This window comes from Mesorhizobium sp. 113-1-2 (genome assembly GCF_016756475.1).
Lineage (GTDB): Bacteria > Pseudomonadota > Alphaproteobacteria > Rhizobiales > Rhizobiaceae > Mesorhizobium > Mesorhizobium loti_C.
This window is the reverse complement of the sequence record NZ_AP023242.1, coordinates 6080850-6311050: the sequence shown is the minus strand read 5'-3', so window position 1 is coordinate 6311050 and position 230201 is coordinate 6080850. Positions and strand designations below refer to the sequence as shown.

Here is a 230201-nt window from a genome sequence, read left to right as displayed (position 1 = left end):
TCAGCATCGACGGCGCGCCGATCCTGGAGCCGGGTCTCGACCGTGGCGTCGTCTTCCAGTCCTACACGCTGCTTCCGTGGCTGACGGCACGGCAGAACATCGAGTTTGCCCTCAAGGCCGCCGGCTACGATCGCACGGCCTGCCGCGAGATCGCACTCGAGCATCTCGATCTCGTCAAGCTGTCGCAAAGCGCCGACCGCTTTCCGTCCGAACTGTCGGGCGGCATGAAACAGCGCGTCGCCATAGCGCGTGCGCTGTCTTATCGGCCCAAGATGCTGCTGATGGACGAGCCGTTCGGCGCGCTCGATGCCTTGACCCGGCATCAGATGCAGGAGCTGCTGACCCAGATCTGGGAAGAGCACAGGCTGACCGTGCTGTTCGTCACGCATGATGTGGAGGAGGCGGTCTATCTGTCGGACCGCATCGTCGTCATGGGGATCGGTCCGGGACGCATCATGCAGACCTTCAATGTCGATATCGAGCGCCCGCGCCGGGAAGAGGTGATGGAAACCCCGGCCTTCATGGATTTGCAGCGCGGTGTGCACAAGGCGATCCGCGAAGCGTCAAGACGCCCCGAAATGGCGTAGCATCCGAGCGGGGCCTCCTCCTGCATTGCGCGGAATGACGAGGCAGCCGTCCCGGAACATCCGGGCCGGCTGTCCTGTGCGGGCCGGCGGCGTGGTCAGCAATCAGGGGCCGTGAGGACCGCACAGGTCGAGCGTCCAGGCGATGGTTCCGCAGAAGTCGCCGACGTCGCCACGGTAACTGCCGTAGCCATTGTAGTAGTTGTCCATCCGGCCATTGTCGGTGGCCGAATTCTCGGCAGTCCAACCGCCGCCAACCCAGCCGCCGTGGCCTCCATGTCCACCGTTCGCATGGCCGCCATGAGCAGCGGTGAGTTGGACAAAATGGTGCCTGATGACGGCGGCATCGGCGACGGTGGCAAACGGGATCGCGCTGGTGGCCAAGGTCAGCAGGATGGAGCTGATGAATACGAGTTGTCTTTTCATGGGAATGTCTCCTTTCCGTTCCAGAGATATGGGAAGGAAAGCGGTCCCTTGCCGGACACGTTCCTTCACGAAATCGGGACGGGCAACTCGCTGAGCTGTGCGGTTTCTTCAGGCCATCTCGTGACACTTGGCCTGAATGGCCGGCGTCCCAGTCCACTCACGGCGCCGGTCAAGATTTGTTGACTTACAACAGGGTGGAAAGGACTACCCCCGACCTATTTGGCGGATCATAAGACGGCCGTGCGATCAGGCTCCGGCTGGCACGTAGGGCAATCTTGCCCTTGAACTGGGATGCGCCACTTTGGCCAGAGACTATAAGCCGCCCGCATGACGGAATTGGCCGTAGCATTGGAACAGCCTCAATTTGCCACCGAGCGTGATCCGAGGCTGAGGCTGATCATCCCTGTTATCGTCGCCATCGCCTTTCTGATGGAGCAGCTCGATTCCACCATCATCACCACCGCCATCCCGGCGATCGCGCACAGCCTCGACACGACGCCGGTCCGGCTGAACCTTGCGATCACCACTTACATCCTGACGCTCGCCGTGTTCATTCCCGTCAGCGGCTGGTTCGCAGACAGGTTAGGCGCGCGAAAGGTGTTCGCGCTGGCGCTCTTCACCTTCACGCTCGGCTCGGCGCTATGCGGCGTGGCCAACAGTTTCACCATGCTGCTGGCCATGCGCACGCTGCAGGGGCTGGGCGGTGCCATGATGACGCCGGTTGGGCGGCTGATCCTGCTACGCAGCTTTCCGCGCAGCGGGTTGATCACGGCCATGACCTACATGACCTTGCCGGCGATCATGGGACCGGTCATCGGGCCGCTGCTCGGCGGCCTGCTCACCACCTACGCTTCATGGCGCTGGATATTCTACGTCAACGTGCCGTTCGGCTGCCTCGGCATTCTGGCGGCACTGCGCTTCGTCGACGATTTCCACGAGGAAGCCGTGCAGCGCTTCGACTTCGCGGGGTTCCTGATGGTGGGATGCGGCGTGGCGCTGCTGCAATTCGGGCTGGAAAATATCGGCCGGCCGATCATTCCCGTTTCAGCCACAGTGCTGGTGCTGGCTGCCGCCGTCCTGCTGCTGCTCGCCTTCGGGCGCTATGCGCGCCGTGTTGCGGCGCCGGCCGTCGACCTGACGCTGTTCCGGTTTCGCTCCTTCTGGGTAGGCACGCTTGCCGGCGGCCTGTGCCGCGTCGGCCTCAACGGCGTGCCGTTCCTGCTGCCGCTGATGCTGCAGGTTGGCTTCCGCATGAGCCCGGTCACTTCGGGGTCGCTGACATTCGTCGGCAGCTTCGGCGCCTTGCTCATGCGGCCGCTGCTGTCACCGCTGCTGCGGCGCTTCGGCTTCAGTGTCGTGCTGATCGGCAGCGCCGTCATCGGCTCCGCCACCGTGGCGGGTTTCGCCCTCATGGAGCCCGACACACCGCATTGGATGATCGGCGTCTATGTCTTCCTGTTCGGCATCGTCCGCTCGGCGCAGTTCATGACCTCCAACACCTTGTCCTATGCCGACCTGCCGGCGGACAAGCTCAGCCGCGCCACCAGCCTTGGCGGCGTGCTGCAGCAGCTCAGCGTGTCGCTCGGCGTCTCGATCGCCGCCATGCTGCTGGGCCTGATCGCAGGGGAGACCCATGTGCTCACGCCGAAACGCTTTCACCAGGTGTTCCTGCTGACCGCGATCATCCCGCTGATCTCCATTCCCGGCTTTCTGTACCTGCGCGCCGAGGACGGCGTGCAGGTCAGCGGCCACGTCAGGGGATCTGGCAAATAGGCTCTGCCGGCACCGAAACATGTCGCGGCGCCCGGCTTTCTCGTCGTTGACGACGATCTGCGCAGCGGTGCGCTCGTCGCTCTCAAGCTCGACCCTCCTACCAGCCCCATGCATGCTTACGCGCTGTTTGCCCGGGCGCGATGGCAGCCGGCGAAGGTCCGGGCGATGATCGATTTTCTGGTGGAGCGGCTATAGCCTACTGCGGCTTCGCGCCGGTACGGACTGGGTGACCCGCCTTCAGCTTGTCAGGCATTCGTACTGGATTGACAACCGGAAAGCTTCGAAGCGCCTGCAGAGGGAGTCTCAGCGATGGCCTATATGGTAATTTGGTACGGGAAAGAGGGCATCGTTGAAAAGACGCCCTTCGATGCCGAGAAAGCCGCAAGAGATCACGCGATGGCGACATTTCTTGCTCGAAAGCAGAAAGACGGGATCGTAGCGGTGGAAGTTCGCAAGGACGATGGCACGGTTGTATTCAGTCAAGCAGGAGCCGGCTAGGTCGTCGCCGCAGTGCCTCAGTGGCTACAGGTCGAAAGGATCGTCCTTCAACCGGTAGAGCAGATCAGGTCTGGTTCGAGGATAAAACGTAAAAGCCCGCGCCTTTGGCGGAGGACGCGGGCCCTTGGGGCAGGGATCCCGATCGAGCAGTAGCACTGCCAACCTACAACTCTTGAAAGCCTCGAAGGATTACTTACTGACTACCTCGGATCAGGCGACGACGAAGTCGGCCAAAAGGACCGCAAGAACAAGCGACAGAGGTACGCAAGAAGCCAGCGAGCCGTTGTGCTGGTTATCCACTTACGGAACCTTAGTACCAGCGTCCGCGACCGTAAAATCCGCCACCGCCCAGCACGAGAACAATAAGAACTATGACCAGGATTGTGGTGATATCCATATGCGCCTCCTGAGCGCGCCCGGCCGAGTTGGCCGTTCACCGCTCTTGCCCTGTGGGGCATGATTGTTCCTGTTACTTTGACATCCACCAACGTTCCGCACGGCATTCTTGTTCCAATGGACGCAAGGCATGAACCGCCGCCCAACGAACCGCTGGCCTCGCATCTCGGCTGGAAAGGTTTCGGAAACCATGTCCGGGTCCACCAAGGAACCAACTGGCCTGACGATTTCTTTAGCTGCATGAAAAGACCTGGCCCGCTCACAACGGAAGATCACGACCACACCGATGCGGTGCGCACGCCGCCCGAATTGCCATCCCAATACCAGGATGCTGAAGGAGATTTCGGCGGTCGATTTGGATATGGGCATCCCACTCACAAGCCGGATCCTTTTACTACATCCACGTTTTCGCCCGGGGCTGTTCGTCCTCTACCGGTCGAAAACAAGAAAAGATGGCGCTAACCGGCTGTGCAAAAACCCTATGAAACGGCCTATTTCGCCAGGAAGCACGGGATCACGCAGGCCCAGGCACGGCGGATCACCAAGGACTTCGGCCCTTCACGTGTCAGGTGCGACACAGCCGCCCAGAATCTAAACTTGGCGCTGACAGAGCTCATCGCCTTGCATGAGCGTCGGCAGCATCTGCGTCTTCGAGGGAATAGCTGATCCTGGACGCAGGGTGCCAAAGCCGATGCATCGGTCTTGGCACAATCATCGAAGCCACTTCCTGAACCTCGCGGCTTTGTTCCGCGCGAATGCAGCAGCTGCCGCATCACACGTCCTTCGCGATGGTCCATTCGCGGCAATGATGAACTTGGCGTCTCTGAGCGTTAGACCGTGCTTCTTTGCAAAGTGGGTTGCTCCATAAGGCTCGTCTTGGGGTATGCCCCCGTTGGTGTGGGCCATTTGTGCCTCGCATGACGGATGGCTAAGCTTCGGCCCTTCCGCCCGCCCAATCTGGTACATCAACCTTCGACGACAGGCGAAGGTTCCGATCGCTGGAACGGCACCATTCACGTCGCTTTGCCGACCGCCGCGTCAATTCCCATCTCTTCCTGCGAAATGTCGTCGAACGAAGCGTAGTTCATGTTGTAGAGGCGGGCGTAGAGGCCTTTCCTCTGCATCAGCTGTTCGTGGTTGCCGCTTTCGACGATCTCGCCATTCTGCAGCACGATGATGCGGTCGGCGCCGCGGATGGTGGCGAGCCGATGGGCGATGACCAGCCCGGTGCGGCCCTCCAACAGTTTGATCAGCGCCTTCTGGATCAGCATCTCGGTGTAGGAATCGATGCTGGCCGTGGCTTCGTCGAGCACCAGGATCTTGGCATCGGCCACCAGCGCGCGCGCAAAACTGATCAGCTGGCGCTGGCCGAGCGAGAGGTTGCCGCCGCGCTGCTCGAGTTCAGTGTCGTAGCCATCGGGCAACTGCTCGATGAAGTCATGTGCGCCGACGGCCTGTGCCGCGCGCACCACCTCCTCGCGGCTGGCGCCGGTCTTGTGGTAGCGGATGTTTTCCAGCACCGTGCCAGAGAACAGGAACGGCTCCTGCAGCACCATGGCCACCTGATCGCCGAGCGAATCCTGCGTCAGGTCGCGCACATCATGGCCGTCGACCAGGACCTCACCCGACCAGACATCGTAGAAGCGGTGCACCAGCGCCATCGAACTCGACTTGCCCGACCCCGTCGGGCCGACAAGGGCGACCGTCTCGCCCGGGTTGACGCGGAAGGAGATGTTCTTCAGCACCGGCTGGTTCGGCCGGTAGCCGAAGGTGACGTTCCTGAACTCGACCGAGCCGTCCGTGTCGCGCGACAGCGCCACCGCATTGTCCTTGTCGCTGACATCCACAGGCACGTCGAGCACTTCGGAGATGCGCTGGCCCGAGGCCATGGCGCGCTGCATGACGCTGTACTGCATGGTGAGCGAGCGGATCGGGTCGAAGAAGCGCTGGATGTAGAACAGGAACGCCACCATGACGCCGACGTCGAGGCTGTGCGACAGCACCATCGAACCACCGACGACGATGACCGTCGCCATGGCGATGCCGGTCAGCGTGTCGACGATCGGCACCATCACCTGCGCGTATCTCGCGGATCGCAGATGGGCGTTGAGGTTGGCCAGCACTTTCTCGTCGTAGAGGTCGAAATTGACATGCTGGCGCTCCAGGCTCTGCACGGTGCGCACGCCATGGATGCCTTCGGCAAGCGCGCCGTTGGCGATGGAATTTGTCTCATGCGCGGCCATGAAGGCAACCTTGGCGCGCGGCAGCCAGAGCAGGCGCACGATGAACAGCATCGGCATGGTCGACAGCGTCAGCAGTCCGAGCCGGCAATCGAGCCACAAAAGGACGGTCACGATGCCGAACAGCAGCACGATGTCGCCCACCGACATGACTGACGTTTCGAGGAACTCCTGCATCGAATTGACGTCGCCCTGCAGGCGCGACATCAGCCGGCCGACCTCAGTCTTGTCCATGAAACTCAGGGACACGCGCTGCAGATGGCTGAACATGGCGCGGCGCAGGTCGGACAGCACATTCTCGGCCACCTTGCCGACGACGCTTTCCTGCACATGGCTGGCGGCATAGTTGATCAGGATGATCACCGCGAAGGTGCCGGTTGCCCAGATCATCACCGAACGGTCGAGCCTGCCCGGAGCCATGCCGTGGTCGATGGCGTAACGGATGACCAGTGGGATCGCCAGCTGCGTCAGCGTGAACACCAGCACCGCCGCGACCGAGATGAAAATCCGGCCCTGATACGGTCTGACGAAGCCCCAGATGCGCCTGATGATACGCGGATCATAGGCCTTGCCGAAAACCTCTTCCTCGTCACGATGCGAGCCGACGACCGCCTTTGTCGGCCGCCCGCTTTTGTCGTCCTTCTCGTCATCGTCCTGCGTCGACGTCATGCGGCTCCCTCGAGCCGGTCGTCGTCCGGCCGCAGCTGCAGGTCGTAAAGCGCGCGGTAGCGCCCGCCCAGCGCCAGCAGCTCCTCGTGCGTGCCGCGCTCGACGATGCGGCCGCCTTCGACGAACAGGATCTGGTCGGCATGCATCAGCGAGCTCAGCCGGTGCGAGATGATCAGCGTCACGCGATCCCTGGCGAAGCGCTTCATCGCCGCGCGGATGCGCTGCTCGGTGCCGGCGTCGATGGCGGCGGTGGAATCGTCGAAGACCAGAACCGATGGCCGCAGCATCAGGCTGCGCGCAATGGTCAGGCGCTGCCGCTGGCCACCGGACAGCGACGCGCCGCGTTCGCCGACGACCGTGGTGTAGCCGGCCGGAAGGCCGATAATATAGTTATGCAACTGGGCATACTCGGCGGCCTGTCCGATGCGGGTCTCGCGCGCCCAGGGATTGCCATAGGCGATGTTGTTCTCGATCGAGGTGGTGAACAGGAACGCATCCTGCTGCACGACGCCGACCACCTTGCGCAGCGATTGCAGCGTCACCTCCCGGATGTCCTGGCCGTCGATGGTGATCGCGCCCGAGGTCACGTCGTAGAAGCGCGGGATCAGATGCGCGATCGTCGACTTGCCGCTGCCCGGCGGGCCGACAATGCCGATCGTCTCGCCGGGCTTGGCCTCGAAGGAGATGCCGGACAGGGTCGGACGATCGCCCGTGCCCGCATAGCGGAAGCCGACATCGTCGAAGCGCAGCACGCCCTCGGTGATGACGAGATCCCTGGCATCGGGGGCATCCTCGATATCGAGTTCGGTGTCGAGCAGTTCGAACAGCCGCGTGCCGCAGGTCGAGGCGCGCGCGAACGAATTGACCATCAGGCCGAGCTGGCGCACCGGCATCTGCAGGATGGTCATGAAGGTGAGGAACTGCGCCAGCGTGCCGACACTGATCTGGCCCGCGATCACCTTCTGGCCGCCGAACCACAGCACCAGCCCCATGGCCGCCAGGAAGGAGAAGTTCATGGCGCTGGTGTTGGAGACGCGGATGTCGACGCGCTCATTGGCCAGCTCCAGGGCAGCCTGCTTTGCGCGGTCGAATTTTTTGAGCTCATGCCGCTGCGCCGCGAAGGCGCGCACGACGCGGATGCCGCCGAGATTCTCGTCCATCACCCGGCTCAGCACCGACAGCCGCTCCTGCAGCGTCAGCCAGGTGCTGCGCAGCCTGAGCTGGGTCACCGACGAGCGCCAGGCAACGAACGGCACGAAGCTGAGGCTGAGCAGCCCGAGCACGAGGTCGGTGCTGATCAAGAGATAGGCGCCGACGCCGATCAGCACGCCGAGCAGGACCACGCGCAGGATGCCGGTGGCGAAGAACATGCGCACGCCGTCGAGATCGAGCAGCCCGAGCGTGATCAAATCGCCGGTATGGACCTTGTCGTGGTAGGAAAAACTCAGGCGCTGGATCTTCTCGTAAAAGGCCAGCCGCAATTCATAGCCCGTCTGATGACCGACGGCCTCGCCATAATAGTTCTGCGCCATGGTGAAGAGACCGCGCAGGATGCTAACGACCAGCAGCGTCAGCGCGGTGTGCCAAAGTGCTTGCTCCGCGACGGCGCCGCCACTCCCGGCCATGACGCCTTGCGCCTGGTCGATGGCGCGCCCCAGCAGACGCGGAATGAAAAGCTGCAGCGTCGCGGCGATGAAGGTCGAGACCAGGGTGATGGCGACCTGCCAGGGATGGCGCAGCGTCATGCGCACGATCCGCAGCAAGGTGCTGAGGCCCTTGCCCCAGGAGGCTTCCGCCACATGGGCAAACGATTTGCCGCGCTTCGCCGCGCCGCTGGTTGCATCCGTGGGCAAGGAAAATATCCAGTCCAATCCGGACATTAGCCCGGACGAATGAAGCAGACTCAGTTCTGATGGCGCGATGTTACGCGTGTCCGACTTGACCCTTCAAGGGGCCAATGGCGCCATCGCACTGTGCCTGACGGGCGGTGCCGCCGTCGGTCGCTGCCGGATGCTGGTGGCCTTGCAGCCATAGATCATGGCATGTGTCGAGGCGACATTCGCTGGCATAAACAATTCCATCGCATTGACGCGCAGATTCTCCAGCTCGAACCAGCCTTGACGGACTATCAGTTCTGTCACGCATCGCCGAGATTCCTCGTAAGCGGCCGGTCCGGCAGCGAGGGCCGGTACCGCCGTGAATACCAAGAGGGCCGTCTTCCTTGACAAGTTTTCCCTTCACCGAAGCCATGCCGATCCAGTTTCAAGCGCCGTTGCCGAAGGCTTGCGAGGTTGTGGTCATCGGCGGTGGCGTCATCGGCGTGACCACGGCTTTGTTCCTGGCGCGACGCCACATTTCGGTGACATTGCTGGAAAAGGGCCGCATCGCCGGCGAGCAGTCGTCGCGGAACTGGGGCTGGATCCGGCAGCAGGGTCGCGATGCCGCTGAACTGCCTGTTGTCATCGAAGCGCAACGCCTCTGGCGGCAACTGGCCGAGGAGTGTGGCGAGGACATCGGACTGAAGCAGACCGGCGTCACCTATCTTGCGCGAACCGACAAGGAGATGGCCTGCTTCGCCAAGTTCTTGGAAGTAGCCGAGATCCACGGCGTCGACACGCGTCTCCTCGACCAGGCAGAGACAGCCAGGTTTATCCCGGCCATGTCGCGCTCCTTCAAGGGCGCGATGACCACCCCATCAGACATGCGCGCCGAACCCTGGGTCGCGGTCCCCGCGCTTGCTCGCCTGGCCGCCCGGGAAGGCGTCACGATCATCGAGAATTGTGCGGCGCGCATGCTCGACATATCGGCTGGACGCATCAGCGGGGTCTGGACCGAGCAGGGCCGTATCGCCACCTCTAGCGTCGTCGTGGCGAGTGGTGCGTGGACGTCGCTGTTCCTGCGCGCCCACGGCGTTTCCATCCCGCAGCTCAGCGTCAGGGCGACCGTCGCCGCGACCGGACCTATGCCCGAAATCCATTCGGGTGCCGTCGCCGACGAACATATCGCTTTCCGGCGCAGGCAGGATGGCGGCTATACGCTGGCATCGGGAGGCTCCAATCAGCTGTATGTCGGGCCTGATGCTTTTCGTCACGCGCGCAAATATGTTCCCGCCCTGATGGCCAACCCATTTGGTACCCACTATTTGCCGGCGGCGCCGCGCGGCTATCCGGACAGCTGGTCAACCCCACGTAGGTGGAACGCGGACGAGAAAAGCCCGTTCGAACGGATGCGCATCCTCAATCCTGCTCCCAAGGCCTCGGCGCTGCGTGATATCGACCGCGAATTCACAGCACTCTTCCCGCAGTTCAAGACGGTGCCGCTCAAGGCGAGCTGGGCGGGCATGATCGATGCGATGCCGGATGTCGTGCCGGTCGTTGATCGTGCCGCCGCAATTCCGGGGCTCGTCATCGCCACTGGAATGAGCGGTCACGGCTTCGGAATCGGCCCCGGAATGGGCCGCGTCGTGTCCGACCTCGTCCAGGGAAACGAGATCGGACATGATCTTCACAGGTTCCGTCAATCCCGCTTCAGCGACGGCAGCCCGATCAAGCTGGGACCCAGCCTCTAGATCAGGCCGGGCGTCACGGGCCAGGAACGTCATCTACGCCTTTGGCCACGGCCACCAAGGCCTCATTGGCGGCGCCGTCACCGGCAAGATCGTGTCGCAACTTGCCGACGGTTTGCCGCCGGTGATCGATCTGACGCCCTTCCGGGCGGATAGGTTCTGATTATTCAGGACACCTGCTATCGCTGCAGGCCTGCTGTTCTTGCATGAGGGAAACGACGTGACCGCAAACACCAGCGCACAGGCTGTGGAGCCGATCGATCCGCAAAGCGTCTACACCGTGCTGATCTGTGATCTGGTCGGCCTGCGCTTCGGGCCTGACGGCAAGCCTGATCCGAGCGAAGTGCGCGCCCATGTCGAAGCCAAGGGCGGCCGCTTCCATGCAACAGCGCTTGGCGACAAAGCAGGCCTCGAACATGGCCGGGTGCATTTCTTCTACCAGCCGGACCTCAGCACAAGCGAGGAGCTGATCCAAGCTGCGGGCGACGGACACTATGATGCCGTCATCGCGGCAGCGACCTTCTTGCCCGCCGAGACCGTCTTTCCGCTGGCCGGCGTGCGGATCGGTGCCGGCACCGGCAACATGGGCTCGCGCTCCTGGGGCGGCGGCAGTGGCGAGGGCGGCAGCGCGGTGCTGATGAACACGCCCGGCATCAACAGCCGTGCCACCGCGCAGATGGTGATGAAGGCGATCCTGAAAGTGCTGCCGGATCTTCCGGTCGACAGGCTTCACGAGCGGGTGGCGCGAGGTGATTTCGACACCGGCAGGGAGCTGCGTGATTTCCCGACCGAAAAACTCGAAGGCAAGACCATCGCGATCATCGGCTACGGCAATATCGGCAGGGAAGTGGCCAAGCTCGCCCGCGCCTTCGGCATGCGCGTGGTGATCCATGCAAGGCCACGGCACCGCGACTGGATAGAGGCCGAGGGCTTTGCCTTTGCGCCGGACCTCATCGATGCGGCAGAAGGCGCCGATGTGCTCAGCGTCCATGTCGGCCTCGGCAAGCAGGACGCGCAGACCGGCCGCTACGCCAATGCCGGGCTCATCGGCAAGGACGTCCTGTCGCGCATGAACAAGGGCGCGGTGTTGGTCAATTACGATCGCGGCGAGCTTGTCGACGTTGCGGCGCTTGGCGATGCACTGGATGAGGGGCAGGTGCGCCATGCCGCCATCGACGCCGACCTGTTCAAGCATGCGTCGACCGGGGCTCTTTCCGGTCCGATGCTGCCCTATCTCGACCTCGTCGGGAAGCATGGCGACAAACTCGAACTTCTGCCGCACGCCGCGGCTGATACCGACCATCCTTCTCGCGTTGCCGGCGCCAAACAGGCCGTCGACCAGCTGTTCGATGTCATCTGCCGCAAATCGGCGACCAATGCCAAAGGCACCTTGCCGCCGGGCTTTCTTTCCCTGGGCGCGACGACGCCCCCTGGCATAGGACCGGTGACGGCGGATCACCTTTTGAAATTGACCGCCAACGACTGCTCCGAGCTGGCGGATGTCTGCGATCGGCAAAGCCGGTTGTGGAAGGCTCTGGCCGACACGCCGCCCGCCGAGCGCGGCACGATCGTCGCCGAACAGGGCGAGGAGCTGGTCCGGCTGATCGACCGTTCTTGCCTTCTGGCCGAGACGCTGAATCTCAGGGGGCCTTACCAATAATATCGGTCTGCCGCTGTGGAGGTTAAACCCGCGGCAGGTGGAAGGAGCGCTCGCTCAGTATCTTGGTCCCGCCACCATCCGCGCCATCCGTGTCATGTCCGTACTCATCTCGCGGTCGTCGTCGAGCGGGCTGACCAACGCGCGCACGGCGGCGAAGGTGCGCTGCGGTCCTTCGCCCATGCTGTCGACGACACCGCGCAACTCCACGCCGGTCGCCGCGAAGATCAGTTCCATCGCCACGAGGTAGCGCATGCGCTCGATGATCTCGGTGGTCTTGGCCACCACCCTGGGCGCCATCGACGACTGGTCCTCGATGCCATCCGAAACCGCGAGCGGGCTGAGCGACATCGGATTGGCCAGATGTCGGATTTCGGCCTCCAGCGCGGAAAGCGGTTTCTGCAGTTCCGCATAACCCTGGCGGCTGCCGCCCCTGGCCGACAGGAACCGCGGCAGGTCGGCGATAACAGGCGACATCAGCTTCATGCAGCGATTGGCGGTGCCAACCGCGCAATGCGCGAGCGCCTGGCCGAGCTGTTCAAAGGCCAGCGTCATCGCCGTGAGGTCGAAATTGCCGTTGGAAATCACCCGTTCGCCCTCGGCCAGGATGACGGGGTTGTCGCCGGAATGGGTGAGTTCGATCTCGGTCGCTAGCCTTGCCTGTTCGAACGCATTGAGCAGGCCGCCCCAGACCTGCGGCACACAGCGATAGCTGAGCGGATCCTGCAGACGCCGCGCGGCCTTGTCCTGCCACAGACCGCTACCGGCCAGCTCCGTGCGGAGCCTGGCGCCGATCTCGCGCTGGCCGAAGGCCGGCCGCGCGGCCAGCGCCTGCTCGTCGATCGCCGTGAGGGAGGAGCGAAACGCCTCGTAGTTGAGCGCCACAGCAGCCAGCGCCCAGTCGATGAGATGGGCGACGTCCTCGAGGCACAGGCACGCCGTTCCGGTCGACAGGCTGTTGGCGACGATAATGGCGTGGCCGTCCTTCTCGCGCAGATCGAGCGGCTCGAGCCCGGCCAGAGCGAGCGCCTCGGCGGAGGGCATGATCCTGCCCTGGAACTCCGCCTCGCCATCGCCGCGCAACGACCTTGCCATATGGCCGAGATGGGCAAGGTCGGCCGCGCCGATCGATCCCCAGGTCGGGATCACCGGATGCACGCCGGCATTGAGCGCCGCCACAAGCCCCATGACCACGCGTTCGGAGGTGCCGGTACCGCCGGCGGCCATGCCCGAGATGCGCGCGGTCATCATCGCCCGCACCGCCTCGGTCGGCAGCGCCGGTCCGATGCCCATGCTGTGGCTGAGCGGTACGCTGTGCTGGAAGGCGATCAGATCGGCCTGCGCGAGCGGCGTGTCGACGCAGGCGCCGAGCCCCGTGGTGACGCCATACATCGGTCTGCCAAGCCCGGTGAGATGCTCGATCAGGGCGCGGCTTGCCCGGATGCGGCGCATCGCCTCCTCGCCCAGCATGAGCCGGGCGTTGCGGCGTGCGATCTCGGCGACGTCAGCCACGCCGAGCGGCTTGGCATCGAGCAGTATCATGCGGCCTGTCATGTCTCGCCTGTATCCTGTGACCAGAGGCCCGGACCAGCACTACAACGGGCGTCGCCGTTTGTGACGGCTCGCAGACGCGACTGCAAGCCATTCCGATTGGGGCAGAGGCGACAAGGCGGCCAGAGCGAGGGTCAGGAGACTATGCCGGCCGCTCCGCGATGGCGTCGGGCACCACGACCAGCTTGCCGACGAAATCCTTGGCGACGAAGTCCGCCTGCGCGCGATGAAAATCGGAGAGCCTGTAGACACCGCCGACCAGCGGCCGGATCTTTTTCGCCTCGATGTAGCCGACGATGCGGCGGAAATCGGCGCGCGTGCCCTGGCTCGAGCCATTCAGCTGCAGCTGCTTGAGGTACATGGTCCTGAGATCGAGCTGCACCACCGGCCCGGCGATCGCGCCGGCGGTGGTGTAGCGGCCTTCGGGCCTGAGAATCCGCAGCAGGTCGTTGAAGATCGCGCCGCCGACGAGGTCGGCCACCACGTCGATCGGCTGGCCGCCGGTCGCTTCGATCACAGCCTGCGGCAGGTCGGTGACGCCACGGGTGATGACGGCTTCGGCGCCGATGTCGAGCACCGCTTGTTCCTTGCCCTTGCCGACGACGGCATAGGGAATGGCGCCGCGCGCCCGTGCCAATTGCACGATGCCGGAGCCGACGCCGCCCGAAGCGCCGGTGACCAGCACGCGCTCGCCGGCCTTCAAGCCGGCGCGTTCCAGCATCTGCTCGCCGGTCAGATAGGCACAGCAGAAGGTGGCGAGTTCGACGTCGCTCATATCCGTGTCGACGACATGTGCATTCTGCGCCGGCACCGCCTGATACTCGGCATAACCGCCGTCGCGGCCATGGCCCATATAGTCGATGTCGGCGAGTGAATCGTCGTCGCGGTTGTAGATGGAGAAATCGACCATCACCCGCTCGCCGATGCGATCCGGCGAAACGCCGTCGCCGACGGCAACAACGTGGCCAACCGTGTCGGTGCCCTGGATGCGCGGGAAAACAAGCGTGTTGCCCTGGCGTCGCCAGGTCGACACGGCGGCGGCATCCTCTTCCGTGCCATAGGCGCCCTGGCGGACCCAGACATCGGTGTTGTTCATGCCGCAGGCGGTGACCTTGATCAGCACTTCACCTGGGGCGGGCAAGGGCACTTTCACATCGGTGCGGTAGACGAGCTTTTCCGGTCCGCCGTGCCCGGTGAGCAGCACGGCGGCCATGGTGGCGGGGAGGGTTCTGGTCATGGCATTCATCGTCGATCTCAGAGATTGGCAAACACGCTTTTCACCGCATCCGCCGTCTTCGAAACGACGATGTCGGCTTCCTCGCGCGTCAGGCAAAGCGGCGGCGCGAAGCCCAGAATGTCGCCCTGCGGCATGGCGCGGCCGATGACGCCGCTTGCGGCAAGCGCTGTCGCCACTTGCGGCCCGATCTTCTGCGAAGCGTCGAAGAACACCCGGTCGTCCTTGTCGGCGACGAACTCGACCGCCGCCAGCATGCCGTCGCCGCGAACGTCGCCGACATTCTTATGGCCGCCGACCGCCTTGGCCAGCTCGGCGCGGAAATGGGCGCCGGTCTCCCTGGCATTGGTCACCAAATCCATCTCGTCGATCAGTTCGAGATTGGCGACGCCTGCGGCAACGCAGATCGGATGCGCCGAATAGGTCCAGCCATGACCGAGCGACCCGAGCTTGTCGGAACCCTGCACCAGCACCTGCCACATCTTGTCGGCGACGATGACGCCCGACAGCGGCGCATAGGCCGAGGTCAGCCCCTTGGCGATGGTGATCAGGTCCGGCTTGATGCCGTAATGGTCGGAACCGAACATCGTGCCCAGCCGGCCGAAGCCCGTCACCACCTCGTCGGCGACCAGCAGCACGTCATACTTCTTCAGCACCGCCTGGATCTTTTCCCAATAACCGGCCGGCGGCGGCACGATGCCGCCCGTGCCGAGGATCGGCTCGCCGATGAAGGCGGCGACGGTTTCGGGCCCCTCGGCCAGGATCATCTCCTCGAGCTTGTCGGCGCAATGCTGCGAGAATTGCTCCTCGCTCATCGAGCGGTCGGCACGGCGGAAATAGTACGGCGCCTCGGTGTGCAGGATCGGCGCGCGCGGCAGGTCGAAAGCGTTGTGGAACAGGTCGAGCCCGGTCAGCGAGCCGGTCATGACGCCCGAACCGTGATAGCCGCGCCAGCGCGAGATGATCTTCTTCTTCTCCGGCCGGCCCAGCACATTGTTGTAGTACCAGATCAGCTTGATGTTGGTCTCGTTGGCGTCCGAGCCCGAGAGGCCGAAATAGACCCTCGACATGCCCTTGGGCGCGCGGTCGATGATCATCTTAGCCAACGTGATCGAGGCCTCGGTGCCGTGGCCGACATAGGCGTGGTAGTAGGCGAGGTTCTTCGCCTGGGTGGCGATGGCATCTGATATTTTCTGGCGGCCATAGCCGACATTGACGCAATAGAGGCCGGCAAAGGCATCGATGCTCTTCCTGCCATTGTTGTCCCAGACGGTGACGCCTTCGCCGCCAGCCATGATGCGGGTCGGGGATTCACCCCGCGCGTGCGTGCCCATATGTGTCGAGGGATGGAAGAAGTGGTCGCGATCCCAGGCGGCGAGTTCGTTGGACTGGTCGAGCATTTTTTGACTCCTTGAGATGTGCCGGACGGACTTACGCGACGTCCAGGCAGAGATATTTCAGATCGGTGAAAGCCTCCAGCCCATGACGTGAGCCCTCGCGGCCGATGCCGGACTGCTTGACGCCGCCGAAGGGGATCGGCGCGCCGGTGATCTTCACCCGGTTGATGGCGATCATTCCATAGTCGAGCGCGCGGCCCATGCGCTGCTGGCGTGCGCCATTCTCGGTCACGACATAGGCGACCAGGCCATATTCGGTGGCGTTGGCGCGGGCGATCACCTCGTCCTCGCTGTCGAACGGCGTCACCGCGGCGACCGGGCCAAAAGTCTCCTCGCGCATGATCAGCGCCGCGTCGGAAACGTCGGCCAGCAGCGTCGGCTGGTAGAACAGGGGCCCGGCCGGATGTCGCTTGCCGCCGGCAAGGCAGAGTGCGCCTTGGGCGATGGCGTCGGCGACCTGTTCCTCGACCTTCGCCACGGCGCGCTCATGCATCAGCGGCCCGATGTCGGTCTTGTCGTCCAGGCCGTTGCCGGTCCGCAATGCCTCGATGCGCCTGGCAAAGGCGGCGCAGAAGCGATCGTAGATCGGGCGCTGGACATAGATGCGGTTGGCGGCGAGGCAGTCCTGGCCCGATGTGGCGAATTTGGCGTCGATGGCGATGCTGACCGCGTTGTCGAGATCGGCATCGGCAAAGACGATCAGTGGCGCGTGGCCGCCAAGCTCCATCACCAGCCGCTTCATCGTCGGCGCGCTCTGGGCGGCGATCAGCCGGCCGATCTCGGTCGAGCCGGTAAAACTCATGGCGCGGACGCGTGCGTCCTCGCACATGCGGCCGACGATCGTCGCGGCCTTGCCGGTGACGATGTTGAAGACGCCGGCGGGCAGGCCGGCCCGTTCGCCAAGCTCGGCCAGTGCCAGCGCCGACAGCGGCGTTTCCGAGGACGGATGCGCGACGATGGTGCAGCCGGCGGCAAGGGCGGCGGCCGCCTTGCGGGTCAGCATGGCCGAGGGGAAATTCCATGGCGTGACGACACCGACGACGCCGAGCGGCTCGCGCCGCACCATCATTTCCGCGTTCGGCAGATGGCTGGTGACACTCTCGGCGTTGAGGCGCTTGGCTTCCTCGGCATACCATTCGACGAAGGAGGCGGCATAGTCGATCTCGCCGAGCGACTCCTGCAGCGGCTTGCCCTGTTCCAGCGTCATCAGCAAAGCGAGGTCGTCTTTCGCGGCGATGATCAGCTCGAACCATTTTCGCAGAATTCTTGACCGCTCCTGCGGCAGCAGCGATCGCCAGGCCGGAAAGGCGCGCGCAGCGGCATCGATCGCTTTTGTCGTTTGCCGTGCATCCAGCGCGGCAACGAAGGCGACCGTGCTTCCCGTCGCCGGGTCGGTGACCTCAAAACTTTCGGCCGCCTCGCTAGCAGTCCAGTGGCCGTCGACATAGGCGAGTTCGCGCAGCAGCCGGCGGTCGGCAAGGCGGTCGAGCGCTTCATGGCGATGCGAGCGGGCAAAATGCGCGGACATGGTCGAAGCCTCCCGGTTCGGTCTGATGCCGGGAGAGTATCCATCGTGGGCAGACAGAGAGGCTGTTTGGACAGCTCTATGGAGAGAGGTTGTCTCTATTAGCCTGCGGGCGCAGACGATCTCTCTGGCTAACCAGCGGACTGCTGCTCCCAAACCGTGATAATTGGCCGAAGCTTCCCCAACGTCGTCATCCACGGGCGGAGCAGGAGCGTAGCTCCGTCGCGGAGACCCGAGGATCCATGCCGGGACGCTGACGTAGAGTGCAGCGGAGCAGAATTCTGCACCGTTGTGGCGCTTTCGAGGTCGCGGCATGGATCCTGGGGTCTGCGCTGCGTCGCTTCGCTCCTTGCTCCGCCCCAGGATGACGAAGTGATGGACGTTTCAGCCATCTCCTGGATGCGCGGTGATAAGGGAGATCGAGCTCACTGCGACACCGGCAACAGGTCGGCTATGGGCAGCGCAATATCGTCCTTCACCGTCTTGATGACGATGTAGGTGAAGTAGCGGTCGATGCCGATCTCGCGCTCCAGCAGGCTGTCGACCAGCCGCTGATAGGCATCGATGTCGCGCGCCATCACCTTCAGCACATAGTCGACCCCGCCGCCAACCGACCAGCAGGCGACGATCTCGGGAATGTCGCGGATGACGCGCTCGAAACGGTCGAAATCGGCCTGGCGGTGGCTGGCCAGCGTCACCTCCATCAGCACGGTGGCGACCGGCGCCACCACGCGCATGGCGATCCTTGCGTGATAGCCCGAGACGATGCCGGCTTTCTCCAGCTTGCGCAGCCGCATCCAGCATGGGGTCGGCGACAGGCCGACCTGCTCGGCCAGCGCCAGCTTGGTGATGCGCCCGTCGCGCTGGATGGCTTCGAGGATTTTGAGGTCGATGGCGTCGAGTTTCGCGGCAGTCATCAGGGTCCACTTTTTCGTCAACAGTACCATGATGGCGCATTATTTCGATTGTCAATTGCACTGATTTCGATCTCTAATAAGTCATGACATTGTGGCAACCCGACCCCGCGCTCATAAGGCGGCCGGCCTATCAATCGCTGGCCGATCAGTTCGCCCGCGCCATCCATGACGGGCGGCTTGCCAATGGCGCACGGCTGCCGACGCATCGCCGGCTGGCCGACGATCTCAAACTGTCGGTGCAGACGGTCAGCCGCGCCTATGAGGAATTGATCCGGCGCGGCCTGATCTCGGGCGAGATCGGGCGCGGCAGCTTTGTCCAGACGCAACGGCGCGAGCCGGAGCCGCCCTATCTGCCAGAGCGTCTTGGCGAGGTCATCGACCTGTCCATCCTGAAGCCGGTCTGCGAGCCGATGCATCTGGAGCGGCTGAAGCAGGCGCTGGGCTGGCTCGCCGAAAACCTGCCGTCGAGTTCGGCGCTGTCCTTCCGGCCCAACATGGTGTTTCCGCGCCACCGCGCCGTGGCGGTCGAATGGCTGAAACTATGCGGGCTCGATGTCTCCGCACAGAACATCAGCCTCACCAATGGCGCCACCGCCGGCATGACGGTGGCGCTGATGAGCGTGGCGCCACCGGGATCGACCGTCGCCACCGAGGCGATCGGCCACCACACGCTGGTGCCGCTGGCGCGCTATCTCGGCTTCAACCTCCAAGGCCTGCCGATCGATGACAACGGCCTGATCCCGGAAGCGCTGGACGAGGCCTGCCGGCTGTCCGACATCCGCGCGGTGTTCGTGCAGCCGTCTGTGATCAATCCGACGGCAACGCTGATGGATGCTGCAAGGCGCGAAGAAATCGCTGCCGTTGCGCGCAAGCACGACATTGCCATCATCGAGAACGATGTGCTGGGTCCGCTGGTCGAGGACCGGCCGCCACCGGTCGCCGCCTTCGCGCCGGAGCGCACGCTCTACGTTACCTCCTTCACCAAGATCACCGTGCCCGGCCTGCGCATCGGCTACCTCGCCGCGCCCGACCGCTATGTCGCCGCCGTCGCCAACCGGCACCTGGTTTCCAACTGGATGGCAACGCCGCTGGTGGCCGAGATCGCCACCAAATGGGTGACCGACGGCACGGCGATGGAGCTGGTGCGCTGGCAGCGCACCGCACTGCGGCGGCGGCAGGACATCGCCGCGGAGGTGCTTGCCGGGATCGACTATCGCGCCCGGCGCGACGGGCTGCACGTCTGGCTGCAACTGCCCGACAACCGCGCAGAGGAGGGGTTTGTCGCCCAGGCGCGGCTGCAGGGCGTGGCGATTGCGCCGGGCACCTCCTTCCGCATTTCGGATGCGCCATGGCACCCGGCGGTTCGCATCTCGCTGGGCTCGACCACCGAGGGGGAACTGCGCGCCGGCCTCGGCGTTGTCACCAAGCTGCTGCTTGGCGATCCCGAGCATTTGTTGCTTGCCATTTAGGCCGATATTGCTCCCAAATTGTGCGGAATGGGAAATATTGTCATGATATTATTTTCCCAATTGACATGATTTGGCGCGTTCCGCATCGTTAAGGGGCACAGGCTTCTCCAGCAGGGGAAATTCATTTGTCCACACCCATCATCAAGATCGACGGCATCTCGAAGAGCTTTGGCAGCTTCAAGGTGCTCGACGGCCTGTCGATGCAGGTCATGCCGCGCGAGAAGCTGGCGCTGATCGGCCCGTCCGGCTCGGGCAAGACGACGATCCTGCGCATCCTGATGACGCTGGAGCGCATCGATGGCGGTCATATCCAGATCGAGGGCGAGCAGCTCTACCACATGGAGCGCAATGGCCAGCTGCTGCCGGCCGACGAGCGGCATCTGGCGCGGATGCGCCAGAAGATCGGCATGGTCTTCCAACTGTTCAACCTGTTTCCGCACAAGAGCGTCATCGACAATGTGACGCTGGCGCCGATGCTGACCAAGGGCACGCCGCGCGCCGCCGCCGAAAAGCGGGCGATGGAACTGCTCGACATGGTCGGCATGGCCGACAAGGCCAAGGCGATGCCGGCGCAACTGTCCGGCGGCCAGAAGCAGCGCGTGGCGATCGCCCGCGCGCTCGCTCTGCAGCCGAAGATCATGCTCTTCGATGAGGTGACGTCGGCGCTCGATCCGGAACTGGTCGAGGAAGTGCTCAATGTCCTGTGGCGGCTCTGCGCCGAGACCGACATGACCATGCTCCTGGTCACCCACGAGATGGGTTTTGCCCACGACTTCGCCGACCGGGTGCTGTTCTTCGATCGTGGCAAGATCGTCGAGGAAGGCAAGCCTGACGAGATTTTCCGCCATCCCAAACAGGAGCGCACGCAAGGCTTCCTGAAGAAGATCATCGCGGCCGGACATCGCGTCTGACCGCTTTGCGGGGGCGGAAGATCGCCCCAATCAAACCAAGAAACGAAAACAAGGAGTTGGGAACAATGAAGAAACTTGGCATTCTGGCCGGCGTCGCCGGCCTGGCACTTGCGGCGGTTCTGGCCGCCTCGATCCCGGGCTCGGCCGACGACAGCAAGCTGGAGCAGTTGAAGTCACAGGGCTTCGCCCGTGTCGCAATCGCCAATGAGCCGCCCTACACGGCGGTCGCCGCCGACGGCAAGGTTTCGGGCGCGGCACCCGACGTGGCGCGTGAGATCTTCAAACGCCTCGGCGTTGGCGACATCGTCGCCTCGATCTCCGAATATGGCGCGATGATCCCCGGCCTGAAGGCTGGCCGTTTCGATGTCGTCACCGCCGGCCTGTTCATGAAGCCGGAGCGTTGCGCCGCGGTCGCCTATTCCGAACCGGTGCTGTGCGACGCCGAGGCGATGCTGGTGAAGAAGGGTAATCCGAAGGGCTTCAAGAGCTACGAGGACGTCGCCAAGGACACGTCGGCCACGATCGGTGCGCCCGGCGGCGGCACCGAGGAGAAGCTGGCGCTCAACGCCGGCGTGCCGCGCGAACGCGTCATCGTCGTGCCGGACGGCCAGAGCGGCCTGAAGATGGTGCAGGACGGCCGCATCGACGCCTATTCGCTTCCGGTGCTGTCGATCAATGATCTGATGAAAAAGGCCAATGATCCGAATCTCGAAGTCATCGCGCCGGTGCAGGGCGCCCCGGTCTATTGCGACGGCGCCGCCTTCAAGAAGGGCGACGAGGCGCTGCGCGATGCCTTCGACGTCGAGCTCGCCAAGATGAAGAAATCCGGCGAGTTCGCCAAGATCATCGAGCCCTACGGCTTCTCGGCGGCTGCCGCGATGTCGACGACGCGCGACAAGCTCTGCTCGGCGAAGTAGCGCCCTTCTTCCTTCTCCCCGTAAAACGGGGAGAAGTGACCAAGATCAAACGTTGGAATCTCAATGACCCAGTGGTCCGGCTATCTCGGCCTGATATTGCAGGGAGCGCTTGTCACCATCGAGCTGACGCTGATGGGGTCGGTGCTTGCCCTGATCATGGCCTTTCTGGCCGGCATGGGACGGCTGTCGCGCTTTTTCGCGCTGCGGGCGCTCGCCACCGCCTATATCGAGTTCTTCCGCGGCACCTCGATCTTCGTGCAGCTGTTCTTCGCCTATTTCGTGCTGCCGCTGATTGGCCTCGAACTGACTCCGCTGCAGGCCGGCGTGCTGGCGCTGGGTTTGAATGTCGGCGCCTACGCCGCCGAAGTGGTGCGCGGCGCCGTGCAGTCGATCGGCCGCGAACAGCATGAGGCCTGCATCGCGCTCAATCTCGGCCGCTGGCAGGGCATGCGTCACGTCATCCTGCCGCAGGCCTTTCTGGTGATGCTGCCGACCTTCGGCAACAACGCCATCGAACTGCTGAAGGCCACATCGGTCGTCTCGCTGATCTCGCTCGCCGACCTCACCTTCCAGGCGCAGGTGGTGCGCGCCCAGACCGGCAACACCATGGTGCCCTTCGCCACCATCCTGGTCATCTACTTCATCCTGGCGCTGCTCATTTCATGGGGCGTGCGCTCGCTGGAACGCCGCATGGCGCGCGGCCTTGATGGGGTGCGCATCTGATGGCCAATGCCTTTCTGATAAATTGGGCCTGCTGATGGAATGGGACTGGGATTTCGTATGGCAGATCATGCCGACGCTGATCCAGGGGGTGAAGATCACCATACTGGCGACGCTGCTCGGCTCGGTGCTGGCGGCGATCGTCGGGCTCGGCATTGCGCTGGCGCGCCGCTCGCCTAACAAGGCGCTGTCGCGCACCGTCGGCTGGGCGGCCGAATTCATCCGCGGCACGCCGCTTCTGGTGCAGCTCTATTTCATCTTCTACGTGCTGCCCGACATCGGCATCCTGCTGCCGCCGCTTGTCGCCGGTGTCATCGGGCTCGGGCTGCACTACGGCACCTACACGGCGGAGGTCTACCGCGCCGGCATCGACAATGTGCCGCGCGGCCAATGGGAGGCCGCCAAGGCCTGCAACCTCAACGCCAGGCAGACCTGGACGCACATCATCATCCCGCAGGCGATTCCGCCGATGATCCCGGCACTGGCCAACTATTTCATCGCCATGTTCAAGGAAACGCCGCTGCTCTCGGCGATCACCGTGCTGGAACTGATGAACCAGGCGAAAAGCGTCGCCAACACCTACTATCGTTACATCGAGCCGATCACGCTGGTCGGCGCCTTCTTCCTCGCCATCAGCCTTTGTTCGGTCGTGCTGCTGCGCTGGCTGGAACGCCGCTATGGCAAGATCGAGAGGTAGCCGATGAACCCCTTGCCCGAAATCAAGGTCCATCCGAAACGGCCGGCGCTTGATGACCGTCCGCTCGACAAGCGCATCGGTCTGATCATCCTGGCCACCGACCACACCAGCGAGCCGGACTTTCGCCACATGGTGGCCAGCGAGCGCATCGGCGTCTATGTCGCGCGCATCCCCTACGCCAATCCGACGACGCCGGAAAATCTGCGCAAGATGCAGCCGGCGCTGACGGCGGGCGCGGCCCTGATCCTGCCCGACGAGAAGCTCGATGCGATCTGCTACTCCTGCACCTCGGCCTCGGTCGTGATCGGCGATGCCGAGATCGAGGCGGCGATCCAGGCGGCCAAGCCCGGCGTGCCCGTCGTCACCCCGCCAATGGCCGGCGTGCGCGGGTTGAACGCCTTCGGCGTGCGCCGGATCAGCATCCTCACCCCCTACACGGTCGAAACCTCCAGGCCGATGGCGGCCTATTTCGCGGCGCGTGGATTCGACATCGCCAGCTTCACCTGTCTCGGCTTCGAGGACGACCGCGAGATGGCGCGCATCCCGCCGGCAGCCCTTGTCGATCTCGCGCGCCAGACGACCGACGCGAGCGCCGAAGCGCTGTTCGTGTCCTGCACGGCGTTGCGTGGGGCTCTCGCGGTTGCCGGCATGGAGGAGGCAATCGGCCGCCCCGTGGTGACCAGCAACCAGGCCAGCGCCTGGAATTGTTTCCGGCTGTGTGGCGATGAGACGCCACGCCCCGAATTCGGCCGTCTGATGACGCTGCCTTTGCCTCGCGATTGACGATCATGGCGACCGTCACTCTTAGCGATATCCGAGCCGCGCGTGAGCGCATTGCCGGCAAGGTCGAGCGCACGCCAACTGTGTTTTCCCAGAATTTGTCAGAACAATTGGGCATCCCCGTCCATCTCAAACTCGAGCACCGCCAGACCACCGGCAGCTTCAAGCTGCGCGGCGCCACGAATGCCGTCGCTTCGCTGAGCGCGGAGGAGAAAGTGCGCGGCGTCGTCGCGGCCTCGACCGGCAATCATGGCCGGGCGCTGGCGCATGCGGCGAAGCTCGAAGGCATGCGCGCGGTGATCTGCATGTCGCGACTGGTGCCGCAGAACAAGCTCGACGAAATCCGCCGGCTTGGCGCGGAGGTCCACATCGCCGGCAACAGCCAGGACGACGCCCAGGAGGAGGTCGAGCGGCTGGTGGCGCAGCAAGGGCTGGTGATGCTGCCGCCCTTCGATCATCCCGCAATCATCGCCGGGCAAGGCACGCTTGGGCTGGAGATGATCGAGCAGGTTCCGGATGCCGGTCTCGTGCTGGTGCAGCTCTCCGGCGGCGGCCTGGCCTCCGGCATAGCTGCGGCCATCAAAGGCGTCAGCCCCGGCACAAAGATCATCGGTGTTTCGATGGAGCGCGGTGCTGCGATGAAAGCGAGCCTCGATGCCGGCCGGCCAGTTCTGGTGGAGGAGTTGCCGACGCTGGCGGATTCGCTCGGCGGCGGCATCGGCCTCGACAACAGGCTGACTTTCACCATGTGCCGCGACCTGCTCGACGACGTCATCCTGCTCAGCGAGGACGAGATCACCGCCGGCATCCGCCATGCCTATGCGCAGGAGCGCGAGATCGTCGAGGGCGCCGGCGCGGTCGGCATCGCCGCGCTGCTCGCCGGCAAGGTCAAGGCGAACGGGCCGGTGGTCGTACTTCTCTCCGGCCGCAACATCGACATGAATGCGCACCGCAGGATCGTCTGCGGCGAGGCAATCGGGGAGCGCGCCGCATGAGCCGTATGACCATCCTGACCGAAGCTGAACTGCGTGAGATCGTGAAGCTCGATCTCGATGCCGTCGCTTGCGTCGAGAACGCGTTCCGTGCGCTGGCAACGCTGCCGGTGGCGATGCCGCCGATCCTGCGCCTCGACATCCCCGAGCATCGCGGCGAGGTCGATGTGAAGTCCGCTTACGTACCCGGTATCGACGGCTTCGCCGTCAAGATCAGCTCCGGCTTCTTCGACAATCCAAAACTTGGCCTGCCGAGTGGTGGCGGCATGATGGTGCTGCTTTCGGCAAAGACCGGTGTGGTCGAGGCGCTGCTGCTCGACAATGGCTACCTGACCGATGTCCGCACCGCCGCGGCAGGCGCGGTCGCGGCCAAGCATCTGTCGCGTGAGGACTCGTCAGTCGCTGCGATCTTCGGCGCTGGCGTGCAGGCCGGGCTGCAGCTCGAAGCCCTTATGCTGGTGCGGCCAATTACTGAGGCGCGCATCTGGGCGCGCGATGTCGCCAAGGCAGAGCTGACGGCAGGCGCCTTGCGCGAGAAGCTTGGTATCGAAGTGCGCGCCGAAGCCGATGCGGCAGAGGCGGCTGCCGGCGCCGACGTCATCGTCACCACCACGCCGTCGACCGAGCCGCTGATCAAGGCGGGATTCGTCTCCGCTGGCCAGCACATCACCGCGATGGGCTCGGATGCCGAGCACAAGAACGAGATCGCGCCGGCGATCCTGCGCATGGCCGACGTCTATGTCGCCGACAGCGCGCGCCAGACGCGGCGGCTGGGTGAACTGCACCATGCCATCGCAGCAGGCGTGATGTCGGCCGATGCCGAGGTGACCGAGCTTGGCCAGATCGTCGCCGGTGCGAAACACGGCCGGCGCTCAGCCAGCGACATCACCATCGCCGACCTGACCGGCACCGGCGTGCAGGACACGGCGATTGCGACGCTCGCCCGCGATCGCGCGGGAGCCGCCAATGCCGGAACCATCTTTGAGAGCTGATGCTGGCCGCCAGGCCCAACAAACGAGGACCAAGAACAATGCAACCGAACCTGAAATTCTCGCGCGGCGAATTTGCGGATCGCCTCGCCAAAACACGGCAAGCGATGGAGGCGAAGGGCGTCGATCTTTTGATCGTCAGCGATCCCTCCAACATGGCCTGGCTGACCGGCTATGATGGCTGGTCCTTCTACGTGCACCAGGCGGTCATCGTGCCGCCGTCGGGCGAGCCTGTCTGGTACGGCCGCGGCCAGGATGCCAACGGCGCCAGGCGCACCGCCTATCTCGCGCATGACAACATCGTCGGCTACGCCGACCACTATGTGCAGTCGACCGAACGCCACCCGATGGACTTCTTGTCCAGCGTGCTTGCCGATCGCGGCTGGGGCAAGCTCACCATCGGCGTCGAGATGGACAATTACTGGTTCTCGGCCGCCGCCTTCGCCTCGCTGCAAAAACATCTGCCCAATGCTCGCTTTGTCGACGCCACCGCGCTGGTCAACTGGCAGCGCGCGGTGAAGAGTGCGACCGAGATCGATTATATGCGCAAGGCCGCCCGCATCGTCGAGGCCATGCACCAGCGCATCGTCGACAGAATAGAGATCGGCATGCGCAAATGCGATCTCGTCGCCGAGATCTATGATGCCGGCACGCGCGGCGTCGATGGTATTGGCGGCGACTATCCGGCGATCGTGCCGCTGCTGCCGTCGGGCGTCGATGCTTCGGCGCCGCATCTGACCTGGGACGACCAGCCGATGAAGTCGGGCGAGGGCACCTTCTTCGAGATCGCCGGCTGCTACAACCGCTACCACTGCCCGCTGTCGCGCACGGTGTTCCTCGGCAAGCCGACGCAGGAATTCCTCGATGCCGAGAAGGCGACGCTGGAAGGCATGGAGGCGGGGCTGGCAGCGGCGAAACCCGGCAACGCCTGCGAAGACATCGCCAATGCCTTCTTCGCCGTCCTGAAGAAACACGGCATCGTCAAGGACAACCGCACCGGCTACTCGATCGGTCTTTCCTATCCGCCGGACTGGGGCGAGCGCACGATGAGCCTGCGCCCCGGCGACCGCACCGAACTCAAACCCGGAATGACCTTCCATTTCATGACAGGCTTGTGGCTGGAAACGATGGGGCTGGAAATTACCGAGTCGATCCTGATCACCGAAACCGGTGTAGAGTGTCTGGCCAATGTGCCGCGCAAACTGGTGGTGAAGAATTGAGCCCGATGTCCAGCCTCCGCCCGTCGCCGATCGCGCCGACCGTCGATTTCGATCGTGACGGCGTCCAGCACGGTTTCCTGCGCCTGCCCTACAGCCGCGACGATTCGGCGTGGGGTTCAGTGATGATCCCAATCTGCGTCATCCGCAACGGCGAGGGGCCGACGGCGCTGCTGTCCGGCGGCAACCATGGCGATGAGTATGAGGGGCCGCTGGCGCTCTACGATCTCGCCCGCACGCTCGATCCGAAGGACGTCGGCGGCAGCGTGATCATCGTCCCGGCGATGAACTATCCGGCCTTCCGCTCCGGCACGCGGACCTCGCCGATCGACAAGGGCAACATGAACCGCAGCTTTCCCGGACGGCCGGACGGCACGGTGACGGAAAAGATCGCCGACTATTTCCAGCGCGAATTGCTGCCGCGCGCCGACCTCGTCTTCGACTTCCACTCCGGCGGCAAGACGCTGGACTTCGTGCCGTTCTGCGCCGCCCACACGTTGCCCGACAAGGCGCTGGAGCAGAAAGCCTTCGATGCGGTCGCGGCATTCTCGGCGCCCTTCTCGATGCGCATGATCGAGATCGATTCCGTCGGCATGTACGACACGGCGGCGGAGAATATGGGCAAGGTTTTTGTCAGCACCGAGCTTGGCGGCGGTGGTACCTCGCGTGCGCAAACCGTTGGGATCGCGCGGCGCGGCATTCTCAATGTGCTGCGCCACGCCGGCATCGTTGCTGGCGCGGTCGAGAAGGGCAGAACCCGGTGGCTCGACATGCCGTCAGGCGATTGCTTCTCCTTCGCCGAGGATGACGGGATGATCGAAACCATGGTCGATCTCGGTGAGCTTGTCAAAGAAGGCGCGGTGCTGGCCCGCATCCATTCCACCGGCCGCACCGGCATCGCCCCGCAGGAAATCCGCGCAAAAATGTCGGGCATGCTGGCGGCGCGCCATTTCCCCGGTCTGGTCAAGGCCGGAGATTGCGCTGCGGTGGTTGCCGTCGAAGTCGATTGAAGGAAGCGGTTTCGGGCCGAGGCTAGTCTCGTACACCAGGATACTCATATCCAGTCCGGTGGTTTTCCATTACGCTGGCTACCGTATGACAGGGGAGCATCGATTGCGCGGATTTGCGGAAAGCTTGATCGAGAGGCCGCAGACGGTGGCGGAGCAGGTCGCCAACGTCCTGCGCGAGGCCATTGCCAGCGGCACGCTGAAGGCCGGCACCGCGCTACGCCAGGACGAACTGGCCGAGCAGTTCGGCTTCAGCCGCATGCCGATCCGTGACGCGCTTCGCCAGCTGGAGGCGGAGGGCATTGTCTCCATTCATCCGACCAAGGGCGCGCATGTCGCCCGGATGGACGGCGCCGAGATCAGCGAAATCTACGCGGTGCGGGAACTGCTCGAATGCGAAGCGCTGCGCCTCTCCATTCCGGCCTTGTTGGACGGCAAGCTCGATGAGGCCGAACAGGCGCTCGACCAGATCGACGCGGAGCGCAATGTCGGCCGCTGGGGCGCGCTGAACCGAACCTTTCATCTGTCCCTCTACCATGCCTGCGGCAACCAGCGTCTGCTCGGCCTGATCGAGGCGCATCACAACGCCGCCGATCGCTACGTCCGCATTCTCTTGTCGAATCTCGACTACCGCACCCGCTCGCAGAACGAGCATCGCGACCTGCTGGCCGCCTGCCGCCAGGGCGATGGCAAGAAAGCCGTGAGCATTCTGAGGCAGCATCTTCGCGAGGGAAGCGAGACGCTTGTCAACGCTACAAAGGGAGATGGCTTGTCGAGAACATCTTAGGCCGTTGTTGGAGTTTCAGCCCTGCGTCGGTTTGCGTTCAACGATGTAGATGTGGTCGGCCGCCAGCACGACCTCGCCGCGCTGGTTGATCACCTCGCAGCGTTCGATCACCCGTCCCGAACCCGGCCGCTTCGGATCGTCCTCCTTAGCCGTGATGGTGGTGCGCGTGCGGATCGTGTCGCCGATGAACACCGGCTTGATGAAGCGCAGTCGGTCATAACCATAGGAAAAGGCGACCGGGTTGACGATGCTTGCCGTCAGCCCGATGCCGACCGAGAACACCAGTGTGCCATGCGCGATGCGCTGGCCGAATGGCGTCGTCTTCATGTATTCCGCGTCCATGTGGTGCGGGAAGAAATCACCGGTGTGACCGGCATGGACGATGAAGTCGGTCTCGGTGATGGTGCGGCCGCTGGTCAGCCGCGACGAGCCGATCTCGTAATCTTCGAAATAGGTGATCTGTTCCATCAGGGTCTTTCCGCGATCGGCGTCGCCGGCGCCGCACTCGATTTATAGGCGGCTTCCACCAGCGCCATGGTGTTCCAAGCGTCCTCGACCGAGCTGACCAGTTCGTCGTCCTCGCCCGTGGCAAAGCGCTGGACATTGGCCATGCGGCCGACGAAGGCGTCAGGGAACCATTCACCGGCCAAGGGCACGGCAACCCAGTCCGTTCCGCCTTTCGGATAGATCTCCAGAATATCCGGTTCGCCCCGGGGATAGTCGAGGTTGAGGCCGAGCTTGAGGTAGGCGGCACCCTCGGTGCCGCAGATGCGGAACTCACAGGCCTGGTGCCGGCGGCCGAATTTGTGGTCGTGATTGATCGACAGGGCGCAACGCACCGTCTCGCCATAGTCGAGAATGGCGCTGGTGCGCGTCTGCGCCACCTTGTGGTTGGGATGGCCGAGCGTCTTGGCGTGGACGCCACTCGGATCGCCCAGCAACTGCCGGATCAGGTCGAGATAGTGGATCGAGTGCATGGCGATCTCGACGCGCGGCGCTTTGAGCAGGAACTCCCACAATTGCCACGGCGTCGCCAGTGCCAGCCAGGCGTCGAAATCGACGACCTCGCCGAGCCAGCCCTTGGCGATCGCATCCTTGAGCGCCAGCATCATCGGCGCGAAGCGCAGCTGAAAGTTCACGGCCGCCTTGAGATCCTTGGCGCGGCAGATTTCAAGGATTTCGGTTGCCTCGCCGAGATAGTTGCCCATCGGCTTCTGGATCAATGCGACCGCACCGTCAGGCAGGGCCTTCAGGATCTCGGCGTGCCGTCCCGGCGGCGTCGCCAGATCGAAGATCGCATCCTCGACGGCGGCCGCTTCGTCCACCGAGCGGAATGCGGTGACACCCCATTTCTCGGCCAGGGTCCGCGCCTTTGTCTGGTCCGGATCATAAAGTCCGGCGACCGGAAAACCTGCCTTTCTGTAGGCCGGGAAATGCGCATCTCCGACGATCGAACCTGCACCGAAAGTGACGATCGGCCGGGGCTTCGAGGGTTTGGGCCAAGACTGGATGAGCGAGGCAGGGTCGAAACCGACCTCAGTCATGATGGAAGACCTCGTCCATCGAAGCCCACCATTCGCCCTCCTTGCGGGTCGCCAGCGGCTCCTGGCACGGCATGCAGACCGCCCACCATTCCTGCGTCTTCGGGTCGGCTGCCATCTTGGCCATGTCGGCCGCGTAGTCGGTGCCGTGATACTCGAAATAGGAAAACAAGAGATTCTCCGGCCGCTTCAGGTAGATCGAATAATTCTTGATGTTGCAGGCCGAGATCATGGTCAGCACGTCGGGCCAGACGGCGGCATGCAGGCGGACATACTCCTCGACCTTTTCCGGCTTCAGCCCCAGCACCATTCCCATCCGCTGCATGTCCGTTCCCCTATTTGGTGATCGCCGTGGTGAACTCGGCGATGCTCATGGCCTTGACCGCGTCCCAGTCCCAATCGATGCCGATGCCGGGCTCGTCGGGCGCCAGCGCATGCCCATCCTCGATGCGCATATGCTTGCCGGTCAACTGGTCGAGCTGCGGAATGTACTCGACATAGCGGCCGTTCTGAACGGCGCAGGTCAGGCTGACATGCAATTCCATCAGGAAATGCGGGCAGACCGGAATATCGAAGGCTTCCGCCGCATGGGCGATCTTGAGCCAGGGCGTGATGCCGCCGATGCGGCCGACATCGACCTGCACGATCGAACAGGCGCCCTTCTGCATGTATTCGCGGAAATGGCGCATCGAATAGAGCGACTCGCCGATGGCGATCGGTGTCGGCGTCGAATTCGACAGCCTGATATGCCCGTCGATGTCGTCGGCCGGCAGCGGCTCCTCGATCCAGGCGAGATCGAGTTCGCGCAGCCTGGCAGCACGCCGGATCGCCTCGTCGACGGAAAACCCCTGGTTGGCGTCGGTCATGATCTCGTAGCCATCGCCGACCGCCTTGCGCACCGCCGACAAGCGCGCCAGATCCTCCGATCCGTGCGGCTTGCCGATCTTCACCTTCGAGCCGCGAAATCCCTTGGCCTTGGCCGCCAGCGCATCATCGACAAGTGCTGCCGTCTCGATGTGCAGCCAGCCGCCTTCGGTCGTGTAGAGCGGGCAGCGGTCCTTGGCGCCGCCGGCCAGTTTCCACAGCGGCAAATTCTGCTTCTTCGCCCTCAGATCCCAAAGTGCCGTGTCGATCGCGGCGATGGCGATGGATGTGATGGCGCCGATGGTCGTGGCGTGCGTGGCGAATTCGAGATCGTGCCAGATTGCCTCGATCATGTCGGGGTCGCGGCCGATCAGGCGCGGCGCCAGATGATCGGACAGGAGCCGCATCACCGAGGACCCGCCGGTGCCGATCGTGTAGCTGTAGCCGGTGCCCACCGCGCCGTCGGAATCGGTGATGGTGACGATGGGCGTTTCCTGGCTGACGAAGCTCTGGATGGCGTCGGTGCGCTTGACCTTGGGCACAAGGTCCACCATCCGCAGTTCGATCTTCTCGATTTTAGCCATCGGTCAGCTCCGCAATGTCTTTCCGGTCTCGGTGGCGAACAGATGCGCCTGCGACAGGTCGAGGCTCATCGCCACCCGCTCGCCGGATTTGAGCGGCCGCGGGTTCAGCATGCGCGAGACCCAGTCGCTGCCGTTGAACTCGACGAACACCAGCGTCTCGTTGCCGAGCGGCTCGGTGACCGTGACCGGCAGCTCGATCTGGTGGACGTCGGCGGCACCGCCAGAGCTGATGCCATGACCAGCCGGATAGATGTCGTCAGGCCTCAGCCCGAACACCACTCTGTCGCCGGTCGCGACATTGGCCTTGAACTGGGCGGGCAAAGGCAGCTTCTCGCCGCTCGAGAAAACCAGCTGGCCGTCATCGATCGTTGCCTCATGCAAATTCATCGGCGGTGAGCCGATGAAGCCGGCGACGAAGCGGGTCGCAGGCCGGCGGAACACCTCGTCGGGTGTGCCGACCTGTTCGATATGGCCGTCGCGCATGATGACGATGCGGTCGGCCAGCGTCATCGCCTCGACCTGATCATGGGTGACGTAGATCACCGTCGACTGCACCTTGGCATGCAGCTTCTTGATCTCGGTGCGCATCTGCGTGCGCAGCTTCGCGTCGAGATTGGACAGCGGCTCGTCGAACAGGAAGACGTCGGGGTCGCGCACGATGGCGCGGCCCATGGCGACGCGCTGGCGCTGGCCGCCGGAGAGTTGCGACGGGCGGCGGTCGAGCAGCGTGTCGAGGCCGAGAATGGCCGAGGCCTCGGCGACACGGCGGTCCATCTCTTCTTTGGCCGCTCCTGCGATCTTCAGGGAAAAGCCGAGATTCTCGCGCACCGTCATATGCGGGTAGAGCGCGTAGGACTGGAACACCATCGAGATGTTGCGCGAGCGCGGCGGCAGATCGTTGACGACGCGCCCGCCGATCTCGATCGAGCCGGCGCTGATTTCTTCGAGCCCGGCGATCATGCGCAAAGTCGTCGACTTACCACAGCCCGACGGGCCGACCAGCGCGATGAATTCACGGTCGGTGATATCGAGATCGATGCCGTGCACGATCCCGATATTGCCGTAGCGCTTGGTCAGCTTTTTGAGGGAAACCGTTGCCATGGGATCAGCCTTTCACCGCGCCGGAGGTCAGGCCGCCGACAAGGTGTTTCTGGACGATGTAGGTGAGGGTGAGCGCCGGGATGATCATCACTACGGCGAGCGCGCACATGCCGCGCCAGTCGATGGTGAATTCGGCCGTGTAATCGAGCAGGCCGACCGGCAGCGTCTTGGCGCTGACCGAACGGGTCAGTTGCGAGGCCAGCGCGAATTCGTTCCAGCAGGTCAGGAAGGCAAAGATGGCGGCGGACGCGATGCCCGGACCGGCAAGCGGAAACTCGACCTGCCAGAAGGCCTGCCAGCGGGTGCAGCCGTCGATCTGCGCGGCCTCCGCGAGATCCCTCGGCACCTGGCGGAAGAAGCCGTCGATCAGCCAGATGGTGAACGGTACGTTGAGCGCGACATAGGCGAGGATCAGCCCGAAATGCGTGTCGATGATGCCGAGCCGCACATAGAGGAAGAACAGCGGCAGCGACAGCGCGATGCCGGGCACGGTGCGCGTCAGCATCAGGCCAAGGAAGACGCTCGATTTGCCGCGGAAGCGATAGCGCGCGAAGGCGTAGCCGCCGGCCATGCCGATGGCCACCGCGATCACCGTGGAAGTCACCGAGATGATCAGCGAGTTGCGGAAATATTCGATGACCGGGATGCCGCCCTTGCCGATGCCTGAGAACATCGCGACATAGGCATCGAACGAAACCTCCTGCGGAATCCACACCGGCGGCTTGGCCATGATCTCGACGGTCGGCCGCAGCGACGACAGCACGATCCAGAGGCCCGGCAAACAGATCGTCAGCATCGCCAGGAACAGGCCGATGCGGTAGACGATGCCGGTGAGCCGGCGCTTCAGGCGGGCGGAAGAATTCTCGTCCATCACCACTCCGCACCGATCTGCGTGCGCGCCGCGGCGAGCTTGTTGAAGAAATAGACGGTGAAGGCGATCGACAGCAGGATCGAGAAATAGGCCATGGCGTTGGCCATGCCCATGCGCCCATCGCTGTAGGCGGTGCGCGCCACCAGCGTCCACAACAGCTCGGTGCGGCCGGCCGGTCCGCCATCGGTCATGATCTTGACGATGTCATAGGCGCGCGCGACGTCGAGCGAGCGGATGGTCATGGCGATGTAGGCAAAGGGCATGACGAACGGCCACGTCACATAGCGGAATGTCTGCCACGGCGTGCAGCCGTCGACGCGAGCCGCCTCGATCGGCTCTTTTGGCATGGCGAGCAGGCCGGCGAGGATCAGGATGGCGAAGATCGCGGTCGACGACCAGATTTCGGCGATCGAGATGGCGATGAAGGCGAGACGGCCCTCGATCAGCCATGGAATGGCGTCTTGCGTAAGCCCGAGTGACTGCAGGGCATTGTTCACCAGGCCGATATTGTCGTTGAACATGAACTTGAACTGGAAGCCGACGAGGATCGGCGAGAACATCATCGGAAACATCATCAGCGTGCGCAGGATGCGCTGGCCGCGCGTCGCCTTCTCGACCAGCATGGCAAGGCCAAGGCCAAGCAGCATTTCGAGATTGAGCGCGATGGTCAGCAGCAGCACCGTGCGGCCGAAGGCCCACCAGAAATCGGCGTTGGCCAGGATCGAGAGATAATTCCGGAAGCCGATGAAGACATAGAATGTCTCGGGCTTGGTCAGGCGGAACGGCGTGAAGCTCGAATAGAGCGACAAAAGCAGCGGCACGACGACGACCGCCGCCAGCACGACGAAGGCCGGAAGCAGCAGCAGGAATGGCGCCGATGGCTTGAAGCCCTTCATCAGAATCCTGTGAGGTGTTGCATTGCGTGGGCGGGGCGCCGAAAGGCGATGTGCATCGCGGAGCCTCCGGCAAGACGCGATCGCCTCCCCCATTCCTAGTGGGGGAGGCAGCCTTGGGAGACGGTTCTAGAGCTTGCCGGCGTCCTGCAGGATCTGCGTTGCCTTGGCGGCGGCCTCATCCAGCGCCTGCTTGGAGGTCTTGTCGCCGAGGATCGCCGCTTGCAGTTCCGGATAGACGGCGTTCGAGATCTCGATCCACTCCGGCGTCTGCGGCACGGCGAAGGCGTGCTTGGCTTCTTCCTGGAAGGCGGAAAGAACTTCCTTCTTGTAGGGATCGTTCTCGGCCTGCTTCAGGTCCCAGTCCCAGACAGCGGTGCGGGTCGGCAGCGGGCCTGCGGCGGCCTCGAGCTTCTGGCTGTCCTCATTGGTCAGCCACCACACCAGCGAGGCGGCGGCCTCCTTGTGCGGGCAGTTCTCGGTCACCGAGAAGCCGTGGAAACCGGACCAGCCGGTGCGCTTGCCGGAAGAGCCCTTCGGCGCGACCTTCACGCCGACATTGCCGGCGACCTTCGACGACTTCGGATCGTTGAAGAAGCCGGCCCAGCCCGGCCAGTCCAGATTGATGGCGACCGTGCCCGAGGCGAAGCCCTGGCCGAGATCGTCCCAGAGGTAGTTGGTGGTTCCGGCCGGCACGGCCTTGGCCTTGTAGAGATGGACGAACCAGTCGAGTGCCCGGATGCCGGCGTCGGAATTGAAGGCAGGCTTGCCGTCCTTGTCGAGATATTCGCCGCCCTCGGCGACCACCATCTCGTAGAAGCGGCCGTTGATCGCCTCTTCCTTGCCGGCGAATTGCGTGCCGTAGAAATTGGGCGGGTTGGCGAAGAACTCGGCCTGGTCGGTGACTTCCTTCCAGCTGTCCGGCGGCACCAGGTCGTAGCCATATTTGGCCTTGAACTTGGTCTTGTTGTCGGCGTTCTCGTAGAGGCTCTTCTGGTAGTAGAGCGCAGAGACGTCGAACTGCGCGCGCGGCAGCATTTCGAGCTTGCCGTCAATGGTTGCCGATTTGATCGTCGACGGCACGAAGGCGTCGATCTCTTCCTTGGGCAGCAATTTGCTGAGGTCGGTATAGAGGCCCGTATACTGGGGTGCGAAGGACGAATGGTTCCAGCCGACGCACCAGTTGGTGCTGCCCGAGGCGATGTCGGACTTCAGCTCCTTGTCGATGTCGAAGCCGTTCTTCTTGGTCAGGATGTTGACCTTGGCACCGGTCGCCTTCTCCCATTCGGGGATGCGCTCATAGAGCTTTTCATATTGCTGGCCGCCGATCAGCTTCACGTCGACGGTAACGCCTTCGAACTTGCCAGGCAGGTCGCCGGCAAGGGCCGTGCCTGCACCAAATGCAAGCATCAATGCACCGGCGGACACGCCGGAAAGCAGTCTGTTCATTGGTATCCTCCCTTGGTGCGCCTTGGCAGGCGACCGCAACTCGTCTGATGACAAGAAGTGCTACATTCATATACAAACAAAACATTCATGGATACGTCAAGGCGAAATTTGTTTCCGCCGGCTCCTTTTATGCGTATATGAAGAATCGATTTCACTGGAGAGAACCCCCATGGACGACAGCGAAGACGAGCGCTATCGCGCGCCGGCGCTCGACAAGGGGCTCGACATCCTTGAGCTGCTGGCCGGCGTCGATGGCGGCCTGACCCAGGCCGAAATCGCCAAGAAACTCGACCGTAGCCCGAATGAATTCTACCGGATGCTCGACCGGCTGGTGCGGCGCGGCTATGTCACAAGGCTGGATGGCGACCGCTATTCGCTGACACTTAAGCTATTCGGCCTTGCGCAATTGCACGCTCCGGTGCGGCGGCTGGTCTCCTACGCGACGCCGCTGATGCGCGAGCTGGCCGAGACCTCGCAGCAGGCCAATCAACTCGTTGTTTTTGATCGCGGTTCTGCCGTCGTCATCGCCCAGCAGGAGGCGCCGAACTACTGGGGCATCTCGATCCGGGTCGGCTCCCACATCAGCCTGTTCGACACCGGTTCGGGCCATGTGCTGCTGGCCTTCCGCTCGCAGGAAGAGCGGCAGATGATGATTTCCGAACATGTCCGCAGCACCGACAAGACGGCGCAGTCGGCCGAGTTCTTCACCCGGCTCGACCAGATCCGCGACCGTGGCTACGAGATGATGGCCTCTATGCAGACCGCCGGAGTCTTCAATCTGTCGGCACCGGTGCGCAGTTCCGACGGCAAGGCCATTGCCGCGCTGTCGATCCCCTACATCACCGTGGTCAATGCGCCGTCCGCGCCCGACATCACCCGGACCATCGAACTGTTGCTCGCAACCTGCGAGAAGCTGTCGCATCTGGCCGGGTCGGCTGTGGGCTCGGCAGCATAAATTCTTATTTGAATGAAGAATTCCTCCGTGAGATGATTTGAAAACCCTAGAGGGAGGAGCCTCGCCATGATCATCGACACCCATTTGCATCTCATCGATCGTTCGGCCTTGCGCTACCCCTGGCTCGCCGGTGTGCCGGCGCTCAATCTCGATTTCTCCTATGAGGAATACGCCACCGAGGCGCAGCGTGTTGGCGTCGAACGCGTGCTGCATATGGAGGTCGATGTCGATCCGGCCGACATCGAAGCCGAGACCGCACGGGTCGAAGGCCTGTCACGGCAGGCGGGCAGCATGCTGGTCGGGGCGATCGCGTCCTGCCGGCCTGAAGACGCCGACTTTTCAGCCTATCTCGAAAGGCAGCGGGCAAATCCATTCGTCAAGGGCTTCCGCCGCGTGCTCCATGTTGTGCCGGACGATCTGTCGGAAGGCGCGGTGTTTCGCGACAACATCAAGCGGCTTGGCGGCACTGGGCTGACTTTCGATTTGGTCGTGCTGCCGCACCAGATCCCCAAGGCGATCGCGCTGGCCGACCTCGCGCCCGATGTCCAGTTCGTCCTCGACCATTGCGGCGTGCCCGATATCAAGGGTGGAGCCGAGCATCCTTGGCGCGAGCATATGAGCGAGATCGCGCGGCGTCCGAATGTCATCGCCAAGATTTCTGGCGTCGTCGCCTATGCCGATCCCGGCAACTGGACCGCCGCGACGTTGCGGCCCTATGTCGAGCACACCATCGCGGCGTTCGGTTGGGACCGTGTCGTCTGGGGCAGCGATTGGCCGGTCTGCACGCTCGGCGGCGGCCTTTCGACCTGGGTGGGCGCGACCCATGCGCTGCTTTCCGGCTGCAGCGTCACGGAGCGTGACGGATTGTTGTCGGGCAATGCCCGCAAGCTGTGGCGGTTGCCGTAGCCGCCGTCAGATCGTCGTCGAGACGTGCCGCTCGCGGCCGTAGAGCGAGACCAGCAGCACGATGATGAAGCCTAGGGCCGCCTGCACCGCCGAGGGCTGGAAGCCGAGCCCGATCAGCAGCGTGTTGATCTCGGTCAGCACCAGTACGCCGGCGATCGTGCCGAGATAGCTGCCGCGTCCGCCAACCAGCGCCGCGCCGCCAACGACCACAGCTGCAATCGTCTGGAACAGGTAGGGCTGACCGACATCGCCATAGGCCGAGCCGGTGAAGCCGAGCAGCAGCACGCCGGCGACGGCGGCGAAAAAGGCGCTCGCGGCATAGGTCATCACCCACATGCGAACCGGGTCGATCAGCGCCAGCGGTGCGGCTCCCGGATTGCTGCCCAGCGCATAGAGCCGGCGGCCATAGGGCGTCCGCTCCAGCACCAGCACGACAAGCGCCGCCAGCACGACCAGGCTCGGCACAAGCCATGGCACCGGCAGCGGCCCGGCCGAGCCGCCGATCGACACGAAGCTGGACACCGCTTGCGGCGCCGAGCCTGATGGGAAGCCGGCGGTCCACAAAAGCACCAGCCCTTGCACCACCATGCCGATGCCGAGCGTGACGATGAGCGGCTGGATGTCGAGGCTGCGCGCGATCAGCCCGTTCAGGCCGCCGATCAGAATGGCCAGCACCCCGACGAGGCCGCAGACCAGGACAAAATTCCAGCCATCGCCGTAAAGCTGCGCGGCCACGACATTGGCGAAGCCGATGACGAAGGGAATGGACAGGTCGATGCCGCCCATGATGACGACCAGTGTCTGCCCGATCGAGGCGACCGCGAGCAGCGAGGCGAGCACCAGCATGGCGCGCACGGCGAAAGGGGAGGAGTAGCCGGGGATGAGGACCGTGCCGGCGAGATGCAGGAGGGCGGCGACACAGAAGGCGCCGACGACACGGGCATTGGTTGTCGCGAACAGGTTTCGCCCAGTCATGTCAGCGCCCCTTCATGGCAAGACGTTCCTGCAGCGCGGTCAGCATCACCGCCAGCACCAGTATGGCGCCATAGGCGATCTGCAGGACGAAGGTCGAGACGTTGAAGGTCGTCAGCACGCTCTGCAGCAGGAAGATGTCGATGGCGCCGATGGCGGCACCGGCGACGCCGCCACGCCCGCCGGCCAGGCTGACGCCGCCAAGCGCCACGGCGGCAATGGCGATCAGCGTGTAGGTCGGCCCGATATTGGGATCGGCCGAACCGATCAGCGCCGTCAGCATCAGCCCGGCGCATCCGCCAAAGATGCCGGTCATGACATAGGCGATGAAGCGCACGCGCGTGACATCGACGCCGGCGGTGTAGGCGGCGCGGTCGTCGCTGCCGACTGCCATCACCTGGTCATAGTAGGGAAGGCGCCGCACCAGCCACCAGGCAAGGAACATCAATAGCAGCGGCAACATCGACCAAGGACCTGCCAATGCCTTGAGCCATGTCGGAGCCGGGCCGATCGGTGCGGGCAGGATCGTCAGCGTCACGCCGGTCAGGATCAGATAGGTGCCGAGCGTGGCAACGATCGGCTGGATGCGCACGATCGTCGCCAGAAAGCCGTTGGCAACGCCGACCAGCGCGCCGATGAGCAGGGCCGCCGGGACAAGCAGCACGGGTGAGGAGATGCCGGCCTTGAGGAAAAGCAGCTGGATCACGACGGCATTGACGAAACCCATCAGCGGGCCGACCGAGATGTCGATGCCGCCGCGCCCCGCGAGGATCACCGGTGTCGAGGCGATGGCCGCGCCGATCAAGGGCGCGGCCAGTCCGACCAGCGCGCCCCACGACCCCGGCTGGAACCGCGCCGGGCTGAGGATGAGATTGACCGCGAGCAGGATGGCCAGCAGCACCACAGCGAAACCGACGCTTCGCCCAACCGACAGGAAGCGCGCGACGGGGCTCATGCTGCGCGTCCGAACATGGCCGAGATAACGCTGTCGGTGGTCATCGCTTCACCGGAGATGTCCGCCGCGACCTCGTTTTCCCGGAACACCAGCACGCGGTGGCAGAGGAGAAGGATTTCCTCTATCTCGCTGGACAGGATGACCAGCCCCATGCCGTCGGCCGCCAACCCGCGAAAAACGTCGTAGAGCACATGCCGCGTCGCCACATCGACGCCGCGCGTCGGGTCGTTGAGAAGCAGGATGGCGGGCTCCAGCGCCAGAGCCCGCGCTAAAAGCACCTTCTGCTGGTTGCCGCCCGACAGGGTGGTGATCGGTGCATCCGGCCGGGGCGCTACGATCGACAATTTCTCGCGGTAGATGTCGTAGCGCGCCTTGCGCGCCGTTGGACTGATCAGGCCAAGCCGCGTATCGCGCGACAAGGTCGAAACGGCGAAATTGTCGAGCACCGACTGGGTCGGGAAAATGCCATTCGCACGCCGGTCGCGCGGCAAGTACGCGATGCCGCTGGCGACAGCCCTACGGAAGCCGGTGATTTTGCGGGACGCGCCCGGCGCCCCAAGCTCGATCGAACCGCCCAGCGGCGACGCCAGACCGGCGAGCATCTTGAGGAACAGTTCCTGGCCGTGGCCGTCGAGGCCGGCAAGTCCGACGATCTCGCCGGGAGCAATGGTTTGCGTTATTGCGCTGGCGCCCGGCGCGATGACGAGGTCGCGGACGGCGAGCCCAGGAGCCGTGTGCTCAGCCATGCGCCAGCTCCGCCGCCGTGCGTGGCGCCATGGCCTTGAGAAGTTCCGCCGGTGTCGAGGCGCCGCGCTCCTCGGTGCGCACGACGCTGCCGCCACGCAGGATCGAGATGCGATCCGACAGCGACATCACCTCGTCCATGCGGTGCGTGATGAACAGGATGAGGCAGCCTTCACCGGCCAGTGCACGCATCAGAGAAAAGACGGACTCGCGATCGGCGAAGTCGAGCGCTGCGGTCACCTCGTCGAGGATCAGTATCCTGGGATTGCGCACGATCGCGCGGGCGAGAACCACCAGTTGCTGTGCGGCCAGCGGCAGCAGGCCGGCAGGCATGTCCAGCGGCACGTCGGTCACGGCGAAGCGCTTCAGCGCCGCCGCTGCCCGGTCGCGGCGCTCGTTGCGGGGCACGGTGCGCTGGAGCAGCCCGTCGAGGCCGAGCAGGATGTTGTCGGTCACGCTGCGATCCGGCGCGACCAGCACCTCCTGGAACACCGTGGCGAACCCTTGCGCCTGGAATGCCGAAGGGATGGTCCCTGAGAATGGCTTGCCATGTAGCAGGATCGCGCCACTGTCCGGCTGGACGATGCCGGACAGCAGTTTCACCATCGTGCTCTTGCCCGAGCCATTTTCGCCAAGGATGGTGTGGATGGTCCCCGCCCGGAACGCAATCGAGACGTCAGCCAGCGCGACCGTCTCGCCATAGCGTTTGGATATGGTTCTGATTTCAAGCATGCCGTGTTTCTAAGCTGGCAAGCCGGCTCCCCGAAAAGAGCCGGCTTGATGGATCTGTCGTAGCAGTCACTTCGCGCAGGCGTCGGGTACCTTCGAATAATCCCAGCCCTTGGTTGGCGCCGGGTTGGAGAAATAGGCATCGAGCCATTCCTCCGGCATCGGATCCTTGGGCGGGATCGGGAAGATCGAGACGGCATCCATCGTCATGCAGTCCTTGTACCATTGGCCGAGATCGGCGCTGTGCACCGGCGGGATCGGGATCAGCAGCGTGTTGAGCTTCGGCTTCTGGCCGTCGAGCATGCGCTCGCCGACGCGGAACAGCGTCTCGGCGGTCCAGTGCGGCAACACGGCATGGCCTTCGAAGCGGTACTTGTCGGGGTTGGCCTTCCAGTAGCCGAGAGCGTCGCCGGTGATCGAACCGGTGATCAGCGGCGCTGGCCGGCCGGCTTCTGCGAAGGCCTCGGCGACGACGCGGCTTTCGCTGCCGGTCGTCCACACCGCGTCGATCGGCGCTGGATTGGTGGCGATCGCCTGCAGCACAACCGTCTTGGTGACGTTGGCCGTCCAGTTGCCGTTGACGTTGCGCGAGATCTTCAGCTTCGGATTTTCCGCCAGCGCCTTGTCCGCGCCCTGGCGCTCCTGCACCACGATCGGATGGCCGGCAATGCCTTCGACGAGCAGGATGCTGGCGCCGTCCGGCTGCGCTTTGCCGATCGCCGTCATCATGTCGTAGCCCCAGCGCGCATAGTTGGAATCGACATTGATGGCGTTCGGGCTGGTCACCGAGCCGGCCGCGGTGATGAACGGGATGCCGGCCTTGGCGGCGGCATCGATGGCATCGTCGAGCGCGGTGGCCGAGCCCGGGATCGAGGTGATGATCGAACACTTCTTGTCAATGAAGGCGCGGATCTGGTTGATCTGTTGGCTGGCATCATTGTTGGAATCGGACACTTCGAAGCTGGACACCGTGCCGTCGGCGATCAGCCCGTCGACCAGGCGCTTCAGCTCCTTGGTCACGGTGACCCGCCACGGATTGCCCTGGTAGGATTCCGAGTGGCACCATTTCCACGGTTTCGGCGGCGGGGTGAAATTGTCCCAGGCCGAAGGCAGCACCTTCTGCGGTGCGCCGTCATACTGCGCCTTGAGTTCGGTCGGCAGCCCCCCGATGACGCCTTGCACGTCCTGGGCATAGGCAACGCCCGTGATGGATACAAAAGCGGTTGCGGCCATCAGGCCGCGCATCATGTTTTTCATTTTTCTCCTCCGTTCGGTTTCGTTCAGGCTCCTCCACCGGCAGCGCCGGACACCTGCGCGGGCGAACTCTCCCGGAACAGGTTATTGAGATCGGCAACGACCGCGGCGGGCTTCTGCCTGCCGGCGATGCCGGAAAGGATGCGGTCGGATGCTGCCTGCTGGAACGCCATGTAGCCGTCATGGCGCGGCCGCACCCATGCGCCTTCAAGCGTCGCGCGCGTGTCGCGATAGAAATTGCCGGTCGCGGCGTTGACGGTCTGGTCCTCCCAGCCGGCGGCGTGACCCGGCTGTCCGCCGGCGGCGGCATAGGGACCGCGCTGGACCTCGCCGCTGGCGACCCAATAGGCAAAATCGATCGCGGCCTCTTTTGCCCGCGAAAAGGCCGACACCGCTATGCCGGTGCCGCCGAGCGCCGAGCCGACCGGGCCGTTGGAACCGATGACCGGAATGTCGGTGAAGGCCAGCCGGTGCGCACGAAACCCCGATATCGCATAGGAGACGTAGCCATAGATCAGCGGCGCGCAGGCGATGTCGGAACCGGCCGCCGCCATGCGCTCGAAGACAGCGATCGGATCCATCTCGAAACAGGCCGGCTCGACCAGCGCGGCGATCTCGCGCATCGCCTCGAAGACCTGGCCGCCCGTTTCGATGTCGATGAGATCGCGCGACGGATCGGTGGCGCAGGGATGACCGAGATTGCCGGCCAGCGTGTAGAACACCATCAACACATGCGGCGGCCGCAACGGCAGAAGCACACGGCCTTGCCGGGCGAGATCAAGCACCTCGCTCCAGCGCGCCGGCGGCGCATCGAGCGCATCCGGCCGCCAGGCCTGAACCTGGCTGGCCGCGTCGATCGGGAAAGCCCATTGCCGCCCTTGCCAGCTATAGCTCGGATAGGACTGGCCGACACTGCCCGAGGCGAGCGCGGTTCGCTCTGCCTCGCGGCCGGCGACATCCAGCGGCGCAAGGCAGCTTTCCGCCGTGATCTGGCCGACATGCGGATGGTCGATGACGATCAGATCATAGGCGCGCGCCAGCTCCTCGACCGGGAAGGATTCAAAATCCTGCAGCGAGCGCTTGTCCCATTCGATGGCGATGCCGGTCCTCTGCTGCCAAAGCGACGAGCAGGCGACCATCGGATCATAGCCGCGCGGATGGCTCCAGGTCATGCCCTTGAGCGTGGTCACAGGCCGAACTCCGCGCGGATCGCGGCACTGTGCTCGCCGATGCGCGGCGCGGCGCGATCGACCTTGGCCCTGACACCATCGACCCTCAGCGGCGAACTGGTGGTGAGGATCGAGACATCGTCCTCGCGCGTCACCGTCTGCAGCATGTCAAGCGACTGGAAACCTTCGCTCGCCAGCATCTCCGGCCAGGTCAGCACCTTGGCGCACCAGATGTCGGCCGGCTCGAGAATGGCGAGCCATTCGTCGATGGTCTTGCTGGCGATCCGTTGCGCGATGATCGCCTTGATGTCGTCGCGCGCGGTGAACCATGAGGCTGGTTTGTCGCGATAGGGCGCCAACTCGCTCAGCGAGAGCAGATCAGCAAGCTTGGGGATCGGCGTCATGGCGATGGCGAGATAGCCGTCCTTGGCTGGGTACACACCATAGGGCGCCGAGAGATAGGCATGCGCGCTGCGGAAATTGGAGCGCCTGGGCAAGCGGCGGCCGTCATTGAGATGCGTGGTCAGCACCTCGAACTGGAAGTCGACCAGCGCTTCCAACAGGCTGGTCTCGATATGGCTGCCCTGGCCGGTGATGCCGCGCCGCACCAGTGCCGCCAGGATGCCTTGGGCGCAGGCCGCACCCGCCAGCATGTCGCCGATGGCGAGCCCAAATGGCACAGGTCCCTGGTCCTCGTCGCCATTCAGCCACATGACGCCGGAGCGCGATTGCGCCAACAGATCCTGGCCCGGCCGCTTGACCCATGGCCCGTCCTCGCCATAGCCGCTGATCGAGGCATAGACCAAACGCGGGTTGATCTTGCGCACCGTCTCGTAGTCGAAGCCGAGCCGCTCGATGACGCCGGGCCGGAAATTCTGGATCAGCACATCCGCTTTGGCCAGAAGCCCGCGCAACGCTTTGAGATCGGCCTCGTTCTTGAGGTCGATGGCAAAGCTTTCCTTGGCGCGGTTGATGGCGTGGAAGATTGTGGAATCGCCGCCGATCTCGGTGTCGCTGAGATAGAGCCGGCGCGACAGGTCGCCGCCATCCGGGCGCTCGATCTTGATGACGCGGGCGCCGAGATCGAGCAGCCGCAGCGAGCAATAGGGGCCCGACAGAAACTGGCTCATGTCGACGACGGTCAGACCGGCAAGCGGCAATTCGGCTGCAGCCGGCATCGTCATGTCTCCGTCTTGCCGACGAAGTCGGCCGGGTTGCGGTACTTCACCGTCTGCAAATGCTCGCAATACAAAACGAGCTCGCCTTCGCCCTTGAACACCTCGTAGCTGGCGCGGATCAGCCCCATCTCCTTGTAGCGCGGCTTCTTGTCGAGGTTGGAGCGGATCGAATAGATCGTGTCACCAATGAAGACAGGCTTTATGAAGCGGAGCTTGTCATAGCCGTAGGAAAAGGCGTTGATGCAGTTGGTGGCAACCAGCCCCAGCCCCGCCGAAAAGACGAAGGCGCCGGCGATCAGCCGCTTGCCGAAAATGCCTTCGCTCTCGGCAAACATCTGGTCCTGTACATAAGGGTGGATGTCGAGGACCAGCGCGTTGAACAAATGGCTGTCGCCTTCCGCCATTGTGCGCCGCAACGAGCGAATTTTCTGGCCGACCGGCCAGTCCTCATAGAACCAGTTCTCGGCGTTCCACACCGGCAGCGCGGCATGATCTTCAGGCATGTTTTTTGGATGCGTCGAGGCAACGCCGACCGTGGGGGCGAAGTCGTTCATGGCTGGCTCCAGCGATCTCGCGGGAGGTACCCAGCAATCGTTTGAACACGCCTCGAAGCGCCTGAATGCAAGACGTCTCCTCCCGTCAATCTTCTTTTGTAAATAGTATTTTCACATATGGGGTTGCGTTGCAAGCGAGGACAGGCGAAATTTTGGCCGGCCCGCACGCTCAGGTGCAGGCGGGAGGGAGGAAATCATGGGCAAGGATTGTCTGGTCTTCGTCGGAAGCCTGAACCGCGAGGCGCCGTATTTTCAGGGCGCGCGCGGCATCGGCCTCAGCGTCTACAGCTTCGACGAGGCAACGCTGGAAACGCGAGAGCTGGCCGAGACCAATGACGTCGACAACCCGACCTTCCTTTCGGTGACATCGGATGGTTCGCGCATCTACGCCAATTCGGAAGTGTTTGCCTGGCGCGAGGGCACCGTCTCCGCCTACCGCTTCGATCGTGGTTCGAGCACGCTCTCCTATCTGAACAAGCAGCCGTCGCTCGGCAGCATCACCGCCCACAACACCATCACCCGCGATGGGACGAAGTTGCTGGTTGCCAACTATGGCATGGGCGAGGGCGGTCCGGATCGGGCGGTGGTGGTCTACGGCTTCGAGAAGGACGGCGCGCTGTCGGCGCCGCTGGCCAGCGTTTCGCACTCCGGCACGGGGCCGAACGCGGCGCGGCAGGAACGCTCGCACGCCCACAGCGTCACCGAAACCATTGCCGGCGGAACAGCCATCGTCGCCGACCTCGGCATCGACCGGCTGGTGTCCTACCGGATCGAACAGGATGGAAATCTGAGCAAGCTTGCCGAGTCCGCCCTGACGCCGGGCGCAGGTCCGCGTCATCTCGCGCTGCATCCGAACGGACGCTTCGTCTTCGTCATGAACGAGCTGGACTCGACCGTCGTGTCGATGGCGTTGGACGATGCATCAGGCAAGCTGTCGATCGTCGATGCCAAGCCGGCGGTGCCGGCCGAGGCGCGCGACAGCAACCATTGCGCCGATATCCAGATCTCGCCGGATGGCCGCTTCATCTACGGCTCCAATCGTGGCCATGACAGTGTCGTCATCATGGAGGTCGGCCAGCAGACCGGCGCGCTCGACCTCGTCGGTTATGTCCGCTGTGGAGGCGCCACGCCGCGCAACCTGGCACTGACGCCGTCAGGCGGCCATCTGTTCTCGGCCAATCAGAATGCCGACCGCATCTCGATCTTCGCGCGTGACGCAGCGAGCGGCATGCTGACCGACACCGGACGCGCCATCGAGATCGGCACACCGATGTGCGTCAGGATCGTGCGCTGAGGCGCTCGCAACGACCCTCGGACAACTGGACGGGGCTCAAGCCTGCTGTATGGCCGAGAGCTTCCAGCTCGAGCCATTCTGACGCGTGAATGTCCACAGCTCGGTCGTCTCCGTCGGATGATCCTCGTCTCCTTCGACGACATTGCCGTTGGCCCGTTCGCGCATCACGTCACGGGACTCGTAGCGCAGTGCGGCTGTGGCGTAGTCGCGGTCATCCTCGCGCCAGCTTTCGGCGATGTCGGCCTGCAGCAAGGTGATATCGGAGACCTCGTTCCGGAGACCTTTCTGGGCGTTGTCGGCCAGCTCTTCTGAGAGATAGGACACCATTTCGGGCGTCGTCGCCCGGCGGAGCGCAGCATGGTCTTCGCGCCCGAATGCTTCCTGGACATCGGTCAGCAGCTGCTGGAAGGCGTCGAGGTCGGTCTGGGCCAAGGTGATCTCTTCGGAGCCTGCAGCCGGCGAGCTTCCGCCCGAACCGCCGCCGAAGCCGGGAATTGTAAAAGAGCCTGCGGTCTGCTGCTGTTCCGTTGCGCGGTTCTCAAATCGGGACGCCTCGGCATTGCCGGCACCAGCAAGCGCGGGCGCCGGACCACGCGCGGATTGCGAGCGGAAGAACCTGATGGCCAGCATGATGGCGCCACCGATGAGCAGGGCCTGAAGCAGGAAGCCGAACATGCCGGCCAGGCCGCCAAAACCTTGGCCGACGAGCAGCCCGATCAGGCCGCCGATCAGCAGGCCACGCATCATCGTTCCACCGAAGCCGCTCATGAAGCCGGGCCTCTGCACCTGCGGCTGCCGGGCGGCAGAATTCACACCGGTGTTGGGCGTCATCGAACGCTCGACCGGAGCGGTCGGCGCCGGTGCCGTCCTCGTCGGCGGCGCCGACTGGAACGTGCGCGTGCCGCGGCTGCCGAAACTGCCGCCGCGCCGCGCCTCGGCATGATCGATCGCGACCATGGAGAATGCGAGGAACAGTCCTGCAAACAGGGCTGCAAATCGGCTGGTGCGAGACATCATCGGAGATGAACCTTTGTCGATGTGGTTTTCAGGAATTTCAGCAGGCGCCGGCCCGGGCACCGGGCGGTGTCATCGGGTCAATCGAACAATTCCTCGAAGAAGGATTTCTTCCGCTTGGGATAGCGGTGGCCCTGCGAGCGGGAATAATCGTCATCGCGGCCGTGCTGCGGCTGGGAGAACGCCGCCGGCTGTGGCTGCGGCGCGGGCGCCGCCTCCCTGCCGGAACGCTCGATGATCTTGTCGAGTTCGCCTCGATCAAGCCAGACGCCACGGCACTGCGGGCAATAATCGATCTCGATACCCTGGCGTTCGCTCATTGTGAGCGCAACGCGGCAGGAGGGGCAAACCAGACCAAGAAGGGAAGATGTCATACGGGGCTCCAAACCGAAAGGATTGAGCCCGCTTGACCGAAAAGGGTGGAAACGGGCCCGTTAAAGCGGTCCGACATCACAATCACCAGAAGCGATCGTCAGAGGGGCCCGGCCCACATTCGACAGTTAGGAATGCGGGGCCAAGCCTTCAAGGGCGGTATCGCCGGAAAGTTGCTCAGACCGTCACGACGATCTCAGATCGTCACCACGATCTTGCCGAACTGCTCGTTCGATTCGAGATAGTGATGCGCTTCGACGATCTGGTCGAAGGCAAAACTCCGGTCGATGATCGGCCTCAGCGTACCTGTCTCCAGGCCTTCGAGGATAAACGTCTTGGCGGCTTCCAGCTTCTCTGGATCGCCGGTGATCTCGTGCACGAGATAACCACGCAACGTCAGCGTCTTGCCCAACACGGCAGCCAACGGAAACGGCGTCGGCTCGCTGCTGAGGCCGCCATATTCGATGAGAATGCCGCCCTTTGACATCGCCACCGTCAGCGGCTCGAAGATCGGGCCGCCGACTGCATCCAGCACCACGCGCACGCCTCGCGGTCCCGCGATCTTGCTCAGCCGTGCGGCGAGGTCCTCCTCAGCCAGGGCGACAACATGCGCCGCTCCGGCATCGAGCAAGGCCTGTTTCTTTACAGATGTTCGCGTCACCGCGATCGCTGTCGCGCCAATTTTGTTGGCGATCTGGAGCGCAGCAAGCCCGACACTGCTTGAGGCCGCGGTGATGACGACGACATCTCCGCTGCACAGCCTGGCGATATCGATAAGCGCACCATAGGCGGTGAGATATTGCATCCAGATGGCCGCCGCTGTCTGCCAGTCGAGCGACGGCGGATGCTTGACGATGAGTCGGGCGGGATAGATGACCAACTCGCCGTAAGCCGGCCAGCGAACCATCGATTGCGGCGGGATGACGCTGACAGCGTCGCCAGGCACGAAATCCTTCACGCCTTCGCCTATCGACTCGACGACGCCCGCTGCTTCCAGGCCAAGCCCGGAGGGCAGGGGCGGCGTCTCAATGTAAGCACCCGAACGCAACAGAGCCTCGGCGCGATTGAGGCCGAGGGCCTTGACGCGGATCTGAACCTCGCCCGGGCTCGGTGGAGGAAGGTCGACATCCTCGATGCGCAGAACCTCGGGATCACCATGCCGGTGGAAGCGAACTACACGTGTCATTCGGGCTACTCCAAATTATCTGAACCGAATGAGCTATGCAGCCAGGAGGTTTTGTGGATAAATGGGCGTAAGCATAAAGCAGTAGAAACCAAAGGTTTCGAATATGGATCGGCTCGAGAGCATGGCCGTGTTCGTTAGGGCGGTCGACTTCGGCTCATTCGCGGCCGCGGCGATCACGCTCGATCTGTCCGGCCCAATGGTGGGCAAGCATGTCCGGTTTCTCGAAGACCGGCTGGGCGTGCGCCTCATCAACCGCACCACGCGCCGCCAGAGCCTGACCGATTTCGGCCGCGCCTATTACGAACGCTGCCGGGTCGTGCTGGCCGAGGCCGAAGCCGCGGATGCGCTCGCCGCCGACCAGCTCTCGGAGCCGCGCGGAAAACTGCGCGTCACCATGCCGGCGCATTTCGGCCGCCACTGCGTCACGCCAGTGCTGCTGCAGCTCGCGCGGCAATATCCGATGCTGGAACTCGATTTGTCGCTCAGCGACCGCTTCGCCGATCTCGCCGAGGATGGCTACGACCTTGCCATCCGCACCGGAGATCTGGACGACAAAGCCGGCGTGATCGCGCGGCGTGTCGCGCGCCAGGGCATGGTCGTCTGCGCCGCGCCTTCCTATCTCAAAAGCCACGGCGAACCGCGGCGGATCGAAGACCTCGCCGACCATCAGGCAATCGTCTACCGCCGGCTCGGCCAGGCCGTTCAGCCGTGGCTGTTTCCCCGCGAAAGGCAAGCCGCTCAGGAGATCATGCCGAGCGGCCGGCTGCGGCTCGACGATCTCGATGCCATCGCCGATGCTGCAGTCGAAGGCATCGGGCTGGCATGGCTGCCCTGGTGGTTGGTTCGCGAGCGCATTCGAGCCGGTGCGCTGGTGGCGCTGTTACAGGACCAGCCGCGCTATCCCTACGACTGCCACGCCCTTTGGCTGCAGACGCCGCATCTGCCGCTCAAGGTGCGGCTCGCCGTCGATGCGCTGGCGACCGCACTGCCGAAACTGATGGCCTGATTGCCAACAGAGCAGGCTTGCGCTCTTTGCGGCGTCGCCTTCCCTGCCATATGAAGGTGACTGACGGAATGCGAACATTGCAGGAGATTGTTCATGACCAAAGGTTCGGATCTGTTCGTCGCGGCCCTCGAGAATGAAGGGGTCGAGCGGATTTTCGGCATTCCGGGCGAGGAGAACCTGGATATCGTCGAATCGATCCGCCGCTCGTCGATCCAACTGATCCTGACCCGCCACGAGCAGGCCGCTGCCTTCATGGCCGCCACCTATGGCAGGCTCACCGGCAAGGCGGGCGTGTGCATCACCACGCTTGGCCCCGGCGCGCTCAACCTGACGACCGGCGCGGCTTATGCGCTGCTCGGCGCGATGCCGATGATCATGATCACCGGCCAGAAGGGCATATTGTCGTCGCGGCAGGCGCGCTTCCAGATTGTCGACATCGTCGCGGCGATGAAGCCGCTGACCAAGCTGTCGCGCCAGATCGTCTCGCCCAAGATGATCCCGTCGCTGGTGCGCGAAGCTTTTCGCGTTGCCCAGGAAGAGCGTCCCGGCCCCGTGCATCTGGAACTGCCGGAAGACATTGCGGCGGCGGAGTGCGAGCCGATCGCACTGGTGCCGACGCACCCGGTCGAACTGCCGCTCGCCAGCCCGGGCGCGCTCGATCGCGCCGCCCGCATGATCATTGAGGCGAAACGTCCGCTGCTGATGTTCGGCGCGGCGGCGTCGCGGCCGCGCGTGACCCCCGATGTCGCGCAGTTCGTGCTGCGCACGCAAATTCCCTATTTCACCACGCAGATGGGCAAGGGCACCGTGCCTGGCGGCACCGAACTCTACATGGGAACGGCCGCCCTTTCGGAGCGCGACTATGTGCACGAGGCCATCGAACAGGCCGACCTGATCATCACTATCGGCCACGACACGGTCGAGAAACCGCCCTTCATCATGGGCGCCAACGGACCGAAGGTCATCCATGTCGGCTATCAAACAGCCGATGTCGAGCAGGTCTATTTCCCGCAGGCCGAGATCGTCGGCGACCTCGGTCCTTCGCTGGCGCTTCTGGCGGACCGTATCGAGGGCAAGATCCCCAACGCACAGGCCTTGCTGCCGCTGCGCGAAGGCATTCTGAGCCGCATCGCCGCACGCGCCACCGAGGACCGCTTCACGCCGCAGCGCATCGTGCATGATGTCCGCGCCGTGATGCCGGCGGACGGAATCCTCGCCCTCGACAACGGCATGTACAAGATCTGGTTCGCGCGCAACTACCGCACGCGCATGGCAAACACGCTGCTGCTCGACAATGCGCTCGCCACCATGGGCGCCGGCCTGCCGTCGGCGATGATGGCGTCACTGCTCTATCCCAACCGCCGTGTAATGGCCATTTGCGGCGATGGCGGGTTCATGATGAACAGCCAGGAACTGGAAACCGCCGTCCGACTCAAGCTCAACCTCGTCGTCCTGCTGCTTGAGGACCATGCCTATGGCATGATCCGCTGGAAGCAGGCGGTCGACGAATTTCCGGATTTTGGCATGACCTTCGGCAATCCGGATTTCGTCAAATACGCCGAGGCCTATGGCGCCAAGGGAACCAGGATTGCGGAAATCGCCGCCTTGCGGCCGGCGCTGGAACAGGCTTTTGCCGGCGGCGGCGTGCATCTCGTCGTTGTGCCCATCGACTATTCCGAAAACACCAGGGTGCTTGTCGACGAACTGCGCGAGCGGCTGCCGGCGCCACAGAAGCCCTGACGGCAGCGGCAACGCCGCCGTCAGGGGTTGGTTGGGTGCGAGGGCCTACACCTTGCAGTAAGGCGTGACCGGCGCGATGGTGCCGAAATCTCTAGCGATCTCGTAGCCGATGCCGTCGGCCGCCGCCTTGCCGACATAGGAATGGCAGAGCGTGTGGTTGTTGGTGGCATCGACGCGGATCTTGCCTTGCGGCGCGTCGAACTCGATCGTCGGCAGCGCCTTGAGCACATCGTCGTCCTTCAGCGATCCGGCCTTCTCGGCGGCCAGCGCATAGAGATGCAGGCCGTTATAGCCGGCCTCGCCGATGCCGTTGACCATCTTCTCCTGGCCGAATTTTTCGCGGAAGCTGGCGATGAACTTCTTGTTGACCGGATTGTCGAGCGCCATCCAGTAGGGCTGCGGCGCGTAGGTGCCGGCCGCCACGCCGGGCGGCAGCGCGTCCTTGTTGAAGACCTCGTCGAGCGGCGCGATCAGCGGCTGCTTGATGTCGAAAGAGCGATACTGCTTGAGCTGGGTGACCGCGTCGTTGCCGACCACCATCGACCAGACGACATCGGGCTTCAGCGATTTGATCTTCTGGAAGGCCGGGCCGAAATCCGTGGTGCCGAACGGATAGTAGTCGGCGCCGATGATCTTGCCGCCGGCCTTGTCATAGGCGGCCGTGATCGCCTCGGTCATCTTCTGCGGCCAGGCATAGTCCGAGGCCATGATGTAGATGGTCTTGCCGAGGTTCTCGGCCACCCACGGCATCATCGGGTCAACCTGCTGCATCGGGATCGGGCCGGTGGCGACGAAGTAGCGGTTGCATTCGCCGCCTTCGAAATTGGTCGGGTAGAAAAACAGCTTCTTGGCTTTCGAGGTCACCGACAGCGTTGCGCTGCGCTCGGGCGAAATGATCGTGCCCATGATCACGTCGACCTTGTCCTCGTTGAGAAGCTTGCGTGCCTTGTCGATGGCGCCCTTGGTCGTGGTCTGGTTATCCTCGATGAACAGTTCGACCTGGCGGCCGCCAATGCCGTTGGCGGCGTTGAGTTCGGCGGCGGCGAGCTTGTAGCAGTTGAGCAGCGTCTCGCCGAGGATCGCCTGCAGCCCGGTGATCGGGATCGACAGGCCGACCTTGACGGTGTCGGCGGCGCGCAGGATCGACGGCGCGCCGACCATGGCGAAGGCGGCGGCAGCGCCGCCGGATTTGAGGATCGTTCTTCTGCTTATCATTGTTATGTTCCCTTCCAGTCCAGGCGCGCCCCATGCACGCCTTACAAAGCCAGCAAGTCTTTCAGCAGGGTCTCGTCGGCGAATGCCTCCGGCGTACCCTCGTGGACGATCCTGCCTTTCTCCATCACCAGGCAGCGGTCCGCCGCCTTGAGAACGAGATCGAGATTCTGCTCGACCAGAACGATCGCGATGCCGCGCTCGCGGGCGATGCGCGGCACCAGTTCGGCGATCGACTGCACGATGTTCGGCTGGATGCCTTCCGAGGGCTCGTCGAGCAGCAGCACCGAGGGCAGGCCGCACAGCGCGCGGCCGATCGCCAGCATCTGCTGCTGGCCACCCGAAAGCGTGCCGGCGATTTGCGCCTCGCGTTCGCGCAGGATCGGGAAATAGCCGAAGATGTCGTCAGGAATGCCGCCATCGCCCCTATCCCTGGCGGCTCGGGTGCCGACCTCCAGGTTCTGGCGTACGGTCAACTGATTGAAGATGCCGCGGCCCTGCGGCACATGCGCGATGCCAGCCCGCGCCCGGCGGAAGGCCGCCGCGTTGGTAAGGTCCTGGTCGCCGAGAACCACGGCGCCGCCGCTCGCCTTCAAGCCACCGGCAATGACGCGCAGCAGCGTCGTCTTGCCGGCGCCGTTGCGGCCGAGCAGGCCGACGACTTCGCCCGGCGCCACGCTGAGATCGATGCCGTTCAGAACCGGGAGCAGGCCGTAGCCGGCCGAGACCGCCATTGTCCGCAGCATGGTCAGCGCCTCCCCAGATAGACGTCGCGGACCATTTCGTCGGTCTCGATGTCGTGGAAAGGACCGCTGCGCAGCCGGCGTCCCTGATGCAGCACCAGCGTCTCGCAGTTCAGCGCCCGCACGAAGCGAATGTCGTGCTCGACGGCGACGATCGAGAACTCGCCCTTGAGCCGCAGCAGCATCTCGGCGGTCGCCAGCGTCTCCTGCGGCGTCATGCCGGCGGTCGGCTCGTCGAGCAAAAGCAGCCTTGGCTCGATCGCCAGCGCCATGCCGATCTCAAGCCATTGCTTCTGGCCGTGCGCCAGTTCACCGGCCAGCGTGGTGGCGCGGCCGCCAAGCGCGACCAGGTCCATGAGGTCACGGATCGGACGAGCCGGGGAGGGCGCGCCCCACCGCGCGACCTTCAGATTGTCTTCCACCGAGAGGCTCGGAAAGACCGACGGAATCTGGAATTTTCGCGCGATGCCGAGCCGGGCGATGCGGTGCAGCGGCAGGCCGGCAATGTCGTGGCCGAGGAAGCGCACGCTGCCGCTGGTCGGGCGAAGCGTGCCGGTCAAAAGGTTGAGGAAGGTGCTCTTGCCGGCGCCGTTCGGCCCGATGATGCAGCAGAGCTCCTTGTCGCGGACCGTCAGGTTCAGCCCTTCCAGCGCCTGCAGTCCGCCGAAGCGGATGCCGACATTTTCGGCGTGGAGCAGGACATCGCTCATTGCGCGCGTCTCCGGCCTTTGAACAGGCTCTTCAGCCGCGCATAGATCGAAAGGATGCCGTCCGGCAGGACGAAGACGATGATGACGAAGACGCAGCCGAGCAGCAGCGGCCACAGGCTCGGATTGAAGCTGCTGATCGTCTGCTGCGCGCGCTGGATGGCGATGGCGCCCAGCACCGGACCAAGCAGCGTGCCGCGTCCGCCGACCGCCACCCAGACGATCACTTCGGTCGACAGCAGCAGCCCGGAAAGGTCAGGCGCTACAAGCCCGGCCATGCAGACATAGAGCGCACCGGCAAGCCCGGCGATTGCGGCAGACAGGACGAAGGTGACGAGCAGCCGCAATGGCGCATTGTGGCCAAGCGCAGCCGCGCGGACTTCATTGTCCTGGATGGCGGTCAGCACCGTGCCCCAGCGGCCGCGGCTGATCGACCAAAGCGCCAGCACAACCACCGCTACGATGGACGCGACGAAGATGTAGGAAGGCAGATCCTGGCTGAGATCGACATGCATCCCGCCAAGGTCGAATTCGATCGGTGGGATGCCGATCAGGCCGCTGTCGCCACCGGTGACCGAACTCCAGGAGACCGCGGCCTGCTGGCAGATGACGCCCATGGCCAGCGTCACGATGGTGAAGTAACTGCCGCGGATGCCGCCGAAGAACAGGAAGTAGCCGATGATGGCGGCGACGAAGGCAGCCCCCGCCACCGCGCCCATAATGCCGAGCAGGCTGCCGAAGGGGATGGCGTCGTTGAGCGTGATGAGCGCCATGATGTAGCCGCCAATGCCGAAAAAGGCGGCGTGGCCGAAACACAGGATTCCGGTGCGGCCCCAGAAGAAATCGAGGCTCGCGGCGAACAGGCCGAAGATCAGCGCATCGCGGATCACCGTCAGCTGGTAGCCGTCGGCGAAGAGCGGATAGAGAACCGCGAGCACCACGCAGACGGCGAAGATCAGCAGCCAGTTGCGGTCGCGGGCGATCATCGCGACGCTCCGTTGAACAGGCCGTTGGGCCGCAGGCGGACGGCGACGATGGCCGCCAGCAGCACGATCGCCTGCGCCAGCGATGGCGAAATCTGGTAGTTGAGGATGCTGGTCAGCCCGCCGACGAAGACGCTGCCGGCGACAAGCCCGCCGATCGAGCCGACGCCGCCGACGATGACGACGAAGAAGGCGTTGGCGAGATAGTTCACCCCCATCTGCGGCAGCACGATCGCCAGCGGCGCGACCAGCCCGCCGGCGAGCCCGGCAATGGCCGCGCCGAAGGTGAAGGCGATGGCGTAGGTGCGGCGCGTGTTGATGCCGACGCCCTCGGCCATTTCGCGGTTCTGGATGACGGTGCGGATGTCGAGCCCGAAGGACGTCCGGCTGATCAGCAGGACGACGCCGAGCAAGGTCAGCATGGCGATCGCGATCAGGATCAGCCGGTAGGCCGGATAGACGGTGAAGAACAGGTCGAACGTGCCCTCGATCGGCGGCGTCACCGGCTTGGCGCCGAGGCCGAAGGTCAGTTCCAGCCCTTGCTGCAGGATGAGGCTGACGCCCCAGGTGGCAAGCACGGTCGAGACTGGCCGCGAATAGAGGTGGCGGATGATGGCGAATTCCAGGATGCAGCCGACCACCGCGCCGGCGATCGGTGCGGCGGCGAGCCCCAGCCAGAACGAGCCGCCGACGCTCTGGACGAAATAGACCGCGAAGGCGCCGACGGTGACGAACTCGCCATGCGCCAGATTGGTCACGTTCATCAGGCCGAAGCTGATTGCCAGCCCGAGCCCGACCAGCATCAGGATGCTGATCAGCGTGAGCGCGTTGAGGAGCGTGGTGACGACAAAATCCATCGCGTCAGGCAGCACTGGCAAGGCGTTGGCGCAGGCCGGCGAGCAGGCCCTCGGCGGCATCGATCACTTGAGCCTGATGCGGCTGCAAATCCTGCCCGGCCCATTCGTCGATATGGTCCGATAAGGGATCGACCACTTCGGTGCGATGATTGGCCAGCGTCTCGATGACGGCGTGACCGCAGAACGGCACATAGCCCTCGGAGTAGCCGCCTTCATGGCTCATCATCAGGCGCCCGTTCGATGTCTCGGCAGCCAGCGCCACCATGCGCGCGGCAAGGCGCCGGAAGCACTCGCTGTTCAGCATCATGCGGCCGAGCGGATCGAAGCCGGACGCATCGAAGCCGGAAGCGACAATGACGAGATCCGGCTTGAAGGCGCGCAGTGCGGGGGCGACGACGCGGTCGAAGCTGGCTTCATAGGCGCCGGTGCCGCTGCCGGCCGGCAGCGGGATATTGATGTTGTAGCCTTCGCCTTCGCCCTTGCCATTGTCGGCCAGCGCGCCGCGCCCGGTCGGATAGAGATTGTCCTGGTGCAGGGAAATGGTCAGTACCGACGGATCGGAATAAAACACCGTCTCGGTGCCGTTGCCGTGATGCACGTCCCAGTCGACGATCGCTGCGCGGCCGAGCAGGCCCTCATGCTGCAGCCGGCGCACGGAGACGCCGATATTGGAGAACAGGCAGTTGCCCATCGCCTGGTCGGGCTCGGCATGGTGCCCGGGCGGCCGCGCCAGTGCATAGGCGTTGTCGACACGGCCGGTCAGCACCGCGCGCATCGCGGCATAGGTGGTGCCGGCCGACAGGAGCGCGATGTCGAAACTGTTGAGGCCGATCGGCGCCTGCGGCCCGGCGAAGCCGGAGCCGCGCTCGCTGAGCATCCTGATATCGTCGACATGGCGCTGCGTGTGGACGCGCAGCAGATCCTCGACCGTCACCGGCTCGGCGACGATCGGCACCAGATGGCGCGCCAGGCCGCTGACCTGGATCAGGTTGTTCAGCCGGCGCTTTGACCCCGGTGATTCCAGGTGCCGTCCGGGTTCCACGAAGCGGCCGGGAGGCATCATGTCGGCGCTGGAGCCGGTGTCATGCCACATCAGCTGTTCGTGAAAAACGTAACCTGTCGCCATAAGCAGCGTCCTCTGAAATCCAGACGACGCTAGCAGGCTAACGATCCCATGGCCCGACCCGAAAGAAGGGGTTGTGCCAGATGCCTATGCCCCTCCTTTCGGAGGGGGACGAAGGTTTGCAGTGGCCTGCGCGGCACGCACGGCCTGCACACGGTTCGAGACCGAGAGCTTGCCGAAAATGTTCTTCAAATGCCATTTCACCGTCGTTTCGCTCACCGACAGCGCGACCGCGATATCGCGGTTGGATAGGCCTTCCGACAGGCAGCGCAGCAGTTCGGTCTCGCGCTGGGTGAGTTGCTCTTTCTCGGCTGCCGGTGCGGCGGCCTTGCGCGTTGCCACGGGCATTGTCTGCGCGGCATCGATGATGCGCGATGCATAGGCCGACAGGGCCGGATCTGTCTTTGCTTGCGCCGCGCGCAGCCGCATCAACGCTTCGACGACAGGCCTGCCCTCGTCGACGAAGGAGCGGATGAAGCCGGAAGGCTGAGCAAGGCGCAAGGCTTCGAGAAGATACCGGTCGGCCTCGCGCTGGTCGTGGCCGGCGCTCTTGGCGCGCAGGATCAGCGCCAGTATGTGGCGGCGCATGCGCCCGCTGCTTTTCGTCCGCTCCAGCAGCACGTCGAAAATCGCCGCGGCCGCCGCGTAGGATTTCTCCGCCGTCAACAACCGGCCTTCGGCGAAGAACTCGAATTCGTTGGCGACAGTCGGGGTGGTTTCAGCGCTTTCGCGGCGATGCTCGTCGAGCAAGGCGCGTGCCTCGGCGACGCGGCTCTGGTCGATGAGCAGTCGGACGCGGTCATGCACCAGCACCGAAGCAAGACGGCGGTAGACGGAGCCGCGGACGCGCTGGTAGACGCGCTCCAGCATGTCGAGTGCCGCGTCGCCGCGACCGGTCAGTTGCAGCACGCGGGCATAGGTCGGCACGCTGGCCAGGGGATAGACGATGACCGCGGCGCCTTCGATCAGCGGCCCGAGATTCTCGACCAGCGTCAGCGCCTCGCCGGATGCATTGGTCTCGTAGGCGAGTTCGGCGAGCAGCGTTCCGGCAAGCGCCTCGGCATAGGAATTCGCGCCGATCCGCGTCCTGGCCTCGATGATGGTGTTGCGCAGCAGCCGCTCGGCGGCGGGCAGACGGCCGGCCGAGCGTTCGATGACGGCCATGTAGCAATTGGCGATGGTGACCCCGAGCAGGCTGCCGCTTCGCTCATGCGCCTTGCGCGCCGCGTCCGCCGCCGCTCGCGCGCCTTCGAGGTCGCCCAGCGCATAGAGATTGTAGCCGATGACATTGGCGGTCGCGCCTTCCATGAACCAGGCATCGGGCGCGATGATGCGCAGGGCAGACAGTGCGGCATCGCGCGCGGCCTCGAACTGTTCCAGCGTGCTGTGCACGGCGGCATCGAGGACGGCGATTTCCGCCTCGATCGTGGTGCCGGTCAGCGTGCCCGGATCCTTGCCGTCGGCCGGCCCGGTCTCGACCAGCTTGCGCGCATTGGCGAGCGTCTGCTGGGCGATCTCGGGCTGGCTTGAGTGCACCGCCAGCCACAGCACGACGAGCTGCAGCCGGATGCGCTGGTCGACCAGCTTCCTCGGCAGCAGCGCCAGCAGCTGGCGCACATAAAGCAGCTGGCACTGGGCGATGAGTTCGAGCGCGTTGTTCTCGACGAACACCGCCGCGCGGGCCTGGTCGCCGGCGGCGAGCGCATGCCCGATCGCTTCGGTCAGCATCTTGCGTTCGCCGAACCATTCGGCTGCTGCCAGATGCAGCGGCGCGATCATCTCCGGTTCACGCCGTTCCATTTCGCGGCTGAGGAAGTCGTGGAACAGATGATGATAGCGGAACCAGCGCCGCTCCTCGTCGAGAGGCACAAGGAAAAGATTGCGGGTCTCGATTTCGGTGATATCGGCCTCGGCGTCCACAGCGCGCATCACCGCCCGGCACGCCTCGGCGCTGAAGCGCTCGAAGATCGAACTGTGCAGCAGGAACTTTGCCAGGGCCGGTGGCAGCCCCAGGAACACTTCGCCCATCAGGAAATCGGCGACGTTGCGGTTAGCGCCGGTGAAGTTGCCGATGACGGTTTCCGGTGCATGCGCGGCGCTGAGCGACAGCGAGGCGAGTTGCAGGCCTGCGGCCCAGCCTTCGGTCCGCGAGCACAAGGTCTCGACCGTGCCGCTGCTGACGCTCAAGCCCAATTTATCGTTGAAGAAGGCTTCGGCTTCGGAGGAAGCGAAGCGCAGATCGTCCGGGCCGATTTCGAAGACGTCGCCAAGCACCCTGAGCTTGCCGAGTTGCAGGTCCGGCAGGTTGCGCGAACCGATGACGAAGGAGACGTTAGCGGGCGCCTGCCGCGTCAGCCGCTCCATGAACCGCTTGACCGCCGGCGCTTCGATGACGTGGTAGTCGTCGAAGAACAGGGTGATCTCGGCGTCGCGCGCCGCAAAACCCGCCACAAGTGCCGAGAGCACGACATCCAGCTGCGGGATCGGGCTCGACTGGAAGGCGAGGTCGAGTTCGGCCGGGTTCTGGACGAGGTGGCGCAACGCGCCCACAAGATGCGACAGGAAGGCGCCCTCGTCATTGTCCGTCGCCTCGCAGGACAGCCATGCGGTCAACCGGCCGTGACGCGCGACCTCAGCCGCCCATTGCGCCATCGTTGTCGACTTGCCGAAGCCGGCGGGTGCGGCGAAGAGCACGATGCGCGTATCGACATGCCGCTCCAGCCTCGACAGGATGCTTTCGCGCCGCACCCACCGGCGATGGTGGGGCGATGCCTGGCCGGCTGGTTGCGAAGACGGTCTCATCTGGCGCCGGGCACCCAGTCCGTTTCGATCAACGGGATTTGCGGGGCCGCATCGCGCGGCAGGGTTCCCTTGATCCGGGGATCGTCGGTGATTTCGAAACCGGCCGCATAGGGCTCGAACCCGCAAGCCCGGTAGAACCCGATGACGCTGTGATGGTCGATGCTGCTGGTGTGCAGCCAGATGCGGCCGGGGCCGAGGCGCCATGCCTGGTCGAGCGCGCCGGCCATCAGCCGCTTGCCGAGACCCCGGCCGGTCAAGGCCGGGAACAGGCCGAAATAGGTGATCTCGATCTCATTGTCGTCCGCCACGGAGAATTCGACCATGCCGACATGGTCGCCGCTATCATCATGGCCGTAGTAGACATGCTGGCGCGGGTCGGCGAAGTGCGCGGCGATCTCGGTATCCGACATTTCGGCGGCGCGGTCCCACAGCCAGGGCGCGCCGATCTCGAGGAAGATCGCGCGGTAGGCGGTGCTGTCGGGTTTGGTGATCCGGGTCATCGCCAGCGGCTGGGCGAGACCTGGCATCGGGGCGCGTGCTTCCATCCACGTCACCGCATTGACGATCTTGCCGGCCGGCACGCGCCGGTAGCCAGCCGAGAGATCGGTGACTTCATCCGGCAATGGGCCTTCGGTGACCAGCATCTGTCCTCGATCTCTGCCATGCAGCGTCGCCGGCATGCAGGAAGCTGATGCCAACTCTGCGCCCGCCTGCCAAGAGCTTCCCGGGTTGGGCCATCGTTTTGGCCCGACCTGTCTCTTCGCCTTTCCTTAGAATGGCATATGAGATATGATACACCATTCACGGGAAAGCGGAATATCATGCCTGAGCGAATTGCCGACGAAGCCATCTTGCGCGCGGTCGATGACGGCTTCGCGCGGCAAGTCGCGTTCCTGGCGGACCTCGTACGCTTTCCCTCCCAGCGCGGCGAGGAGCACGCCGCGCAATCGTTCATGGCGGCCGCTTACGAGGCAGACGGCTATACGGTCGACATGTGGCGTGTCGATGTCGACGCGATCCGCGATCTGCCGGGGTTTTCGCCGGTCGCGGTTTCTTATGACGATGCCTTCAACGTCGTTGCCACCCACATGCCGCGAAACGCCACCGGTCGCTCGCTGATCCTCAACGGCCATATCGATGTCGTGCCGACCGGGCCGCTCGACCGCTGGGTGCGCGATCCCTATGATCCGGCGATCGAGGATGGCTGGATGCATGGCCGCGGCGCCGGCGACATGAAGGCCGGTCTGTCGGCCTGTCTCTATGCGCTCGCTGCCTTGCGCAGCCTCGGCTATCAGCCGGCCGCGAATGTCTACCTCCAGTCAGTGGTCGAGGAGGAATGCACCGGCAATGGCGCGCTCGCCTGCCTGCAACGCGGCTACCGCGCCGACGCCGCCTTCATTCCCGAACCCTTGGAACCGCGCTTGATGCGGGCGCAGGTCGGGCCGATCTGGTTCAGGGTCGAGGTCGACGGCGATCCCCAACATGCCTCCGGCGCTTTCTCGGCTGGGGCCAATGCCATCGAAAAGGCCTTTCTCATCATCCAGGCGCTGAAGCAGCTCGAAATCGTCTGGAATGCGCGCAAGGTCGACGACAAGCATTTCTGCGACCATCCGCACCCGATCCGCTTCAATCTCGGCAAGATCGAAGGCGGCGAGTGGACTTCGAGCGTTCCGGCGCGCTGCGTCTTCGAGATGCGGGTCGCCACCTATCCCGGCCAAAAGCTGGAGGATGCGAGAGCCGAGCTCGAAGCCTGCATCGCCGATGCGGCCCGTGCCGATCCGTTCCTGGCCAATCGCCCGCCCAAGATGAGCTACAATGGCTTCATGGCCGAGGGCTATGTGCTTGAAGACGCCGACGAGATGGAAGCCGTGCTACGGCGCAGCCATGTCGCCGTGTGGGGCGAACCGCTGGCGGAGCATGTCACCTCGGCGACGACGGATGCGCGTTTCTTCGGCCTCTATGCCGACACGCCGGCGATCGTCTATGGCCCGATCTGCCGCATGCCGCATGGCTATGACGAGGCCGTCGATCTGGATTCGGTGCGCAAGGTCACCCAGACCATTGCGCTGTTCATCGCCGACTGGTGTGGTCTCGAGCCGATCGATCCGGGGATGAGATCATGAATGCGGCCGGGCCTGACGGTTTCGGCGAAACGCTCGCCGAGGATGCGCCGGACGTCTCGATCGCCGACGCGCTCGTCATCTTGCGCCGGCACTATGGGCTCACCGGCAGCGCGCGCCCGTTGCCGGGCGAACGCGACCACAATTTCCACATCCAGACCGAGGGCGAGGGCGAGTTCGTCCTGAAGGTTTCCCATCCGGCGGAGGAGGCCGGCTTCACCGATTTCCAGAACAAGGCGCTCGACCATATCCTGGCGGTCGACCCGACCTTGCCGGTCCCCTCGGTGCGCAAGAGCTTGGAAGGCGAAGCGCAGTTCACGGTCAGCGTCGGTGGATCGGCGCCGCGTATCATCCGGCTGGTCACCTATCTGCCTGGCCAGTTGCTGTCGCGCTCGCCCACATCGGCGGCACAGGATCGCAATCTCGGCATCTTCCTCGCCCGCCTTGGCCGGGCACTGCGCGGTTTCTTCCATCCAGCGGCCGGCAGCGACCTGCTCTGGGATATCCGCAAGGTCGCCAAGACACGGCCGATGCTGGCGTATATCGCCGATGCCGGCCACCGGGCCATGGTCGAGCGCGTGATGGACGCTTTTGAAGAGCATGCGGCGCCGGTCATCCCGAGCCTGCGCGCGCAGATCGTCCACAACGACATGAATTCCTACAATGTGGTGATGGACGCGTCGCGGCCGGAGGTTGTCAGCGGCATTCTCGATTTCGGCGACATGATCCATTCGCCGCTGATCTGCGACCTCGCCATCGGCGCCGTCTATCGCTGGCCGGCGCAAGGTCATCCGCTGGCGTCCGCCGCGCGCTTCGTCGCCGGCTACCAGTCAGTGCAGCCGCTGGAGACGGAAGAGATCGGCATCCTTTTCGATCTGATCCGTGCCCGCCTTGCCCTTATCGCCAACATCGCCAGCTGGCAGGCGGAACGCTTCCCGGCCAAGCGCGACTATGTGCTGCGCCTCATCACCGAAGTCTGGGCCTCGCTCGAACGGCTGGACGGCCTGTCGTCCGCTGACGCCGGCCGCTATTTTCTCGACCATTCCAATCCGGAGTAGATGCCCGTGTCCCAGTCCTCGCCATATCCCGCAAATGCCGACTCGAGGGCATCCGAGGGCGCGCTGCTCGAACGCCGCGCCAGGCTGCTCGGGCCGACCTACCGCGCCTTCTACCGCAACCCGATCCATCTGGTGCGCGGCAGCGGCGTCTGGCTCTACGATGCGGGAGGACGCAAATTCCTCGACGCCTACAACAATGTCGCCTCGGTCGGGCACTGCCATCCGCGCGTCGTCGAGGCGCTGTCGGGACAGGCCGCCACCCTCAACACGCACACACGCTATCTGAGCGAGATCATTCTCGACTATGCGGAAAAACTGCTCGGCACGGTTCCGGCCCATCTCGGCCATGCCATGTTCACTTGCACCGGCAGCGAGGCCAACGACCTTGCCATCCGCATCGCCCAACATTCGAGCGGCGGTACCGGCGTCATCATCACCGATTTCGCCTATCACGGCGCCACGATCGCCACCGCTCAGCTGTCACCAGCGGCGGTCGGGGCAAAGGGCGTGCCCGCCCACCACCGGACCGTGGCAGCGCCGGACACATTCCGCGACCAGGGCCGCGCCGCGCATGATTTCGCCAGGAATGTCGCCGCCGCCCTCGACGATATGCGTGCGCAAAACATCCGTCCGGCGGCGCTGCTGCTCGATTCGGCCTTTTCCAGCGACGGCATTTTCTTCCCCGATGCGGCGGTCATGCGCGAGGCGGCGGATCACGTCAGGAAGGCGGGCGGCATCGTTATCGCCGATGAGGTCCAGTCGGGCTTCGGCCGGCTTGGCCAGGGTATGTGGGGCTTTGCCAATTATGGCCTAGAGCCCGACATCGTCACCATGGGCAAGCCGATCGGCGACGGGCATCCGATGGGCGCGGTGCTGGTGCGGCCGCGGCTTGTTTCGTCCTTCGGCTCGAACACCGGCTATTTTAACACATTCGGCGGCAATCCGGTCGCGGCCGCCGTCGGCATCGCCGTGCTGGACGTGATCGAAGGCGAGGGGTTGATCGAGAACGCGCGCAATGTTGGCGCTTATACAGCTGAGTTGCTGCGCGCTTTGCAGACCCGGCACGGCATGGTGGGTGACGTCAGGCACAACGGCCTCTATTTCGGCGTCGAGCTGACGGCCGATGGCGACGAAGCGCTGGCCGCCAGCAAGACGTCGGCGGTCGTCGAAGCCATGCGCGAGGACGGCGTGCTGATCTCATCCTGCGGTCCGCGCGGCAACGTGCTGAAGATCAGGCCGCCTCTGCCCTTTGCCAGGGACAATGCCGAGCAACTGGCCGAGACGCTCGATCGCGCTTTGTCGAACTGGTGATCGGGACCGCGCATGCTGAAACTCGAACATCAAACCCTCAACGACCGCGCCTATGGCGCGCTCAAGCAAGAGTTGATTTCGGGTGGCTTCAGCCCGGGCCAGACGCTGGTCATCCGCAAGCTTGCGGAGACGTTCGGCATCTCGACGACGCCGATCCGCGAGGCGCTGCAGAGGCTGGTCGCCGAGCGGCTGCTCGAGATGCAGAACAACCGCTCGATCATCGTGCCCTTGCTGTCGGCCCCTGCTTTCGAGGAATTGACCCACATCCGCATCGCCGTCGAGGGTCTGGCGGGCGAGATGGCCGCGTTGCGGATGAGCGAAAGCGGATTGGTCGAGATCCAGACGACGCTCGCCGGCATGCAGCGCGCCATCGAAGCCGGCGATGCCAGGACCTATCTCTCGCTGAACGAGGCGTTTCACTTCGCCATCTACCAGCATGCCGGCGCGCCGATCCTGTTGAACATGATCCGCGACCTCTGGGGCCGCGTCGGGCCTTATCTCAAGCTTCTGATGCAGGCCGATCGCTACATTCCGCTGTCGAACGATGCGCATCGTCGGATTGTTGCCGCGTTGGAGCAGCGCAATGGCCCGGCTGTGCGGGTCTCTCTTGAACAGGACATCGCCGTGGCAGCCGCGGTTCTTTCCGAAAATCTGCGCATGACGGCCTGATCCGCGCGACCAGAAGCGATCGTTTTATCCGGTCTCGTCCAGCCGGTCGCGCAGCATGCTCCAGCCGAGCAGCATGTTGGGCGCGTGCCGCAGCACCGCATGGAAGGGGATCGGCGCCGGCGGTGCGAACGGCAGCGGCAAATCACGAGCCTCGATTCCCGCAGCCCAGTCGGCCAACACCTTGCCCATCGCCGTCGTCATGGCAATGCCGCGCCCGTTGCAGGCGCGACCGGCGATCAACCCCAGTCCGAGGTCCAGGAGATGTGGCAGGAAATCCGGTTCGACCGCAGCCATTCCCGACCAGCCATAGGCCAGCGGCGGCAGGTTCGGCAAATCGAGGTGCCTGGCCAGCCGCCGCCAGATCGTCTGCGGTACGCGCGTGTCGGCGCCAGCGCTCAGAATATGCATGCCGCCGCTGATCAGCCGGTTGTCGGCGTCGAAGCGGAAGGTGAAGAGATTGCGCCTGGTGTCGCCGGCGCCTTGCCCGCCGGGAAGCAGCCGCGTGCGGATTTCGCTCGACAGCGGCTCGGTCGCGATCTGAAAAACCTTCAGCGGAATATAGGTTCGTTGCAGCAACGGATTGAGCGACCCGCCATAGGCGTTGGTGGCGATCAGCACCTTGCCGGCACGCACCGAGCCCGATGGCGTTTTCAGCGACCAGCCATCGGCCGCGCGATCGACCGAGGTGACCGGCGTGCGCTCGAAGATCTTAGCGTCAGCCTTTTCCGCCGCATCGGCCAGTCCGTTCGCATAGGCGACCGGATTGAGCACCCCACCTGAACGGTCCATCCAGCCGCCGGCATAGCCGCGAACGCCCGTCAGCGCTTCGATTTCCTGCCTATCCAGCGTGACAGCTGGCCGGCCGCGCCGTGCCCATTGCCCGGCCCGCGATTTGACCTTCTCGAAGGCGGCGGGCGAATGCGCCGGTTGGATCCATCCGTTCTGCACGGCGTCGCAGTCGATGCCGTGCCGTTTGATAAGACCGAAGACAAGGTCGGCGCTGCCGGCGGCAAAATCGATCAGCCTCTCGCCGCGCTCTGGGCCGAGATGCGCAAGGATGTTGTCCGGGTCCATCTTGGCGAAGTTCGGCACGACGAAACCGGCATTCCTCCCGGTCGCGCCCCAGGCGATGATTTCGGCTTCGAGCACAGCGACCGAGATGCCATTTTCGGCGGCATGCAGCGCCGTTGAAAGGCCGGCAAAGCCGCCGCCGACGATTGCGAGGTCGACATTGATCTCGTCGTGCAGCGCGGGCCGGTCGCGGCGGTTGCGGCTGACGGCATGCCAAAGTGAAGCGCCATGCGCTTCCTGCCGGATCGCAGTGTTCATGAGCCGTAACTACTCTTGGCTGTAGCCACCTTCGCCCGCTTGCCCAGTCGTGGCCGTCGCAGTCTGTCGCCGAACAAACCATTGGGCCTGATCAAGAGGATGACGCAGAGCATAACGCCGATGGCGACGATCTGCAGCGAGGCCGCGCGCGCCTGCTGCTCCGGCGCAAACAGCACGCTGGTCAGCGTGCCTGACCCCGCCCATATTCCCCAGACCAGGATGCTGCCAATGACGGCGCCGAGATTGCTGCCCGAGCCGCCGACGATCAGCATCACCCACACCTGGAAGGTCAGGATCGGCAAATAATTATCCGGTGCGATGAAGCCGGTGAAATGCGCCTGCAATGCGCCGGCCAGCGCCATGATGGCGCCGCCGACGGCAAAGGCCTGGATGCGGTAGAAGCGCGCGCTCTTGCCAAGCGAAATCGCCGCCCGCTCATCCTCGCGCAAGGCCTTCAGCACGCGTCCCCACGGGCTGCGCGACAGATGCTCCAAAGCGAGATAGGCAATCAGCGTGACCGCCGAGACGACGGCAAGGTTGGACAGGTTGAACAGCAGCGGTGTCTCGGCAAGGCCGCCGAAGGGACGCGGGATGAAGCCGATGCCGAACGGCCCGCCGGTCAGCTTCTGTGCGTTGAGTGCGACGAGTTGCACGACCACGGCAACGCCGAAGGTGGTGATTGCCAGATAGTCGGACCTGAGCCGCAGCGTCGCCATGCCAGTCAGAGCTGCGGCAATGCCGCCGACGACCATGGCGCCGAGCCAGCCGACAAGGATCGGCAGGCCGAAGCCACCGAGCCGCGCGGCATCGTCGGGCGTGGTCAGCAGCGCGGAAGTATAGGCGCCGATGGCGACGAAGCCGGCGAGGCCGACATTGAACAGGCCGGTCAGGCCCCACTGCAGATTGAGCCCCAGCGTGACCAGCGAAAAGATCAGCGCGGTGGTCAGGAAGAAGGCGCCGTAGCCGAGCAGGTCCATCAGCGTTCCCTCACACCAAACAGGCCGATCGGCCGCACGAACAACACCGCCATCAGGATGATGAAAGAGACGGCGGCGCGCCATTCGGCGCCGATCAGCTGTACAGCGCCGGCTTCGGCCAGCCCGATGATCAAGCCGCCGAGCACCGCGCCCGGAATGCTGCCGATGCCGCCCAGGATGGCGGCGGCGAACATCGGCAACAGCATGTCGAAGCCCATGAACGGGCGGATCTGCACCAGAATGCCGATCATCACGCCGGCGACGCAGGCAAGCGCACCGCCGATGATCCAGGTTACGCGCACCACGCTGGCGACGTCGATGCCGACAATGCGGGCAAGTGCTGCATTCTGGCTCAGCGCCTGCATCGATCGGCCGGTCTGTGTGCGCGTCATCAACAAATGCACGCCGAGCACCAGCACGGCGGTCAGCAGCAACAGTGCGATCTGGTCGGGCGTGATGCGGATGCCGAAGCCGACCGGCATGGCAATCTGGATCGCCCGGCTGAAATAGGTCGGCCGCGAGGTGAAGGTGAATTCGAGCAGACTGCGCAGCGCCATCGAGGCGCCGAAGCTCGCCATCACCACGATGATGGCTTGCCCCTGCGAGCGCAGCCGCGAAAACAGCACTCTGTCGAGCAGCAGCGCCAGCAAAGCGGTGAAGGCCATGCCGACGACCAGCGCGACCAGGAGCGGCCAGCCGAAGGACAGCGGCGCGATCGGCGCTACCTTGCCGAAGGTCGCCCCAATGGCGCTGACGACGGCCAAGGTCGCATATGTGCCCCAGGCCATGAAGTCGCCATGGGCAAAATTGGAGAAGCGCAGGATCGAATAGGTCAGCGTCACGCCGATGGCGCCGAGGCCGATCATCGAACCGGTCAGCAAGCCGTCGACGACAAATTGCAGGCTCATGCCGCGCCTCCCTTGCTGGCGTGGGAAGGGCGTTGGCCGAGATAGAGCTCGGCGACGACCGGATCGTTCCACAGTTCGGAGGCAATGCCCTCGTGCCGGTCCCTGCCTTCGACCAGCACATAGGCGCGGTCACCGATGGCAAGGGCTGCCTTGGCATTCTGTTCGACCAAGAGGATGGTGACGCCGGATTTGCGGATGCCGGCCAGCATCTCGAACACCATCGAGACGAACTTCGGCGACAAGCCGGCCGACGGTTCGTCGAGCACCAGCACCTTGGGATGAACAATCAAGGCGCGGGCGACAGCGAGCATCTGCCGCTGTCCGCCCGACAAATTGCCGGCGGCGGTGCGGCGCTGGCGAACGAGGTCGGGGAAGGCGGCATACATTTCCTCGATGCGGGCAGGGATCTCGCGCCGCTCGAGGATACCGCAGGCAACCTTGAGATTGTCCTCAACCGACATCAGCGGAAAGATGTTTTCCGTCTGCGGCACGAAGGCGAGGCCAAGCCGCACCATGGTGTGGGCGGGTGCCGCGGTGATGTCCTTGCCATCCAGGAACACCGTGCCGCCGGTGATCGGGACGAGGCCGGCAATCGCCTTGATGAAGCTCGATTTGCCGGCGCCGTTGGGGCCGAGGACGACGACGATCTCGCCCTTGCTGACGGTGATCGAGGCGCCGCGCACGATCGGCACACCAGGCTCGTAACCGGCTTCGAGGTCGCGCACGTCGAGGACGGTCTCGCTCATGCCGTGCCTCCGAGATAGGCCTCGATGACGCGCGGGTCGCGCGCGACCTCTTCCGCCGTGCCTTCGCTGAGCAGTTGCCCGCTCGCCATGACCAGGACGCGATGGCAGAGCCGCGTCACCATGTCGATGTTGTGCTCGATCAAGAGGAAGGTGATGCCGCGCGCATTGATGTCGCGGATGCGGTCGATGATGACTTCGAGCAGTGTCGCGTTGACGCCGGCTGCCGGTTCGTCGAGCAGGATGATCGCTGGGTCGGCCATCATGACGCGGGCGAGTTCGAGCAATTTGCGCTGGCCGCCGGAAAGCACGCGCGCCGGCTCATGCGCGAGGTGGGTGAGGGTGACAAGCTCCAAAAGGTCGAGCGCCTTTGCCCTGGCCGCTTTTTCCTGTGCCGCCACCCGCCATGGTGTAACGAAGTTGGCCAGAAGCCTTTCGCCGGCCTGGCCCTGTGCCGCCAGCATGATATTTTCGATCAGCGTCAGATTGGGCAGCGGGCGAGGGATTTGGAAGGTGCGGCCGAGGCCACGGCCGATGCGCAGATGCGCGGCTTCGCCCGAGACGCGCACGCCGTTGAGAAGGATGTCGCCGCTGGTCGGCAATATGCTGCCGGCGAGCAGGTCGAACATCGTTGTCTTGCCGGCGCCATTGGGTCCGATCAGGCCGAGGATTTCGCCGGCCCTGACATCGAACGAGACATCGTTGACGGCGACAAGGCCGCCGAACCGCCTGACGACATTCCTTGCCGTCAGGACCGGCGCACGGGTCTCCTTCCCCTGCCGTTCGGTTGCCTCGCTCATCAAACCCTCTGGCCGAAGACGATCGTTGTCGCCTCCTGATTTTTGATTTGTGATCACACTTGCTTTGATCACGCTATTCGGCTTTAATTTCATCCGCAAGCCGAAAACGGGGCAAAAGCCGGGAATGCAGAAGGCTGCCATCGAAAAGAACAACGAAACGATCGCAGCCCAGCTGACGCCGGTCGGCCGCGAGACCGTGCAGGATCGCGTCTATTCCGAGTTACGCCGGGCTCTGATCGGCGGCCTGTTCGAGCCGAACCAGGTGCTGACCATCCGTGGCCTGGCTGATGCGCTGGTCACTTCGACAATGCCGGTGCGCGAAGCACTCGGGCGGCTGATCACGGAAAAGGCGCTGGAGGCACTTCCCAACCGCTCGGTGCGCGTGCCGCCGATCACGCTGGAGCGTATCGACGACCTTCTGCGCGCCCGCTCCCTCATCGAAGGCGAAGCGATTGCGCTGGCCGCCACGCGCATGAGCCCGCGTCAGATCGCTTCGATCGAAGCCATGCTCGGCGAGTGGGACGAGATGCGGGCCCTGAAGCACAAGAAGGATATCGACCGCGAAGCGACGCTCAACCAGAGCTTCCATTTCGAGATCTACCGCTGCTGCGGCTCGGCCGTGCTGATCCCGATGATCGAGAGCCTGTGGCTGCAATCGGGACCTTGCATCCGCGTTGCCATTTATGCCTTTTCCGACGCCGGCGAGGTCGACACCGCGCACTACCACCGCAGCATCGTCGCAGCTCTCGCCAAGCAGGATGCGCAGGCGGCGCGCGAGGCATTGGTGGCCGATATAAGCCGGCCCTTTGCTTTCCTGCGCGACAAGCTTCAATCCACGAAAGACCTGACATGACAACGCCCGCCATCAGGATCACCGAGCCGCGCTCTAAGCTTTCCGTGACGGCGCTGCTGCTGCCTGAAAAGGCTCCGGAAAACGCTGCCTTTCTCAAGGCGTATCTCACTGCCCCGCGCGTGGTCCCAGGCATCCATGCCATGTGGACCGGGCCAGAGATTTCCTGCCCGGTTCCATCGATGGATCTAGAAGGCCAGTCCTTCGCCAAGCCGTTGCCGGCGGAGAACGCGACGCTGACGCCGCAGCCCGGCGACATCGTGCTGTCCTACGTGCCGCCGCGCATGTGGGGCGGCAACTCCAATGCCATTTTCGACATCGGTCTCTATTACGGGCAGGGCGCGCGGCTTCTGTTCCCGATCGGCTGGCTGGCCGGCAGCGTGGTGGCGCAGGTCCTGCCGGAGGAGCGTGAGCAGTTCGCCGCCGCCTGTGGCGTCATCCGCCGCAACGGCGCCTGCGACATAACCTTCAGCCTGGTGGAGGCCTCGAATGGCTGACGACAGTTTCGAGCTTTTCGATCTTCGCGTCGAGGCGGTCATCCCCGAGGGCAAGCCGATCTATTGCGGCGCCAAGCCGGGCGACTATTTCGAGCTCAAGGGCGAGATGCTGTCGATGCCGGCAGGGCAGAGTTTTTCGATCTATTCGCTTGCCTCCGTATTGCCGTTTCTCGCGGCAAAGCAGCGGCCGACCGACCGCAATGACTGGATGACCTCGGACGCCGAGATCGCTTGTCCCGATCCCAATTGCGCCAGCCGGCTGCGGATCGTCAGACTGGCCAAGCGGCGATTCAGCCATGCCGAAACCACGGCCGTGCCGCTGCCGAAGGAGAATGACCGGACATGACCGCCAAGACCTTCGAGCTCGGCCCCGGTTACACCATCTCGCGCGTCATTCGCGGCGGCTGGCAGCTCGCCGGCGGCCATGGCGCCATCGATCGCAGCCAAGCGGTCACCGACCTGATCGCCACTTTCGATGCGGGCATCTGGACCTATGATTGTGCCGACATCTACACCGGCGTCGAAGAACTGATCGGCGCCGCGCGCCTGCGGCTGGCCAGCGAGCGTGGCCTCGATGTCGCCGCCAGGATGAAGGTGCATACCAAGCTGGTGCCCGACCTTGAACGGCTGGCCACGATCAGCCGCGACTACATCAGGGGCATCGTCGATCAGTCGCTGCGCAGGCTGAAGACCGAGCGTCTCGATCTCGTGCAGTTTCATTGGTGGGACTATGATCAGCCTCGTTATGTCGAGGCGATGGGGTGGCTCAACGAACTTCGGTTGGAAGGCAAGGTGCGCAATCTCGGTACCACCAATTTCGACACGCCGCGGCTCGCCGAGATCCTCGCCGCCGGCATCCCGCTGGTCAGCCAGCAACTGCAATATTCCGTGCTCGATCAGCGGCCGGGCAATAGCCTCGCCGCACTTGCAGAGAAAAACGGCGTCAGCTTCCTCTGCTATGGTTCCGTCGCCGGCGGCTTCCTCAGCGACAAATGGCTTGGCGTGGCCGAACCGGCGATGCCGCTCGAAAACCGCTCGCTGGTCAAATACAAGCTGATCATCGATGATTTCGGTGGCTGGGACCTTTTCCAGCAACTGCTCCAAGCACTTAAGGCCGTTGGCGATCGCCACGGCGTCGACATCGCCACGATCGCCAGCGCCTGGGTGCTTGAACAGCCGCGCGTGGCGGCCGTCATCGTCGGCGCCCGCAATCAGGCCCATGCACTGGCCAATGCTGGCATCATGGACGTCGCGCTCGACGCCGATGATCGGGCGAAGATCACGGCCGCGATCGCGCAAAGCCAGGGTCCCCTGGGCGACGTCTACACGCTGGAGCGCGACCGGCATGGCCGTCACGGCTCGATCATGCACTACAATCTGAACGCAGGCCGCACATGAGCGTCAGCAACCCCATGCTGTTTTCGCAGGCCAGCGCCGAGGTCGTCGGCCTGCATCGCTTCTTCGTCGACTGGTTTGTCGCCGCGCGTGCCGACACGGTGGATTTCTCGCGCTTCGAGCGTGCCATGGGCGAAAGCTTGACCATGATCGCACCGAGCGGCCAGATCCTGGACCGTGACGCTGTGATTGATCATGTCCGCTCAAGCCGCGCCACATGCGACGAAGGGTTTGCCATTTCGATCGAGGATATCAGGCCCGGTTGGCAAAGCGCCGATACGATCGTTGTCTTCTACGTCGAGACGCAACTCCGCGCGGGCAAGCACACGCGCCGGCAGTCGAGCGCCGTCTTCACCACCAGTTCATCGGCGCCCAACGGCGTCGAATGGCGACATCTGCATGAAACCTGGCTGCAGGTGCCGGAACGCTGAACAGGCTCCAGAGATCAAATTAGAGTCGAGTAACGAAAGGGGAACAACAATGACAAAGACGATACTCCAACTCACCACCGCGCTTGCTCTCGTGACGCTGGCAGGCGCCGCGCAGGCCGCCGACTGCAAGATCACCGTCGGCCTCGTCATGGAACTGACCGGCCCAGCCGGCGAATACGGCCAAGCCGGCGCCAAGTCCGTCGAGATGGCCTTCCGCGACATCAACGCCGCCGGCGGCGTGCGCGGCTGCGATCTGGCGACCGACACGCGCGACAGCCAGAGCCAGGGCAACATCGCCGTCGATGCCGCCACCCAGCTGGTGCAGGTCAAGAAGGTGCCGGTCATCATCGGCGGCATCATCTCGTCGGTGTCGATCCCGATCCTGACCTCGGTCACAGCGCCGGCCAAGATCGTCCAGGTCTCGCCGGCTTCTTCGTCGCCGACGCTGACCGCGCTCGGCCGCGACGGCAAGACCAACGGCATCTTCTTCCGCACCATCACCTCGGATGCGCTGCAGGGCGTCGCCGCCGCCAAATACGCCATCGACAAGGGCTTCAAGAAGCTGTCGATCATCCACGTCAACAACGATTTCGGCGTCAACATGGTGGCCGAGTTCTCGCGCGCCTACAAAGCGCTCGGCGGCACCATCGTCTCCGACACGCCCTACAACGAGAAGCAGTCGAGCTATGCCTCTGAAGTCACGGCGGCGATGGCCGGCGAGCCGGACGGGCTCTATCTGGTCAGCACGCCGGTAGACGGCGCAACCGTTGCCCGCACCTGGATTTCGCAAGGCGGCGTGCAGAAATTCCTGCTCAATGACGGCATGAACAGCCCGGATTTCATCGAGTCCGTTGGCGCCGATTATCTCAAGGATGCCTACGGCACATCGTCCGGCACCAGCCCGACGGCCTCCACCGATTACTTCATGAAGAACTACAAGGAATTTTCCGGTATCGAACCGTCGAACCCGGCCGCCGACCGTTCCTATGACGCCGGTGCCATCGTCGGCCTCGCCATCGCCATTGCCGGCTCCGAGGATCCGGCCAAGATCAAGGATGCGATGTACAAGGCGGTCGACCCGGCCGGCACGCCGATCTTTGCCGGCAAGGAGGAGTTCGCCAAGGCGCTCGGCCTGATCAAGGACGGCAAGCCGATCCGCTATGAAGGCGTCATCGGTCCGGTCGCTTTCGACAAATATGGCGACATCACCGGCCCGTTCCGGCTGTGGAAGATCGTCGACGGCAAGGTGACCACCGACGGCGAAATGACCACCGACGATGTCAACGCGCTGCAGGCCAAGCTTCAGTAAGCTGACACTATGCTTCCGGCATCAATCGCGCCTTATCGTGATCGATGCCGGCATCGTTCGGGGCAGGTCGATATCACTTGCGCGGCACGCGATCCCGAATAGGATCGGCCGGCTGGAATGGAGGGATGGCGAGCGTGTCGGACAGGAATACTCATCGGTCGTCCCGTCGATGGATGCGGATGACGTCCTTCGCCGCACCGGCGCCTGAGCCCGATGTCGCCTGAAACGCAACGGCTTCTGTCCGCTCTTGGCGATAGGCTGGGCGCCGGCGGTGTGCTTGCCGGCTCCGATGTCGACCAGCGCTATCGCGACGATCCTGATGGCAAGCTCGGTGCACTGCCCGAAGTGGTGCTGCGTCCGCGCGATACCGTCGGTGTCGCGGCGGCCCTCGCCGGATGCAACGCTGTCGGCCAGCCGGTCGTCGTCCAGGGCGGCCGCACCGGGCTGGCCGGCGGCACACGCGTCCAGCCGGGTGAGATCGTGCTGTCGCTGGAGCGCATGACCGGCCTTGCCGCGCCGGACACTCAAGCCGCTACCCTCGTCGTCGAAGCCGGTGCGACTCTGCAGGCGGTGCAGGAAGCGGCCGATGGCGCGGGGCTGATGTTCGGCGTCGATATCGGCGCGCGCGGTTCGGCCACGGTCGGCGGCAACATCGCCACCAATGCCGGCGGCGTCCGCGTGCTGCGCTACGGCATGTACCGGGCGCAGGTGCTAGGGTTGGAGGCGGTGCTGGCCGATGGCAGCGTGCTGTCCTCGCTGAAGGGCCTGCCCAAGGACAATTCCGGCTACGACCTCGGCCAGCTCTTCATCGGTGCGGAAGGGACGCTCGGCGTCGTCACCCGCGCCGCGCTCCGGCTGCATCCGAAACCGGCATCGGAGGTGAACGCCTTTTGCGCGCTGGCTTCGCTCGACGCGGCGATCGCCCTGCTCGGACTGCTGCGGCAAAAGCTCGGCCCGTTATTGTCAGCCTATGAGGTCAACTTCGCACCGCTCTATGACGTCATGGCTGCCAGCATGGCCATGCCGGCACCGTTGCCGGCAGGCTCACCCGTCTATGTGCTGGCAGAGATCCAGGGCAGCGAGCCGGAGCGCGACGGCGAGCGCTTCGCCGAGGTCCTGATGCAGGCTGTCGAGGACGGCGTGGTCGACGATGTCGTCGTCTCGCAATCGCCGCGTGAATTCCGTGCGCTGTGGGATGTGCGGGAAGACGCCAATCGCGTCTTGTTTTCGATCAAAGGCCTGATCGGCGTCGACATCAGTATCCCGCTGGCGCGCATGGGCGCGTTCCTGCAGGAAGCCGACGCCGCCATTCATGCCGTGGATCCCGGCGCCGACATCTATGTCTTCGGCCATCTCGGCGACGGCAATCTGCACTATCAGGTCCTGACGGCGGATCCGGCGGCTGCCTATGGCATCATCTATCGCGGCGTGGCGGCGGCGGGCGGTGGCGTTTCGGCCGAACATGGCGTTGGCCTCGACAAGAAACAGTGGCTGCATCTGGTGCGCAGCGACGCCGAGATCGCCACGATGCGGCGGCTGAAGACCGCGCTCGACCCGAAGAACATCCTCAATCCGGGGCGGGTGTTCGATCTCGATCCAACGGCCCTCGCACGATGACGGGTGGTCGATAGCTCAGCTCCGTTCCGTCGCCATCTGCCTGGGGATCAGGAACCGGGCGGCGAGCACGCAGAGCAGCACGGTGAACATCAGGATCAGCGCCACCAGCGCATTGATGTCGGGCGAGAAGCCAAGCCGCATCATCGCCCACAATCGGACCGGCAGCGTGCTTTGCGTGCCGGTGACCAGGATGGTGATCATGGTTTCGTCGAACGACAGCGCGAAGGCCAGGATGGCGCCGCCGACCATGGCGCTCGACAGGTTCGGCAGGATAATGCGCCAGAAGGTCTGCCAGCCCGTGGCGCCGAGATCGTAGGAGGCTTCGACCAGCGTGCGGCTCATCGACTGCAGCCGCATCAGCACGGTGCGGTAGACGATCGCCAGCACGAAGACCGTATGGCCGATGACGACCGTCAGCAGCGAGCGCTCGAGGCCGATCTCACGGAAGAAGATCAGCAGCGCCAGGCCGCTGATGATCGGCGGCATCAGGAACGGCAGGAAGATGATGAACTGCAGGAACGAGCGTCCGGAGCGGCGGCCGTGATAGTAAAGCGCCAGCAGCGTTCCGCTGACCACCGAGAGCACGACGGTGCACAGGCCGACGATCAGCGTGGTGCGCAAGGCGGCCAGGATGTCATGGTTCTCGGCGAGCGCGACATAGGTCGAAAGGGTGGGCGACGACCAGTCGACATTGCCATGCGAAATGGCGAAGAACGACGACACGATCGGCACGAACAGCGGGCTGTAAAGCAGCACGGCAACCAGCGTCGTGATCGCGGCCAGGAAGATGGTCGAGGGGCGGGGCAGGGCGTTCATACCGACGTCCCCCGGCTGCGCCCGAACCGTTCGCCGATGAGGATGGCACAGATCACCACGATCGCCAGCGCCACCGAGAGTGCGGCGCCGAACGGCCAGTTGTAGGCCGTGCCGAACTGGCTGTAGAGGATGCGGCCGAAGGTGAAGCCGCTGATCCCGCCGACCATCTGCGGCGTCAGGAAGTCGCCGATCGCCAGCACGAAGACGAAGCTCGCCGCCGAGGCGACGCCGGGCAGGCTGAGCGGCAAGGTGATGCGCAGGAACGTCTGCAGGCCGCTCGCGCCAAGATCGTCGGAGGCACGCAGCAAGGTCTGCGGTATCCGCTCCAGCGACAGGAAGATCGGCAGGATGGCGAAGGGGATCAAAAGCAGGCTCAGCGTCAACAGGATGGCGTTCATGTTGAACACGAAAAGCGTCGACGGCTCGTGCAGGATACCGATTGCCACCAGCGCCTTGTTGAGAAAGCCGTTGAGGCCAAGGATGCTGCGGATCGCGTAGATCTTGATGACGTAGCTCATCAACAGCGGCACCAGCAGCAGCATCAGCAAGGCGTAGCGCCAGCGCCCTTTCAGCGTCGTCAGGAAATAGGCGGCGGGATAGGCGAGCAGGATGCAGATCACGGCCACCGACACGCACAGCACGATGGTGTTCCAGAACACCGGGAGAAAGATCGGGTCGGTGAAGAACCTGACATAGTTGCCGAGCGTCGGCGCGTAGATGATCGTGCCCTGATCGACGCTGAAGAAACTGTAGACCAGGAAGATCGCCAGCGGCACCAGGACGAAGATCACCGGCAAGGCGAAGGCCAGCGCCGTCACCAGCAGCGACAAGCGCCTTTCCACGGGATGTGTCGAGCCGGCCGTACTCATGCCAGCACCAGATGGCCTTCATGCGGCGCAAAGCAAAGCGATACCGTTTCGCCGGACTTGAGCGCGCTGCCGTCGATCCGGCTCGGCATGCGCAGCCGCAGGCGTTGCGCGGCAGTGTCCGCCCCCGCCGTGATGGTGGCGACGGTCGACGAACCGGCAAAGGCGAGGTCGGCGATGCTGCCGGAAAAGCGGTTGCCGCTGTCCGTAGCATCCGCAAGATGCAAGGCCTCGGGACGGAACGCCGCGAAGGCGCCGGCGCCATCCGCTGCGGCCTTCAGATGCGGCTGGTTGCTGATCGAACAGACAAGCCGCCCAAGTGCCGTCTCGATCGTCCGTTGATCACCCTGGACAGGACCGAGCTTTCCGGCGACCAGATTGTTCTCGCCGAAGAAGCGCGCCACGAACTCGCAATTCGGCGTGTAGTAAAGCTCGTGCGGCGTGCCGAGTTGGCGGATATGGCCGGCCTGCATGACGCAAATCCGGTCGGCCATGCCGATGGCTTCTTCCTGGTCGTGGGTGACGAACAGAAAAGTGGTCTTGATCTCGCGCTGGATGGATTTCAGGAATTCCTGCATCTGCCGACGCAGCTCCAGGTCGAGTGCCGCGAGCGGCTCGTCGAGCAGGATCAGGCGTGGCTGGCAGATCAGCGCCCGGGCGAGCGCGACGCGCTGGCGCTGGCCGCCGGAAAGCTGCGCCGGAAAACGGTCGGCGAAACGCCCGAGCTGCACCAGTTCGAGGGCTTCCGCGACACGGCGTGCAATCTCCTTGCGCTGGATATGGCGCACCGAAAGTCCATAGCCGACATTGCCGGAAACGGTCATATGCGGGAACAGCGCATAATCCTGGAACACGGTGTTGAACGGCCGCTTGTTGATCGGCATGCGGCTGATGTCCTGGCCGTCGAGGCGGATCTCGCCCGCGGTCAGCGGCTCCAGCCCGCCGATCAGCCGCAAGACGGTGGTTTTGCCTGAACCCGACGGCCCAAGAACGGTCAGGAACTCGCCATCCCGGATAGACAGGTCGATGTCGTGCAGCACGGGAACCGTGCCGTAGGATTTCGAGACGGACCGCAGCGTCAGCAGGTCGGCATTCTGGTTCATAAGCTATTCTCGCATACGCTGCGGCAGTCCGGAATGTCCGGACCGCCGGGTCCTTCGAAGTCGGGTGCGGCAAGGATCAGGGCGTCGCCTTGATCTCGTTCCACAGATCAGAGCGCTTGAGCGGGTCCTCGACATTGTTGAGCCAGACCAGCTTGTCATTGCCGCCGGCGCTGCTCGACTCGACCACGGTGTTGCCGAAGCCGGTGCGCTCGGAAAGCGCGCCGCTGACCTTCTTCGTCAGCATGAAGTCGATCCATTTCTCGGCCGCCGCATTGTCGCGGACGCCCTTGGAAATGACCCAATTGTCGAGCCAGGCCAGCGCGCCTTCGCTCGGATTGACGTAGGCGACATGGGCACCGATCTTCTGCAGCGCCTTGACCTGCTGCTGGCCGTAATTGGCCCAGATCAGGGCGACGTCATTGTTCTGGTAGATCTGCTGCGCCTCGTCGGCGGTGGTGTAGAAGCTCAGCACATTGCGCTTGAGTTCGATCAGCTTGGCCTTGACCGCTGCCATCTGCCCGGCGTCGAGGTTGAACGGATCCTTGTAGCCTAGCGTCAGCGCGGTGAACGAGAAATTGTGCTCGCCATTGTCGTAGGCCAGGATCTTGCCCTTGTAGGCCGGATCCCAGAGCACCGACATCGAGGTCGGCGCCGGCTTCACCTTGTCGGTGTCGTAGATCAGCCCGATGGAATCGAAGCAGAACGGAATGCCGTAGACCTTGCCGTCCTTGGTGTCGCCGCTGACCTGCGACAGATCGCGGAAGCGCGGCAGCACCTCCTTCTGGTTGGGCAGCTTGGTGATGTCGATGGGCGACACCAGATCGGCCTTGATGTAGCGCTGCAGCTGGGCGGTGTTGACGGCGAAGACGTCGAAGTCCTGGCCTTCGCTGCCCTTGATCTTGGCCCAGATCTCATCATCGCTGCCGATGAAGACGACATCGACGCCGATACCGGTGGCGGCGGTGAAGTCCTTGACCCAGTCCGGGTCGGCATAGCCGTCCCAGGCCAGCACGCGCAGGTTCGCGGCCAGCGCCGCCGAGGTCATCAGGCCGATGCCGAGGCCGATTGTCGCCAGTCTTAGAAACGCTCTCTTCAGTCCCATTTTTAATCTCCCGTTGTCGTTCTGGTGGACCGTGAATTCCGGACCTTTGCCGTCACAGCGGGGTGACGGTGACCAGTCCCTCGTCCGGCACCGACACCATCCGGTTGCGCAGTGGCTTGCCGAATGCCTGTGCCTGGATTTCGTACTCGTCGCCGGAGGCCGTCTTGACGCCGGAGGCGTAGCTCATCACCGCCGCGCCGAAGAAATAGGCGTGCAGATCGCCCGCCCTGCGGTGCATCGGGTAGCGGAAATGGAAGTGCTCGAGATTGGCGATCGAGTGCGACATGTGTTCTTCGCCCGACAGGAACTCCTGTTCCCAGATGACGGCCCCGTCGCGCAGGATGCGGGAATGACCGCGCACTTCGTTCGGCAAATCGCCGATCAGCAGTTCCGGACCGATCGAGCAGGAGCGAAGCTTGGAATGGGCGAGATAGAGGTAGTTCTCGCCCTCCGTCACGTGGTCGGAATATTCGTTTCCGAGCGCATAGCCGATGCGATAGGGATGGCCGTCCGGCCCATTGAGATAAAGCCCGACGATCTCGGCTTCCTCTGCCCCGGCTTTCGCGAATGCCGGCATCGGCAGCTCAGCACCGGGCGGCACGACGCAGGTGCCGACGCCCTTGAAGAACCACTCCGGCTGGATGCCGATCTTGCCGGCGCCAGGCTTGCCGCCCTCCAGCCCCATGCGGAAGATTTTCAGGGAATCCGATTCGTCGGCACCTTCGCCATGGGTCAGAACATGCATCTGGTTGCGTGCGGCCGCACTTCCGGTGTGGGTCAGGCCGGTTCCGGTGACCAGGAAGCGCGCCGGCTCCGGATGATCGACAGGAGCGAGCACACGGCCATCGCGCAGCAGCTCGTCATAGTCGACCGTCGCTGTGCCCGTCCGCTTCTCGACCAGCGATGCAATGGATGCACCCGCGGCGATTGCCGCTTCGGCAAGCTCCAGCACGCTGCCGGTCTTTTCGAGCGGATGCAGGTGATTGCCGTCGTCGGAGACGCGGCCGACCCGCCTGCTGCCATCGGGCATTCTGAACTGAACAAGACGCATGTAATACCCTTTTTCCTTGGAGCCGTGCGGTCACACCCAGCCGGCATCGACGATGAACTGCTGGCTCGTGCACATCAGGCTGTCGTCGGCGGCGAGGAACAGCGCCATGCGCGCAATGTCGGAGGGCTGCAGCCGGTCGGGCAGGCACTGCCTCTCCGCGATCTGACGCTCCCCGGCCGGATTAAGCCACAGGCGCATCTGGCGCTCGGTCATCACCCAGCCCGGCACCATGCAGTTGACGCGGATGCGCTCGGGGCCGAGCTCGCGGGCCAGCGCCCGCGTCATGCCGTAGACAGCGGCTTTGGCGGTGACATAGGCTGGACAATCGGGATCGCCGACCATCCAGGTGATGGAGCCGAAATTGATGATCGAGCCGCCGCCCAGCGTGTTCATCTGCGGACGCACCGCCTGCGCGGCGAAGAACTGGTGGCGCAGATTGACCGCCATGCGGTCGTCCCAGTAGGCGACCGTGACGTCCTTGGTCTGGTGGCGGTCATCATTGCCGGCATTGTTGCACAGCACCTGGATCGGGCCATTGTGCTGCGCTGCTTGCGCGGTAGCCGCCTGTAGCTGCTCGACATCGCGCAGGTCGCAAGGAATGAAGAGCGGCGCGTTATGTCCTTCGGCAGTGATTGCATCGACGAGCAGCCGGGATGGTTCCTCGGCCAGATCGACGAAGGCGACGCGGCTGCCTTGCGCGCAGAAATGCCGCACCAGGCTTTCGCCGATGCCACTGCCGCCGCCGGTGATGAAGACGCTGCGGCCCTTGAGGCTCGGGTAGGTCGCGTAGCCGCCGATCGGATCCGTCATTGCGCGCCTCTCTAATGGGAATGCCGGGGAATGCCGGCATCGCGCCGGCCGACGAGGAAGTCGAAATCGCAGCCCTTGTCGGCCTGGAGCACGCGCTCGACATAGAGGCTCTGATAGCCGCCTTCGGGTGGCGCCGGCGGCTTCCAGTCGCGGCGGCGGATGGCCAGTTCTTCATCCGACACCAGCAACTCAAGCCGGCGGCCGGCGACATCGAGTTCGATGAGATCGCCGTCGCGCACCAGGGCCAGCGCGCCACCGGCCGCGGCCTCCGGCGCGACATGCAGCACCACCGTGCCGTAGGCCGTGCCGCTCATGCGTGCGTCCGAAATGCGCACCATGTCGGAGACGCCTTGCTTGAGCAGCTTGGCCGGCAGCGGCATGTTGCCGACCTCGGCCATGCCGGGATAGCCGCGCGGCCCGCAGTTCTTCAGCACCATCACCGAAGAGGCGTCGATATCCAGTTCCGGATCGTCGATGCGGGCGTAGTAATGCTCGATGTTCTCGAAGACGACGGCCTTGCCGCGATGCTGCATCAGTTCGGGCGTTGCCGCCGACGGCTTGATGACGGCTCCATTGGGCGCCAGATTGCCGCGCAGGATCGAGATGCCGCCTTGCTCGGTCAATGGTTCGCTCAGCGGCCGGATGACTTCGCGGTTATAGTTGGGCGCGCCGTCGATCAGTTCACCGATCGTCTTGTCGCTGACGGTCATGACGTCGCGATGAAGAAGCCCCACTTCATCAAGCGACGCCATGACCGCAGCCAGCCCCCCGGCATAGTAGAAATCTTCCATCAGGAACCGGCCCGACGGCATCAGGTCGACAATGGTTGGAACGTCGCGGCCAAGACGGTCCCAGTCCTCGAGGCTGAGATCGACACCGACCCGGTTGGCGATGGCGATCAGGTGCAGCACCGCATTGGTCGAACCGCCGATCGCGCCATTGACGCGAATGGCGTTTTCGAACGCTTGCTTTGTGAGAATGTCCGAAATTTTCACGTCCCGGCGGACCAGATCGACGATCTGGCGTCCGGCCATCTGGGCGAGCACGCCACGGCGCGAATCCACCGCCGGGATCGCGGCGTTGTCCGGCATGCCGATGCCGAGCGCTTCCACCATGCTGGCCATGGTCGAGGCCGTGCCCATGGTCATGCAACTGCCGGCCGACCGGCTCTGGCCCTGTTCTGCGGCGAGGAAATCGGCGACCGGCATGCGGCCGGCCTTCACTTCCTCGGCGAACTTCCAGACATGGGTGCCCGAGCCAATATCCTGCCCGCGGAACTTGCCGTTGAGCATCGGCCCGCCGGAGACGGTGATGGTCGGCAAATTGCACGAGGCGGCCCCCATCAGCAGCGCCGGCGTGGTCTTGTCGCAACCAACGAGCAGGATGACGCCGTCGATGGGATTGCCACGGATGGATTCCTCGACATCCATGCTGACCAGGTTGCGAAACAGCATGGCGGTGGGGCGCATGTTGCTTTCGCCCAGCGACATGACGGGGAATTCCAGCGGCAGGCCGCCGGCCTCGTAGACGCCGCGTTTGACGTGGTCGGCCAAGGCGCGGAGATGCGCATTGCACGGCGTCAGCTCCGACCAGGTGTTGCAGATGCCGATCACCGGGCGGCCGTCGAAAGCGTCGGCCGGGATGCCCTGGTTCTTCATCCAGCTGCGATGCATGAAGGCGTTCTTGCCTTCACCGCCGAACCAGGCTTCGGACCGCAGTTTGCGTTTGGTCTCGGTCACGATTGCTGGCCCCGATCGGTGCGGCGTCTGTTGCGGTTCTCGACGCTGCGGCGCACGTCGTCCTCGGCATTGTCGATGAGCACCAAGAGTGCCTTTTGCGCGCCGGCGGCGTCGCCGGCGGCAATCTTCTCCGCCACCTCGCGATGCAGCGGCAAGGAATGGCGCTGGCCTTCCGGATTGTCGTTGGAGAGGCGAAAGCTCATCACCAATGCGGTTTCGACCAGTGCCGCCAGCGAACCGATCAGTTCATTGCCGGTCATGCGCAGGATCGTCTGGTGGAACACCAGATCGGGTTTGGCGAAGCGGTCGCCATCATCGCTCACCGCCTCCATTTCGGCCAGCGCCGCATGGATCTCGGCAATCTGCGCCGGCGTGGCGCGCTGGGCGGCCAACGCGGCGGACATCGGCTCGATGGCGCGGCGCAGTTCGAACAGAGCCCGGACATCGTCAGCGCTGACGCCGCTGGCGTAACGCCAGGACAGCACGTCCGGATCGAGGAAGTTCCAGTCCGAGCGTGGGCGCACGCGCGTGCCGGTCTTCGGCCGCGATTCGACCAGCCCCTTGCCGGCCAGCACCTTGATCGCTTCGCGCAGCACCGTGCGGCTGACCCCCAGCATCTCGCTGGAATCGTCGGCATTGGGCAGCGCCTCGCCGGGCAGGAAATCGCCTTGCACGATGCGCAGGCCGATCTGCTCGACGACGGTTGCGTGCAGCGCGGTGGAGCCGCTGGAAACGGCCACGGCAACCCGTAACGTGCGGGCCGTGCTGAAAGATTTCTTATTCTTCATACTATTCATATGATATGTCTTATAGCCATGGTGATTGGAGTCAAGGGACGGGGGAGCGCCGATGACAAAGAATTTTGCTGCCATTGCCGCGCGGCACACCGAGCTGGTTTCGATCAGCGACGGCATCGCGACGGTCGAGCTTGCTCCAGCCGCCGGCGGCGCCATGGCTTCCTATCGCTGGTGGCACAATGGCTCTGCGGTGGATTGGCTACGCCCTGCGGATCCGGCGGCGATCGGCCACCGCGATTCCGGCGCCATGGGCTGCTTCCCGCTTGTTCCCTATTCCAATCGCATAAGGGGCGGCCGGTTCGAGTTCGCGGGACGCACCATCCAGCTTCCAACGACTCCCGACGATCCACATCATGAGCATGGCCATGGCTGGCGTCGGCCTTGGGCGGTCGTCAGGCACGAAAAGAGCACGATCGTCCTGCGCTATCGTCACGCCGCCGATTCCTGGCCATGGAGCTATGAGGCCGAGCAGGAGATCACCTTGGATGGCGGCAAGCTTTGCATGACCATTGCCGTGCGCAACCTGTCGGAGACGCCCATGCCGGTTGGCTTCGGCTTCCATCCCTATTTCCCGTCGACGCCGTGGACGCATGTCCAGGCGCCGGTGTCGGGCATGTGGGAGACAGACACGGAGGTTCTGCCCGTCCGGCATGTCCTGCCGCCTGTAGGAGCCGATCCATCCATCGGCTTTGACGTATCGGAAGTGGATTTCGACGCGGTTTTCACCGGATGGGCGCGCCGCGCCCGGATCACTTGGCCGGAGCAGGGGCGGCAACTGGACATCGAGGCCGAGGCGCCGCTCGATTTCCTCGTCCTTTACACGCCGCCCGGCGAGCCGTTCTTTTGCGCCGAGCCGGTCAGCAACATCACCGATGCCTTCAACCGCACGACCGGCCGCATCGACACCGGCTGCATCGTGCTGGCGCCCGGCCAAAGGCGATCCGCGAGCGTTCGCTTCACGCCGTCCCTGGCGGTTTGATCCTCGCTATTGATTGCCCGTAGCGAGGGCCGGATCAGAACGGATAGTGCTGGCCGGGGTCCTCGATCGTCACCCAGCGCAGATCGGTGAATTCGGCGATCGAGGCCTTGCCGCCGAAGCGGCCATAGCCCGAGCCTTTGACACCGCCGAACGGCATCTGCGCCTCGTCGCCGACGGTTGGACCGTTGATGTGGCAGATGCCGGCTTCGATGCGCGCGGCGACCGCCATGGCGCGTTTGATATCGCGGCTGAACACGGCTGACGACAGGCCGTACTCCGTGTCGTTGGCAACGCGTATGGCTTCGTCCTCGCCCTTCACCCGGATCACCGGCTTGACCGGCCCGAAGGATTCTTCCGCATAGACGCGCATGGCTGGCGTCACATGGTCGAGCAGTGTTGCCTCGACAACGGTGCCAGTGCGCTTGCCGCCGGCGACAAGCTTGGCGCCCTTGGCGACCGCGTCGGCGACGAGTTCCTCCATCTTGTCCGCCGCCTGGCTGCTGATCAGCGAGCCCAGCACGACATGGCCGCGCGGATCGCCGGCCGGCAGTTGCGAGGCGCGGGCAGCGAGCTTGGAAACGAACGCGTCGGCGACCGTCTCGTCGACGATCAGCCGCTCGGTCGACATGCAGATCTGGCCCTGATGCATGAAAGCGCCGAAGGTGGCCGCGTTGACCGCCGCATCGATATCGGCATCGTCCAGCACCAGCAGCGGCGCCTTGCCGCCGAGTTCGAGCAGCGCTGGCTTCAGATGCCGGCCGGCGAGTTCGGCGATGATCTTGCCGACCTTGGTCGAGCCGGTGAAGTTGACGCGCTTGACTAAGGGATGCGCGACCAGCGCCTCGACGATTGCAGCGGCATCCTTGGGATCATTGGTGACGACATTGATAACGCCCTTGGGCAGACCGGCTTCGACCAGCACCTGGCCGATCAGCCGGTGCGTGCCCGGGCACATTTCGGAAGCCTTCAGCACCACCGTGTTGCCGCAAGCAATCGGCATGGCGATGGCACGCGTGCCGAGAATGACCGGCGCATTCCACGGCGCGATGCCGAGGCACACACCGGCCGGCTGGCGGATCGCCATGGCCAGTGTCCCCGGCTTGTCCGAGGGAATGATCTCCCCCGAAATCTGCGTCGTCATCGCCGCCGCCTCGCGCAGCATGTTGGCCGCCAGCATGACGTTGAAGCCGGCCCAGGGACCCGTGGCGCCGGTCTCTTCCATCATCAGCCTGGTGAATTCGCCGACCTTGGAGGCCATCACATCAGCCGCCCTGGACAGCAAGGCGCGGCGCTCGCCAGGCCCGGTCTTCGACCAGGTCGTAAAGGCCGCGGCAGCAGCTTCCACGGCGGCATTGGCATCGGCGACGCTGGCCGCCGCGGCGCGCGTTGCCAGCTTGCCGGTGAACGGGTCCATGCGCTCATAGGAGGCCGAACCGGACGCATCCCTTTTGTCGCCGTCGATCAGAAGTCCGATATCCATGATTGTCTCCCTTGCTCCATCAGGAGCGCCTCGTTGGTTTTAGAAGCCGAGCACTTCGGCGTTGATCGATGCCTCGAGGCCGCCATCGACCGGCACATTCGCGCCGTTGACCCAGCGGGCGCCGTCCGAGCACAGGAACAGCACGACAGGCGCGATATCGCCCGACGTGCCGGCGCGACCGACCCTGGCAATGTCGCTGTCGACGCGGGCATCGCCGAGCACGCTGCGGAATTGTTTCAGGATGGGCGTCTCGACCGGTCCGGGGCTCACCGCATTGACGCGGATGCCCCGGCGTTTGAACAGATCCTGGTGCGCGGCGCGAAAGGTCCACAGCAGGAGCAGTTCCTTCGAGACGGGATAGCCCTCCTCGTTCTTGACCGCGTGATCGGCGACCACATCGGCGACATCGGGAAAGCCCTCTATGGCCACCATCGAGGCGGCACGGTTGAGATTGGCGCGCCAGCCATAGCCGGCGATCGAGGCGACGTTGACGATGGCGCCGCCTTCGCGAAGTCTTGGCGCGAGGCCTTCCGAGAGCGCCCTGAGACCAAAGAAATTGACGGCCAGCGTCGCTGCCGCGCCGGTGTTGCCCGAGAGGCCAGCGACATTGCAGAGCGCGTCGAGGCGCTGCGGCAGGCGCGCGATCAACTCGTCGACGCCGGCCTTTGACGAGATGTCGGCCTTGACGAAGCTGCCGACCGGTGCGGCCGGCTCGCGCACGTCGACACCGATCACGTCAGCGCCAAGCTGGCCGGCCAGTTCCGCCGTGCGGGCGCCGATGCCGGAGGCGACACCAGTGATGAGGATCGTCTTGCCGAAAAGCATGGTCATGCCTTCTCCCGAGAGGTCGTGGATTGTTGTGGCGAGGGCTCCGCGTTGCCGTCGCCGATATCAGCCGGAAGCCTGACACGGTAGCCGACCGGCAGCAGGCGCAGCCCAAAACGCTCCTCGATCGTTCCCCACAGGCCGCGCGGCAGGAAAAGCGAGAACAGCACGGCGGTAGCGCCAAGGCCGACCAGGTACCAGACGCCGGTGCCGCCGAACCAGGTTTCGATGAGGAAGAACACCAGCGCGCCGAGAATGGCGCCTTCGAACGTGCCGATGCCGCCGACCAGCACCATGAAGATCATGTAGGCGGTCCACTGCACGTTGAAATAGGTCTTCGGCTGGAAGGTGATGGAGGTCGCCAGCCATAGCGCGCCGGCAATGCCGATGCCGAAGGCGGCAAGCACGAACAAAAGCCGCTTTGTGCCGGTGACGCGCACGCCGACCGAGGCGGCGGCATCCTCATTGTCGCGGATGGCGCGGATCGCGGCGCCCGTGCTGCCGCGCAGCAGGCCGAACAGGATGGCGAGCAGGGCGGTCATCGAGGCCAGCGCCAGCCAGTAGATCGTCACCCGCCGTGTCGAGGCATCGTAGATATTGAGCGAGATCAGCGACGTGCCGGTTTCGCCTTGTACCAGCCGATCGAGATTGACCAGGAGATGCGTCAGCGCCGCGATCACCCACATGCCGATGGCGAACTCGCCGTTCCTCAGCCGCAGCATGAACAACGACAGCGGCCAGGAGACGGCGCCGACGACAACAGCCGAAACGAAAAGCGCGGCAAAAGGGTTGAGGCCGGCATCGGCCAGCCGGATGGCGAAATAGGCGCCGAGCCCGAAGAACACTTGCTGCCCGACCGAGACCAGGCCGCCGAAGCCGGCCAGGGCGTTCCACATCGCCGCCAGGATCACATAGATGAACAATGCCGTCATGCGGTCGACCACGCCGACCGAGAGAAACTGTGGCGCGACGGCCAGCAGCGCGATGATGATCGCAACCGCAATCGCCGCTATGCGCGACATCGTCGTGCCGCGCTCGATGACCGGTGAGGTTGAGACGGCGCTCATGGCGCGCTCCGGGAAGGCAGGCGCAACAGACCGCGCAGGCCGAGGCCGGAGGTCGAAAGCCGCACGAACAGCACGACCAGGAACACGGCATGGCCGCCGATCAGAAAGCCTTGCGGATGCACCTGCGCGCCGAGTGTCTGCGCCAGCGCCAGCACGATGCCGCCGATCAGCGTGCTCCACAGCGAACCGGCGCCGCCGATAACCGCCGCTTCGAAGGCGAACAGCAATTGCGGCGCGCCTGCATAGGGATCGAAGGTGGCGCGCATGCCCAGGAAAGCGCCGGCAAGGCCGACCGTCACCATGGCGATAGCGGCAGCGATGGCATTGGCGCGGCGCGCGTCGACGCCGACCAGGCCGGCCGTATCGGGATCTTCCGAGGTGGCACGGATCGAGCGGCCAAGCCTTGTGCGGGTGAGGAACAGTTGCAGCCCGCCGAGCAGGATCACGGCGGTGGCGAACATGATCACGGCTAGCTTGCCGACATAGATGCTGCCCGGCCACTCCCAGGAATCATAGGACAGGCTGCCGATATAGGGCGCCAGCGAACGCGTATCGGCGCCGAACTGCTCGAACAGCATGTTGTCGATGACGATGGCGAGGCCAAACGTGGTCAGGATCGGCAGCAGCGCGCCGCCGCGCGCGCTGCGCTCGAGCAGGAAGCGTTGCAGCGCCCAGCCGATCGCCGCCATCAGAGGCAACACGATCAGCAGGCCGACAAAGGGCGAGACATGGAACCGCGACGCCAGCCACCACAGGGCAAAGGCCGCGAAAACGGCAAGGCTGCCGTGGGCGAGGTTGATGATGCGCATCACCGAGAACATGAAGGACAGGCCGCAGGCGATCAGCGCGTAATAGCCGCCGAGCAGGACGCCCTGGATGATCTGGTTGCTCATGCCGGAACGCTCCCGGGGCTTTTCCGGTGCAGGCCGAAATAGGCCTTCGTTACATCGTCGCGCGATACAGACTTGCTCGGCCCTTCGAGCGCGACACGCCCCTCGAGCATGCAGATGACCCTGTCGGAAACCGACAGCGCGCGGTTGAGGTCCTGTTCGACCAGGATGATGGTCGTGCCGGAAGTGATCAATCCCTGAAGTGCGGAATAGACGCGGTCGACGATCAGAGGCGACAGGCCGAGCGAAACCTCGTCGAGCAAAAGCACGTCCGGATTGCTCATCAGCGCGCGGCCGATCGCCGTCGCCTGCTGCTCGCCGCCCGAGAGATGGCCCGTCTTGGCATGGCGGCGCGGCTTCAGATTGGGAAACATCTCCAGCACCTTGTCGACGCTCCAGTCACCCCGCCGGCCGGCGGTCTTGCCGAGCAGCAGGTTTTCTTCGACCGTCATCTGCACGAAGAGCTTTCGCCCCTCCGGCACCAGCGCGATGCCCATGCCGACGCGCCTGTGCGATGGCACGCTGGTGAGGTCGGCGCCGTCGAGCAGCACGCGGCCGGCGGCCGGCTGATGCGCGCCGGCGATTGCCCTGAGCAGCGTCGTCTTGCCGGCGCCATTGGCGCCGACCAGCGCCAGCGTCTCGCCGCGTTCGACAGAGAAACTCACGCCGCGCACCGCTTGCAGCAGGCCGTGGCGGACAACTAGGTTCTCGACCGCCAGCAGGCTCATTTCGGGCCTCCGCCGAGATAGGCGCGCACGACCTCGGGATCGGCCATCACCGCTTGCGGCTCGCCGTCGGCGATGATTTTTCCCGCATCCATGCAGATCAGCCGCTCGGCGACCTGCAGCAGGATGTGGACGATGTGTTCGATCCAGACGATGCCGATCTTGCGCCGGCGCAATTCCTTGATCGTGTCGACCAGCTCACCGGCTTCGCCGTCGGTCAGCCCGCCGCCGATCTCGTCCAGCAAAAGCAGCGTCGGCCTTGCCGCCAGCGCGCGTGCCAGTTCCAGCCGCTTGCGGTCGAGCAGGCCGAGCGTCTCGGCGCGGCGGTTGGCAACACCCAGCATGCCGCACAGTTTCAGCGAACCGAACGCCTCCTCATAGGCTTCGTCGCGGCCGAGGCCGGCGCCATGGGAGGCAGCAACGAAGACATTCTCGAAAGTGGTCATGCCGCTGAACGGTTTGGGCACCTGATGCGTGCGCACCAGGCCGAGCCGGCAACGCTGCGTCGCCGGCAGCGCCGTCACGTCGCCGCCCTTGAAGCGGACCGTGCCCGCACTTGGCGGAAAGGCACCTGAAAGCACGCTGAGCAGCGTGGTCTTGCCGGCGCCGTTCGGGCCAACAATGCCGACCGCCTCGTCGGCTGCCATGGTGAAGTCGACGTCATCCAGCACCACAAGCGCGCCGAAGCGCTTGTGGATGCCGGCGGCAGCGAGAACAGCCTGTTGTTGCGGATGGGTCACCAGGCGATCCTCGTCAGCGGTCCATCAGCCGTTGTAAGGCAGAAGCTTGGCTTCGACGGGCACTTTCGGATCGGTGGCGTTCTCGGTCACCACATAGTCGAGCGGGAATTTGCTGCCTTCCTTGGCGGCCACCCACTGCGTGCCGATGATCGGGCCGGGCGAGACATTGGCGACCGGTCCGCTGGTGAAGTCGACCTTGCCGATCATCGTCTCGGTCTTGAGCGTGCTCAGCGCCTTGGCCACCGCCGCCTTGTCCTTGGCGTTGGTGCTGGCCTTCAACGCTTCGAAGCCGGCGTCGAGCAGCGACATCGAGGCGCCGAGCTGCTGCGTCCACTGCTTGCCGCTCGCCGCCTCGTAGCCGTCGGCGAGTTCGGTGCCCGAAACGCCGGTCAGCGGCGACTTGTAGGGGAAGGCCTTGTGCCAGTAGGCGGCGCTGGAAATCTTCATGCCGAGATCGCCGAGCGCCTCAATGTCGGACGGAAACAGTCCGGTCTTGGCGACCTGGCAGATCTTGATCTGCTTGATCAGCCCTTGCTGCGCCGCCTGGCGCCAGAAGGCGGCGAAGTCAGGCGGGATCGGGAAGGAGTTGAAGATCTCGACGCCTTCCTGCTTGAACAGCGCGATCTGCGAGGAATAGTCGGTGGTCCCGGTTTCATAGGCGCCGGGATCGACAATGGTAAAACCTTGCTTGGCGAGCAGTGGCGCCAGATTGGCACGGATGGCGTTGCCGTCGGCATCGTTGGGATACATGACGCCGACCTTCTTATTGGTCTCCATCAGGTTCCATTGCGAGATGTAGGTCTTGAAGAACTCGCCGACGCCGAAGCCGAAATGATAGGTCCATTTGAACGGCGAGGGCGCGCCCGGTTTGGCCCCTCGGCCGAAATACCAGGCTTCCCAGGGCATGACGGTCGACAGGCACGGCACGCCGGCGGCCTCGCAGGCATCGGCCACCGGATTGATCACTTCGGGCGTCGACACCGCCAGCATCAGGTCGATGGCCTGGTTGTTGATCAGGTCCTTGGCGAGCTGGCCCGCGCGGGAGGGATCTGATTGCGTGTCCTGATCGAGGATTTCCACACTGTATTTCTTGCCGCCGATCTCAAGGCCGCCGGCCAGTGCCTTGCGGGCAAGATCGAGCACATAGCCGTCGGTCTGGCCAAAGCCGGCCAGAGGCCCGGTGCGCGGACTGACGAAGCCGACCTTGAGCGTGTCGGCCGCCTGGGCGAAGGCCTTGCCGCCGCCGAGCGCGAGCGCCGCGCCGCCGGCAATCGAGGTGGCAATGAACTGGCGCCGAGACACGCCACGAATATTGGATCTGCTACCGCTAGCGTAGGTCATGCATTCCTCCCTCTGTGGTCCTCCATCGGTACAGTGCACCAGTGTTTTGGTTCGGTAAAATGATATTTTGCGGTGTTTCGTTAACCCCTGGGTTAGGAGATTTCTGATGAAGACGGCGCCCGGTCCGACCAGTCCAATGCCTCACTTGCCCGGCCTTGCCGCCTCGCGAATGGTCTGCAGCAGGATGGTGAAGGCGGGCGAGGGCGCGGTATCGGTGCGCATCGTCAGGCCGACCGGTCCCTTGGTTTCCTCGGTGTCGACCGGCAGGGCGACGAAGGCGCCGCTGGCGATCTCGTTGGCGACCACGCCGGCCGAAATGATCCACACCGCATTGCTCTGCCGCATGAAGGAGCGGCCGAAGGAGTCCGAGACGGTTTCGATCTCGGTCGCCGGCGCGGTCATGCCATTGGTGATGAACAGGCGATCGACGAAGGGGCGGATGACGGATTCGCGGGTCGGCATCAGCACCGGGAATTCGTCGAGCCTTGCGAAGATATCCGCTCCCGGTTCGAGCAGGGGATGTCCGGCCCGCACCACGAACAGCACCTGTTCGGAATAGAGATGCTCGAAGAAGAAGCCGGTCATGTTTTCGGGCGCAGCCAGCCGACCGACGACGAGATCGAGCGCGCCGATGCGCAATTGTTCGAGCAGCACGGCATTCTCGCCGGTGACGATCTTGATCGCGGCGCCGGTGTTTTCCCTGAGGAACAGGCTCATGGCCTGTGGCATGACCTTCGCCGATACTGTCGGCAGCGCGCCGATGCGGATCGGATGGCGATTGATGGCGCCGTCCTGGCGAACGGAATCGACGCCGCGCTTCAACGCCGTAATCGCCGAGCCGGCATGGCCGAGGAAGATCTCGCCGAGCCTTGTGACGCGGATGCCGCGCCCGTCACGCTCGACGACGGCGACACCGAGCGCCTCCTCCAACTCACGCAACGTCTTGGTCACCGCCGGCGCGCTGACATGCAGGAAGTCGGCGGCGCGGGCCACGCTGCCTTGCCGCGCGACCTCCAGGAAGGCCTGCAGATGACGGAAGCGGATGCGGCCCTCGGCCATAATTTGATAACCCCTGAGTTAATGGAATGGCGCAAAATATCATTTTACCGAACCAAATGCCCTGTGCAATGTGGGGGTGGAGGATCGAAATCGTGCCATTCGTCACCATCGGCGGCATCACGCTGCATCACCGCCACGTCAGGGCGGCCGGCAATGCGCGCGCGATCATATTCATCAATTCGTTGGGCACCGACTTCCGGATCTGGGACGACGTTGTCGCTGCACTTGATGGCGAAATGTCTTGGCTGGTCTATGACAAGCGCGGCCACGGACTGTCCGACATCGGCGACATCAGGTCGATCGACGATCATGTCGACGATCTCTTGGGGCTCGTCGATCATTTCGGGTTGGAGAAGGTCGTGCTGTGCGGCCTGTCGGTCGGCGGCATGATCGCGCAAGGGCTCTATGCCAGGCGCCCGGAGATCGTCGAGGCCATGATCCTATGCGACACGGCCCACAAGATCGGTACCAACGAGAGCTGGAACACACGCATCGCGGTGGTTGAACGCAAGGGTATCCAGGCCATTGCCGACGGCGTGCTCAAAGTGTGGTTCACCCCCGCCTTCCATACCGCACGGGTGGCCGAGCTTGACGGCTATTGGAACATGATGACCCGGCAAGCACTCGCCGGCTACATCGGGACTTGCAGGGCCGTCCGCGACGCTGATTTTACTGACGCGGCGCGTCGCATCGCGGTGCCGACGCTCTGCGTCGTCGGCGACCAGGATGGCTCGACGCCGCCCGATCTCGTCCGCTCGCTGGCCGCTCTGATCCCCGGCGCGCGCTTCGAGATCATCCGCGACGCCGGGCACATTCCTTGCGTCGAACAGCCCAAAGCCCTGGTCGCGCTGATCCGCGATTTTGTCGCATCGCTTGCCCCTGGAGCACAAACCAATGGATGAAGTCCCCGGCAACGCAGCCAGATATCGCACCGGCCTCGCGGTGCGGCGCGCCGTGCTCGGCGACCGCCATGTCGACCGGGCCGAGGTCACCGCCACGGATTTCGACCAGCCTTTCCAGGAACTGATCACCGAGGCTGCCTGGGGGACGGTGTGGTCGCGGCCGGGTCTCAGCAAGCGCGAGCGCTCGATCGTCACGCTGGCGCTGCTGGCCGCACTCGGCCATGATGAAGAGGTCGCCCTGCATGTGCGAGCCACAGCCAACACCGGTGCCACGCGCGACGATATCTGCGAGGCGTTCCTGCATGTCGCCATCTATGCCGGCGTGCCGGCCGCCAACCGTGCCTTCAGGATAGCCAAGGACGTGTTTTCGGAAATGGACGGTGCCGACAATGCCAGCTGAGTCAGGCTCGAACCGGAGGCCCGAGACCGGCGCCTTCTTCCAGCGCGACCGGACATGGCATCCGCCGGCCTTGACGCCGGGCTACAAGAGTTCGGTGCTGCGCTCGCCGCAGAAGGCGCTTTTGTCCTTCGACAACACGCTGTCGGAAATAGCCGGACCGGTCTTCGGCCATGCCATGCTCGGCGAACTGGACGCCGACCTGATCCACAATTTCGCCAGACCGGGCGAGAGCGCCATCGGCGAGCGCATCATCGTCCATGGCCGCGTGCTCGATGAGCGCGGGGTTGGCGTTCCCGGCGTGTTGCTCGAATTCTGGCAGGCCAATGCCGGCGGCCGCTACCGCCACAAGAAGGACGGCTATCTTGCGCCGCTCGATCCGAATTTCGGCGGCTGCGGCCGTACCATCACAGGCGAGGATGGTGGCTATGCCTTCCGCACCGTCAAGCCCGGGCCATATCCCTGGCCGAACGGGCCTAATGACTGGCGTCCGGCGCACATCCATTTCTCGGTTTTCGGCCATGGCTTTGCCCAGCGGCTGATCACGCAGATGTATTTCGAGGGCGACCCGCTGATCTGGAAATGCCCGATCGTGCGCGGCATCGCCGACAAGGCGGCCATCGAGGCACTGACGGCCATCCTCGACACGCAGGCGACGATCCCGATGGACGCGCTCGCCTACAAGTTCGACATCGTGCTGCGCGGGCGCCGTTCGTCGCTGTTCGAAAACCGGCTGGAGGGCAATTGATGGCGCAATCGCTCGACAGGCTGAAGGAGAGCCCCTCGCAGACCGCAGGCCCTTACGTCCATATCGGGCTGACGCCCAATTTCTGCGGCGTCAGTGGCGTCTATGCGGCCGATCTCGGCGCGACCATGGTCAACGACAAGACCAAAGGCGAGCGCATCGGACTCAAGATCCGTGTGCTCGACGGCACCGGCACGCCGCTCAAGGACGCGCTGATCGAGATATGGCAGGCGGATGCGGACGGGCTCTACAATTCGCCGGCCGAATTGCGCGGTGCCGCCGATGCAAACTTTCAGGGCTGGGGCCGCTGCCCAACCGACATGGACACCGGCGTCTGCGCCTTCGAGACGATCAAGCCCGGTCGTGTTCCGTTCCGGGATGGTCGCCTGATGGCGCCGCATATCACGCTGTGGATCGTCGCCCGCGGCATTAATCTTGGCCTGCACACACGGCTCTATTTCTCCGACGAGGAAAAGGCCAATGGCGAGGATCCGATCCTGGCGCGCATCGAGCACCGCATCCGCGTGCCGACGCTGATCGCCGAGCGCCAGGGCGACACCTACGTCTTCGACGTCCATCTCCAGGGGGAGAAGGAAACGGTCTTCTTCGACAGCTAGGAGATCTCATGACCGTATCGCCCTTCGACCATCCGTTGCTGTCCGCTCTCCTCGGTGACGAGGAGGCATCGAGGCATTTTTCCGTTGAAGCAGAAATCGAGGCGGCGCTGGCGTTCGAGAGCGCGCTGGCGGAGGCCGAGGCTGAGAACGGGATCATCAGCAAGGATGCAGCGGCAGCGATCGTGACCGCGCTAGCCTCCTTCAGGCCGGACACCGCCTTGCTGCGGGCCGGCGTCGCCAAGGACGGCGTCATGATTCCGGAACTGGTACGCCAGATCAGAGTGACGGTCGGCGAACCGCATGGCGACAAGGTGCATTTCGGTGCCACCAGCCAGGATGTCATCGACACGAGCCTGATGCTGCGGCTGAAAGCGATCGTCGAGCACCTCGGCCTGCTGCTGACCGAGACCGTTTTGCGCCTCACCTCGCTTGAAGAGCGCTTCGGGAGCAGGGCACTGACCGGCATGACCCGTATGCAGCCGGCGATCCCGATCAGAGTGACGGATCGCGTGACAGCCTGGCGTGCGCCGTTGCAGCGGCATCAGGAAAGGTTGTCGGATCAGTCCAGGCGCCTGCTGGTGGTGCAGTTCGGCGGCGCCGCCGGCACGCTGGAAAAGTTTGGCGACAAGGGGCCGGCGGCGCGCGCCGCGCTTGCTGCAAAACTCGGCCTTGCCGATGCGCCGCAATGGCAGAGCCAGCGCGACGCGCTCGCCGACTTTGCCGGCTGGCTGTCGCTGCTGACCGGCAGCCTCGGCAAGTTCGGCCAGGACATCGCGCTGATGGCGCAGGGTGGCGCCGAGATCGCGCTTTCCGGCGGGGGCGGCTCGTCGGCCATGCCGCACAAGCAGAACCCGGTGAAGGCCGAGGCGCTGGTGGCGCTGGCCCGCTTCAACGCAACGCAGCTTTCCGGCATGCATCATGCGCTGGTGCATGAGCAGGAGCGCTCGGGCGCAGCCTGGACGCTGGAATGGCTGCTACTGCCGCAGATGGTGGTGGCCACTGCCGCGTCGCTGCGACTCGCCGCCGAACTGGCAGCACAGATCGAAAGCCTCGGCCACTGATGCGCACCCAGGTCGTCATTATCGGGTCAGGGCCTTCCGGCCTGCTGCTTGGCCAACTTCTGGCCGGCATCAGCGTCGAGACGGTCATTCTCGAACGCTCGAGCCGCGAGCATGTGCTTGGCCGCGTGCGGGCAGGGGTGCTCGAACAGGGCACGGTCGAATTGCTGGAAGAGGCCGGCGCTGCCGCAAGGCTGCATGCCGAAGGCTTGCCGCATTCCGGCATTTCGCTGGCTTTCGATGGGCGCCTGCACCGCATCGATCTCGCCGCGCTCACCGGCGGCAGGCATGTCACCGTCTACGGCCAGACCGAGGTGACGCATGATCTGATGGACAAGCGCGAAGCAGCCGGCCTCGTCACCGTCTACGAGGCTGCTGATGTCGCGCTACACGATTTCGATGGCGCCGCACCGTTCGTCACCTATGCGAAGGACGGCGTCAGCCATCGCATCGATTGCGATTTCATCGCCGGCTGTGATGGCTATCACGGCGTCAGCCGCAGATCGGTGCCGGGTGCTGCGCTGAAAACCTTCGAGCGGCAGTATCCGTTCGGCTGGCTCGGCGTGCTGGCCGAAGTGCCGCCGGCCGATCACGAACTGGTCTACGCCAACCACGAGCGGGGTTTTGCGCTGTGCTCGATGCGCTCGACGCACCGCAGCCGCTACTATGTGCAGTGCCCGCAGGACGATCGCGTCGAGGCCTGGTCGGATGACCGCTTCTGGGACGAGTTGCGCCGCCGCTTGCCGGAACGGACCGCGGCAAGCGTCACCATCGGGCCATCCTTCGAAAAGTCGATCGCGCCGCTGCGCTCCTTCGTTGCCGAGCCGATGCGCTTCGGCCGGCTGTTCCTGGTCGGCGATGCCGCCCACATCGTGCCGCCGACCGGCGCCAAGGGCCTCAACCTCGCTGCCGGCGACGTGCGCTATCTCTTCGCTGGGTTGCGTGACTTCTACGTTGATAAATCCCACGCCGGGATCGAGGCCTATTCGCAAAAGGCGTTGGCGCGCGTGTGGAAGGCGGTGCGCTTTTCCTGGTGGATGACGACCATGCTGCATCGCTTTCCCGACACCGGGGATTTCGGCCAGCGTATCCAGGAAGCCGAACTCGACTATCTCGTGCACTCACAGGCGGCGTCGACCGCGCTCGCGGAGAACTATGTCGGGCTGCCGTACTGACCGGCGGCGAACAATCCGGCTGCTACCGCCCCAGCAGATTGCGCTCGACGGTTCTCAGATGCGCCAGCATGGCCTGGCTGGCGCTTTCGGGATCGCGGCGCAGCAGCGCATCGAGAATCGTCTGGTGTTCGCTGCAATAGATGCTGCGGCGCTCCTCGGAAAAGGAGCGCTTCTTCATTTCGAACCACGGCGCCTGATTGCGCAGGATGCGCATCAGATTGTGGATCTCCTTGAGGAAGTCGTTGCGCGAGCAGGCGAAGATGCGGTGGTGGAACTCCGCGTCCCAATGCTCGAAGTCCGGCATGTCCTGCGACTCCGAAGCGATCTTGTGCGCCTCGCGCACCGCGTTGAGCTCCATGGCGCTGGCGTTGGTGGCGGCGAAGGCCGCTGCCGCCGGCTCCAGCAACTGCCGGATCTCCATCATGTCGGCCGGGCTGGTGCCTTCCATCCGGCCGACAACCGCCGCCATTGAAGCGGGGTTGGTGGCGGTCAGGAACGTGCCGCGCCCGACATGGCGCACCACGGTGCCGTCATCCTCGAGGAAGGAGACGGCGCGCCGCACCGTGTTGCGCGCCACGCCGAATTCGCTCGCCAGGTCGCGCTCCGGTGGCATGCGGCCATTCTCGATCCATTCGCCGGAAGAAATGCGTTTCTTCAGCGCGGTGGCGATATCGTTGGCGACGAGCTTTGGCATGTCTGGCAACTTTTATCTGATCCGATATTGAACCATTGATAGCAGCTTCGGCTGTCGTCGTCCACCACACGGCGCCCATCCATATCCCCAAGTCGGCCGGGATAGCGCTTGATTTCTTTTTGGTATGACCAACCTAGATTCCGCTTGCGGGCTAAACCAATCGGCGCTAGCGTGTAACAAAAGAGCGAATAATTGGCTCAATATTGGTTCAGGGAGGAAGGAATGCGGGTCGCGACTTTTTCGATCGCCGGCGAACGTCGCGTTGGGCTTGTCGACCTCGATGCCCAGACCATCGCGCCTTTCGATTTTTCCGTCGATCAGGCCAGGTCCGGTGTCCTGGCGCTGGTCGAGCGCAATGGCGCCGGCCTGCCGCGCACGCTTTCGCCGATCTCTTTGGCGCAGGTCGAGATCGAAGCGCCGATCCCGCAGCCGCGCCGCAACATCTTCTGCGTCGGCAAGAACTATTACGAGCACGCGCATGAGTTCGCCCGCTCAGGCTTCGATTCCAGCGCCGGCGCCGGCCCCATCCCCAAGCACCCGATCATCTTTTCCAAAGTGCCGGAATCGGTTGTCGCCAACCACGCCAGCGTGCTGATCGATCCCTCCGTCTCGACGGCCATCGACTACGAGGCGGAACTGGCCGTCATCATCGGCAAGGGCGGGCGCGGCATCTCCAGGGAAAACGCGCTCGATCATGTCTGGGGCTACACCATCGTCAACGACGTCACGGCGCGCGACCTGCAAGGCAAGTACAGCCAGTGGCTGATCGGCAAGTCGCAGGACACGTTCTGCCCGATGGGGCCGTGGGCAGTGACCAGGGACGAACTTGACCTGGCGACCGCCGGCATCCGGTGTTTCGTCAATGAGGATCTGCGTCAGGATTCCCGCATCTCGCTGCTGATCTTCGATATCCCGACCATCATCGCCACGCTGTCGCAAGGCATTACGCTGAAGCCCGGCGACATCATCGCCACCGGCACGCCCGTTGGCGTCGGCATTGGGTTCGACCCGCCGAAATATCTCAAGGCCGGCGACGTCGTGCGCATCGAGATCGACGGCATCGGCACGCTGGAAAACCGCGTTGCGGAGCATGCGCAATGACCTCTGTGACGGTTGGCCAGGTGGTAGCTGAAACCGTCGGCGAGGGGGCTGCCGTGGTGATGATCCACGGCCTCGGCGGTACGTCGAACATGTTTCAGCCGCAGATGGCGGCGCTGTCCGGCTACCGCGTCATCCGGCTCGACCTGCCGGGCTCCGGCCGCTCGCCACGCCCGATCGAGCCGCTGACCATCGAAGGCATGAGCGAGGCCGTCATCCGCGCCATGGCCGGCATGGGTGTTAGCACAGCGCATTTCGTCGGCCATTCGATGGGCACCATCGTCTGTCAGCAGATTGCGGCCACGCAGCCCTCGCTGGTTGCATCGCTCACGCTGTTCGGCGCGCTGGCGGAGCCGACTGAGGCGACACGGCAAGGGCTCGGCAACCGGGCGCGGCTGGCGCGCTCGGGCGGCATGGCCGACATCGCCGACCAGATCGTCGCCAATGCGATCTCGGCGCACACAAGGGAAACATCGCCGGCCGCCGTCGCCTTCGTGCGGGAATCGATCACCCGCCAGGATCCGGAATCCTATGCCCGCACCTGCGAGGCTTTGGCCAAGGCGACCGCCGTCGATGCGCGCAGGATCTCGGCGCCGACATTGCTGGTCACCGGCGACGCCGACACGGTCAATCCGCAAGGGGTGGCCCAGGCGCTTGCCGACAAGATCAAGGGCGCCGTATTCTCGTCGCTGGATCGGTGCGGGCACTGGGCCACGGTGGAAAGCCCGCGTGAAAGCAGCCAGAAGCTCGCCGATTTTTTGAGACGGGTTGATAGGTGAGGATTTCAGATCGGGCGTAGAACTACGCGCTCGGCAAGTTGGGAGGCTTGTGATGGCAGACGACAGCTGGAACGGTAATGGTTCGGGCAGCACGCTGTTCACCAATGTACGCGTGCTCGACGCCACGGGTGAATATCCCTACACCGGCGAGGTGCTGGTTCAGGGCAACCGCATCAAGCAGATCACCAAGGGCTCGTCGCGCATCGGCTCGTCCTCGTCCTCCTACAGCGGTGGCGCGGCGGGGGGTGCAACCGTCATCGACGGCATGGGCGCGACGCTGATGCCCGGCATGATCGACGCGCATCTGCATCTGTCCTGGAACAATGCGCCCGGCATCGATCCCATCCAGATGATGGAAATCGAGGAGCACATGCTGGTCACCATGGAGATGGCCAAGCTGGTGCTCGACGCCGGCTTCACCGCCGGACGCGGTGCGGCCGCCGCCAAGCCGCGTCTCGATGTCGTCGCCAAGAAATTCATCAACCAGGGCCGCTTTCCGGGACCGCGCTACCTCGCGGCGGGGCCGGAGATCACCACGGTCGGCGGCCTTGGCGATTCCTCGCCGTCGCACATTCCGCATGAAGGGCTCAATCTTGGCATCGTCGTCTCCGGTCCGGAGGAAATCCGCCGTACCGTGCGCCAGCTGATCAAATACGGCGTCGATTCGATAAAGCTCAATCTGTCCGGCGAGAGCATCACCGGCATGGGCGCCGAGGAGACGCCGATGTCCGAGGAGGAAGTCGCCATGGCGGCTTCAGAGGCGCGCTGCCGCAACAAGGTGCTGTCGGCGCATGCGCGCTCGTCCGGCTCGGTCAAGCAGTGCATCCGCCACGGCATCCAGAACATCTACCATGCCTCCTTCGCCGACGAGGAAGCGCTCGACATGCTCGAAGCCGTCAAGGACAAGCATTTCGTCGCGCCCGGCATCGCCTGGCTGATCAACACCGCGCGCCATGCCGAGCAATGGGGCATCAAGCCGGGCTCGCCGCTGTCGCTCGAATATGAGCGCGAGCTCGAAATGTGCATCGACACCATGAAGAAGATGCACCGGCGCGGCATCCGCGTCCTGATCGGCGGCGACTACGGCTTTGCCTGGACGCCGCAAGGCACCAACGCCAAGGACATCCAGACCTTCGTCGAGATGCTCGGTTTCTCGCCGATGGAAGCCATCCAGGCCGGTACCAAATATGGCGGCCAGATCATGGGCATGGGCGACGAGCTTGGCCTGATCAAGGAGGGCTATCTCGCCGATATTCTGTTGATCGACGGCGACCCGATCGCCGATGTGCGCATCCTGCAGGACAAGAACCGCATCCTCGCCATCATGAAGGACGGCAAGTTCCACAAGGCGCCGCGCATGAACGAGCAGCGCCGGCGGCTGACGGCATGAGCCTGCTCGACCAGCCAACTTCGTCGTCGCTCTCGGGTGGCGGCATGACACGCCGGCAGGCCTGGGGCCTCGTCGGCCTGCTTGCCGCCGCCGTCATCGCCTGGCTGGTCTTTGCAGTCTGGCCGGATTGGCTGAATGCGATCCTGATTTCGAAGAAGGCCTTCGTCAGCGCCATCCTCAACGGCATCACGCTGGCCGGCCTCTATTTCCTGGTCGCCAGCGGCTTCACGCTGATCTTCGGCCTGATGCGCAACGTCAACCTGGCGCACGGCTCGCTCTATCTGCTCGGCGCCTATATCGGCTACGAGGTGACCAACCGCACCGGCTACTGGCTGCTCGGCGTCGCCGCAGGTTTTGCCGTGCTCGCCATCGTCGGCGTGATCATGCAGGTCTTCGTCTTCCGGCGTCTCGAAGGCGACGATCTGCGCCAGACCCTGGTCTCGATCGGCATCTCGATCGTCGCCGCCGATTCGATGCTGGCGGTGTGGGCCGGCGGCACCTACCAGATCACCACGCCGGAATGGCTCGACGGCGCCTTGACCTTGCCAATCATCACGGCGGTACGCTCCAACGGCGCCTCGGTCTTCCTCACCTATCCGCTCTACCGCGTCGTCGTGCTGGCGGCGGCGATCGTCATCGGTGTCGGCCTCTGGCTGATGCTGCACAAGACCCGCGTCGGCATGATGATCCGCGCCGGCGTCGACGACCGCGCCATGCTGCAGGCCTCCGGTGTCAATGTGCATGCGGTTTTTGCCATCGTCTTTGCGGTGGGCGCCGGCCTTGCCGGCTTTGCCGGTGTCGTCGGCGGCTCAGCGCTGTCGGTCGCGCCCGGCGAGGATGTCCGCTACCTCCTGGCCTCGCTGGTCGTGGTCATCGTCGGCGGCATGGGCTCGATCACGGGTGCTGCCATCGGTGCGCTGCTGATCGGCCTCGCCGAGCAGATCGGCCTCGTCTACTTCCCGACCTACGGCATCGTTCTGACCTTCGTCATCATGGTGGCGACGCTGGCGATCCGGCCGCAAGGCATTATGGGGAAGGCAAGATGAGTCTCGCCGTCGCCTCCACCAGTGCAACTCAGCAGACCTGGCTGGAAAAGCTCGGCGCCGGCCACATCATCCTTGGCACGGCACTCGTGCTCTACCCCCTGGTGGCATCCGATTTCTTCCTGACCCAGATCGGCGGCTATTCGCTGATCTTCGGCATGCTCGGCCTGTCGCTGATGCTGCTCGCCGGCTATGGCGGCATGGTCAGCCTGGCGCAGATCACTGTCGCCGGCATCGCTGCCTATGCCATCGCCATTCTCGGCAACAACAATTCCAACATTCTCGGCTTCGGCTGGCCGTGGTGGCTCGCGGTGCCGTTCGCCGTTGCAGCGGCCGCTTTGGCGTCGGCGCTGATCGGCTGGATCTCGGTGCGCACCGAGGGCATCTACACCATCATGATCACGCTGGCGATCGCTACCGCGACCTATTATTTCGCGCAGCAGAACTACGCCATCTTCAACGGTCATTCCGGCTATGCAGGAATCCGCGCACCCGTCTTCTGGGGCGTCAATTGGCGCGACCCCAGGCCGTTCTACTATCTCTGCCTTGGCCTGGCGGTGTTGTCCTACGCCGCCGTGCTCTACGGCTCGCGCTCGACCTTCGGTATGACCTTGCAGGCGATCCGCGACAATCCGCGCCGCATGCGTGCGCTCGGCTATCATGTCACCGCGCACAAGGTCTTTGCCTGGCTGCTGGCTGGTGTGATCGCCGGGCTGGCGGGCGTGCCGCTGGTCTGGTTCAACGGCCGCGTTTCGCCCGGCACCATCGGCGTCGATGCCGCGATCGACGTGCTGATCATCGCCGTCATCGGCGGTTTGCGCCATCCGATCGGGCCGTTCCTCGGCGCGGTCGTCGTTATCCTGATGCAGACCTTCGCCATCGACATCGTCGGCGCCGAGCGCTTCAACACGCTGATCGGCATGGTGTTCCTGGTGATTGTCTTCGTCTCACCGGACGGAATTCTTGGGTTGTGGGGGAGGATCAAGCCACATCTTGCCCAGGAGTCCTTGCGTCCCGGCCCCTAGCCGCCGGGATGGAATGAACCACTGCAAAACGAAATCAACGGGAGGAAAATCATGAGGATGCATAGACGTACGGTGCTCGCGCTCGCCATGTTCACCGGGCTGACCGCGCCTTCTATGGCGCTGGCTGCCGACGACACCATCAAGATCGGCCTGCTCGCCACGTTCGAGGGACCGTTCACGGTGCTCGGCGAAGACGGCGAGCGCGGCGCCATGACCGCGGTTGCCGAGATGAACGGCACCGTCGGCGGCAAGAAGATCGAGATCGTCAAGGGTTCGTCCGACGCCTCGCCCGACAGTGCGGTGCGCGCGGCGCGCAAGCTGGTCGAGCAGGACGGCGTCAAGGTGCTGGTCGGCCCGCTTTCGGGCGACGAGGGGCTGGCCGTCAAGGACTACGCCAAAACCCAGCCGAATGTGACCTTCATCAACGGCACTTCGGCCGCGCAGGACACCACGCTGCGCAATCCGGCGGAGAATTTCTTCCGCTTCTCGACCGACGGCGCGCAGTGGATGGCCGGCCTCGGCACCTATGCCTTCAAGGACAAGGGCTACAAGAAGGTCGCCACTGTCGCCGAGGATTATTCCTTCCCCTACACGCAGGTGTTCGGCTTCATGGCCGAGTTCTGCAAGGCCGGCGGCCACGTGCCGTCGAAATCCTGGGTGCCGATCGGCAACAAGGACTTTTCCTCGGTCATCGCCGCCATTCCTGAAGGTGTCGATGCGATCTATGTCGCGCTCGGCGGCGCCGATGCCGTGAACTTCCTGACCCAGTACCAGCAGAGCGGCGGCACCGCGCCGCTGATCGGCGGCTCGATCACCGTCGACCAGACCGTGCTGACCTCGAAAGGCAAGCTGAAGGATGTGCTGAAGGGCACGCCCTCGGCCGGCCCGACCGCAGACACCAATGACGCGCCGGCCTGGAAGGCCTTCGTCGAGGCCTACAAGAAGCAGCCAGGTGCCTTCCCGTCACCCTCGCTCTTCGCCCATGGCTACTATGTCGACATGAAGGCGACGCTGCTCGGCCTCGACCAGGTCGGCGGTGATGTCTCGGACGGCGGCAAGAAGCTGCGCGAGGCGCTGTCGAAACTGTCCTTCGATACGCCGACCGGCAAGGTATCGCTCGACAAGAACCGCAACGCCATTGCCGACATCTTCCTGACCGAGGTCACCGAAGGTGCCGACGGCAATCTCCTCAACAAGCTGGTCAAGGTCGTGCCGCAGGTCAACCAGACGCTCGGCATTCCCGAAGACGAGTTCATGAAGCTCGGCGCGGTCAACCGCGACAATCCGAGCTGCCCGTAACACCTGATATCGAGTGCAGCCGCCAGTGACCGAAAGCCTCGCAGCAAACCGTCTCCAGAGCACCGGCGCCTATGCGCTGGAACTCGATGGCGTGGCGCGGCATTTCGGGGCGCTGGTGGCGCTCTCGGGCATCACTATGAGGATCGCGGCCGGCGAACGGCGCGCGGTCCTCGGTTCCAACGGCGCCGGCAAGACGACCCTGTTCAATGCCGTCACCGGCGATTTCATGCCGACGGCGGGGCGCATCCGCTTCTTCGGCGAGGACATCACCGACCTGCCGCCGCATGAACGCATCCGGCGCGGCCTGCGTCGCACCTATCAGATTTCGCAATTGTTCAAGGGCCTGTCGGTCCTCGATTCCATCTTCCTCGCCTGCCGCGGCGTCTCGCGCCGGCGGTTCTCGCTGCTGCGCCCGGCTGTGTCGGACGTCAACATGGTGCAGGCGGAATCGATCCTCAACGCCGTGCATCTGGAAGCCTATCGCGACACGCTGGTGGCGACGCTGAGTCATGGCCAGCAGCGCCAGCTGGAGATCGCGCTGGCACTGGCCGGCGCGCCGCGCTTCATCCTGTTCGACGAGCCGGCGGCCGGTCTTTCACCGACCGAACGCCGCGACCTCGTCGCCATTCTCAACGCGCTGCCGAAGCATATCGGCTACATCATCATCGAGCATGATCTCGATGTCGCGCTGCGCGTCTCGGAATATGTCTCGATGATGCACAATGGCCGCCTGTTCAAGGAAGGCACGCCGCAGGAGATCGAAGCCGATCCCGAGGTTCAGGAAATCTATCTCGGGGGCAAGCATGGCTGAGCGCCCCGGGAAGGTGGCCAAGGCCATGCTGCGGATCGACGACCTGCAGGTCTTCTATGGCGAAAGCCATGCGCTGCAGGGGGTGTCGCTGACGCTGGAAAGCGGCGTGCTCTCGGTGGTCGGCCGCAACGGCATGGGCAAGTCGACGCTCTGCAACACCATCGTCGGCCTCAAGCGGGCAAAGTCCGGCTCCATCCGCGTCGACGGCCGCGAGATCACCTCGCTCGAACCACACGAAATCCACCGCCTCGGCGTCGGCTACGTGCCACAAGGCCGCCGCGTCTGGCCGAGCCTGACGGTCGACGAACATCTGCGTCTCGCCGCCGGCAACAGGCGCGATGCCAGCTGGACGGTCGAGCGCGTCTACCAGACCTTTCCGCGCCTCGCCGAGCGCCGCACCAATGGCGGCTCGCAGCTGTCGGGTGGCGAACAGCAGATGCTGGCGATTTCGCGTGCGCTGCTCAGCGATCCCAAGCTTTTGGTCATGGACGAGCCGACCGAAGGCCTGGCGCCGGTCATCGTCGACCAGGTCGAGAAGATGCTGGTCGACCTCGCCGCCGAAGGCGAGATGGCGGTGCTGGTCATCGAGCAGAATATCGGCGTGGCGACAGCGGTGTCGAACCAGGTCGCCATCATGGTCAATGGCCGCATCAACCGGCTGATGGACGCCAAGGCGCTCGCCGCCGACCGCGAGTTGCAGCAGAGGCTGCTTGGCGTCGGCCGCCATGCCGAGGAGGCCCCGGTCACGCCGGCGGAAGTCGCGCAGGCAAGGGAACAATTGGCGGAAGTCTATCGCGTCGACCGCGCCGGCGCCGGTTCGGCCAAGCCGATGCCGCAGAACGGCGTCTATCGTCCGGTCACCGAACTGCCCAACCGCTGGAATGTGCCGGTCACCGAACTGCGCCAGGCGGCGGTCGACAAGACAGCACCGCAAGACGATCTCAAGAAAATCTTCGCCATTCCCTTCGCCGAGCGCATCGGCAGGACCGTGTTGGTCGTCGGCACCTTCGACACCAAGGGCAAGGAATTGCGCTTCGTCGCCGACCGGCTGAAGGCGCTCGGTCTGCCCGTGCGCACGGTGGATCTGTCGACATCAGGAAAACCGACCAGCGCCGACGTGCCCGCCATGCAGGTGGCCGGCATGCACCAGCGAGGTTCGTCCGCCGTCTTCACCAATGATCGCGGCGGCTCGGTCAGCGCTATGGCCGACGCCTTCGCGCGCTGGATCGAGCGCGAGCCGCGCATCGGCGGCGTCATCTCGGCCGGCGGTTCCGGCGGCACCACGCTGGCGACCGCGGGCATGCGCGTGCTGCCGGTCGGCATTCCGAAGCTGATGGTCTCGACGGTGGCGGCCGGCGATGTCGCCAAATATGTCGGCGGCGCCGACATCATGATGTTCCATTCGGTCGCCGACGTGCAGGGGTTGAACTCGATCACCGAGCAGGTCCTGTCCAACGCCACCCACGCCATGGCCGGCATGGTCGCGCAACTGCCCAACGCCGAGGCATGGGAGGCAAAACGCAAGCTGGCGCGGCCGGCCGTCGGCATCACCATGTTCGGCGTCACCACGCCCCTGGTGCAAGCGGTGACCAAACGTCTCGAAGCCGATTATGACTGCCTCGTTTTCCATGCCACCGGTATTGGCGGGCGGGCCATGGAAAGTCTTGGAGACTCCCGGCTGCTGTCGGCCTTCCTCGATGTTACCACCACGGAGGTGGCCGACATGATCGTCGGCGGGGTGTTCCCGGCAACGGAGGATCGCTTTGGTGCGGCGATCCGCACCGGTCTGCCCTATGTCGGCTCGACCGGTGCGCTCGACATGGTCAATTTCGGCCCGCGTGACAGCGTTCCCGAGAAATTCCGCAGCCGCAAATTCGTCATCCACAATCCCAACGTCACGCTGATGCGCACCACGCGCGACGAGAACCGCGCCTTCGGCGAATGGATTGGTGCGCGGCTCAACGCCATGAACGGCCCGGTGCGCTTCCTGCTGCCCGAAGGCGGCGTCTCGATGCTCGACGCACCCGGCCAGCCTTTTCATGATCCGGAAGCCGACAACGCTCTGTTCGAGGCGATCGAGAAAACGGTTCGGCCCACGCCCTTGCGCCATGTCGAGCGGGTGCGGGCCAACATCAACGACACGCCTTTCGTCGACGCGGCGATCGCCGCCTTCCACGCGATCACGCCGAAGCTGCAGAGGCGGGCATGAAGAATTGGACTTCGCCACCCTACGGGTGGATGTTTGAAAATATCGCCGGTCGCCCCGTGCCGACCGTATTGTCTTGGGGAGGATAGATCATGGACGCGCAGACCTTTGGCGCTTTCCTGTTGTGGTTGATCATTGCCGCGGTCGTCGTGGTGATCGCCGTCTACATTTTGCGCTGGCTTTATCGCCGCTCGACCAAGGAGACGGCGTTCGTGCGCACCGGCTTCCTGGGCGAGAAGGTGGTGGTCAATGGCGGTGCCTTCGTCATCCCGGTGCTGCACGAGATCACCCCGGTCAACATGAACGTGCTGCGCATCGAGGTGCGGCGCGAGGACGGACTGGCGCTGATCACCCGCAACCGCATGCGCGTCGATCTGATCGCGGAATTCTTCGTGCGCGTCGGCGCTAGCCGCGAACTGGTCGCCGCTGCCGCACAGACGCTTGGCCGCCGCACGCTGCAGCCCGACAGTCTGCGCGAATTGCTGGAGGGCAAGTTCGCCGGCGCGCTGCGCACCGTGGCCGCCCAGATGACGCTGGAAGAAATGCACGAGCTGCGCGGCGACTATGCCGCGAAGGTGCGCAGGCTCGCGGAGGAGTCTCTCGCCGCCAACGGGCTTGAGCTGGAGAGCGTCGCCATCGTCGATCTCGACCAGACCAGCCTCGAATATTTCGATCCGTCCAACGCCTTCGACGCTGAAGGCCTGACGCAGCTGACGGAATCGATCGAGACCCGCCGCCGGATGCGCAACGAGATCGAGCAGCGTACGCTGGTCGATATCCGCAACCAGAATCTCGACACCCAGCGCAAGGTGCTGGAGATCGACCGCGACACCGAATATGCCCGCCTCGAACAGGAGCGCGAGGTCGAGATCCGCCGCGCCGCGCAGCGTTCTGAGCTGGCCATTGAGCGAGCATTGCGTGATCAGGAATCCGAGCAGGCACAGCTTTCGTCGCGCGAAGCTGTCGAAAAATCGCGCCTCAACCAGGAGCGCAACATCACCGAAGAGCGCATCAAGAGCGAGGAAGACACGCAGCGCCGCGAGATCGCGCGCCGCCGTTCGCTCGACGAGACCGAGATGAAGATGCGCGAACTGACCGAGCGCGAGCAGATCGCGCTCGAACTGTCGCTGGAAAAGGCCCGCATCGAGCGCGAGGGCGCGCAAAGCAAGCTGGAGATAGAACGCAAGAAGCTGCTCGAGGTCACCGAGTTGGAACGCCAGATCGCGCTCGCCGAAAAGGCACTGGAAGTGACCAGGGCCGAGGCAGAAAAGCGTCGCGCCGAGATCGTCGAGAACCAGGCGACCGAGACGGCGCGCATCGCGCAGGAGCGGGTCGTCGACGAGGTCCGCATCGAACGCGAGCGCCATCTCGAAGCCCTACAGATCGCCAAGCGCCAGGCTTTCGAGGAGGCCGAGATTTCAGCCAGCGAGGAGGTCGAGCGCGCCCGCATCACCACCGAGCGCGGCATCGAGGAAGCGCGGCTGATCAAGGATCGCGATATCAGGCAGATGGGCGTGGAGCGCGACCAGAAGATCGAGATCGCCGAGATCCAGAAGGCGATCGACATCGCCAAGAAGACGCAGGAGCGTTCCTCGGCGATCGCCGCCTCCGAAGCCGTGCGCGCCAAGGCCGTCCAGGCCGAGGAACAGGCTTTCACCGCCCGCGAACGCGAGATCGCCGAGCGCCGCAAGCTGACCGACCTGATAGGCGCACAGCGCGAGGCCGAGCGCGAGGCGCTGCGCATCACATCCGCAGCGGACGCCGAGATGAAGGCGGCGAAGAGCCTGGCGGAAGCGCAGAAGATCGCCGCCGTCGCGTCGGCCGAGTCGGAGAAGATCCACGCCCTTGCCGCCGCGCAGCGCTACGAGGTCGACGCCGCCGGCCACCGCCAGCTCAACGAGGCCGAGAACATCCTTTCCGAAGGCGCGCGGGCCGGTCGCCTGCGCGGCAAATTGCTCGACCACATGGAAGGCATCATCCGCGAGAGCGTCAAGCCGATGGAGAAGATCGACGGCATCAAGATACTGCATGTCGATGGCCTCAACGGTGGCACCGGCGGCAACCGCAACGTCACCGACGAGGTGATCGACTCCGCGCTGCGCTACCGGGTGCAGGCGCCGATGATCGACAATCTGATGAAGGAGATCGGCATCGAGGGCGGCTCGCTCGGCCGTATGACCGACGTGCTGCGCGACGCCAAGGACATTTCCAGCCTGACCCGCGACAAGAAGGGCAAGGGCAAGGCTGCCAAGGACGACGATGACGACCGCGATCACTGAGGTGAGGGGGGTGCTTCCTTGCGCTTCGTTGGGCCGTGCGAGACGACGTCTTGCGCCTGATTGCCAAGTGGTTCCCCCACTCCGTCGCTGCTTCGCACCGCCACCTCTCCCCCCTCCGGAGGGAGAGGAAAGGAGCCTGCCGCGGATGGCTCGCGCCCTTCCTCTCCCCCGTCGAGCGGGGGAGAGGTGTCGAGCGAAGCTCGACGGAGTGGGGGTCGACCTGGCGTGGCGCGAGACAATGCATGCGCGGACTGCCATGCCCGCAACCGGCTCGCAAGCATGACCAAGGTCTATGTCTCCTCGGTCATTCCTGCGCCGGCGGCGGAAGTGTGGAAGCTCGTGCGCAACTTCAATGCATTGCCGAGCTGGGCGCCGTTCGTCGCCGACAGCCGCATTGAGCAGAATGCGCAACCCGACCAGATCGGCTGCATCAGGAGTTTCACGCTCAGGGACGGCGGCCGCATCCGCGAAAGGCTTCTGGCGCTGTCCGACTACGACCTGTCCTGCAGCTATGCGATCCTCGAAAGCCCGATGGCGGTGGAGAACTATGTCGCCACCCTCTCGTTGACGCCGATCACCGACGGCAATCTGACGCTCGCCGAATGGCAGGCGGAGTTCGACTGCGCGCCGGACCGCGAGGCCGCCCTGATGCACCAGATCGGCAATGGCGTGTTCCAGACCGCCTTGACCGCGCTGAAACACCGGTTCGGGCGCTGACGCCGGCAGATGGTCAAGGTTTGCCAGAGCACGATCATCGAGGCGCCGGTCGACGAGGTCTGGGCGATCCTGCGCGATTTCAACGGCCATGACCGCTGGCATCCGGCGATCGCTTTCAGCGAGATCGAGGGCGGCGAGCCGGTCGATGCGGTTGGCGTGGTGCGCCATTTCCGGCTGAACGACGGCGGCGAGTTGCGCGAGCAATTGCTGGCGCTGTCCGACAAGGACCGGCGGTTGAGCTATTGCCTGCTCGAAGCACCGCTACCGCTAATGGGCTATGTCGCCTCGCTTAGGCTGAAGCCGGTGACCGACGGCGATGCTACTTTCTGGGAGTGGCGCTCCGAGTTTCAGCCGCCGGCGCATCGCCGCGACGAACTGGTCAGGCTGGTGACCGAAGACATCTATCAGACCGGCTTCGCGGCGGTGCGCAATCTGCTGCGGCGCCGGAGCACGGGCTCACCAGTCGAGACGAGATCGCCTCGAGTGGTTGTCGAGCCGACTCCATCGGTGAATGTACGGCATTCCGCGTCAATGGTCGCGGCAGGCCAGGCCGCAACGACCCGTGCGATCGTCGTCGAGCGCTATGGCGGGCCGGAGGAGTTGCAGTTCAAAGAGATCGGACTGCCGCCGCCCACGCCGAACGAGGTGCGGATCCGCCATACGGTGATCGGCGTCAATTTCATTGACGTCTATTGCCGAACCGGGTTTTTCGACCTCCTGCAGCCGCCCGGCGTGCCGGGCATGGAAGCGGCCGGCGTCATCGAGGCGGTTGGGCCGGCGGTGTCGGGCTTTTCGGTTGGCGACCGCATCGCCTATGCCTGTCCGCCGGTCGGCGCCTACAGGGAGCGGCGCAACATGGCGCCTGAACTGCTGGTCCATCTCTCGGACGACATTGCCGATGAGATCGCCGCCGCCTCGCTGCTCAAGGGCGTCAGCGCCAGTTTCCTGCTGCATGATGTCCACGCGGTGAAGCCAGGCGATATCGTGCTCATCCATGCGGCGGCCGGCGGCATCGGCCAATTGCTGGTGCAATGGGCTCGTCATCTCGGCGCGACGGTGATCGCGACGGTGTCGAGCGACGACAAGGCGCGCATCGTCGAGCGTCTCGGCGCGCACCATGTCATCGTCTACACCCGCGAGAACTTCGCAGACGCCGTCATGCGGCTGACAGCGGGCAGGGGTGCCGATGTCGCCTATGACGCGGTCGGCAACGACACATTCGCCGGCTCGCTCGCGGCTTTGGCCGTGCGCGGCCATCTCGTCAGCTTTGGCCAGGCTTCCGGACCGATCGGCAATTGGGATATCGGCCGCTTCGCGTCGAAGTCGCTGACCGTCTCGCGGCCCAACTATGCCCATTACACCGACACGCCGGAAAAGCTTGCGCCGCACGTCGCCAGGTTCTTCCAGGCACTTCGCCAGGGCGTGGTCCGCGTAGAGGCGCCGACGCGTTACACCCTCGCCAACGCCGCCGATGCGCACCGCGATCTGGAAGCCCGCCGCACCACTGGAGCCCTGATCCTGCTGCCGTAGCTGAGGGCACCAAGCCCGAGTTTCATTTTTGAGCGTCAATAAATAATTTGACGCGCGAAACTCTTTTGCGTTGTAGTGGAAACGCGAAAATTTGACTGAACAAATTTGGTCAAGCAAAGCTGCCCCACGGCAACGGCCGCAGGACTGATTCTGGCCGGACCGAGAAGGTTGGCGGGCGCGGGCAAAGGAATATCGATGGCGGAGAAGACCCACCGCACGATGGATGATTTCGCCAGGGCGTCCGGCGTGTCGCGGCCGACCCTGTCGAAATATTTCGACGATCCGGCGAGCGTGAAGCCGGCGACGCGGGCGCGCATCGAGGCGGCACTTCGATCCTCGGACTATCAGCCCAACGTTTTCGCGCGCAATCTCAACCGCAAACGCACCCGCAATGTCGGCATCGTCGTGCCGGCGCTCACCGATCCGTTCTATGCCGAGATGGTCAGCCGCATCGAACTGCGCTGCCGCGACGAAGGTTTCTGGCCGATCGTCATCTCCTCGCACGGTTCGCCGAAACTGGAGGCGGAATCAGTCAAGACGCTGTTGTCGCTGAAGGTCGCCGGCGCCATCATCGCTCCGCTGGGATCAGTCTCCGAACCGGGCGTCTTCGAGCGAATGAGCGAGGACATTCCAATCGTCTATTTCGACACCTACATCGAAGGCGATACGCCTTTCGTCGGCAACGACAACCACCAGAGCACCTCGACCATCGTCGACTATCTCTGCCGGTCCGGCGAACCGCCGGTCTATGTCGACATTCCGCACGTCAACCACAATTCGGGCGAGCGCCTGCAGAGCTATATCGAGACGATGCGGGCCGCCGGCCTTGAACCGGTCGTGCTCGAGGCGGCAGGCGGCTACAACTGGGATTTCGAGCGCATCGGCCATGAATGGATGGAGCGCACGCTCGAGAAAGGCGGACTGCCGGCGCGCACGCTGCTGTGCGCCAATGACCGTCTCGCCTTCGGCGTCATGGCGGCCGCCTTTTCGCGCGGGCTGAAGATCGGCCGCCGGGCCGATTGCGACTTCCGCGTCGCCGCCCATGACGACCATCCGCTGAGCCGCTACACCTGTCCGGCGCTGACCACCATGGCGCAGGATTTCGCCGCCATGGCCGGCCGCAGCGTCGAGATGCTGCTGGCCTTGCTGGACGAGGCCGACCCGCCCGGCCAGGGCCTCACACGCAACGTCAAGCTCGGCGCGACGCTGGTGATGCGTCAGTCGGCCTGAGCGGGCGTCTGCAGTTTGAGCCAGGCCGCCGCCTCGCTCACCGCTTGTCGCGCGGCTAGAATGTGGCGGCCCATCGAGACGAAGCCGTGGATCTGGCCCGGCCATTCTCGCAGGACCATCGGCACGCCTTCGGCGCGCAGGCGTTCGGCATAGGCCGCGCCTTCGTCGGCAAGGATGTCGTGTCCGGCGACCGCGACAAATGCGGGTGCGGCGCCGGCAAGGCTTGACGCCAGCAGCGGCGAGACGCGCCAGTCCGAGATGTCGTCCGGTTTTCGCACATAATGGTCGCGAAACCAGGCCATGGTGGCGGCGGTGAGCCCGAAGCCGTCGCCGAAACGCCGGTAGCTGTCCGCGGTCTGGCGGGCATCGGTGTTGGGATAGATCAGGATCTGCGCGGCAAGCGGCGGCGCCAGTCCGTCGCGGGCAAGCAACGCCAGAACGGCGGCGAGGTTGCCGCCGGCGCTGTCGCCTGCGACGCTGATGGCGGCTGGGTCGATGCCCAGTTCGCCGGCATTCTCCGCCATGAAGCGGAGCGCCGCCGCGCAATCCTCGAGCCCGGCGGGAAATTTGTGCTCCGGCGCCAGCCGGTAATCGGGGCAGACCACGACGGCGTTGCCCAGATTGGCGAGCCATCGGCAGATCTCATCATGCGAGGAGAGATTGCCCACGACCCAGCCGCCGCCATGCAGATAGAGCACGGCGCGCGCCCCAGTCCGCGGCGCGCCGATGCCGCGATGGATGCGGATCGCGACTGGGCCGTTTAGCCCGTCGATCTCTTGCTGTGCGGTCGCCGCCACCGGCTCGTGCTCGCCCTGCTGTGTTGGGAAGGAAGCGTCATAGGCGGCCCGCGCTGCCGCAACACTGCCGTTCTCGAACGGCTCGCCACCGGCCGCACGGCCGATTTCGAGGACACGCAAAGCATCAGGATCGAGTGTCATCCCCACCTCCATCACGCCCGTGCCTAGGCGAGCAGGCTGCTTGCCTCGTCCTCGGTCAACAGCGCCGGCTGGATGACGTCACCGGTAACGGTGACCGAGCTCTTCGTTTCGCCCGAGCGCAGGATCGCTTCCATGATCTCCAGCACATGCAGCGCCAGATTGCCGGAGGCGCGGGGTGTGGCGCGTGTCTTCAGCGAGCGCACCAGATCGGCGACACCGAGCATGCGGTAATTGGCGCGGTCGGGCGCCGCGTAAGGCCAGTTGCGGGCGCCGTAAAGTTCGCCTTCGCTGGCGAAATCCTTCCACTCGGCGCCGCGTTCGGACAGCGAGACGGTGCCACCGAACGTGTCGGGATCGGGCAGGCGCAGCGAACCTTCCGTGCCATGCAGTTCGATTGGATGGTTGGAGTGCTTGAAGACGTCCCATGACGCGCCGAAGGTGACGGTGGCGCCGGAGCGGAATTCCAGCAGCGACAGCACGTTGGTCGGCGTGCCGACCTTGAAGCTGGTGTTCTTGAACGGCCCCTCGGCGGTGATCAAGCGTTCCTCCTGGCCGCGCGTCGCCATCGCCATGACGCGCGCGACGGGGCCAAGCAGATTGACCAGCATGGTCAGATAATAGGGCCCCATGTCGAACACCGGGCCGCCGCCCGGCTGGTAGTAGAATTGCGGGTTCGGGTGCCAGTGCTCCATGCCGCGCCCCATCATGAAGGCGGTGCCGGTGACCGGGCGGCCGATCGCGCCCTCATCCATCAGACGGCGCGCCCGGCGTCCGGCGGCACCGAGGAAGGTATCGGGGGCCGAGCCGAGCAGCACACCGCGCTTGGCCGCCTCCGCCACCAGGCGGCGACCGTCGCCGGCCGATGTCGCCAGAGGCTTTTCGGTGAAGACGTGTTTTCCTGCCGAAAGCGCTGAGAACGAAATGTCGAAATGTGCGGCAGGAATGGTCAGGTTGAGGACGAGATCGATCTCGGGGTCGGCGAGCAGCGCATCGACGCCCAGTGCCTTGATGCCATATTCCTTGGCTCGCAACGCTGCCATGTCGGCCGAGATATCGGCGCAGGCGCGCAGCTCGATGCCGCCGAAAAGCGCGGCATTGCGCAGGTAGGTCATTGAGATGTTGCCGCATCCGATGACGCCGATTGCGAGCTTCGTCTTTGATTTTGGCTGCATTTTTGGCCTTGCCTCCCAACTTCGTCATGCTCTGCCGGATCCGCTGCTCCGGCAATGGATCATCTTCGAAAAGCGCTATACAACATTTTAAATATTGACGCGCGTAAAATTTTTATAGAACATGCGAAAATACTGGCGCGATATCGGGAGGCTGCCAGCCCTAGAGCCGGATGATTTCAGGTCGTTTCGACCTGAAATCTGAATCCGCCTCTAAATCAAATAGTTAGAGCATGATGTCGTCCGAAAACCGCTTCGCACTTTTCGGCATCATGCTCTGGGAGGAGACGATGACAGACGTGAAAAAACGGCCGGCCGCCGATGCGAATCCCGTGGGGCATGCGCGCATGGATCTTTCCGTGGCGGCCAGGGGCCGCGACGGGGTCAGGCATAGATCACCTTGGCCCCGGTCCTATCAAGCTGGCTGCGTATCGGGCCGGACAGGCCATCGTCGGTGATCACAACATCGACGCTCGACAGCGAAAATGCCTTGGAGGTTCCGCCGACGCCCCATTTGCTCGAATCCGCAAGCAGGACAACGCGCCGGGCCATGCGCACGAGGTTTCGTTTCGTTCGCGCCATGTCTTCGTTCACGTCGACCACATCCAGTGACGAGTCAATCGCATGCGCTCCAACAAAGACCTGATGCGCCACCAAGCCGCCGAGAGCCGCGTCGGCATCGGTGATCAGCGTGCTCACCGTGTCTGGATAGACGCGGCCACCGATCATGTGAACGTCGAGCCCGGGCCGATGCATCAGATGCTGCACGATATTCATCGCCGTGGCCGCGACCACGACATTGCTGAGCGGCGGTAACAGCATGGCAACCTGCATCAATGTCGAGCCGCCGTCGAAGATGACCGATTGGTTGTCCTCGAACAGCTCTATCGCCGCCCGGGCGATGCGCTTCTTTGCATCGAGGTTCGTTTGCATCCGCCGGGCGAACGCGGCCGTGGTTGAATCCGTGGTCCGGGTCACCGCCCCTCCACGGGTCTTGGTCAGCAGTCCCTTGCGGTCCAGTATTTCGAGGTCGGAGCGCACCGTGACTTCCGACACGCCAAAATCGTCCGACAGGTCCTTGATGCGAACCTGTCCGCTGCGTTGCACTTCACCCAGGATCGATTGGCGTCTCTGCTCCGACAACATTGCCCTGTCCTTGCCTCCATGTGCCAAGCGATCGCCCTGGCCTCGGTTCACTCTACCGAAAATATGCGAATTCGAAAGATTTCGAAAGATTGCATTTATCCTTTCTTTCGAAAACACTGGGTCCAGTATTTTGAAGTCAATCGATTGGAGAGTTTTGGACTCATGAGCCTCGGAACCAAGGTGCGCCTGGCGCGCCTCTTCTCACATCCATCGGGGAATCTTTTTGGCGGCGCGGTCGACCACTTCGTCGGCTATGGCGACGTGCGCAAAGGCGGCCTTGCCGACCTGCCGGGCGCGCTTGCACGCGTCATGATGGGCAAACCCGACTACGTCAGCATCCAGCCCGGCACCGCGCGCCATCTGTGGCCGCAATATGCGGGCAAGGCTGCCCTGGTGATCCAGGCCGGCTGCTTCACCCCGGACGATCGCATCAGTGAACTGATTGCAACACCCGAGGATGCGGTGCGCGCTGGCGCCGATGCGTTGGCCGTGGCCATTCCGGTGCGCGGCGCGACCGAGGGCAAATACATACGCTGGCTGACCGATTCGGTGAATGCGGCGGCCCGCTACGGCATGCCGGTGGTGGCGCATATCTACCCGCGCGATTTCACCGACGGGGCAAAAATCGTCTTCACTCCCGACGAGATCGCCTATGCCGCACGCATCGGCTACGAGTCCGGCGTCGACGTCATCAAGATCGGCTACACGGGCGATTTCGAGTCGTTCCGGGAGACCGTGCGGACCTGCCCGGTGCCGGTTGTGATCGCCGGTGGTCCGAAGACCGACACGCTGCTCGGCGCGCTTCAGCAGACGGCGGACGCCATCCGTGCCGGCGCGCGCGGTGCCGTGGTGGGCCGCAATCTCTGGGGGCATGGCGATCCTCAGAAGGCGGCTCTTGCCTTTCGCGGCGTCATCCATGACGGCTTGTCGGCGCAAGACGCCCTGGCGAAAGCGGGGGCCTGAACGATGCCCACCGTCCCCTCGATCCTCGGCTTCGGCGCCATTGCGATCGACGACATCGTCTATGTCGATCAGCCGTTGTCTGCGGGCAAGGGGAAGGTGCTGCAAAGTGCCCGGGCTTTCGGGGGAAATGTCGCGACGGCCCTTGCCGCCGTCGCGCGGCTCGGCGGAAGCGCCGGGTTCGTCGGATGGCTGGGCAATGCCGCCGACGACGCCGTGCTGTGCGATCTCATTGAGAGCGGTGTTGAAACCGCATTCGCGCCGCGCCACCCGCACGCGCGCCCGGTGCGCTCGCGCATCACCGTCGGTTCGGATGGGGAGCGGTTCATCGCGTATGACGACGAAGCGATGCTGGGCACCGCGCCGGACTTTCCGGACGAGGTTCTCAGCCGCGCGACCGTCCTGATCGTCGACGGCTATGCGATCCGGTCGCTGGATGTCGTGGCTCGGGCTCGCGATCTCGGCCTTGCGATCCTTGGCGATATCGAATGGAGCGGCGGCCCGGCCACGGAGCGGCTGATTGCGCTCTGCGACCACCTCATTCTTCCCCTGGGCTTTGCGCGGACCGCTACGGGCTGCCGATCGCCCGCCGAGATGCTCGATGCATTGTGGTCGCCGTCGCGATCCGCCGTCGTTCTGACCGATGGCGGCAGGGGCGTGTACTATCGCGGACGCGGAGAGACAGGGCTCTGGCACTTGCCCCCGCACCGGGTTGCCGTCGTCGATACGACCGGCGCCGGTGACTGCTTTCACGGCGCCTATGCCCATGCATTGACGCGCGGCGCCGACACCGCGGGCCGGGTGGCATTCGCTGCCGCGGCGGCGGCCCTTTCGATAACGGGGCATGGCGGGCGCGAGGCACTTCCGACGAATGACCAGGTCACAGCACTGCTGGCATCGACGAACGCGCCGTCGGCGGTCGAACTCAGATATGCGCAACTCGATACCGGGACATAGCCTGAAACGATCCGAGGAAACATTTTCACAGGTGAAAATAGGCCAAGGAGAATAACAAAATCAGCGGCTTAGACTTGTGGAGGGAGGAATATGGCAGAAGTCGTTCTTGAGAATATCTGCAAGACATACGGGAACAATTTTCACGCAATCGACCAATTGAACCTGTCGGTCAAGGACGGCGAGTTCTTGATACTCGTCGGGCCGTCCGGCTGCGGCAAATCCACCGCGTTGCGGATGATCGCGGGACTGGAGGATGTCACCAGCGGCAGCCTCCGGATCGGTGGCGTCGACGTCGTCGACATGCCGCCCAAGGACCGTGACATCGCAATGGTCTTCCAGAGCTATGCCCTCTACCCGCATATGACGGTGTTCGAAAACATCGGCTTTTCGATGCGGCTGGCAGGCAAGTCGAAGGCCGAGCGCAAGAAGCGCGTCGACGAGATCGCCAAGACCCTTCAGCTGACGTCGCTGCTGGACAGCAAACCCGCCAACCTTTCCGGCGGACAGCGTCAGCGCGTCGCCATGGGCCGCGCCATGGTGCGCGAGCCGGCTGCCTTTCTCATGGACGAACCGCTTTCCAATCTGGACGCGAAACTGCGCGTGCAGATGCGTGCTGAAATCACCAGCCTGCAAAAGCAGCTCGGCGTCACCACCATATACGTGACCCACGACCAGATCGAAGCGATGACGATGGGCGACAGGGTCGCGGTGCTGAAAGGCGGTGTGCTGCAGCAGGTCGATACCCCCAAGAGGCTCTATGAATCGCCGGTGAACGCCTTCGTTGCCGGCTTCATCGGTTCTCCCTCGATGAATCTTTTCGAGGCGACCCTGACTGGCGACGAACTGATGGCCGGAGCCTTTGCCATCCGGCTGCAGGATGCGGCCTTCGTGCGCAGGCCGGGTTTGAGGTCGTATGCGGGGCGCAAGGTCGTGTTCGGGATCCGGCCGGAGCATCTCTATGACAGCAGCCTGGAATCCGGCCGCAAGTATCAGACGATATCGGCAAAGGTGACGTCGATCGAAGAGCTCGGGTCCGAACACATCGTCCATCTGAACATCGACGCGGTCCGGGTGGACTCCGGCGATCCGGACGCGGTGCAGGATTTCGGCCTGACGTCGAACGCGGTGGCGAAATTCGAACCGGACAGCGCAGTCCGCCCCGGTTCGGAAATCCGGTTGGCCCTGGATGATACCAAGCTCCATTTCTTCGATCCCGAGACGCATCTGGCGATCTGAAGATCTGTGGCGGAGCCTGCAGGCGGGAGCGAGGCGCCTGCGAAAGTACGAGGAAGAAGACTTCTGAATGAAGCAGACGATCGGCTGCATTGTGCGGTCGATCCTAGAGAAGGAGGAGAAAAAAATGACGTTTCGGATAAAACCCGCGATGCTGAGAATGGCCGCGGCAGCATGGTTGCTTGGCGCAACCGCCGCCATGGCGGACACCACGCTGGAATTCACCCAATGGTGGGAGCCTGAGCTGCCCGCAGGCTCCTTGCGGAAAATCATGGACGATTTCGAGGCCGCGAATCCCGGCATCAAGGTGACGCTGGTCAGCGGTCCCTATGCGACCACGCGAGACCAGATCTCGGTCGGCGCCGCCACTGGAACGCTCAGCGACGTCGTCGGTCTCGACGGCGCCTGGGTGAACAATCTGAACGCGCAGGGTGCGCTGGCCGACATGAACCCGATGATGGATGCGAGCAAGTTCGACAAAGCCCAAGTCGCCGACATCATCAAGGTGGACGGCAAGGCGGTGATGTTTCCCGTCGCTTCCTTCGTCTATCCTGTCTTCGTCAATCTGGACCTCGCCGCCCAGGCAGGCGTGACCAAGCTGCCCTCGACCCGTGCGGAGTTCCTTGAAGCCGCCAAGAAGATGACGCACCCCGACAAGAACCAGTATGGCTGGGTATTGCCGCTGTCGCTGCAAACGCCATCCGGCGTCCAGAACGACATGATGTCGTGGGTCTGGGCATCGGGTCAATCGATGATGGCGGACGGCAAGCCCGCCCTTGAGGGCAAGCCGGTCGTGGATATGCTCTCCTTCGTCAAATCGCTCAACGACGCGGGCACCATCTCGCCCGGCATTGCCACCAAGACCGAGCAGGAAAAGGTCGAGGAATTCGTCAACGACCGGGTCGGGATGATGGTCGACTCGCTCGCGCATGTGAACCTCATCCGCAAACGCAATCCCAAGCTGAACTTCGACATCATCCCGGTTCCGGTCGTGGAGGGCTATACGGGCAAGCGCGGCCTTCCCTATGCCTCATGGGGCATCGGCATCTCCGCGAGCTCAAAGCATCAGGAAGAGGCCTGGAAGCTCGTCCAGTACTTGATGAGCGAGAAGGTCAACGCCAAGCTGGTGTCGCTGGCCAATGCCTTCCCGGGCAACGTCAACGCCAAGCCCGATTTCGTGACCTCGGACAAGGCTTTCGCCAAGGCTTTCGAGATCTTCAAGACCGGCTATCTCGCCAACGAGTTCACCGGCCTGCCGGTGGCTGAAGACCTAATGACCCAGTTCGACGTGCAAGCCCAGAAGATGCTTGCTGGCGAGCAGTCTCCGGAACAAGCCGCCGCCGCCGCTCAAAAGGGCTGGATGGCGAAATTCTGATCCGGCTGTTCCCATCTGCTATCTTCAACCGGGTGGCCTGGCTTCGGGCAGGCCACCCGGCAACAACGGATCGGCAATTTGAGATGGACCTGTTTTTGAAGCTTACCTTCTCTTGAAGGCGTATCCCAAGGTTGGCACATGACCCGGCAAAAGCGCTCCCACCACAAGCTGAAACGAGCGGTCGCACCCTACCTCTATCTGTCGCCCTCGCTGCTCATAATCGGGCTGCTGATGCTGCTGCCGATGGTGACGGTGATTGGCTACTCGTTCCAGAACAGCGCGGTGCTGCGTCGTGACCCATCCTTTGCCGGACTGAAACACTACGAGGCGATCTTCGACGACCCCGTGTTCTGGGCTTCGCTGTGGCACACGCTCTACTTCACATGCATGAGTGTCATTTTCCACATGACCATCGGCATGGTCTTCGCGCTCATGCTGAACAGCGACCGCATCAATCCGACGCTGCGCAATATTCTGCGCGTGCTTTACATACTGCCCTGGCTGTTCACCGCGGTGATCATCGCCGTGATCTGGCGCCTGCTGCTCGAGCCGAACGGTGTCGTGAACAGCATTCTCATGCAATTGGGCATCATCGGTTCCAAGGTCGAATGGTTTTCCTCGCCCGAGACCGCGCTGCACGCCGTCACCTTCGCCAATATCTGGGCGGGCTATCCGCTCTTCATGGTCAGCCTGCTCGCAGGCCTGCAGGGCATTCCCAAGGATTTCTACGAGGCCGCCGATATCGACGGGGCGAAGGCCTACCAGAAGCTGATCTTCATCACTATCCCGCAGCTGATGCCGATCATCATCAGCATCTCGCTGCTCGACTTCATCTGGACCATGCAGGTCTTTCCGTTGATCTGGATCACGACAGGCGGCGGTCCGATCTACTCGACCGAGGTGCTGAGCACCTACACCTACAAGCTGGCATTTTCGAGCTACAACCTGTCGCAGGCGTCGGCGAGTGCCGTGGTCATCCTGCTGATCTCTCTCGGCCTGACGCTGTTGTACATCCGCTATCAAAAGGCTCGGTAGTCACCATGAGGAAAAGGCACACGCCGAAAGACAGGCTGATCACCGTTGCGCTCCATCTAGCGCTTGCAGCGGGGCTCTTTTTCGCGGCCTTCCCGATCTACTGGATGCTGAGCAGCTCGTTCAAATCGAATACCGAAATCTTTGCCCTGCCGCCAACCATCCTGCCAAAGGCCTTCACGCTTGAAGCCTATGCAGCCATCCTTGGCGACCCGGTAAAGCTGCGCTTCTTCTTCAACAGCTACTTCGTGGCCGGAGCAGTGACCGTGCTGACGGTGCTGATCGCCCTGCTTGCGGCCTACGGGTTCAGCCGCTTCAACTTCCGCGGCAAGGGCAGCCTGAACACACTCATCATCAGCACGCAGACGATCCCGCCGATCACGCTTTTGATCCCCTTCTTCGGGCTTGTCGTCTCATACGGTATCTTCGATACCTACATCGCACTGATCCTGACTTACCTGGTGTTTACACTGCCCTACGCGATCCTGTTGATGACGGGATATCTGAACACCTTGCCCCGCGATCTCGACGAAGCGGTGGCTGTCGACGGCGGCAGCAGCTGGACAGCGCTTTGGCGGGTGATCGTCCCGATTTCACTGCCTGGTATCGTGGCGACGTCGGTCTACACCTTCCTGTTGTGCTGGAACGAGTTCCTCTTCGCACTCACGCTGACAAAGTCGACCTCCATGCGCACCGTCCCGATCGGCATCCAGCTGTTGATGGGGCAGCACGCCTTCGAATGGAACCAGATGATGGCGATGAGCGTGCTTGGCTCTCTACCGCTCTTGCTCATCTACCTCGTTGCCCAGAGGTACTTCCTCGCCGGCATGACCGCGGGCTCGGTCAAATAGGATGTCCCTCCCACGGCGACGCAGACTGGTATCAAGGAATAAGCGGTATCAAGGATTGAAAGGATGAACGTGAAAGACCTCAAAGTCGGCTGCCAGACCTTTACCTGGGAAATGCTCGGCGACCGTTTTACCGGCGGCCCCGACGATCTGTTGAAGGCGATTTCCGATGGCGGCTACTCCGGTATCGAGATCACCGACACCATGATCGGCCGCTACGCCGGCCGGCCGTCGGAGTTCGCCGCCGCGCTGAAGTCGTCCGGCCTGACGCTGGTCTCCTTCGCCTTCGGTTCGAACAGCGGGTTTACGCTGAAGGATCAGATCGGCGCCGACCTCAAGGCGGCGCAGCGCTGGATCGATTTCGCCGCCGCCTTTCCCGGCGCGCTGGTGTCGATGGGTTCGGCAACCGTGGTGTCCGACGGGCCGCGCGACGACAAGTTCGCCATCGCCGCGGAGGTCTACAACAGAGCCGGCGAGCTCGGCCGCAAGGCCGGCGTCCAGGTGGCGGTGCATCCGAGCTCGCACCACAACACGCTGCTGTTCGACCGCGCCGACTATGACAGGATCTTTGCCTTGCTCGACCCCGACCTGGTCGGCTGGGTGCCGGATACCGGTCATATATTGCGCGGCCATAAGGACATGGCCGACACGCTGCGCACCTATCGCGACCGCATCCGCTATATCCATTTGAAGGACGTCGACGCCAAGGGCTCCTGGGCGATGCTGGGCAAGGGCGTCTGCGACACGCCGGCGGTCATCGAGATCGCGAACACCGCGCCGCGCTTCAACGGCTGGCTGGTGCTGGAAGAGGAATCCGAAACGGCCGCCGCCGATCCCGCCGGCGCGGTCAAGACCAACCGCCAGACAATGCGCAGCTACGGCGCCTGAAGAACGAGACGATGATCAAGAAACAAGACAGACGCCTGAGAGTTGGTGTGCTCGGCTGCGGCCCCATCGCGCAGTTCGCGCATCTGCAATCCTGCGCCAAGGCCGGCAATGCCGATCTCTACGCCATGTGCGACGCGGCCCCCGACTTGCTCGCCCGCATGGGCGCCACCTACGAGCCGCAAAAGATGTATGCCGATTATGACGCCATGCTCGCCGATCCCGAGCTGGAGGCGGTGATCGTTGCCACCTCGGACGCCTATCACGTGCCGATGTCGATCAAGGCGCTCGACGCCGGCAAACATGTTCTGTGTGAAAAGCCGATCGGCACCTCTGTCGAGGAAGGCGAGGCGCTCGCCGCGGCGGTGAAGCGTTCGGGCAAGGTGCTGCAGGTCGGCCACATGAAGCGCTTCGATCCGGCGCTGGAGGCCGCGCGCGACTTCGTCCGCGATGAGATGGGCGAGGTGCTGGCGCTGAAGGCCTGGTACTGCGATTCCACCCACCGCTACACCAACACCGACGCCATTCAGCCGCTGCCCGTCACCAGCAAGCTGGCGAGGAAACCTTCGGGCAATCCGAAGGCGGATCTCAGGCAATATTTCATGCTGGCGCACGGCTCACATCTCGTCGACACGGCCCGCTTCCTGTGCGGCGAAATCCTTGCTGTCCGCGCGCGCCTCAACGAACGCTTCGGCGCCTATTGCTGGTTCGTCGAAACCGAATTCGCCAGCGGCGCGCTCGGCCATCTCGACCTGACCGTCGCCGTGCGCATGGACTGGCATGAAGGTTTCCAGCTCTATGGCGAGAACGGTTCGGTCATCGCCAAGACATTCAACCCCTGGTATTTCCGCGCCAGCGAGGTCGATATTTTCCACGAAAAGGACGCCACCTCGCGCAAACCGCTCGGCGCCGATGGTCATTTCTTCCGCCGCCAGTTGGAAGGCCTTGCCGACACCGTGCTGAACGGCACGCCGATGCGTGGCGCCAATGTCGAGGACGGCATCGCCTCGATTCGCGCCATGGTCGCCATTGCCCGCTCAGTGGAAACGGGCGAGCGGGTCGGACTCGCCTCCGTTTCGGGTGCGGTCTGATGCGCCTCGGCATCTTCGCCAAGACGTTTGCGGGCACTGACCCCGCCGCCGTGCTGGCCGCGGTGAAGCAGGCCGGATATGAGACGACGCAGTTCAATCTTGCCTGCGCCGGCCTGCTGTCTATGCCGGATGCGGTACCAGCGGATGCCATCGCTTCCATCCGCGCTGCCGCACAATCATCAGGCGTTTCGCTTGCGGCACTCTCTGGCACCTACAATATGGCGCATCCCGACAGGGCCGTGCGCGACGATGGCCTCCGGCGCCTCGCCGTCGTCATCAAGACGGCAGCATCCCTTGGCATCCCGCTGGTCACGCTCTGCACCGGCTCGCGTAATATTGCCGATCAATGGGCCTATCATCCCGAAAATGCCACGCCTTCCGCCTGGTTCGACATGGCTGCCGAAATGGGCAAGGCCCTGGCGCTGGCCGAGGATGCCGGCGTCGATCTCGGCATCGAGCCTGAGCAGGCCAACATCGTCACCTCGGCCAGGGACGCGACGCGCCTGATCGCCGACATGCGCTCGAAGCGCTTGAAGATCGTGCTCGACCCGGCCAACCTGTTCGACTACGCGACGCCCGGCGAAGCGCGCGCCATCGTCGCTGCCGCGATCGACGAAGCCGCCAGCCACATTGCCATGGCACACGCCAAGGACCGCCATGGTGACGGCCGCTTCGCCACGTCAGGGCAAGGCATTGTCGATTTCCCGGATTTCGTCTCGCGGCTGAAGGCCGTGGGTTTCGACGGCGCGCTCGTCACCCATGGGCTGTCCGCCGATGAGGCGCCCGATGTCGCTGTCTTTCTGCGGGGGCTGCTCTGATGGGCGCCGCGCCGACGATCATGCGGCGCGACGATGCCGCGCTTCGTGTCTTCGACACGGGGCAGGGCAGGCTTCCAATTATCTTCCAGCATGGCCTCGGCGGCGATGCCGCGCAGGTGGCGCAGAATTTTCCCGACGGCCCGTCACGCCGCCGGCTGACGGTCGAAAGCCGCGCGCAAGGTGGCTCCGGCGCCGGCAGCAAACGACCGTTCACGATCGCGATGTTCGCCGACGATGTACTGGCTGCCGCAGACGCGGCCGGCCTCGACCGCTTCGTTGCCGGCGGCATTTCGATGGGCGCGGCGATCGCGCTGCACCTCGCGAGCCGGCACCCCGACCGTATCCTTGGCCTGGTGCTCGTGCGTCCCGCCTGGGCCTTCGACGCAGCGCCACAAAACATGCGGCCTTACGTCGAAGTGGCGGAACTCATCCGCCGGCTCCCGCTGGCTGGAGCGCGCGAAACCTTCGCGTCCTCCGCGACATCGGCCCGCTTTCGCAGCGAGGCGCCGGACAATCTCGCCTCGCTGCTCGGCTTTTTCCAGCGCGAGAATGCGATCGTCTTCGCTGAGGTGATGCAGGCGATCGCCAATGATGGGCCTGGCGTGACGCGGGCGCAAGCCGCCAGCCTCGCAATACCCACGCTGGTCATCGGCAGCGGCATCGATCTCGTCCACCCCCTGGCGACCGCCCGCGATCTCGCCGAAACCATCCCAAATGCGGTCTTCGCCGAGGTGACGCCGAAGGCCATCGACAAGGAACGCCACTTCGCCGAAATCCGCGCCGCCATCGGCGGCTTTCTCGACAGACATTTCAACAAACAGGACCCATCATGACGTCAAAGCCCCTGTCAGGCCCGGCGGCCATCGCCGCATTGCCGCGCGATCGCTTGATCGCCGAATTCTCGCTCTGGTCAGCCAATCTCGCCAATTTCGAGAGCGATCTCAGGCGAATCGAACCCCATGTCGACCTGCATCACATCGATGTGGCGGACGGCCATTTCGCGCCGTCCTTCCTGTTCTTCCCCGATCTCGTCGCCCGCATCGCCGGGCTGACGGCCAAGCCCATCCATGTCCATCTGATGGTCGATGCGGGGATCGTCGAAGCGCAGACGCGGCAGTTCATCGAGGCCGGCGCCGACATGATCAGCGTCCATGCCGAGAACGGCGAGGCGGGATTGCGCGCCGTGCGGCTGGCCCGCGAACTCGGTGCCGAAGCCGGCGTCGTGCTGAGGCTGGAGACGCCGGTCGAGGCAGTAAAACCTTTCGTTTCCGAGGTCGCCTTCGTCACGCTGCTCGGCACCGCGATCGGCGTCAAGGGCCAGAGCCTGTCGGAGAAGGCCTGCGACCGGCTGGGTGCCGCCCGTGCCATTCTGCGGGAGGCCGGCCGCGAGGCGGCCGTCGTGCTTGCCGCCGACGGCGGTATCCGCCACGAGACCGTGCCGTTGCTGCGTGCCGCCGGTGCCGAAACCGTCGTTCTGGGCTCGCTCGCCTTCGGCGACAAGGATCTGGCCGGCCGCATCGGCTGGCTGCATGGGCTGAAGGTCGCGGCATGACCACTGAAGCCGCCCTTGCGATCGATCTTGGCGGCACCGAGCTTCGTGCCGCGCTGGTCGATCGTGACGGCAAGATCCTGGCCTTCGCCGCCGTGCCGACACAGGCGCAGGCCGGACCCGACGTGGTGATCGGCCAGATCGAGGCGCTGGCCGCGACCGTGCATGCCGAGGCGCCGGGCCTCGCCATTGTCGGCGTCGGCGTCGGCGCGCCGGGACCGCTCGACCCGCTGGCCGGCATTGCCGTTGGGCCGCCGACGCTGGCCGGCTGGCAGGACGTGCCGCTGGCCGACATCCTCGAGCGCCGGCTCGGCCTGCCGGTGCGGCTGGAGAACGACGCCAATGCGGCAGCACTTGGCGAATGGCGCTTCGGTGCCGGCCATGGCGCTCGCTCGCTGGTCTTCGTCACGGTGTCGACCGGCATCGGTGGCGGCGTCGTTGCCGACGGGCGCATCCTGCACGGCCGCCGTGGGCTGGCCGCCGAGATCGGCCATATGACCATCACCAATGAGGGCGAGCGCTGCGTCTGCGGCGTCGTCGGCTGTTTCGAGGCCATCGCCTCGGGAACCGCACTTGGCCGCCGTGCCAATGCGGCGACGTCGGCCTTCGACGGCTCGACGCTGCGGCGTCTCTCGGCCAATGCCGAGGTCACCGGCCGCCACGTGGTCGAGGCGGCGCGGCTGCGGGACGACCTCGCTCTGGCCTTGCTCGAGGAGGAGGCGCGCTGGCTGGGCGTCGGCTTCACCAATCTGCTGCACCTCTATTCGCCCGACGTGCTGGTCGTCGGCGGCGGCATCGCCAATGGTCTCGACCTGATGCATCCGGTCATCGAGGCGACCATCCGGCAACGCGCCATGCGCGCCTATCGCGACGTGCCGGTGGTGCAGGCGCAGCTCGGCCGTCATGCCGGGCTGGTCGGCGCCGCCAGCCTCGTCCTGTTCGATGATGGCAGCCTGGCCGCCCGCATGCCGGTCGGTCCAAGCACGTTTCCAGAAGCGAGGCGGGACCTCAGTGGCTGACACGTCAATCTAGAAATGGCCGGAGGCGCGATGCCTCCGGCCATTTGGTGTGCGACCGCGGATTACTCGGCGGGAACGACATCCGCCGGCAGGCTGTCGTCGGCCGTGCCGGCCAGGGCTCTCGCCAGCTTTGCTTCGTCGAGCTCGCCTTCCCAGCGGGCGACCACCAGCGTGGCGACGGCATTGCCGACGAAGTTGGTCAGCGCCCGGCACTCCGACATGAAACGGTCGACGCCGAGGATCAGCGCCATGCCGGCGACCGGCACCGAAGGCACGACGGAAAGCGTCGCGGCAAGGGTGATGAAGCCGGCTCCGGTGATGCCGGCGGCACCCTTGGACGAAAGCATCGCCACCAGCAGCAGCAGGATCTGGTCGCCCATCGACAGGTGGATGTTCGTCGCCTGGGCGATGAACAGCGCCGCAAGCGTCATGTAGATGTTGGTGCCGTCGAGGTTGAAGGAATAGCCGGTCGGGATGACCAGGCCGACCACCGAGCGCTTGGCGCCGGCCTTTTCCATCTTCTCCATCAGCGAGGGCAGGGCCGCTTCCGACGAGGAGGTGCCCAGCACCAGAAGCAGCTCTTCCTTGATGTAGCGCAGCAGCGACAGGATGGAGAAGCCGTTGTAACGGCAGACCGCACCCAGCACGACGAACACGAACAGCAGCGACGTTGCGTAGAAGGTGCCGACCAGCATGGCGAGGTTGATGACCGAGCCGATGCCGTATTTGCCGATGGTGAAGGCCATGGCGCCAAAGGCGCCGATCGGGGCGGCCTTCATCAGCACGCTGACCAGCTTGAACATCGGCGCCATCAGCGCCTGCAGGAAGTTGAGCACCGGAGCGCCCCTGTCGCCGACCAGCGCCAGCGCGATGCCGAACAGCACCGAGAAGAACAGCACCTGCAAGATATCGCCATCGGCGAAGGCGCCGACGATCGTGCCGGGGATGATGTTCATCAGGAAGCCGGTGACCGACTGGTCATGCGCCTTGGCGGCATAGGTGTTGACGGTGGAGGCATCGAGTGTTGCCGGGTCGATGTTGAAGCCGGCGCCCGGCTGCACGACATTGGCCACGACAAGGCCGATGATCAGCGCCAGCGTTGAGAAAGTGAGGAAGTAGAGCATCGCCTTGCCGGCGACGCGGCCGACCTTCTGCAGGTCGCTCATACCGGCGATGCCGGTCGCGACCGTCAGGAAGATGACCGGGGCGATGATCATCTTGACCAGTTTGATGAAGGCGTCGCCGAGCGGCTTCATGCTCTCGCCGACAGACGGATAATAGTGGCCGAGCAGGATGCCGACGGTGATCGCCACCAGCACCTGCACGTAGAGTTGGGCATAAAGGGGCTTGCGCTGCGCGGCGGCCGCGCGTGATTGGTCTGCGATGTGCATCGAACTCTCCCTGGCCGGATGGACGGAAACCGCCCTGCGTGACTTCTCCCATCGCGGCGTTCCGGTCGCCCGCCGCTGGAAGGAGTTTTGCAAGCGCTGTGCCAGATCGGGGAAAGCCCGGAATCCCTGGATTCCGGGCATTCTTCAGCGGCCTTTGGTGGAGGTTTGTGCGGATTTCCGCACGCGGAAAGTTTGCTTGGGCGGAATTTCGCATTAGAGTGACCTCTAACCCGCTAGCAAAGGGAGAGGACAGACGTCGCAGGCAGGCACCGATAGTGGCCCCACCGGGTTTGCCGGTCGCGACTTGTTGCGTGAGGCGGTGGCCCGGCTGCGCGACGGCCGCTGGCTTGTCGTCTTCATCGCCCTGGCGATCCTGGCCGGCGCGATCGCCATCGCGGGACGCATCGCCACCGGCCAGGCGACCAACGATCTGCGCGACACAGCGCTTGCCGCTTTGCCGCTGGCGGCGGGAACGCTGACCGGCGAGATAGAAAAACAGCGCCTGGTTCCCTTGGTGCTGGCCCGCGACGATGCGGTGCGCGGGGCGCTGCGCCGGGCCGGAAAGATGCAGGAAGCGGCCCTCAACGACAAGCTCAAGGCGATCGCCAGTGACGCCTCGGCATCGGCCATCTATGTCATCGATACGGCGGGCATCGCGATATCGGCCAGCAATGCCGGCGAGCCGACGAGCTTTGTCGGCATCGACTATAATTTTCGCCATTACTTCAACGAGGCGATGGCGAAGGGCTCTGCCAGCCAGTACGGCCTCGGCACGATCAGCGGCCGCCCGGGACTCTATCTTTCGAGCCGCGTCGACGACAACGGCAAGCCCCTGGGTGTCGCGGTGTTGAAGGTCGAGCTCGACGGCGTCGAAGCCAATTGGCGCTCCAGCGGCTTTCTTGTTTTCGTCACCGACGAACGCGGCGTCGTGCTGGCCACCAGTGAGCCCAAATGGCGGTTTCATGCACTGGCGCCGCTCTCCGCCCAAGACGCCGCCGCTGCCCATGAGCAGCTGCAATTGCCGGACGCCGCCTTCGAACCGCTGCCGATACGGCGCGGTGCCGGCGACGGCCTGGCGACGATAGAGAGCCCGGGCAAGCCGCGCCAGTTCGTCGAGGTGGTGCAGGACCTGCCCGGTGCGGTCCCCGGCTGGCGCCTCTGGCTGCTGACACCGGCGGACGCCACTCTCTCATCGGCCGCCAACACGGCGCGGCTGACGACGCTGCTCGGGCTGCTGCTGACCGGTCTGCTTGCTTACGTCTTCACCAGGCGCCGCCGCACCCGCCGTCTGCGGCAGGAGGCGCTGGCGCGCATGAATGCCGAGCTGGAAAGCCGGGTCAGCACCCGGACGGCCGAGCTGACGCGCTCCAACACCGCCCTTGCTGGCGAGATCGCTGAGCGCGAAAATGCCGAGGCCAAGGTGCGCCGATTGCGCGACGATCTCGCTCAGGCCAACCGGCTCTCCATCCTCGGCCAGATCGCCGCTGGCGTGGCGCATGAGATCAACCAGCCGGTTGCCGCGATCCGCACCTATGCCGAGAATGCCGGCCGTTTCCTCGAAGGTGGCAAGACCGAGCCGGCAAGCGGCAATCTGACCTCGATCGTCTCGATGACCGAACGCATCGGCGCCATCACCAATACGCTGCGCACCTTCGCCCGCCGGCCCGGTGTCGCCGCCTCGCCTTTGCCGGTGCGCGAGGCGATCGACGGCGCGCTGTCGCTGCTCTCCGGCCGCATCCGCGATTCCGGCGTGACCATCGTCAAGCCGCGCGGCACTGCCTCGCCATTGGTGATGGCCAGTCGTATCCGGCTGGAGCAGATCCTGGTCAACTTGCTGCAGAACGCGCTCGACGCCATGAAGGACCAATCCGACCCCCGCATCGAGATCGAACTCGCCGAGCGCGACGATCGGGTGCTGATTTCGGTGCGCGACAATGGCCCCGGCCTTGGGCCGGAGGCGGCCGGCAATCTTTTCATGCCGTTCCAGACCACCAAGGAGAAGGGGCTCGGCCTCGGGCTGGTGATCTCGCAGGAGATCGCCCAGGAATTGGGCGGCTCCTTGCAGCTCGACCCCGGCAGCGCCAAAGGCGCGTCCTTCACCATCGATTTGAGGCGAATTGAATGAACGAGGGATCCGGGTTGGTCGCACTCGTCGATGACGATGCTGACCTGCTGCACGCCACCACGCAATTGCTCGAGCTTGCCGGCTTCACGGTGGTCGCCCGCGATGCCGCCGAAGCAGCACTTGCCGTCGTCGACAGGGACTTTGATGGCGTCGTCGTCAGCGACATCCGTATGCCGGGCATGAACGGCCTGCAACTGTTCGACCGCATCAAGGCGATCGACCCGGACATTCCGGTGATCCTGGTCACCGGACATGGCGATGTCGATCTTGCGGTGGCCGCGCTCAAGGACGGTGTCTACGATTTCATTCCAAAACCCTATGCCGGCGATCGCCTTGTCGAGGCGCTGAAACGGGCATCGGAGAAGCGGCGGCTGGTGATAGAAAACCGGCGGCTGCGCGAAGCAGCCGCTCTGGCCGCCGACGGCCTGCCGCTGATCGGCGAGGCGCCGGCCATAAGGCGGCTGCGCGAGACCTTGCGCCAGATCGCCGACATGGATGTCGACGTGCTGGTGGAGGGCGAGACCGGAACCGGCAAGGAAGTGGTGGCCGACCTCTTGCACCGCTGGGGCAGGCGCCGCGCCAAACCCTTCGTGGCGCTGAACTGCGGCGCCCTGCCGGAGACCGTCATCGAAAGCGAGCTGTTCGGCCACGAGGTGGGCGCGTTCACCGGCGCGCAGCGGCGGCGGATCGGCCGCGTCGAGCATTCCAGCGGCGGCACGCTGTTCCTCGACGAGATCGAATCCATGCCGCCGGCCCTGCAGGTCAAGCTGCTGCGGGTGCTGGAGACACGCAGCCTCACGCCGCTTGGCTCGAACGAGATCCGGCGCCTCGATTTGCGGGTCGTGGCGGCAACCAAGGTCGATCTCGGCCGGCCCGACCAGCGCGGCGATTTCCGCGAGGACCTCTATTTCCGCCTCAACGTGGTGACGCTGCGCATCCCGCCGCTGCGCGAGCGGCGCGGCGACATCCCGATGCTGTTCGGCCATTTCCTCGGCAAGGCAGCGGAACGCTTCGGTCGGCCCGTCGCCAAGGTGAATGCCGCGGTCAGCGATCATCTCCAGTCGCATGCCTGGCCGGGCAATGTACGCGAGCTCGCGCATTTTGCTGATCGCGTCGCGCTCGGTCTCGGCCCTGACGACGAGACGAAGGCGGTTTCCCCTCAGTCACCGGAGCCGGCGGCCTCGCTGCCCGAACGCGTCGGCCATTACGAGGCGCAGCTCATCCGCGATGCGCTGCGCGATCATGGCGGCGATGTGCGCGGCGCCATCGACGCGCTCGGCGTGCCGCGCAAGACTTTTTACGACAAGCTCAAGCGCTACGGCATCGCGGCATCCGAGTTCCGCAATGGCGGCGATCCGCACTCTGCTCGAGAGCAGACATAGATTGCGCGGACCTCACGCTTCACAACCCTTCATCCCATCCAGCCATGCATTCCGGAAACCGCCATGAACACGACACTTGAAACAACGGCAAATCCCTTGCCGCAAGACCTCACATTTCTCGGCGAACAGCTGACGGCATTCAACGACGGCGATGTCGGCGCATCGGAAAGAAAGGCGCTCGCTGTGTTCGTGCGCGACGAGAATGGCGCGGTCGTTGCCGGCATTTCGGGCTACACCGCCTGGGGCTGGCTCTACGTGCAGTGGCTGTGGGTCGATGAAAGGCTGCGCGGCCAGCATATGGCGGGCCGGATGCTGGACGCCGCCGAGCGGGAAGCCGTGGCGCGCGGCTGCAACAACGCCTGGATCGACACCTTCAGTCCCAGCGCCGCCAAGGTCTACCAGCGCCAGGGTTATGTGCCCTTCGGCACGCTGGCCGATTTCCCCGTCGGTCGCAGCCGCATCTTCCTGCAGAAGAAACTGACTTAACCGGCGAGCTTTCCGCCGCGCATCGGCTGCGGCGCGCCGGTGGTGCTTGGAAAACTGATCGGCAGGCCGCGCAACACGCGCACCGCTAGGAAGGCAAAACACTCGGCTTCCACCGCATCGCCGCTCCAGCCGAGGCTTTCGGCCTGCACCACCTCGACGCCGGCGCGGCTGGCCAGCATTGCCATCATTGTCGGGTTGTGGCGGCCGCCGCCGCTGACCACCAGCTTTTTCGGCCGGGTCGGCAAAAGGTCGAGCGCCTTGCCGACGGCGCCGGCGGTGAAGGCGGTTAGCAGGGCCGCGCCATCCTCGGCGTCGAGGCCATCGGCCATCGCGGCGCCGAAGTCGAAACGGTCCAGTGATTTGGGGTAGGGCTTGCTGAGATAGGGATGCTGTAGCAGCTTGGCGAGCCTTGCCTCGTCGACCGTTCCCGCGCGGCCAAGCGCGCCGTCGCGGTCCATGTCGCCGAGGCCCTTCGACTTGATGAAATCGTTGAGCGGCGCGTTGGCGGGGCCGGTGTCGAAGGCAACGACATTGTCGGCGCCATCCCACCAGGTGACATTGGCGACACCGCCGAGATTGAGCACTGCCACTTCGCCGCTGGCGCCGGCGCTGCGCATCAGCGCGGTGTGATAGGCGGCGGCCAGGGGCGCGCCTTGCCCGCCGGCGCGCATGTCGGCCGAGCGGAAATCATAGGCGACCTTGGTGCCCAACAGGGAATGCATCAGCTCGCCGTCGCCGAGCTGCCGCGTCTGGCCGAGCCGTCCGACCTGCGGCGCGCGATGCAGCACGGTCTGGCCGTGAAAGCCGACGACGCCGATATCGGCCATCGTCATGCTGTAGCCTTCGACCAATTCCTTCACCGCCGCCGACTGGGCACGCGTCAGCGCTTCCTCGGCCTTGCGGAAGATCGCCGGTTCCGGCCCGACAAAATTCCAGGCCCTTGCAGCCGTCAGCGTCTCTTCCAGCAGCGAGCGGATCGATTGGGGATATGGCATCAGCCGGTAGGTGCCGAAATCCTCGATCCGCTCGCCATCGGTCTTGATCAGCGCGACGTCGATATTGCCGTCAAGCACCGTGCCGGTCATCAGGCCGACGGCCCAGATTGGTTCCATTGTCCTAGTCCCCGTTGATGAGATCGCCGACCGTCTGCCGCAGAGAGATGATCCCGCTGTCGAAATGACGTGTCGGATGGATCCGGTTGGTGAGCAAGGTCCAGGCCTTGCCCTTGTCGAAATCGATCCACAGGCCGGTGCCGGTAAAGCCGGTGTGGCCGATGGTTCCCGGGCCGCACAATGAACCACCCGACCAGCCAGCATAGGGACGTTCCCAGCCATGGGTGCGGGTCGCGGACAAGGGCGTGCGCATCAGCGCGATCGAACGTTCGGATGCGCCGCTGCCGGTCAGCAGCCCTTGCGCGAAATCCAGCACCGAATCCGCCGTGCCGAACAGGCCGGCATGACCGGCGCCCTGCAACGCCGAGCAATTGTCGTCATGCACTTCGCCGGACAGAACGCGGTGACGCCAGGTGCAGTCCTCGGTCGCCGCGGCAACATCCGGCTCTGTCCCCCAGGCAAATCCGGGACCGGGGTCCATGTCGCGGATGGTCTTGCTCGACAGCCGCTCGAGCGCAAAGCCGAGCAGGATGAAATTGATGTCGGAGTAGACGGGGTCGCGGGCCTGCCATTCGCGCTGCAGGATGAAGGCGCGCAGCAGCTCGGGGTCGCGTCCGTAAGTGTAGATCGGCTCGACGGCGGGGAAGGGCGTCTGATGGCCGAGGCACTGGCGAAACGTCACCTTCCGCTCCCAGGCCTGTTGATCGTACTGGCGAAGGTCCGGCAGCACCGAAATCAGCGGCGCATCGAGATCGATGACGCCATCCTCCGCCAAGGCCAGGATGCGCGGCGTGGTGAAGATGATTTTGGTCAGCGACGCCAGGTCGAACCAGGTTTCGGCGGTCATCGGCCGCTGCTTGGGCACAAGTTGCGCAGAGCCGATTGCCCTGGTGATGCGGTGGCCATTGCTGTCGACAATGCCGAGCACGCCGCCGGGAATGCGGCCCTCTACTACCGCTGCTTCCAGCGGTTGGAATGCTCGGTCGAAGAGCTGGGCGAGGTCGCTCAATGCCAGCCTCCATCTGACAGGCGTGGATCCGTCACACCCCCCTCTGTCCTGCCGGACATCTCCCCCGCAAGGGGGGAGATTGGCAGTATTGATGTTCCGCCAACCCTCCAACGTTGGAGATTGGCGAAAGTCGCGACGGCATCCGATCTCCCCCCTTGCGGGGGAGATGCCCGGCAGGGCAGAGGGGGGTGCTGTCCCGCCAACCTCGGATATCCCAGGGCCATCACGCTTCCACCCTCGCCATATGATCCCGGCCAAACTGCTCCCACCGCGCCGGCGCCGGCTCGAACCCCTGCGGGCGCACAAGCGAGGGCACCTGGCGTGTGTCGATCTCGAAATGCTCGCGCCGCCGGTCGATGGTCGGAACGGCGGCGATGAGTTTCTTCGTATAGGAATGCTTCGGCCTCGACAGCACCGATGCCGCGTCGCCGATTTCGACGATCTGGCCGGCATAGATGACGGCGATGCGGTGCGCGATCCGCTCGACCACCGCCATGTCATGCGAGATGAAGAGATAGGCGAGCCCAAAGTCGCGCTGCAGGTCGACCAGCAGCTCCAGCACCTTGGCCTGCACCGAGACATCGAGCGCCGACACCGCTTCATCGAGAACGACCACGGACGGGTTGAGCATCAGCGCACGGGCAATGCACAGCCTTTGCCGCTGGCCGCCGGAGAATTCATGGGGATAGCGCTGCAAGCTATTCGCAGGCAGGCCGACGCGTTCCAGCAGGCTCGCCATTCTGGCCCGCGTCTCGGCATCCACGCGGCCGCCGGTGGCGATCACCGGCTCGGCCAGGATGCTCTCGATGCTGAGCCTCGGATTGAGCGAGGCATTGGGGTTCTGGAACACCATCTGCACGGGCTTGGCGCTTTGCTCGGCTGAGGCCTTTCGGGCGCCGACCGAGAAACTGCCGCGCGTCGAGCGCACCAGGCCGAGCACCGCCTTTGCGGTTGTCGATTTGCCCGAACCGCTCTCGCCGACGATGGCCAGCGTCTCGCCCGGCATCAGGTCGAAGTCGATGCCGTCGACCGCGTGCACCGCGCCGGTGGCGCGGCTGAAGAAATTGCTTTTGAGAGGAAACCGCACCACGAGGCCGTCGACCCTCAAGGCCGGTTCCTTGCTTGCGCCCTTGTCGCGTCGTCCGTCCGCGCGTGTCGCGCTTCCCCTGGCGAAATGCGGCACGGCGTGCAGCAGATGCTGCGTGTAGAGGTGCTGCGGCCTGTCGAGGATCTGGTTCAGTTCGCCTTGCTCCACGGCCTGCCCGTCCTGCATCACCATCACCTTGTCGGCGATGCCGGCAACCAGGCCGATATCGTGGGTGATGAAGATCATTGACATGCCGGTCTCGCGCTTCAATTCGGCCAGCAGCGCCATGATCTGCGCCTGCACGGTGACGTCGAGCGCGGTGGTCGGCTCGTCGGCGATCAGCAGGCGCGGATTGCAGGCGAGTGCGATCGCGATCATCACCCTTTGCAGCATGCCGCCCGAGAGCTGGTTGGGCGTGTATTTCAGCCGCCGCGCGGCATCGGGAATGCGCACGCGATCGAGCGCATCCTTGGCCGCCGCCGTGGCCTGTCGGCCGGTCAGGCCGCGATGCAGCCGGAAGGATTCCTCGATCTGCGAACCGATGGTCAGCACCGGATTGAGCGAGGTCATCGGCTCCTGGAAGATCATGCCGATCTCGGCGCCGCGAATGCCGCGCAGCTGCGGTTCAGTGGCGCCCATCAGGTCGAAGATGGTCCCATCGGCCCGCTTCAGCTGCATCGAGCCGCCGGTGATGCGGCCGCCGCCGAAATCGATGAGCCGGTTGATCGACAGCGCGGTGACGGATTTGCCCGAGCCGCTTTCGCCGACAATGGCCAGTGTCTCGCCATCGGCGAGGTCGAAGCTGACGCCGCGCACCACTTCATTGGCTTGGCGGTCGCGGCCGAAGCCGACGCGAAGATCCCGAATGGACAGCAGCGGGCTCATGCCGTCGCCCTCCGCATCCTCGGGTCGAGGATATCGCGCAAAGCGTCACCCAGCAGGTTGAAGCCGAGGATGCTGATCATGATGGTCAGCCCCGGAAAGATCATCAGCCAGGGCGCTGTCTCCATCAGATTGCGGCTGTCGCTCAGCATCAGCCCCAGCGAGGCGGCGGGCGGCTGCGTGCCGAGGCCAAGGAAGCTCAAGCCGGCTTCGGTGAGCAGCGCCCAGGCCAGCGCCAGCGTCACCTGCACGGTCAGCGGCGCCACCAGATTGAGCAGCAGATGGCGCGTGACGATGTAGCTCGAACTGCTGCCGAAGGTGCGCGCCGCGTCGACGAATTCACGCGCCTTGAGCGAAAGGGCAGGGCCGCGCACCACGCGGGTGAAGATCGGCGTGTAGACGATGCCGATGGCGATAACGCTGGTCCATGTGCCCGGTCCCGCGACGGTGACGATGAGCAGCGCCAGCAGGATGGCCGGAAAGGCCAGCAGCACATCCATGATGCGCATCACCACGCCATCCCAGCGGCGTCCGAGCCAGGCGGCCGCCAGCCCGAGCACGGTGCCGGCAAGGGTGGCGAAGGCCACAGAGAAGAAGGCGACCGTGAAGGATTGCCCGATGCCGGCCATCAGCCGGCTGGCCACGTCGCGGCCGAACAGATCGGTGCCCATCCAGTAGGCGCCGTTGGGCGCGTGCAGCCGGTCGATGCGGAACTGCGTGATCGGATTGTGCGGCGTGAGCCCAACCAGGCCGAGGATGGCGATCAGCAAATAGACGCCGACGATGACACCGCCGATGCGGCCGCTGCCATGGCCGAAGATGGCGCGCAGGATGCGCATCACTGCTCTCCCAGCCGGATGCGCGGATCGAGCCCGACATAGGCGAGGTCGACCAGGAGATTGACGATCATGAAGTTGAAGGCGATGAACAGCACGGCGCCCTGCACCAGCGCGTAGTCGCGCTGCAGGATCGCGTCGAGCACCATGCGCCCGAGGCCGGGCAAGGCATAGATCTGCTCGACGATGACGGCGCCGCCCAGGAGATAGCCAAACTCGATGCCGCTCAACGTCACCACCGGGATCAGCGCATTGGGGAGCGCATGCCGCCAGACGACGCTGCGCGCCGACGCGCCCTTGCTGCGCGCGGTGCGCACATAATCGTCGCTCAAAACGTCGAGCATCGCCGAGCGCGATATGCGCGTGACCGACGCGGCGAAAGCAAAGCCGAGCGTGATGGCGGGCAGGATCAGCTGGCTGAGATTGCGCAAGGGATCCTGCCAGAGCGGCGCGAATTCGCCCATCGCCGGCAGCACGCCGAAGCCGGCCGACAGCGTGTAGATGATCAGGAGGCCGAGCACGAAGCTCGGCGTCGACTGGCCGATCATGGCGACGATGCGCACCCCGAGATCGGACGGTTTTTCGTTGTGAGTAGCGGCGTAGATGCCGGCCGGCATGCCGACGGCAAGCGCGATGATCATCGACAGCAGAGCCAACTCCAGCGTCAGCGGGAAGCGTTCAAGGATGACGTCGAGCACCGGCCTGCCATAGGTCACGGAGATGCCGAAATTGCCGTGCAGGATGCCGCCGATCCAGCGCCAGTACTGGACGAACCAGGGCTGGTCGATGCCGAAATAGGCGGCGAGCGAATCCCGTTGTGCCGGCGTCAGCAGGCCGGCTTCGGTGCCGAGCATTGCCGTGATCGAATCGCCAGGCACCATCCGGATCGCCACGAAGACCAGGATGGACACGCCAAGCAGGACGAGAGGAAACGTTGCCAGTCGTCGCATCAGATAGTTCACGCGAAGAAGTCCTCTCGTCCGATGCCTGTGCCGGCTACTGCTGGATGGTAACCTTGCTCAAGCTGAACAGCGTGCCGGTCGGCGTCGGCACGAAGCCGGCGATGTTCTTCTGCTGTGCCGTATAGCTGTAGGAGGTGTAGAGCCAGATCCACGGCGACATCTCGGCGAGGTGCTTTTCGAATTCGGCGAAGATCGCCTTGCGTTTGGCCGGGTCGGTCTCGGCGCGGCCCTGCTGCATCTGGCTGTCCAGCGTGTCGTCGATGTAGTTGGCCACCTTCTGCAGATTGCCTGCCTTGGTCCAGTAGCGGTTGTACATGGTGTAGGGGTCGGCGCGGCCGCCATTGAGCGCGATCGCCATGTCGAAATCGCCCTTCAGCCAGGCATCGACATAGACGTTGAGCTCCATCATCTTGATGTCGAGCTTGACGCCGATTTCAGCGAGCTGCGACTGGATGACCTGGGCTTCCGCGGCCGCCGTCGGCGGCTCGCCGGTGGCGCCGATCACCGTCGCCGAAAAGCCATCGGCAAAGCCGGCCTCAGCCATCAGCTTCTTGGCCTTTTCGACATCGCGCTTGTAGCAGAACAGCTGGCTCGGATCGGTCGCCAGTGCCGGTATGGTCAGCGGTCCCGTAACCTTGCCTTCGCCGAGCGAGGCAGTGTCCAGCACTTCCTGCCGGTCGATGGCGCAGGAGATCGCCTGGCGCACCTTGAGCTCGGTCATCGGCTTGCGCGACGGGTTGAGCTGCAGCACGTGATAGGAGAGCACAGGCACGCGGTTCAGCTGGAGGCTGGCCTCCTTCGGCACCAGCGTGGCGACCAGCGGATCATTGAGCAGCGCGAAATCGATCTGCTTGGTGCGCATGGCGGCAAGGATCGCCGCTTCGTCCGGCAGCACGCTGATCTCGATGCCGTCCACACCGGTCGCGCCGCCGGCCCAGTCCTTATTGGCGCTCAAGACTTCCTTGGCGTTGGGGTCCCATTTGTCGAGCTTGAACGGGCCCGAGCCGACCGCCTTGGTGCCGACCGAGCCGGCCTTGATTTCGGCCGCCGGGACGATCGCCGCATTGACGTCGCTCATCGCCGTCAGGATCGGCACGTCGGGCTGCGACAGATGGAACACGACAGTCGCCGCATCGGGCGTGTCGATGCCGGCGGTCGACAGGAAATTGGCGCGGGCGGCCGCCCCCGTCTTCTCGTCGAGAATGCGCTCGAACGAGGCCTTGACGTCGGCTGGGGTGACGGCCGTGCCGTCCTGGAACTTCGCCTTGGGGTCGAGCTTGAAGGTCAGTTCCTTGCCATCCTTGGAGAACTCCCAGGATGTGGCGATTGCCGGGATGATCTGCAGGCTGGCATCGACCCGCACCAACGGTTCATAGATCAGTTCCAGGAGCCGCAGCGACGAAAAGGCCGTCTGCTTGTGCGGGTCAAGCCCGGTTGCGTCCTGCGACCAGGCCATGTGCAACGTCGCCGCCTGCGTCGAAACCACACCCACGCCGAGCATCGCGACAACCGTGATGCCCGACAGCAGTGTTCTTGTGAGATGCCCTATCATTTTCGTCTCCCATTATGATTTGACTTGATGCCTTGCAGTTCTGCCGACCGCTTCCAAGGCACACATGCTTCGGAGTATCGGCCCAGTCTATGCGGCTTCGCGCCGTCTTGTCTAAAGCGGCCTCTTGCCGTTTTGTCCCGGGCGGCTTCATGCCGTCCTGTCGCTGATTGCCTTTCGCAGGAAGCCTCCAGCCTTGCCGAGGGCAGCCCGCGCCGTCTCGGTATCGAGGCCGGTGATCGTCACCAGGATCGCCAGCTTCACGTCATTGCTTGTCTGGTGGAGTGCCTGCCTGGCCTGCTGCGCCGAACAGCCGGTGGTCTGCATGACGATCCTTGTTGCCCTCGCCACCAGCTTCTTGTTGGACGGGTTGAGGTCGACCATCAGATTTTGAAAACTCTTACCGATGCGGATCATCGAGGCGGTGGTCAGCATGTTGAGCACCAGCTTCTGCGCCGTCCCAGACTTCAGCCGGGTCGAGCCGGTGAGCACCTCAGGCCCTACGACGGGCGAGATGGCGATGTCGGCGATGCCGGCAATGGTCGACGCCGGATTGCAGGACAGGGCAACCGTGGTGGCACCCACCTGCTTGGCATAGTTCAGTCCGCCGATGACATAAGGCGTGCGCCCGCTGACCGCGATGCCGACCACCACGTCGTTCGGTGTTAGTCCGATCTCCTGCAGCGCCCTGGCGCCCATTTTCCGATCATCCTCGGCGCCTTCCGTCGACCTTACCAGCGCGTCCGAACCGCCGGCGATCAGGCCGATCACCATGTCCTCGGGCACGCCGAAAGTGGGCGGGCATTCCGAAGCGTCGAGAACGCCGAGCCGCCCGCTGGTGCCGGCGCCGATATAGATCAACCGCGCGCCTTTCTGGAAGGCAAGCACGATGCGGTCGACCGCAGCCGCGATCTCCGGCAGCACCTTTTCGACGGCAGCCGGGACAAGCCTGTCCTCGTCATTGATCTTGCGCAGCACGTCGATGGTCGGCAGCAGGTCGATATCCATCGTCCGCGGGTTGCGGCCTTCGGAAACCAGCAGGTCCAGCTCAGACATCAACCCTTGCTCGGTCATTCCAGTGCTTTCAAAAATCATGCTGCCCGGACGGCTCAACGGGCACCAGGGCATACGGACCTTGGGTCCGTCATCGCAATTTTTCTTTGTTAACTTTTTAGAATTGGATATTCGTATCGTCAACAGGAAATTGGAATATTTTATTCCTGCCTCTGCTAAGCCTGCCGTGCACAGAGCGACCGCTTGGCGAGGATGATCGCGCCGGACACGGCGTCGCCGTCGGCGGGCTTCAGGCGGCGCCTGACATCGGGCGAAAGCCAGGGTTCGAGCGGGCTGGCGAGGCCGCCCAGCAAGGTTACGCGCGGCGCGCCTTTCTCGAACAGCACCCGCACCAGCGTGTCGATCTGCTCGGCGGCACTTTGCACGATGCGCCGTCCGGCCGGGTCGCCCTGGTCGGCATGGCGCATCACCATCGGCGCCAGCGCCGCGTAATCCGTGGCGCTGGCGCGGTCCATCCAGGCGACCGCCTCCATCGGATCACCCTCGAAGCGCTGCATCACCTCCGCCAGCAGCGCCGTCCGCTCGTGCCGGCCGTCATGGCCGCGCAGAGCCAGCTGTACCGCCTTCAGGCCAAGATCGGCGCCGCTGCCTTCGTCGGAAATCGGAAAACCGTAGCCGCCGACGCGCAAATCGCGGCCTTCAGCGAAGCCAAGGCCGATCGAACCGGTGCCGGCAATGACGATGGCACCATCCTGACCGGAATGGGCGCCCAGGCAGGCGCCGACGCCGTCGCTGACGAAATCGATGCTGGCAAAGGGATGCGCGATCGCCCGCAACGCTTCCAGCGCACCCTTGCGGCCGATGCCGGCAAGGCCGATGCCGGCGCGAATCCGGGCGGTCTCAGCTGGCCCGAACCCCGTCTCCTCGATCGCCGCGCCAAAGGCTTTGGCAATCGAGGCCCAAGCCGTGTCGATGCCGAGCCGCGTTGTCGCCGGGCCGGACAGGCCTTGTCCCAGCACGTTGCCTTCCGCGTCCTCGATGCGAGCCCGGCAGCCGGTGCCGCCGCCATCGACGCCGAGAAAATAGTCCGGGCCGCTCATGGGCTCAGCCGCTCGATATCGGCGCCGCAAAGACGCAGCTTGCGGTCCAGCTTCTCATAGCCGCGGTCGAGGTGATAGACGCGGTTGATGATCGTCTCGCCCTCGCTGACCAGTGCCGCCAGCACCAGCGACACCGAAGCGCGCAGATCGGTGGCCATCACCTGCGCGCCATGCAGTTTTTCGCCGCCGCGCACCAGCGCCATGGTGCCCTGCAGCTTGATGTTGGCGCCGAGCCGCATCAGTTCCGGCACATGCATGAAGCGGTTCTCGAAGATGGTTTCGCGCAGCAGCGACGCGCCGTCAGCGCAACACATCAGCGCCATGAACTGCGCCTGCAGGTCGGTCGGAAACCCCGGATAGGGTTCGGTCGTGAGATCGACCGCCTTGAGCGGCCGCTCGCGAGACACGATCAATCCGCGATCTCCAGGCCAGACGCTGACGCCGGTGGCCTCCAGCAATTGCACGACAGAAGCCATGTGTTCGAGCCGGGCATGCGTCAGTTCAAGCTGACCGCCGGTGATCGCCGCGGCAATCGCATAGGTGCCGGCCTCAATCCGGTCCGGGATGATGTCGTGCCGAGCCGCGTGCCATCTGGTGCCGCCGGCGATCAGGATGCGGTGCGTGCCGGCGCCCTCGATGCGCGCGCCCATCGCGTTGAGGCAAGCGGCGAGATCGGCCACTTCCGGCTCGCGCGCCGCGTTGAGGATTTCTGTTTCGCCTTTGGCCGTGGTCGCCGCCATCATGGCGGTCTCCGTTGCCCCGACCGATGGCGAACTGAGCACGATGCGGGTGCCGGTTAGCCCGTTTGGCGCCGAGGCGACGATCAGGCCATTCTCGATGGCGATGCGGGCGCCAAGTGCCGCGAGGGCGGAGACATGCATGTCGACCGGCCGCGCGCCGATGGCGCAGCCGCCGGGCAGCGAAACGCGGGCATGGCCGAACCGGGCGAGCAGCGGCGCCAGAACCAGCACCGTTGCGCGCATTTTGCGCACCGTGTCATAAGACGTTTCCTTCGACACGGCGGCACTGGTGTCGATCGTCGCGGCATGGGCCGACCGCGTCACCTCGGCGCCATGAAGCCGCACCACGCCGAGCATGTTTTCGACATCGGTCACATCTGGCAGATTGGTCAGTTCGAGCGGGTAGGGGCTGAGCAGGGCGGCCGCGATCTGCGGCAAGGCAGCGTTCTTGGCGCCGGATATGGTGACCGCGCCTTCCAGTCTACGCCCGCCGACGATCCGCAATCTGTCCATGGCTGAACCCTTGTCTGGCGAAAGCCGGGCGGCGGTCTCTCCGGGAGAGCCATTCGATTCCCAAGCCTGGCCAGTTCGAGAATTAATTCTGCGTTCTTGGCTGTCAATCGAAATTGGAATATTTTATTCCTATAAGCATCGAAGCGCGCCAGAGGGTTCATGTCCGTTCTCAAGCAGATCCATGCGAAGCTCGACGGCATGGCGCCCGGCGATCGCGAGATCGGCCAGTACATCGTCGACAATCCCGACCAGATGCTGCGCCTGTCGACGGCAGCCCTTGCCGCCGAGATCGGCCGCAGCCAGTCGAGTGTCGTCAAGTTCAGCCAGAAACTCGGCTATGCCAGCTACCAGGAACTCAAGCTCGCCGTCAGCGAGGCCAAGGCGCAGGCCTGGCAGGTGCCGGCCGGCGTCATCCACGGCTCGATCGAGGTCGGCGACACCTACCCGGTCATCCTGAAGAAGCTGATCGGCAGCAAGCTTCTGTCGATGCAGCAGACCGTCGCCGCCAACACTGAGCGCATCATCGGCCGCACGCTGGAGCTGCTGGATGGCGCGCGCCGCATCCATCTGGTCGGCGTCGGCGCCTCCTCGCTGGTGGCGCGCGATTTCTCCTACAAGCTGATGAAGCTCGGCCGTAATGTGCTGCACGACAGCGACAGCCACATCCAGATGGCCAATGCCGCGACGCTCGGGCCCGGCGACGTGCTGTTCGCGCTGTCCTATTCCGGCGCCAGCATCGAAACTTTGCGCATCGCCGAGCTTGCCCGCAAGCGCGGCACGATGGTGATCGCCGTCACCGGCCTGCACGACAATCCGCTGAGCCGCGTCGCCGACATCCGCCTCTTCACCATCGCCGACGAGGAGCGTGCGCGCTCCTCGTCCATCACCGCGCGCGACGCGCAGCTGACGCTGACCGACCTTTTGTTCATTCTGCTGGTGCAGAAGCAGCCGGACGCCAACGACTATGTCCACAACAGCGAGGCGGCGGTCTCCGTGCTGAAGGCCGAGCGGTCCTCGTAGGCGTTACCAAGTCGTGTGCATCTTCAGCTTGAACGAGCGGCCTTCGCCGTAGGAGCAGGTCAGCGTCGTCTGGCAACTGGCGACATAGGTCTTGTTGAACAGATTGGTGACGTTGAGATCGACGCCCCAATTCTCCTTCTCGTAGCCGAGTTTCAGATCGGCGAGCGTGACGGCCGGCACCTTCGCCGTGTTCTCGTTGTCGGCCCATGAGGAGCCAATGTAGCGCAGGCCACCGCCGACCGAGATGCCGTCATACCAGTCGCCGCGGAACGTGTAGTCGACCGAGGCCGAGGCCATAACCTCCGGCGCGATGAAGGGTGTCTTGCCGATCAGCGCCGGATTGGCATCCTTAGTGATTTCGAGATTGTAGGCCGTGAATGCGCCCGAAATCCGGAAATCATCCGTCACATTGACCTTGCCTTCGAGTTCAACGCCGCGCGAGCGTACTTCGCCGGTCTGCATCTGTGTGAAGAGCGTGACGTTCGAGGGCACGTTCTGGCGCGTCAGGTCAAACAGCGACACGGTGAACAGGCCATCGACAAAGGTCGGCACATACTTCACGCCGACTTCATATTGCGTACCCTCTTCGGGCTTGAACAGATTGCCGATCGCGTCGGTGCCGATGATCGGATTGAAGAAGGTTGCGATGCTGGCATAGGGGGTTACGCCGTTGGCGAACTCATAGGCGAGGCCGGCGCGGCCGGAGAAGTCGCCGACGGTTTGGCTCTGCGTGCTGGAACTCGCCGAGTAATAGGTCGGACGATTATCGGCGTCGAGCCAGCCACGGTCGTAGCGGCCGTTCAGCGTCACCAGCCAGCCATCGCCGATGCGCAGCTGGTCCTGCGCATAGAAGCCGAGCTGCTGCTGGGTCAGGTTCTGGCTGAGATAGCTGACGCGTGGCGTCAGCGGCGATCCGTATACCGGATGGAAGGCATCAATGGGATTGTCGTAGTTGGGATCGTAGAGACCAGAGGACTGCACCTGATCGATGTTGTAGTACTTGAAGTCCAGACCGGCGAGGATCGTGTGCTCGATTGGACCGGTCGTCACCTTGCCCTCGATCTGGTTGTCGAGAAGGAAGGTCTTTGCCGTGGTGTCGTGGTCGAAATTTATTCGCGCCAGGTCGGTAGGCCCGCCGGTGAGCGACCAGCCGTTCGGATAGACACTGACCTCATTGATATCGGCGGCGGTGAAGCGGGCGTTGGAACGAACCGTCCAATCATTGTCCAATTCGTGTTCGAACTCGTACCCGATCGAGCCCTGTTCGCGCTTGTAGAGATCGATGCTCGGTTCGGTGAAATTCGCATCGGGGTCGATGCGGCCGTAGTTTACGCCGCCGACTATGTGGTCCGTTACCGTGCCGTCATAGGGCAAAAAGCTGCCGCCATTGTGGTTCTCGTCGATGTGGCTGTAATTGGCCAGGATGGTCAGCGTGGTCGCTTCGTCCGGCTTCCAGCTGATGCTGGGCGAGATGAAGCCGCGCCAGCCGTTCTGGAAGTCGCTGTAGGTGTCGCCGCCGGCGATCTTGCCATTGATGCGGTAGCTGACCGTGCCGTTGCTGGCCACGTCGCCAATGTCGAAGCCGAGATAGACATTGCCGGCATCGTTGACGCCGGTCTCGACAGTGCGCTTACGTTCGAGCTCCGGCCGCTTGCTGACATAGTTGACCAGCCCGCCGGGATTGCTGCCGCCATAGAGTACGGAAGCCGGGCCCTTCAGCACCTCGATGCGCTCGAGCCCGAAACTGTCGACATAAAAGCCGCCGAAGCCATAGCTGAACAGCTGCAACCCATCCATGTAGGTGCCGGTGGCGGTCGCCTGGAAACCACGGATGAACAGCCAGTTGGTGTCGCTGTCCGGGCCGAAGGGCTGGGCGAAGACGCCGGCGGTATAGCGCAGGGCCTCATCCACCTTCTGCGCGCCCTGGTCGTCGATCTCCTGCCGGCCGACCACGGAGACGGATTGCGGGATGTCCTTGATGTCGGTTGCCGTCTTGGAGCCGGTCGTGGTCTTCTTGGCGACGACACCTTCGACCGGGTCGGTCGCGCTGCCGCCAGCCTCGCCCTCGACCACGACAGGCTCAAGCTGGGTGCCGGCAGGTGCCGTTTGAGCAAAGGCGTCGATCGGCGGGATCATCGCGACGGCGGCGACACTGGCCGCCAGAAGCGCCTTCATCCGGTAAAGTCTGCTCATCAGGAAAGTCCCCACCTGTCGTCGTTGAGATACTTGATCATTTATCTCAACTTATAGGCAGGTCATTGGACGGATTTGGGCGGCTTGTCCATTCTTGTCCAAACGAGGGACGTCGCGGCATCATGTTGCGGAAATGTCACGGGTGACCGCTGCTCCTCGCCCATGCGCGGGGCGTTAGTCCAACCGCCGACTTGAACCAGCGCGTCAGCCCTCAAGCGTGCAATGAAGCGCCGTCTTCGCGATTTCTATACATCAGGAAGTGCTTATATCACGCGATGTTGCGATAGCTTGAGCACTATATAGAAAGAGCACAATGTAAAATATACGCTTGCTTAACCTCCGCGTGCATACTGCGGACTGAGCAGACCTGTTTGCTTGCTCTCCCGCACGAATTGAGAATGCGCATGTCGGTTACGCGTCGTACGCTGCTTATGGCCGGAAGCGGTGGGTTGCTGATTTCGCAGGCTCAGGCGGCCAGCACTCAGGCGCAGAACGCCCCAAAACCCGTCGCGAGCGGCGATGCGTTGCGTATCGCAATGCCGGCCTTCGCTTCCAATCCGTTCTTCCCGGCTGACGGGCTGGGCGACAATGGCATAGACATGGAACTGGCGCACGGCATCGCCGCGCAGCTTGGCGTCGAGCCGGTGTTCGACCGGTCCGCCGCCACGTTCGACGGCATGGTGAACCTGGTGAGTTCCGGTCAGGCGGACCTGGCAATCGGCAAACTCAGCCGGACGCTTCAGCGCGGTCGGTCGATCGTCTATTCCCGGCCCTATGCCATGCTGCGCCAGGGGCTGATTGCCAACCGCCTCAACCTGGCGCGTATTGCGCAAGGCAAGCCGCCCGAGCAGATCATCCGCGATTTCGCGGGCGATCTCGGCGTGATCGAGGGCTCTTCCTTCGCCACCTATGCGCCGACAACCTTCCCGCATGCACAAATCCAACGCTTCGCCAGCTGGGATCTGATCATCGATGCGATCCGCAACGGGACGATCGACATGGCTTATCGCGATGATTTCGAGATCAAGAAGCTGATGGTCGACGATCCGTCGATGACGGTCGTCGCGCGCTCGATCACGCTGACCGACAAGGTCGACACCATCGCCGTCGGCGTGCGGCCCGACAATCCGCATCTCGCGGCCTTTGTCGACCTTTATCTCGATCTCGCCCGGGGTCAGCAGGTTCTCAACACCGACGAGATCATCGCCCGCTATCGCCAGGGGAGCAAAGCCTGACATGGCCATCTCCGAGGCAGCCGGACCCATGCCTTTCGATTGGCGGCTCGCCGCAAGGCGCATCTTGCGCTCGCCGGTGACGACGCTGGCGATGATCGGGGCAGGGATCCTGTGCGGTCTCTACTATCCGGCCTTTGCCCATGCGATCAGCCCTGTCGCGCAGCTCTATCTGAATTTCCTCAAGATGGTCGTCCTGCCTTATCTGGTCTCGTCGGTCATCTTCTCCATCACCGCGATGGTTCAGGACCCCAAATCGGTGCGTTACCTGGGCAAGGTGGGTATGGCCGTTCTGGTTGTGTCGTTCCTAGGCGTGCTGGTGAGCGGCACCTTGTCGCTAATCCTCCAGCCGGGCCAGGTCGAGAACCCGCAATCGCGCATCGAGCTTGGCGAGTTCATCAATTCGCAGGGCAGCGTCTCCACCGATCTCGCCTTCCCGTTCCAGCCGCCATCCAATGAGGGCGCCGAGAGCGGGCATTCGATCCTGCTCGATCTGGTGCCGAACAATGTCTTCAACGCACTGGCCTCGGGCCAGACCATCCAGGTCCTGCTGTTCTGCCTGCTTTTCGGGCTCGCCATGGGAAAGATCCCTCAGCCCTCGTCGATGAGCCTGACTCAGGCGCTCAACGCGGTCTACCGGGCCTGTACGGTCCTCACCAACTGGTTCATCTGGGGATTGCCCTTCGCGACCTTCATCCTGATCGCCGACCAGACCGCATCGACCGGAACCAAGCCGCTGATGCTGATGGGCGGCTACCTGCTGGTGATGGGGCTTTCCTGCCTCATCTTCGTCGCCGGCGCCTTTGCCATCATCGCCATCCGGTCGCGGCGAAGCTACTGGACGACGATCAAGACCTGCCAGCCCCTGCTCATGGTGGCCATCACCACGCGTTCCACCGTCGCTTCGCTGCCATGGGTCATCAACCTGTTGAGCGAGCGCCTGCGGTTCAGCCTGGTGGTCGTCGAACTGCTGGTGCCGCTGCAGGCGGCGCTGCTGCGCACCGGCCCGGCGCTGCTCTACACCTCGGGCACCCTGTTCATTGCTCAGCTCTATGGCCATCCGCTCGGCGTGCCGGACCTCGTGCTCGTCGGCATCGCCTCGGCGCTTCTCGCGCTGACCACCGGCGGCATGGGCAGCCTGCTCATCCTGTCCCAGATGTCCATCGTGTGTGGCTACCTCAAGCTTCCCTTCGAGGCGGCGTTCGCCCTGTTCGTCGCGGTGGATGCCGCCGTGGACACGTTCATGACGCTGGCCAGCGTTTCTACCGTCGCGGCGAGCACGGCAATGATCGCGCCCAGCCACAGGGAGACGACGCAGCCTGTCGAAACCGTCTCCGAGCAGCTCGAAGCCGAGCCCGTCGGATGATCGACGACAGCATCCGTCCGCAGCTTGGCATTATCGGCGGCCTCGGGCCGCTTGCGTCGGCCGACTTCTACTTCAAGCTGACCCGAATGACCCAGGCGTTCCGGGACAACGACCATGTGCCTTCAGTCATCCTCAGCGTCCCACAGCTGCCCGACAGGACCGAAGCGATCCTCGGCAACCATGACGGACCGCTGGCGCCTCTGAAGGCCGCGGTCTCGACGCTCAATGCGCTCGGCGTCGCCTGTATCGCGGTGCCGTGCAACACCGCCCATCATTGGTACGACCAGCTGGCGGCGAATTCGCAGGCGGAAATCATCCATATCGGCGACGCAGTGGTGGCGGAGACGCGTCGCAGTCTGGACCGGGGCCGGGTTGCGATTCTTGCCACCCGGGGCACGCTGGTCTCCGGCTTCTATCAGGACAGGATGTCGGCGGCGGGATTTGGGCTCTGCCTTCCCGCGAATGGCGAGTTTCAGCAGCGCGTCGACAACGCGATCGGCCTCGTCAAGGCTGGCTCGATCATGGATGCGGCGATCGAGACCGAGCGCGCGCTGGATATCGCGCGATCAGCTGGCGCCGATGCCGCCCTTCTCGGCTGCACCGAACTGTCGGTGGTGGCCGCAAGCCTCAACGATGTCAGTGGATTGGTCGTCATCGACAGCAATGCGGTCCTGGCGCGAGCCTGTCTGACACGCTTGGGTTTCGGTGCGCAGGACGCCACGGGCCTGCCGGGCGTATCGCGGCTGCCGGGACATGACCGATCGCTGCGCGCCAGTCCGGTCATCCTGGCCAGACGCTCGGTTCCGTGAAGGCGGAAATGTCACGGGCGGTCGGTGGTCTTCATCCAGGCGCCGGGCGTCACGCCGACCACCGACTTGAACACCCGCGTCAGATGCGCCTGGTCGAAGAAGCCGGTCGCCTCGGCGATGTCGGCAAGCGAGGCGCCATCATGCGCCATCATTGCCTTTGCTCTGCCAATCCGCGCCTGCATCTGCCAGCGGTGCGGCGGCACGCCGGTTGCCGCCTTGAAGGCATGGCTCATTGCGGTTTCCGACAGGCCGGTCAGCGCGGCGAGATCGGCAAGCCGGATACGGTCGAGGCAGTGCGCGTCGATGTAGTCGGTGACGAGACGCAGCTTACGGCGTGACAGCGGCGACCGACGCCTGGCGGTTCTTGGCGGATCGATCTGGAAAAGACTGGCGAACAGAGCGTTGAGCAGGCCCTCGCCATAGAGATCGTGCAGGGGCTGGTCGCTGCTGCATTCCGCCGCGATCAGGCCGGCCAGCATGGCGATCCGCTCGTCGCGGAACTGGAAGCGCGACATCTGCAAGGTTTCACGGTCAAGACTGCGGCCGAAGCGGCGCGTCAGCGTCGCCACGTCGAAATGCAGGTCAAGATGCCGGATCCGGCGCAGCCCCTCGACCCGGCCACGGATCGGCACGCCGGCCGGAATGTAGGCCATGGAGAGGGCTTGATCGTGGCGGCTCAATTCACCCTTGGCGCCTTCGACGAAGAAGGCGCCGTCGCCATCCACGTCGAGCGCGACAAACAGCCGGGGATCGGGAGAGACATAGTAACCCTCGGCCCGGTCACCGCACGAGACATCCCAGAGATCGGCAACCACGCCGTCCCAAAGATGCCATTTCAGGTCGCCGATGACCGAAAAGCCCTCGATCCGGCTTTCCATGCGCGCAACGAAGGTCAAGTGCTGTCTGTCTCCGGGCATAATACATGACAAAAATAATCATGTTTATGCCCGCGCCGCAAGTCCTTTGCCTTTTACAGCTGTTCGAAGGTCGTCCGCGCCGACGCTTATGGTCAGTTGAGCCTAAACGCTTTCGAGATAGGTCTCGATCTCGAAGTCGCTGACGTTGAGCGCGAAGGTGTTCAGCTCCTGGCGTTTGCAGGCGACGAAGGAGTCGCGCAGGATCGCCGGGAAGATTTCCGCCACATGCGTCCCGCTTTCGAAGGTGGCGATCGCCGATGCCCAGTCCGGCGGCAGCTTGGCCGGTGCCGTGCCTTGCCCGTCGCTTCCGGTCGGTTCGCCCGGCGACATCTGCCCTTCGATGCCGATCAGCGCCGCGCCCAGTATGGCGGCAAGCACCAGATAGGGATTGGCGTCGGCTCCCGACACGCGATGCTCGATGCGGCGTGCGGCGGTCGGCCCGCCGGGAATGCGGATCGCCACCATGCGGTTCTCGTAGCCCCAGGCGACCGCGGTCGGTGCATAGGAGCGCGGGCGAAGCCGGCGATAGGAATTGAAATGCGGGGCGAACACCAGCGTGCTCTCGGCCATCGCCGCCAGCAGCCCGCCGACCGCATGGCGCATGATTTCGGAGCCCTGGTCGGTACCGTCGTCGAACACATTGCGGCCTTCGGCGTCGATAAGGCTGAAATGGACGTGAAAGCCGTTGCCGGCCCGGTCGCCATAGGGCTTGGCCATGAAGCAGGCGGCAAAGCCGTGCTTGCGGGCAATGCCTTTCACCGTGCGCTTGAACAGCACCGCGTCGTCGGCTGCCCGCAAGGCGTCGGCGACGTGGTTCAGATTGATCTCGAACTGGCCGACGCCATTTTCGGCAATCGCCGTGTCGACGGGAATGCCTTGCGCCCGGCAGGCCTCGTAGACGTCATGGATGAAGGCCTCGAAATCGTCGATCTCGTCGATCGACAGCGCCGCGTCGGAATCGAGACGCCGCCCGGTGACCGGCGACACAGGCCCGACCGGCCGCTGCGATTGCGGATCGACCAGATAGAATTCGAGTTCCGTTGCCGCGACCGGGGTCAGGCCGAGCGCCTTGTAGCGGTCGAGGATGCGGGCCAGCGCCCGCCGGGGGTCGCCAAGATAGGGCGCACCGCTTTCGTCGGCGAGCCAGAGCGGGACAAGTGCCGTCGGATGCGCCGTCCAGTCCACCGGCAGGATGCCGCGCCCCGTCCATTGGCAGAGCCCATCGGCATCGCCGGTCGAGAAAACCAGCGTGTTGCCTTCGATATCCTCTCCCCAGATGTCGAGCCCGATCAGCGAATAGGGCATGCGCAGCTTGCCTTCCAGCGCCTTGCGGGCCTGCTCCACGGGTATGCGTTTTCCCCGCATGACGCCGTTGAGGTCGCACACCGCCGCCCTCAGGCTCTGTATGTCTCTTCTGCTTTCAAGCCAGCTCAGGACGTCCGCAATTGCATCGCTCAATTTAAAACCTCTGGTTTTCGAAGGTGCCCAAGCCCTGCCGGCTGCGCTATCCCTGGTAAAAAATGCTTGTCAGTTTTCGGAAAGCCTATCCGCTTGACGCCAGATATTTTTCCTTATTTTTTCAAGTCACTAGCCGGGATGTCGGGAGGCATTTGAAAACCAATTGCGCGATCTGCGATCGCAACATAGAGGCAAGATAGCGGAAAGCCAAGGGGCATTCGGCATGCGGCTTCGCCGCCGGGCAGGCACGATCGGCCTTTGGGACGAGCGACTGTCGCCCGGCGATCTTAGCGCCCGGCACCCGGAAATCTGGCCTGCCGCAAGATGTGCGCGGCGCCTTCTTCGATGTCGCGCACGATGGCCGCGCGGGCGCGCGCCGCGTCCTGCGCCTCGATCGCGGCGACGACTTCCTCGTGATAATCGATATCGAGGATGGGGGAGAGATCGTCCTCGAACCCCATGGCAAGGTTCCGGAGGAAGGGGCCGACCTGCATCCAGACGGTTTCGATCAGGAAGATCATCTGCTCGTTGCCGCAATGGCGATAGATCGAGAATTTGAAGGCGTAGTTCTTCCTGAGATAATCGTCGATGTCGCCCTCGCGCGCCGCCAGGGTCAATTCGCTGCTGTGGCGCCGGATCGTCCGCAGATTGTTGCCGTTGATGCGCTTTGTCGCGAGTTCGGTCGCCGAGCCTTCCAGGATCGTGCGCACTGCTGTCAATTGCGAAAACCGTTCGGCCGAAATGACAGGCACCTCGACACTGCCGTTCGGCATAGGGCTCAGCGCCCGCAGCGCCTGCAGCCGCATAAAGGCGCTGCGCACCGGCATGTCGCTGGTACCGAGTTCCTTGGCGAGCTTGCGCGAGGTCAGCTTCTGGCCTGGCGTGAACTGGCCCGACATCAGCGCCCGCACAAGCTCCAGATAGACCTTTTCATGCAGGGGCACGCTGTCGATGGCGCTCAGCCCGAATTGTGTTCTGTCGGCCATTGGCGGGGGCGCTACTTCATTCGTTCTGAAATCTGGCCTGACGACGGCAGCCGCAGATGATCCTGATCGGGTCGAGCACGGCCGACGCCGAAGTCGATATATCTGCACATGATAGACGCCTCAATCGTTATGCGGCAAGCTGTTAGCAATGTGGCCAAGGGCAGGTCGCGCGGCAAAGATGCCGGCGCACGCGGCAGGCACGCGGCATCCGCGTAGCGATTTGCAATATCGCCATCACAAATCTTGACCTTTCGCGCACTTGCACGTCCGGCCGCTCTCTGGCTTTTTGGGGCACCCATCCGAACGGACTGATTCGCGTCATGCCGCTCGATTGCAATGTCCTAGAGGCAGTCTGCGGATGGGTCGTGAAGCGCGCGCAATTGACGAAGGAGAAGCAGGCATGGCCGAGTTCAAGAAGCCGGAAATCTCCGAGATGAGACCCAAGATCACCGTCATCGGTGTCGGCGGCGGTGGCGGCAACGCCATCAACAACATGATCGCGGAGCAGCTTCAGGGAACCGAATTCATCGCCGCCAACACCGATGCCCAGGCGCTGACCATGTCGAAGGCGACGCGGCTGATCCAGCTCGGCGCGCATGTCACCGAGGGTCTTGGCGCCGGCTCGCTGCCCGAGATCGGCCGGGCCGCGGCCGAGGAATCGCTCGACGAGATCATGGACCACTTGGCCGGCACGCACATGTGTTTCGTCACCGCCGGCATGGGTGGCGGCACCGGAACCGGCGCCGCCCCGGTCATTGCCCAGGCAGCGCGCAAGGCCGGCATCCTGACGGTGGGTGTCGTCACCAAGCCCTTCACTTTCGAGGGCCGGCGCCGCATGCAGATGGCCGAGGAAGGCATCGAGCGGCTGCGCGAAGCCGCCGACACGGTGATCGTCATCCCGAACCAGAACCTGTTCCGCATCGCCGATGCCAAGACCACCTTCGCCGACGCCTTCGTGATTGCAGACCGGGTGCTTTATTCCGGCGTCAGCTGCATCACCGATCTCATCGTCAAGGAAGGCCTGATCAATCTCGACTTCGCCGACGTCAAATCGGTCATGCGCGGCATGGGCCGCGCCATGATGGGGACCGGCGAGGCATCGGGCGAAAGCCGGGCGATGAAGGCGGCGGAAGCCGCGATCGCCAACCCGCTGCTCGACGAAGTGTCGATGAAGGGCGCCAAGGGCGTGCTGGTCTCGATATCGGGCGGCCGCGACATGACCCTGTTCGAGGTCGACGAGGCTGCCACCCGCATCCGCGAGGAGGTCTACGAGGACGCCGACATTATTGTCGGCGCCATCTTCGATAAGAGCATGGAAGGCCGCTTCAGGGTCTCGGTGGTGGCGACCGGCCTCGATAGGGCGATCGCCGATGCCGATGCCGGCATCGCCCATGACCGTTCCATGCCCTCCGCCGCACGGATTTTACAGTAGGCCTTTTCCCTTTGAGTTGACGGAGCCTCGGGCAGGCGGCCTGCAGAACAGCGCAGGCGCGCCGTGTTTGCTCGCGTTCCGTACCCGGCTGACATCACCTCTGATCGAAATTTAAAACGTTTGCATTTTTGCAAAAGGCAATTACAAACGTTTCAAACTCGCCTGAGGGAGGATCGGTGACCACCCGCGTCATCACGCTGAAGGAACTCGCGGCAAGCCTGGACCTGTCGATCACGACGGTTTCGCGGGCGCTTGCCGGCCATGAGCAGATCGCGCTCAAGACGCGTGAGCGCGTCGCGCAGGCGGCGCGCCAGGCCGGTTATGTGCCCAACACCGCGGCGCGCACGCTTGTCTCGGGTCGAAGCGGCTTCGTCGGCCTCGTCCTGCCGATACGCGGCCCCAACCTCGTCGATTCCTTCCTCGGCGAATTCGTCACCGGGCTCGGCGAAGGGCTGGTCTCGCATGGCGCCGACCTCATCCTGGCGACGGCCGCGCTTGGCCATTCCGAGCTGTCGGTGCTGCGCCATGTCGTTGAATCCGGGCGCGCCGACGGCGTCGTCGTCACCCGCATCGCCGAGACCGACGAGCGCCTTGCCTATCTGCGCGAGCGTGGCTTTCCGTTTGTCGCTCATGGCCGGCTGCTCGACAGCGACTTCGGCTACAACTGGCTCGACACCGATGGCGCGCACGCCTTCGGCGAAGCCTTCGACATGCTCTATGATCTCGGCCACCGCCATTTCGGCCTGGTGACGATCTCCGAAGCGATGACCTTTCGTCATCTGAGGCAAGATGGCCTCGCGGCGGCCATTGCCCGGCGGGGCGACCCCTCGGTGCGGCTCGACGTGGTGACGGCGCCGCGCTTCGACCAGCAGGCGCGCATCGAGGCCGTCAACCGGATGCTTCGAGGCCCCGACAGGCCGACGGCCATCGTCGCTTTGTTCGACGAACTGGCGCTGACCGTGATGGAGGAGGCTGTCCGTGCCGGGCTCAGCGTGCCGCGCGACCTGTCCGTCATCGGCTTCGACAACATTGCTGCGTCGGCCTATGCGCCGCCGGGCCTCACCACCTTCGACGCCTCGATCCGGCAATGCGCGCGCGAGATCGCCGACATGCTGCTCACCATCATCGCCGAGAAGCCCGGCAAGCCGCTGACGCGGCTGATCCGGCCGACACTGGTTGCGCGGGCAAGCCATGGACCGGCGCCACGGACAAAAAGCTGACGCCGCAATGCCGGCGCATATCCAGGGAGGAAGACCATGATGAAAGCATTGAAGATATTGGCAGGGGCCGCGCTGGCACTCTCGGTCGCCGCTGGTGGTGCCGAGGCACAACAGGTGCTGTTCTGGTCGACGCAGGCACGTCCGGTCGAAGAGACGCAGAAGATGCGCGACGAGGTGCTGAAAGGCTTTGAAGGCGCAGTCGACTATCAGGTTGCCGAGGACGGTCCCTGGCTCACCCGCCTGCAGGCGGAATTGCAAGCCGGCTCCGGCACGATCGGCCTGCTTGGCGGCCTGCACGGCGATTTCTCCACCGTCGGCGCCAGCCTTGTCGATCTGTCGCATGTCAATGTCGGCGGGGTCAAGGTCAACGAGGCCTACAAGAAACTCGGCATGCTCGGCACCGGCGAGCAGAAATACATGCCCTGGATGCAGGCCACCTATCTGATGGCGGCCAACAAGCAGGCGCTGCAATATCTGCCGGCGGGCACCGATCTCAACACCATCACCTATGACCAGCTGATCGAATGGTCGAAGAATATCGCCGAGAAGACCGGCTCGCCGAAATTCGGTTTTCCGGCTGGTCCCAAAGGACTGAAGCATCGCTTCTTCGAAGGTTTTCTCTACCCATCCTACACTGGTTCGATGGTCACGAAATTCCGCTCGGCGCAAGCCGAGACGGCGTGGAACAAGTTCAAGGAATTGTGGCAGTACACCAATCCGAACTCGACCAACTACGCCTTCATGCAGGAACCGCTGCTTTCGGGCGAAGTCTGGGTCGCGTTCGACCATGTCGCGCGGCTCGCCGATGCCTTCAACAAGAAGCCGGACGAGTTCGTTGCCTTTCCCGCACCAGCCGGTCCTGCCGGCCGCGGCTTCATGCCTGTCGTGGCCGGTGTCGCCATTCCCAAAACCTCGCCGGACCCGGAGAAAGCCAAGGCGCTGGTCGCCTATATGCTGAAGCCGGAAACCCAGATCGCCACGCTGAAGGCGACCAATTTCTTCCCTGTCGTCGACGTCAAATTGCCCGACGACATGCCGGCTTCGGTGAAGGCCTTCGGCCCGGCGATCGCCACCATGACCGGGGCTCCTGACGCACTGCCGGCGCTGCTGCCGATGGGGCTCGGTGACCTCGGCGGCAAGTTCAACCAGGTCTACACCGATAGTTTCGAGCGCATCGTGCTCGGCGGTGAGGACGTGCATGGCGTGCTCGAACAGCAAGCGGCCGCGCTCAAGGCGATCATCGACCAGGCGAAGGCGCCGTGCTGGGCGCCCGACAAGCCATCCTCGGGCGCTTGCCCGGTGAAATAGGCCGCCAACCAGAATCCTCCCGAGGGGGCGTCCGGAGTTTGTTGCACTCCGGGCGCCCAGACCGCGGTTTCGAAGGACAACAAAAATGCACGGCAAGGCTCTGCCCTATCTGCTGCTGATGCCGGCGACCTTGTTCCTGTGCATCTTCTTCCTCTACCCGTTCGCGCTGGTCGCCTTCGAGGCTGTCACTCGCGACGGCGCCTTCACCCTCAACAATTTCCGCACCATGGCTGGCAGCTGGAAATTCCCGGTCACCATCCGCAACACGCTGCTGCTGGCCGCGATCGTGGTGCCGATCCAGCTCACCATGGCGTTGCTGATGGCAAGCGTCGTGTCGCGGCTGGAGACCGGGCGCAGCGCGGCCCTCTACGTCTTCGCCATCCCGCTCGGCATTTCCGACCTTGCCTCCGGGCTGATCTGGCTTGCCATCTTCGACCAGTCCGGCTTCCTCAACACGCTGCTTTCCGGCCTCGGTATCGTCGACAGGCCGGTCATGTTTCTCGGCTACCAGAGCAAGCTGACCATCTTCATTGCCGTGGCGCTGGCCGAGATCTGGCGGGCGACCGCAATCATGATGGTCATCCTCGTCGCCGGCATGGGGCTGATCCCCAAGGAATATTACGAGGCGGCGGAAGTGTTCGGGGCAAGCCCCTGGCAGCGCTTTGTGCGCGTCACGCTGCCGCTGCTGCGCCCCTCGCTGCAGACGGCGATCATCCTACGCGTCATCCTCGCCTTCGAGGTCTTCGCCGTGGTTGCGGCCCTCGGCGGCACCAATCTGCCGGTGCTGATGGGCGAGACCTATAACTGGCAATTCACGCTGCAGGACCGCAATGTCGCCGCCGCCTCGGCGCTGCTCATCCTCGCCATCTCGATCGGCTTCACGCTGTTCTTTCTCAGGGTGCTGCGTGTTCCCAAGGAGGCCCGGATATGAGCGCCGTTGCCGAAACGCCGGTTGCGGCGGTCGCCGACGCGCGCAAGGCCGGCGACTGGCTGCTGATCGCCACCGCCCTTCTGCTTTGCGTCTGGGTGCTGCTGCCGATCTATCTCTTGATCGTCAACGCCCTGTCGTCGCCCGACCAGGTGACCGCTTTCCCCAAGCGCTTCTTCCCGTCCTTCGACCTCGGCAGCCTTTCCTTCTTCATCAATTTCGCCGGCGTCGCCCGGGCGCTGTGGAATTCGGTGCTCGTCGCGACGCTGACCATGATCCTGGCCATCGGTTTCGGCGCGCCGGCCGGTTACGCGCTGTCGCGCTTCGATTTCCCGGGGAAGGGCACGTTCCGCTTCCTGGTGCTGATGACCCGCGCCTTCCCGCTGCCGCTTCTGGCGCTGCCGCTGGCGGTGATGTTCATCCGCACCGGCCTCGACGACACCGCCATCGGGCTGGCGCTGGTGCACACCACGCTAGCGCTGCCGTTCGCCGTGCTGATCACCTTCTCGCTGTTCTCGGGTATTCCCGTCGAGCTCGAGGAGGCGGCCTGGACGCTCGGCTGCACGCGCTGGCAGGCGTTCCGCAAGGTGATCCTGCCGCTGGCGCTGCCCGGCATCGCCGCCTCGGCGGTGTTTGCCTTCACAATCTCCTGGAACGAGGTGTTCGCCGCTGCCGTGCTTACGATCGAAAACCGCACGCTGACCGCCTTCCTGCTGCAAAGCCTTGGCGAGTCGCCACTCTATCTCAAATTCGCTGGCGGAGCGGCGCTGGTCGTGCCGGCGCTGATCTTCATCTTCGCCGTCCGCAAATATCTTTTCGCCATGTGGGGGATCGCCAACCGATGACGCGCTGCACGGAGACGGCCCATGGCTGAGATCGCAATCAAGGGCGTGGCCAAGCGCTTCGGCGGCTTCACCGCGCTGCACCAGGTCGACCTCACAATATCAGACCAGGAATTCATGGTGCTGCTCGGCGCCTCGGGCTGCGGCAAGACCACGCTGCTTCGGATCGTCGCGGGGTTGGAGACGCCGAGCCAGGGTGAGGTCTGGATCGGCGGCCGCCGTGTCGACCAGCTGCCGCCGCGCGAGCGCGGCATCGCCATGGTGTTCCAGAACTATGCCGTCTTCCCGCATCTGACCGTGTTCGAGAACATCGCCTTCGGCCTGCGCATGAAGAAATTGCCGCAGCAGGAGGTCGAGCGCCGCGTCAACCGCACCGCCGAGCTCATGCATATCGAGCAATTGCTGAAGCGCTATTCCGGCCAATTGTCCGGCGGCCAGCGCCAGCGTGTCGCCGTCGCCCGCGCGCTCGCCATGGAGCCCGACGTCATCCTGATGGACGAGCCGCTGTCGAACCTCGACGCGCTGCTGCGGCTGGAAATGCGCGCCGAGCTCAAGGGCGTGCTGGCCGCGTCGAAGACCACCACCATCTATGTCACCCACGACCAGGTCGAGGCGATGAGCCTCGCCGACCGCATCGCCGTCATGCATCAGGGCCGCATCGTCCAGGCGGCCTCGCCGGTCGAGGTCTACCGCAATCCGGCCGCGCGTTTCGTCGGCTCCTTCATCGGCAATCCACCGATGAATTTCATCCCGGCGACCAACGCCGCGAACGGCAGCTGGACCGTTGCCGGACTGACCCTGCCCGGCCCCAAGTCAGACAAACAGAAGATCGAATTCGCCATTCGCCCGGAAGACGTCGATGCCGGCAACGAAGGCTTGCGCGCCACGGTGCGCGTCATCGAGCCGCTCGGGCCGCACACGCTGGTCACTTGCGATGTTGAGGGTGGGCTGTTTCGCGCCATTCTGGACTCCAACGCCAGCGTTCAGGTCGGCCGCGATCTGCGCCTGGCGCCCAAGCCCGACCGCATCCGCTGGTTCGATCCTGAAACCACCAATGCCCTTTGACGCCGAAAGCCTTGAAACGCCCATGACTGCTTCCGCCACCAGTGACATCATCGCCCGCGCCGTCGAGGTGCTCAGGGAGAACGACCAGGGCGCCTACACCATTCCGACAAAGGGTCTCTATCCCTTTCAGTGGAACTGGGATTCCTGTCTGACCGCGCTCGGCCTTGCCCATTACGACGAGGCGCGTGCCTGGACCGAAATGGAGACCTTGTTCGCGCATCAGTGGCCGGACGGCATGGTGCCGCACATCGTCTTCCATGTCTGGAACGACGGCTATTTTCCCGGCCCCGAGGTCTGGCGGACCGGCCGCCCAACGGCGACCTCCGGCATCACCCAGCCGGCGGTCGCCGGCTTTGCCGCGCGCCGCCTGTTCGACCGGGCGAACGACAAGAAACTGGCGGCGGAGCGGGCTCGCGCATTGGTGCCGAAGATCGATGCATGGCACCGCTGGTTCTACGCGAACCGCGACCCCAGGGGGGAGGGGCTGGTTGCCATCATCCATCCCTGGGAGTCCGGCCGCGACAATTCCATCGACTGGGACGACGCCTTCGAACGCGTGCCGACCGAGGGCGTCGAGCCCTACACGCGCCGCGACACCTTGCACGCCGACCCGGCGCATCGCCCGACGCGCGAGCAGTATGACCGCTATATCTGGCTGGTGCAGCATTTTCGCGGGCTTGGCTGGGACAATGCCAGGCTGCACGACGCCTCGCCCTTCCAGGTCGTCGATCCCGGCTTCAATGCCATTCTGATCCGCGCCGCGGCTGATCTTGCCGATCTCGCCGAGGAACTGGGCGAAACCGAGATCGCCGCCGCCAACCGCGCCCGCGCGCAAAAGGGCCTGGCCGCCATGGAGCGGCTGTGGAGCGATGCGCATGGCCAGTATCTCTGCCTCGACCGCGTCACCGGCGCGTTGATCGACAGCGCGTCGGTCGGCGGCATCCTGCCGGCCTTCGCGGCCATCCCCAAGCCTCGTGCCGCCGCAATCGCCGCAACCGTCGAACGGCTTGCCGGCACGGCACGCCATGTCGTGCCGTCGCATGATTCCGGCGATCCGCGCTTCGACGCCAAGCGCTATTGGCGCGGTCCGGTCTGGCTGGTGGTCAACTACATGATATCAGACGGGCTGGCCGCCGCCGGCCACGGTCAGGTCGCGCAACGCATCACCCAGTCCAGCCTCGATTTGATCCGGGGAAGCGGCTTTGCCGAATATTACGACCCTCTCACCGGCGAGCCGCTCGGCGGCGGCCGGTTCACCTGGACGGCGGCAATGGTGATAGAGTTTCTGCGCAACGCCAGTTGAGTGCTTGCAGCCCGCTGTATCGACCTCTATCCCTCTGTTGCTACAAGAATCCGTCATATCGGGCCATCTATACTGGCAACCGGAATTCGTTCGAGCGACGAGAGGCGCGGCTTGGAATTTGACTTGAAGACCATCGAAGCGCTCGCGCCCGACCAGGCGTCGTTGAGCGCGGCTTCAAAGTTGACCAGGCAATCGAACTGGCCAAGGCTCGAGAAGAACGAGCAGTTGGCGCTTATCTGGGGCGAATGCCAGGGCTCCGGCTCCAACCCCTATCGCGTCGTCGTCGACACCGGCGACCACGGCTACAAGTGCACCTGTCCGTCGCGAAAATTCCCTTGCAAGCACACATTGGCGCTGATGTGGATCGCCGCCACCGCGCCGGCAAGTTTCACCGCCGCAGGCTCGACGCCGGAATGGGTGAACGATTGGCTTGGCCGTCGCCGGAAGACCACGTCACAGCCGGCCGCACCGGCGCCGGGCGCGGCAGGCAAGAGCATCGGCGAGGCCTCGCGCGACGATGAAAGCGCTGTCGTAGAGGACGCCGCCACGATCGAACGCCGAGAGGCAGCACAGCGCAAGCGCGCCGAGGATACGCGGTCCTCGGTCTCGGCGGCTTTGGACGAACTCGATCAATGGATATCGGATCAGCTGCGGCTCGGCCTTGCCGGCTTTGTCGACAACAGCAGCGATCGTTGCCGCCGCATCGCGGCACGGTTGGTCGACATGAAGGCGACGGCGCTAGCCGGCCGCATCGACGAGATTCCGTCACGGCTGATGGGACTACGCAGCGAGGAACGCCCGGACGCGGCGATCCGCGAACTCGGCAAGCTTGTGCTGCTGGCCAAGGCCTGGCGCTCGACACCAGACGACGCCGAGTTGAAGCGGCTGGTGTCGACGTCCGAAAGCCGCGAGCAGGTGCTTGCCAATCCTGATGCGATCCAGGTCGAAAGCCTCTGGGAGGTGCTTGGCGAGAAGATCGAAACGCGCCGCGACGGCCTTGTCACCCATTCGACCTGGCTGCTCGATCTGAACAGCGCCGCCCCGCAATTTGCTCTGCTGCTCGACTATTTCCCCGCCTCTGCCGGCCGCCGGTCGAACGCCTTCACGCCGGGCGATCGCTTCGATGCAAGGCTGGTCTTTTATCCGGCGCGACAGCCGCTGCGGGCGCTCGTGGTCGAGCGCAAGGGCGATGTCTCGTCGAGGGAATGGCCGGATTTCGGCTTTGACAAAGCCGATCCGCTCGCCGCCCATGTCGCTCACCAGGACACGGCGCCCTGGCTCACTGATTGTCCCGTCATGCTGCCTCCCGGTGCGATCCTGCTCGACGATCGCGGCGATGCCTGGTGGCAATCCGCCGACAATCCGCATGGCATCGCCTTGCCGATCGCCGATACCGTCAACCCGACGCTGCTTGGGCTGGACCTCGCGGCAACGGCAGCACTCTGGAGCGGCAGCCGGCTTCATTTGCTGGCAGCGCAAAGCGGCTTCGGGAGGCTTGATCTGTCGTGAACGAGATCGAGCAGACGGGTCTGGCGACCATGCGCGATTGCTGGATCACCGGCGGAACCAGCTTTGACCTGGCCCCGGCCGCCTGGAAGGACATCGCCGCCGGTGCAAACCCCGACGAGCGTGAGCGCCGGCTGCTGGCGATTGCCGCGCAAGCCCTCGAAATTGCCTTGCGGCCGGCAGCACCAAAGACGCTGAAGCGGCGCCCGCCGCTGCCTGAACTCGCCTTGCCGATGCTGCCGGAGCGGTTGCGGCCGCTGTTGCGGGCGGCGCTGAAACATGCCGCCGACGCAAGGAGCAAGTCGCGCGTGGTGGCACTCGTTGCCAGCCGCGGCTTCGTGCTGCATCCGATGGACTGGATGCCGGCCGCGTCGGATCAGACCAGCCCGGATGTCTATGCGCCCTGGATCGACTGGCAGGCGGGCGTCGACGGCGAAAAACATACGAGCCGGGAGCAACTAACGGCGCAGAATTGGGACGAATTCTATCCCGCCGCGCGCCGCAGTGCGCTGGCCGATATGCGCCGCACCGCGCCGGCCCTAGCCCGGCAGTTGATCGAAACCAAGGGGGCCAGAGAGCCGGCGGAGGTCAGGCTTGCGCTCATCGCACTCATGCATTTCGGCCTGGGGCCCGATGACGTGCCTTTCCTGAAAAGCCTGTCCGCCGATCGCTCGGGCAAGGTGCGCGAACTCGCCGGCCGGCTGCTGGCGCGGTTGGGCCAGCACGGCCAGCCAGGCGATGGCGGGCCGGAAGATCCGATATCCGAACTCGCCGCCTTCATCGCGGAAGGCAAATCCGGCTTCATTCGCCGCCGCACCACCTACACGCCGGCAAAGCTGAAATCCCCGGCGCAGGAACGGCGCCGCGCTGAACTGTTCGAGACCTGCAATTTGGTCGACCTTGCCGCGCGTTTCGGCGTCACCGAATCTGACTTCATCGGCGCATGGCAGTTCGGCGCCGACAACAATGTCGATATCCTTGTCGCCCGCATGGTCGCAGCGTCGGGCAGCGATGCGGCGGTCACGCACATGGCCGACACGCTTGTCGCCGAGGGTGGCAAGCCGGCGCTTTTCGTCCTGCATTTGATGCCGCGTCTGGACAGTCGCAGGCAACGCGTCCTGATCAGGCTGATCCTGAAGGACACGCAATATCTTGGCGCGCTTAGCCTGGCCGAGGGTGTCGAAGCAGGCTGGCTGGACTGGGCCGACCTGACCAACGGCAAGACGCTGCCGGCACTGCGCACCGCTGTCGCGGGCAACGATGGCGCCGTGAAGCGCGGCGTCGACCAGCTTCTGGAAACGCTGGGCTTTCTCGCCACCGCGGAGGCGGCGGAAAAATTGATCGGCGATGTCGTCGCGGCCGGCATGGCGCCGGCAGCACCTTCGCTCGCTCTTCTGCGCCTCAACGCATCCCTGACCGGCCCTTGAGCCAACACATGATCAATCCGGAGAACAGCAAATGAACGCAGCCATCCGTCTTCCGGTCGAGCAGGCCTACGCCGCCGAATTGCAGGCGCTCGCGCGCAATGACGACCGGCAAAGACCCGCCGGCTGGAGCCTGTCGCCAAAGGCGGTGCTGACGTACCTGCTTGGCGGAAAGGCTGACGACGGCACGCTGATCACGCCCAAATATGTCGGCCGCCGCCGATTGATGGAGACCGCCGTGGCGACGCTCGCCACCGACCGCGCGCTGTTGCTGCTCGGCGTTCCCGGCACCGCCAAGTCCTGGGTGTCGGAGCATCTCGCCGCCGCCATCATGGGCGACTCGACGCTGATCGTGCAGTGCACGGCCGGCACCGACGAGAACCAGATCCGCTACGGCTGGAACTACGCGCAGCTTCTGGCCAAGGGCCCAAGCCAGGAGGCGCTGGTGCCGACGCCGCTCTACCGCGCCATGCAGGACGGCAAGCTCTGCCGTCTCGAGGAACTGACGCGCATGGGCTCGGACGTGCAGGACACGCTGATCACCGTGCTGTCAGAAAAGATGATGCCGATCCCCGAACTCAACACCTCGATCTACGCGCAGCGCGGCTTCAACATCATCGCCACCGCCAACAACCGCGACAAGGGCGTCAACGAATTGTCCTCGGCGCTGAAACGCCGCTTCAATGTCGTCGTGCTGCCCTTGCCCGAAGACATGGCGGAGGAAGTGGCGATCGTCTCCAAGCGCCTCGGCGAGATGGCCGGCGGTCTCGACCTGCCCGTGCCGAAGAATGTCGGTGAGGAGATCGCCCGGGTACTGACCATTTTCCGTGAGCTGCGCTCGGGTGCAACGGCGGATGGCAAGGTGACGCTGAAGACGCCGTCGGGCTCGCTGTCCACGGCCGAAGCGATCGCCACCATGGTTGGCGGTCTCAGCCAGGCGGCCTGGTTCGACAGCGGCAAGCTTGGCGCAGAAGGCCTTGCCGCCAGCCTTGTCGGCGCGATCGTCAAGGATCCGGTGCAGGACAAGCTGGTGCTGGAGGAATATCTGGAAACCGTGCTCAAGAAGCGGCCCGACTACGCCGGCTATTACGCCGCCTTGAATGCCGCGATCTGACGCCATGGCGCTTAGCGACGTTTCCTATTTCGGCATACGCCATCACGGGCCCGGCTCCGCCGACAGCCTGATGCAGGCCTTGCAGGAGTTGAAACCGGTCGCTGTGCTGATCGAGGGACCGGCCGACGCGTCGGCGCTGCTGCCATTGCTCGCCCGTCCCGAAATGCAGCCGCCTGTGGCACTGCTGTGCTATCCTGAGGACGATCCGGCCTCGACCAGCTTCTGGCCCTTTGCCGAGTTCTCGCCGGAGTATCAGGCCACGCTCTGGGCCGTCGCCAACAAGGCGGCAGTGCGCTTCATCGACCTGCCGTCTTCGGCGCGGGTAGCCCCGGTTGAAGCCGCGGAAAAAACCGATGGAACGGAAGTCCCTGTCGAGGCTGAGACGGCGCCGCATCTGCGCGACCCGATCGGCACGCTGGCGCAGGCCGCCGGCTATGAGGATGGCGAGAGCTGGTGGGCCGACATCATCGAGCAGAACCCTGAGCCCGGCCCGATCTTCGCGGCAATAGCTGACGCGATGACGACGCTGCGCGAAGGCGAAGGACCGCTTGCCGAATTCGAGGCAAAGCGCGAAGCCTATATGCGGCTTGAAATCGCGGCCGCGTGTAAGGAATTCGACGGACCGATCGCCGTCGTCTGTGGCGCCTTCCATGTGCCGGCACTGCAGGCGACACGTCCGCTCAAAGAGGACCAGGCCATCCTGAAAGGGCTTGCCCGGCGCAAGGCCACGATGACCTGGGCGCCATGGACCGGCCCGCGCCTGGCGCTCGGCTTTGGCTATGGCGCCGGCGTCGTGGCACCGGGCTGGTGCAAGCATCTGTGGCGCACGCGAGGCCGGCATGACGCGGCGACGCTGTGGCTCGCCATGATCGCTGCGGTGCTGCGGGCAAAGGGGCACATGGTATCGACCGCCTCGTTGATCGAGGCCGAGAGGCTGGCCCGCACGCTGGCCGTGATCCGCGAGCGGCCAAAACCCGGTTTCGAGGAATTGCGTGATGCCGCGATCGCGGCCCTGTTCAACGGCGAGGCGGTGCTGTGGGCGTTGGTCGAAGCCGAACTGCTTTTGGGCGCCGATGTCGGTGAAATTCCGCCCGACACTCCACTGGCGCCGCTGATCGAGGATCTGCAGCGCAACCAGAAGGCGGCGCGGCTGAAGCCGGAGGCGCTGGAGCGCGAATTGTCGGTCGATTTGCGCAGCGAAAGCGGGCTGTTCCGCTCGACCTTGCTGCACCGCTTGAACGTGCTTGGTGTGCACTGGGGCAAGCTCACCGACGCTGGCCGCAGCCGCGGCACGTTTCGCGAGCGCTGGACCCTGTCGTGGGAGCCGGAATATGCCGTTCGCCTGGTCGAGAACCTGGTCCACGGGCCGACGATCGAAAAGGCCGCCAACGGCCGGCTGATCCAGATGATTGGTGCCACGACATCGCTCGATGCGCTGGCGGCACTGGTCCAGGGCGCCATCACGGCCAATTTGTCGGAGGCCTCGACGGCCGGCCTGGCGGCTCTGGAGGAACGCGCGGCGCGCAGCAGCGAATGCCTGGAAATCCTGGCATCGGTGCCGCCGCTCGCCGACATCATCCGCTATGGCGAAGCCCGCAAGACCGAAACGGCTCGCCTGTCTGGACTGCTGGAGCGGCTGATCGTCGAGGGCGGCATCGCGCTCGTCTACGCCGCACGCGACCTCGATGCACAAGCTTCCTCGGCGCTGGTCGGCGCTATGAGGAAAGCCGACGAGGCGATCAAGCTGGTCGAGCCCGAACAGGACGTTCTGGACGCCTGGCGCAACGGATTGGCGGCGGTGCTGGACGGATCGCGATCGACCGCGCTGGTGGCCGGCTGTGCCGCGCATCTGCTTTACGAGGCCGGCCACCTGTCCGCCGACGCTGCAGCGGGTTTGATCGCGCGGCGCCTGTCGCCGGGAACACCGGTCACCGAGGCCGCCGGGTTTTTCGAGGGTTTCTTCAGCACCGCCGGTCAGCGGCTGATCTATGACGAAGGCCTGCGCGGAGCCGTCGATGCCTGGCTCAAATCGCTCGACGAAGACGCTTTCATCGCGCATCTGCCGTTGCTGCGCCGGGTCTTTTCGCATCTGGATTCGATGGAGCGGCGGCGGTTGATCGAAGCGGTCCTTGGCCGCTCCAGGCGCCTGCCGGCCGGGCTGACGCCGACGCCCAGCGGTGACGAGGCCTGGCGCCGGCATCTGGAACGGCTTGCACCTCTGCTGATGGGTGGGAACGGCAATGGATGACGAAATCGACATCGGCGAAACGGAGCCCGCCGGCGACGGCCGGGAGCGCCGCTGGCGCCTGGCGATCGGCGCGGATGACGAGGCTTCGTCGGCGTTGTCCGACAATGACAAGCGGCTGTCGGCAGCGCTCGATGCACTCTACGGCGATGGCGCCGGCGATGCGGCGGCAGATCCGCGCAAGCGGCGCGGCGGGCTCGGCCGCTCGGCGCCGAAAGTGGCGCAGTGGATGGGCGATATCAGGTCGTTCTTTCCCGCGCAGGTCGTGCAGATCGTCCAGAAGGATGCGTTCGAGCGGCTCAACCTGAAACAGATGCTGATGGAGCCGGAATTCCTCAAGGCGATCGAGGCCGACGTCAATCTCGTCGCCGACCTGATCTCGCTGCGCTCGGTCATGCCGGCCAAGACCAAGGATATCGCACGCACCATCATCGCCGATATCGTCGCCAAGCTGATGCAGCGGCTGGAGCAGAAGACCGCCGAGGCGATCCGTGGCGCGCTCGATCGGTCGCAGCGCACCAACCGCCCGCGCCAGCGCGACATCGACTGGCCGCGCACCATTTCGGCCAACCTTCGCCACTACCAGGCCGAGCACAAGACCATCGTGCCGGAGAAGCTGGTCGGCTTCATGCGCAAGCAGCGCAGGCTGGTCGATCTCGACGAAGTCGTGCTCTGCGTCGACCAGTCGGGCTCGATGGCAAGCTCGGTGATCTACGCCTCGATATTCGCCGCCGTGATGGCGTCCTTGCCGGTGGTGCGCACCAAGCTCGTCTGCTTCGATACGACGATCGTTGACCTGACCGAGGAGCTCAGCGATCCGGTCGAAGTCCTGTTCGGCGTGCAACTTGGCGGCGGCACCGACATCAACCAGGCCGTCGCCTATTGCGCCGATCGCATCGAGCGGCCGACCACGTCGCATATGGTGCTGATCACCGACCTGTATGAAGGCGGCAACGGCCAGGAATTGCTGCAGCGGCTGGCAGGGCTGGTTCGCTCCGGCGTCAATGTCGTGGTGCTGCTGGCACTGACCGATCAGGGCAGGCCGGGCTATGACCCGAAGATGGCCGGGTCGGTGGCGGCACTCGGCATTCCGGTCTTCGCCTGCATGCCGGACTTGTTTCCCGACATGATGGCGGCGGCCTTGCGACGGGAAGATGTCGGCGCATGGGCAGCAGGCGCCGACATCAAGCTGGTTCGCGCCGAGGACGACAGTCCGGCGGCCGACGCCTAAGCCGCGCTCAACTCGGCGTTGTCAAAAGCGGCAATCCAAAACCTGGCTTGAACAGCCGGCAATGCTGATCTGCACGCCGGATGGGGGGCCGCGCGTATCGCCATTAACGGACATCGCCATGTCGCGATTTGCACAGGGGTTGCTTGACTCCGATCGCCCGTTGTGAAAAATTTTGCAGCAACTGATAAAAATATCATAGGGTGGAAATGGTAGGGTTCGGCAACGGTCTCCTGCGCGACGATGAAACCAGCATGGCGACGCGTGCCGCCTGGCTTCACTATGCCGGCGGGCTGACCCAGTCCGAGGTCGCCAAGCGGCTGGGGCTGACCAGCCTCAAGGCCCATCGCCTCATCACCAAGGCCAACCAGGAAGGGCTGGTGAAGGTCTATATCGACGGCGAAGTCTCCGAATGCGTCGAGCTCGAGGACGAACTGTCCCGCCGCTACGGCCTCGATTATTGCGAGGTGGTTCCGGACTTCGATTCCGAGGATTTGCCGCTCAAGGCGCTCGGCATTGCCGGCGCGCAGTTCCTCAAGCGCGAAATCGAGCGTGGCGAGGAGGCGCTGATCGGTGTCGGCCATGGCCGCACTCTGGCCGCTTGCGTCGAATACCTGCCGCGCACCTCGACCGACAAGATCCGCTTCGTCTCGCTGCTTGGCGGCCTGACGCGCAAATTCTCGGCCAATCCGCACGATGTCATTCACCGCCTGGCAGAACGCACCGGCGCCGAGGCCTACGTCATGCCGGTGCCGATGTTCGCAAACACGGCGGAGGACCGCACCGTCCTGCTCGGCCAGAAGGGCATCAGCGAGGTCTTCGATCTCGCCCGCTCCGCCGACCTGTTGTTCGCCGGTATCGGCACCGCCGAACGCGAGGCGTCGCTGGTCGCCACCGGCATGATCGAGAAGGGTGAGATGGAGGAGATCCGCCGCAATGGCGGCGTCGGCGAATTGCTCGGCCATTTCTTCGACGAAGCCGGCAAGGCGGTGGCGACGACCGTTTCCAACCGGGCGCTGGCCTTGACGCGTGAGGACATTGCCAGCCGCCGGATCGTCGCCGTCGCCGGCGGCAAGATCAAGGTTCGCGCCATCAAGTCGGTGCTCGAAGGCCGCTATCTCAAGGGCCTGATAACAGACGAGCGGACGGCGCGATCGCTCGTGGAAGAGACGCCGGTCGGGTAGCCGGCAACAAGTTCCGTTGAAACTACCCTGTGGAGGAGAAGACGAAATGCATGAGAAAGAGAAAGACCTCATTGACGCCTTCCTGCGCGGACAAGTTGACCGTCGCGGGCTGATAAAGGGCCTCGGTGCCATGGGCCTTGCCGCCGGCACCGCCGGCACGCTGCTCAATCTGGGGCAGACCCGCGCGCTCGCCGCCGATTTCGACTGGCAAGCGCATAAGGGCAAGACCATCAAGCTCCTGCTCAACAAGCATCCCTATGCCGATGCGATGATCGCCGATCTGGAAAACTTCAAGAAGCTGACGGGCATGAACGTCGTCTATGACGTGTTCCCGGAAGACGTCTATTTCGACAAGGTCACGGCCGCATTGTCGGCAAGCTCGCCCGAATACGATGCCTTCATGACCGGCGCCTACATGACCTGGACCTATGGTCCTGCCGGCTGGATCACCGACCTCAACGAATGGATCAAGGATCCGGCCAAGACCAACCCGAACTATGCCTGGGACGACTTCCTGCCTGGCGTGAAGAATTCCTGCGCCTGGAACGGCAAGCCGGGCGGCGCGCTGGGTTCGGAAGATGCCAAGCAGTGGTGCATTCCGTGGGGCTTCGAACAGAACAACATCACCTACAACAAGGCGATGTTCGACAAGGCCGGCGTCACCATTCCTGGCAACATGGATGAGATGGTTGCTGCTGCGGCCAAGCTCACCAAGGATGTCGGTGGCGGCGTCTACGGCATCGGCGTGCGCGGCTCGCGCTCCTGGGCGACGATCCATCCCGGCTTCCTGTCGGCTTACGCCAATTTTGACCAGAAGGACCTCAACGTTTCGGCCGACGGAAAACTGTCGGCGGCCATGAACACCGCCGAATCTAAGGCCTTCCACAAGCAGTGGGTGCAGATGATCCAGGAGAGCGGCCCCAAGGACTGGTCGACCTACACCTGGTATCAGGTCGGTACCGATCTTGGCGCCGGCGCCTCGGCGATGATCTTCGACGCCGATATCCTCGGCTACTTCATGAATGGCGGCGACAACAAGATGGCCGGCAAGCTCGCCTTCGCAAGCTTCAAGGCCAATCCGGCAGCCAAGGCGGCGACCCCCAACATCTGGATCTGGTCGCTGGCAATGTCCAATTTCTCCAAGGACAAGGACGCCACCTGGTACTTCATGCAATGGGCCTCCGGGCCGGAGCACGGGCTGTTCGGCGCGACCAAGATGGACTTCGTCAATCCGGTCCGCCAGTCGGTGTGGAAGGACGAGATGTTCCGCGAAAAGCTGAACAAGAGCTATCCCGGTTATGTCGAGATGTTCGACGCCTCGGCGCCCGGCGCCTCGATCAAGTTCACGGCGCAGCCGCTGTTCTTCGATCTCACCACCGAATGGGCGGCGACGCTGCAGAAGATGGTGGCCAAGGAAGTGCCGGTCGACGAGGGCCTCGACAAGCTCGCCGAAAGCATCAACGGTCAGCTCAAGGAAGCCGGTCTCGGCTAAGTCGCAACGAGGGCCGGCCTGCCTGGCGTGCCGGCCCTCGTCATACCTTTTCAAGCTTGCGATGCGGTGCCGGAAGGTGACCGCGATTTCGCCCGACCGGTCGCCTTGCTCCCTTGGGCGGCCGGCAGGGCGAAGCGACAGAGACAACGGAGCAACTCGATGACTGCGGTGGTATCGCACAGGCCCAAGCCGTCCGGCTTCAGGATCAGCAAGCGGGTGCTGCCCTATGTGCTCAGCCTGCCGGCCTTGCTCGTCTGCATCGGCATCCTGATCCCGTTCCTGACCTCCGTCGTCTATTCCTTCCAGCGCTACCGGCTGAGCCAGCCCTGGGCGCGGCAGTTCAACTGGGGCGACAACTACATTTCCTTCTTCACCGACCCGAAATTCTGGAACACGCTCAAAGTGTCGCTGCTCTATGCCGGCACCACCGTCGTGCTCGAACTGCTTCTCGGTCTTGCCATCGCCTTGCTGCTGCAGAAGCGCTCGACGCTGAACAATTTCATCTCGATCATGCTGTTGATGCCGCTGATGACGGCGCCGGCGCTCGCGGCCCTGATGTGGAAGCTGATGACCAATCCCGGCTTCGGCGTGCTGAGCTATCTCGCCAGCCTGATCGGGCTGCAGGATTTCCGTTGGGCCTCGTCGCCGTCGACGGCGCTGTTCACCGTCGTGCTCGTCGACATCTGGGTCTACACGCCCTTCATCATGATCCTGCTGCTCGCCGGACTGCGCAGCCTGCCGACGCAGCCCTTCGAGGCGGCCGCACTCGATGGCGTGCCGCGAAGCTTCGTCTTCTTCCGCATCACGCTGCCGATGCTGACGCCCTACATCCTGACGGCGACTTTGTTCCGCCTGCTGGATTCCATCCAGCAGTTCGACATCATCTATGCGATGACCCAAGGCGGGCCGGGCGATACGCTGACCGTCTTCCAGGTCGAGGCCTATCTCAACTTCTTCCAGTCGACCAATGTCGGCCGCTCGGCGGCGATGATGATCATCCTGTGGGCGATCACCTATTTTCTCTCCAACATCTTCATCAAGAACTGGCTCAGGCTGCGCGAACGCGCCCGTGGCCAGGCATAGGAGGCCGGGATGGAACACACCTCGCTTCTCGAACGCATCCTGCGCGGCATCGCGCTGACGCTGGTCGTGATCTTCTTCATGTTCCCGATCGTCTGGATCTTCATGATGTCGTTCCAGACCAATGAGACCATCCTGCGCATTCCGCCGCAGCTGATCTTCGAGCCGACGCTTGCCAACTACACGGCGCTGATCACCGGCAAGCTGATGACCGCCGCCGGCACGCTCGACATCGCCTTCATGCGCAATCTCGGGAATTCGGTGTTCCTGTCGGTCACTTCGGTGGCGGTCTCGCTGCTGCTCGGCGTGCCGGCGGCCTACGCCTTCGCGCGGCACAAATTCCGTGGCTCGGAGGACATCGCCTTCACGCTGCTGTCGTTCAAGTTCGCGCCGGCGCTGCTGGTGCTGCTGCCGCTCACCCTCTATTTCCAGAAGCTCGGGCTCGCCAACACCTATATCGGCCTGATCTGGGTCTACCAGCTGATCTGCCTGCCGCTGATCCTGTGGATCGTGCGCGGCTATTTCGAGGATATCCCGGCCGACATCGAATATGCCTACCGCATCGGCGGCCATTCCTGGTTCGCCACCTTCCGCAAGATCGCGCTGCCACTCGCCGGTCCCGGCATCGCCGCCGCCGGCCTGCTCGCCTTCATCTTCGCCTGGAACAATTTCGTTTTCGCCCTGGTGCTGGCCTCGGCCGACAAGCAGCCGGTGACGGTCGGCGCGCTCGCCTTCATCACCTCCTCGGGCATCCAGTACGGCCAGATCTCGGCGGCCATCGTGCTCTCGATCACGCCGACGCTGGCGCTCGCCCTCTATGCGCAGCGCTATCTGGTCGAAGGCCTCTCGCTTGGCGCGGTGAAAGGATAGACATGGCCAGCCTCGAACTCAGAAACATCGTCAAGCGCTACAAGAGCCAGACCGTCCTCGACAATCTGTCGCTGACTGTCGCCGACGGTGAAACCCTCGTGCTGTTTGGACCCTCAGGTGCCGGCAAGACGGTGCTGCTCAGGCTCGTTGCCGGCGTCATCGATCCCGATGAGGGCAAGATCTTCATCGGCGGCGACGACATGACCGATGTCGACGCGGAGTTCCGCGGCATCGGCATGGCGTTCCAGAATTTCGCGCTGTTTCCGCATATGACCGCATTCGACAACATCGCCACGCCGCTGGAGGCCAAGCGGTCCTCGCAAGGCGCCATCAAGGCCGGCGTCGAGAGCGTCGCCAAGCTGTTGAAGATCGCCCATGTGCTCAGCCACAAGCCGCGCGCGCTCTCCAACGGCCAGAAGCAGCGCACCGCACTTGCCCGCGCGCTGGTCGGCTCGCCGCCGCTTCTGCTGCTCGACGATCCCTTGCGCAATGTCGACGCCAAGCTGCGTTTCGAGATGCGGCTCGAACTGCCGCGCCTGCTGGCCGATCGCGGCGCCACCGTCGTCTACGTCACCCAGGACTACAAGGAAGCCATGGCGCTCGGCGACCGCATTGCGGTCATGTCTCAAGGCGTCATCCGGCAGCTCGGCACGCCCGAGCAAATTTATCGCGAGCCGGCCAATATCGAGATCGCGCGGCTGTTCGGCGACCCGACCATCAACCTGCTCGACGTCAAGCCTGCGCGGGATAGCAGGGGCATTTATGTCGGCCTCTCCAATGTCCAGGTTCATCTCGCCGGTGCTTATGACACGGCGGTCGGCCGCGACTGTGTGATCGGCCTGCGGCCTGAAGCGCTGAGCTTCGTCGAGGAGGGCATCCCGGGCGCCATTCCGGTGACGGTCGAGGCCGAGACGCCGCTCAACGAAAAGATCGTCACATTGGTGCGCACCGTGCGCGGCCGCGAGATCCTGGTTTCGCGCCCGGCCGGAACGCCGGGGCGCAGCGAGGGCAAGGCCCATATCGCCGTCGACGGCAAGAGTGCCCTGCTGTTCGATCACGCCAGCGGCGACCGCATCGGTTCGAAGAACGTCGTCGCCTTGCGCAATGGAGAAGCGGCATGAGCCAGAGCGCACTCACCATTTCAGGCGTCGACAAGTTCTATGGTCCGATCGACCGGGGCGTGCACGCCGTCAAGAACCTGACGATGGACATCGCCAAAGGCGAGATCGTCGCCCTGCTCGGTTCGTCGGGCTGCGGCAAGACCTCGACACTGCGCATGATCGCCGGTTTCGAGGACGTGTCGCGCGGCGAGATCGCCGTCGCCGGCCGCAAGGTGCACACTCTGGCGCCGGTCAAGCGCAATGTGGCGATGGCCTTCGAAGGTTACTCGCTCTATCCGCCGCTCACCGTGCGCGAGAACATGGCTTTCGCGCTGAAGGCGGCGCGGTTGCCGAAGAGCGAGGTCGACGCCAAGGTCGCCAGCATCGCCAAACTGCTCGAGATCGAGGACATACTGGAGCGCTACCCCAGCTCCATTTCCGGCGGCCAACAGCAACGCGCCAGCCTCGGCCGAGCGTTGATCCGCGAGGCTGATCTGCATCTGCTCGACGAGCCGATGGGGCAGCTCGAACCGCAGCTGCGCGCCGTGCTGCGCGGCCGCATCAAGCATTTCATCAAGGAGCGCGGTCTGACCGCGATCCTGGTCACCCACGACCAGACCGAGGCCAACGCGCTGGCCGACCGCATCGCGGTGATGGAAGGCGGCGTGCTGCAGCAGTTCGACACGCCGGACCGGATCAAGGAGCGACCGGCGAACCTGTTCACCGGCACCTTCGTCGGCGAACCGCCGATGAACGTCTTCGAAGCCTATGTCGGCGCGACCGCCGGCCGGATCAATCTCAAGCTGCCCGACGGCCTGTCGCTCGACTACGACAAGGACGCCTTCAGCGCGCCGGTGCGCGATCAATTGCTCAGCCGCGAGCGGGTCGTGATCGGCATCAGGCCTTATGCGGTCCGGCGTTCGAAGGAGGGTGTTCCCGCCAGGGTTTCTGCCAATCAGTGGCTTGGCGACCAGACCCATATCGCCGCCGACTTTGCCGGCGGTTCGCTGGTCCTGGTCGAACATGACCGCACCCGCCTCGACCTGGGTGCGCCGATCAATGTCAGCATCGATCCGAAGAACCTGCACGTCTTCGACCAGGCCAGCGGCGAGGCGATTTCGCACGGCATGGAGCTTGCCTGATGCGTGACATATTGATCGGCATCGATGCCGGCACCTCCGTCATCAAGTCCATCGCCTTCGACATAGCGGGCCGGCAGATCGCCGCCGCAGCACTCCCGAACCACTATGAAACGCTGCCGGGCGGCGGCGCCGAACAGGATTTGGCGCGAACATGGAGCGATGCCGCCACGACCCTGCGCCAGCTCGCCGACAAGGTGCCGGACCTCGCCAGCCGGACGGTGGCGATCGCGGTCACCGGGCAAGGCGACGGCACCTGGCTTATCGACGACAGGGGCGAGCCGGTGGCCAAGGGCTGGCTCTGGCTCGACGCGCGCGCCGCCGGCGTCGTCGAGGAGATCCGCGCGCGGCCCGAGGATCGGCTTCGCTTCGAGAAGACCGGCAGTGGGCTCGCCGCCTGCCAGCAAGGTTCGCAATTCGTCTTCATGAAGCGCACCATGCCCGCAATGCTCGGCAAGGCGGCAACCGCGTTCCACTGCAAGGACTGGCTCTATTTCAAGCTGACCGGCGAACGCGCTACCGATCCGTCCGAGGGCACCTTCACCTTCGGCGATTTCCACACCCGCGACTACAGCGACGAGGTGCTCGACGTGCTTGGCGTCGCCGATCTCAGGCATCTGCTTCCGCCGATCGTCGATGGCACAAGGCACAGCACCGCTCTGTCGCAAGCTGCGGCCGACGCCACCGGCATGCTGGCCGGCACGCCGGTCGTGCTCGGTTATGTCGACGTCGTCTGTACCGCGCTCGGCGCCGGCCTGCTCGACCGCGAGCGCAAGCCGGGTTGCTCGATCATCGGCTCCACGGGCATGCATATGCGGCTGGCCGAAACTCCCGACGACGTGCAGCTCAACGAAGCGGCGACCGGTTATACGATGGCGATGCCGGCGCCCGGCGTGTTCGCGCAGATGCAGTCGAACATGGCGGCGACGCTCAACATCGACTGGGTGCTTGGGCTTGCCTCCGGCATTCTCGCCTCGCAAGGCATCACCCGCAGCAATGGCGAGATGATCGCGCTGGTCGATGCCTGGATCGCGGCCGCGCAGCCGGCCTCGTTGCTCTATCAGCCCTATGTGTCGGAAGCGGGGGAGCGGGGGCCGTTCGTCGATGCCAATGCCAGGGCCGGCTTCGTCGGCATTTCCTCGCGGCACGGTTATGCCGATCTCGTGCGCGCCGTCTTCGAGGGCCTGGCCTTCGCGGCGCGCGATTGCTACGCCGCCATGGGGCCGCTGCCGCGCGAAGTCCGCCTCACCGGCGGCGCCGCCAGAAGCCCGGCGCTGCGCAAGATCCTGGGGGCGGCGCTGGGCGCCGACATTCGCACCAGCGCGCGCGAGGAGGCGGGCGCGGCGGGCGCCGCGATGATCGCCGCGGTCAGCGTCGGCCTTTACAAATCAATGGACGAATGCGTCGGCGAATGGGTGACGCCGCTGCTTGGCGAGGCCGAGCCGAGCGACCGCAACCTCGCCGCGATCTACGACAAGATGACCCCGTCCTACATGTTGGCACACCAGGCGTTGCGGCCGGTCTGGCGCGCAATGGCGGCATCGCAGGCAAATTGAGAAGTTGAGTATGCGTAAGACAATAGCGATCATTGGCGACAACTTCATGCTTCCGCAGGTGTTCCGTGCGGAAATCGAGAAGGCCGCGAGCGGCGACCTCGACATCAGGACATTGCAGACGGCCTGGCCCGACGAGCCGATGGAGTTCGGCAATCCGGTGCTCGGCCTCGACAAGGTCAAGGAGTATTTCGGCCACCCGGACGAGGTCGTCGATTTCATCGGCGATGCCGAAATCCTCGTCACCCAGCTGGCGCCCCTGTCGGACGGCATGATGCGGCGCCTGCCGACGCTTAAGCTGGTTGCGGTTTCCCGTGGCGGACCGATCAACATCGACATGGAGGCGGCCAAGGCGCACGGCATCACCGTGGTCAACGTGCCCGGCCGCAACGCGACGGCCGTTGCAGAGTTCACCCTCGGCGCCATCCTGGCCGAGACGCGGCTGATCCGGGTCGGCCACGAGGCCTTGCGCAAGGGCGAATGGCGCGGCGATCTCTACCGCGCCGACCGCACAGGCCGCGAGCTCAACGAAATGACCGTCGGTGTCATCGGCTACGGCAATATCGGCACCAAGGTCGTCCGCCTGCTGCGCGCCTTCGGCTGCCATGTTCTCGTTTGCGACCCTTATGTCCAACTGAGTGCCGAAGACCGCAATGCCGGCGTCGAACTCGTCGCGCTGGACGATCTCCTGTCCCGCTCCGATGTCGTTACGCTGCATCCCCGGGTGACCGAGGAGACGCGCGGCATGATCGGCAAGGACACCATCGCGCGGATGAAGCCGGGAGTGGTTCTCATCAACACCGCGCGCGGACCGCTGGTCGACTATGACGCGCTCTACGAGGCACTCGTTTCAGGCCAGATCGCCAGCGCCATGCTGGAGACGTTCGCGGTCGAGCCGGTGCCATCGGACTGGCCGCTGCTGCAGCTTCCCAATGTGACGCTGACGCCCCACATCGCCGGCGCTTCGGTGCGCACCGTCACCTATGCCGCCGAACAGGCCGCCGAAGAGGTGCGCCGCTACCTCGCCGGCTTGCCCCCGGTCAATCCGTGCTGAGGCAGTGGCCATGACTTTTCAAATCGACATCGAGGCCAAGCGACATGAATGGCGGCCCTGAAATCGTCGACCTCTTCGTCATCGGCGGCGGCGTCAACGGCGCCGGCATTGCCCGCGACGCCGCCGGCCGCGGCCTGTCCGTCATCCTGTGTGAAAAGGACGATCTCGCCGAAGGCACCAGTTCGCGCTCCGGCAAGCTCGTCCATGGCGGCCTGCGCTACCTCGAATATTACGAATTCCGCCTGGTGCGCGAAGCGTTGATCGAGCGCGAGGTGCTGCTGGAATCGGCGCCGCACATCATCTGGCCGATGCGCTTCGTGCTGCCGCACAGCCCTGACGATCGGCCGGCCTGGCTGGTGCGGCTCGGCCTGTTCCTCTACGACCACCTCGGCGGCCGCAAGCGGCTGCCGGCGACCCGCACGCTCAATTTGCGCACCGCGCCCGAGGGTGCGCCGATCAAGGACGCCTTCCGGCGCGGTTTCGAATATTCCGACTGCTGGGTCGACGATGCCCGCCTCGTTGTCATCAACGCGCTCGACGCCGCCGAGCGCGGCGCCAGGGTTTTCACCCGCACCGCCTGCACCGCCGCCCGCCGCGAGAACGGCCTGTGGCTTGTCGAGTTGCAGGACGGCAGGACGGGCGTCAGGACGGTGGTTCGGGCGCGTGCGCTGATCAATGCCGCCGGCCCGTGGGTCAACGACATCGTCAACCGCGTCGCCGGCCAGAACTCCACGCGCAATGTGCGCCTGGTCAAGGGCAGCCACATCGTCGTGCCGAAATTCTGGGAAGGGCGGCAGGCCTATCTCATCCAGAACAGCGACAAGCGCGTGATCTTCATCAACCCCTACCAGAACGATCTCGCACTGATCGGCACCACCGACATCCCCTACGAGGGCCGGCCCGAAGACGTGGCGGCGGATGAGAGCGAGATCGATTACCTGATCAAGGTGGTCAACCGCTATTTCAAGCGCGGCCTTGCACGCGGCGATGTCGTCTATTCGTTCTCCGGCGTCCGGCCGCTCTATGACGACAATGCCGACAACCCAAGTGCCGTCACCCGCGACTATATTTTCGAACTCGACGCGCCGGATGCGCAGGCGCCGCTACTCTCCGTCTTCGGCGGCAAGATCACCACCTTCCGCAAGCTGGCCGAGCATGCGCTGGACAGGATCGCGCCGTTCTTTCCCAAAATGGGCAAGCCCTGGACAGCGAAGGCGCATCTGCCTGGCGGCGACATCGCCAATGCCGATTTCGAACAGTTTCTCGGCGATCTCGGACGCGAATATCCATGGATGACGGCATCGCTGCTCAAGCATTATGGCCGGCTCTACGGCACCAGGACACGGGCTTTGGTCGGCGCGGCGCGTTCGCTCGATGAACTCGGCCGCTGCTTCGGCAAGGATTTCTTCGAGCGCGAGGCCAATTATCTCTTCGACCGGGAGTGGGCCGTGACATCGGCCGACATTCTCGAACGGCGCACCAAGCATGGCCTGCATCTGTCCGCCGAGGAGAGGGCGGCCTTCGAGCATTGGTGCGCGAACCGGCTGGCGAGGGCAAGCTGATGGCGCATACGGGCGACAACCACTCCAGCGAATTCTGCATGCTGCGCTCCTTATCCGCCAGCATCGGCGCCGACCCGCTTCTGGTCCAGGGCGCCGGCGGCAACACCTCCGTCAAGCAGGCCGGCGTGCTGTGGATCAAGGCCTCCGGCACCTGGCTGAAGAACGCGCGCGACGACGAGATCATGGTGCCGGTCGCGCTGGCGCCGTTGCTCGATGCCGTGGCGCAGCGCAGCCCGGCGGCCGAGGCAGCCGGACAGTTCACGCTGGCGGATCTCAACCCTCGCCAGCTCAGGCCCTCCATCGAGACGACGGTGCACGCGCTGCTGCCGCAGAAGATCGTCATCCACGTCCATTGCGTCGAGACGATCTCGATCGCCGTGCAGGCCAACACCGAAGCCCTGCTGGAGGAGCGCCTGCGCGGGCTCGATTGGGCCTTCGTGCCCTATCGCCGGCCTGGCCTGCCGCTGGCGCAGGCGATCGCCGAGCGGCTGAAGCCCGCGACCAATGTGCTGGTGCTTGGCAATCACGGGCTGGTGGTCGCCGCCGACACGGTTGCCGAAGCGGCCTTGCTGCTGCAACGGGTGACCGGGCTGCTCGCACGGTCGCCGCGGCCGGCCCCGCCGCCTGATCTCGACGCGCTGCTGCGGCTCGCCGCCGGCAGCGACTACCGGCTGCCGGCCTCGGCCGCCGCCCATGCCGTTGCGACCGATCTCGCCAGTTGCCGCATCGCCGCTTCCGGCAGCCTCTACCCGGATCATGTCATCTTCCTCGGCGTCGGCTCGGTGATCGCCGGCCCCGGCGAGAATGCGGCTGCGGTCGTCGCCCGCACCGCCACCGCGCCGACATCGATCCTCTTTCCCGGCAAGGGCGTGCTGATGCGCCGGGATGCCAATGCTGGCGCCGAAGCGATGGCGCGCTGCCTGGCCGACGTCGCCCAGCGCATCGATGGCGCGGCGCGCGTCAACTATCTCAGCCCGAAGGAGAATGCAGAGCTCTTGAACTGGGACGCTGAAAAATACCGCCAGCAACTCAACCGCGAGGGGGTGACGCTGCAATGACGGCATCTGTCGCCACCAAGCTGCGCCAGCGCTGAGGAGGGAACGCGCCTTGGCTTTTACGCTCTCCCTCAACACCAATCCGCTGGTAAACCGTTTTGCTGATCCGGATGACCTGATCGACACCATTGCCTATGACATCGGCATCAGGGACGTGCAGCTCACGCATGAATTCGTCAATCCCGGCTGGCCGGCGGCGACGATCGTCAAATTCGTCCGCCTGTTTCGCGGCGCGCTCGCCCGCACCGGCGTGCGCGTGACGTCTGGCATGACCGGTCCTTACGGCCGGCTCAATCATTTCGGCCATCCCGACGCCGATGTGCGCCGCTACTATGTCGACTGGTTCAAGACCTTTGCCGACATCTCGGCCGAGCTCGGCGCCGGCGGCATGGGCACGCAATTCGCCATCTTTACCCATCGCGACTTTGACGAGCCAGCGCGCCGCGAGCGGCTGTTCGATATCGCGCTGGACTGCTGGCGCGAGGTCGCCGAGCACGCCAGGGCGGCCGGCCTGACCTACCTGTTCTGGGAGCCGATGTCGGTCGGCCGCGAATTCGGCCACACCATCGAGAACTGCCGGCTCCTGCAAGGCGCGATCGACGCCGCCGGCATGGCCATTCCGCTGGAGATGATGGTCGACATCGATCATGGCGACGTCACCTCGAGCAATCCCGCCGACATCGATCCCTATGCCTGGGCCGAGGCCTTTCCCCGGAAGTCGCCGATCATCCACATCAAGCAGTCGTCGATGAACAAGGGCGGCCACTGGCCGTTCACGTCGGCCTACAACAAGGACGGCCGCATCACCCCGGAAAAGCTGCTGGAGACGGTGCGGCGCGGCGGCGGCACAGACAACGAGATCTGCCTCGAGCTATCGTTCCGCGAGCGCGAGCCGGTCGACCATCAGGTCGTCGCCATGATCCGCGAGTCCGTCGACTATTGGGCGCCGTTCATCGAGACCGGCAGGTCCGGTCTTCTGCCAAAGGCCGAATGAAAAACGGGCAGGGGCCGATGCGGCTCCTGCCCGTTGAACATCTTCAGATTGAAGTCGCCAGAAACTCAGCCGAATTTCGGATCGAGGCTGCCCGACTTGTAGCGCTTGGCCATTTCCGAGACCGGCAGCGGCTTGATCTTTGGCGCGTTGCCGGCGGTGCCGAACTGTTCGAAACGCTCCTTGCAGAGCTTGCGCATCGCCGCCATCGCCGGCGTCAGATATTTGCGCGGATCGAATTCGCTCGGGTTTTCCGTCAGCACCTTGCGGATCGCGCCGGTCAGCGCCATGCGGTTGTCGGTGTCGATGTTGATCTTGCGCACGCCATGCTTGATGCCGCGCTGGATCTCTTCCACCGGCACGCCCCAGGTCGGCTTCATCTGGCCGCCATATTTGTTGATGATCTCCTGCAGGTCCTCCGGCACCGAGGACGAACCGTGCATGACCAGATGCATATTGGGCAGGCGGCGATGGATTTCCTCGATCACGTTCATCGCCAGCACTGCGCCGTCGGGCTTGCGCGAGAATTTGTAGGCGCCGTGGCTGGTGCCCATCGCCACCGCCAGCGCATCGACATGGGTGTCCTTGACGAACTCCACCGCCTGTTCCGGATCGGTCAAGAGCTGGTCGTGGCTGATCGCGCCTTCGACGCCGTGGCCGTCTTCCTGCTCGCCGCCGCCGCTCTCCAGCGAGCCGAGCACGCCGATCTCACCTTCGACCGAGACACCGCCCCAATGCGCCATGTCGACGACGCGCTTGGTGATGCCCGAATTGTAGGCGTAGTCGGCCGGCGACTTGCCGTCTTCCTTGAGCGAGCCGTCCATCATCACCGAGGTGAAACCATACTGAATCGCGGTGACGCAGGTGGCTTCGTTGTTGCCATGGTCGAGATGCATGCAGACCGGGATGTCGGGGTGGATTTCGACCAGCGCGTCGATCAGCTTGGCCAGCACCACGTCATTGGCATAGGCGCGCGCACCGCGGCTTGCCTGCAGGATGACAGGCGATTTGGTCTCTTCCGCCGCCTCCATGATGGCGAGGCCCTGTTCCATGTTGTTCATGTTGAAGGCCGGCACGCCATAGCCGTATTCGGCGGCGTGATCGAGCAATTGTCTCAGTGTGATGCGAGCCAACGAATAGTCTCCCGTATCTGGTTTCAAACCTGGTGGTTGCGGACTGTCCGCGCATCGTCCAGCCCACCGATGCTTCTGGCCGGATTTCGGTGCAACCGCAACCGTGACAGACCGTCCCGGCCGCAATTCTTGTTACAGCGTTGCGATCAGGGCAAGCGGAATATCCCAAGAAATTATCCCATTATCACAAAAGATTTGATACTTTTGCGACGATAGCTGTTATATCTACGATCCCATCAAGGAGCCACGCTTCGGCGTTTTCGGTCAGCGGTGATGAAGAGCGACATCAGGCGGCAAGGCATCATGGAGTTTCTGATGGACGCCGGTCAGGCCGGCGTCGATGACCTCGCCTTGCGCTTTGGCGTCTCGAAGATGACCGTGCACCGCGACCTCGACGAGCTCGAGGAAAGCGGTTTCCTGCGCAAGGTGCGCGGCGGCGCTTCGATCCAGCCGAGCAGCCTGTTCGAAAGCGATTTCCGCTACCGGCAGAAGCAGGCGACCGAGGAAAAGCAGCGCCTGGCCGCGGCCGCCGTCGCCATGATCGAACCCGGCCAGACGGTGATCATCGACGACGGCTCGACGGCGGGCGGCATTGCGCGCCATCTCGCCGACCTGCGGCCGCTGACGGTGATCTCCAACAATCTCTCCGTCATCCAGGACCTGTCCGGCGCCGGCGGCATCAACCTGATCGCGCTCGGCGGCCAATACAGCAAGAAGTTCCACGGCTTTTTCGGCCTGCTGGCCGAGGCTTCGCTCAAATCGCTGCGCGCCGACGTCGCCTTCCTGTCGTCTTCGGCCATCCATGGCGCTTCCGCCTTCCACCAGGACCAGGAAGTCGTGCAGGCCAAGCGGCTGATGATGGCGGCGGCGACCCGCAAATATCTGCTGGTCGATCATGGCAAGTTCGGCCGCACGGCGCTGCATTTTCTCACCGACCTCAGCGCATTCGACACCGTCTTCACCGGCCGTGCGCCCGAGCCGGGAATGCGCGCGGCGCTGGATGCCGCCGGCGTTTCGCTGACGGTTATCGACAAGGGATCATGATCCCGGAAATCGGCGGATCGTGATCAACAAAGCTAGGAGCAGTACGCGTGGTTTACTGGGTAGGTACAAGCTGGAAGATGAACAAGACGCTCGCCGAGGCGCTTGATTTTGCGGAGCGCATGGCCGGCTTCATTCCCGGTTTCGATGACCGCATCCAGCCATTCGTCATCCCGCCCTTCACCGCGGTGCGCAAGGTCAAGCGGGCACTGTCGTCGACGCGCATCAAGGTCGGCGCCCAGAACATGCATTGGGCCGATGCCGGCGCCTGGACCGGCGAGATCTCGCCGCTGATGCTGAGGGACTGCGGGCTCGATCTGGTCGAACTCGGCCACAGCGAACGGCGCGAACATTTCGGCGAGACCGACCACACGGTCGGCCTCAAGACGGCGGCAGCCGTGAAGCACGGCTTGATACCGCTCATCTGCGTTGGCGAGACGCTTGCCGAGCGCGAAAGCGGGCAGGCCGATGCCGTGCTGAGCGCCCAGGTCGAGGGCGCGCTGCAATTCCTCGAGGGCGAGGCGAAGAGCGCGAAAATCCTGTTCGCTTACGAGCCGGTCTGGGCGATCGGCGACAAGGGCATTCCGGCCAGTTCCGACTATGCCGACAAGCAGCAGGCGCTGATCAAGACGGTGGCCGGCGGCCTCCTGCCGTCCGTGCCGCCGGTGCTCTATGGAGGCAGCGTCAATCCCGGCAATGCCGCCGAACTGATCGGCCAGCCCAACATCGATGGTCTGTTCATCGGCCGCTCCGCCTGGCAGGCGGAGGGCTACATCGACATCCTCGGCCGCGCCTCGGCGGCGATCTGAAATCATCCAAACACGAAAGGGAAAAACCCATGAAAATAGCCATTGGAGCCGACAGCGCCGGCAAGCCGCTGCTTGACGTCATCGCCGCACACCTTGCGACCAAGCCGGGCCTCACCGTCAGCGACCTCAGCCAGGCCGGCTACTATGCCGACCTGTCGCAAAAGCTCGCCCAGACCATCATCGACGGCGAGAACGATCGCGGCATCCTGTTCTGCGGCACCGGCATCGGCGTCTCGATCTCGGCCAACAAGGTGCCGGGCATCCGCGCCGCGCTCACCCACGACACCTATTCGGCCGAGCGGGCGGCGAAATCCAACAACGCCCAGATCATCACCATGGGCGCCCGTGTCATCGGCCCGGAACTGGCCAAGGCGATCGTCGATACGTGGCTCGCCTCGGAGTTCGACGAACAAGGTCCGTCGGCCGGCAATGTCCAGGCGATCAACAGGCTCGACGCGGCCAAACCCGCATGATCCGCGCGGGCAAGCCTGCGGCATAGGCCGAGAAAAGTTCGGTCCGGGCTTGCCGGGCCGCCATGCCACGTGCGGCGATGCCGGTTCTATTTCTGCCTGCCGAGCCTGGCCGCGAGGGAACGCCGCACGTCCTCTTCCGCTCCGTCCAGCAGGTCGATCAGCACCTTGCTGGTGGCTGCCGGGTCGCGCTTTTCGATGCTCTCGACAATCTGCCGGTGCAGGCTGAGCGAGTGGCGCTGACCGTCTGGATTGTCGTCCGAAAGCCTGAAGCTGATCACCAGCGCCGTTTCGATCAAGGCCGCCAGCGAACCGATCAGCTCATTGCCCGACATGTGCAGGATCGCCTGGTGGAAAGCCAGATCCGGTACCGCGAAGCGTTCGCCGTCATCGCCGGCCTGTTCCATCTCCTCCAGGAGTGCCCGCAATTCGGCGATCTGCTCCGGGCTGGCACGCTCCGCCGCTAGGGCTCCGGCCGTCGGCTCGATCGCGCGGCGCAGCTCGAACAGAGAGCGCGCCTCCTCGGCCGTCGTTCTCGAGCCGAAACGCCATAAGAGCACATCCGGGTCGAGGAAATTCCAATCCTTGCGTGGGCGCACCCTGGTTCCGGTCCGGGGACGCATTTCCACCATGCCCTTGCCCGCCAGCACCTTGACGACTTCCCGCAGCCCGGTGCGGCTCGCGCCATAGGAGGCGCTCCAATCGTCGCCATTCGGCAGCTGGTCACCCGGGATCAATTCGCCGCGCACGATGCTGAGGCCGATTTCGTTGAGCAGCCTGGCGTGGAGGCCGGAATGGGACGAGCCGGCCATGTGTGACGTCATCCGGGATGCCCTGGAGCGGGGCGCTATATTCTTCATACTATTCCCATTATTCATACGATTGTCACGTGCTCGCCCTAGTGAGCACATCGTTGAACTCCCCGCCAGAGCGATCGACGAACCACAGCGCAGATAGCACCCGAAGAACCACAAAATCTCGAGTCTTGCCATCGCCGACGGCCGCAACCGTCGTTGGTCGATGTCGTGCGCGTCGAGCCGTCGATCATAAACACCAACAGGAACGAGCCAGAAATGTCTCCCAAGATGACTGACCACGCCAGCAAAGCCGCCCTGAAGGGAACGGCTCTCATTCCGAAAACCATTAGCACCTGCATCTTTGTGTCCAGCGCGCTTGCCATGACATCGGTGCCGGCGCTTGCCGTCGAGCCCTGGATCATGGTCGAGAAGACGACCTTCACCGGCAGCGCCATATCCTCAAAGCAGCAGGGCGTGACGACGGACGGTACGAACTGGTACTTCTCCGGCACCAATATTCTCGAGCGCACGGACAGGAACTACAATCCGTCGCTGCGGGTCTCGCCCGCCATTCCCGATGCCCTCAAGCTTCCGTCCCAATATTCCGACATCGGCCTGAACCATATCGGCGACATCGATTATGCCGACGGTCTTCTCTACATCTCGCTGGATTCGAGCCAGCGTGACCCCGTCACCGGCGGCAAGTACGAAAACCCGGTTTTCGCGGTGTATCGCGCGAGTGACATGAGCTTCACCGGCCAGGCCTTTTCACTCAATCCGCCTCACGGCATCCATGACATCGCCAGCTGGGTGGCCGTCGACGCCAAGAACGGCCTGGGCTACGGCATGGCCTATGAGAACGCGACGGAGATAGCGGTCTACAATCTGTCGGACTGGAGCTTCAAGGAATACATCCCGCTGACGCAAACCATCGACCAGGCACAGGGCGGCAAGCTGCTCGACGGCTGGATGTATTTTTCGACCGACAATGACGGCAAGATCATTTACCGGGCGAACCTCAACACCGGCGAGGTCGAGAATCTCGGCAACCTGAAGATCGATCGCGAGCAGGAGGTCGAAGGGCTTTCCTTCAACCAGACGAAGGATGGCTGGTCGATGTACATCCTCAATCGGGAAGCGCTGGAGGACAATCCCAACGAGGAGGCCGTCGGCTTTTACCGTTATCTGCGCCCCTATGGCAACGCGCTCTCCGGCGAGATCCACGCTGATATCAATGGCGCGCTTGTCGAGGACAGCCGCTTCGCGCGGGATGCCGCCAACAGCCGGATTCGCTCCGCCTTCGATGCGGTCTCCGCGCCCGTTCTGACAACCGCCAGTATCGACACCGAAGGCATGCACGCCGCGCCCTCTAATGCCGATGGCATCGTGATCTGGAGCCAGGCACTGGCAATGACGGGCAATACGAACGGCTCCGGCGATGCCGCTGCCTTCGGCCGCAACACGGCAGGATTCATCGGCGGCGCCGACGCACCGGTCGGAAACTGGCGGCTCGGTGTGCTCGGCGGCTACAGCCATTCGAATTTCGATGTCACCGACCGCGCGTCATCCGGCTCGAGCGACAACTACAATCTCGGTCTCTATGCCGGCACGCAATTAGGCCAGTTCGGTTTCCGCGCCGGGGCGATCTATGGCTGGCATGACATCGAGACCAGGCGCAGTGTCGTCTTCCCCGCCTTCAGCGAACAGCTCTCCGCCGACTACAATGCCGCGACGGCGCAGGCTTTCAGCGAACTGGCCTACCGGTTCGACATCGGCCGCAATGCCTTCGAACCCTTCGCCAACCTCGCTTATGTCCATCTGAACACCGACGGCTTTGCCGAGACCGGCGGCGCGACTTCGGCGCTCACCGCACAGAAGACGACGACCGAAAACACCTTCTCGACATTTGGCGTTCGCGCTTCGACCCAGTTCGACGCAGGGACGACCAAGACCGCCCTGCACGGCATGCTGGGGTGGCAGCACGCCTATGGCGACGTCGATCCAACTTCCGGTCTGGCCTTCAATACCGGGGCATCCTTCACCATCTCGGGGGTGCCGATTGCGAAGGACGCGCTTGCGGTCGAAGCCGGACTGGATGTCTCCCTGTCGTCCAACGCGACGCTCGGCGCGTCCTATTCCGGGCAGATCGCCAAGGACGCCCAGGGACATGCCTTCAAGGTCAGTTTCGATTTGAAGCTATAGATCCGAAGCCAGACCCTTGCGCATCGCGCCGATGACCGTGACGGCCGATGCCGCGCCCGGGTCCATGTGTCCGAGTGATCGCTCGCCGAGCCGCGAGGAGCGGCCTTTGGCGGCGATCATCTCCTTGGTCGCTTCAGCACCGGACTCGGCGGCGGCAAGGGCCGCCTCGAGGCTCTGAGCCAGGGTCTTGCCGGCTGCACAGGCCGCGGCGGCCGCTTCGGCCGCCGGTTGCCAGGCATCGACCATCGTCTTTTCGCCCGGCTCCGCCTTGCCGCGATCCTTGATGCCTTGCGCCATGGCCTGGAACAAAGCGATGAAGTCCGCCTCTGCCAGCGTCGCCTTGCCCTTGACGGCGGCGCCGCCGCGCATGAAGGCCGTCGCATAGAGCGGGCCTGACGAAGCGCCAACGGCATTGAGGAATGACTTCGCCGCCGTGTTGAGCAGCGCCGTCGGTTCGGTCGCCACAAGGTCGAGCGAGGCCAGCGCATCGCGCACCGCGCCGAAGCCGAGCGCCATGGCGATGCCGTGATCGGCGTCGCCAATGACGCCGTCGAGCTGGCAGAGCCTGTCCCGGTCGGCCTCGATCGCCACCGCGATCGTATCGAACATTCTTTTCAGGTCAGCGGCGTCGATGGTCACGGGAACGCTCCTTCGTCAGCCGGCACGGAACATCCCGCAATCACAGGGGTGGTCGAGCATGGTCTGCAATTCCTCATCGAGATGAAAAAGCGTCACCGAGGCGCCGGCCATTTCCAGCGACGTGCAGTAATTGCCGACCCAGGTCGCGTGGATGGAAACACCGATGTCATCGAGCCGCTGCTTGACCCGCCGGTTCATGATGTAGAGTTCCATCAGCGGCGTCGAGCCGAGTGAATTGACCAGCACCGCGACCTTGTCGCCGCGCTTCGGCGCCATCTCGGCAAAAATCTTGTCCAGCATCTCGTCGGTGATTTCGTCGGCGGTCCTGAGCTTGCCGCGGGCGATGCCGGGTTCGCCATGGATGCCCATGCCGATCTCCATCTCGTCGGCGCCGATCTCGAAATTCGGCCACCTTGTCTGCGGTAGCGAGCAGGGCGACAGCGCGACGCCCATGGTGAAAGTGTGGTCGTTGGCTTTGCGCGCGATGCGTTCGACCTCGTCCAGGGAGAGCATGCGGTCGCAGGCCGCACCGGCCGCCTTGAAGATGAAGAAATTGCCGGCGACACCACGGCGCTTCTGCCGCTGGTCGCGCGGTGCCGAGGCGACGTCGTCGGTGGTCAGCACGGTGCGCACCTCGATGTCGTCCATCGCTGCCATTTCGGCCGCCATGTCGAAATTCATCACGTCGCCGGCATAGTTGCCGTACATGAACAGCACACCGGCGCCGCCGCTGACGGCCTTGGCGCATTCCAGGATCGGATCGGGCGGCGGCGAGGCGAAGACGTTGCCGATAGCCGCCGCGTCCGCCAGTCCCTTGCCGACAAAGCCGAGAAAGGTCGGCTCATGGCCGGAACCGCCGCCGATGACGAGGCCGACCTTGCCGGGCCGTGGCCCGTCACGGGCGATGATCGAGCGCGGGCTGCCGTCCACGCTCCTGAGATGGCGAGGATGCGCGGAGAGGATCCCTTCGAGCATCTCGTCGACGGCACGGTTGCCGTCATTGATGATCTTCTTGGTCTGCACCGGCATCCTCCCGACTTTTCGCAAATACTACCGAGTGTTATCGCGATTTCCACCCGGCCGGGAAGATTTCATGCCGCGATCTTTTCCCGGGCGGCGAGAATTTCCACGCAGGCCTTGGCCGCTTCCTTGCCCTTGACGGTGAAGTGCTCGAAGAAGAAGCGATGGTGCTCGGCGCTGTCGTGGTAGTTGTGCGGCGTCAGCACCGCCGAAAGCACCGGAACGCCGGTCGACAGCTGCACGTTCATCATGCCGTCGATGACGGCGCTGGCGACGAACTCATGCCGGTAGATGCCGCCATTGACGACGAACGCCGTGCCGAGGATCGCGGCATAGCGGCCGGTTCCCCCCAGGGTCTTGGCGTGCAGCGGGATTTCGTAGGCGCCGGGCACGTCGAAGACATCGACGGCGAAGCGGTCGCCTCCGACGGCCGCCAGTTCCGCCTCGAAGGCGTGCACGCACTGGTCGACGATATCCGCATGCCAGCGCGCGCGAATGACGGCGATGCGAACAGTTTCATAGTCTTTGTGGGAATGCTGATTCATGGGTCCATCCTTCCGTTTCGAACCAGAATCAGGACGCACGATACGAAATCCGTCCCGCCAAGGCGGTCCGTTTTCCGTTTCGTTCTCTTTCATCCGGACTCTAACCGTCGGCTCCGGAATCACACCGGATCTGCTGACCTTTCCAATTGTCCTGGAAAGCGCTCGCGGGCTTGGGCTTGAGGCCCTTACCGCCGGTGGGGACTTTCACCCCGCCCTGAGAACATTAACGCGGCTTGTATGAAAGGGCAGGGCGCGGCTGTCAACCGCATGACAGGCCGGTGGCCAATCACGTTCTGTCGACTGGAGCAATGGCGCGAAAAACCGCTTTATCGTGTGCGCCACGCCGCTGCCGCCGCGGCAACCAGCATCAGCAGTGCCGCAACCATCGCGCAGATGGCAAAGCCGAAGCTGGAATAGATCGGCCCGAAGCCGGTGGTGCCGATAAAGACCGCCAGATAGGTCACCGAGCTGTTCAGGCCCATGATCGTGCCGCGCCGTGAGGGATCGAGCGCGGAGAGGCGCATCACCAGGACATTCAATCCGAAATGATTGGCAAGTCCCCACACTGCCACCATGGCCAGCGTCAGGCCGAAACTGTCAGTCGTCGCGGCAATGGCGACATAGACGGCGGCGACAAGAAGATAGGCGAACGGCATGACGCGCCGCGCACCAAGCCGGTCGATCACGCCATCGAGCAGAGCAGCCGTGCCGAAACCGATGCCATAGGCGAGTGCGGCCCAGCCATTGGCGCTTACCGGCTTGCCCAGCCCAGTGTGAAGGTGATCGCCGAGATAGCCGTAGACCCCGTAGAAGGCGGTCATGAAGGCCGCACAGGCAATCAGAAGCGGCACAATGCCGGGAATGCTGAGCGCCGCCAGCGGTGTGGGTGCCGGGCCGCTCTTCCTGACGTCGCTCAGCGACGTCATGGTGAGGCTGGCCAGCGCCAGCATTGCAAGCACCGCGACGGCTGCGAAGACGGCGCGCCAGTGCACGAGGTCGGCAAGCACGGCCGACAGCGAGACGCCGGCCACCATGCTGAGCGTCCATCCGGTCAATACGACGCCGATGGTGCCGCTTTCGCGGCCGGGCGGCGCGATCGCCGCCGAACTGGCATAGATCGCGGGCATGGCGACGCCGGCGGCGATGCCGGCGACCAGCTGGGCCGCGACCAGCATGATCAGGATCGGTGCGGCCGCACTGGCAGCCAGGGCAATGGCCAGCAACAGCAATGCCCCTTGCAGCATCCGGCGGGCGCCGAGCCGGTCTATATAGCGGGCCAGGAACAGGGCGCTCGCCGAGGTTCCGAGGCCAAAGGCGGCCGCCGCGATCATGACGGTCGGCACGCTGCTTTCGAAGGACGCGGCCACGGCCGGAGCTATCGGCCCCAGCACCAGCGAATTCGAGCCGATCACGGCGATGCATCCGGTCAACAGATAGGCGAGGGCCGGGATCGGCGGCCTGGCATCGGCTTGTAGCGCTGTGGCTTGATTGCTGTTCGACATATCATCATAATGGCCGTATTAAATTCTGTGGCAATCGGGATTGTCGATATGGATGAAGAAACAGATACCATTCCGCGGAACACGCCGGCACCCCGCGATGTCGACGCGATTGACCGAAAAATATTAGGCGTTCTCGTCGACGACGCCACGGTCAGCTATGCCGAACTCGGCGATCGGGTCGGCCTCTCGCCGCCAGCCGCCCATGAACGGGTCAAGCGCCTTCGGCGCAGCGGTGCCATTCGCGGCACCATGGCCATCATCGACCCCAAGGCGGTGAAGAAACCGCTGCTCGCCTTCGTGCACATCGACACCAGGGGCTGGGGCAAGACCCCGGAGCTGATGGCGGTTTCGCAGTATCCGGAAGTCGAGGAGATCCACACCGTCGCCGGTGACACCTGCATGTTGCTGAAGGTCCGCACCGAAGATACGAGAGCGCTGGAAGGCCTGCTCGCGCGCCTCTACGAAACGCCCGGCGTCACCTCGACCCGCAGCTATGTGGTGCTGTCGACCTATCTCGAGCGTCCGGTGCAGCCTGGCGTCACCGAGACGTGGCCGACGCCCAACCACATGAGCAAGCCGCTGTATTAACCGGCATCGGCGCTATCCGCGCTCCGGGAACATCGCCTTCAAGCCCTCGCGCGAGGCTTTGGCGACGCCGCGTTCGGTGATCAGCCCGGTCACCAGTCGCGCCGGGGTCACGTCGAAAGCCGGGTTCGCGGCCGGCGTCGCTTCGGGTGAGATTCGCACCTGGGCGATTTCGCCATCGGCGGTCTTGCCCCACACCAGCGAGACCTCGTCGGCCGAACGCTGCTCGATCGGAATCTCGTTCAGCCCATCATGCACCGTCCAGTCGATGGTCGGCGAGGGCAGCGCGACATAGAACGGCACATCATTGTCGGCGGCGGCGAGCGCCTTCAAATAGGTGCCGATCTTGTTGCAGACATCGCCGTCGGCGGTGGTCCGGTCGGTGCCGACGATGACCATGTCGATCGCGCCGCGCTGCATGAGATGGCCACCGGCATTGTCGACGATGAGCGTGTGCGGCACGCCGTGGCCGGCCATCTCCCAGGCGGTGAGCTGAGCACCCTGATTGCGCGGCCGCGTCTCGTCGACATAGACGTGGACCGGGATGCCGGCTTCCGTTGCCAGATAGATCGGCGCGGTGGCGGTGCCGTAGTCGACGGTCGCCAGCCAGCCCGCGTTGCAATGGGTGAGAATGTTGACGGTCTCGCCGGGCTGCTTGCGGGCGGCGATCGCCTTGATGATGGCGAGACCATTCTCGCCGATGGCGCGATTCAGCCCGACATCCTCGTCGGCGATCTCGGCCGCCCGCCGATAGGCGGCCGCGGCGCGTTGTGCTGTCGGCAGCGGCTTGAGGAAGCGCCGCATCTCATCAAGCGCCCACCGCAGATTGATCGCCGTCGGGCGCGTCTCGTGCAGCGTCTCCCAGACGGCATCGAGCGCCGCGTCGGACGGATCGTCCGCCATCTGCATGGCGACGCCATAGGCCGCCGTGACGCCGATCAGCGGCGCGCCGCGCACCCACATGTCGCGGATCGCCGTGGCAATGCCGGTGACAGTGCGGATCGTCTCGATGCGGAAATCATGCGGCAGCCAGCGCTGGTCGATGATCTCAACCGAACGTCCGTCGTCGCTCAGCCAGATGGTGCGATAGTGGCGCTCGCCGACGTTCAAATGCTGCTCTCCTGTTCGATCAACGCGGCCAGGGTGTTGACCTCGTCGATGCTGTGAATCTGGCGCCGGTTGACGGCGATGTGACGGCCGAATTTCAGCGCCTTCGCCTCGCAGGAGGCGCGCAGATCCTCGTCGGCGATGGTCTCGAAATCGGCATTGTGGGCGAGGCCGAGGATGCGCCGATGCACCTCAATGCCGGCAAAGCCGAGCAGATCGGTCCAGATCTGGTGCAGTACATGGTCGAGCGCCTGTTCCGCACCCAGCCTGTCGCCCTGATCCTCGAACAGGCTTTTTTGATAGAGCATACCGGTGCGCTCGCTGCGCCACAGATGCGAGAACTCGGCGCGGAACACCATCCATGTCTCTGCGGTGACCCCAAGCAGATAGGCACGCATAGCATCGCGTTTGCCCTCCTGTTCGTGTCCGCGCTGTGAGAAGAAGGACATCCAGAAATTGGCGAGCAGCATGCCGACATCGAACGCCATCGGTCCGTAGAAGGCGAACTCCGGATCGATCATCCGGGTCTCCTGGTCGGTGACCATGATCGAACCGGAATGCAAATCGCCATGCAGCAGCGTTTCGGCATTGGCGGCGAAGATGTGCTTCAGCCGTTGCGCCTCGACCTTGAGGTCGCGGTCGGCGCGCAGTTCGGTGACGAGGCCGTCGAGCTGCGGCGTATGCCGGTTCATCTTGGCGTCGAAATAGGGATCGGAAAACACCAGGTTCTCGGTGATGTCGCAGAGGTCGACATTGTCGGCGAACAGCGCCAGATCGGCCTTGCGATCCTTGGTCACCATCGACAGGTCGGAACCACGAAACAAAGTGCGGGCCATGAACAGGCCGATATCCCTGGCGATGTTCGGCAGCTGGCGTCCCTCGATCAGGGCGCGCCTGAGAATGATATGCGGCGGCGCCAGATACTCCATGATGATCAGCGCCTGGCCTTCATCGAAGTAATAGATTGCCGGCACGGAGCCGGGTGCGCGCGCCTCTTGCCTGGTCAGCGCATGATATTCGAAGAAGGAGCGCTTCAGCGGCAGCGGCCAGCTGTCGCCGACCAGGCGGACATAGGGCAAGGCCTGCTTGATCACAGCCGCACCACTGGCGCCTTCGACGATGAAGACGAGGTTCAGATTGCCGTCGCCGACCTCGCGGACCTTCCAGTGTGTGGTGTCCCGGCCGATCTTGGCGCACAGCGCCTCGTTCGCTCCGAGGCGCGTTGCAAGCGTCTCCACCGACAGTGCTTCGAACGGCAATTTCCCAGTCATCGTCATCCTCTCGCTTATGCGCTCCGAACATAACGGAGGCATGGCGGCCGGGCCAAGCTAGGAAGCGATCTGGCAATTGTCAATCGTGTTGACAATTGCCGACATAGCCCATAGCGTCATGGTCAGGGAGGAACGCATGGTCGGCAATGCCGTGTTCCGTGTAGAGGGACTGAGGAAATCCTTTGGCCGCAACGAGGTGCTTGGCGGCATCTCGCTCGAGCTGCATTCCGGCGAAGTCACCGTGCTGATGGGCGCCAACGGCGCCGGCAAATCCACCCTCGTCAAGATCATCAGTGGCGTCTACGAGCGCGGCGGCGGCACCATGACGCTTGCCGACCAGGACTTCGCGCCGAACACGCCGGCGGAGGCGATCCGCGCCGGTGTCGTCACCGTGCACCAGAACATCAATGACGGTGTCGTGGCCGACCTCGATGTCGCCACCAATCTGACGCTCGATAGGCTGAGCGGCAAGGGCGTGCCGACCCTGTTCAATCCGGCCCGCGTGCGCCGCGAGGCCAAGGCCGTCGCCGACCGCATGGGTCTGGCCATCGATCTCAAGGCCCGCGTCAACGACCTTTCGCTGGCCGATCGCCGGATGGTGGCGATCGCGCGTGCACTGGCGCATCAGCCGAAAGTGCTGATCCTCGACGAACCGACCTCCTCGCTCTCCAGCGCCGAGGCCGACCGGCTGTTCGCGCTGGTCGACCGGCTGCGCGAGCAAGGCGTGGCGATCCTCTACATCTCGCATCGTATGTCTGACATCAGGCGGCTTGCCGATCGCATCGTCTCGATGCGTGACGGTGTCATCTCCGGTGTCTTCGACACCAAGCCGCTCGACTATGAAGGCGCGGTCAACGCCATGCTCGGTCGCAAGATCCATCTCGACCAGATCGTTGCCCGGAGTTCCGCCAAACCGGTCCTGACGGTCGAAGGCCTGCGAATCGCGCAGGGCGCCAGGCCGATTTCGCTGACGCTTGGCGATGGCGAGGTCGTCGCCATCACCGGCCTCGTCGGTGTCGGCAAGACGGCACTTGCCGAAACGCTGTTCGGCGTGCGCAAGCCGCTCGCCGGCGCCATGACGATGAACGGCAAGCCCTATGCGCCGCGCTCGGCGGGCGATGCAATCGCCGCCGGCGTGTTCCTTGTCGCCAAGGATCGCGCCACCAGCGGCATCGTCGGCGGCTTCAACATCGAGCGCAATGTCAGCCTGCCATTCCTCAAGCGCATGTCGAATCTGGGGGTGCTCAAGCGCCGCCTCGAACGCGCCACAGCGCGCCGGCAGATCGAGGAACTCAACATCGTCTGCCGCTCCGAGAAGGACGAGATGTCGGCCCTGTCCGGCGGCAACCAGCAGAAGGTCATGGTCGCCCGCTGGATGGCGCAGAATGCCGCGCTGTTCATTCTCGACGAGCCGTTTCAGGGCGTCGACATTTCGGCCAGGCGCGACATCGCCGCCAAGCTGAGGGCAAGCGCCAATGGCCGCGCGACGCTTTTGTTTGTCACCGAACTCGACGAGGCGCTGGAGACGGCCGACCGCATTTTGGTGATGTCGGAACACACGATCGTCGGTGAACACCGCAACGCTGATGTCGATCTCGACCGCTTGCTGGCCGAGGTCGCCGGTGGGCCGCTGCACAGCGCCGCCTGAGCGTGGCAGCGGATAGAATTGGAATGGAGAGACTATGGGTTCGAGTTGGGTAAAATGGGCAGCGGCGCTGGGGTGCGCTGAATGACGTTGCGCGACTACGCCATCCGCTACGGTTTCATTGTCCTGTTGTTCGGGCTGGTCGCCTATTTCGCGATCGCCGCCGATGGGTTCGTCTCGCCGCAAAGTGCCGTCTTCATCTTCCAGTCGGTCGCCATCACCGGCGTGCTGGCGCTCGGCGTCACCGCCACGCTGGTCGTCGGCGGCTTCGACCTGTCGATCGGCTCGGTCGCCACATCCGCCATGATGGCGGCTGCCTATGTCATGGTGGTGCTGGAGCAGAATGCGGTCGTCGCCGTCGTCGTCTGCCTGCTCATCGGTGCCGTGGTCGGCCTGATCAATGGCTGGCTGATCGTCTATATGCGCGTGCCCGATCTCCTGGCGACGCTCGGCATGATGTTCCTGCTGGTCGGCCTGCAGCGCATCCCGACCGAAGGCCGTTCGATCGCCACCGGCATGACGATGCCGGACGGCTCGGTCGCCAATGGCAAGTTCGGCGACGCCTTCCTGGCGCTTGGCCGCCACCGCTTCGACTTCTTCATCCCGAACCTCATTCCGGTGTCGGTTGTCGTGCTGCTGGTGCTGGCCGTGCTGATCTGGTTCTTCCTCGAATATACCCGCTTCGGCCGCATGATGTATGCGGTCGGCTCCAACGAGCGCGCCGCCGAACTCGCCGGCGCGCCGGTCAAGGCATACAAGATCTGGGCCTACGTCATTTCAGGCGTCTTCGCCTCGATCGGCGGCATCTTGCTCGCCGCCCGGCTCGGGCGCGGCGACATCGCCTCGGGCAACAATCTGCTGCTCGATGCGGTTGCCGCGGCGCTGATCGGCTACGCGGTGCTGGGTGCCGCCAAGCCGAACGCCTTCGGCACTGCCGTCGGAGCGCTGTTCGTTGGCATCTTGCTGCAGGGCCTGACGATGATGAACGCGCCTTATTACACGCAGGATTTCGTTAAGGGCGTGGTTCTGGTCGTCGCCCTTGTCTTCACCTTTGCCCTTTCGGGCAGGGGCAGGGGGTAGTCTCGACCGGACAGGATTTTGAGTTCAACAAGAGTGGAGGAAAACAAGTGAACATCACAAGAAGACTTCTGGGGAAGGTGGCGCTCGGATTGGCCGGCGCAACCATGCTGATGCAGTTCCCCGCGCTGGCCGCCGACAAGCCGGCACCGTTCGACAAGCCCGGCGTCAAGATCGCGTTGGTGCGTTATCTCTCGACCGGCGACTTCTTCCAGGCCTATCTCTCGGGCGTCGAGGCGCAGTCGAAGGCGCTCGGCATCGACCTGCGCGTGCTCGACAGCCGCCAGGACGCAGCGCTCCAGTCCGACATGGTCGACCAGGCCATCGCGCTTGGCGTGCAGGGCATCATTATCCAGCACGGCCTGACGGAATCGATGAAGGACGCCGCCCAGCGCGCGGTCGACGCCGGCATCAAGGTGGTGGCGTTCGACGTCAATGTCGAAAACCCCAAGATCCCGCAGATCGAACAGTCGGATAAAGACCTGGCGCGCCTGGCGCTCGAGCAGGCGGTCAAGGACAATGGCGAGAGCTGGAACGCCGGCTACGTCTACGTCGCCGGCATCGCGCCGCTCGACCGCCGCAACGAGACCTGGGTCGACGTGAAGAAAAAATATGCCGGCATCAAGGAAGTCGCGATGTTCGGCACGCTCGACAACCCGATCGCCAACTCCGTCGCCAACCAGGCGCGTTCGGTGCTGTCGGCCCATCCCGATATTAAGGTGATGTTCGCCCCCTATGACGAGTTTGCCAAGGGCGTGAAGATCGCCGTCGACGAAGCCGGCCTGAACAAGGGCATCAAGATCTATTCGGCCGACATCTCGACCTCGGACATATCGGCGATGCGCGAGCCCGACAGCGCCTGGGCTGCGACCGCCGCGACCAACCCGGCCGTCGTCGGCCAGGTCTCGGTGCGCGCTCTGGCACAACTGCTCGCCGGTGAAGACCCCGGTCACAACGTCATCGTGCCGCCGACGCTGATCACCCAGAAGGAGCTGATCGACAAGGACATCAAGAATATGGAAGACCTGTCGGCCAAGCTGCCGCAGTTCGCCCATGCCGATGTCGCCATGCCGGCCTGGATGCCGAACCCGAACGCGAAGTAAGGTTCATCATCGCGCAAACGAAAAAGGCGGCCCGTGAGCCGCCTTTTTTGTTGTCTGCTGGAACGTTTACCGCAGCGCCGCCGCGATGTTGCCGCCGTCGACCGTCGTCACGTCGGCGGTCGTGCGTTCGGCCAGCGCGTGATGCAGGAAGGCCTGCGCCACGTCCTGTGCGGTCACTTCCTGGCCGAGCAGATTGCCGGACATGTATTCCTTCTCCGACACGCCGCGCGCCCCGGAGCGGCTGGCGATCATGGCGTCGGTCAAAATGCCAGAACGGATGCGGTCGGCGTTGACGGCGTTCGAGCGGATGCCATGGGCGCCGTAGTCGAGCGCGTATTGCCTGGACAGGAACAAAGTCGCCGCCTTCGGCACGCCGTAGGCGCCGAATTTCGGGCCAGGATTGACCGCCTGCTTGGAGGTGTTGAACAACAGCACGCCGCCGGTGCCCTGTTCCAGCATGATGCGCACGGCGTTCTGCGCCACCGACTGGTGGGCGAAGAAATTGAGCTCGAAACTCTTGCGCAGCAGCGCGTCGTCGAGCTCGCCGATGCGGCCTTCCCAGGCCGCGCCCGCATTGGAGACGAGAATGTCGACGCCGCCGAAGACGGCAACCGCTTTGTCGAAGGCGGCACGCACCTGTGCCGGGTCGGTGATGTCGGCGGCGACGCCGATCGAATTGTTGCCGGCTTTCTTGGCGGCATCGGCGGCCTTGTCGCCATCGAGATCGACGACGACGGCATGGGCGCCATTGTCGGCGAACAACTTGGCAGTCGCCGCACCGATCGCGCCGGCGCCGCCAGTGATCAGCACAACCTGACCGGTCAGCGGCTTCGGCTTGTTGGAGGCAAGCTTGGCCTGTTCGAGCGACCAGTATTCCAGCGGGAACAAATCGGCCTTGGACAGCGGATGGAACCGGCCGACCGCTTCGGCGCCGCGCACCGCCTCGATCCACATCTCGCCAACGTCCGAGGCGATCCTGGCATCCTTCAGCGTGCGGCCATGGCCGAACATGCCAAGCCCCGGCACCAGCGTCAGTCGCGGCATCGGGTCGAGCATGGTGCGCTTGACGTCGTCGAGCGCGTCATTGGTCTCGAAATAGGCGCGATACTCCTTGGCGAAGGCGTCGACATGGCTCTTGATCACGGCCTTGTAGTCACCGGCCTTGTCGGCATCGGGCGCCGGCACCGCCATCGGCCCGGTCTTGATGCGGATCGACAGATCCGGCGTCGACACGCCGCGTCCGGCATAGTCGGCAATCGCGGCCGAATTGATGAAATCGACAATTGCATCCGAGGTGCGGAAATCAGAGATCATGCGGTCGAAGCGGCCTTCACCACGCGCCACCGCGACGGCGCCGCGCAGCATCGGCGCGATGGAAGCCGGCGTCGCGAGCTTTGCCGGCAGCGCCGCCTTGGCGGCCTTCGGCTTGGCATTCTTAGCGACATAGTCCTCGGCGACGTTCACATAGTGGATCATCCGGTCATAGGCCTGTTTGGCATCGTCGCCGAAGGTGAAGATGCCGTGCTTGTCGAGGATCAGGCCTTCGACCGAAGGGTCGGCATCGAAAACGTCGGCCGCCGCCTTGGCGAGGTCGAAGCCCGGCATGATGTAGGGCACGTAGCCCATCTTCTCGCCGAAGACCGTCTTCACCAGCGGCTTTGAGTCTTCCTGGTCGACGATGGCCAGGATGGCGGTCGAATGGGTGTGGTCGACGAATTTGTGCGGCAGGAAGGCATGCAGCAGCGTCTCGACCGACGGGTTGGGCGAAGAGGGGTCGATGAGGTTCGCCCGCTGCAGCGCCACCATGTCCTCGTCGGCGAGCTTGTCCAGCGCGCGCGCCTTGAGCAGGGCGCCCATCTTGACCGCCGGCAGGCCTTGCGGCTCGATGACGGCCATGTCCCAGCCGCTGCCCTTGACGCACAACACATCCCATTCATCGCCGACAAGGTCGGTCGCCTTGATCTTGCAGGAGGTGTTGCCGCCGCCATGCAGGACCAGCTGCGGCACGCCGCCAAGGAGCCGCGTCGTGTAGACGCGCAGCGCGAGGTCGCGGCCGACGCCCTTCTTCGCATAGTCGGCGACGAGTTTCTCGGCCGCGTCGTCGTTCCACAGATTCTTCATGTTCGCTTCGTCCAGTTGCTGTCTTGGGTGGTGAAACAGGAATGCCGCGACGCCTTGATGACAATGCGCCGGCGAAGGGTTGCTTTTCAGGATGCTTTTTGTGGTGCCGCTCCGGCATGATCGAGCAGCCGCTGCGCCATATGCGCGCCGACCACCAGATGCGTGCAAAGCCCGCCGGCAAGTGCCGCCAGCAGCGGTTCGAACTTGCTGTCCTCCTGCACCACCATCAGGCGTTTTTCGATGGCACCGAGCGAGGCGAGTTCGGCCGAAATGACCCGGCGGTTGTAGCTGCAGTCGAGCGCCTCGCCCCTGGCGTCGATGATCTGTCCGGCGATCACGCCGGCGGCACCGATGCCGCGCAGGGCGGCCATTTCGTCCGGGTTCAGCGCGCCGCATTTGACGACATGGCTGTCGGCGTCGACGGTACCGACCGAAAAAAGCGCGAGGTTGCAATCGCTGATGCCGGCCAACTGCTCACGGATCACCGGCTCGGCGCGCAGCGCACGCGCCAGCTCTTCGGTCGACAGCACCAGCGGCGCGTAGAAATTGAGCCCCTTGGCGTTGAGCCGGCGCGCGATTTCCATGGTGCACTGGTCTGGCCGATAGGAGTAGGGCGCGCCGAGATTGCCGCAGAGCTGGACCACCGTGACATCCTGCAGGTCGGCATAGGACATGATGTCGGCGATCATGTAGACGGTGCGACCCCAGGCGACGCCGATGCGGTCGCCCTTCTTGACCAGTTCGAGAAAGACGCTCGCCGCCAGCACGGCGATATCCGTCGACGGGTCGGGGATATGGCCGTTCTCCGGCGCGATCCAGACCGCGTCGAGTTTCAAGGCGTCCTCGAGTTTGCGCGCCATCACGTCGTCGGTGAACAGCTGGGTCGAGGTTGAGATGTTGACGATGCCGGTCTCGCGCGCCTTGCGCAGATACATCGCCACCGAAGCACGCGAAATGTTAAGCTGGCTTGCAACCTGGTCCTGCCGCAGGCCATGCGCATAATAGAGCCAGGCGGCTTTGTGAATGATTTGTTCTGCCGGTCGGATCGCCATGCCGCCTCCTCGGCTGACATTAGTCACGGCTCTCGACAAAAGTCAAATTTGGATGTGTGAGCGCGATCGCCTCTCGGCAAGGTGCATCCGGGATCGCCATTCTACAAAGCCTGGATAGCATAGTATTTTCGGCCATTCAGGGGGATGGCCTGACGCGAGACCTAAGGTTAGAAAGCTCGAAAGGACTTTGGGGAGAACGGGATGGGCAACCCTTACGAACAGGATCTGGACAGGAACGCGGCCAACCATCAGCCGCTGACGCCGCTCACCTATCTGGAACGCGCGGCAAAGACCTATCCCGACCACATCGCCATCGTCCATGGAAGCCAGCGCATCTCCTATCGTGATTTCTGGCGCCGCTCGCTGAAGCTCGCCTCGGCGCTGCAAAAGCGCGGCATCGGCAAGGGCGACACTGTCACCGTCATGCTGTCCAACACGCCGCCGATGCTGGAGGCGCATTTCGGCGTGCCGATGACCAAGGCGGTGCTGCACTCACTGAACACGCGGCTCGATGCCGCGGTCATCGCTTTCCAGCTCGACCATGCCGAAACCAAGGTGCTGATCGTCGACCGTGAATTCTCCGGCGTTGTCCGGCAGGCGCTCGATCTGGCCAAGGTCAAGCCGCTGGTCATCGACTATGACGATCCCGACTACGCCGCCGACGCACCCTATCCGAAGGGGCAACGGATCGGCGCGCTCGACTACGAGGATTTTGTCGCCGGCGGCGACGAGGATTTCGCCTGGTCAATGCCGGACGACGAATGGGACGCCATCTCGCTCAACTACACCTCCGGCACGACGGGCAATCCCAAGGGCGTCGTCTACCATCACCGCGGCGCGGCCCTGATGGCCTACACCAACACCATCCATGCCGGCATGGCCAAGCATGCGGTCTATCTCTGGACGCTGCCGATGTTCCATTGCAATGGCTGGTGTTTTCCGTGGACGCTGGCCGTCCAGGCCGGCACCCATGTCTGCCTGCGCTGGGTGCGGCCGAAGCCGATCTACGACGCCATCGCCGACCATGGCGTCACCCATCTCTGCGGCGCGCCGGTCGTGATGTCGGTGCTCATCAACGCCCGGGATGAGGACAAGCGCACGTTCGCCCAGACGGTGACCTTCAACACCGCGGCCGCGCCGCCGCCGGAAGCCGTGCTGTCGGGCATGGCCGACGCCGGCTTTGCCGTCACCCATCTCTATGGCCTGACCGAAACCTATGGCCCGGCGGTGGTCAACGAATGGCATGGCGAATGGGACAGTCTCGCAAAGGGCGAGCGCAGCGCCAAGAAAGCAAGGCAGGGCGTGCGCTACGCCGCGCTCGAAGGCCTGACCGTCATGGACCCCGAAACGATGCAGGCGACGCCGGCCGACGGCGAAACCATCGGCGAGGTCATGTTCCGCGGCAACATCGTCATGAAGGGCTATCTGAAAAACCGCAAAGCCAGCGACGAAGCCTTCACCGGCGGCTGGTTCCATTCCGGCGATCTCGGCGTCATGCATCCCGACGGCTACATCCAACTCAAGGACCGCTCCAAGGACATCATCATCTCGGGCGGCGAGAACATTTCCTCGATCGAGGTCGAGGACGCGCTCTACAAACATCCGTCCGTTGCTTCCTGCGGCGTGGTGGCACGCCATGACGACAAATGGGGCGAGGTGCCGGTTGCCTACGTCGAGCTGAAGCCGGGCAAGGCGGCGACCGAGGCCGAGATCATCGAGCACTGCCGCACGCTGCTTGCCCGCTTCAAAGTGCCGAAAGCGGTGATTTTCGCCGAAATACCGAAGACGTCGACGGGCAAGATCCAGAAGTTCCGGCTGCGGGAAATGGCGAAGGGTACCTAGCCTCGTCATCCCTGGGTGGAGCAGTCGCGAAGCGACGTCGCGGAAACCCTGGGATCCATGCCGCGACCTCGCGGCCGTGCTCCAGCGGTCGAGAATGGTTCGCCGCTTAGGGGCGTAAACCATTGATTAACCAGATTCTTGACCGAAGTCCCGAAATGGGCCCTAGGGATCTGCGCCGGGTCGCTACGCTCCTTGCTTCGCTCTAGGATGACGAACTCACCGGAGCCGGTCGCCAATCGCGAGGCCAGTTGTCGCGCCCGCCCACTGTCACCATCTGTCACCAATTATACGCGTACGTCGATTTCGCGTTGACATCCCGCCTTCTTCAATTTACGACTGACGAAAATTGAAATTCGTCACTTGTCAAACGAAAGAGCTATGTCCGAAGCCGCCAACATAGTGGTCGATGCCGCCAGGCAGGAGAATGTAACGCGCATTCTCGACTGCGCCGAGCGCCTGTTCCGACACTATGGCTACGGCAAGACCAATGTTGCCGACATTGCGCGCGACCTCGGCATGTCGCCGGCCAACATCTACCGTTTCTTCGCCTCCAAGGTCGAAATCCACCAGGCGGTCTGCGGCCGGATGCTCGGCGCCAGCTACAAGATGGCCTACGAGATCATGCACCTGCCGATCAGCGCGGAGGAGCGGCTGCGGCGCTACATTCACGCCCAGTACAAGATGACGCTCGAGACCATGCTCGATGAGCAAAAGGTCCATGAGATGGTCATTGTCGCGCTCGAACGCGACTGGGGCGTCATCGACAAGCACGTCAACAGCATCCACGACCTGTTCGCCGAGGTGATCCGCGAGGGCGTCGAGACCGGCGAGTTCAGGCAGCAGGATCACGAAGTTGCCTCGCGCTGCTTCGGCGCCGCCACCGTCATTCTCTGCCACCCGCAGATGGTGGCGCAGTGCCTTGCCAAGACCAACCGGGCAATGCCCGACGAACTTATCGACTACGCCATCAGAGCCTTGAAATAGCCGCCGGTCGCCGGTGTCGACAGTCCGCCTCCAGTCGGGAGTACCACGATGTCTTTGTGCCATTCCATTATCCGCCGGTTGCCGGTCGCGGGCTTGGTCGTTGCAGGGCTCACGCTTGCCGGCTGCAGCCAGGAGAAGGCCGAGGTCAAGGAGATCATCCGCCCGGTCAAGGTCGTCGAGATCGCCCAGGCGCATGACACCCGCATGCTCTCCTATTCCGGCTCGGTGCGTGCCCGCACCGAAAGCGCCCTGGCTTTCCGCGTCAACGGCAAGATCACCGAGCGTCTGGTCGATATCGGCCAGCATGTGGCGCCGGGCGATGTGCTCGCCCGCATCGATCCCACCGACTACGACCTCTCGGTCAAGAGCGCGCAGGCAGCCCTCGATGCCGCCGAACGGCAGGTCGAGACGACGGAGCTTGCGCGCAAGCGCGCCGAGCAGCTTTTCGCCAAGAATTTTTCGCCGAAATCGCAGCTCGAACAGGCGACGCTGACCTATGACCAGGCGGTCGCCACACGCGACTCCGCCCGCTCGTCGCTCGACCAGGCCAAGAACCAGGTCGGCTATACCGATCTCAAGGCCGACAGGGACGGCATCGTCACCGCGGTCAACGCCGATGTCGGCCAGGTGGTCGGCTCCGGCACGCCTGTGGTCACCGTTGCCGTCGACGGCGAAAAGGAAGTGCTGATCGCGGTGCCGGAAATGGAGATCGCCGAGTTCAAGCCGGGCAAGTCAGTCAAGGCCGGCTTCTGGTCCGACACCACGCTGACGCTCGACGGCAAGGTCCGTGAGGTCGCAGGCAGCGCCGATGCGCAGTCGCGCACCTTCGCCGTCCGTGTCAGCCTGCCCAACGACCAGCGCGTGCTGCTCGGCATGACCGCCAATATCGAGGCCTCGGCCGCCAACGAAAAGCAGCTCGTATCGATCCCGCTGAGCGCGTTGGCGAAGCAAGACAGCCAATCGATCGTCTGGACCGTCGATCGTGGTGCCGACACCGTTCATGCCCGCCCGGTCAAGGTCGCCGAGTTCGCCGCCGATGGCGTGCGTGTCGCCGAAGGATTGAGGCCCGGCGATATCGTGGTCGCCGCCGGCACGCAGTTCATGACCGAGAATCTGAAGGTGAAGCTCGCCGGCGGCGTGGCGCAGCAATCCGCCTCCGCCGAAGGCGAAGAAGCCAGCCGGCTGCGCTGACAACAGACAGGTCGGCCGCGCGTTCCCGCGGCCGCAGGTTTCCGGGCGGCGAGCGCCCCGAAGGTCGAGACGTCAAGGGCCCGATGTACCCCCGCATCGATCCTAGCGTCCCACCGCGATGAGTGTCTCTCCACTTGGAAGGCCTCGCCGCCCGGAAGCCAGATCGAAGATGATTTCGTTTCGCGCGCCGCGCTTCTCCGAAGCATCAGGCGCCGGCAAACAGCAAAGTGGACCAGACCGATGACGACCTCCACTGAAGAAAAGCGGCCCTTCAACCTGTCGCGCTGGGCCATCGGCCATCCCTCCATCGCGCGCTTCCTGTTTGGGCTGATCATCATCGCCGGCGCGCTCGGCCTGATGCGCATGGGCCAGAAGGAAGACCCCGACTTCACCTTCCGGGTCATGGTCGTGCAGGCGATCTGGCCAGGCTCCTCGATCCAGGAGATGGAGGACCAGGTCGTCAACAAGATCGAGCGCAAGCTGCAGGAAACGCCGCATCTCGACTTCGTGCGCTCCTTCACCCGCGCCGGCAGCGCCATCATCACCGTCCAGATCAAGGGCGACACCAACGCCGCGGAGGTGACGGATGCCTTCTATCAGGTGCGCAAGAAGGTCGGCGACATCTCCGGCGACCTGCCGCAAGGCCTGCTCGGCCCCTATTTCAACGACGAGTTCGGCGATACCTTCATCACGCTGCATTCGATCAGCGGTGACGGCTTTTCCTATCCAGAGCTGAAGAAGTTCGCCATCCAGGCGCGCGATATGCTGTTGACGACGCCCGGCGTCGAGAAGGCGGTCATCATCGGCGACCAGCCGGAAAAGCTCTACATCGACGTCTCGTCCAAGGCACTGGCCGAGCGCGGCTTGACGCTGACCGACCTGCAGAACGCGATCAAGGGCCAGAACAATGTCGACCCGGCCGGTTCCGTCGACACCGGCGTCAATTCGGTGCGCATCTCCGTCGAAGGCGACGTCACCAAGGCCGCCGACATCAGGGAACTGCGCCTGCGTGCCGGTGGTCAGGTCACCCGTCTCGGCGACATCGCCACCGTGACCTCGGGGCTCGAAGATCCCTTCCAGCGCAAATACCGCTTCAACGGTCATGACAGTGTGCAGCTTGGCGTCGTCATGGCCAAGGGCTTCAAGGTCACCGATGTCGGCAAGGATGTCGAGGCGACCTACAAGCGCTTCGAGGAGGCGCTGCCCTATGGCGTGTCGGTCGACCAGATTTCCGACCAGCCGGGCGTCGTCACCGATGCGGTGGCCGAATTCATGCATGCGCTCGGTGAAGCGCTGCTGATCGTGCTTGTCGTCTCGTTCCTGTCGATCGGCTGGCGTTCGGGCCTGGTCATTGCCATCGCCATTCCGCTGGTTCTGGCCGCCACCTTCGCCATCATGTACGAGCTTGGCATCGACCTGCAGCGCATTTCGCTGGGCGCTCTGATCATCGCGCTCGGCCTGCTTGTCGACGACGCCATGATCGTCGTCGAGATGATGGAGCGCAAGCTGGAGGAGGGGCTGGTCAAGATCGAGGCCGCGAGCTTCGCCTATACATCGACCGCTTTCCCGATGCTGACCGGCACGCTGATCACCACCGCCGGCTTCATCCCGGTCGGCTTCGCTGCCTCGACCGCCGGCGAATATGTGCGCACCCTGTTCTATGTCGTCGGCATCGCGCTGATCGTGTCGTGGTTCGTCGCGGTCTATTTCACGCCGTGGCTTGGGCATATGATCCTCAAGCAGCGCAAGCATGCCGGCACCCATCATGATGCCTTCGACACGCGCTTCTACCGTCGGCTGCGCTCGACCGTCGGCTGGGCGGTGCGCCATCGCATCATCGTGCTTGTGATGACGCTGGTGACTTTCGGCACCAGCCTGTGGGCGTTCCAGTTCATCCCGCAGAACTTCTTCCCGCAATCGTCACGGCCGGAAATCCTGGTCGATCTCTGGCTCCCGGAAGGTACCAGCATCAAGGAGGTCGAGGCGCAGGCCAAGGCGCTCGAAACCAAGATGATGGACGACAAGGACAAGCGCTTCATCGCCACCTATATCGGCGAGGGCGCGCCGCGCTTCTTCCTGCCGCTCGACCAGCAGCTCACCAATCCGAACTTTGCCCAGATGCTGGTGATGGCCAATGACGAACCGGCGCGCGAGCGGCTGATCGTCAAGCTGCGTACCGTTCTGGCCGAGGATTTCCCCTCGATCCGCGCCAAGGTCGACCGCCTGTTCCTCGGGCCGCCGACGGGTTGGCCGGTACAGATGCGCGTCATGGGTCCCGATCGCCAGGAGGTGCGCCGCATTGCCGATCAGGTGAAGGCGAAGTTCCAACAGAATCCCCTGCTTGGCGCGGTGCATGACGACTGGCTCGAACCCGTGCCGGCGATGAAGCTGGTGATCGACCAGGATCGTGCCCGGGCGCTCGGTGTCACCTCGCAGCGCATCCGCCAGATGCTGCAGGCAACCATGTCCGGCGCGCCGCTCGACAATTTCCGCGACGGCGAGGAGACGGTGTCCATTGTCGCCCGCGAGCCGGACGCCAGCCGCAGCCTGCTGTCCTCGGTCGACTCGGTCTATATCCCGACCGATTTCGGCGGCTTCGTGCCGCTGTCGCAGGTGGCCAAGGTGGTGCCTGTGCTGGAGCAAGGCATCGAGTGGCGCCGCGACCGACTGCCGACCATCAGCGTGCGGGCAACGTTGCCCGACGGTGTGCAGTCCAACGATGTCGTCACCAAGATGTACAAGGACATACAGGGCCTGCGCGATGGCCTGGCGCCCGGCTACAAGATCGAGATCCAGGGCGGCGCCGAGGATTCGGCCGAAAGCCAGGCATCCATCGCCGCCAAGGCGCCGATCATGCTGGCCATCATCGTCGTGCTCCTGATGATCCAGCTGCAGAATTTCGGCAAGGCGATGCTGGTGCTGGCAACCGGTCCGCTCGGCATCATCGGGGCGGCCGCCGCCCTTCTGATCAGCGGTGCGCCGTTCGGCTTCGTCGCCATTCTCGGCGTCATCGCGCTGCTCGGCATCATCATGCGCAATTCGATCATCCTGGTCGACCAGATCGACCAGGACATCGCCAGAGGCATGGAACGCTCCGAGGCCATCATCGGGTCGGCCGTACGCCGTTTCCGGCCGATCGTGCTGACGGCGATGACGGCGGTGCTGGCACTGATCCCGATCTCGCGCGCCGTGTTCTGGGGCCCGCTGGCCTACGCCATGATGGGCGGCATCGTGGTCGCCACCGTGCTGACCATTCTGGTGCTGCCGGCCGGCTACGCCCTGTTCTTCGGCCGCGAGCCGAAGAAGGTGGTGAACAGCGAGCAGGCACCCGAACCGGAGCTGTCCGCCGAGCGGCCGCAACTGGCCCTGGCCGCGGAATAGAGCGGTTACATCGCATCATCCGCCGCCGGCGATGGCGGATGATGCGGCGTGACGGACCAGTTGTCACGCCGATGAAAATGCTCCGCAGTGCCGGTTTTGCAAAACAGAATTCCTTCCCAGCACCGCAAAGCGGTCCCATCCTGCGCTACACTGGAGCGGTAACGCTCGTCCTCATCAGGGTGTCTTCCCATGGCAGAAAAACGGCAGTTGCGGCTCGGCGCCTTCATGCGCCCGGTCAGCTTGCACACCGGCGCCTGGCGCTATCCCGGCGCCTATCCCGACGCCAACTTCAACTTCGCGCATCTGAAGCGCTTCGCGCAGACGCTGGAGGCGGCGAAGTTCGACGCCTTCTTCATGGCCGACCATCTGGCCGTGCTCAACATGCCGATCGAGGCGCTGCGGCGCAGCCACACGGTGACCTCGTTCGAGCCGTTCACGCTCTTGTCGGCGCTGGCCGCCGTCACCGACCATATCGGATTGGTCGCCACCGCGTCGACGACCTTCGACGCGCCCTATCACATCGCCCGGCGCTTTGCCTCGCTCGACCATATCAGCGGCGGACGCGCAGGGTGGAACATCGTCACGACGTCCAACCCCGATGCAGCGCTGAACTTCGGGCTGGACGAACATGTCGAGCATGACGAGCGCTATCACCGGGCGCGGGAATTCTACGATGTCGTGACCGGCCTGTGGGACAGTTTTGCCGACGACGCCTTCATCCGCGACGCCGAAAGCGGGCTCTATTTCGATCCGGCCAAATTGCATGTGCTGGACCACAAGGGCGAGCACCTCTCGGTGCGCGGCCCGCTCAACATAGCCCGGCCGGTACAGGGCTGGCCGGTCATCGTCCAGGCCGGCGCCTCGGAAGCCGGACGGCAGCTGGCCGCTGAAACGGCCGAGGTGATTTTCGCCGCTCATGGCGATCTTGCCGCCGGGCAGCGCTTCTTTGCTGACGTCAAGGGCCGAGCCCAGAAACTCGGCCGCGCGCGCGACGATATCAAGATCCTGCCTGGTGCTTTCGTCATTGTCGGCGACAGTGTCGAGGACGCACGGGCCAAGCGGGCGAAGCTCGACAGCCTGGTCTATTACGAGAGCGGTATTGCCTCGCTGTCGATCGCGCTTGGACATGACGCGTCGGCCTTCGATCCCGACGCCGCTTTGCCTGAAATACCGGAGACCAATGCTTCGAAGAGCAGCCGAGAGCGCGTCATCGAGCTGGCCCGCAACGAAAACCTGACGGTGCGCCAGCTTGCCCAGCGGCTGGGCGGCTATTCCGGCCTGGCCTTCGTCGGCACGCCGCAAACCATCGCCGACGAGATGGAGGAATGGCTGGTCACCGAGGGATCGGACGGCTTCAACATCATGTTTCCCTATCTGCCCGCCGGGCTCGACGATTTCGTCGAGAAGGTGGTGCCCGAGCTGCAGCGGCGCGGCATCTTCAGGCGGCAATATGAGGGATCGACGCTGCGCGAGAATCTCGGCCTGAAGCGGCCACCCAACCAGTTCTTCGACGATGCGAATGAGACGGTCCGCCAGGCCGGCTGAGGCTCGCCGTGAAAACAAATGGGCGCGCCGAGGCGCGCCCATTTGCTTAGCTCGTAGTCGTCAGATGACGAAGAACCAGTTGGCGAGCAGCATCACCACAACACCGGCAATCAGCGTCAGGTAAGGCAGCATCCCCGCTTTCTTGACCGCGAGGTCGGCTCCCGTCATGCCGAGATCGGCCAGCATGTGGTCGGGGAATTTGCCCTTGTCCTGGATGTAGTGGCGGAAGCAGAACACCGGGATGATCAGCGCCGCGGTGATCAGCCCGGCCCACAGCGCCATCGGGTTCCACACCTTGGCGCCGGCGCCCATGAAGATCGCATTGACATAGGCGAAGATCGCGCCGATCCCCAAGAGCCAGCTCGGCGCGCGCCAGGGTCGCGCAATATGGCCATTGTCGATGCGGTGGATCCAGCCGGCGTTGAGGTTGAGGAAGTTGAAGATGATGTAGCCGCAGTTCGACACGGCGAGGATGAAGAAGAAGCTCGTCGCATCGGCCGAGGCGATGGCCAGCACGATCAGGTTGAAGACGAGATCGGTCCACATCGCCCGCGTCGGCGCGCCATGCTCGTTGACGTGGCTGAGATAACGCGGCAGCCAGCCGTCCACGGAACCCTGGTAGAGTGTGCGTGAGGAACCGGCCATGGCGGTCATGATGCACAGCACCAGCGCCAGGATCATCAGCATCACCAGCAGGCTGTGGATCAGCGCGCCCCCACCGACCATGCCGGCCAGAGCGTCCGCAACGCCGGAGCCGTCGACGATCGGTGTCGCCAGCATGCCGTTCAGGCCGAGCACGCCCTGGAAGGTGAAGGGCACCAGGATGAACAGCAGCATGCAGAGCAGGCCGGAATAGAAGATGGCCTTGAAGGTGTCGGTGCCGGGGTTCTTGAACTCGGATGTGTAGCAGACGGCGGTTTCAAAGCCGTAGGTCGACCAGGCGGCGATGAACATGCCGCCGAGCACCAGCGTCCAGCCGGCGATGTTCCAGGCGCCCGGCTCGGGCGCATAGGCGGCGGCGAGCGGCACCAGCGGAGAAAAATTCGCCCAGTTGATCTGCCCGGTGGCGATCGGCACTACGCCGACGATCAGCATCGGGATGATGACCAGCAGGCCGATATATTTCTGCACATTGGCGGTGCCGAGGATGCCGCGATGCTGGATCGAGAAGATGATCAGCATCAGCGCCGCGCCGATGAAGAAGGTCGCATTGAACGTGAAGGAGACCGGACCCAACGTGTGGCTGTACAGCGTCCAGTTGCGGATCGCCGGTGTCGCGGCGGTCGTCACCGCGGCAATCGCGTCGGCGGGCGCCGTTCCGGCATGCGCAGCGATATAGGCAACGACTTCCGCCGAGGTCTCGGTGAACAGCGGCACCGGCGCCAGCGCGTTGAGGATATAGGCGGCGGCGATCGAGCAGCCGAGCGACAGCACCGGCGACCAGGCGAACCAGTTGCACCATACCGACAGCGGCGCGATGAATTTGGAGTAGCGCAGCCATGCGGTGGCGCCATAGATCGACGCGCCGCCCGACTTGTTCGGGAACAGGCCGGCGATCTCGGCATAGGTGAAGGATTGCAGGAAGCCCATGATCATGGACACCGTCCAGATCAGGAAGGCCAGCGTCCCCGTCGTGCCGGCGATGCCGCCGATCGAAAACAGGACCAGCGCCGGAACGCCGCTTGCCACCCAGAAGGCGCCGCGCCAGTCGATATGCCTGAGCAGCTTGCTTTCGGCAGGCTGCTCGAGGGCCGTGCTTATGGTGCTCATGTCAGTGACTTCCCCTTTTTTTAAGTGTTCCCCGCCGGCGATGCCTCGGCTTTGCGAAGCTTGCTCCCCGGCCAATGATCTCGACCGACGTGTTTCCACTCAGTCGTATTTTTTTCTTAGGAGTGAAGATTGATCCGGCGCGCTTTCGCGTCAAGCGTTTTGTGGCGTCGTGCACATCACGCTTGCGCGCGCACGCTCTTCCCTTCTCCCCTTGAGGGAGAAGGTGGCCTCGCGAAGCGAGGTCGGATGAGGGGTGCTCCAGGGAACACCGACGTCTCACTCCGCTGGAACACCCCTCAACCGTCTCGGCGCTACGCGCCGATCCACCTTCTCCCACAAGGGGCCTGTTGCGTAATTGGCTGGTTGTGATTCTCTGAGACATAAGCTCGGAGGACGAACCGATGGCGGTGAAGCGGACAGGTCAGTTGAGTCTGGTGGAGGGATTTCTGGGCGACAAGCTGTCTGGTGGCTCCTCGCCGCTCGACCGGTTGTCTGGCCTTGTGAAGTGGTACCGCTTCGAGAAGCTGCTTAACCCTCTGCGCGATGGCGGACCGGGTCGGGCGGCTTGGCCGCCGCTGGTGCTGTTCAAGGCACTGCTGCTGCAATCGCTTTATGGGCTGTCGGATCGCGAACTTGAGGAGGCGCTCGGCGACCGGCTGTCGTTCCGGCGTTTTGCCGGGCTTGGGCTGGGAGAGAGCATTCCCGACCACACGGTGCTCTCGCGCTTTCGCAATCTGCTTGTCGGTGAAGGGCTGCTGGAGAAGCTGTTTGGCGAACTCGACCGGCAGCTGGAGAAGGCCGGCGTGATCCTGAAGCGCGGCACGATGCTGGATGCAACGCTGATCGATGCAGTCTCAGCGCCGCCGACAGCTGAGCGGCCTTCGAAAGATGCGGACGCCCGTGTCACCACGCGGCAGGGCAAGGGCGGTTTCACTTTTGGCTACAAGGCCCATGTCGGCGTGGATGAGGGCTCTGGCATCATCCGCACGGTGATCACCACACCGGCCAACGTCAACGACACGGTGATGGCCGATGACTTGATCCGCAGCGACGAGAAGACGGTGTGGGCCGATGCCGCCTACGACACGCACGCCCGGCGTGCCCGGCTCAAGGCCGAGGGCAAGAAGGTGCGCATCGCGCGCCGCCCCAACAAGCATCATCCGGAGCTGCCGTTGCGGCTCAAACGCTACAATCGCCTCATCGCCAGGCGTCGGGCGGCGGTGGAGACCACCTTCGCCACGCTCAAGAACCGCATGAAGCTGACCGCGATCCGCTATGTCGGACTGGCCAAGGCGTCCGCCCAAGTGACGATGGCGGCGATCGCCTTCAACATGCGCCGATGGGCCGCCATCACGGGATAGGTGCGCCTGCAGTCCGGCCGTACGGGCCGAACCGCCACCTCAACCCCTCAAAACCAGACTCCAATCCACAAGCGCAAGCAACAACCCGCTGCATTCCACTCCCGTCCGCGCACTCCCGAAACTGCGCAACAGGCCCACAAGGGGAGAAGGCAAGGGTCGCAATGATCAGGAGCGCGGTCTGGTCTTCTGCGGATCGTAATGGGCGAAGGCGACGACTCGCGCCGGCAGCCGCTTGGCGTGGCCGTCGAGCTTGCCGATCTCGACCTCCGTGCCGACGACCGCATGGGTGACGTCGAGCCTGGCCAGCGCGATGTTCTTGCCGAGCACCGGCGAACGCATGCCCGACGTGACCACGCCGATCTGGGCGCGGCCGACATGGACGCAGTCGCCATGGCCGACGGCGACATTGCTGTCGATGTCGAGGCCCACCAATTTGTTCTGCGGGTTCCCCTTGCGCCGGATCAGCGCCTCGCGGCCGATGAAATCGTCGGTCTTGGTTTTCAGCGGCACGGTGAAGCCGATGCCGGCCTCGAACGGGTCGGTCTGGTCGGAAAATTCATAGCCTGCGAAGATCAGCCCGGCCTCGATGCGCACCATGTCGAGCGCCTGCAGGCCCATCGGCTTCAGCCCATGCGGCTGGCCGGCCTCCCAGATCGCGTCGAACACCTTTTCGGCGTCGCGCGGATGACACCAGATTTCATAGCCGAGTTCGCCGGTATAGCCGGTGCGCGAGACGACAACCGGAATGCCGTTGCCGCCGCCGATGCGCGCGACCGCGAAGCGGAACCATTCGAGTTCATCGATCGACGGCTGCAGCGGCGAGGTCCAGATCACTTCTCTCAGGATGTCGCGGCTTTTCGGTCCTTGCACCGCGACATTGTGCATCTGGTCGGTCGACGACCGCACCAGCACGTTGAGCCCAAGCTTCTTGGCCGTCTCGCGCAGCCATTCGCCCGAAAGATCGTCGCCGCCGACCCAGCGGAAATTGTCCTTGCCGAGACGCAGCAGCGTGCCGTCGTCGATCATGCCGCCATGCTCGTAGCACATGGCGGAATAGACGACCTGGCCGACGCCGAGCTTCTTCACGTCGCGGGTCAGCGTGTATTGCAGCAGCGCTTCGGAATCCGGGCCGGTGACCTCGAATTTTCTGAGCGGCGACAGGTCCATGATCACGGCGTCTTGCCGGCAGGCCCAGTATTCGGCGATGGGGCCGTCCTTGGCGAAGGAATTGGCCAGCCAATAGCCCCTGTACTCCGAGAAGTTGCGGGTGTGCTTGGCGAAGGACGAATGGAAGGAGGTCTCGCGGGTCATTTTCGGTTCCGAATCGGGCGTCATGCGTCTGGCGATCGCTCGCGAGAATTTGTGCTGACCGGAATAGGTCCGCACATGGATGTCGGTCAGGTCCCAGCCATTGGCCGGCGTCGTGTCGTCGGGGCAGGCGGAGGAGACACAGACGATGTCGGTCAATGCGCGCAGCAGGACATAGTCGCCGGCGCGTGACCACGGCTCGTCGGAGACCATGACGCCATGCGCGTCGATCGCCGTGTTGAAGAAGAAGTTGATCGCCATCCAGCCGGCGCGGGGGTTGACGCCCTTGCCGGCCAGCGCGCCGTTGAAATTCTCCGAACAGTTGGTGTGGCCGGGATAGCCGATGTCGTCGTAATATTTGGCAGCACAGGCGAGCGCGAAGGCATCGTGCCGGCCGCATGTGTCCTGCACCACTTCGACCAGCGGCTCCATGTCCTGGTCGTAATATTTCGAATGCAGGCCGGGCATCGGATAGCTCGACCCCATCAGCGTGCGCGTCGTCGTCACGTCGAGCGGATGGTCGAGGCCCTTGTCGAGTTTACGCGCGGAAAAGCACTGGAAGTCGGTGCACTGGCGCCCGTCGACATCGATGATCTGCAGATAGTCGCCGGCCTTGACGAAATAGGATTCGGCCGTCGCCGAATGGACGCGCAGGTCGAGCACCGGATCGGCGAGGGGATCGGCAAGCTGCGATTTCGTTTTCAGGCGGATCGTGGCGCGGCGCACGATGGCGGTGAGCGGCGTTGCCGTATCATGGCCATCGACCAGCATCGGCCCGCCGGGCGCGGCGATTATCATCGAGCCGTCGCGCGCGACGGTGAAACTCTGTTCGGTGCCGGCCGGCGTGGTGGCGCCGAACACGCGCACCGCCTTGGCCTGGTCAAGCTGCACCTGCCGGCGTGCAATGCCGCGCCGCAACGCGCCGATACTGTCGTCGCCCTCGGTGAGCAGTGCCTTGATGCCGGCGGCATTACTGTTGGATTTTTCACCGAAGATGCCGGGGTCGGTGACGCCTGACTTGTCCCAGGCCAGCAGTTCGCAGGCCTGGCCACCCTCGACATTGCGCACCGTGATCGTGTCGCCGGCCTCGACCTCGATCAGCACCGCGCCATTGCCCTGGATCGTATAGCGCTCCATCCCCGGCGGCAGCGCGATCTGGCCGGGCCTCAGGATGAGGCTCGGGCGCGGCGGTCCGGCAGTGACTGCGGGGTAGGGCGACTGGCTCATTTCAGCCTTGCGGTTCGAGAAACAAGTTTGCCTGTGTGTAAAATTATTTTAGCAGCAAGAATAGCAGGGGGATCGCGTTTGGCAAGGCGAAGGTGATGTAAGCTCCCCCTTCTCCCCTTGTGGGAGAAGGTGTCGCCGAAGGCGACGGATGAGGGGTGCTCCAGGGAACGCCAACGTCTCACTTCGCTGGAACACCTCTTGTGTCTCTCGAATCATGCAGGATCGGGCTGACGGGTGACCCGGGTCATGACCGGATCACCCGTTGCGGCGGAAGCCCGTACACCCCTTGGCATAAGCCCGTGGATGAGCAAGGAACTCCGACCGCATCTTCCACAGCCCGAACGGTTGCTAGGGTTCGACCCCGCACCAGCAAGGAAGGGATCAGAAGATGACACAAATTGCACTGCATGTCGGCATCGATGTGGCCAAGGAGCGACTGGACGTGGCCATTCGGGAAACAGGGGAGTTGTTCGCAGTCGACAATGACGAAGCCGGTTATGCGGCATTGGTCGAGCGTCTGTCGGGTCGGGCGATCGCCGCCGTCGGCCTTGAGGCGAGCGGCGGCTATGAGCGGGCTGTGCTCAAGGCGCTGTGGCAGAAAGGCCTGCCGGTGCGTCGCATCAATCCGCACAGGCTGCGCCAATTCGCACGGGCGGCCGGCGTCAACGCCAAGAACGATCGCCTCGATGCACGTGTGATCGCCCGTTTCCTTGCGACGTTGCCGGTGCATCCGGTGGAGTTTGATCCAAGTCTGGAGTTGGTGATCGAACTGGTCACCGCGCGGCGCCAGCTCCAAGCCGAGCTCAGCCGTGTCAACAACCAGCTCGAACACGTGCGCGATGCCGCTCTCAAGCGCCTGGCCAAGCGGCGAGCGACCCGGCTCAGTGCCGACATCCTGTTGCTCGACAAACGCATCGCCCAAGCCATCGCGGCCGACCATGCCCTGGCACGGCGCGACCGCCTGCTGCGTTCAACTCCCAGTGTCGGCCCGGTCCTGAGTGCCACACTGATCGCACAGCTGCCTGAACTGGGCCGCTTGTCCAACCGGCGGATTGCCGCCCTTGTCGGGCTCGCCCCCTACGACCACGACAGCGGCAAGCTCAAAGGCAAGCGATGTATCTGGGGTGGCCGCGAGCCGGTCCGCAACGTCCTCTATATGGCCGCGCTCAGCGCCGGAGTGCATAATCCCGTCTTCGCCGCTTTCCGCCAGCGCCTGCGAGCGAAAGGCAAGGTGGCAAAGGTCGCCATCGTTGCCGTCATGCGCAAGCTGATCACAACCCTCAACGCCATGATCCGGGACGACAAACCTTGGAACCCGGCTTGCGTCTGAAACACGGTTGCTCATCCGTCTCGTCGCTGCACGCCGATCCACCTTCTCCCACAAGGGGAGAAGGAAGGGCGCGCGCGAACGCTACGCCAACTCCTCGGAATGATTGATCGCCACCCCGTACTCCGCAGCCGAATCCAGCATCGTATGCCAAAGGCTCTCGGCAAAAGTCGCGAACACCAGAACGTTGAACACGGCCAATCCATCTCGATCATTACCCCGCCACAGCGTGACGCTGGTGTGATCCATCGAGGTCGCGGCAGCCGCGCCAATCGCGAACGCATCGGCATGCAGATCGATCGACGACAGCTTGGCCAGCATCGCCCGCGCCTTGGCGCCGGAGACGCTGATCAGCACCCGCGCATGCGATTGGTCGGAGAGCGAAGCCGAACCGGCAAAGGGAGGGGCAAGCGCCCCAATCGAATGCTTGCCACCCTTCGACAGTACGAAAAACTGGTCCGGTCCCGACCAGATTAGAGTGGCGTCGGCCGTGCCGACCGCCTTCGGCATTTCCGGAGCCGCAACGCTGAAGCGATCCTTGGCGGCCTTGGCCAGCTCTGCCGCCTTGCCACGCCGCGCCATCACTTGCACCAGGTCGAAGTTGCGGATCTCGGTCAGCGCCACGCCGGCATCGCCCCGCGCACCATAAGGTCCGGCAACAAGCGCGCGGTCGAGCGGGCTGCGGATGTCCCAGGAAAACTCAGCCACGCTGGCGCCCTCCATCGGGATCGTAGAAGACGGGATTGCAGAGTTCGACGTCATAGTCTTCGCCGCGTATCGGGTCATGCGCATGGACGATCTCGCCGATGCGTTCGCGGCCGCGCTCGACCAGTGCCAGTCCGATCCACTGGTCCGATGTCGGCGAGAAGCAGACCGAGGTGACGTAGCCCTGGTCGTTGCCCGGCCCGGGTGTCTGCCCTTTCGGGATGATGTGCGCACCCGATCGCAGCCGGCGCGCTCTGTCCGTCGGCCTGACGCCGACGACGACCTGCCGGTCCGGCGCGACCAGTGCCTCGCGGCCGGCCATGACGCGGCCGATGAAATCCTTTTTGGTCGACATCATCCTGCCGAGGCCGAGATCGGCGGCGGTCGTCGTGCCGCTCAGTTCCGGTCCGGCGATGTGGCCCTTTTCGACGCGCATCACGCCGAGCGCCTCGGTGCCGTAAGGCGTGACGCCGAACGGCTTTCCCGCCAGCATCAGATTGCGCGCCATCGCCTCGCCGTAGCGCGCCGGAACGGAAATCTCGAACGCCATTTCGCCGGAGAAGGAGATGCGGAACAGCCGCGCCTTGATGCCGCCGCGCAAAGCGACTTCCCGCGCCCCCATGAACGGAAAACCTTCGTTGGAAAGGTCCTCCGCCGGATCGACGATCTCCTTCAGCAAATCGCGGGTCTTGGGGCCGGCGATGGAGAACTGCGCCCACTGGTCGGAGACCGAGGTCAGCTGCACGTCGAGTTCGGGAAACAACACCTGCCGGCAGAATTCGAGATGCTGCATCACCAGCCCGGCCTTGGCCGTGGTGGTGGTCAGGAAATAGTGGTCCTCGGCCAGCCGCGACGTCGTGCCGTCATCATAGACGATGCCGTCCTCGCGCAGCATCAGCCCGTAGCGGGCCTTGCCGACGGCAAGGTTGGAGAAGGTGTTGATGTAGACGCGGTCGAGGAAGGCGCCGGCATCCGGGCCATGCACGTCGATCTTGCCGAGCGTCGAGACATCGCAGAAGCCGACACCGCTTCGCACGGCCTTGACTTCGCGCGTGACGGATTCCAGCCAGTCCTTCTCGCCGGCGCGCGGATACCATTGCGCGCGTTTCCACAGGCCGGTGTCGACGAAGACGGCACCCTGTTCGGCTGCCCAATGATGCGAAGGCGTCAGCCTTGTCGCATGAAAGGTCTCGTCGCGATGATGGCCGGCGAAGGCGCCGATGGCGACCGGCACGTAAGGAGGCCGGTAGATCGTCGTGCCTGTCTCGGGAATGGAGCGGCCGCTCACAGCCGCCATGATGGCGAGGCCGGCGACATTGGACGTCTTGCCCTGGTCGGTCGCCATGCCGAGCGTGGTGTAACGCTTCAGATGCTCGACCGATTCAAAACCTTCGCGCTGCGCCAGTTCGATGTCGGAGGCGGTGACGTCGTGCTGGTAGTCGACGAAGGCCTTGCCCTTGCCGGCGACATGCCAGAGCGGGCTAAGCGAGAAAGCCTCGTCATCGGCGACGGGCACCGAACCTGCCGTGTCGTTGCGCCCGACATCCCGCGCGGCTGCCGCACCGGCTGCGAAGCCCTCGGCCAGGCAGGCGCCGAGGCCGAAGGCTCCATTCGCCGCACCCGCCGCGACCATGCCGGGAGGCGCGCCGTCGGGCACGAAGGCAGCAATGTCGTCGCGCCATTTCGGCCGGCCGCGATGATAGGAGGTCAGGCCAACCGCAGGGTTCCAGCCACCGGAAACCGCGAGCCCGTCGGCCTCGACTTCGGCGCGCGCGCCGCCGGTGAGCGACACCGCGATTTTGCGAACACCGTCCTTGCCGCCGTCGACGCCGCTGACGGAGCCATGCAGCACAGTGAAGCCGTTCTTGGAAGCGAGCGAACGATGCGCTGGCGATACATCAGGCCGTGCATCGATCACCGCCGCGATCTGCAGCCCTGCTTCAAGCGCCGCCTCGACCGTGCGCCAGCCATCCTCATTGTTGGTGAACAGCGCGACCCGCTTTGCCGGAGCGGCGGCATAGCGCGCGAGATAGGTTCGCATCGCCGACGCCATCATCACGCCGGGCGTGTCATTGCCGGCAAAGACGATGGGACGTTCGAGGGCGCCGGCGGCAACGACGCAGCGCTTGGCCACGATCCGCCACAGCCGCTGGCGCACCTGATGTTCGGGCGGCGAGGGCAGGTGGTCGCTGACCCGCTCCAGCGCGCCATAGGTGCCGCCGTCGTAGACGCCGAACAGCGTCGTGCGGGTCATGATGCGGACATCGGGCATTGCCGCCAGCTCAGCCTGCGTCCGCGACAGCCATTCGGCGGCCGGCAGGCCATCGATTGTGCCGCCATCCGAGAGCAGGCGGCCGCCAGGCGTGAAATCTTCCTCGCAGACAATGACGCGGGCGCCGCTGCGGCCAGCCGCCAATGCTGCCGCCAGACCGGCCGGACCGGAGCCGGCGATCAGCACATCGCAATGCGCCCAGGCCTTGTCGTAGTGGTCGGGATCGGCGACGCCTGCGGCACGGCCAAGACCGGCAGCGCGGCGGATCGCCGGCTCGTAGATCGCTTCCCAGAATTTCGCTGGCCACATGAAGGTCTTGTAGTAGAAGCCCGCGACGAAGATCGGCGCGAACAACTGGTTGACCGACATCACATCGTGACGCAGCGACGGCCAGCGGTTCTGGCTGGCGGCCTCGAGCCCTTCATAGAGCTCCGCCGTCGTCGCCTTGGTGTTCGGCTCGCGCCGGGCGCCGGTGCGCAGTTCGACCAGTGCGTTGGGCTCTTCCGAGCCAGCGGTCAGGATGCCGCGCGGGCGATGATACTTGAACGAGCGGCCGACCAGCTTGACGCCATTGGCGATCAGCGCCGACGCCAGCGTGTCGCCCTGGAAGCCGGAAAAGCTCTTGCCGTCGAAGCGGAAGTTCAGCGGCGCCGTGCGGTCGATGAGGCCGCCGGAGGTGAGACGATTGGATTGGCTGGAACTCACGATGCCTGGCCCTCATATAAGAGCACTGCGCCGCCCCTCACCCTCCCCCTTGTGGGGAGGGTCGCTGCGAAGCAGCGGGGTGGGGGTGCGGCGCCGACCCCCACCCGGACCTGCGGTCCGACCTCCCCACAAGGGGGAGGTAGAAGGCTGGCGCTCTTCAAGACGGCCCCGATCTTGACAGGAAGGGTCATTTCGAAGCCTGCCTTGCACCAGCGCCCGCTGCTGCTTCGACAGCGGAAATCTCATGCGTCAGCGTGTTGCGGGTGACCTTCAGCCACGCCCGGCAGCCGCCGCCATGATACCAGTTCTCGCTCATCACGCCGGCGATGTTGTCGCGCAGATAGACATAGTCGTAGACGACATCCTCACCGGCATCCGCCGCCGGCCGCACCGGTTTGGCGTCGCCGAGATAGGTGAACTCGCCGAGTTCGCGTTCGCCGCAGAAGGGACAGGTGATGCGCATACTCGGGCCTTCAGTGCAGGTTCGGTTGGGCGCCCTGGCCCTTTTCGTCGATCATGGCGCCGGTCCGGAAGCGGTCGAGGCGGAACCGCGCAGCCTCCTCATGTGGCGTGTCGCGGGCCAGAAGATGGGCAAAGACGAAGCCGGAACCCGGCGTCGCCTTGAAGCCGCCATAGCACCAGCCGGCATTGAGATAGAGCCCGTCCACCGGTGTCTTGTCGATGATCGGTGAGCCGTCCATCGACATGTCCATGATGCCGCCCCACTGGCGCAAAAGCCGCACGCGGCCGATCATCGGCATCAGCGCCATGCCGCCCTCGCAGACATCCTCCATCACAGGCATGTTGCCGCGCTGGGCGTAAGAATTGTAGCCGTCAATGTCGCCGCCGAAGACAAGGCCGCCCTTGTCGGACTGGCTGACATAGAAATGGCCGGCGCCGAAGGTCATGACGCCGGGGATAAGCGGCTTGATCGCCTCGGAGACAAAGGCCTGCAGCACGTGACTTTCGATCGGCAGGCGCAGGCCCGCCATATCAGCGACGCGCGACGAAGAGCCGGCGACCGCCATGCCGACCTTGCCGGCGCCGATCCTGCCGCGCGAGGTTTCGACCCCGGTCACCTTGCCGTTGGTGTCCCTGACAAAACCGGTCACCTCGCAATTCTGGATGATGTCGACGCCGAGCCCGCTCGCCGCATGGGCATAGCCCCAGACCACGGCGTCGTGCCGCGCCGTGCCGCCGCGCCGCTGCAGCAGCCCGCCTTGCACGGGAAAGCGCGCATTGTCGAAGTTCAGGAACGGCATCATCTTCTTGACCGCGGCGAGGTCGAGCAGCTCGGCATCGATGCCGTTGATGCGCATGGTGTTGCCGCGCCGCGCATAGGCGTCGCGCTGCGCATCGGAATGGTAGAGGTTGATGACGCCGCGCTGGCTGACCATCGCATTGTAGTTGAGGTCCTGCTCCATCCGCTCCCACAGCTTCATCGACAATTCGTAGAAGCCGGTATTGCCGGGCAGGCCGTAATTGGAGCGGATGATGGTGGTGTTTCGGCCGGCATTGCCGGAGCCGATCCAGCCTTTTTCCAGCACGGCGACATTCCTGATGCCGTATTCGCTGGCGAGGAACCAGGCGGTGGCCAGGCCATGGCCGCCGCCACCGATGATCACCACGTCGTAGCGATCCTTCGGCGTGGCGTCGCGCCAGGTGCGCTGCCAGTTCTTGTGGCCGGAAAGGGCGGCACGGGCGAGCGAGAAGATCGAGTATTTCATACGTTCATTCCGAGGTCGCTCGCCTCACGTCGGACATCAGATGTCCAGCGTGTGGTCGCGCTCCCATTGCGTGAAGTGCGAAGCATAGGAATTCCATTCCTGGTGCTTCAGCTTTAGGTAGGCCGACGAGAATTCCTCACCCAGCGCCGCCTTGAGCGATTTGTCCTTGTCGAACTCGCGCAGCGCGTCGAGCAGGTTGAGCGGCAGTTTTGGCGCGCCCTTCACCGTGTGCCCGTGCTGGTACATGTCGATGTCGTAGCGCTTGCCGGGATCGGCCTTGGAGCGGATGCCGTCGAGGCCGGCGGCGATGATCACGGCCTGCAAGAGATAGGGGTTGGCGGCACCGTCGGGCAGGCGCAGTTCGAAGCGGCCGGGGCCGGGAACGCGCACCATGTGGGTGCGGTTGTTGCCGGTCCAGGTCACGGTGTTCGGCGCCCAGGTCGCGCCCGAAATCGTGCGCGGCGCGTTGATGCGCTTGTAGGAATTGACCGTCGGGTTGGTGATGGCGGCAAGTGCGGAGGCATGCTTCATGATGCCGCCGAGGAAGTTCTTGCCCTTGGCCGACAGGCCGAGTTCCATCGAATTGTCGGCGAAGACGTTGGTCTTGCCCGCCTTGTCCCACACCGAGATATGGGCATGGCAGCCATTGCCGGTCAGGCCCTGGAAGGGTTTTGGCATGAAGGTGGCGCGCAGGCCGTGCTTCTCGGCCACCGACTTGACCATGAACTTGAAGAAGGAGTGCTTGTCGGCGGTGGCGAGCACGTCGTCGAAGGCCCAGTTCATCTCGAACTGGCCGTTGGCATCTTCGTGGTCGTTCTGGTAGGGCCCCCAGCCGAGCGCCAGCATGTGATCGCAGATCTCGGCGATGACATCGTAGCGGCGCATCACCGCCTGCTGGTCGTAGCAGGGCTTTGAAGCCGTATCGTATTGGTCAGAGATGACGCTGCCGTCCGGCGAGATCAGGAAGAATTCGGCCTCGACACCGGTCTTGACATGCATGCCATCGCCGGCGGCCTCCGCGATCAGCCGCCTCAGCGTGTTGCGCGGCGTCTGGTCGACCTCCTTGTCGTCCATGATGCAGTTGGCGGCGACCCAGGCCACCTCCTTTTTCCATGGCAACTGGATGACGGAGTCCGGATCCGGCACCGCCAGCATGTCGGGATGGGCCGGCGTGAGGTCCAGCCAGGTGGCGAAGCCGGCAAAGCCGGCACCGTCCTTCTGCATGTCAGTGATGGCCTGCGCCGGCACCAGCTTGGCACGTTGTCCGCCAAACAAGTCGGTATAGGAAATCATGAAGTATTTGACGCCGTTCTCTTTGGCGAATGCGGCGAGATCGTTCCCCATTATAATTCCTCGCTTATATCTTTGGATGCTGTCTTAGAAGCCGTTCTTCCCCGGTATCCAGTTGGTGCCGGCCAGCGGCACGCCGGCCATGGCGGCGGCTTCGATCGTCAAGGCGACGAGGTCCTCGGGTTCGAGATTGTGCAGGCTGTTCTTGCCGCAGGCGCGGGCAATCGTCTGCGCCTCCAGCGTCATCACCTTGAGGTAGTTTGCCAGACGGCGTCCGGCGGCCACCGGATCGACCCGCTTCATCAGCTCCGGGTCCTGCGTGGTGATGCCCGCGGGGTCGCGACCCTCATGCCAGTCGTCATAGGCGCCGGCCGTCGTGCCGAGTTCGTTGTACTCCGCCTCCCAGCGGGGATCGTTGTCGCCGAGAGCGACGAGAGCTGCCGTGCCGATCGAGACCGCGTCGACACCGAGCGCCAGCGCCTTGGCGACATCGGCGCCGTTGCGGATGCCGCCGGAGACGATCAGCTGCACCTTGCGGTGCATGCCGAGATCTTGCAGCGCCTGCACCGCCGGGCGGATACAGGCAAGCGTAGGCTGGCCGACATTCTCGATGAACACTTCCTGCGTGGCTGCGGTGCCACCCTGCATGCCGTCGACGACGACGACATCGGCGCCGGCCTTCACCGCAAGCGCGGTATCATAATAGGGGCGGGCGCCGCCGACCTTGACGTAGATCGGCTTCTCCCAGTCGGTGATTTCGCGAAGTTCGAGGATCTTGATCTCGAGATCGTCAGGCCCCGTCCAGTCGGGGTGACGCGAGGCCGAGCGCTGGTCGATACCCTTTGGCAGCGTGCGCATCTCGGCGACGCGGTCGGAGATCTTCTGGCCGAGCAGCATGCCGCCGCCGCCCGGCTTGGCGCCCTGGCCGACGACAACTTCGATGGCATCGGCGCGGCGCAGGTCGCGCAAATTCATGCCATAGCGAGACGGCAGATATTGGTAGACCAGTTGCTTGGAATGGCCACGCTCTTCCTCGGTCATGCCGCCATCGCCCGTGGTGGTCGAGGTGCCGGCCAGCGTCGCGCCTCGGCCGAGGGCTTCTTTCGCCGGGCCGGACAACGATCCAAAGCTCATGCCGGCTATGGTGATCGGGATCTTCAGTTCGATCGGCTTCTTGGCATGGCGGGAGCCCAGCACGACACTGGTGTCGCAGCGCTCGCGATAGCCTTCGAGCGGATAGCGCGAGATCGAGGCGCCGAGGAACAGGAGGTCGTCGAAATGCGGTAGCTTGCGTTTGGCGCCACCGCCCCGGATGTCATAGATGCCGGTTGCCGCGGCGCGGCGGATTTCGGAAAGCGTGTAGTCGTCGAAGGTCGCGGATTTGCGCGGCGTCGTCGGCGGATTCTTGTAGGTCATGCTGCCTCAATACGCGTCGGCGTTGTCGATATTGAAATTGTAAAGCGTGCGCGCGGAACCGTAGCGCTTGAACTCCGATGGCTTGACGCCGGTGACGCCGGCGCGGTCGAGCAGGCCCTGCAGCAGTTCCAGATGTTCGGGCCGCATCTCCTTGGCGATGCAGTCGGCGCCCAGGCTGTCGACCTTGCCGCGCACGAAGAGCCGAGCCTCGTAGATGGAATCGCCCAGCGCATCGCCGGCATCGCCCAGCACCACCAGATTGCCGGACTGCGCCATGAAGGCCGACATGTGGCCGATATTGCCGTGCACGACGATGTCGATGCCCTTCATCGAAATGCCGCAGCGCGACGAGGCATTGCCCTCGATGACCAGCAGGCCACCCTTGCCGGTGGCGCCGGCATACTGGCTGGCGTCGCCTTTCACGATGATCGAACCCGACATCATGTTTTCGCCGACGCCGGGGCCGGCCGAACCGTGCACGGTGATGGTGCTGCCGGAATTCATGCCGCCGCAGTAGTAGCCGACGCTGCCGCGCACATCGATGCTGACCGGCTGGTCGACGCCGACGGCGACCGAATGGCTGCCCTTCGGGTGCAGCACTTCCCATGCCGTTTCATTCGAGCCGGGCGTCAGATTGTGCAGCGCCTGGTTGAGCTCGCGCAACGACGACACATCGAGATCGAAGATCCGAGACGCCGGGTCGTGTGCCGCCGCCTTTGAAAGTTTGGTTGCCGGCATGAACTCAATGCTCCCAGAAATAGACGGTTGCGGGCTCCGGTTCCCAGACCCTCGCATTGTCTATGCCGGGCAGTTTGGTCAGCGCGCGATATTCCGAGCCGAAGGCGACATACTGGTCGGTCTCGGCCATGACGGCGGGCTTGCAGGCGATCGGGTCGCGGACAACGCCAAAACCGTTCTTGGTGCCGACGACGAAGGTGAAGAAGCCGTCGAGGTCGGAGAGCGTGCCTTCCAGCGCCTCGCCGAGATTCTTGCCATGCGCCATCTGCGAGGAGAGATAGGCGGCCGCCACTTCGGTGTCGTTCTCGGTCTCGAATTTCATGCCTTCGCGGAT

General features: G+C 64.3%; 203 protein-coding genes and 1 riboswitch (2 of these 204 cut by a window edge). Of the genes, 109 read left to right on the top strand and 94 right to left on the bottom strand.

All coding sequences use genetic code 11. The annotated features are described in order from the left end of the window. Positions 1 to 587 carry the 3' portion of an ABC transporter ATP-binding protein gene (locus JN279_RS30710; protein WP_096458859.1) on the top strand. The gene continues 196 nt to the left of window position 1, outside the view, so the window shows 587 of its 783 coding nt (coding positions 197–783); its start codon lies off the left edge, out of view; it ends in the stop codon at positions 585 to 587. A gap of 102 nt (positions 588 to 689) precedes the next feature. Here the strand turns inward: JN279_RS30710 and JN279_RS30705 are convergent, their stop codons facing one another. Next, complete coding sequence (locus JN279_RS30705) at positions 690 to 1010, bottom strand: hypothetical protein (protein ID WP_202351044.1); 321 nt, start codon at positions 1008 to 1010, stop codon at positions 690 to 692. A 327-nt stretch (positions 1011 to 1337) separates the two neighbouring features. On the opposite strand from JN279_RS30705, the gene JN279_RS30700 reads away from it, so the two are divergent. From JN279_RS30700 to JN279_RS30690, 3 genes are all read left to right on the top strand, one after another. Next, positions 1338 to 2783 (top strand): DHA2 family efflux MFS transporter permease subunit, encoded by a 1446-nt coding sequence (locus tag JN279_RS30700; RefSeq protein WP_202351043.1) that lies wholly within the window; start codon positions 1338 to 1340, stop codon positions 2781 to 2783. 3 nt (positions 2784 to 2786) lie between these two features. Further along, positions 2787 to 2978 carry a LysR substrate-binding domain-containing protein gene (locus JN279_RS30695; protein ID WP_096455387.1) on the top strand — a complete coding sequence of 64 codons (192 nt, stop codon included), beginning with the start codon at positions 2787 to 2789 and terminating at the stop codon, positions 2976 to 2978. Positions 2979 to 3092: 114 nt separating this feature from the next. Then, on the top strand, positions 3093 to 3281 hold the full coding sequence (locus JN279_RS30690; RefSeq protein ID WP_095198984.1) for a hypothetical protein: 189 nt from the start codon (positions 3093 to 3095) through the stop codon (positions 3279 to 3281). A 1409-nt stretch (positions 3282 to 4690) separates the two neighbouring features. Here JN279_RS30690 and JN279_RS30685 read toward each other — a convergent pair. Together JN279_RS30685 and JN279_RS30680 are read right to left on the bottom strand one after the other, a co-directional pair. Then, positions 4691 to 6586, bottom strand: a complete 1896-nt coding sequence (locus JN279_RS30685) for an ABC transporter ATP-binding protein (protein ID WP_202351042.1) — start codon at positions 6584 to 6586, stop codon at positions 4691 to 4693. Then, on the bottom strand, positions 6583 to 8466 hold the full coding sequence (locus JN279_RS30680) for an ABC transporter ATP-binding protein (RefSeq protein ID WP_446720372.1): 1884 nt from the start codon (positions 8464 to 8466) through the stop codon (positions 6583 to 6585). The genes JN279_RS30685 and JN279_RS30680 overlap by 4 nt, the downstream gene beginning before the upstream one ends. Before the next feature lie 341 nt (positions 8467 to 8807). Between JN279_RS30680 and JN279_RS30675 the strand changes: the two genes are divergently transcribed. Both JN279_RS30675 and JN279_RS30670 read left to right on the top strand, forming a co-directional pair. Next, positions 8808 to 10154: an NAD(P)/FAD-dependent oxidoreductase gene (locus JN279_RS30675; protein ID WP_202351040.1), complete on the top strand. Its 1347-nt coding sequence runs from the start codon at positions 8808 to 8810 to the stop codon at positions 10152 to 10154. Between the two features lie 217 nt (positions 10155 to 10371). After that, positions 10372 to 11811 carry an NAD(P)-dependent oxidoreductase gene (locus JN279_RS30670; protein ID WP_202351039.1) on the top strand — a complete coding sequence of 480 codons (1440 nt, stop codon included), beginning with the start codon at positions 10372 to 10374 and terminating at the stop codon, positions 11809 to 11811. 54 nt (positions 11812 to 11865) lie between these two features. Here the strand turns inward: JN279_RS30670 and JN279_RS30665 are convergent, their stop codons facing one another. The 5 genes from JN279_RS30665 to JN279_RS30645 all read right to left on the bottom strand — a co-directional run bounded on the left by JN279_RS30665 (position 11866) and on the right by JN279_RS30645 (position 18432). Further along, positions 11866 to 13362, bottom strand: a complete 1497-nt coding sequence (locus JN279_RS30665; protein WP_202351038.1) for an HAL/PAL/TAL family ammonia-lyase — start codon at positions 13360 to 13362, stop codon at positions 11866 to 11868. Positions 13363 to 13501: 139 nt separating this feature from the next. Next, entirely contained in the window at positions 13502 to 14605 is a 1104-nt protein-coding gene (locus tag JN279_RS30660) for an alcohol dehydrogenase family protein (RefSeq protein WP_202351037.1), read from the bottom strand. A gap of 8 nt (positions 14606 to 14613) precedes the next feature. Beyond that, positions 14614 to 15993, bottom strand: coding sequence for an aspartate aminotransferase family protein (locus tag JN279_RS30655; RefSeq protein WP_202351036.1), 1380 nt, complete (start codon positions 15991 to 15993; stop codon positions 14614 to 14616). A 31-nt stretch (positions 15994 to 16024) separates the two neighbouring features. After that, positions 16025 to 17518 carry an NAD-dependent succinate-semialdehyde dehydrogenase gene (locus JN279_RS30650; protein ID WP_202351035.1) on the bottom strand — a complete coding sequence of 498 codons (1494 nt, stop codon included), beginning with the start codon at positions 17516 to 17518 and terminating at the stop codon, positions 16025 to 16027. 422 nt (positions 17519 to 17940) lie between these two features. Beyond that, the gene (locus JN279_RS30645) at positions 17941 to 18432 is read right to left on the bottom strand and encodes an Lrp/AsnC family transcriptional regulator (RefSeq protein WP_202351034.1); all 492 of its coding nucleotides are present in this window, start codon (positions 18430 to 18432) and stop codon (positions 17941 to 17943) included. A gap of 83 nt (positions 18433 to 18515) precedes the next feature. On the opposite strand from JN279_RS30645, the gene ehuR reads away from it, so the two are divergent. From ehuR to JN279_RS30590, 11 genes are all read left to right on the top strand, one after another. Further along, positions 18516 to 19901, top strand: coding sequence for a MocR-like ectoine utilization transcription factor EhuR (gene ehuR, locus JN279_RS30640; protein WP_202351033.1), 1386 nt, complete (start codon positions 18516 to 18518; stop codon positions 19899 to 19901). Between the two features lie 125 nt (positions 19902 to 20026). Further along, entirely contained in the window at positions 20027 to 20812 is a 786-nt protein-coding gene (gene ehuA / locus JN279_RS30635; RefSeq protein ID WP_096455407.1) for an ectoine/hydroxyectoine ABC transporter ATP-binding protein EhuA, read from the top strand. Positions 20813 to 20877: 65 nt separating this feature from the next. Then, positions 20878 to 21729 carry an ectoine/hydroxyectoine ABC transporter substrate-binding protein EhuB gene (ehuB, locus tag JN279_RS30630; RefSeq protein ID WP_096455409.1) on the top strand — a complete coding sequence of 284 codons (852 nt, stop codon included), beginning with the start codon at positions 20878 to 20880 and terminating at the stop codon, positions 21727 to 21729. Between the two features lie 63 nt (positions 21730 to 21792). After that, entirely contained in the window at positions 21793 to 22452 is a 660-nt protein-coding gene (gene ehuC / locus JN279_RS30625) for an ectoine/hydroxyectoine ABC transporter permease subunit EhuC (RefSeq protein WP_096455411.1), read from the top strand. 34 nt (positions 22453 to 22486) lie between these two features. Further along, positions 22487 to 23146: an ectoine/hydroxyectoine ABC transporter permease subunit EhuD gene (gene ehuD, locus JN279_RS30620; protein ID WP_202351032.1), complete on the top strand. Its 660-nt coding sequence runs from the start codon at positions 22487 to 22489 to the stop codon at positions 23144 to 23146. A 3-nt stretch (positions 23147 to 23149) separates the two neighbouring features. Further along, a complete protein-coding gene (gene eutA / locus JN279_RS30615) occupies positions 23150 to 23929 on the top strand; it encodes an ectoine utilization protein EutA (RefSeq protein ID WP_202351031.1) in 780 nt (259 codons plus the stop codon). A 5-nt stretch (positions 23930 to 23934) separates the two neighbouring features. Further along, positions 23935 to 24921 carry a hydroxyectoine utilization dehydratase EutB gene (eutB, locus tag JN279_RS30610; protein ID WP_202351030.1) on the top strand — a complete coding sequence of 329 codons (987 nt, stop codon included), beginning with the start codon at positions 23935 to 23937 and terminating at the stop codon, positions 24919 to 24921. Further along, the gene (locus JN279_RS30605; RefSeq protein ID WP_096455417.1) at positions 24918 to 25910 is read left to right on the top strand and encodes a cyclodeaminase; all 993 of its coding nucleotides are present in this window, start codon (positions 24918 to 24920) and stop codon (positions 25908 to 25910) included. Before eutB ends, JN279_RS30605 begins: the two co-directional genes overlap by 4 nt. 38 nt (positions 25911 to 25948) lie before the next feature. Next, on the top strand, positions 25949 to 27127 hold the full coding sequence (gene doeA / locus JN279_RS30600) for an ectoine hydrolase DoeA (protein ID WP_096458871.1): 1179 nt from the start codon (positions 25949 to 25951) through the stop codon (positions 27125 to 27127). A gap of 5 nt (positions 27128 to 27132) precedes the next feature. Beyond that, positions 27133 to 28134 carry a N(2)-acetyl-L-2,4-diaminobutanoate deacetylase DoeB gene (gene doeB / locus JN279_RS30595; RefSeq protein WP_096455419.1) on the top strand — a complete coding sequence of 334 codons (1002 nt, stop codon included), beginning with the start codon at positions 27133 to 27135 and terminating at the stop codon, positions 28132 to 28134. A 103-nt stretch (positions 28135 to 28237) separates the two neighbouring features. After that, entirely contained in the window at positions 28238 to 28918 is a 681-nt protein-coding gene (locus JN279_RS30590) for a GntR family transcriptional regulator (protein WP_244734193.1), read from the top strand. 15 nt (positions 28919 to 28933) lie between these two features. On the opposite strand, the gene JN279_RS30585 is transcribed toward JN279_RS30590, so the two are convergent. From JN279_RS30585 to JN279_RS30550, 8 genes are all read right to left on the bottom strand, one after another. Continuing rightward, positions 28934 to 29389, bottom strand: coding sequence for a MaoC/PaaZ C-terminal domain-containing protein (locus tag JN279_RS30585; protein WP_202353827.1), 456 nt, complete (start codon positions 29387 to 29389; stop codon positions 28934 to 28936). Then, on the bottom strand, positions 29386 to 30462 hold the full coding sequence (locus tag JN279_RS30580; protein ID WP_096455423.1) for a Gfo/Idh/MocA family protein: 1077 nt from the start codon (positions 30460 to 30462) through the stop codon (positions 29386 to 29388). The genes JN279_RS30585 and JN279_RS30580 overlap by 4 nt, the downstream gene beginning before the upstream one ends. Beyond that, the gene (locus JN279_RS30575; protein WP_056564736.1) at positions 30455 to 30784 is read right to left on the bottom strand and encodes an L-rhamnose mutarotase; all 330 of its coding nucleotides are present in this window, start codon (positions 30782 to 30784) and stop codon (positions 30455 to 30457) included. Before JN279_RS30575 ends, JN279_RS30580 begins: the two co-directional genes overlap by 8 nt. A gap of 10 nt (positions 30785 to 30794) precedes the next feature. Then, positions 30795 to 31907: a mandelate racemase/muconate lactonizing enzyme family protein gene (locus JN279_RS30570; RefSeq protein WP_096455425.1), complete on the bottom strand. Its 1113-nt coding sequence runs from the start codon at positions 31905 to 31907 to the stop codon at positions 30795 to 30797. 3 nt (positions 31908 to 31910) lie between these two features. Continuing rightward, positions 31911 to 33008, bottom strand: coding sequence for an ABC transporter ATP-binding protein (locus JN279_RS30565; RefSeq protein WP_096455427.1), 1098 nt, complete (start codon positions 33006 to 33008; stop codon positions 31911 to 31913). 4 nt (positions 33009 to 33012) lie between these two features. Continuing rightward, the gene (locus JN279_RS30560; protein ID WP_096455429.1) at positions 33013 to 33879 is read right to left on the bottom strand and encodes a carbohydrate ABC transporter permease; all 867 of its coding nucleotides are present in this window, start codon (positions 33877 to 33879) and stop codon (positions 33013 to 33015) included. Next, complete coding sequence (locus tag JN279_RS30555; protein WP_096455431.1) at positions 33879 to 34775, bottom strand: carbohydrate ABC transporter permease; 897 nt, start codon at positions 34773 to 34775, stop codon at positions 33879 to 33881. The genes JN279_RS30560 and JN279_RS30555 overlap by 1 nt, the downstream gene beginning before the upstream one ends. 126 nt (positions 34776 to 34901) lie before the next feature. Continuing rightward, positions 34902 to 36221, bottom strand: coding sequence for an ABC transporter substrate-binding protein (locus JN279_RS30550; protein WP_096455433.1), 1320 nt, complete (start codon positions 36219 to 36221; stop codon positions 34902 to 34904). 169 nt (positions 36222 to 36390) lie between these two features. Here JN279_RS30550 and JN279_RS30545 point away from each other — a divergent pair, with 169 nt between their 5' ends. Beyond that, a complete protein-coding gene (locus JN279_RS30545; RefSeq protein ID WP_019856711.1) occupies positions 36391 to 37176 on the top strand; it encodes an IclR family transcriptional regulator in 786 nt (261 codons plus the stop codon). Positions 37177 to 37242: 66 nt separating this feature from the next. Then, positions 37243 to 38082 carry an amidohydrolase family protein gene (locus JN279_RS30540; RefSeq protein ID WP_096455435.1) on the top strand — a complete coding sequence of 280 codons (840 nt, stop codon included), beginning with the start codon at positions 37243 to 37245 and terminating at the stop codon, positions 38080 to 38082. Positions 38083 to 38088: 6 nt separating this feature from the next. Here the strand turns inward: JN279_RS30540 and JN279_RS30535 are convergent, their stop codons facing one another. The 8 genes from JN279_RS30535 to JN279_RS30500 form a co-directional block, all read right to left on the bottom strand. Then, complete coding sequence (locus JN279_RS30535) at positions 38089 to 39057, bottom strand: ABC transporter permease (protein WP_202351028.1); 969 nt, start codon at positions 39055 to 39057, stop codon at positions 38089 to 38091. A 1-nt stretch (position 39058) separates the two neighbouring features. Further along, positions 39059 to 40009, bottom strand: coding sequence for an ABC transporter permease (locus JN279_RS30530; RefSeq protein WP_096455439.1), 951 nt, complete (start codon positions 40007 to 40009; stop codon positions 39059 to 39061). Continuing rightward, on the bottom strand, positions 40006 to 40755 hold the full coding sequence (locus JN279_RS30525; RefSeq protein ID WP_096455441.1) for an ATP-binding cassette domain-containing protein: 750 nt from the start codon (positions 40753 to 40755) through the stop codon (positions 40006 to 40008). Before JN279_RS30525 ends, JN279_RS30530 begins: the two co-directional genes overlap by 4 nt. Next, positions 40748 to 41485 (bottom strand): ATP-binding cassette domain-containing protein, encoded by a 738-nt coding sequence (locus JN279_RS30520; RefSeq protein WP_096455443.1) that lies wholly within the window; start codon positions 41483 to 41485, stop codon positions 40748 to 40750. The genes JN279_RS30525 and JN279_RS30520 overlap by 8 nt, the downstream gene beginning before the upstream one ends. 66 nt (positions 41486 to 41551) lie before the next feature. After that, positions 41552 to 42739 carry an ABC transporter substrate-binding protein gene (locus tag JN279_RS30515; protein ID WP_202351027.1) on the bottom strand — a complete coding sequence of 396 codons (1188 nt, stop codon included), beginning with the start codon at positions 42737 to 42739 and terminating at the stop codon, positions 41552 to 41554. A gap of 23 nt (positions 42740 to 42762) precedes the next feature. Beyond that, positions 42763 to 43908 (bottom strand): ABC transporter substrate-binding protein, encoded by a 1146-nt coding sequence (locus JN279_RS30510; RefSeq protein WP_202353826.1) that lies wholly within the window; start codon positions 43906 to 43908, stop codon positions 42763 to 42765. 14 nt (positions 43909 to 43922) lie between these two features. Continuing rightward, positions 43923 to 45083, bottom strand: coding sequence for a CaiB/BaiF CoA transferase family protein (locus tag JN279_RS30505; RefSeq protein ID WP_202351026.1), 1161 nt, complete (start codon positions 45081 to 45083; stop codon positions 43923 to 43925). A 2-nt stretch (positions 45084 to 45085) separates the two neighbouring features. Further along, a complete protein-coding gene (locus JN279_RS30500) occupies positions 45086 to 45637 on the bottom strand; it encodes a MaoC family dehydratase (protein ID WP_202351025.1) in 552 nt (183 codons plus the stop codon). 196 nt (positions 45638 to 45833) lie between these two features. Here JN279_RS30500 and JN279_RS30495 point away from each other — a divergent pair, with 196 nt between their 5' ends. Then, positions 45834 to 46931 carry a lactonase family protein gene (locus JN279_RS30495; protein WP_202351024.1) on the top strand — a complete coding sequence of 366 codons (1098 nt, stop codon included), beginning with the start codon at positions 45834 to 45836 and terminating at the stop codon, positions 46929 to 46931. A 36-nt stretch (positions 46932 to 46967) separates the two neighbouring features. On the opposite strand, the gene JN279_RS30490 is transcribed toward JN279_RS30495, so the two are convergent. The 3 genes from JN279_RS30490 to JN279_RS30480 all read right to left on the bottom strand — a co-directional run bounded on the left by JN279_RS30490 (position 46968) and on the right by JN279_RS30480 (position 49503). After that, positions 46968 to 47948, bottom strand: a complete 981-nt coding sequence (locus tag JN279_RS30490) for a Tim44 domain-containing protein (protein WP_202351023.1) — start codon at positions 47946 to 47948, stop codon at positions 46968 to 46970. Positions 47949 to 48025: 77 nt separating this feature from the next. Further along, positions 48026 to 48319, bottom strand: a complete 294-nt coding sequence (locus JN279_RS30485) for a TFIIB-type zinc ribbon-containing protein (RefSeq protein ID WP_096455457.1) — start codon at positions 48317 to 48319, stop codon at positions 48026 to 48028. 194 nt (positions 48320 to 48513) lie between these two features. Further along, positions 48514 to 49503, bottom strand: a complete 990-nt coding sequence (locus JN279_RS30480) for a zinc-dependent alcohol dehydrogenase family protein (RefSeq protein ID WP_202351022.1) — start codon at positions 49501 to 49503, stop codon at positions 48514 to 48516. A gap of 103 nt (positions 49504 to 49606) precedes the next feature. On the opposite strand from JN279_RS30480, the gene JN279_RS30475 reads away from it, so the two are divergent. After that, the gene (locus JN279_RS30475) at positions 49607 to 50509 is read left to right on the top strand and encodes a LysR family transcriptional regulator (RefSeq protein WP_202351021.1); all 903 of its coding nucleotides are present in this window, start codon (positions 49607 to 49609) and stop codon (positions 50507 to 50509) included. 93 nt (positions 50510 to 50602) lie between these two features. Beyond that, positions 50603 to 52249 carry an acetolactate synthase large subunit gene (locus tag JN279_RS30470; RefSeq protein ID WP_202351020.1) on the top strand — a complete coding sequence of 549 codons (1647 nt, stop codon included), beginning with the start codon at positions 50603 to 50605 and terminating at the stop codon, positions 52247 to 52249. 45 nt (positions 52250 to 52294) lie between these two features. On the opposite strand, the gene JN279_RS30465 is transcribed toward JN279_RS30470, so the two are convergent. The 8 genes from JN279_RS30465 to JN279_RS30430 form a co-directional block, all read right to left on the bottom strand. Further along, on the bottom strand, positions 52295 to 53464 hold the full coding sequence (locus tag JN279_RS30465) for a substrate-binding protein (RefSeq protein WP_202351019.1): 1170 nt from the start codon (positions 53462 to 53464) through the stop codon (positions 52295 to 52297). Positions 53465 to 53505: 41 nt separating this feature from the next. After that, positions 53506 to 54207: an ABC transporter ATP-binding protein gene (locus tag JN279_RS30460; protein ID WP_096455467.1), complete on the bottom strand. Its 702-nt coding sequence runs from the start codon at positions 54205 to 54207 to the stop codon at positions 53506 to 53508. 2 nt (positions 54208 to 54209) lie between these two features. Beyond that, on the bottom strand, positions 54210 to 54914 hold the full coding sequence (locus tag JN279_RS30455) for an ATP-binding cassette domain-containing protein (protein WP_096455469.1): 705 nt from the start codon (positions 54912 to 54914) through the stop codon (positions 54210 to 54212). Further along, on the bottom strand, positions 54911 to 55897 hold the full coding sequence (locus JN279_RS30450) for a branched-chain amino acid ABC transporter permease (RefSeq protein WP_096455471.1): 987 nt from the start codon (positions 55895 to 55897) through the stop codon (positions 54911 to 54913). Before JN279_RS30450 ends, JN279_RS30455 begins: the two co-directional genes overlap by 4 nt. Beyond that, positions 55894 to 56811 carry an urea ABC transporter permease subunit UrtB gene (urtB, locus tag JN279_RS30445; RefSeq protein WP_244734192.1) on the bottom strand — a complete coding sequence of 306 codons (918 nt, stop codon included), beginning with the start codon at positions 56809 to 56811 and terminating at the stop codon, positions 55894 to 55896. Before urtB ends, JN279_RS30450 begins: the two co-directional genes overlap by 4 nt. Further along, entirely contained in the window at positions 56756 to 57877 is a 1122-nt protein-coding gene (locus tag JN279_RS30440) for a class II histone deacetylase (RefSeq protein ID WP_202351018.1), read from the bottom strand. The genes urtB and JN279_RS30440 overlap by 56 nt, the downstream gene beginning before the upstream one ends. Before the next feature lie 84 nt (positions 57878 to 57961). Then, on the bottom strand, positions 57962 to 60676 hold the full coding sequence (locus JN279_RS30435) for a LuxR C-terminal-related transcriptional regulator (protein ID WP_202351017.1): 2715 nt from the start codon (positions 60674 to 60676) through the stop codon (positions 57962 to 57964). Then, positions 60673 to 61374, bottom strand: a complete 702-nt coding sequence (locus JN279_RS30430; RefSeq protein WP_244734191.1) for a GNAT family N-acetyltransferase — start codon at positions 61372 to 61374, stop codon at positions 60673 to 60675. The genes JN279_RS30435 and JN279_RS30430 overlap by 4 nt, the downstream gene beginning before the upstream one ends. A gap of 123 nt (positions 61375 to 61497) precedes the next feature. Between JN279_RS30430 and JN279_RS30425 the strand changes: the two genes are divergently transcribed. From JN279_RS30425 to JN279_RS30410, 4 genes are read left to right on the top strand one after another with little or no spacing between them, the layout of a single operon-like run. Then, complete coding sequence (locus JN279_RS30425) at positions 61498 to 62799, top strand: ArgE/DapE family deacylase (protein ID WP_202351016.1); 1302 nt, start codon at positions 61498 to 61500, stop codon at positions 62797 to 62799. After that, positions 62796 to 63854 (top strand): phosphotransferase, encoded by a 1059-nt coding sequence (locus tag JN279_RS30420; RefSeq protein WP_202351015.1) that lies wholly within the window; start codon positions 62796 to 62798, stop codon positions 63852 to 63854. Before JN279_RS30425 ends, JN279_RS30420 begins: the two co-directional genes overlap by 4 nt. Continuing rightward, the gene (locus JN279_RS30415; protein ID WP_202351014.1) at positions 63855 to 65165 is read left to right on the top strand and encodes an aspartate aminotransferase family protein; all 1311 of its coding nucleotides are present in this window, start codon (positions 63855 to 63857) and stop codon (positions 65163 to 65165) included. A gap of 12 nt (positions 65166 to 65177) precedes the next feature. Continuing rightward, positions 65178 to 65834 carry a GntR family transcriptional regulator gene (locus tag JN279_RS30410; protein WP_202351013.1) on the top strand — a complete coding sequence of 219 codons (657 nt, stop codon included), beginning with the start codon at positions 65178 to 65180 and terminating at the stop codon, positions 65832 to 65834. Positions 65835 to 65858: 24 nt separating this feature from the next. On the opposite strand, the gene JN279_RS30405 is transcribed toward JN279_RS30410, so the two are convergent. From JN279_RS30405 to JN279_RS30385, 5 genes are read right to left on the bottom strand one after another with little or no spacing between them, the layout of a single operon-like run. Further along, complete coding sequence (locus tag JN279_RS30405; protein WP_202351012.1) at positions 65859 to 67163, bottom strand: NAD(P)/FAD-dependent oxidoreductase; 1305 nt, start codon at positions 67161 to 67163, stop codon at positions 65859 to 65861. Further along, positions 67160 to 68143, bottom strand: a complete 984-nt coding sequence (locus JN279_RS30400) for a branched-chain amino acid ABC transporter permease (protein WP_202353824.1) — start codon at positions 68141 to 68143, stop codon at positions 67160 to 67162. The genes JN279_RS30405 and JN279_RS30400 overlap by 4 nt, the downstream gene beginning before the upstream one ends. Beyond that, positions 68140 to 69048 (bottom strand): branched-chain amino acid ABC transporter permease, encoded by a 909-nt coding sequence (locus JN279_RS30395; RefSeq protein ID WP_202351011.1) that lies wholly within the window; start codon positions 69046 to 69048, stop codon positions 68140 to 68142. Before JN279_RS30395 ends, JN279_RS30400 begins: the two co-directional genes overlap by 4 nt. Beyond that, the gene (locus JN279_RS30390; RefSeq protein ID WP_202351010.1) at positions 69045 to 69794 is read right to left on the bottom strand and encodes a branched-chain amino acid ABC transporter ATP-binding protein; all 750 of its coding nucleotides are present in this window, start codon (positions 69792 to 69794) and stop codon (positions 69045 to 69047) included. The genes JN279_RS30395 and JN279_RS30390 overlap by 4 nt, the downstream gene beginning before the upstream one ends. Next, on the bottom strand, positions 69791 to 70591 hold the full coding sequence (locus JN279_RS30385) for an ABC transporter ATP-binding protein (RefSeq protein ID WP_096455487.1): 801 nt from the start codon (positions 70589 to 70591) through the stop codon (positions 69791 to 69793). Before JN279_RS30385 ends, JN279_RS30390 begins: the two co-directional genes overlap by 4 nt. Positions 70592 to 70715: 124 nt before the next feature. On the opposite strand from JN279_RS30385, the gene JN279_RS30380 reads away from it, so the two are divergent. The 7 genes from JN279_RS30380 to JN279_RS30350 all read left to right on the top strand — a co-directional run bounded on the left by JN279_RS30380 (position 70716) and on the right by JN279_RS30350 (position 76690). Continuing rightward, entirely contained in the window at positions 70716 to 71444 is a 729-nt protein-coding gene (locus JN279_RS30380; protein ID WP_096458890.1) for a GntR family transcriptional regulator, read from the top strand. Further along, complete coding sequence (locus JN279_RS30375; protein ID WP_202351009.1) at positions 71441 to 71938, top strand: DUF3830 family protein; 498 nt, start codon at positions 71441 to 71443, stop codon at positions 71936 to 71938. Before JN279_RS30380 ends, JN279_RS30375 begins: the two co-directional genes overlap by 4 nt. Continuing rightward, positions 71931 to 72284 carry a TIGR04076 family protein gene (locus JN279_RS30370; protein ID WP_096455491.1) on the top strand — a complete coding sequence of 118 codons (354 nt, stop codon included), beginning with the start codon at positions 71931 to 71933 and terminating at the stop codon, positions 72282 to 72284. The genes JN279_RS30375 and JN279_RS30370 overlap by 8 nt, the downstream gene beginning before the upstream one ends. Beyond that, positions 72281 to 73336 carry an aldo/keto reductase gene (locus JN279_RS30365; RefSeq protein ID WP_202351008.1) on the top strand — a complete coding sequence of 352 codons (1056 nt, stop codon included), beginning with the start codon at positions 72281 to 72283 and terminating at the stop codon, positions 73334 to 73336. Before JN279_RS30370 ends, JN279_RS30365 begins: the two co-directional genes overlap by 4 nt. Continuing rightward, positions 73333 to 73764 carry a DUF4440 domain-containing protein gene (locus JN279_RS30360; RefSeq protein ID WP_202351007.1) on the top strand — a complete coding sequence of 144 codons (432 nt, stop codon included), beginning with the start codon at positions 73333 to 73335 and terminating at the stop codon, positions 73762 to 73764. The genes JN279_RS30365 and JN279_RS30360 overlap by 4 nt, the downstream gene beginning before the upstream one ends. A 49-nt stretch (positions 73765 to 73813) precedes the next feature. Further along, positions 73814 to 75073, top strand: coding sequence for an ABC transporter substrate-binding protein (locus JN279_RS30355; protein ID WP_202351006.1), 1260 nt, complete (start codon positions 73814 to 73816; stop codon positions 75071 to 75073). Between the two features lie 213 nt (positions 75074 to 75286). Continuing rightward, positions 75287 to 76690, top strand: a complete 1404-nt coding sequence (locus tag JN279_RS30350) for an FAD-binding oxidoreductase (protein WP_202351005.1) — start codon at positions 75287 to 75289, stop codon at positions 76688 to 76690. A gap of 15 nt (positions 76691 to 76705) precedes the next feature. On the opposite strand, the gene JN279_RS30345 is transcribed toward JN279_RS30350, so the two are convergent. The 8 genes from JN279_RS30345 to JN279_RS30310 form a co-directional block, all read right to left on the bottom strand. Then, complete coding sequence (locus tag JN279_RS30345; RefSeq protein WP_202351004.1) at positions 76706 to 77506, bottom strand: ABC transporter permease; 801 nt, start codon at positions 77504 to 77506, stop codon at positions 76706 to 76708. Further along, on the bottom strand, positions 77503 to 78375 hold the full coding sequence (locus JN279_RS30340) for an ABC transporter permease (protein ID WP_202351003.1): 873 nt from the start codon (positions 78373 to 78375) through the stop codon (positions 77503 to 77505). The genes JN279_RS30345 and JN279_RS30340 overlap by 4 nt, the downstream gene beginning before the upstream one ends. After that, entirely contained in the window at positions 78372 to 79475 is a 1104-nt protein-coding gene (locus JN279_RS30335; RefSeq protein ID WP_202351002.1) for an ABC transporter ATP-binding protein, read from the bottom strand. Before JN279_RS30335 ends, JN279_RS30340 begins: the two co-directional genes overlap by 4 nt. A gap of 76 nt (positions 79476 to 79551) precedes the next feature. After that, positions 79552 to 80577, bottom strand: a complete 1026-nt coding sequence (locus JN279_RS30330; protein WP_202351001.1) for an ABC transporter substrate-binding protein — start codon at positions 80575 to 80577, stop codon at positions 79552 to 79554. 52 nt (positions 80578 to 80629) lie between these two features. After that, on the bottom strand, positions 80630 to 81628 hold the full coding sequence (gene araD1, locus JN279_RS30325) for an AraD1 family protein (RefSeq protein WP_202351000.1): 999 nt from the start codon (positions 81626 to 81628) through the stop codon (positions 80630 to 80632). A gap of 30 nt (positions 81629 to 81658) precedes the next feature. Further along, entirely contained in the window at positions 81659 to 82438 is a 780-nt protein-coding gene (locus JN279_RS30320) for an SDR family NAD(P)-dependent oxidoreductase (RefSeq protein WP_202350999.1), read from the bottom strand. A gap of 11 nt (positions 82439 to 82449) precedes the next feature. Then, positions 82450 to 84177 (bottom strand): IlvD/Edd family dehydratase, encoded by a 1728-nt coding sequence (locus JN279_RS30315; protein WP_202350998.1) that lies wholly within the window; start codon positions 84175 to 84177, stop codon positions 82450 to 82452. Further along, a complete protein-coding gene (locus JN279_RS30310; RefSeq protein ID WP_202350997.1) occupies positions 84174 to 84965 on the bottom strand; it encodes a FadR/GntR family transcriptional regulator in 792 nt (263 codons plus the stop codon). Before JN279_RS30310 ends, JN279_RS30315 begins: the two co-directional genes overlap by 4 nt. Before the next feature lie 61 nt (positions 84966 to 85026). Between JN279_RS30310 and JN279_RS30305 the strand changes: the two genes are divergently transcribed. Then, a complete protein-coding gene (locus tag JN279_RS30305; protein WP_202350996.1) occupies positions 85027 to 85953 on the top strand; it encodes an aldose 1-epimerase in 927 nt (308 codons plus the stop codon). Between the two features lie 34 nt (positions 85954 to 85987). Here JN279_RS30305 and JN279_RS30300 read toward each other — a convergent pair whose 3' ends face one another. The 8 genes from JN279_RS30300 to pcaQ all read right to left on the bottom strand — a co-directional run bounded on the left by JN279_RS30300 (position 85988) and on the right by pcaQ (position 94080). Continuing rightward, positions 85988 to 87433 carry an aldehyde dehydrogenase gene (locus tag JN279_RS30300; RefSeq protein WP_202350995.1) on the bottom strand — a complete coding sequence of 482 codons (1446 nt, stop codon included), beginning with the start codon at positions 87431 to 87433 and terminating at the stop codon, positions 85988 to 85990. Between the two features lie 39 nt (positions 87434 to 87472). Further along, the gene (locus tag JN279_RS30295) at positions 87473 to 88258 is read right to left on the bottom strand and encodes a coniferyl-alcohol dehydrogenase (RefSeq protein WP_096458896.1); all 786 of its coding nucleotides are present in this window, start codon (positions 88256 to 88258) and stop codon (positions 87473 to 87475) included. A 2-nt stretch (positions 88259 to 88260) separates the two neighbouring features. Beyond that, positions 88261 to 89325 (bottom strand): branched-chain amino acid ABC transporter permease, encoded by a 1065-nt coding sequence (locus JN279_RS30290; protein WP_096455517.1) that lies wholly within the window; start codon positions 89323 to 89325, stop codon positions 88261 to 88263. After that, positions 89322 to 90218, bottom strand: a complete 897-nt coding sequence (locus JN279_RS30285) for a branched-chain amino acid ABC transporter permease (RefSeq protein ID WP_096455519.1) — start codon at positions 90216 to 90218, stop codon at positions 89322 to 89324. Before JN279_RS30285 ends, JN279_RS30290 begins: the two co-directional genes overlap by 4 nt. Then, the gene (locus JN279_RS30280; RefSeq protein WP_096455521.1) at positions 90215 to 90943 is read right to left on the bottom strand and encodes an ABC transporter ATP-binding protein; all 729 of its coding nucleotides are present in this window, start codon (positions 90941 to 90943) and stop codon (positions 90215 to 90217) included. Before JN279_RS30280 ends, JN279_RS30285 begins: the two co-directional genes overlap by 4 nt. Then, positions 90940 to 91683, bottom strand: a complete 744-nt coding sequence (locus tag JN279_RS30275) for an ABC transporter ATP-binding protein (protein WP_096455523.1) — start codon at positions 91681 to 91683, stop codon at positions 90940 to 90942. Before JN279_RS30275 ends, JN279_RS30280 begins: the two co-directional genes overlap by 4 nt. A 21-nt stretch (positions 91684 to 91704) precedes the next feature. After that, positions 91705 to 93021 (bottom strand): ABC transporter substrate-binding protein, encoded by a 1317-nt coding sequence (locus JN279_RS30270; protein WP_096455524.1) that lies wholly within the window; start codon positions 93019 to 93021, stop codon positions 91705 to 91707. Between the two features lie 141 nt (positions 93022 to 93162). Beyond that, on the bottom strand, positions 93163 to 94080 hold the full coding sequence (pcaQ, locus tag JN279_RS30265; RefSeq protein WP_096455526.1) for a pca operon transcription factor PcaQ: 918 nt from the start codon (positions 94078 to 94080) through the stop codon (positions 93163 to 93165). Positions 94081 to 94172: 92 nt separating this feature from the next. On the opposite strand from pcaQ, the gene pcaD reads away from it, so the two are divergent. The 6 genes from pcaD to pobA are packed head-to-tail and all read left to right on the top strand — an operon-like array spanning position 94173 to position 98974. Then, the gene (gene pcaD, locus JN279_RS30260) at positions 94173 to 94982 is read left to right on the top strand and encodes a 3-oxoadipate enol-lactonase (RefSeq protein ID WP_096458899.1); all 810 of its coding nucleotides are present in this window, start codon (positions 94173 to 94175) and stop codon (positions 94980 to 94982) included. Continuing rightward, positions 94975 to 95382, top strand: coding sequence for a 4-carboxymuconolactone decarboxylase (gene pcaC, locus JN279_RS30255; protein ID WP_096455528.1), 408 nt, complete (start codon positions 94975 to 94977; stop codon positions 95380 to 95382). Before pcaD ends, pcaC begins: the two co-directional genes overlap by 8 nt. Beyond that, on the top strand, positions 95372 to 96127 hold the full coding sequence (pcaH, locus tag JN279_RS30250) for a protocatechuate 3,4-dioxygenase subunit beta (RefSeq protein WP_096455530.1): 756 nt from the start codon (positions 95372 to 95374) through the stop codon (positions 96125 to 96127). Before pcaC ends, pcaH begins: the two co-directional genes overlap by 11 nt. Next, complete coding sequence (pcaG, locus tag JN279_RS30245) at positions 96127 to 96741, top strand: protocatechuate 3,4-dioxygenase subunit alpha (protein WP_096455532.1); 615 nt, start codon at positions 96127 to 96129, stop codon at positions 96739 to 96741. Before pcaH ends, pcaG begins: the two co-directional genes overlap by 1 nt. Positions 96742 to 96749: 8 nt before the next feature. After that, the gene (locus JN279_RS30240; protein ID WP_096455534.1) at positions 96750 to 97802 is read left to right on the top strand and encodes a 3-carboxy-cis,cis-muconate cycloisomerase; all 1053 of its coding nucleotides are present in this window, start codon (positions 96750 to 96752) and stop codon (positions 97800 to 97802) included. Further along, positions 97802 to 98974, top strand: coding sequence for a 4-hydroxybenzoate 3-monooxygenase (gene pobA, locus JN279_RS30235; protein WP_096455536.1), 1173 nt, complete (start codon positions 97802 to 97804; stop codon positions 98972 to 98974). The genes JN279_RS30240 and pobA overlap by 1 nt, the downstream gene beginning before the upstream one ends. 22 nt (positions 98975 to 98996) lie before the next feature. On the opposite strand, the gene JN279_RS30230 is transcribed toward pobA, so the two are convergent. Then, positions 98997 to 99668: a FadR/GntR family transcriptional regulator gene (locus JN279_RS30230; protein ID WP_096455538.1), complete on the bottom strand. Its 672-nt coding sequence runs from the start codon at positions 99666 to 99668 to the stop codon at positions 98997 to 98999. A 222-nt stretch (positions 99669 to 99890) separates the two neighbouring features. Here JN279_RS30230 and JN279_RS30225 point away from each other — a divergent pair, with 222 nt between their 5' ends. From JN279_RS30225 to JN279_RS30170, 12 genes are all read left to right on the top strand, one after another. Continuing rightward, positions 99891 to 100769 carry a fumarylacetoacetate hydrolase family protein gene (locus JN279_RS30225; RefSeq protein WP_202350994.1) on the top strand — a complete coding sequence of 293 codons (879 nt, stop codon included), beginning with the start codon at positions 99891 to 99893 and terminating at the stop codon, positions 100767 to 100769. Further along, positions 100766 to 101545, top strand: a complete 780-nt coding sequence (locus JN279_RS30220) for an alpha/beta fold hydrolase (protein WP_202350993.1) — start codon at positions 100766 to 100768, stop codon at positions 101543 to 101545. Before JN279_RS30225 ends, JN279_RS30220 begins: the two co-directional genes overlap by 4 nt. A gap of 52 nt (positions 101546 to 101597) precedes the next feature. After that, positions 101598 to 102935: a metal-dependent hydrolase family protein gene (locus tag JN279_RS30215; RefSeq protein ID WP_202350992.1), complete on the top strand. Its 1338-nt coding sequence runs from the start codon at positions 101598 to 101600 to the stop codon at positions 102933 to 102935. After that, positions 102932 to 103981, top strand: a complete 1050-nt coding sequence (locus tag JN279_RS30210; RefSeq protein ID WP_446720371.1) for a branched-chain amino acid ABC transporter permease — start codon at positions 102932 to 102934, stop codon at positions 103979 to 103981. The genes JN279_RS30215 and JN279_RS30210 overlap by 4 nt, the downstream gene beginning before the upstream one ends. Continuing rightward, on the top strand, positions 103978 to 105003 hold the full coding sequence (locus tag JN279_RS30205) for a branched-chain amino acid ABC transporter permease (protein ID WP_202350991.1): 1026 nt from the start codon (positions 103978 to 103980) through the stop codon (positions 105001 to 105003). Before JN279_RS30210 ends, JN279_RS30205 begins: the two co-directional genes overlap by 4 nt. 51 nt (positions 105004 to 105054) lie before the next feature. Next, positions 105055 to 106302 carry an ABC transporter substrate-binding protein gene (locus JN279_RS30200; protein ID WP_096455550.1) on the top strand — a complete coding sequence of 416 codons (1248 nt, stop codon included), beginning with the start codon at positions 105055 to 105057 and terminating at the stop codon, positions 106300 to 106302. A gap of 25 nt (positions 106303 to 106327) precedes the next feature. Continuing rightward, positions 106328 to 107113 carry an ABC transporter ATP-binding protein gene (locus JN279_RS30195; RefSeq protein WP_202350990.1) on the top strand — a complete coding sequence of 262 codons (786 nt, stop codon included), beginning with the start codon at positions 106328 to 106330 and terminating at the stop codon, positions 107111 to 107113. Beyond that, a complete protein-coding gene (locus tag JN279_RS30190) occupies positions 107106 to 109322 on the top strand; it encodes an ABC transporter permease (RefSeq protein ID WP_202350989.1) in 2217 nt (738 codons plus the stop codon). The genes JN279_RS30195 and JN279_RS30190 overlap by 8 nt, the downstream gene beginning before the upstream one ends. A gap of 89 nt (positions 109323 to 109411) precedes the next feature. After that, positions 109412 to 111598: a flotillin family protein gene (locus JN279_RS30185; RefSeq protein WP_202350988.1), complete on the top strand. Its 2187-nt coding sequence runs from the start codon at positions 109412 to 109414 to the stop codon at positions 111596 to 111598. A gap of 279 nt (positions 111599 to 111877) precedes the next feature. After that, positions 111878 to 112315 carry an SRPBCC family protein gene (locus JN279_RS30180; protein WP_096455560.1) on the top strand — a complete coding sequence of 146 codons (438 nt, stop codon included), beginning with the start codon at positions 111878 to 111880 and terminating at the stop codon, positions 112313 to 112315. Between the two features lie 9 nt (positions 112316 to 112324). Next, on the top strand, positions 112325 to 113845 hold the full coding sequence (locus JN279_RS30175) for a zinc-binding dehydrogenase (protein WP_202350987.1): 1521 nt from the start codon (positions 112325 to 112327) through the stop codon (positions 113843 to 113845). Positions 113846 to 114040: 195 nt separating this feature from the next. Beyond that, positions 114041 to 115075 carry a LacI family DNA-binding transcriptional regulator gene (locus JN279_RS30170; RefSeq protein ID WP_202350986.1) on the top strand — a complete coding sequence of 345 codons (1035 nt, stop codon included), beginning with the start codon at positions 114041 to 114043 and terminating at the stop codon, positions 115073 to 115075. Here the strand turns inward: JN279_RS30170 and JN279_RS30165 are convergent. From JN279_RS30165 to JN279_RS30155, 3 genes are all read right to left on the bottom strand, one after another. Continuing rightward, a complete protein-coding gene (locus JN279_RS30165) occupies positions 115063 to 116013 on the bottom strand; it encodes an alpha/beta hydrolase (protein WP_202350985.1) in 951 nt (316 codons plus the stop codon). The genes JN279_RS30170 and JN279_RS30165 overlap by 13 nt on opposite strands. Positions 116014 to 116036: 23 nt before the next feature. After that, a complete protein-coding gene (locus tag JN279_RS30160) occupies positions 116037 to 117185 on the bottom strand; it encodes a Gfo/Idh/MocA family protein (protein WP_202350984.1) in 1149 nt (382 codons plus the stop codon). Positions 117186 to 117566: 381 nt separating this feature from the next. Further along, the gene (locus JN279_RS30155; protein ID WP_202350983.1) at positions 117567 to 118328 is read right to left on the bottom strand and encodes a DeoR/GlpR family DNA-binding transcription regulator; all 762 of its coding nucleotides are present in this window, start codon (positions 118326 to 118328) and stop codon (positions 117567 to 117569) included. A 162-nt stretch (positions 118329 to 118490) separates the two neighbouring features. On the opposite strand from JN279_RS30155, the gene JN279_RS30150 reads away from it, so the two are divergent. The 12 genes from JN279_RS30150 (at position 118491) to JN279_RS30095 (ending at position 130095) form a co-directional block, all read left to right on the top strand. Then, positions 118491 to 119291, top strand: a complete 801-nt coding sequence (locus JN279_RS30150) for a class I fructose-bisphosphate aldolase (RefSeq protein ID WP_202350982.1) — start codon at positions 118491 to 118493, stop codon at positions 119289 to 119291. A gap of 3 nt (positions 119292 to 119294) precedes the next feature. Then, on the top strand, positions 119295 to 120245 hold the full coding sequence (locus JN279_RS30145) for a PfkB family carbohydrate kinase (protein WP_202350981.1): 951 nt from the start codon (positions 119295 to 119297) through the stop codon (positions 120243 to 120245). A 90-nt stretch (positions 120246 to 120335) separates the two neighbouring features. After that, positions 120336 to 121481, top strand: coding sequence for an ABC transporter ATP-binding protein (locus JN279_RS30140; protein WP_202350980.1), 1146 nt, complete (start codon positions 120336 to 120338; stop codon positions 121479 to 121481). A gap of 124 nt (positions 121482 to 121605) precedes the next feature. Beyond that, complete coding sequence (locus JN279_RS30135) at positions 121606 to 122853, top strand: ABC transporter substrate-binding protein (RefSeq protein ID WP_202350979.1); 1248 nt, start codon at positions 121606 to 121608, stop codon at positions 122851 to 122853. Between the two features lie 138 nt (positions 122854 to 122991). Beyond that, complete coding sequence (locus JN279_RS30130) at positions 122992 to 123888, top strand: carbohydrate ABC transporter permease (RefSeq protein WP_202350978.1); 897 nt, start codon at positions 122992 to 122994, stop codon at positions 123886 to 123888. A 5-nt stretch (positions 123889 to 123893) separates the two neighbouring features. Then, complete coding sequence (locus tag JN279_RS30125; RefSeq protein ID WP_096455577.1) at positions 123894 to 124736, top strand: carbohydrate ABC transporter permease; 843 nt, start codon at positions 123894 to 123896, stop codon at positions 124734 to 124736. 63 nt (positions 124737 to 124799) lie between these two features. Further along, positions 124800 to 125621 carry a sugar phosphate isomerase/epimerase family protein gene (locus tag JN279_RS30120; RefSeq protein ID WP_202350977.1) on the top strand — a complete coding sequence of 274 codons (822 nt, stop codon included), beginning with the start codon at positions 124800 to 124802 and terminating at the stop codon, positions 125619 to 125621. An 11-nt stretch (positions 125622 to 125632) separates the two neighbouring features. Beyond that, complete coding sequence (locus tag JN279_RS30115) at positions 125633 to 126709, top strand: Gfo/Idh/MocA family protein (RefSeq protein WP_202350976.1); 1077 nt, start codon at positions 125633 to 125635, stop codon at positions 126707 to 126709. Beyond that, the gene (locus JN279_RS30110; RefSeq protein WP_202350975.1) at positions 126709 to 127527 is read left to right on the top strand and encodes a sugar phosphate isomerase/epimerase family protein; all 819 of its coding nucleotides are present in this window, start codon (positions 126709 to 126711) and stop codon (positions 127525 to 127527) included. Before JN279_RS30115 ends, JN279_RS30110 begins: the two co-directional genes overlap by 1 nt. Then, positions 127527 to 128360 carry an alpha/beta fold hydrolase gene (locus JN279_RS30105; RefSeq protein ID WP_096455584.1) on the top strand — a complete coding sequence of 278 codons (834 nt, stop codon included), beginning with the start codon at positions 127527 to 127529 and terminating at the stop codon, positions 128358 to 128360. Before JN279_RS30110 ends, JN279_RS30105 begins: the two co-directional genes overlap by 1 nt. Then, on the top strand, positions 128357 to 129079 hold the full coding sequence (locus tag JN279_RS30100; protein ID WP_096455586.1) for a ribulose-phosphate 3-epimerase: 723 nt from the start codon (positions 128357 to 128359) through the stop codon (positions 129077 to 129079). Before JN279_RS30105 ends, JN279_RS30100 begins: the two co-directional genes overlap by 4 nt. Continuing rightward, a complete protein-coding gene (locus tag JN279_RS30095; RefSeq protein WP_202350974.1) occupies positions 129076 to 130095 on the top strand; it encodes an ROK family protein in 1020 nt (339 codons plus the stop codon). The genes JN279_RS30100 and JN279_RS30095 overlap by 4 nt, the downstream gene beginning before the upstream one ends. Positions 130096 to 130157: 62 nt before the next feature. On the opposite strand, the gene JN279_RS30090 is transcribed toward JN279_RS30095, so the two are convergent. After that, the gene (locus tag JN279_RS30090; RefSeq protein ID WP_096455590.1) at positions 130158 to 131486 is read right to left on the bottom strand and encodes a dicarboxylate/amino acid:cation symporter; all 1329 of its coding nucleotides are present in this window, start codon (positions 131484 to 131486) and stop codon (positions 130158 to 130160) included. Between the two features lie 304 nt (positions 131487 to 131790). On the opposite strand from JN279_RS30090, the gene JN279_RS30085 reads away from it, so the two are divergent. The 3 genes from JN279_RS30085 to JN279_RS30075 all read left to right on the top strand — a co-directional run bounded on the left by JN279_RS30085 (position 131791) and on the right by JN279_RS30075 (position 135479). Then, positions 131791 to 133611: a sensor histidine kinase gene (locus JN279_RS30085; protein WP_096455592.1), complete on the top strand. Its 1821-nt coding sequence runs from the start codon at positions 131791 to 131793 to the stop codon at positions 133609 to 133611. Further along, positions 133608 to 134993: a sigma-54-dependent transcriptional regulator gene (locus JN279_RS30080; RefSeq protein WP_096455594.1), complete on the top strand. Its 1386-nt coding sequence runs from the start codon at positions 133608 to 133610 to the stop codon at positions 134991 to 134993. Before JN279_RS30085 ends, JN279_RS30080 begins: the two co-directional genes overlap by 4 nt. Before the next feature lie 63 nt (positions 134994 to 135056). Next, positions 135057 to 135479: a GNAT family N-acetyltransferase gene (locus JN279_RS30075; protein ID WP_096455596.1), complete on the top strand. Its 423-nt coding sequence runs from the start codon at positions 135057 to 135059 to the stop codon at positions 135477 to 135479. Here the strand turns inward: JN279_RS30075 and JN279_RS30070 are convergent. The 9 genes from JN279_RS30070 to murA form a co-directional block, all read right to left on the bottom strand. Further along, on the bottom strand, positions 135476 to 136591 hold the full coding sequence (locus JN279_RS30070; RefSeq protein ID WP_096455598.1) for an anhydro-N-acetylmuramic acid kinase: 1116 nt from the start codon (positions 136589 to 136591) through the stop codon (positions 135476 to 135478). The genes JN279_RS30075 and JN279_RS30070 overlap by 4 nt on opposite strands. 4 nt (positions 136592 to 136595) lie before the next feature. Next, the gene (locus tag JN279_RS30065; protein ID WP_096455600.1) at positions 136596 to 137600 is read right to left on the bottom strand and encodes a serine hydrolase domain-containing protein; all 1005 of its coding nucleotides are present in this window, start codon (positions 137598 to 137600) and stop codon (positions 136596 to 136598) included. A gap of 223 nt (positions 137601 to 137823) precedes the next feature. Beyond that, on the bottom strand, positions 137824 to 139572 hold the full coding sequence (locus JN279_RS30060) for an ABC transporter ATP-binding protein (RefSeq protein WP_096455604.1): 1749 nt from the start codon (positions 139570 to 139572) through the stop codon (positions 137824 to 137826). Then, on the bottom strand, positions 139569 to 140408 hold the full coding sequence (locus JN279_RS30055; RefSeq protein ID WP_096455606.1) for an ABC transporter permease: 840 nt from the start codon (positions 140406 to 140408) through the stop codon (positions 139569 to 139571). The genes JN279_RS30060 and JN279_RS30055 overlap by 4 nt, the downstream gene beginning before the upstream one ends. Next, positions 140408 to 141367: an ABC transporter permease gene (locus JN279_RS30050; RefSeq protein WP_096455608.1), complete on the bottom strand. Its 960-nt coding sequence runs from the start codon at positions 141365 to 141367 to the stop codon at positions 140408 to 140410. The genes JN279_RS30055 and JN279_RS30050 overlap by 1 nt, the downstream gene beginning before the upstream one ends. Positions 141368 to 141401: 34 nt before the next feature. Further along, positions 141402 to 142919: an ABC transporter substrate-binding protein gene (locus JN279_RS30045; RefSeq protein ID WP_096455610.1), complete on the bottom strand. Its 1518-nt coding sequence runs from the start codon at positions 142917 to 142919 to the stop codon at positions 141402 to 141404. Between the two features lie 147 nt (positions 142920 to 143066). Continuing rightward, positions 143067 to 143990, bottom strand: a complete 924-nt coding sequence (gene murQ / locus JN279_RS30040) for an N-acetylmuramic acid 6-phosphate etherase (RefSeq protein ID WP_096455612.1) — start codon at positions 143988 to 143990, stop codon at positions 143067 to 143069. Between the two features lie 155 nt (positions 143991 to 144145). Further along, positions 144146 to 145030 carry an N-acetylglucosamine kinase gene (locus JN279_RS30035; protein WP_096455614.1) on the bottom strand — a complete coding sequence of 295 codons (885 nt, stop codon included), beginning with the start codon at positions 145028 to 145030 and terminating at the stop codon, positions 144146 to 144148. Next, positions 145027 to 146283: a UDP-N-acetylglucosamine 1-carboxyvinyltransferase gene (gene murA / locus JN279_RS30030; protein WP_096455616.1), complete on the bottom strand. Its 1257-nt coding sequence runs from the start codon at positions 146281 to 146283 to the stop codon at positions 145027 to 145029. The genes JN279_RS30035 and murA overlap by 4 nt, the downstream gene beginning before the upstream one ends. Positions 146284 to 146442: 159 nt before the next feature. Between murA and JN279_RS30025 the strand changes: the two genes are divergently transcribed. Then, on the top strand, positions 146443 to 147303 hold the full coding sequence (locus JN279_RS30025; RefSeq protein WP_202350973.1) for a MurR/RpiR family transcriptional regulator: 861 nt from the start codon (positions 146443 to 146445) through the stop codon (positions 147301 to 147303). A gap of 3 nt (positions 147304 to 147306) precedes the next feature. Here the strand turns inward: JN279_RS30025 and JN279_RS30020 are convergent, their stop codons facing one another. After that, the gene (locus tag JN279_RS30020) at positions 147307 to 149496 is read right to left on the bottom strand and encodes a TonB-dependent siderophore receptor (RefSeq protein WP_244734190.1); all 2190 of its coding nucleotides are present in this window, start codon (positions 149494 to 149496) and stop codon (positions 147307 to 147309) included. A 404-nt stretch (positions 149497 to 149900) separates the two neighbouring features. On the opposite strand from JN279_RS30020, the gene JN279_RS30015 reads away from it, so the two are divergent. The 3 genes from JN279_RS30015 to JN279_RS30005 are packed head-to-tail and all read left to right on the top strand — an operon-like array spanning position 149901 to position 152903. Next, the gene (locus tag JN279_RS30015) at positions 149901 to 150731 is read left to right on the top strand and encodes a substrate-binding periplasmic protein (RefSeq protein ID WP_202350972.1); all 831 of its coding nucleotides are present in this window, start codon (positions 149901 to 149903) and stop codon (positions 150729 to 150731) included. A 1-nt stretch (position 150732) separates the two neighbouring features. Continuing rightward, positions 150733 to 152094, top strand: a complete 1362-nt coding sequence (locus JN279_RS30010; RefSeq protein ID WP_096455622.1) for a dicarboxylate/amino acid:cation symporter — start codon at positions 150733 to 150735, stop codon at positions 152092 to 152094. Beyond that, positions 152091 to 152903, top strand: a complete 813-nt coding sequence (locus tag JN279_RS30005; RefSeq protein WP_096455624.1) for an aspartate/glutamate racemase family protein — start codon at positions 152091 to 152093, stop codon at positions 152901 to 152903. Before JN279_RS30010 ends, JN279_RS30005 begins: the two co-directional genes overlap by 4 nt. Before the next feature lie 11 nt (positions 152904 to 152914). Here the strand turns inward: JN279_RS30005 and JN279_RS30000 are convergent, their stop codons facing one another. From JN279_RS30000 to JN279_RS29990, 3 genes are all read right to left on the bottom strand, one after another. Further along, a complete protein-coding gene (locus tag JN279_RS30000; protein WP_202350971.1) occupies positions 152915 to 153799 on the bottom strand; it encodes a helix-turn-helix domain-containing protein in 885 nt (294 codons plus the stop codon). 123 nt (positions 153800 to 153922) lie between these two features. Next, positions 153923 to 155278, bottom strand: a complete 1356-nt coding sequence (locus JN279_RS29995) for a glutamine synthetase family protein (RefSeq protein WP_096455626.1) — start codon at positions 155276 to 155278, stop codon at positions 153923 to 153925. 287 nt (positions 155279 to 155565) lie between these two features. Beyond that, complete coding sequence (locus JN279_RS29990; protein ID WP_096455628.1) at positions 155566 to 156264, bottom strand: GntR family transcriptional regulator; 699 nt, start codon at positions 156262 to 156264, stop codon at positions 155566 to 155568. A 400-nt stretch (positions 156265 to 156664) separates the two neighbouring features. Between JN279_RS29990 and ftsZ the strand changes: the two genes are divergently transcribed. The 23 genes from ftsZ to JN279_RS29875 all read left to right on the top strand — a co-directional run bounded on the left by ftsZ (position 156665) and on the right by JN279_RS29875 (position 184962). Next, entirely contained in the window at positions 156665 to 157696 is a 1032-nt protein-coding gene (gene ftsZ, locus JN279_RS29985; RefSeq protein WP_202350970.1) for a cell division protein FtsZ, read from the top strand. A 176-nt stretch (positions 157697 to 157872) separates the two neighbouring features. Then, positions 157873 to 158916, top strand: coding sequence for a substrate-binding domain-containing protein (locus tag JN279_RS29980; protein WP_096455632.1), 1044 nt, complete (start codon positions 157873 to 157875; stop codon positions 158914 to 158916). Positions 158917 to 158952: 36 nt separating this feature from the next. Then, positions 158953 to 160224: an ABC transporter substrate-binding protein gene (locus tag JN279_RS29975; RefSeq protein ID WP_202350969.1), complete on the top strand. Its 1272-nt coding sequence runs from the start codon at positions 158953 to 158955 to the stop codon at positions 160222 to 160224. A gap of 85 nt (positions 160225 to 160309) precedes the next feature. Beyond that, positions 160310 to 161155 carry a carbohydrate ABC transporter permease gene (locus JN279_RS29970; RefSeq protein ID WP_202350968.1) on the top strand — a complete coding sequence of 282 codons (846 nt, stop codon included), beginning with the start codon at positions 160310 to 160312 and terminating at the stop codon, positions 161153 to 161155. After that, positions 161152 to 161997 (top strand): carbohydrate ABC transporter permease, encoded by an 846-nt coding sequence (locus tag JN279_RS29965; RefSeq protein WP_096455638.1) that lies wholly within the window; start codon positions 161152 to 161154, stop codon positions 161995 to 161997. The genes JN279_RS29970 and JN279_RS29965 overlap by 4 nt, the downstream gene beginning before the upstream one ends. Positions 161998 to 162018: 21 nt before the next feature. Further along, on the top strand, positions 162019 to 163059 hold the full coding sequence (locus tag JN279_RS29960; RefSeq protein ID WP_202350967.1) for an ABC transporter ATP-binding protein: 1041 nt from the start codon (positions 162019 to 162021) through the stop codon (positions 163057 to 163059). 22 nt (positions 163060 to 163081) lie between these two features. Continuing rightward, positions 163082 to 164362: an MGH1-like glycoside hydrolase domain-containing protein gene (locus tag JN279_RS29955; RefSeq protein ID WP_202350966.1), complete on the top strand. Its 1281-nt coding sequence runs from the start codon at positions 163082 to 163084 to the stop codon at positions 164360 to 164362. 123 nt (positions 164363 to 164485) lie between these two features. Beyond that, complete coding sequence (locus tag JN279_RS29950) at positions 164486 to 165871, top strand: SWIM zinc finger family protein (protein ID WP_244734188.1); 1386 nt, start codon at positions 164486 to 164488, stop codon at positions 165869 to 165871. Continuing rightward, the gene (locus tag JN279_RS29945; RefSeq protein WP_202350964.1) at positions 165868 to 167295 is read left to right on the top strand and encodes a DUF5691 domain-containing protein; all 1428 of its coding nucleotides are present in this window, start codon (positions 165868 to 165870) and stop codon (positions 167293 to 167295) included. The genes JN279_RS29950 and JN279_RS29945 overlap by 4 nt, the downstream gene beginning before the upstream one ends. A 31-nt stretch (positions 167296 to 167326) precedes the next feature. After that, positions 167327 to 168406 carry an ATP-binding protein gene (locus JN279_RS29940; protein ID WP_202350963.1) on the top strand — a complete coding sequence of 360 codons (1080 nt, stop codon included), beginning with the start codon at positions 167327 to 167329 and terminating at the stop codon, positions 168404 to 168406. 4 nt (positions 168407 to 168410) lie between these two features. Next, positions 168411 to 170654, top strand: coding sequence for a DUF5682 family protein (locus JN279_RS29935; protein ID WP_202350962.1), 2244 nt, complete (start codon positions 168411 to 168413; stop codon positions 170652 to 170654). Further along, positions 170647 to 171882, top strand: coding sequence for a VWA domain-containing protein (locus JN279_RS29930; protein ID WP_202350961.1), 1236 nt, complete (start codon positions 170647 to 170649; stop codon positions 171880 to 171882). Before JN279_RS29935 ends, JN279_RS29930 begins: the two co-directional genes overlap by 8 nt. A 206-nt stretch (positions 171883 to 172088) precedes the next feature. Next, entirely contained in the window at positions 172089 to 173063 is a 975-nt protein-coding gene (locus JN279_RS29925) for a sugar-binding transcriptional regulator (RefSeq protein WP_115143718.1), read from the top strand. A 46-nt stretch (positions 173064 to 173109) separates the two neighbouring features. Further along, on the top strand, positions 173110 to 174555 hold the full coding sequence (locus JN279_RS29920; RefSeq protein WP_096455654.1) for an ABC transporter substrate-binding protein: 1446 nt from the start codon (positions 173110 to 173112) through the stop codon (positions 174553 to 174555). A gap of 159 nt (positions 174556 to 174714) precedes the next feature. Next, positions 174715 to 175638 carry a carbohydrate ABC transporter permease gene (locus JN279_RS29915; protein ID WP_202350960.1) on the top strand — a complete coding sequence of 308 codons (924 nt, stop codon included), beginning with the start codon at positions 174715 to 174717 and terminating at the stop codon, positions 175636 to 175638. Positions 175639 to 175647: 9 nt separating this feature from the next. Next, entirely contained in the window at positions 175648 to 176505 is an 858-nt protein-coding gene (locus JN279_RS29910) for a carbohydrate ABC transporter permease (protein ID WP_019856823.1), read from the top strand. Between the two features lie 2 nt (positions 176506 to 176507). After that, the gene (locus JN279_RS29905) at positions 176508 to 177626 is read left to right on the top strand and encodes an ABC transporter ATP-binding protein (protein ID WP_202350959.1); all 1119 of its coding nucleotides are present in this window, start codon (positions 176508 to 176510) and stop codon (positions 177624 to 177626) included. Further along, positions 177623 to 178747, top strand: a complete 1125-nt coding sequence (locus JN279_RS29900) for an ABC transporter ATP-binding protein (RefSeq protein ID WP_202350958.1) — start codon at positions 177623 to 177625, stop codon at positions 178745 to 178747. The genes JN279_RS29905 and JN279_RS29900 overlap by 4 nt, the downstream gene beginning before the upstream one ends. Next, complete coding sequence (locus tag JN279_RS29895) at positions 178747 to 180300, top strand: FGGY-family carbohydrate kinase (RefSeq protein WP_096455662.1); 1554 nt, start codon at positions 178747 to 178749, stop codon at positions 180298 to 180300. The genes JN279_RS29900 and JN279_RS29895 overlap by 1 nt, the downstream gene beginning before the upstream one ends. Positions 180301 to 180310: 10 nt before the next feature. Then, positions 180311 to 181351 (top strand): 2-hydroxyacid dehydrogenase, encoded by a 1041-nt coding sequence (locus JN279_RS29890; RefSeq protein ID WP_096455664.1) that lies wholly within the window; start codon positions 180311 to 180313, stop codon positions 181349 to 181351. A gap of 44 nt (positions 181352 to 181395) precedes the next feature. Beyond that, entirely contained in the window at positions 181396 to 182913 is a 1518-nt protein-coding gene (locus tag JN279_RS29885; RefSeq protein WP_096455666.1) for a glycerol-3-phosphate dehydrogenase, read from the top strand. Then, complete coding sequence (locus JN279_RS29880; RefSeq protein WP_096458917.1) at positions 182883 to 183971, top strand: class II aldolase/adducin family protein; 1089 nt, start codon at positions 182883 to 182885, stop codon at positions 183969 to 183971. Before JN279_RS29885 ends, JN279_RS29880 begins: the two co-directional genes overlap by 31 nt. A 49-nt stretch (positions 183972 to 184020) precedes the next feature. Further along, complete coding sequence (locus tag JN279_RS29875) at positions 184021 to 184962, top strand: sugar phosphate isomerase/epimerase family protein (RefSeq protein ID WP_096455668.1); 942 nt, start codon at positions 184021 to 184023, stop codon at positions 184960 to 184962. A 65-nt stretch (positions 184963 to 185027) separates the two neighbouring features. Here the strand turns inward: JN279_RS29875 and fba are convergent, their stop codons facing one another. Then, positions 185028 to 186092: a class II fructose-bisphosphate aldolase gene (gene fba / locus JN279_RS29870; RefSeq protein ID WP_010914722.1), complete on the bottom strand. Its 1065-nt coding sequence runs from the start codon at positions 186090 to 186092 to the stop codon at positions 185028 to 185030. A gap of 273 nt (positions 186093 to 186365) precedes the next feature. Here fba and JN279_RS29865 point away from each other — a divergent pair, with 273 nt between their 5' ends. Genes JN279_RS29865 through derI form a run of 3 tightly spaced genes read left to right on the top strand, consistent with a single transcriptional unit; the run spans position 186366 to position 188415 of the window. Further along, entirely contained in the window at positions 186366 to 187136 is a 771-nt protein-coding gene (locus JN279_RS29865; protein ID WP_202350957.1) for a DeoR/GlpR family DNA-binding transcription regulator, read from the top strand. Between the two features lie 47 nt (positions 187137 to 187183). Then, positions 187184 to 187942 (top strand): triose-phosphate isomerase, encoded by a 759-nt coding sequence (locus JN279_RS29860; protein ID WP_202350956.1) that lies wholly within the window; start codon positions 187184 to 187186, stop codon positions 187940 to 187942. A 29-nt stretch (positions 187943 to 187971) separates the two neighbouring features. Further along, positions 187972 to 188415 carry a D-erythrulose-4-phosphate isomerase gene (gene derI / locus JN279_RS29855; RefSeq protein ID WP_202350955.1) on the top strand — a complete coding sequence of 148 codons (444 nt, stop codon included), beginning with the start codon at positions 187972 to 187974 and terminating at the stop codon, positions 188413 to 188415. A gap of 86 nt (positions 188416 to 188501) precedes the next feature. On the opposite strand, the gene JN279_RS29850 is transcribed toward derI, so the two are convergent. Further along, positions 188502 to 189236 carry a FadR/GntR family transcriptional regulator gene (locus JN279_RS29850; protein ID WP_244734186.1) on the bottom strand — a complete coding sequence of 245 codons (735 nt, stop codon included), beginning with the start codon at positions 189234 to 189236 and terminating at the stop codon, positions 188502 to 188504. Between the two features lie 249 nt (positions 189237 to 189485). Between JN279_RS29850 and JN279_RS29845 the strand changes: the two genes are divergently transcribed. Then, a complete protein-coding gene (locus JN279_RS29845; protein WP_202350953.1) occupies positions 189486 to 191411 on the top strand; it encodes an autotransporter outer membrane beta-barrel domain-containing protein in 1926 nt (641 codons plus the stop codon). On the opposite strand, the gene dhaL is transcribed toward JN279_RS29845, so the two are convergent. From dhaL to JN279_RS29825, 4 genes are all read right to left on the bottom strand, one after another. Beyond that, positions 191406 to 192050, bottom strand: a complete 645-nt coding sequence (gene dhaL / locus JN279_RS29840; RefSeq protein WP_096455678.1) for a dihydroxyacetone kinase subunit DhaL — start codon at positions 192048 to 192050, stop codon at positions 191406 to 191408. The genes JN279_RS29845 and dhaL overlap by 6 nt on opposite strands. 15 nt (positions 192051 to 192065) lie before the next feature. After that, the gene (locus tag JN279_RS29835; RefSeq protein ID WP_202350952.1) at positions 192066 to 193079 is read right to left on the bottom strand and encodes a dihydroxyacetone kinase subunit DhaK; all 1014 of its coding nucleotides are present in this window, start codon (positions 193077 to 193079) and stop codon (positions 192066 to 192068) included. 62 nt (positions 193080 to 193141) lie between these two features. Then, complete coding sequence (locus JN279_RS29830; RefSeq protein ID WP_096455680.1) at positions 193142 to 193615, bottom strand: 6,7-dimethyl-8-ribityllumazine synthase; 474 nt, start codon at positions 193613 to 193615, stop codon at positions 193142 to 193144. 77 nt (positions 193616 to 193692) lie between these two features. Next, positions 193693 to 193841, bottom strand: a riboswitch (FMN riboswitch). Positions 193842 to 193941: 100 nt separating this feature from the next. Continuing rightward, positions 193942 to 195117 carry an MFS transporter gene (locus JN279_RS29825; protein WP_096455682.1) on the bottom strand — a complete coding sequence of 392 codons (1176 nt, stop codon included), beginning with the start codon at positions 195115 to 195117 and terminating at the stop codon, positions 193942 to 193944. A gap of 48 nt (positions 195118 to 195165) precedes the next feature. On the opposite strand from JN279_RS29825, the gene JN279_RS29820 reads away from it, so the two are divergent. Beyond that, on the top strand, positions 195166 to 195705 hold the full coding sequence (locus JN279_RS29820) for an Lrp/AsnC family transcriptional regulator (protein ID WP_096455684.1): 540 nt from the start codon (positions 195166 to 195168) through the stop codon (positions 195703 to 195705). Positions 195706 to 195717: 12 nt separating this feature from the next. Here JN279_RS29820 and mtnA read toward each other — a convergent pair whose 3' ends face one another. Together mtnA and mtnK are read right to left on the bottom strand one after the other, a co-directional pair. Next, positions 195718 to 196812 (bottom strand): S-methyl-5-thioribose-1-phosphate isomerase, encoded by a 1095-nt coding sequence (gene mtnA, locus JN279_RS29815; protein WP_096455686.1) that lies wholly within the window; start codon positions 196810 to 196812, stop codon positions 195718 to 195720. Further along, on the bottom strand, positions 196809 to 198080 hold the full coding sequence (gene mtnK / locus JN279_RS29810) for an S-methyl-5-thioribose kinase (protein ID WP_096458926.1): 1272 nt from the start codon (positions 198078 to 198080) through the stop codon (positions 196809 to 196811). Before mtnK ends, mtnA begins: the two co-directional genes overlap by 4 nt. A gap of 136 nt (positions 198081 to 198216) precedes the next feature. Between mtnK and JN279_RS29805 the strand changes: the two genes are divergently transcribed. The 3 genes from JN279_RS29805 (at position 198217) to JN279_RS29795 (ending at position 201905) form a co-directional block, all read left to right on the top strand. Beyond that, positions 198217 to 199728 (top strand): sugar ABC transporter ATP-binding protein, encoded by a 1512-nt coding sequence (locus JN279_RS29805; protein WP_202353820.1) that lies wholly within the window; start codon positions 198217 to 198219, stop codon positions 199726 to 199728. Positions 199729 to 199809: 81 nt separating this feature from the next. Next, positions 199810 to 200805 (top strand): ABC transporter permease, encoded by a 996-nt coding sequence (locus JN279_RS29800; protein WP_096455690.1) that lies wholly within the window; start codon positions 199810 to 199812, stop codon positions 200803 to 200805. Positions 200806 to 200852: 47 nt separating this feature from the next. Then, on the top strand, positions 200853 to 201905 hold the full coding sequence (locus tag JN279_RS29795) for a substrate-binding domain-containing protein (protein ID WP_202350951.1): 1053 nt from the start codon (positions 200853 to 200855) through the stop codon (positions 201903 to 201905). 66 nt (positions 201906 to 201971) lie between these two features. Here the strand turns inward: JN279_RS29795 and JN279_RS29790 are convergent, their stop codons facing one another. Beyond that, on the bottom strand, positions 201972 to 204026 hold the full coding sequence (locus JN279_RS29790) for a bifunctional aldolase/short-chain dehydrogenase (protein WP_202350950.1): 2055 nt from the start codon (positions 204024 to 204026) through the stop codon (positions 201972 to 201974). Between the two features lie 86 nt (positions 204027 to 204112). Beyond that, a complete protein-coding gene (locus tag JN279_RS29785; RefSeq protein ID WP_202350949.1) occupies positions 204113 to 205078 on the bottom strand; it encodes a sugar-binding transcriptional regulator in 966 nt (321 codons plus the stop codon). A gap of 201 nt (positions 205079 to 205279) precedes the next feature. Between JN279_RS29785 and JN279_RS29780 the strand changes: the two genes are divergently transcribed. From JN279_RS29780 to JN279_RS29760, 5 genes are all read left to right on the top strand, one after another. After that, positions 205280 to 206920 (top strand): acyl-CoA synthetase, encoded by a 1641-nt coding sequence (locus JN279_RS29780; protein ID WP_202350948.1) that lies wholly within the window; start codon positions 205280 to 205282, stop codon positions 206918 to 206920. Between the two features lie 378 nt (positions 206921 to 207298). After that, positions 207299 to 207904 carry a TetR family transcriptional regulator gene (locus JN279_RS29775; RefSeq protein WP_096455704.1) on the top strand — a complete coding sequence of 202 codons (606 nt, stop codon included), beginning with the start codon at positions 207299 to 207301 and terminating at the stop codon, positions 207902 to 207904. A gap of 48 nt (positions 207905 to 207952) precedes the next feature. Further along, positions 207953 to 209095, top strand: a complete 1143-nt coding sequence (locus JN279_RS29770) for an efflux RND transporter periplasmic adaptor subunit (RefSeq protein ID WP_202350947.1) — start codon at positions 207953 to 207955, stop codon at positions 209093 to 209095. 240 nt (positions 209096 to 209335) lie between these two features. Further along, positions 209336 to 212476: an efflux RND transporter permease subunit gene (locus JN279_RS29765; RefSeq protein WP_202350946.1), complete on the top strand. Its 3141-nt coding sequence runs from the start codon at positions 209336 to 209338 to the stop codon at positions 212474 to 212476. Between the two features lie 189 nt (positions 212477 to 212665). Continuing rightward, a complete protein-coding gene (locus JN279_RS29760) occupies positions 212666 to 214021 on the top strand; it encodes an LLM class flavin-dependent oxidoreductase (protein WP_202350945.1) in 1356 nt (451 codons plus the stop codon). Positions 214022 to 214081: 60 nt separating this feature from the next. Here the strand turns inward: JN279_RS29760 and JN279_RS29755 are convergent, their stop codons facing one another. Then, entirely contained in the window at positions 214082 to 215791 is a 1710-nt protein-coding gene (locus tag JN279_RS29755) for an APC family permease (protein ID WP_202350944.1), read from the bottom strand. Between the two features lie 401 nt (positions 215792 to 216192). Here JN279_RS29755 and JN279_RS29750 point away from each other — a divergent pair, with 401 nt between their 5' ends. Further along, the gene (locus tag JN279_RS29750) at positions 216193 to 217152 is read left to right on the top strand and encodes an IS5 family transposase (protein ID WP_096447906.1); all 960 of its coding nucleotides are present in this window, start codon (positions 216193 to 216195) and stop codon (positions 217150 to 217152) included. A gap of 165 nt (positions 217153 to 217317) precedes the next feature. Here the strand turns inward: JN279_RS29750 and JN279_RS29745 are convergent, their stop codons facing one another. After that, positions 217318 to 219687, bottom strand: coding sequence for a DUF1989 domain-containing protein (locus JN279_RS29745; RefSeq protein ID WP_096455714.1), 2370 nt, complete (start codon positions 219685 to 219687; stop codon positions 217318 to 217320). A 388-nt stretch (positions 219688 to 220075) separates the two neighbouring features. Between JN279_RS29745 and JN279_RS29740 the strand changes: the two genes are divergently transcribed. After that, positions 220076 to 221017: an IS110 family transposase gene (locus JN279_RS29740; RefSeq protein ID WP_096447653.1), complete on the top strand. Its 942-nt coding sequence runs from the start codon at positions 220076 to 220078 to the stop codon at positions 221015 to 221017. Positions 221018 to 221098: 81 nt separating this feature from the next. Here the strand turns inward: JN279_RS29740 and JN279_RS29735 are convergent, their stop codons facing one another. From JN279_RS29735 to JN279_RS29700, 8 genes are all read right to left on the bottom strand, one after another. Next, on the bottom strand, positions 221099 to 221722 hold the full coding sequence (locus JN279_RS29735; RefSeq protein WP_096458929.1) for a sarcosine oxidase subunit gamma: 624 nt from the start codon (positions 221720 to 221722) through the stop codon (positions 221099 to 221101). Further along, positions 221715 to 224696 carry a sarcosine oxidase subunit alpha gene (locus tag JN279_RS29730; protein WP_096455716.1) on the bottom strand — a complete coding sequence of 994 codons (2982 nt, stop codon included), beginning with the start codon at positions 224694 to 224696 and terminating at the stop codon, positions 221715 to 221717. The genes JN279_RS29735 and JN279_RS29730 overlap by 8 nt, the downstream gene beginning before the upstream one ends. Positions 224697 to 224883: 187 nt before the next feature. Further along, positions 224884 to 225159: a sarcosine oxidase subunit delta gene (locus JN279_RS29725; protein ID WP_096455718.1), complete on the bottom strand. Its 276-nt coding sequence runs from the start codon at positions 225157 to 225159 to the stop codon at positions 224884 to 224886. Between the two features lie 10 nt (positions 225160 to 225169). Continuing rightward, complete coding sequence (locus JN279_RS29720) at positions 225170 to 226423, bottom strand: sarcosine oxidase subunit beta family protein (protein WP_096455720.1); 1254 nt, start codon at positions 226421 to 226423, stop codon at positions 225170 to 225172. A 36-nt stretch (positions 226424 to 226459) separates the two neighbouring features. After that, a complete protein-coding gene (gene glnT, locus JN279_RS29715; RefSeq protein WP_096455722.1) occupies positions 226460 to 227767 on the bottom strand; it encodes a type III glutamate--ammonia ligase in 1308 nt (435 codons plus the stop codon). Between the two features lie 33 nt (positions 227768 to 227800). Continuing rightward, a complete protein-coding gene (locus JN279_RS29710; RefSeq protein WP_096455724.1) occupies positions 227801 to 229129 on the bottom strand; it encodes an FMN-binding glutamate synthase family protein in 1329 nt (442 codons plus the stop codon). Between the two features lie 6 nt (positions 229130 to 229135). Continuing rightward, entirely contained in the window at positions 229136 to 229867 is a 732-nt protein-coding gene (locus JN279_RS29705) for a GltB/FmdC/FwdC-like GXGXG domain-containing protein (RefSeq protein WP_096455726.1), read from the bottom strand. Positions 229868 to 229871: 4 nt separating this feature from the next. Further along, positions 229872 to 230201, bottom strand: the final stretch of a protein-coding gene (locus JN279_RS29700; RefSeq protein WP_096455728.1) for a class II glutamine amidotransferase. The gene runs 567 nt beyond the window's last position; only the last 330 of its 897 coding nucleotides appear in the window; its start codon lies beyond the right edge, outside the window — the gene reads right to left on this strand; the stop codon is at positions 229872 to 229874.

What these genes read in the sequence shown, in the direction of transcription:
- JN279_RS30285 (WP_096455519.1), bottom strand. Translation starts at nt 90,218, where the DNA reads ATGAGCAACCAGATCATCCAGGGCGTCCTGCTCGGCGGCTATTACGCG.
- JN279_RS29740 (WP_096447653.1), top strand. Translation starts at nt 220,076, where the DNA reads ATGACACAAATTGCACTGCATGTCGGCATCGATGTGGCCAAGGAGCGA.
- JN279_RS30575 (WP_056564736.1), bottom strand. Translation starts at nt 30,784, where the DNA reads ATGCAGCGGATGGGAATGGTGCTGGGGCTGAAGCCGGAAAAGGTCGAG.
- JN279_RS30390 (WP_202351010.1), bottom strand. Translation starts at nt 69,794, where the DNA reads ATGAGCGAGACCGTCCTCGACGTGCGCGACCTCGAAGCCGGTTACGAG.
- JN279_RS29905 (WP_202350959.1), top strand. Translation starts at nt 176,508, where the DNA reads ATGGCCAGCCTCGAACTCAGAAACATCGTCAAGCGCTACAAGAGCCAG.
- JN279_RS30305 (WP_202350996.1), top strand. Translation starts at nt 85,027, where the DNA reads ATGACAAAGAATTTTGCTGCCATTGCCGCGCGGCACACCGAGCTGGTT.
- JN279_RS29845 (WP_202350953.1), top strand. Translation starts at nt 189,486, where the DNA reads ATGTCTCCCAAGATGACTGACCACGCCAGCAAAGCCGCCCTGAAGGGA.
- JN279_RS30405 (WP_202351012.1), bottom strand. Translation starts at nt 67,163, where the DNA reads ATGAACACTGCGATCCGGCAGGAAGCGCATGGCGCTTCACTTTGGCAT.
- JN279_RS30435 (WP_202351017.1), bottom strand. Translation starts at nt 60,676, where the DNA reads ATGAGACCGTCTTCGCAACCAGCCGGCCAGGCATCGCCCCACCATCGC.
- JN279_RS30490 (WP_202351023.1), bottom strand. Translation starts at nt 47,948, where the DNA reads ATGATGTCTCGCACCAGCCGATTTGCAGCCCTGTTTGCAGGACTGTTC.
- JN279_RS30150 (WP_202350982.1), top strand. Translation starts at nt 118,491, where the DNA reads ATGAGCCTCGGAACCAAGGTGCGCCTGGCGCGCCTCTTCTCACATCCA.
- JN279_RS30685 (WP_202351042.1), bottom strand. Translation starts at nt 6,586, where the DNA reads ATGACGTCGACGCAGGACGATGACGAGAAGGACGACAAAAGCGGGCGG.
- JN279_RS29940 (WP_202350963.1), top strand. Translation starts at nt 167,327, where the DNA reads ATGAACGCAGCCATCCGTCTTCCGGTCGAGCAGGCCTACGCCGCCGAA.
- JN279_RS29885 (WP_096455666.1), top strand. Translation starts at nt 181,396, where the DNA reads ATGAATGGCGGCCCTGAAATCGTCGACCTCTTCGTCATCGGCGGCGGC.
- derI (WP_202350955.1), top strand. Translation starts at nt 187,972, where the DNA reads ATGAAAATAGCCATTGGAGCCGACAGCGCCGGCAAGCCGCTGCTTGAC.
- JN279_RS30370 (WP_096455491.1), top strand. Translation starts at nt 71,931, where the DNA reads ATGGCTGACGACAGTTTCGAGCTTTTCGATCTTCGCGTCGAGGCGGTC.
- JN279_RS30165 (WP_202350985.1), bottom strand. Translation starts at nt 116,013, where the DNA reads ATGACACTCGATCCTGATGCTTTGCGTGTCCTCGAAATCGGCCGTGCG.
- JN279_RS29890 (WP_096455664.1), top strand. Translation starts at nt 180,311, where the DNA reads ATGCGTAAGACAATAGCGATCATTGGCGACAACTTCATGCTTCCGCAG.
- JN279_RS30705 (WP_202351044.1), bottom strand. Translation starts at nt 1,010, where the DNA reads ATGAAAAGACAACTCGTATTCATCAGCTCCATCCTGCTGACCTTGGCC.
- JN279_RS30475 (WP_202351021.1), top strand. Translation starts at nt 49,607, where the DNA reads ATGGATCGGCTCGAGAGCATGGCCGTGTTCGTTAGGGCGGTCGACTTC.
- mtnK (WP_096458926.1), bottom strand. Translation starts at nt 198,080, where the DNA reads ATGACTGGGAAATTGCCGTTCGAAGCACTGTCGGTGGAGACGCTTGCA.
- JN279_RS30570 (WP_096455425.1), bottom strand. Translation starts at nt 31,907, where the DNA reads ATGGCTAAAATCGAGAAGATCGAACTGCGGATGGTGGACCTTGTGCCC.
- JN279_RS30290 (WP_096455517.1), bottom strand. Translation starts at nt 89,325, where the DNA reads ATGAGCGCCGTCTCAACCTCACCGGTCATCGAGCGCGGCACGACGATG.
- JN279_RS30510 (WP_202353826.1), bottom strand. Translation starts at nt 43,908, where the DNA reads ATGACCTGGAGCCATCCGCGCGGCTATGATCCGATGGTCGCCTGCTCG.
- JN279_RS30130 (WP_202350978.1), top strand. Translation starts at nt 122,992, where the DNA reads ATGACCCGGCAAAAGCGCTCCCACCACAAGCTGAAACGAGCGGTCGCA.
- JN279_RS30360 (WP_202351007.1), top strand. Translation starts at nt 73,333, where the DNA reads ATGAGCGTCAGCAACCCCATGCTGTTTTCGCAGGCCAGCGCCGAGGTC.
- JN279_RS30135 (WP_202350979.1), top strand. Translation starts at nt 121,606, where the DNA reads ATGACGTTTCGGATAAAACCCGCGATGCTGAGAATGGCCGCGGCAGCA.
- JN279_RS30345 (WP_202351004.1), bottom strand. Translation starts at nt 77,506, where the DNA reads ATGAACGCCCTGCCCCGCCCCTCGACCATCTTCCTGGCCGCGATCACG.
- JN279_RS30455 (WP_096455469.1), bottom strand. Translation starts at nt 54,914, where the DNA reads ATGAGCGATGTCCTGCTCCACGCCGAAAATGTCGGCATCCGCTTCGGC.
- JN279_RS30505 (WP_202351026.1), bottom strand. Translation starts at nt 45,083, where the DNA reads ATGCCGGCTGCAGCCGAATTGCCGCTTGCCGGTCTGACCGTCGTCGAC.
- JN279_RS29790 (WP_202350950.1), bottom strand. Translation starts at nt 204,026, where the DNA reads ATGAAGAATCTGTGGAACGACGACGCGGCCGAGAAACTCGTCGCCGAC.
- JN279_RS30525 (WP_096455441.1), bottom strand. Translation starts at nt 40,755, where the DNA reads ATGGCTGAGCACACGGCTCCTGGGCTCGCCGTCCGCGACCTCGTCATC.
- JN279_RS29720 (WP_096455720.1), bottom strand. Translation starts at nt 226,423, where the DNA reads ATGAAATACTCGATCTTCTCGCTCGCCCGTGCCGCCCTTTCCGGCCAC.
- JN279_RS29910 (WP_019856823.1), top strand. Translation starts at nt 175,648, where the DNA reads ATGGAACACACCTCGCTTCTCGAACGCATCCTGCGCGGCATCGCGCTG.
- JN279_RS30180 (WP_096455560.1), top strand. Translation starts at nt 111,878, where the DNA reads ATGACCAAGGTCTATGTCTCCTCGGTCATTCCTGCGCCGGCGGCGGAA.
- JN279_RS30200 (WP_096455550.1), top strand. Translation starts at nt 105,055, where the DNA reads ATGAGGATGCATAGACGTACGGTGCTCGCGCTCGCCATGTTCACCGGG.
- JN279_RS30160 (WP_202350984.1), bottom strand. Translation starts at nt 117,185, where the DNA reads ATGCAGCCAAAATCAAAGACGAAGCTCGCAATCGGCGTCATCGGATGC.
- JN279_RS30075 (WP_096455596.1), top strand. Translation starts at nt 135,057, where the DNA reads ATGAACACGACACTTGAAACAACGGCAAATCCCTTGCCGCAAGACCTC.
- pcaQ (WP_096455526.1), bottom strand. Translation starts at nt 94,080, where the DNA reads ATGGCCGAGGGCCGCATCCGCTTCCGTCATCTGCAGGCCTTCCTGGAG.
- JN279_RS30655 (WP_202351036.1), bottom strand. Translation starts at nt 15,993, where the DNA reads ATGCTCGACCAGTCCAACGAACTCGCCGCCTGGGATCGCGACCACTTC.
- eutA (WP_202351031.1), top strand. Translation starts at nt 23,150, where the DNA reads ATGAACCCCTTGCCCGAAATCAAGGTCCATCCGAAACGGCCGGCGCTT.
- JN279_RS30425 (WP_202351016.1), top strand. Translation starts at nt 61,498, where the DNA reads ATGCCTGAGCGAATTGCCGACGAAGCCATCTTGCGCGCGGTCGATGAC.
- JN279_RS29755 (WP_202350944.1), bottom strand. Translation starts at nt 215,791, where the DNA reads ATGAGCACCATAAGCACGGCCCTCGAGCAGCCTGCCGAAAGCAAGCTG.
- JN279_RS30185 (WP_202350988.1), top strand. Translation starts at nt 109,412, where the DNA reads ATGGACGCGCAGACCTTTGGCGCTTTCCTGTTGTGGTTGATCATTGCC.
- JN279_RS30215 (WP_202350992.1), top strand. Translation starts at nt 101,598, where the DNA reads ATGGCAGACGACAGCTGGAACGGTAATGGTTCGGGCAGCACGCTGTTC.
- JN279_RS30070 (WP_096455598.1), bottom strand. Translation starts at nt 136,591, where the DNA reads ATGGAACCAATCTGGGCCGTCGGCCTGATGACCGGCACGGTGCTTGAC.
- JN279_RS30550 (WP_096455433.1), bottom strand. Translation starts at nt 36,221, where the DNA reads ATGAACAGACTGCTTTCCGGCGTGTCCGCCGGTGCATTGATGCTTGCA.
- JN279_RS30535 (WP_202351028.1), bottom strand. Translation starts at nt 39,057, where the DNA reads ATGACTGGGCGAAACCTGTTCGCGACAACCAATGCCCGTGTCGTCGGC.
- JN279_RS29725 (WP_096455718.1), bottom strand. Translation starts at nt 225,159, where the DNA reads ATGCGCATCACCTGTCCCTTCTGCGGCGAACGCGAACTCGGCGAGTTC.
- JN279_RS30055 (WP_096455606.1), bottom strand. Translation starts at nt 140,408, where the DNA reads ATGCGCATCCTGCGCGCCATCTTCGGCCATGGCAGCGGCCGCATCGGC.
- JN279_RS30240 (WP_096455534.1), top strand. Translation starts at nt 96,750, where the DNA reads ATGACCGTATCGCCCTTCGACCATCCGTTGCTGTCCGCTCTCCTCGGT.
- JN279_RS30355 (WP_202351006.1), top strand. Translation starts at nt 73,814, where the DNA reads ATGACAAAGACGATACTCCAACTCACCACCGCGCTTGCTCTCGTGACG.
- JN279_RS30100 (WP_096455586.1), top strand. Translation starts at nt 128,357, where the DNA reads ATGACGTCAAAGCCCCTGTCAGGCCCGGCGGCCATCGCCGCATTGCCG.
- JN279_RS30330 (WP_202351001.1), bottom strand. Translation starts at nt 80,577, where the DNA reads ATGGGACTGAAGAGAGCGTTTCTAAGACTGGCGACAATCGGCCTCGGC.
- eutB (WP_202351030.1), top strand. Translation starts at nt 23,935, where the DNA reads ATGGCGACCGTCACTCTTAGCGATATCCGAGCCGCGCGTGAGCGCATT.
- pcaG (WP_096455532.1), top strand. Translation starts at nt 96,127, where the DNA reads ATGGCGCAATCGCTCGACAGGCTGAAGGAGAGCCCCTCGCAGACCGCA.
- JN279_RS30690 (WP_095198984.1), top strand. Translation starts at nt 3,093, where the DNA reads ATGGCCTATATGGTAATTTGGTACGGGAAAGAGGGCATCGTTGAAAAG.
- JN279_RS30020 (WP_244734190.1), bottom strand. Translation starts at nt 149,496, where the DNA reads ATGAGCAGACTTTACCGGATGAAGGCGCTTCTGGCGGCCAGTGTCGCC.
- JN279_RS29760 (WP_202350945.1), top strand. Translation starts at nt 212,666, where the DNA reads ATGGCAGAAAAACGGCAGTTGCGGCTCGGCGCCTTCATGCGCCCGGTC.
- JN279_RS30210 (WP_446720371.1), top strand. Translation starts at nt 102,932, where the DNA reads ATGAGCCTGCTCGACCAGCCAACTTCGTCGTCGCTCTCGGGTGGCGGC.
- JN279_RS29965 (WP_096455638.1), top strand. Translation starts at nt 161,152, where the DNA reads ATGAGCGCCGTTGCCGAAACGCCGGTTGCGGCGGTCGCCGACGCGCGC.
- pobA (WP_096455536.1), top strand. Translation starts at nt 97,802, where the DNA reads ATGCGCACCCAGGTCGTCATTATCGGGTCAGGGCCTTCCGGCCTGCTG.
- JN279_RS29900 (WP_202350958.1), top strand. Translation starts at nt 177,623, where the DNA reads ATGAGCCAGAGCGCACTCACCATTTCAGGCGTCGACAAGTTCTATGGT.
- JN279_RS29745 (WP_096455714.1), bottom strand. Translation starts at nt 219,687, where the DNA reads ATGAGCCAGTCGCCCTACCCCGCAGTCACTGCCGGACCGCCGCGCCCG.
- JN279_RS30015 (WP_202350972.1), top strand. Translation starts at nt 149,901, where the DNA reads ATGTCGGTTACGCGTCGTACGCTGCTTATGGCCGGAAGCGGTGGGTTG.
- pcaC (WP_096455528.1), top strand. Translation starts at nt 94,975, where the DNA reads ATGGATGAAGTCCCCGGCAACGCAGCCAGATATCGCACCGGCCTCGCG.
- JN279_RS30460 (WP_096455467.1), bottom strand. Translation starts at nt 54,207, where the DNA reads ATGCTGCGGACAATGGCGGTCTCGGCCGGCTACGGCCTGCTCCCGGTT.
- JN279_RS30205 (WP_202350991.1), top strand. Translation starts at nt 103,978, where the DNA reads ATGAGTCTCGCCGTCGCCTCCACCAGTGCAACTCAGCAGACCTGGCTG.
- pcaH (WP_096455530.1), top strand. Translation starts at nt 95,372, where the DNA reads ATGCCAGCTGAGTCAGGCTCGAACCGGAGGCCCGAGACCGGCGCCTTC.
- JN279_RS29830 (WP_096455680.1), bottom strand. Translation starts at nt 193,615, where the DNA reads ATGAATCAGCATTCCCACAAAGACTATGAAACTGTTCGCATCGCCGTC.
- JN279_RS30385 (WP_096455487.1), bottom strand. Translation starts at nt 70,591, where the DNA reads ATGAGCGAGGCAACCGAACGGCAGGGGAAGGAGACCCGTGCGCCGGTC.
- JN279_RS30580 (WP_096455423.1), bottom strand. Translation starts at nt 30,462, where the DNA reads ATGACTGAGGTCGGTTTCGACCCTGCCTCGCTCATCCAGTCTTGGCCC.
- JN279_RS30700 (WP_202351043.1), top strand. Translation starts at nt 1,338, where the DNA reads ATGACGGAATTGGCCGTAGCATTGGAACAGCCTCAATTTGCCACCGAG.
- JN279_RS30520 (WP_096455443.1), bottom strand. Translation starts at nt 41,485, where the DNA reads ATGCTTGAAATCAGAACCATATCCAAACGCTATGGCGAGACGGTCGCG.
- JN279_RS30335 (WP_202351002.1), bottom strand. Translation starts at nt 79,475, where the DNA reads ATGAACCAGAATGCCGACCTGCTGACGCTGCGGTCCGTCTCGAAATCC.
- JN279_RS29850 (WP_244734186.1), bottom strand. Translation starts at nt 189,236, where the DNA reads ATGACGTCACACATGGCCGGCTCGTCCCATTCCGGCCTCCACGCCAGG.
- JN279_RS30025 (WP_202350973.1), top strand. Translation starts at nt 146,443, where the DNA reads ATGTCCGTTCTCAAGCAGATCCATGCGAAGCTCGACGGCATGGCGCCC.
- JN279_RS29785 (WP_202350949.1), bottom strand. Translation starts at nt 205,078, where the DNA reads ATGGCGATCCGACCGGCAGAACAAATCATTCACAAAGCCGCCTGGCTC.
- murA (WP_096455616.1), bottom strand. Translation starts at nt 146,283, where the DNA reads ATGGACAGATTGCGGATCGTCGGCGGGCGTAGACTGGAAGGCGCGGTC.
- JN279_RS30495 (WP_202351024.1), top strand. Translation starts at nt 45,834, where the DNA reads ATGGGCAAGGATTGTCTGGTCTTCGTCGGAAGCCTGAACCGCGAGGCG.
- JN279_RS30060 (WP_096455604.1), bottom strand. Translation starts at nt 139,572, where the DNA reads ATGAGCCCGCTGCTGTCCATTCGGGATCTTCGCGTCGGCTTCGGCCGC.
- JN279_RS29705 (WP_096455726.1), bottom strand. Translation starts at nt 229,867, where the DNA reads ATGCCGGCAACCAAACTTTCAAAGGCGGCGGCACACGACCCGGCGTCT.
- JN279_RS29955 (WP_202350966.1), top strand. Translation starts at nt 163,082, where the DNA reads ATGACTGCTTCCGCCACCAGTGACATCATCGCCCGCGCCGTCGAGGTG.
- JN279_RS30120 (WP_202350977.1), top strand. Translation starts at nt 124,800, where the DNA reads ATGAACGTGAAAGACCTCAAAGTCGGCTGCCAGACCTTTACCTGGGAA.
- JN279_RS30470 (WP_202351020.1), top strand. Translation starts at nt 50,603, where the DNA reads ATGACCAAAGGTTCGGATCTGTTCGTCGCGGCCCTCGAGAATGAAGGG.
- JN279_RS30310 (WP_202350997.1), bottom strand. Translation starts at nt 84,965, where the DNA reads ATGAAGAATAAGAAATCTTTCAGCACGGCCCGCACGTTACGGGTTGCC.
- ftsZ (WP_202350970.1), top strand. Translation starts at nt 156,665, where the DNA reads ATGGCCGAGTTCAAGAAGCCGGAAATCTCCGAGATGAGACCCAAGATC.
- urtB (WP_244734192.1), bottom strand. Translation starts at nt 56,811, where the DNA reads ATGCCGCCGAGGGCCTGCTCGCCGGCCTGCGCCAACGCCTTGCCAGTG.
- JN279_RS29970 (WP_202350968.1), top strand. Translation starts at nt 160,310, where the DNA reads ATGCACGGCAAGGCTCTGCCCTATCTGCTGCTGATGCCGGCGACCTTG.
- JN279_RS30450 (WP_096455471.1), bottom strand. Translation starts at nt 55,897, where the DNA reads ATGATCGCCCGCGACCGCAACTGGCTGCTGATCTTCGCCGTCTGCGTG.
- JN279_RS29780 (WP_202350948.1), top strand. Translation starts at nt 205,280, where the DNA reads ATGGGCAACCCTTACGAACAGGATCTGGACAGGAACGCGGCCAACCAT.
- JN279_RS30645 (WP_202351034.1), bottom strand. Translation starts at nt 18,432, where the DNA reads ATGACTGCCGCGAAACTCGACGCCATCGACCTCAAAATCCTCGAAGCC.
- JN279_RS30300 (WP_202350995.1), bottom strand. Translation starts at nt 87,433, where the DNA reads ATGGATATCGGACTTCTGATCGACGGCGACAAAAGGGATGCGTCCGGT.
- JN279_RS29960 (WP_202350967.1), top strand. Translation starts at nt 162,019, where the DNA reads ATGGCTGAGATCGCAATCAAGGGCGTGGCCAAGCGCTTCGGCGGCTTC.
- JN279_RS30295 (WP_096458896.1), bottom strand. Translation starts at nt 88,258, where the DNA reads ATGCTTTTCGGCAAGACGATCCTCATCACTGGTGTCGCCTCCGGCATC.
- JN279_RS29925 (WP_115143718.1), top strand. Translation starts at nt 172,089, where the DNA reads ATGGTAGGGTTCGGCAACGGTCTCCTGCGCGACGATGAAACCAGCATG.
- JN279_RS30560 (WP_096455429.1), bottom strand. Translation starts at nt 33,879, where the DNA reads ATGGACGAGAATTCTTCCGCCCGCCTGAAGCGCCGGCTCACCGGCATC.
- JN279_RS30660 (WP_202351037.1), bottom strand. Translation starts at nt 14,605, where the DNA reads ATGAATGCCATGACCAGAACCCTCCCCGCCACCATGGCCGCCGTGCTG.
- JN279_RS29775 (WP_096455704.1), top strand. Translation starts at nt 207,299, where the DNA reads ATGTCCGAAGCCGCCAACATAGTGGTCGATGCCGCCAGGCAGGAGAAT.
- JN279_RS30005 (WP_096455624.1), top strand. Translation starts at nt 152,091, where the DNA reads ATGATCGACGACAGCATCCGTCCGCAGCTTGGCATTATCGGCGGCCTC.
- JN279_RS30045 (WP_096455610.1), bottom strand. Translation starts at nt 142,919, where the DNA reads ATGATAGGGCATCTCACAAGAACACTGCTGTCGGGCATCACGGTTGTC.
- JN279_RS29865 (WP_202350957.1), top strand. Translation starts at nt 186,366, where the DNA reads ATGAAGAGCGACATCAGGCGGCAAGGCATCATGGAGTTTCTGATGGAC.
- JN279_RS30095 (WP_202350974.1), top strand. Translation starts at nt 129,076, where the DNA reads ATGACCACTGAAGCCGCCCTTGCGATCGATCTTGGCGGCACCGAGCTT.
- ehuB (WP_096455409.1), top strand. Translation starts at nt 20,878, where the DNA reads ATGAAGAAACTTGGCATTCTGGCCGGCGTCGCCGGCCTGGCACTTGCG.
- ehuD (WP_202351032.1), top strand. Translation starts at nt 22,487, where the DNA reads ATGGAATGGGACTGGGATTTCGTATGGCAGATCATGCCGACGCTGATC.
- JN279_RS30175 (WP_202350987.1), top strand. Translation starts at nt 112,325, where the DNA reads ATGGTCAAGGTTTGCCAGAGCACGATCATCGAGGCGCCGGTCGACGAG.
- JN279_RS29820 (WP_096455684.1), top strand. Translation starts at nt 195,166, where the DNA reads ATGGATGAAGAAACAGATACCATTCCGCGGAACACGCCGGCACCCCGC.
- JN279_RS30340 (WP_202351003.1), bottom strand. Translation starts at nt 78,375, where the DNA reads ATGAGTACGGCCGGCTCGACACATCCCGTGGAAAGGCGCTTGTCGCTG.
- doeB (WP_096455419.1), top strand. Translation starts at nt 27,133, where the DNA reads ATGTCCAGCCTCCGCCCGTCGCCGATCGCGCCGACCGTCGATTTCGAT.
- JN279_RS30230 (WP_096455538.1), bottom strand. Translation starts at nt 99,668, where the DNA reads ATGCCAAAGCTCGTCGCCAACGATATCGCCACCGCGCTGAAGAAACGC.
- JN279_RS30420 (WP_202351015.1), top strand. Translation starts at nt 62,796, where the DNA reads ATGAATGCGGCCGGGCCTGACGGTTTCGGCGAAACGCTCGCCGAGGAT.
- JN279_RS30270 (WP_096455524.1), bottom strand. Translation starts at nt 93,021, where the DNA reads ATGACCTACGCTAGCGGTAGCAGATCCAATATTCGTGGCGTGTCTCGG.
- ehuC (WP_096455411.1), top strand. Translation starts at nt 21,793, where the DNA reads ATGACCCAGTGGTCCGGCTATCTCGGCCTGATATTGCAGGGAGCGCTT.
- murQ (WP_096455612.1), bottom strand. Translation starts at nt 143,990, where the DNA reads ATGACCGAGCAAGGGTTGATGTCTGAGCTGGACCTGCTGGTTTCCGAA.
- JN279_RS30125 (WP_096455577.1), top strand. Translation starts at nt 123,894, where the DNA reads ATGAGGAAAAGGCACACGCCGAAAGACAGGCTGATCACCGTTGCGCTC.
- JN279_RS30565 (WP_096455427.1), bottom strand. Translation starts at nt 33,008, where the DNA reads ATGGCAACGGTTTCCCTCAAAAAGCTGACCAAGCGCTACGGCAATATC.
- JN279_RS30500 (WP_202351025.1), bottom strand. Translation starts at nt 45,637, where the DNA reads ATGAACGACTTCGCCCCCACGGTCGGCGTTGCCTCGACGCATCCAAAA.
- JN279_RS30545 (WP_019856711.1), top strand. Translation starts at nt 36,391, where the DNA reads ATGGACGACAGCGAAGACGAGCGCTATCGCGCGCCGGCGCTCGACAAG.
- JN279_RS30225 (WP_202350994.1), top strand. Translation starts at nt 99,891, where the DNA reads ATGCGGGTCGCGACTTTTTCGATCGCCGGCGAACGTCGCGTTGGGCTT.
- JN279_RS30650 (WP_202351035.1), bottom strand. Translation starts at nt 17,518, where the DNA reads ATGTCCGCGCATTTTGCCCGCTCGCATCGCCATGAAGCGCTCGACCGC.
- JN279_RS30665 (WP_202351038.1), bottom strand. Translation starts at nt 13,362, where the DNA reads ATGACAGGCCGCATGATACTGCTCGATGCCAAGCCGCTCGGCGTGGCT.
- JN279_RS30010 (WP_096455622.1), top strand. Translation starts at nt 150,733, where the DNA reads ATGGCCATCTCCGAGGCAGCCGGACCCATGCCTTTCGATTGGCGGCTC.
- JN279_RS29770 (WP_202350947.1), top strand. Translation starts at nt 207,953, where the DNA reads ATGTCTTTGTGCCATTCCATTATCCGCCGGTTGCCGGTCGCGGGCTTG.
- JN279_RS30280 (WP_096455521.1), bottom strand. Translation starts at nt 90,943, where the DNA reads ATGAGCCTGCTGGCGGTCGAGAACCTAGTTGTCCGCCACGGCCTGCTG.
- JN279_RS29990 (WP_096455628.1), bottom strand. Translation starts at nt 156,264, where the DNA reads ATGGCCGACAGAACACAATTCGGGCTGAGCGCCATCGACAGCGTGCCC.
- JN279_RS30220 (WP_202350993.1), top strand. Translation starts at nt 100,766, where the DNA reads ATGACCTCTGTGACGGTTGGCCAGGTGGTAGCTGAAACCGTCGGCGAG.
- JN279_RS29805 (WP_202353820.1), top strand. Translation starts at nt 198,217, where the DNA reads ATGGTCGGCAATGCCGTGTTCCGTGTAGAGGGACTGAGGAAATCCTTT.
- JN279_RS29915 (WP_202350960.1), top strand. Translation starts at nt 174,715, where the DNA reads ATGACTGCGGTGGTATCGCACAGGCCCAAGCCGTCCGGCTTCAGGATC.
- JN279_RS29975 (WP_202350969.1), top strand. Translation starts at nt 158,953, where the DNA reads ATGATGAAAGCATTGAAGATATTGGCAGGGGCCGCGCTGGCACTCTCG.
- doeA (WP_096458871.1), top strand. Translation starts at nt 25,949, where the DNA reads ATGCAACCGAACCTGAAATTCTCGCGCGGCGAATTTGCGGATCGCCTC.
- JN279_RS30155 (WP_202350983.1), bottom strand. Translation starts at nt 118,328, where the DNA reads ATGTTGTCGGAGCAGAGACGCCAATCGATCCTGGGTGAAGTGCAACGC.
- JN279_RS30465 (WP_202351019.1), bottom strand. Translation starts at nt 53,464, where the DNA reads ATGATAAGCAGAAGAACGATCCTCAAATCCGGCGGCGCTGCCGCCGCC.
- JN279_RS30365 (WP_202351008.1), top strand. Translation starts at nt 72,281, where the DNA reads ATGACCGCCAAGACCTTCGAGCTCGGCCCCGGTTACACCATCTCGCGC.
- JN279_RS29920 (WP_096455654.1), top strand. Translation starts at nt 173,110, where the DNA reads ATGCATGAGAAAGAGAAAGACCTCATTGACGCCTTCCTGCGCGGACAA.
- JN279_RS30415 (WP_202351014.1), top strand. Translation starts at nt 63,855, where the DNA reads ATGCCCGTGTCCCAGTCCTCGCCATATCCCGCAAATGCCGACTCGAGG.
- JN279_RS29935 (WP_202350962.1), top strand. Translation starts at nt 168,411, where the DNA reads ATGGCGCTTAGCGACGTTTCCTATTTCGGCATACGCCATCACGGGCCC.
- JN279_RS30350 (WP_202351005.1), top strand. Translation starts at nt 75,287, where the DNA reads ATGTCGCCTGAAACGCAACGGCTTCTGTCCGCTCTTGGCGATAGGCTG.
- JN279_RS30605 (WP_096455417.1), top strand. Translation starts at nt 24,918, where the DNA reads ATGAGCCGTATGACCATCCTGACCGAAGCTGAACTGCGTGAGATCGTG.
- JN279_RS30555 (WP_096455431.1), bottom strand. Translation starts at nt 34,775, where the DNA reads ATGAAGGGCTTCAAGCCATCGGCGCCATTCCTGCTGCTGCTTCCGGCC.
- JN279_RS30395 (WP_202351011.1), bottom strand. Translation starts at nt 69,048, where the DNA reads ATGAGCCTGCAATTTGTCGTCGACGGCTTGCTGACCGGTTCGATGATC.
- JN279_RS30320 (WP_202350999.1), bottom strand. Translation starts at nt 82,438, where the DNA reads ATGACGGATCCGATCGGCGGCTACGCGACCTACCCGAGCCTCAAGGGC.
- JN279_RS30170 (WP_202350986.1), top strand. Translation starts at nt 114,041, where the DNA reads ATGGCGGAGAAGACCCACCGCACGATGGATGATTTCGCCAGGGCGTCC.
- JN279_RS30105 (WP_096455584.1), top strand. Translation starts at nt 127,527, where the DNA reads ATGGGCGCCGCGCCGACGATCATGCGGCGCGACGATGCCGCGCTTCGT.
- JN279_RS30485 (WP_096455457.1), bottom strand. Translation starts at nt 48,319, where the DNA reads ATGACATCTTCCCTTCTTGGTCTGGTTTGCCCCTCCTGCCGCGTTGCG.
- JN279_RS30530 (WP_096455439.1), bottom strand. Translation starts at nt 40,009, where the DNA reads ATGAGCCCCGTCGCGCGCTTCCTGTCGGTTGGGCGAAGCGTCGGTTTC.
- JN279_RS30110 (WP_202350975.1), top strand. Translation starts at nt 126,709, where the DNA reads ATGCGCCTCGGCATCTTCGCCAAGACGTTTGCGGGCACTGACCCCGCC.
- JN279_RS29835 (WP_202350952.1), bottom strand. Translation starts at nt 193,079, where the DNA reads ATGCCGGTGCAGACCAAGAAGATCATCAATGACGGCAACCGTGCCGTC.
- JN279_RS29800 (WP_096455690.1), top strand. Translation starts at nt 199,810, where the DNA reads ATGACGTTGCGCGACTACGCCATCCGCTACGGTTTCATTGTCCTGTTG.
- JN279_RS29710 (WP_096455724.1), bottom strand. Translation starts at nt 229,129, where the DNA reads ATGACCTACAAGAATCCGCCGACGACGCCGCGCAAATCCGCGACCTTC.
- JN279_RS30115 (WP_202350976.1), top strand. Translation starts at nt 125,633, where the DNA reads ATGATCAAGAAACAAGACAGACGCCTGAGAGTTGGTGTGCTCGGCTGC.
- JN279_RS30145 (WP_202350981.1), top strand. Translation starts at nt 119,295, where the DNA reads ATGCCCACCGTCCCCTCGATCCTCGGCTTCGGCGCCATTGCGATCGAC.
- araD1 (WP_202351000.1), bottom strand. Translation starts at nt 81,628, where the DNA reads ATGCGTCTTGTTCAGTTCAGAATGCCCGATGGCAGCAGGCGGGTCGGC.
- JN279_RS29930 (WP_202350961.1), top strand. Translation starts at nt 170,647, where the DNA reads ATGGATGACGAAATCGACATCGGCGAAACGGAGCCCGCCGGCGACGGC.
- JN279_RS29825 (WP_096455682.1), bottom strand. Translation starts at nt 195,117, where the DNA reads ATGTCGAACAGCAATCAAGCCACAGCGCTACAAGCCGATGCCAGGCCG.
- JN279_RS29765 (WP_202350946.1), top strand. Translation starts at nt 209,336, where the DNA reads ATGACGACCTCCACTGAAGAAAAGCGGCCCTTCAACCTGTCGCGCTGG.
- JN279_RS30090 (WP_096455590.1), bottom strand. Translation starts at nt 131,486, where the DNA reads ATGCACATCGCAGACCAATCACGCGCGGCCGCCGCGCAGCGCAAGCCC.
- JN279_RS30410 (WP_202351013.1), top strand. Translation starts at nt 65,178, where the DNA reads ATGCTGAAACTCGAACATCAAACCCTCAACGACCGCGCCTATGGCGCG.
- JN279_RS30515 (WP_202351027.1), bottom strand. Translation starts at nt 42,739, where the DNA reads ATGAAAAACATGATGCGCGGCCTGATGGCCGCAACCGCTTTTGTATCC.
- JN279_RS30190 (WP_202350989.1), top strand. Translation starts at nt 107,106, where the DNA reads ATGGCTGAGCGCCCCGGGAAGGTGGCCAAGGCCATGCTGCGGATCGAC.
- JN279_RS29750 (WP_096447906.1), top strand. Translation starts at nt 216,193, where the DNA reads ATGGCGGTGAAGCGGACAGGTCAGTTGAGTCTGGTGGAGGGATTTCTG.
- JN279_RS30440 (WP_202351018.1), bottom strand. Translation starts at nt 57,877, where the DNA reads ATGGCGACAGGTTACGTTTTTCACGAACAGCTGATGTGGCATGACACC.
- JN279_RS29895 (WP_096455662.1), top strand. Translation starts at nt 178,747, where the DNA reads ATGCGTGACATATTGATCGGCATCGATGCCGGCACCTCCGTCATCAAG.
- JN279_RS30380 (WP_096458890.1), top strand. Translation starts at nt 70,716, where the DNA reads ATGCAGAAGGCTGCCATCGAAAAGAACAACGAAACGATCGCAGCCCAG.
- JN279_RS30540 (WP_096455435.1), top strand. Translation starts at nt 37,243, where the DNA reads ATGATCATCGACACCCATTTGCATCTCATCGATCGTTCGGCCTTGCGC.
- JN279_RS30375 (WP_202351009.1), top strand. Translation starts at nt 71,441, where the DNA reads ATGACAACGCCCGCCATCAGGATCACCGAGCCGCGCTCTAAGCTTTCC.
- glnT (WP_096455722.1), bottom strand. Translation starts at nt 227,767, where the DNA reads ATGGGGAACGATCTCGCCGCATTCGCCAAAGAGAACGGCGTCAAATAC.
- JN279_RS30035 (WP_096455614.1), bottom strand. Translation starts at nt 145,030, where the DNA reads ATGAGCGGCCCGGACTATTTTCTCGGCGTCGATGGCGGCGGCACCGGC.
- JN279_RS30140 (WP_202350980.1), top strand. Translation starts at nt 120,336, where the DNA reads ATGGCAGAAGTCGTTCTTGAGAATATCTGCAAGACATACGGGAACAAT.
- JN279_RS30680 (WP_446720372.1), bottom strand. Translation starts at nt 8,466, where the DNA reads ATGTCCGGATTGGACTGGATATTTTCCTTGCCCACGGATGCAACCAGC.
- JN279_RS30480 (WP_202351022.1), bottom strand. Translation starts at nt 49,503, where the DNA reads ATGACACGTGTAGTTCGCTTCCACCGGCATGGTGATCCCGAGGTTCTG.
- JN279_RS30080 (WP_096455594.1), top strand. Translation starts at nt 133,608, where the DNA reads ATGAACGAGGGATCCGGGTTGGTCGCACTCGTCGATGACGATGCTGAC.
- ehuR (WP_202351033.1), top strand. Translation starts at nt 18,516, where the DNA reads ATGACATTGTGGCAACCCGACCCCGCGCTCATAAGGCGGCCGGCCTAT.